This is a genomic window from Bradyrhizobium sp. CCBAU 53340, assembly GCF_015291645.1.
Classification (GTDB): Bacteria; Pseudomonadota; Alphaproteobacteria; order Rhizobiales; family Xanthobacteraceae; genus Bradyrhizobium.
On record NZ_CP030055.1, the window covers coordinates 7,547,098 to 7,737,220 of the forward strand.

A 190,123-nucleotide genomic window follows, 5' to 3' on the forward strand; every position below is an offset into this window, starting at 1 on the left:
TCATCCGCGTCAGCGACGAGGGCGCCGGCCTGTCGCCGGAGGATCTCGGCCGCCTGTTCGGCCGGTTCCAGCGGCTATCGGCAAAGCCGACGGCGGGTGAGAGCTCGACGGGGCTTGGGTTGTCCATCGTCAAGCGTATTATCGACATGCATGGCGGCGAGGTGACCGCCGACAGCGACGGCCCGGGCAAGGGCTCGACCTTCACTATCACCCTGCCCGCGACCGAGATGCCATGATTTGAGTCCTGAGATCTGAGTGACATGACACAAAGCCAGCACATCATGATCGTCGACGACGAGGCCCCGGCCCGGGAGATGGTCGGCGATTACCTCAAGATGCACGGCTTCACCGTGACGCTGTGCGACGGCGGAAAGAGCCTGCGTGCCGCGATCGACGGCAGCATGCCCGATCTCGTCGTGCTCGACCTCAACATGCCCGAGGAAGACGGCCTGTCGATCATCCGCGACCTCAAGAGCCGCATCAACGTGCCCGTGATCATGCTGACGGCGACGGCGAGCCCGATCGACCGCGTCGTCGGCCTCGAGCTCGGCGCCGACGATTACGTGGCAAAACCCTGCGAGCTGCGCGAGCTGATGGCGCGCATCCGCTCGGTGCTGCGGCGGAGCACGCCGGCGAAATCAGCAGGCAGCGACGCGGCGCCGGCGAAATCGGACAAGGATCAATTGGTGCGCTTCGGCACCAAATGGCTCGACCTCGAAGCCCAGGCGCTGCGCGACGACGAAGGCAACGAGCATCCGCTGACTGCGTCCGAGTTCGGGCTGCTCAAAGTATTCGCGGCCAATCCGAAGCGCGTGCTGTCGCGCGAGCGGCTGCTCGAGCTTGCCAATGCGCGCGACGCCGAAGCCTTCGACCGCGCCGTCGACCTGCGCATCATGCGCATCCGCCGCAAGATCGAGCCCGACCCGACCAAGCCCGCCGTGATCCGCACCATCCGCGGCGGCGGCTATTTGTTCTCGCCCCAGGGCGAGAAGGCGTAGGGGCAACCTCGTCAGGTGCCGCAGGGTGGGCAAAGCGGAGCGTGCCCACCATTCTCGCAGCATTTCTAAAAGATCGTGGGCACGGCGCGAAGTGCGCCTTGGCCCACCTACGGCACTGTGTTTGGAGCCGGAGCTGCGTCGCGGCGACGCCGATGGGTGTAACGCGACCAAACGCAAGGCCCGGAAATTCGTTCCTCCCAGTCCAATTCCGCAGTACCGTATTTTCCAAGCCTTGAAATTCCACGATTTTTTGCCGCGAATGTTTCGTGGCGATTTGTGCGACGAAACAATTTAGCGGCGCACGAAACCATTTTCCCCTTTTCGTGCAGACGTCCCGAAACGTTGGCTCATTAACACTTTGGTCCAAGGAAACGCCGCTCGGTTGCGGCGCACCGGGGAGCCAAGTCAATGCGGAACGTCATCGCCATCAACGCCCAGGCCAGTCAGGGCATCATTGCCGCTCAGGCGACTTCGGACGACATGCTTCTGGAAAGCATTGCCGACGGCAACCGGACGTCGATGCACATCCTCTATTGCCGGCACAATGTGCGGGTCTACCGTTTCATCCTGCGCATCGTGCGCGATGCCACCACCGCGGAAGACCTCGTCAGCCAGGTGTTTCTGGACGTGTGGCGGACCGCCGGCCAGTTTCAGGGCCGCTCGCAGGTCTCGACCTGGCTGCTCTCGATCGCCCGCTTCAAGGCGTTGACCGCGATGCGCCAGCGCCGCTTCGAGGACATCGACCAGGAAGACGTGCGCCAGATCCCGGACAGCTGCGACACGCCCGAGACCTCGCTCGACCGCAGCGACACCAGCGCCATCCTGCGCGCCTGCGTCGCCAAGCTGTCGCCCGCCCACCGCGAGATCATCACCCTCGTCTACTACCACGAGAAGTCGGTGGAGGAGGTCGGGCAGATCATCGGCATCCCCCAGAGCACGGTGAAGACCCGCATGTTCTATGCCCGCAAGCAGCTCGCCGATCTGCTTAAGACTTGCGGCGTCGACCGGTTCGCCGCCTAAGTCGAACGATTTCAAAGGGATAGAGCCGCACTTCCGGCCCTATCCCGGGACACGAAAGCGTTACCGCCGACGAAACAAATGAAACAAAGCACAACATCAGGCGGAAAAACTTCCTTCCTATAAAGCTCCCATACGGTTTTGCTTAAACCTCCCAAGGACCTCCAACGACCCGGACGGGATGCCCCCCTCCGGGTCGTTTTGTATTTGCGGCGGGTGGGGGCGGCCGCAACGTCACGAGCGCGTGACGGCGCGTAACGATCCGCATCCCCATCGCGAACTGCCCTCGTTACCTCCCTCACGGGTGCCCCATGCTTGAACTTGTCTTTGCTCTCCTCGCCGGCATCCTCACCATCGCCGCGCCCTGCACGTTGCCGATGCTGCCGATTCTGCTCGGGGCTTCGATCGGCCACCGCTCGCAGCTGCGCCCCGCGATGATCGCGCTCGGCTTCGTGATCTCCTTCTCCGCGGTGGCGCTGCTGCTGGGTGCGCTGACCCGGGCCTTCGATTTCGATCCGAATGTGCTGCGCGAGGTGGCGGCGATCCTGCTGCTCGGCTTTGGCCTGTTGATGCTGTGGCCGGCGCCATTCGAATGGCTGTCGATCCGGCTCAATGGCTGGCTGAGCCTGGGCGCGTCCGGCGGCGCACAGCGCGAGGGCGCACTCGGTGGTCTCGTGCTCGGCACCACGCTCGGCCTGGTCTGGACGCCCTGCGCCGGCCCCGTGCTCGGCTCGATCCTGACGCTGGTCGCGACGTCCAAGAATCTGGCTTGGGCCGGCACGCTGCTGATCGCCTACGCGATCGGGGCGGCGATTCCGATGCTGGCGATCGCCTATGGCGGACAGGCCGCGACCACGCGCGTGCGCAGCCTTTCGCGCATTTCGCCGCACCTGCAACAGGGCTTTGGCGTGGTCGTGATCGCCTTCGCGCTCGCCGCCTATTTCCAATACGACACGCTGATCGTGGCGTGGCTCACCGGCTTCTATCCCACCGGCCAGATCGGCCTGTGATCGCCTCAGCTCTCAAACGGAGAACATGCCCATGACCTTCAAACTGCTCGCCGTCTCAGCCGCATTGATCGGCATCGCCGTCACCGGCGCCGTGATTCCCGGCATTTGCGACGAGGCGACGCCCGCAGCGCCGGTCAAGGTCGCAGCCGTAACCCAGGCGGCGACCGCGCCCGACTTCGCCGGCATCAGCAACTGGTTCAACTCCAAGCCGCTCAACATCGCCGACCTCCGCGGCAAGGTCGTGCTGGTCGACTTCTGGACCTATGGCTGCGTCAACTGCGTCAACACGCTGCCGCACGTCACCGACCTCTACGCCAAGTACAAGGACAAGGGCCTCGTCGTGGTCGGCGTGCACACGCCGGAATTCCCGTTCGAGCGTTCGGCGTCCAACGTCCAGGCCGCGCTGAAGCGTCACGGCATCACCTATCCGGTGGCGCAGGACAATGACTCCAGGACCTGGAACGCCTACAGCAACCAGTATTGGCCGGCGCAGTACGTCATCGACCAGAGCGGCAAGATCGTGTTCCAGCATGCCGGCGAGGGCAGCTACGACGAGATCGACCGCACCGTTGCCAAGCTGCTGAACGCCAATAGTTGATCCGCCGCACGCAGCGGCTGCGCCTTGTTGCTTGACTCCACGGACCCGTCCGTGGAGTTTCGCGCGCGACGCAATCAGCTGCCGCAATGAACGACGCGACCACCAGCAACGACATCCGCCTTCGCGAGGGCTCCTCGATCGCGCAGCGGCTGGTCGTGGCCGGGTCTGCGGCGGCCGTCGCGCTCTGCTTCACGCCGGGCCTGTTTACGCACGACATCCTCGAAGTGATCATCTCGGTGGTCGCGCTGCTGGCGGGGGCCGCCTTCGTCGGCGTGGTCATGCTGACGCCGGCCGTGGTGTGGATCATCACGCCGGATGAAATCCTGATCGGGTGGCAGCGTCCGTTCGGAAAGCTCCAGACCCGCATCGTCACGAAGCACGAAATCACAGCGCTCCAGGTTCCCGGCAGCAAAACCGCAAAAACCCGCTTCCAGCTGGCCTTCACGTTGACCTCGGGCGAACGCCTGATCTCCCCGCCGCTCTCCGACGTCACCCATGTTCATGAGACCGTGACGCGAATCGCAGAGCAGTTCGACGTCCCTGACGTCGAGGCGCCCGTCAACCCGCTCGATGCCAGCAATCCCGAGATGCGTCTTGGCGATCCGCTCGAGCCGTTTTCGCAGCGAGACGTCAGGATCGCGGCCCTGATTGCCGTCGCCCTGAGTGCCGCACCCTATGCTTACCGGCTGTGGCGCGGCCTGCCGCCCCAATGGATCGACTACACGCTGCTGCCGCTTGGCGTGATCGCAGCGTTCGGCGTCTACCGGTTCGCCAATCTCGTGACCGGCGCGTTCTGGATCATTCGCGAGGGCGACATTCGCGTCGAACGCCTGTGGGGCAATGGCCAGCCGCGCGTGGATCAGATCGAAGGGCACGACGTCAAAGCGATCACTGTCGATCGCCGCGGCCGCTCCGAGGACGAGCATTGCATCGTCACGATCCGAACGCAGTCAGGACGGCGGTTTCGTAGCCCCCGCATCGGCTCGCGGAGCGAAGCACGGGCGGTGGGTGTCGAGATCGTCCGGCGGCTTGGGATCGCGGCGGAGGCGAATGAGATTTAGGGCACGCTTGTGCCGAGAACTCGCTCTGTGCCTCTCCCGCTTGCGGGAGAGGTCGCCGCGCCCGGGCGATGCGAAGCATCGTCCCGCGCGGCGGGTGAGGGTTCTCTCCTCTTGGGGAGTCTCCCCGGAGGAGACACCCTCTCCCCGACCCTCCCCCGCAAGCGCCCGCAAGCGGGGGAAGGGGCGCATCGAGCCTAGCCCACTGCTTTTCGCGCCATCCCCCATTCATGGCATTGTCAGGCCGCGTCAAAAAACCAAAGCATTCTCGTGACATACCAATCGGGCGCGCCTTGAACTTGCCACGAAGCTGCCCCTGAGTTCAGATGGTTCGGAACGATTTGCGCTATGGCAGCGGGGAGAACTTGAAATGACGGATTTTCGTCGCCTGACGGGGACATTGCTGGCTGCGATGGGCCTAATCCTGTCCGCGCCGCATGCTTTCGCCCAGCAGCCCGACCGCGGCGACGAGCCCGGCCTGATCGCCGATGACAGCTACGAGCTCGATCCGGAATGGCAGAAGCAGGTCGTGTACTACCGCACCACCGAAGCGCCGGGCACCATCATCATCTCGACCGCCGAGCGTCATCTTTATCTGGTGCAGCCCGGCGGGCGCGCGATCCGCTATGGCATCGGCGTCGGCCGCGACGGCTTCCAGTGGCAGGGGCTGGTCAACATCACCAACAAGAAGGAGTGGCCGGACTGGACGCCGCCGCCGGAAATGATCCAGCGCCAGCCCTATCTGCCGCGCTTCATGGCCGGCGGCCCCGGCAATCCGTTGGGGGCCCGCGCCATGTATCTGGGCACGACCGTCTACCGCATCCACGGCACCAACCGTCCCGACACGATTGGCACCAAGGTGTCCTCGGGCTGCTTCCGTCTGGTCAACAACGACGTCGCCGATCTCTACGATCGCGTTCCTGTTGGCACCAAGGTGGTCATCCGCCAGAAGCCAGAACTGTAAGACTTCTCGCTTGAGCATGATCCCTGCGGATCATGCTCTGCGCCCTCCTCCAAATTCCTTTTCCCGATTTTTCGAGAGAGCAACATGATGCGCACATTTCGAGGCGGCCTGCTGATCGGGCTCGCGGTCGCCGTGCTGGTCGCCGCCCTGGCCATCACCTACGAGTTCTACGACACCCGCACCTTGAAGCGCACCGTGCGCCGCGGCGAAGTGCTGTGCGGCGTCAACAAGGGCCTGCCGGGCTTCTCGATCCCCGACGACAAGGGCAACTGGACCGGCTTCGACGTCGATTTCTGCCGCGCTGTTGCGGCCGCGATCTTCGACGATCCGAGCAAGGCGAAGTTCGTGCCGCTCGACGCCAGCGAGCGTTTCAAGGAATTGCAGAGCCGCAAGGTCGACATCCTCTCGCGCAACTCCACCTGGAGCATGTCGCGCGAGCTCGACTACGATCTCTATTTCCCGGCTGTCGCCTATTACGACGGCGAAGGCTTCATGGTGCCGCGCTCCCGCAACAAGGAGACCTCGCTGGACCTCGCCGACAGCAAGGTCTGCGTGCAATCAGGCACCACCACGCTGCTCAACCTCGCCGACTACTTCAAAGCCAACAACATGAAGTATGAGCTGATGAAGTTCGACAAGCTGGAAGACGTGGTGAAGGCCTACGACACCGGCAAGTGCGACACGCTGACCGCCGACGTCTCCCAGCTCTATGCGCTCCGGCTGAACCTGTCCAAGCCCGGCGACCACATGATCCTGCCCGACATGATCTCGAAGGAGCCGCTCGCCCCCGTGGTGCGCCAGCGTGACGACGACTGGATGATGATCGTGAAGTGGACGCTCTACGCGATGATCAATGCCGAAGAGCTCGGCGTCACCTCGCAGAATATCGACGAGGCCCTGAAGTCGAAGAAGCCGGAAGTCATGCGCCTCGTCGGCACCGAGGGCAATTACGGCGAGCAGCTCGGCCTCACCAAGGACTGGGCCGTGCGCATCATCCGCCGCGTCGGCAATTACGGCGAGATGTACGAGCGCAACATCGGCGAGAAGTCGCAGCTGAAGATCCCGCGCGGCATGAACCAGCTGTGGAACGCCGGTGGCGTGCAGTACGCGCCGCCGATGCGGTGAGACGGTCTAACCACCGTCGGCCACACCATCCATCGTCATGCCCGGGCTTGGCAGGCGCCTACCACACACTCAACTGTCATCGCCCGGCTTGACCGGGCGATCCAGTACTCCGAGACGTCAGTTGTAGACGGATAAGCCGCGGCGTACTGGATCGCCCGCCTTCGCGGGCGATGACAGCGATTATGACGTGACGGCCCGACCTCAATACCCCCGCGCCAGCGCCAGCTGCTCGGTGTGGTAGTTCGCATCGCCGAACAGCTCCTCGCACACCCGCGCGCGCTTCATGAAGAAGCCGATGTCGAACTGGTCGGTCATGCCCATGCCGCCGTGCATCTGCACGCCTTCCTGCACCGCACGGGTGGCGGTGGTGCCGGCGCGGGCCTTGGCCACGGCGACGGCTGACGCAGCCTTGGCGACATCCGCATCCAGTGCCTGCAGCGCCTTCATGGTGGCGGCGCGGGTGATCTCGATGTCGACATAGAGCTCGGCGGCACGGTGCTGCAGCGCCTGGAATTCGCCGATCAGCTTGCCGAACTGCTTTCTGTTCTTGAGATACTCGACGGTGCGATTGAAGACCTCGTCGCTGAGGCCGACCATTTCGGCAGCGACCGCGCCGCGGCCGATGTCGAGCACACCATCGAGCAAGCTTGCTGCCTGATCGACTTCGCCGAGCACGCTGTCGGCGTTGACCTCGACATTGCTAAGCTCGATCCGCGCCGCGTTGTGCGCGTCCACCATGATGGTGCGCTCGATCGACACGCCCTTGGCCTTGGGGTTGACCAGGAACAGCGTCAGGCCGTCGCGCTCGCCGGCGCTACCTGCTGTACGTGCCGCGACAATAAGGAGATCGGAGACGTGACCGTCGACCACCAGCGCCTTGGCGCCGGAGAGCTTGAAACCATTGCCGGCACGCACGGCCTGCAAGGCGGTCTGGAGCGGGCGGTGCTTGGCGCCCTCGTCGATCGCGAGCGTCGCCAGCAGCGAGCCGCTCGCAATCTTCGGCAGATATTCCGACTTCTGCGCGGCATTGCCGCCGCGGTTCAGCGCGGAGGCCGCGACCACGGAGGTGGCGAGGAAGGGCGACGGCATCAAGGTGCGGCCGATCTCCTCCATGACGACACCGGCCTCCATGAAGCCGAGGCCGCTGCCGCCGAATTCTTCCGGCACCAGGAGACCGGCAAAGCCCATCTCGGCGAAGGCGTGCCACAGCTCCTTGGAGAAGCCGGTGGGGTCCTTGCTGTCGCGCAAGGCGCGCAGATGCGACACCGGCGCCTTGTCGCTGATCAGCCCGCGTGCGGAGTCGCGGAGCATTGATTGTTCTTCGGTGAGGACGAGGGCCATGTGCAAAGTCTCTAACGTCTTGGATGTTGATGTCATTCCGGGGCGCGCGACAGCGCGAACCCGGAATCTCGAGGTTCCGGGTTCGGTCCTGCGGACCGCCCCGGAACGACGGCGGAGTTAAGCCCCCGGCAGATCAAGGATGCGCTTGGCGACGATGCCGAGCATGACTTCGGACGTGCCGCCCTCGATCGAGTTGGCCTTGGTGCGCAGCCAGGCGCGCGGACGGGCGCCTTGGCGCGAACGCTCGCTCTCCCATTCCAGCGCATCGACGCCGCCCGCCGACATCAGGATTTCGTAGCGACGCTTGTTGAGCTCGGTGCCGTAGAATTTCATCGCCGACGAGAACGCCGGATGGGCCTGCCCGGCCTTGGCAAGATCGACGGCGCGCTCGGCGCAAGCCGCAAGGGCCGCTTCATCGACGTCGAATTTCGCGATCTGGCCACGCAGCATCGAATCATCGAGCTTGCCTTGCGCATCCGAGCCGACGGAATCGGCCGCGATCTGGCCGAGCGGACGGCCGACGCCGCGCTCGCCCATCCCTGAGATCATCGCACGCTCATGCTGCAGCAGGTATTTCGCGACGTCCCAGCCGCGATTGACGGTGCCGACCACATGCGATTTCGGCACGCGGACGCCGTCGAAGAAGGTTTCGCAGAACGGCGAGTAGCCGGAGATGAGCAGGATCGGCTTGGTGGTCACGCCCTTCGACGTCATGTCGAACAGGATGAAGCTGATGCCGTCGTGCTTCTTGGCCGTCGGATCGGTGCGGACCAGGCAGAAGATCCAGTCGGCGTAATTCGCGTAGGAGGTCCAGATCTTCGAACCCGTGATGACGAAATCGTCGCCGTCGCTCTCGGCGCGGGTCTGCAGCGAAGCGAGATCGGAGCCCGCGTTCGGCTCGGAATAGCCCTGGCACCAGCGGATCAGGCCCGCCGCGATCTTCGGCAGATGCTCTTTCTTCTGCGCCTCGTTGCCGTATTTCAGCAGCGCCGGTCCGAGCATCCAGATGCCGAAGCTCGACAGCGGCGGGCGGGCGCCCATCTTGGCCATCTCGGCGCGCAGCACCTTGTGCTCGGCCGCGCTGAGGCCACCGCCGCCATACTCCTTCGGCCAGTCAGGCACGGTCCAGCCCTTGTCGCGCATGCGTTCGAACCAGACGCGCTGCGGCTCGGAGGAGAACTTTGCGTTACGTCCGCCCCAGAACACGTCGGTGTCGGCAGTCGCGGGCTTGCGCATCTCCGGCGGGCAGTTGGCTTCCAGCCAGGCGCGCGTCTCGGCGCGAAATTGTTCGAGTTCGGCGGTTTCAGTCTCGCTCATGGTCGTTTCCATAATCACGTCAAAATTGTTGAGCGCGACTCTGGGCCATCGCACCGCGGAATTCAACCACTTCCGCAGGCCGTTGTCGGCTATAGTCCTGGCGCGATGGTGCTTGAAAACAAAGAGGAAACGAGAATGCGCCTAAAGCTTCTTTCGCCTGACGGAATGAACGAGAGCCAGCGGCAGACCTATGACGAGTCGATTGCCGGCAAGCGCGGCAAGCCGCCGGCGCCGATGATGGCCTGGCTCAACAGCCCTGATATGGCCCGTCACGCCACGCGGCTTGGCGAAGTCCTGCGCTACGACACGATCTTCCCGGCAAAGCTTTCGGAGATCGCGATCCTGGTGACGGCGCGGCACTGGACCGCGCAGTACGAATGGTATGCGCATAAGCGGCTCGCGCTGGCGGGCGGCATGAAGCCCGAGATCATCGATGCGATCCGTGATCGCCGCACGCCCGAATTCGACGATCCCAAGGGGAAGATGATCTATGACCTCGCGAAGTCACTGCACGAGGGCCACGGCGTCGAGAGGGGCCTCTATGACGAGGCGGTGAAGCTGCTCAGCGAGCGCGGCGTGGTCGAGGTGATCGGGCTGTGCGGCTATTACACGATGGTATCGATGACGCTGAACACGTTCGAGTTCGAGCTGCCCGAGGGCGAGGTGCCCGAGCTGTCATAGTTTCGCATTCGGAAACGATGGGTTTCGCGATCAGCCAGTGGCGCTATGCCGAACCCCGGCTTAAGTGAGGTTTAGACCAGGGAGTAGCCACATGTCGCAGACATCACCCGTCGCCGCCGGCACCAGGATCGGCCACGTCCACCTCAAGGTCGCCGACCTCGATCGCGCGCTCGGCTTCTATTGCGGCGTGCTCGGCTTCGAGCTGATGCAGCGCATGGGCTCGGGCGCGGCCTTCATCTCGGCCGGCGGCTATCATCATCACATCGGGCTCAACACCTGGGAAAGCAAGGGCGGCTCACCGCCGCCGCCCGGCACGACCGGGCTATTTCACACGGCGATCCTCTATCCGACGCGGCCGGCGCTGGCGGATGCGCTGCATCGGGTGCTGACGGCAGGCATTGCACTAGATGGTGCCAGCGATCATGGCGTGTCCGAGGCGCTTTACTTGCGCGATCCCGACGAGAACGGCGTGGAGCTGTATTGGGACAAGCCGCGGGAGCAATGGCCGACAGGGCCGGACGGGAAGCTCGCGATGTTTACGAAACGGCTGGATGTGGAAGGGTTGCTCAAGCAGCGGGAGGCATAACAGCGGCTCTCTTCCCGTCATTGCGAGGAGCCCTTGCGACGAAGCAATCCAGAACTGTCTCTGCGGACAGACTCTGGATTGCTTCGCTACGCTCGCAATGACGGAGTATGTGGGGAGGGCCGGCGCGCCCCTATGCAGTGTCGTAGGGTGGGCAAGGCGACTTGTCCGCCGTAGCTCGAAGAGCGAAGGCGGAAGCGTGCCCACGACCTCTTGCCGACTCATTCAGAGAGCGTGGGCACGGCGCTTCGCGCCTTTGCCCACCCTACGAGAGCTTCGCCTTGGGCGCCCCCCGCACCATGATCAGCGCCGCCGCCATCACCTCCAGCGCGATGCAGAGATAGAACGGCAGCGAATAGCCGCCGGACCAATCGCGCAATACCCCGACCACGCCGGGGCCGAACGCATACGTTACCTGGTTGATCGCGGTGTTGAGGCTGATCAGCACGCCGAACGCGGCGCTGTCGAACTCCTGCTGCACGATCAGCGACGGCAGGGTGATGAGATTGCCGACCGAGAAGCCGAACACCGCGCAGGCCGCGATCAGCACATAATCATTGTGCATGACGATCACGACGCACAATGCCGCCGCCTGGCTGAGAAACGACATCGCCGAGGCCAGCCGCTGGTTGAGGCGGTCGATCACCATCGAGAACAGGACGCGGCCGACCACCGCCATCGCGGTGAGCACCGCGACCGCCACGGCGGCACGTTCGCGTCCGATCACGGGATCGAGGAACGAGATCAGGTGCACGATGAAGCCGACCTGCGCGAACAGCACCAGCGCGAACGCGATCGTCACCGTGAGGAAGCCGACATCGCGCAACGCCTGCCTGCGGATTTGCGTCGACGATTGCGGCTTCGTCTTCGCCGCCCGCTGCCAGCCGTGGAGATCGGGCGGCCGGCCGACAACGACGAGGATGACCGGCACAAGCAGCACCAGCATGGCGCCCGATGTCGCGAACATGGCGTTCGCAAATCCGATATGGCTGATCATCACGACCAGCAGCGGCACGCCGACGATGCCGCCAAAGCTGGCGCCGTTGAGCGCGAGGCTGATCGCCATGCCGCGCTTGTGGTCGAACCAGAGGCTGATCGTGTTGGTGATCATGGCCAGACTCGTGCCGGCCCAGCCAAAGGCGAGCACGGCGTCCGCGAGATAGAGCTGCCAGGGCTCGCGCACCGCGCCGATCGCGACGCTAGCTGCCGCCATCGCCAGCGTGCCTGCTATCAGGCAGATCCGCGGGCCATGTTTTCGCACGGCTTCGCCGACGAAGACGACCAGCAGCGCGCCGAACAAATAGAAGAACGTGGTGCCGGACGAAATCAGCGAGGCCGGCCAGCCCCGCGCGCGCTGCAATTCGGCGACATAGACGCTCTGGCCGTAGAAGCCGAGCCCCCAGCCGAAGGTCGCGAGCAGGAAGCAGACGGCGACGATACGCCAGCCTTCGTAGCGGAGCGAGGTTTCGTCGATCGGGTCGATGTCGCGAGGATTGTCGAGCATTTGCGCTTTTCCTTCGCATTCCCCGCACTGTGATTTTCTGTCCATGACGACCATCATGTATCGATGTGGAAGCAGAAAATCACTTCGAGCTGGATCGAAGTATCGACGTTGCTGACAAGCTCCTGCCATTTATCTTGCGCATGATCTTGTCGGAAAACCGTGCACACTTTTCCGGATCATGCGTCAGATCGCGTCCGGGAACTCGCCCATGGCAGCCTCGAGCCGCGCCTTGCGGCGGCGGGCCCAGGACGCCAGCGAGAGCGCGACGAGGCCGATCGCGACAGGCGGGAACACCACCATGTTCACCGCGGACCAGCCGTAATTGGCCAGCAATTGCCCCGAGGAGAACGAGCCGACCGCCATCATCCCGAACACCAGGAAATCGTTGAAGGCCTGAACCTTGTTGCGCTCCTGCGGCCGGTGGGTCTCCAGCACCAGGGCGGAGGCGCCGATGAAGGAGAAGTTCCAGCCGACACCGAGCACGATCAGCGTGGCCCAGAAATGCATCGCGGTGATGCCTGATAGACCGATGGTGGCCGCGCCGGCTTCCAGCAGCAGGCCCGCAGCAACAACCTTCGGTGCGCCGAACCGGGCGATCAGGGCGCCGGTGAAGAAGCTCGGCCCGTACATGGCGACGATGTGCCATTGAATGCCGAAATTGGAGTCGCTGAGGCTGAGGCCGCACATCTTCATGGCCAAGGGCGCCGAGGTCATCACCAGGTTCATCATGGGATAGGCAATGACGCCGCACAGAGCGGCTGCGATGAAGCGCGGCTGGGTCACGATGGTGAGCAGCGGCCGTCCGCCATGCAGATCAGCCGGTGCGGGCTTGGGCATATCGACGCCGGCGACGATGCCCATCGCAACAAGCGCAACGGCGGCCTGCACCAGGAAGCTGAAGGCGAACAGATAGGGCGACCAAACGTCCATGGTCCATTGCACGAGCTGCGGACCGAGCACGCCGGCGAACACGCCGCCCGCCATCACCCACGAGACAGCCTTGGGCCGATAGGCCGCGCTGGCGCCGTCGGCGGCGGCGAAGCGATAGGATTGCGCCACCGAGCCGTAAAGGCCGCCGAGAAAGGTCGCGAGACAAAACAGTACGAACGAGCCGTGCAGGATCGCGAATGAGCCGAGCAAACCCGTGAGCGTGCCGCAGCCGGTGCCGATCACAAAAGCCCAGCGACGGCCGAAGCGGCGCGAGATCGACCCTGTCGGCAGCGTGCCGGCGGCGAGCCCGACGACGTACATCGACAGCGGCACGGTCGCGAGCGACATGTCCGGTGCAAGCGTGGCACCGACGATCGAGCCAGTAGCAAAGATCACCGCCGAGTTGGCGCCGGTCAGCGCCTGCGCCGCGGCAAGGCGCACCACATTGCCACGCACGCGGCTATCGTTGGCAATCTCGTTGGCTGAAGTCACGTCTAGCATCGGCGTTTGCGCCCGGAAAACTCGTTGATTCCTGGCACTATGGAGCGACTGGAAGGGCTGGGCAACCGGCGCAAACGGGCGCAGGCCATGCCTCTGACGCAATCAAATTAATGATACCGGCTCTCGCTCTTGACGGCTTGCGCTCGATCAAATCCTATCCGCCGCGATTTTCTGGGAGTTTCGTTCATGTCCACCAGTGACCGGCCCACGCTCAGCGCTCCCGACGACGATCCCTGGCTCTGGCTGGAGGAGATCGAGGGCGCCCGCGCTCTCGATTTCGTCGAGCGGCAGAATCAACTGACGCTGCAAGAATTCGGCGGCGCCGCGTTCGACCGCGACCGCGATATCCTGGCGGCGATCTACGACCGATCCGACAACATCCCCTATGTCAGTCGTCGCGACGGCTTTCTCTACAATCTCTGGAAGGACGCGGCGAACCCGCGCGGCCTGTGGCGGCGAACGACGCTTGCCGAGTTTCGCAAGACCGAGCCGGCCTGGGAGATCTTGCTCGATATCGATCAGCTCGCCGCGACTGAAGGCGCGGACTGGCTTTTCGGCGGGGCATCCACGCGGGCCGGAAGTACGCGCGTCATCCTGAGTTTGTCGCGCGGCGGCAGCGACGCCGTCACCTTGCGCGAGTTCGATATCGCGACGAAGCAATTCGTCGCGGATGGTTTCGTCCTGCCGGAAGCCAAGAGCAGCGTCGATTGGGTCGATGCCGACACGCTGCTGCTGTCGAGCGCCCTTGGCGAGGGCATGGCGACGACGTCCGGTTACGCGAGAACCGTGCGGCTGTGGCGGCGCGGGACCGGTGTCGAGCAGGCCGCCGTGATCGTCGAGACGACCGCCGACCATATGCGGGTGTACAGCTATGTCGACGACACGGTGGCACCACAGCGCGTCTGGTTCATCGACCAGTCGGACTTCTTCAATTTCAGCTCCTCGCTCGGCACCGCATCCGGCGCAACCACGAAGCTCGACCTGCCCAGCAACGTCTGGATGCAGGTCCATGGCGACTGGCTCTCGGTCAAGCCACGCAAGGCCTGGTCGGTCGCGGGACATACCTACACTGCCGACGCGATGCTCGGCATGTCTCTCTCCGCGTTCCTGGCAGGACGTCGCGATTTCACGGTGCTGTTCGAACCGGGGCCGCGGCGGGCGTTGCAGGGCTTCTTCTGGACCGGCGGCAAGCTTGTGCTTTCGATCCTCGACGAGCTACGGCCGGTGTTCGAGATCTGCACGCCATCGGCATCAGACTGGAGCAAGCATCGGCTGCAAGGGCTTCCCGAGATCGGCGTGGTCGATGTCTGGAGCCTCGACCGCCACGAATCCCAAAGCAATGGCGACCTGCTCGCCAATGTGCAGGACCCGCTGACGCCGCCGTCGCTGATGCTGATCGAACGCGATATCGAAAGCCCTGTTGTCCTGAAGCAGGAGCCGAAGACGTTCGATGCCGACGGTCTCGTGGTGACGCAGCACGAGGCAATCTCTGTCGACGGCGAGCGGATTCCCTATGTGCAGACTGGCCCTGCCGGCGTGTCAGGCGATGCGCCGGTCTATATGACCGCCTATGGCGGCTTCGGCCTCGCCGTGAAGCCGGAGTACAATTCATCGCTCGGCAAGCTCTGGCTGGAGCGCGGCGGCACCATTGTGCAGGCGAATTTGCGCGGCGGCGGCGAGTTCGGCACGCGCTGGCACGATGCCGGCCGCTACGCCGGCAAGAAGCTATCGCATGACGATTTCGCAGCCGTCGCCGCCGATCTCGTCCGCCGCGGCGTGACGAGCGCAAGCCGCATCGCGGCCCAGGGCGGATCGAACGGCGGCATCCTCATCACCAACATGCTGGTGCGCTATCCCGAACGGTTCGGCGCGCTGTTCTGCACCATCCCGCTGATCGATATGCGCCGCTACACCAAGCTGCTCGCGGGCGCGAGCTGGATCGCCGAATATGGCGACCCCGACAAGCCGGACGAGTGGGAATGGCTGAAGACCTACTCGGCCTATCACAACGCAAAGCCCGGCCAGTCTTATCCGCCGATCCTGATCGCCACGACACGGCGCGACGACCGCGTCCATCCCGGCCACGCGCGCAAGATGGCGGCCAAGCTCCAGGCGATGGGCTATGAGGCCTGGTTCTATGAGCCAGCCGCCGGCGGCCACGGCTATGGCAAGGACAACAAGGAGCGCGCCAGCTTCCAGGTGCTCGGCTTTCAGTTCCTGAAGGAGAAGATCGGGTGGGTCGATGAAAGCTAGCGCCTTGTGGCGCTGACGCTTCCACTTCGTCATGGCCGGGCTTGTCCCGGCCATCCACGTCTTACCTTGCCGCACGAAGAACGTGGATGCCCGGGACAAGCCCGGGCATGACGACCTACCCGCGCGCAAACGCCAGCGTCAGATTGTTCGCTGGCATCTCGATCGTATCGATCAGGCGGAGGCCGACACCGCGCGCGAGCGTCTCGACATCGCCGAGGTCACGCACGCCCCATTCGGGATTGCCCTCGCGCAAGGAGGTGTCGAACACCGCGTTGCTCAGCGCGGTGTGCTTGCCGTCGCGCTTGAACGGGCCGTAGAGGAACAATTCGCCGTCGGACCGCAAATAGCGGCCCGCCCCGGCGAACAGGCCCTCGGCCACAGCCCACGGCGCAATGTGAATGACATTGGCGCAGAACACGGCCGCAAGATCCTTCGGCCCCTGTCCATTCGTCATCTCCGGGCACCAGTCGGGATCGGACAGATCGATTCGCAAGGGGCTGCGGATGTTTGTCAGGCCCGAATGCACGCGCCAGGCCTCGATGCTCTTCACGTGGCGCTGGTTGAGATCGCTCGGCCACCAGACGAGATCGGGGGTGTGGCGGGCGAAATGGACCACGTGCTGGCCGGTTCCACTACCGACCTCGACCACGTCGCCCAATCGTCCCATGAGATGCTTTGCAAGCGCGCCCCACAGCGGTTCGTGATTGCGATGGAAGGCAGGCGCATCGAGCCGGCCGTCAGGCTCGACCCTCCCGCCGTCCCTGCCGAATTCAACGACATATTCAGCCAATTGATGTCCCCGAAAAACCAGAAAGCAGACGAAAACCCGAACAAGGACCAAACGTCCCGAACAAAGTCAGCTTGATGAACGATCATTCTCTTCAGTTGCAATGCGGAAGATATTAACGCCATTTTGCGCCCTGCATAGTCTTGATTGTCAGGGCATGTCCTTTGTGCTTTGAGCACCTATATTTCTGCGAACGAGATCCCAGATATAACGCCTCGGAACGTCGTCTTGACCGCTTTTCCTAGCAAGCCCGCCCTGCTCCTCGCGCTGGTCGCCCTCGCCGGCCTTGCCGGCCTTGCCGCGCGTCCGGCATGGGCGCAATCGACTGTTGCCGAGGGCCAGAAGCTCGCCTTCGACCGCGGCAAGGGCAATTGCCTGACCTGCCATGTCATCAAGGGTGGCGATTTGCCTGGAACGATCGGGCCCGAGCTGAAGGACCTCAAGGCAAAATACCCCGACCGCAGCGAGCTGGCCGCGATCCTGTTCGACGAGACCAAACGCAATCCGCAGACCATGATGCCGCCATTCGGCCGCAACCGAATCCTGACTGAGCAGGAGATCAACGCGATCGTTGATTTCCTGCAGACGCTGTAGCGGCGGGCCCGGGAAAACCAAGATGAGACCTTCGATGACCACGACCACCGCCATTCATCCGACCCGGCGCCTGATCCTTCAGGGTGCCGTCTCGGTCGCGCTGATCGGCCTCGGCAATTTGCCGTTCGCACCGGCGCGCGCCGCAGCCAACGACAAATATCCGGAAGAAGCGTTCAAGCTGAAGAACGAGGCGGATGCGATCAAGGCGCTCTACGGCAAGCCCGCCGAGCCTTCCGACAAGGTCAAGCTCGACGCGCCGGAAATCGCCGAGAACGGCGCGGTGGTGCCGGTGTCGGTGACGACGACGCTGGACAAGGTCACCTCGATCTCGTTCTTCGTCGCCGAGAACCCGTTCGCGCTCGCGGCGTCCTACAAATTTCCCGACGGTGCGATTCCCGCTGTCGCCAACCGCCTGAAGATGGCGAAGACCAGCAACGTGACCGCGATCGTGGAAGCCGACGGCAAGCTCTACAGCGCAACCAAGGAAGTGAAGGTCACCGTCGGCGGCTGCGGCGGCTAAGCGCGAAGGAGAACAATCATGGCATCCAGCATTCGCGTCCGCGCAACATCCAACGGCGACGTCACCGAAGTGCAGACGTTGATCCAGCACCCCATGGATACCGGCCTCATCAAGGACGCCAAGGGCGAGCTGATCCCTGCGCATTACATCCAGGAGCTGAAGTTCGAATGTAACGGCAGGGAGGTCTTCAGCGCCAATTGGGGCACCGCGATTTCCAAGGACCCCTATGTCAAATTCAGCTTCAAGGGCGCCAAGAAGGGCGACGATCTCAAGATCTCCTGGACCGACAACAAGGGTGCGTCCGACGAGACCACCGCGAAGATCGCGTGATGAAGCCGCGCATCCTTCTCCTGCTCGGCTCGGCGTGCGTCGCGCTGGCGCTTGCCACTCCGCGCGTGATCGCAGCCGACAAGGTCGATCCCGTCGCTGACGCCAAGGCGTTCCAGAACTTCTTCTTCCAGAAGTTTCCTGACGTGAAGCACGAGGATTTCGTCAACGGTCCTTATTCCATGAACGAGGACATGAAACGGCAGTGGCAGGAGAAGGAAGAATTCCCGCCTTACGAATTCTCGCTCGACGCCGGCAAGGAGATGTTTGCGACGCCGTTCAAGAACGGCAAGACCTATGCCGACTGCTTCCCGAACGGCGGCATCGGCATTCGCCAGAACTATCCTTATTTTGATACCAAGGAAGGCAAGGTCGTCACGCTGGAGCTCGCGCTCAACCGCTGCCGCCAGGCCAATGGCGAAGCGCCCTATTCCTACGTCAAGGACGAGATGGCCTCGCTGACGGCCTACATGGCCTTCACCTCGCGCGGCAAGCCGATGGACATCAAGATCCCCGATGATCCGCGCGCGCTCGAGGCGTTCGAGAACGGCAAGCGCTATTTCTACACCCGCCGCGGCCAGTTGAACTTCTCCTGCGCGAGCTGCCATGTGCAGAGCCCGGGCCAGCGCATCCGCGCCGAAATCCTGGCACCGGCGCTCGGCATCCTGAATGCGATGCCGATCTACCGCTCCGAATGGAACGGCATGGGGACCACCACCCGGCGCTTGATGACCTGCAACAGCCAGACCCGTGCGGTTCCGCTGGAGCCGCAGGCGGACGAATATCGCGACGTCGAGTATTTCCTGTCCTACGTCGCCAACGGTCTGCCGATCTCGGGACCGGGAGCCCGGCCATGAAGCAGTCACTGACCCTGGCCATGTTGCTGGTCATGAGCCTCGCGCCGGCGGCGCACGCGGCAAATGAAGCGGACTACAAGGCGGCCTATGCCGCCGCGGAAGCTGCGACCAGGGAGGCCACCGGCATGCGCAACCAGTGGACCACGACCATCTCGGCGCTGGCTGCCGCCAAGAAGGCGGGCGATGGCGGCGATTTCGACCGCGCCGTGACCGCCGCCAGGGAGGCCGAAGCGTTGGCGAAGGCGTCGATTGTCCAGGCGACGTCCGAAAAAGAAGCCTGGAAGGCGATGGAAATCCGCTAAGCTGAAGCGCCATGGAACCGTCGAGCTGCCGTTGAGAGGCGCGGAGAAATTTGGATGGCGATCCGCCGCCGCGATTTCCTGAAGAGCACAGCCGCTGTCGCCACCTCGCTCAGCCTGCCGCGACTTGCGCGCGGTGCCGAGACCGCGAGCATCTACGATATCGAGCGCTTCGGTAACGCGCGGATCCTGCACACCACCGACACGCATGCGCAGCTCAACCCCGTCTATTTTCGCGAGCCCGGCGTCAATATCGGCGTCGGCGAGATGGCAGGACGGCCGCCACATCTGGTTGGCCGCGCCTTCCTGGAGCACTTCGGCATCCGGCCCGACAGCGCCGATGCCTATGCTTTCACCTGTGTCGAGTTCGAGAAATCCGCCGGCCGCTTTGGCAAGCTCGGCGGCTTCGCGCATCTGAAGACGTTGATCGATCGCTTGCGCGCGGATGTCAGCGCGAAGCATGCCATGTTGGTCGACGGCGGCGACCTGTGGCAGGGCACGGGCCTCGCCAACCTCATGCAGGGCCGCGACATGGTGGAGGTCGCCAATCTGCTCGGCATCGAGGCGATGACCGGACATTGGGAATTCACCTATGGCGAGCAGGCGCTCCGCGACAATCTCGGCCACTTCAAGGGCGAGTTCCTGGCGCAGAACGTCTTCCTGACCGAGGAAGCGGCATTCAACGACGCGCCTGCCTTCGACAAGACGACGGGACGCGTGTTCAAGCCATCTATCATCAAGGAGCTCGGCGGCCACCGTGTCGCGATCATCGGCCAGGCCTTTCCTTACGTGCCGATCGCACATCCCAAGCGGTTCACGCCGAACTGGACGTTTGGCATCCGCGAGGAAGAGCTGCAAAAGCATGTCGATGCCTTGCGCGGCAACGACAAGGTCGATGCGGTGATCCTGCTGTCGCACAACGGCATGGATGTCGACCTCAAGCTCGCAAGCCGCGTCACCGGCATCGACGTCATTCTCGGCGGCCATACCCATGACGCCGTGCCGCAGCCCATTCCCGTGAAGAACGCGGCTGGTACGACGCTCGTCACCAACGCCGGCTCAAACGGTAAATTCCTGGCCGTGCTCGATCTCGCGCTCGACAAGGGCAAGGTCGGCGACATCAGATACCATCTGCTGCCTGTCTATTCCGAGCTGCTGAAGCCTGATCCTGTCATGGCCGAGCTGATCGGAAGGCTGCGCGCGCCTGTTGTGACCGACTGGTCGGAGAAGATCGCAACGCCCGATCGCCTGCTCTACCGCCGCGACAATTTCGCCGGCCCCATCGATGATTTGATCTGCACGGCGCTGCGTACCGAGCTCAACGCCGAGATCGCGCTGTCGCCCGGCTTCCGCTGGGGCCTCACCGCTCTGTCCGGCCAGCCGCTGACCATGGAGGATTTGCTCGCCGAGACCGCGATCACCTATCCCGAGACCTATGTGCAGGAGATGACCGGCGCAGAGATCAAGGACGTGCTGGAAGACGTCTGCGACAATCTGTTCAATGCCGATCCCTATCACCAGCAAGGCGGCGACATGGTGCGCGCCGGCGGGCTCAGCTATGTCTGCAGCCCGACCAATGCGATCGGCAGCCGCATCTCCGAGCTCAAGCTCGACAACGGCAAGGCGCTCGGCGCCAGCAGGCACTACAAGGTCGCAGGCTGGGCCTCGGTCAACGGCCAGCACGGCGCGCCGGTATGGGACGTGCTGGCCAAATATCTGCGCTCGGGTCGGATGCTTCCGGAGCGGCTCGGCAGCGGCGTCACGCTGAAAGGCGTCGACGGCAATCCGGGCATTGCAGGATAGGGATGATGCGGCCGCAAATTTTTCGCGCGATGCTGCTGACGCTGCTTGCATGGGCGGCGATGCCGCTCGCTCTTGCGCAGCAAGCGCCGCTCCAGGACAAGCCGTTCGCCGAGCACAAGGTCGTGCTGCAGCTGTCCGACGGCGATGCGAAGAAGCAGGCGCTGGTGCTGAGCGTCGCCAACAACCTGCTGAAGGCCTACGACCCCGACAAGATCGCCGTGGAGGTCGTCGCCTTCGGTCCCGGCATCGAGCTGCTGCTGTCAGCCAGCGAGCGCCGCAAGCAGGTCGAGAGCCTGATCGCGCAGGGCGTGCGCTTCGACATCTGCCTCAACACCGTCGACACGATCGAGCGCGAGACCGGCAAGCGCCCGGAGTTCATCCCGGCGGCGACTCCGGTGCAGGTGGGTGTGGGACAGATCCTGTTTCTGGCGGAGAATGGGTACACATTGGTGAGGCCGTAAGCCTCACCACAACTTCGCTGTCATCCCGGGCAAGCGAAGCGCAGACCCGGGATCCATACGCCCAAGGCGGGGTGGCCACGCAACCTGACACCCACGAGTCTTCGCCAAACCACGTCCTGTGGTTATGGGTCCCCGCCTGCGCGGGGACGACACTGAATTTGTGGAACGGGCACCGGCCCAACCACACTCCGGACACCTGACTCCACACAACAAAAATCTTCTAAATCTTCTCCTCCACGCAGTGAATTACTTCTCTTCCCACCCCCCGGCGTAGTAGAATCCTCGAAACCAGTCTACGCCGGGTTCCTGCCATGATCTTCCGCCAGCTCTTCGACAGTGTTTCGGGCACCTATAGCTACGTCCTCGCCAGCCGCGCCGGCGGCGAGGCGCTGATCCTCGATCCCGTGCTGGAGAAGGTCGACCGCTACTGCCAGCTGCTGCGAGAGCTCGACCTCAAGCTGGTCAAGGCGGTCGACACCCATCTGCATGCCGACCACGTCACCGGGCTCGGCGAGCTGCGCGACCGCACCCATTGCATGACCGTGATGGGCGACCAGACCAAGGCCGACGTGGTGGCCATGCGCGTCGCCGACGGCGACAAGGTGACGATCGAGGGCCTGTCGCTCGACGTGATGTATACGCCGGGGCATACCGACGATTCCTATTCCTATCTGATGGGCGACCGCGTCTTCACCGGCGATACGCTTCTGATCCGCGGCACCGGCCGCACCGATTTCCAGAATGGCTCGTCGCGCGCGCAATATGATTCGATCTTCAATCGCCTCTTGAAGCTGCCGGACGAGACGATGGTGTTCCCGGCGCATGACTACAAAGGCGACACCGTCTCCACCATCGGCGAGGAGAAGCGCTACAATCCGCGGCTCCAGGTGCGCTCGGTCGACGAATATATCGAGCTGATGGCGAACCTGAAGCTGCCCAACCCGAAGATGATGGACGTCGCGGTACCGGCCAACATGCGGGTCGGCCTGCATCAGGAAGAGCTGGAGAAGGAAGGCCGCGCGCTCAGCGCGGTCGAAGCGATCCGCTCGCTGCACCGGCCCGACATCCTCTTGGTCGATCTGCGCGAGAGCAACGAGCGGATGAAGCACGGCATGCTCGAAGGCGCGCTGCACACGCCCTATCCGTCAGTCGAGGAGAGTCTCAAGCCCGGCGGCATGCTGCGCGAGGTCGCTGCCGCAACGGGGCGCCGCGTCGTGTTCTTCTGCGCCTTCGGCGAGCGCTCAGCGATGGCGGTTGCGGCGGCCAAGGAAGCCGGCCTTTCCAACACCGCTCATATCGCCGGCGGCATCGATGCCTGGAAGAAGGCAGGCGGGCCGGTGGTACACTGACCGCTTCGTGGCGGCCTTGAGATGGGTCACGAACCGCATAGATTTTGTGAGTAGAAGCGGATGATGCATCACCATCCGGGACAGCCATGATCAAAATCGGGAACAAGACTGCCAACCCGAGCGAGCCGCCGAAGGCGGTGGATGACAAGGCCAAGAGGCCCGAGCCGCCACGCGACACCGACGAGGACTACGAGGACGGCGACATCGCCACGCCGAAGCGGGATCGTTACGGGAATGATGACGAGCCGCTGTGAGGGACGGCTAGCCACGCACACCGCCGTCATAACCCCAGGTCGCAATTTGGCGAAGGCTCGACGCTCGGAATGACGACCTATCACAATCGAGGGATCACGCGGTATGGGCCCCGGCCTACGCCGGGACGACGATGTGGAAGCATCGTGACGCCCTCACTCCTACTCGCGCCCCACCCGCGTTACCTGCCATGCGCCTGCGTTCATGGACAAACAACCTGACACCCCGATATTTTGCACCTCTCTTGGGACGCAAAACGGAACTGCGATGGCCGACGTTCTCGCCGCACCGCAACAAGGCAAGGCGGACAGCGCGCTGCGCACGCTGACCGGGATCTCGATCGCGCATTGGGTCAGCCATTTCCATCTGCTGGTCCTGCCGATGCTGTTTCCATTCCTGAAGGTTCAGCTCGGCGTCGGCTATGTCGAGCTCGGCTTCGCGCTGACCGTATCGGCTGTCGTCTCCGGTCTGACGCAGGCGCCGACCGGCTATCTCGTCGACCATTTTGGCGCGCGCAAGATCCTGCTCGGCGGCCTCGTGCTCGGCGGGCTCGCGCTTGTCATGCTCGGCCTGCATCTGAGCTACGCCTCGCTGATCGCCTGCGCCGTGCTGCTTGGCCTCGCCAACAGCGTCTATCATCCCGCCGATTACGCCATCCTCGCCGAGCACATGGACGAGGCGCGCATGGGCCGCGCCTTCTCTGTCCACACCTTCGCCGGCTTTCTCGGTGGCGCCGTGGCACCGGCGATCGTGGCCGCACTCGTGACCGTCTCCGGTGGCACAGGCGCACTGATCGCGTCCGGCGCGATCGGCGTGCTGGTCGCGCTGCTGCTGATTGTCATGAGCATTCCCGATGCCGGTGCTCACAAGGCCAAGCCCGGCGCTGAGAACGCACCGAAGCAGGCCGTCATCACGCCGGCCCTGATCGCACTCACCGTGCTGTTCATGCTGCTCAGCCTGTCGGTCGCGGGCATCAACAATTTCGGCGTGGTCGCGCTGATGAGCGGCTACGGCGCCTCCTATTCCTCGGCCAACGTCATGCTGACCGCGTTTCTCGGCTCCAGCGCCGCGGGCGTGCTCGCGGGCGGCTTCCTCGCCGACCACACCGAGCGCCATGGCTATGTTGCCGCCGCCTGCTTTGCCGCGAATGCCGCCATCGTCCTGCTGATCGCGCTGGTGACGCTGCCCGGCTGGGCGCTCACCGCCACGATGGCGACCGCGGGCTTTCTCTCCGGCGTGATCGCGCCGTCGCGGGACATGCTGGTGCGCAACGCGGCGCCTGCCGGCGCTGCAGGACGTGCCTTCGGCATCGTCTCCACCGGCTTCAATCTCGGCGGCATCGTCTCGCCGCTGCTGTTCGGCTGGATCATGGATCAAAGCGCGCCGCACTGGGTGTTCGGAGCGTCGGTGATCTTCATGGTCGCCACGGTCGTGCTGTCGCCGTTCACGGAACGGAAGACGCAAGCCAAGGCGTAGCTACGAGTTCTACTGTCGTCCCGGCGAAGGCCGGGACCTATAACCACAGGGAGAAGTTGCGGCTCGAAGCTGGTCACTCCGAGTCTTCGCCAAACTTCGCCCTATGGTTATGGGTCCCGGATCTGCGCGCGCTTAAGGGCGCGCTTGTCCGGTACGACGAGCCGATAAAGTCAGAGCACAACAACAAACAAACCAAACCGGGAAGAAACGCATGAACACCCCTGATCTCGTGATCCGCGGCGGCACCGTCGCGGACGGCCATGGCGGCGAGCTGTTCGAGGCTGACGTCGCCATCACCGGCGGCCAGATCAGCGAGGTCGGCAAGGTCGCCGCCAAGGGTCGCGAGGAGATCGATGCGCGCGGCAAGCTGGTAACGCCGGGCTTCGTCGACGTTCATACTCACTACGACGGGCAGGTCACCTGGAGCCGGGACATCACACCGTCCTCGCAGAACGGCGTCACCACCGCGATCATGGGCAATTGCGGTGTCGGCTTTGCGCCGTGCAGGCCTGCTGACCACATCAGGTTGATCCAGCTGATGGAGGGCGTCGAGGACATTCCCGAGCCTGTCCTGAGCGCCGGCATCCCCTGGGCGTGGGAGAGCTTTCCTGACTACATGGACTGGCTGAGCAAGCGCGATTTCGACATCGATGTCGGTGCGCAACTGCCGCACGCGGCGCTGCGGGTCTATGTCATGGGCGAACGCGGCGCGCGCCGCGATCCCTCCACCGCCGAAGACAATGCGGCGATGGCAAAGCTTGCGGCAGACGCCGTGCGCTCCGGCGCGCTCGGCTTCTCGACCTCGCGCACGCTCAACCACCGCACCTCCACAGGCGATTTCACGCCGACCTTGAAGGCGGGCGAGGACGAGCTCACCGCGATTGCCGGCGCGATGCACCGCCAGGGCCGCAGCGTGCTGCAATTCGTGCTGGATCTCTCCACCATCCACGAAGATCTGCCGATGATGCTGAGGGTGGCCGACCAGACGAAATGCCCGATCTCGTTCTCGATCACCCAGAACGACAGATCGCCCAACCGCTGGCGCCAGACGCTGGACGAGATCAATGCAGCCGCCAAGCGCGGCCTCTCCATCACCGCGCAGATCGCGGCGCGCCCGGTCGGCCTCCTGCTTGGGCTCGAATTGTCGCGCAACCCGTTCCAGACCCATCCGAGCTACAAGGCGATCGCGCATCTCCCATTGCCGGAGCGGCTGGCGCGGCTGCGTCAGAGCGAGGTGCGCAAGGCGATCCTGGGCGAGACGGCAACGTCGACCGACGATCCGCTGTTTTTCCGCCCGAACTACGACAAGATGTTTCTGCTCGGCGATCCCCCCGACTACGAGCAGCCGCCGGAGAACGCGTTGGGTCCGCAGGCGCGCAAGCAGGGGCGTCAGCCTGAGGAGCTGGCTTACGATGTGACGCTGTCGGACGAGGGCCGCGGCATGCTCTACGTGCCGTTCCTCAACTATTCCGACGGCAATCTGGATGCGACGCGCGAGATGCTGATGGATCCGCAATCGGTGCCCGGCCTGTCCGACGGCGGCGCGCATTGCTGCATCATCTGCGATGCCAGCTTCCCGACCTATCTGCTGACGCACTGGACGCGCGACCGTACGCGCGGCGAGAAACTATCGATCCCCTTCGTGGTCGCGGCGCAGTCGCGCAAGACCGCGCTGTCGGTGGGACTGACCGATCGCGGATTGATCGCGCCGGGCTACAAGGCCGACGTCAACGTCATCGACTACGACCGCCTGCACCTGCATCCGCCCAAGGTGCATTACGACCTGCCGGTCGGCGGTCGCAGGCTGTTGCAGGATGTCGACGGCTATGAGGCCACGATCGTCTCGGGCGTGGTGACGCGGCGGCACGGCGAGGCGACGGGACGAAGGCCGGGGAAGTTGATCCGGGGTGCGCAGGGGGTGAATTAAACTAGGCGCGTGAGACGCGAGAGCTACTCAACGCACTCAGTGTCGTCCCGGCGCAGGCCGGGACCCATACGCCGCAGCAGCAGTTTTGTGAAAACTCGAAGTTGCCAGCTTCGCCTCAAACCACTCCCTGTGGTTATGGGTCCCGGCCTTCGCCGGGACGACACGTGTGATTGAGGTTGGCGGCCCGCCTTACGTCGGCGAAACCGCGCGCTTCAGCCTGGCTTCCGCCGGCATCGTGCGGCGGGTCAGCCTGGCCCTCTCCGTGTTCGGCCAGAGCAGCAGCAGGCCGATGACGCCGGAGCCAACCAGGATCACCGCGTTGATGGTGAATCCGGTCATGTAGCCGTCGATCATGCTGCCGGCGCGCTCGATCACCTTGCCCATCACGTAGGGCGCGATGATGCCCGAGAGCGTGTAGAGCGCGCCGTAGATCGCGAGGATGGCGCCGCGCTGCGAGGCCGGGGTGAACTCGCCGAGCATCGGCGGGCAGACCACGTAGATCGCGCCGCAGAGGCCCGCGCCGACCACGAGCAGCGCGATCTGAAGACCTGCACCCGCGACATGCGGCATCGATGCCAGGATCAGGCCGCCAATGATCAGCGGCACGGAGCCCAGCACGCCACGCGACATGCGCGTGGTGTAGCCGCGCACCATCATCACCTGCGAGATCCAACCCGTCAGAATCACGGTGGTGGCGCCGAACACCCAGGGCAGGATCGAGATCCAGCCGGCATCGCTCTGCGAGAAGCCAAGTCCCTTGACGATGAAGGACGTAAACCACGTCAGGCCAAGCGACAGCGCCCAATAGGCGCCGAAGGTCGCGATCACGCAGCCGAGGAAGGTGCGCGAGGTCAAAAGCCGGATGTAGGGGATCTTCGGCTCACTGACGGCGAGCGTCTGCGTGTCCTCGAGCGGACCTTCCTTGCCCAGCGTCAGCCAGGCGCAGACCCAGATCAGGCCGACCACGCCAAGCGCACCAAAAGCATAGTGCCAGGAGTGATTGACGATGACCCAGTTCAGTGCCGGCACGGCCAGGATGACGCCGAAAGCCGAGCCTTGCGTCAGGACCGCGGTCGGCAGCGTGCGCTTCTCGTCCGGGAACCATTTATAGATGGCGTGCATCGCCACCGAGGCGGCCGGACCCTCGCCGGCACCGAGCACGATGCGGCAGATCAACAACGTGGTGAAGCTGACGGTGCCGACCATCGGAAACTGCGCCAGCGCCCAGATCACAGCGAGCGTCAGCAGCACCCAGCGCGTCGCCACCTTGTTGACGAGAAAGCCGACCACGATGGCCGAGATCGAAAACAGGAAGAAGAACGCGGAGCCAAGCAGGCCGAACTGCGCTGGCTCGAGCTTCATGTCGGTCATGATCGGCACGCCGGCGAGGCCGACGACGATCTTGTCCGCGAAGTTCACCACCATCAAGAGAAAGAGGAGCAAAACGACGGTCCAGGCGCCCTTCGGCGTAGCCTTGGACGTCCCTGCCGTCTTGACTGCCGCGGACGGCGTTGCCTGAGCGCTCATCATTCTCCCCGTATGTCTTTTTGTCGGCACTTATTGATTTGGCCGTCTTGCGAGCTAACAACGGCTTGAACGGCAACGCAACCCCGGCATTTCCGCGACAAGTGTGCTACGCAGCATTGAGCTAATTCCGTCCGGCGAATTGATCTTGCTGAGCATCCGAAATCTTTCAAAGACCTTCTCCTCGGCCGGCGAGCCGGTGCATGTGCTGCGCGGCGTCGACCTCGACCTCGCCGCGGGCGAGCGCGTCGCGCTGACAGGCGAATCCGGCAGCGGCAAGAGCACGCTGCTGCACCTCATCGCGGGGCTGGATGCTGCCGATGGCGGCTCTATCCGGCTGGAAGATACCGAGATCACCGAGCTTGCCGATGCCGGCCGCGCCGAATTGCGCCGCGACCGGATCGGCCTGGTGTTCCAGCAGTTCAATCTGATCCCGAGCCTGTCGGTCGCCGACAACCTCGCCTTCCAGGCGCGGATCGCCGGCCGGCATGACGCGGCCTGGACGAAAGAGCTGGTGGAGCGGCTTGGGCTCGGCGGCCTGCTCAAGCGTTATCCCGAGCAATTGTCGGGCGGCCAGCAACAGCGGGTCGCAATCGGCCGGGCGCTGGCGACCAAGCCGTCGCTGCTGCTCGCGGACGAGCCGACGGGCAATCTGGACGAGGCCACCGCCGACGACGTGCTGGCGCTGACGCGCGACCTCGTTGCGCGCACCGGTTGCGGCTTCCTGATGGTGACGCACAGCTTGCATCTGGCCGGCACGCTCGACCGCCACATCGTGCTCCATGCGGGGCGGATCGCATGAAGCGCGCGCTGTGGGTGCTGGCGGTTCTGCTCAGCCATTGGCGACGGCACGGGATGCAGTTCGCGACACTTCTGATCGGACTGATCGCAGCGACCGCGCTGTGGAGCGGCGTGCAGGCGATCAACCAGCAGGCCCGCACCGCCTATGACCGCGCGGCGGCGACGTTTGGCGGCGTCCGCACGGCCACGCTGGTCGCGCCCGACGCGGCAACCTTCCCGCAAGACCTGTTCATCAGACTTCGCCGCGCAGGCTGGCCGGTCTCGCCGGTGCTGGAAGGCCGGGTCCAGATCAACGGACGCTCGATCCGGCTGCTCGGCATCGAGCCGGTGACGCTGCCTGTTGATGTCGGCAATGCGCCGCGCCTCGGTGCCGCCGATTTGAGCAGCTTCGTCGCCGCGCCCGGGCAGACGCTGGTGGCGCAGGAGACGCTCGGAGATTTGCACGAGGGCGAAGGTGGGATGCCGTCGATCAGCAGCGGCGCAAAGCTGCCGCCGCTGCATGTGCAGCCCCAGCTCGTGCCCGATGTGCTGGTGGTCGATATCGGCGTGGCGCAGCTTCTGCTCAACAAGCCGGATCAGGTCTCGCGCCTCTTGATCGGCAAGGCGAAGGGCAAGCCCGCGCCACTGCAAGGCGTCGTCGGTGAGCGATTAAAACGGATAGAGCCGACCGCGGAAACGGAGCTGGAACGGCTGACCGACAGTTTCCATCTCAACCTCACCGCCTTCGGCCTGCTGTCGTTCTTTGTCGGCCTCTTCATCGTCAACTCGGCCGTCGGCCTCGCCTTCGAGCAGCGACTGCCGATGCTGCGCACCTTGCGCGCCTGCGGCGCCTCGGCGCGGCTGGTCAACAGCGTGCTGGTGGTCGAGCTGGTCGCGCTGGCGCTGGTCGCCGGCCTGATCGGGCTCGTCTGTGGCTACTTCATCGCCGGTGCGCTGCTGCCCGACGTCGCGGCGTCGCTGCGCGGGCTCTATGGCGCGCAGATTCCGGGACAGCTTAGCCTGCGGCCTGAATGGTGGCTTGCCGGCATCGGCATCAGCGTTCTAGGCGCGATCGTGGCGGCCGCGACCAGCCTGATCAAGGCGATACGCATGCCGGTGCTGGCGACCGCGCAGCCGCGCGCCTGGCAGCAGCGGCAGCTTCGCTGGCTGGTGCTGCAAAGCGGAGCTGCCTGCGCCGTGCTCGCGGTCGCGCTTCTGCTGCTTCACTACGGGCAATCGCTGATCGCGGGATTTGGCGTGCTGGCGGCGCTGATGCTCGGCGCGGCGCTGATCCTGCCGGCGTTCCTCGAAATTCTTCTTCTCACAGGCCAACGACTTGCGCGCGGTCCGCTGGCACTGTGGTTCTGGGCCGACAGCCGACAGCAATTGTCAGGATTGTCGCTGGCCCTGATGGCGCTGCTGCTTGCACTTGCTGTCAATGTCGGCGTGTCCACCATGGTGGAAACCTTCAGCCGCACCTTTGTCGGCTGGCTCGATGGACGGCTCGCCGCCGACGTCTATATCAGCGCCGCCGACAATGCGCAGGCGATCGCGATCCGCAGCTGGCTGAAGGATCGCAGCGAAGTTCAGGCAATCCTGTCGGGCGGGCGCGCAGAGACCCAGGTTGAGGGCCAGCCGGTGGAATTGCTCGGCCTGCCCGACCACGCGCTCTATCGCGAGCGCTGGCCGCTGCTGGAGACCGCACCGCGTGCCTGGACCCAGCTCGCACCCGGCAATGCCGCCTTCATCAGCGAGCAGCTCAGCCGCCGGCTCAACGTCCGCGTCGGCGACGTCATCGAAGTTCCGGCGCCGGGCGGGACCTGGGAGCTCGACATCGTCGGCATCTATGCCGATTATGGCAATCCCAAGGGCCAGCTCGCGGTCAATGTCGCGGCGCTGATCCGGCAGTTTCCGCAAACACCGCAGACACGGATCGGGCTGATTGTTTCACGGGACAAGATTCCCGGCCTGATCGCGGCCCTGCAGAAACAATTCGCGCTCGACGATCGCGCCGTGGCCGACCAGGCGACGGTGAAGGCGGAATCGATCCGCATCTTCAATCGCACCTTTGCGGTGACTTCGGCGCTGAACGCCTTCACGCTCGGCGTCGCCGGCATCGCGCTGCTGACCAGCCTCTTGACGCTGGCGAATTCGCGCCTGCCGCAGCTCGCGCCGCTCTGGGCGATCGGCATCACCCGGCCGCGCCTTGCCGCGATCGAATTGACCAAGACGCTGTCGGTGGCGCTGTTCACCTCGCTACTGGCCGTGCCGCTCGGGCTATTAGTGGCGTGGTGTCTGATTACGATCGTCAACGTGAAGGCGTTCGGCTGGCGATTGCCGTTCCACGTGTTTCCGCTGCAACTGGTCGAGCTGGTCGCCGTCACATTGGTCGCCTCGTTGCTCGCCGCGCTGCTGCCGGTGCTGCGGCTGGCGCGGATGCAGCCGGCAAGCCTCGTCAAGGTGTTTGCCAATGAGCGCTGACAAACTCTCGCGGCGCGCCTTTGCCGGCGGTATCGCCTCTCTTGCTTTCGCGCGCCGCGCCGGCGCGCAGGGCTATGCCGGACTCGGCGAGAGCGCCGACGGCTTTGCGAAGGTCACGCCTGGAAAGGCATTTACCTTTCCAACCGATCATGGGCCGCATCCGGAGTTTCGCATCGAATGGTGGTATCTGACGGCGAACCTCGTCGACGGCAGTGGCGCCGCTTGCGGGCTGCAGTGGACGCTATTCCGCCAAGCCGCAAAGCCGGGGCCGCAAGGCGACGGCTGGGCCAATCAGCAGATCTGGATGGCGCACGCCGCGGTGACGCGCGCCGACACCCATCGCTTCAACGAGCTGTTTTCACGCGGCGGCATCGGTCAGGCCAATGTCGAGGCAAAACCATTTTCGGCGTGGATCGACGATTGGGAGATGAAGGGGTCCGAGCGCACCGACGATCGGACCTTGTCGCCCCTGACGTTGAAGGCTTCAGGTACGGATTTCAGCTACGCACTGACGCTCGAGGCCGATCGCCCGGTGGTGTTGCAGGGCGACGGAGGCTACAGCCGCAAATCCGAGCGCGGGCAGGCGTCGTACTATTACAGTCAGCCATTCTACCGCGCGCGCGGCACGCTCAACATCGGCGACATCAAGGTCGAGGTCTCAGGCCAGGCCTGGATGGACAGGGAATGGAGCAGCCAGCCGCTCGACACTGATCAAACCGGCTGGGACTGGCTGTCGCTGCATCTGTCCTCCGGCGACAAGCTGATGCTGTACCGACTGCGCCAGAAGGACGGCAAGAATTATCCGTTCGGCAACTGGATCAGCGCCAGCGGCGAGACGCAGATGATCGCGGGCGGCGATATCCGGATGAGTCCGAAGGCGACAGCCGAGGTCGCGGGCCGCAAGCTGCCGGTGGAATGGCAGATCGCAATCCCCTCGCGCTCGTTCTCGATTGCCTGCAAGCCGCTCAATCCGAAGGCCTGGATGGGGACCGGCTTCTCCTATTGGGAAGGGCCGATCAGCTTTACGGGCACGCACGACGGCGTTGGCTATCTCGAGCTGACCGGCTATTGAAGCGCGGTCCGTTTGAAGGGATTTTTCGCGATGTATCATCTCACCGCCCTCGTTACGCTGCTGGCGATTGCATTCTATTTCTTCACCTGCATCAACGTCTCACGCTCGCGCGCCAGGACCGACGTCAAGGTGCCGGCGATGTCGGGGCATCCGGATTTCGAACGCGCCTTCCGCATCCAGATGAACACGCTGGAATGGATGCCGATCTTCCTGCCGGCGCTCTGGCTGTTCGCGATCTATGTCAGCAACGCCGGCGCGGCAGCGATGGGCGCAGTCTGGATCGTCGGCCGCATCGTCTACTTCATCGGCTATTCGCAAGCCGCCGCCAAGCGCGGCCCGGGCTTTGCGATCCAGGGCATCGCCGCGATTGCGCTGTGGGCGGGGGCGCTGGGGGCGGTGGTGCTGAAGTTGGTGTGAGGCAACGGCGGCGTCATACATTCCGCTGTCGTCCCGGACAAGCGCAGCGAAGCGGAGCGCCGATCCGGGACCCATAACCACCGGGAGTGGTTTGGCGAAGTCTCGGAGTTACCAGCTCGCGCCGCGACTTCTCCCTGGGGTTATGGATCCCTGCGTTCGCGGGGACGACACCGAGAGTGGAGCGCCGGCGCTGGCTCGCCCAGCTACTTCGTCAGCGGGCAGCCGCTGTCCTTGGCGGTGAAGAAGGCCTGGTCGCCGGGGACCACGGCGAGCTGCTTGTAATAGTCCCACGGCTTCTTCGACTCGGACGGCTTCTTGACCTCGAACAGATACATGTCGTGGACCATGCGGCCGTTCTCGAGCACCTTGCCCTTGGCGAAGGCGTCGTCGACCGGCAGCTCCTTCAGCTTCTTGGCGACCGCGTCCGTATCCTTGGTGCCGGCGGCCTTAACCGCCTTCAGATAGCTCAGCGTCGCCGAATAAGTGCCCGCGTGGATCATGCTCGGCATTCGCCCGGTGCGCTTGAAGAAGCGTTCGGAGAAGGCGCGCGTGGTGTCGTCATGATCCCAGTAGAAACCTTCGGTCAGCACCAGGCCTTGCGCCGCCTGCAAGCCGAGACCATGCACCTCGGCGAGCGTCATCAAGAGGCCAGCGAGCTTCTGCCCGCCGGAGACGATGCCGAATTCGGCCGCTTGCTTGATCGAGTTGGTGGTGTCCTGGCCGGCATTGGCGAGGCCAACGATCTTCGCCTTCGAGCTCTGCGCCTGTAGCAGGAACGAGGAGAAGTCCGAGGAATTGAGCGGCACGCGAACCGAGCCCAGCACCTTACCGCCATTGGCGGTGACGATTTCGCTGGTGTCCTTTTCCAGCGCGTAGCCGAAGGCGTAATCGGCGGTGAGGAAGAACCAGCTGTCTCCGCCTGCTTTCGTCAGCGCGCCGCCGGTGCCGACCGCGAGCGCGTGGGTGTCGAACGCCCAGTGGAAGCCGTAAGGCGAGCACGCAGAGCCGGTGATGCTCGACGTGGCTGCGCCGACCACGATGTCGATCTTCTTTTTTTCCTTCGACAGGTCCTGCACGGCGAGTGCCACCGACGACGTCGTCAGCTCGGTGATCATGTCGACATTGTCTGCGTCATACCAGCGGCGCGCGATGGAGGTGGCGAGATCGGGCTTGTTCTGGTGATCGGCGGTGACCATCTCGATCTTCTGGCCGAGCACCTCGCCGCCAAAATCCTCGATCGCCATCTTGGCCGCTTCGACCGAGTACTTGCCGCCGTAATCGGCGTAGACGCCGGACTGATCGTTGAGAATGCCGATCTTGACGCCTTGCGCAGAGGCCGGCGCGGCCAACAACAGAGCCGACGTCGCGACAGCGGCCAAAAGTGCTGATTTCATCTTTTATCTCCCAGCAGTGTTCTGTTTTGAAATCGCGCGGAGTGTAGTGAAGAACCCCGGCGATGCCCATCCATTTCGTGTTGGCCGTTGGTATGGAGGCGTCGCGGCAAAACGAGCTGTCGTCCCGGGGCGCGCGTAGCGCGAGCCCGCGACCCATAACCACAGGGAGCGGCTTGGCGAAGACTCGGAGTTAACAGTGTCGCGCCACACTCCTCCCTAGGGGTATGGATCCCCCCGCCTTCGCGGGGATGACACCGAGGGCATGGAAACAGAGGTGACCACAGCAATCAGCCCGCCACCCCCGCCCCCTTCTCGTTCCGCCCTTCCGACAGGTTCCGCACCACCACATAGAATATCGGCGTGAACATCAGGCCGAACAGCGTGACGCCGATCATGCCGAAGAACACGGCGACGCCGACGGCCTGACGCATCTCCGAGCCTGAGCCGGACGAGATCACCAGCGGCAACACGCCGAGGATGAAGGCGAAGGACGTCATCAGGATCGGTCGCAGCCGCAGGCGGCAGGCCTCGATCACCGCCTCCAGCCGCGGCTTGCCCTCCTTCTCGATGTCGCGCGCGAATTCGACGATCAGGATCGCGTTCTTCGCCGCCAATCCCACCAGCACGACGAAGCCGATCTGGGTGAGAATGTTGACGTCCTGCCCCATGATGCGCACGCCGATGGTGGCAGCTAACAGGCACATCGGCACGATCAGGATCACCGCGAACGGCAAGGTCCAGCTGCCATATTGCGCGGCGAGCACGAGATAGACGAACAGCACGCAGATCGGGAACACGTAGAGGCCGGCATTGCCGCCGTTGATCTGCTGATAGGACAGATCGGTCCACTCGAAGGTGAAGCCGCTCGGCAAGGTGTCGTCGGCGAGTTTCTTGATGGCGTTGAGCGCGGTCGTCGAGCTCGTGCCCGGCGCCGGCTCGCCCTGGAGTTCGGACGCCGCGTAGAGATTGTAGCGAGCGACGCGGTCGGGGCCCGAGACGTCCCTGAAGTCGACCACGCTGCCCAGCATCACCATGTCGCCGGAGGCGTTGCGCGTGCGTAGGCGCGCAAGATCGGCAGGCTCTTTCCGGAACGGGAAATCAGCCTGCGCGGTGACGTGATAGGTACGGCCGAACAGGTTGAAGTCGTTGACATAGGTCGATCCGAAATAGGTCTGGATCGTGTCGTTGATGTTCGAGATCGGCACGCCAAGTTTCTGTGCCTTGGTGCGGTCGATGTCGACGAACATCTGCGGCGTATTGGCCGAGAACGGCGAGAACACCGTGGGGGCAAGGAGCGCGGGCGATTTGCGCGCGGCGGCGACGAGTTCGTCGGTTGCCGACGCCAGCAGCTCCGGCCCGCGGCCCTGCCGGTCCTGGATGCGAATGGTGAAGCCACCGCCGGTGCCGATGCCGGGCACGGCCGGCGGCGGAATCACGATGATGAACGCGCCCTGGATCGCGGCAAGGCGTTTTCGTAGTTCGCCGGTGATAGCGTTTGCGGTCAGGCCCTTCTTCAGACGGACCTCGGGCTCGTCGAATACCGGGAACAGCGCGGCAGCATTCCCCGCCTGCGTGCGCGTGGCGCCCGAGAAGCCGGCGAAGGCGGCGACGCGGATGATGCCGGGCGTATCGAGCGAGATCCGCTCGATTTCCCGCACGATCTCGGTGGTTCGCGCCAGCGACGCCGCACCCGGCAACTGCACCGAAATGATGACGTAACCGCGGTCCTGCGCGGGGATGAAGCCCTGCGACGTCGTCCCGATCAGCCAGCCTGCGCTGCCGATGAGCACGACATAGATCAGCAGCATCACCACCGAGTGCCGGATCACGAAGTTCGCGACGCCGGCATAGCCATGCGAGAGGCGCTCGAAGACGCGGTTGAAGGCGCCCGTGAAGGCGCCCCAGCCGCGCGCGAGCAGATTCCAGGCAGCGGGCGGCCGCTTCTCCTCATGCGTCTTGAGAATCTGCGAGGCCAGGGCCGGCGATAGCGTCAGCGAGCAGAAGCAGGAAATCGCGGTCGCAACCGCGATGGTCACAGCAAACTGCTGGAAGAACTGACCGGATATGCCGCCGAGGAACGCCGTCGGCACGAACACCGCGCAGAGCACCAGCGCAATCGAGACCAGCGCGCCGCCGACTTCCTCCATGGTCTTCAGCGCCGCGTCGCGTCGACTAAGGCCGTGCTCGAGGTGTCGCTCGACATTCTCGACCACGACGATGGCGTCGTCGACCACGATCCCGACAGCGAGCACGAGCCCGAACAGCGTGAGATTGTTGATGGAGAAGCCGAGCGCCGCCATCACCGCGAAGGTGCCGACCAGCGACACGGGAATCGCGATGATCGGGATGATCGCCGGCCGCCAGCCCTGCAGGAACACCAGCACGACGACCACCACGAGCAGCATGGCCTCGTAGATGGTCTTGATCAGCTCGTGGACGGACTGCGCGATGAACTCGGTGGGGTTATAGCCGATGTTGTAGTCGAGGCCCTTCGGGAAGCTCTCCTTGAGCTTCGTCATGGTGTCGGAGATGTGCTTGGCCGTTGCGAGCGCGTTCGAACCCGGCCGCTGCGTCACCAGCATGGCGACTGCGGATTTGCGCAGCAGGAAGCTGTTGGTCGAATAGGCGAGCGCGCCGAGCTCGATACGGGCGACGTCGCGCAGGCGCACCGTGCGGCCGTCAGAGCCGGCCTTGATCAGGATGTCCTCGAACTGTTTCTGATCTTTCAACCGTCCCGTGAAAACCAGATTCGGCTGGAATGCGCGGTCGGCGATCGGCGGCTCTGCGATCTGGCCGCCGGCAATCTGCACGTTCTGGGCACGGATCGCGGCCAGCACCTCGGTCGAGGTCAGGCCGAGATTGGCGATGCGATCGGGATCGAGCCACAGCCGCATCGAATAGTCGCGCGCTCCGAAGATCTGGATGTCGCCGACGCCGTCGATGCGCAGCAGCTGGTCCCGAACCTGGAGCAGCGCATAGTTGGAGATATAGAGCTGGTCGAAGGTGTCGTCCGGCGACAGCATGAACACGACCATCAGGATGTCGGGCGAGTTCTTGCGGGTGACGACGCCATTGCGCTGCACCTCGTCCGGCAGCTGCGGCTGCGCGATAGCGACGCGGTTCTGCACCAGCACCTGGGCCTTGTCGAGGTCGGTGCCGAGCTTGAAAGTGACGGTGATGGTGAGCTGGCCGTTCGAGGTCGCCTGGCTGTACAGATACAGCATGTCTTCGACGCCGTTGATCTGCTGCTCGATCGGAGCGGCAACGGTGTCGGACACGGTTTGCGCCGAGGCGCCCGGATATTGCGTGGTGACGACGACGGTCGGCGGCACCACTTGCGGATATTCGGAGATCGGCAGCGTCGAATAAGCGAGCGCACCGACGATCAGGAGCACGATCGACAGCACCATCGCCAGGATGGGCTGGTTGATGGAGAGACGACCAAGGTTCATGGCTTGTCACCAGCCTTGCCACCGGCCGGCGCTTGAGCGGTTTGCGGGGTGACCTTGGCACCGACGCGGGCGCGCTGGATGCCGTTGACGATGACGCGGTCCTCGGCCTTCAGCCCTTCGCGGATCACGCGCAGGCCGTCCTCGAGCGGCCCGAGCACCACGGGCCGCGCCTCGACCGTATCGTCGGGCTTCACCACGAACACAATCTTGCGCGACTGGTCGGTTGCAACAGCGGCATCTGGAACCAGCAGCGCCTCGTAAGGCGCGCTGCCGATCAACCTGACACGGCCGAACTGGCCGGGCAGAATCGACAGATCGGTGTTCTTGACCACCGCGCGGCTGCGCAGCGTGCCGGTGGAGACATCGAGGCGGTTGTCGAGGAAGTTGACCGAGCCCTCATGCGAAGGCTTGGTTTCGCCGGCGAGCGTCACCTGTACGGGGTTTGCGGTGTCGCGTGAGCTCGGGCGCTTACCCTCGAACCAGAGCTTGCTGTATTTGATGAAGGTGGTCTCATCCATGTCGAAATAGATGTAGATCGGGTCCATCGTCACGATCGACGTCAGCAAGGTCGAGGAGGCGTTATCGCTACCCTGCACGAGATTGCCGGGACTGACGAGGTGGCGGCTGACGCGGCCGGTGATCGGCGCGGTGACATGGGTGAACTCGATGTTGAGCCGGGCGGCCTTCAATGCACCTTCGGCCTGGGTCTCGGCGGCGTGCGCGGCCTGCAAGGCCTGGCGGCGCTGGTCGACGGCCTGCTCGGAGACGGCGCTGGTCTGCACCAGGTTCAGGCCGCGATCGAGCTCGCGCTTGGCAAGTTCCACCTTGGCGCGCGCGTCGGAGAGCTGGCCGTCGGCCTGCTCGGCTACTGCCTCGAACGGGCGCGGGTCGATGACGTAGAGCAGATCGCCCTGATGCACGATCGCGCCGTCCTGGAACTCGACCGAGTTGACGAAGCCGCCGACACGGGGGCGCACCTGCACCTCTTCGACCGCCTCGAAGCGTCCGGTGTACTCGTCCCAATCGGTGACGGTGCGCTTGACCGGCTGGGCCACGGTCACCGGCGGGGGCGCCGGCGCGGCCGCTTGCGAGGTCGGCTGGCCGCAACCGCTGAGCGCGAAGGCCGCGGCGAGAAGGCCGGCCAAGGCGTAAGGCTTGGCATAGGGTTTGGCATGAAGCTTGGGCCAAACGAAATCGTGCGTCTTGGCAAATTGCTCGCTTCCATCCGGTCCGCTCATCCCAGGCCCTCGCATCAAACCCGCAGAAAGCACAGGGTACGCCTTTACCTGCGGGCGCCACAAGATGGGTGGCAATGATGAACTCTTCAAGACCAATACGTGGGCAATGCTCCGGAGACGCCCTGGTCTGATGGCGGGTTGACATGGAGAGATAGGTGCCGACGGCAATCGGTCAGCGTCAGGTTGGCAATGGTGCAACGGCATCCATCACCCTCCCCTGGAGGGGGAGGGTCGCAACGCATGGAGCGAAGCGGAATGCGATGCGGGGTGGGGTGATCTCTCCACACGGGCACTGTTGGACGTAGAGAGACCGTCACCCCACCCCGCTCGCGCTGCGCGCGATCGACCCTCCGCCTCCAGGAGAGGGTAAGAAAGCGCCAGCGTCTTCGCACATGACGGGCTCTGTGGGCTCGGCTAGATTACTCCTTGCAAAACAAGACGAATTGTCCGGGGAGGACAGGCGTGCATCAGGGACGTGTCGTTTACGGCGCGATCGAGGAGGTCGTGTTCGGCCATCCGGCGACTGAGGCGATCGTCGCCCAAATGGACCGGCTAGGCACAAGCCGCGCCTTCCTGATGGTCTCGGGCACGCTGAACCGTCAGACCGACGAAATCTCAAAAATCGTCCAGGCGCTCGGCCCGCGCTGCGCCGGGCTGTTCGATGCGATGCCGGCGCACACGCCGCGCGAGGCGGTGATCGCGGCCACCAATGCCGCGCGCGCCGTCGACGCCGACCTGATCGTCACAGTCGGCGGCGGCTCGATCACCGACGGGGCCAAGGCGGTGCAGCTCTGTCTTGCCAACGGCATCGACGCGATCGAGGGGATCGACCGCATCCGCGTGCACAAGGGCGTCGCCCCCGAGATGACCGCGCCAACAGTGCGCCAGATCAGCGTGCCGACCACCATTGCCGGCGGCGAGTTCTCGTCGATTGCCGGCGTGACCGACCGCAGCACGCATGTGAAGCAGATGCTGCGCCACCCGCTCACGGTGCCGCGCGCGACCATCCTCGACCCCGCCATCACCGTGCACACGCCGGAATGGCTGTTCCTCTCCACCGGTGTCCGCGCCATCGACCATTGCGTCGAGGCGATCTGCTCGCACGAGACGCATCCTTACGCCGACGCACAATCGGTGAAGGGTCTCGCCATGCTCGCCGACGCGCTCCCGCGGGTGAAGGCCGACCCCAAAGATCTCGACGCGCGGATGGACGCGCAGATCGGCACCTGGCTGTCGATGGGCGCGCTCGCAGCCGGCGTGCCGATGGGGGCGAGCCACGGCATCGGCTATGTGCTGGGCGCGGCGTTCGACGTGCCGCACGGACACACCTCCTGCGTCATGCTGCCGGCGGTGATGCGCTGGAACGCGAGTGCCAATGCCGAACAGCAGATGATCGTCGCCGCTGCAATGGGCTTTCCCGGCCACAACGCCGCCGACGTGCTCGATGCCTTCATCCGCTCGCTCGGCATGCCGCGTCGTCTTGCCGATGTCCGCGTCTCGCCCGAGCATTTCGATGGCATTGCCGAACAGGCGATGCGCACCAACTGGATCCCCCGCAATCCGCGCAAGATCGAGAACCCTGCGCAGATTCGCGAAATCCTTGATCTCGCCGCATGACATTTCGCCCGGAGGACTGATGTACCCAGGTCTGCATGCCCGCCTGCGCCCGCTTCAGCCTGCCTTCATCATGGCGTCGACTGGCGAGGCCGTCACCTATCGCGAGCTGGACGCGCGCAGCAATCGCCTCGCGCATCTGTTTCGCCAGCACGGATTGAAGCGGCTCGATCACTACTCGATCTTCATGGAGAACAATTCCAGATATCTCGAAGCCTGCTGCGCGGGCGAGCGCTCCGGCCTCTATTACACCTGCATCAACTCGTTCCTCACCGCGGGCGAGCTCTCCTATCTCCTGACCAACAGCCAGTCGAAAATCCTGATCACATCGGTGGCAAAGCTCGGCATCGCGCGCGATGCGATTCAGGCCTGCCCCGACGTCAAGCTCTGCATCGTCGCCGACGGCCCCGGCGAGAGCGACCGCATCGTGGGCCTTGCCGACGTCACCGCGGATCTGCCGAAGACGCCGGTTGCGGACGAGTGGCTCGGCACCGCGATGCTGTATTCCTCCGGCACGACGGGACGACCGAAGGGAATCCTGCGGCCACTGCCGGAGGAGCCGCCCAGGCACAATCTGCCGCTGTTCGATTTCCTGATAAAACTCTGGCACTACCGCGAGGGCATGGTCTACCTGTCGCCGGCGCCGCTCTACCACTCGGCACCGCAGGCCGCGGTCAATCTCACGATCCGCATGGGCGGCACCGCGGTGATCATGGAACATTTCGATCCCGAGCGTTACCTCCAGCTGGTGCAACAATGGGGCATCACCCATACCCAGCTGGTGCCGACGATGTTCTCGCGGATGCTGAAGCTGCCGGAAGAGGTGCGCAAGCGCTACGATTTGTCGTCACTCGAGATCGCGATCCACGCCGCGGCGCCCTGCCCGGCGCTGGTCAAGGACGACATCATCAAATGGTGGGGCCCTATCGTCCACGAATATTACGGCGCCACCGAAGGCCTCGGCTTTACTGCCTGCAACAGCGAGGAATGGCTTAGCCATCGCGGCACCGTCGGCAAGGTGCTGCTCGGCGATCTCCACATTCTCGACGAGAACATGCAGCCATGCCCGACCGGCACGCCCGGCCAGGTCTGGTTCAAGACGGCATCGCCATTCGAATATTTCAACGATCCGGAAAAGACCAGGGAAGCGCGCTCGGCCGACGGCAGCATGAGCACGGTCGGCGACGTCGGCTATGTCGACGAGGACCGCTTCCTTTATCTCACCGACCGCGCCACCTTCATGATCATCTCGGGCGGAGTGAACATCTATCCGCAGGAATGCGAGAATTTGCTGATCACCCACCCGAAGGTCGCGGACGCCGCGGTGTTCGGCGTGCCCAATGCCGATCTCGGCGAGGAGGTGAAGGCCGTGGTGCAGCCGATGCCCGGCGTGATGCCGGGGCCCGCGCTTGCCGAGGAGCTGATCGCCTTCTGCGGGCAGTCGCTGTCGCGGCAGAAGGTGCCGCGTTCGGTGGATTTCGAGAAGGAATTGCCGCGGCTCCCGACGGGGAAGCTGTACAAGCGGCTGCTGAGGGACCGGTACTGGGGGAACAAGACGTCACGGATCGTGTGAGGGTGAGCCTGCAAACTCCACTGTCATCCCGGACAAGCGCGCCTTGAGCGCGCGCCGGTCCGGGATCCATAACCACGGGCCGCGGCTGTCGCACGAGTTCGCAGCTCCGAATCTTCGCCAAATTCCTCCCCGTGGCTATGGGTCCCGGATCGGCGCTTCGCTTGTCCGGGACGACGGCGGAGGCTGTTGAGCTAGCAACGCACAACATCGCGCAGGAACCATCCGTTCGCACCTGCACTCTCACATTGTGAAAGTGTGAAACGCCCTGCGGCCTTCTGTCATCCGAATTGTCGAGACAGCGCGAGTCCTTGCCGGTTGCTTCCCTCCACGCGCCTCGGCTATCGTCCTGACAAACAGGCCAGAAAAGGCCCAAGAGACTAATGTCCAGGGAGGACCGAGGATGCGGAGCGTGTGGGCGCTCGCCGCGACGGCGGCGCTGTCTTGGCTGGCGTTTTCGACTACGACATTCGCTGGCGAGCCCAAGCAGGGCGGAATCCTGCGGATGTATCACCGTGACAGCCCGGCCAATGCCTCCATCCTCGAGGCCGCGACCTATTCGGTCAATGTGCCGTTCATGGGGGTGTTCAACAATCTCGTCATCTACGATCAGCACATCGCGCAGAACAGCCCGGATACACTCAGGCCTGAGCTCGCCGAGAGCTGGTCCTGGAGCAGTGACAACAAGAAACTGACGTTCAAGCTCCGCCAGGGCGTCAAATGGCACGACGGCAAGCCGTTCACGTCGGCCGACGTCAAATGCACGTTCGATCTCCTGATGGGCAAGTCGCAGCAGAAGCTGCGGCAGAACCCGCGCAAGGCCTGGTACAGCGAGGTCGACGACGTCTCGCCAAGCGGCGACTTCGAGGTCACCTTCGATCTGAAGCGGCCGCAGCCCTCGCTGCTGGCGATGCTGGCGTCCGGCTATACGCCGATCTACCCCTGTCACGTCTCGCCGGCGGACATGCGCACCCATCCGATCGGGACCGGCCCGTACAAATTCGTCGAGTTCAAGGCCAATGAATCGATCAAGCTGACACGCAATCCGGACTATTGGAAGAAGGGCCTGCCCTATCTCGACGGCATCGAATACACCATCATCCCGAACCGCTCGACCGCGATTCTCGCCTTCGTCGCCGGCAAGTTCGACATGACGTTCCCGACGCATATCACCATCCCGCTGCTGAAGGACATCAAGTCGCAGGCGCCGAACGCGGTCTGCGTCGTCGAGCCGACCAACGTCTCGACCAACATCATCGTCAATTCGAGCTCTCCGCCGTTCGACAACATCGATATCCGCCGTGCGATGTCGCTCGCGCTCGATCGCAAGGCCTTCATCGACATCCTGTTCGAAGGCCAGGCCGACATCGGCGGCACCATGCTGCCGCCGCCGCAAGGCATCTGGGGCATGCCCAAGGACAAGCTCGAGACCATTCCGGGTTACGGTAAGGACGTGAACGCAAACCGCGAGGAAGCCAAGAAGCTGATGCAGAAGGCGGGTTACGGCCCCGACAAGCACCTCGCGGTGAAGGTTTCGACGCGCAACCTCGCCGAATATCGCGATCCCGCGGTGATCCTGATCGACCAGCTCAAGAGCATCTATATCGATGGCGAACTCGATGTCGTGGAGACCGCCAACTGGTTCCCGAAGGTTGCGCGCAAGGACTACATGCTCGGCCTCAATTTGACCGGCAATTCCGTCGACGATCCCGACCAGTCCTTCTACGAGAACTATTCCTGCGGTTCGGAGCGGAACTACACCAACTATTGCAACAAGGAGATCGAGAAGCTGTTCGACGTACAGTCGCAGGAGATCGACATCTCCAAGCGCAAGCCGCTGGTCTGGGACATCGACAAGAAGCTGCAGGAGGACGTCGCCCGTCCGATCATCTTCCATGCGCGGGCCGGCACCTGCTGGCAGCCCTATGTCAAGGGCATCACGATCATGTCGAACAGCTCCTATAACGGATTTCGCTACGAGGATGTGTGGCTGGACAAATAGTGCGGCAGGCTGAAAACTAGGAGCGCGGAGGGCGAAGGATGTTTGCCTATCTGGTGCGGCGCCTGTTCCTGATGCTCGTGACCCTGTTGGGGATCTCGGTCGTCATCTTCGTCCTGCTGCGCATCGTGCCCGGCAACATCGTCGACATCCTGTTCGCCGCGGCCGGCTATGTCGATCCCGCCGACAAGGTCGATTTGGAGAAACAGCTCGGCATCGATCAGCCGCTGGTGGTGCAATATCTGCACTGGATCGGCGGCCTGCTGCACGGCGATCTCGGCTATTCCTATGTCTCGGAGAAGCCCGCGCTTCAGGAGATCCTGCCGCGGATCCCGATTACCGCGCGGCTCGCCGGCCTGGCGCTGCTGTTCTCGGCCTCGATCGGCATTCCGCTTGGCGTCATCAGCGCGGTCAAGCAGGGCTCGCGGATCGACTACGCCTTGCGCGTGGTGAGCCTCAGCGGATTGTCGTTGCCCTCTTTCTGGCTCGGCCTGCTGGTTCTGACCGCGTCCGTCGCCATGTTTGGGCAGATGCCGATCTTCAATCCCAATCCGCAGAGTATCGGCGAGGCCTTCGCGACCTACTGCATTCCGGCGATGGTGGTCGGTTTCCGCAGTTCGGCACTGACCATGCGCATCACGCGGTCCTCGATGCTGGAGGTGCTACGGCAGGACTATATCCGCACCGCGCGCGCCAAGGGCGCGTCTGACGCTGCGGTGAACTATCACCACGCGCTGAAGAACGCGATCCTGCCCGTGATCACCGTGATCGGCATCGAGGCGGCGTTCCTGATCGGCGGCCTCATCGTCACCGAGACCGTGTTCAACATCCCCGGCGTCGCCCGCTTCCTGGTCGAGGCGATCCGGTGGCGCGACTATCCGATCGTGCAGAACCTCGTGATGTTCATCGCGGTGGTGGTGGTCAGCGCAAACTTCATCGTCGACATGCTCTATGCGGTGTTCGACCCGCGCATCAGGTACACGGATTAGGAGATCAGCTTGGCCGCGATCGACTTCGACGTTGAACTGAGGCGGGCGGGCGCGCATGCCACCGGCGGCTGGCGGCGCGTGCTGTTCCTGGCGCAGCGGCATGTGCTGGGCGCGGCCGGGCTCACCATCATGACGGTGTTCGTGCTCACCGCAATCTTCGCCGATTTCATCGCGCGCTATGATCCCCTGACGGTCGATGCCGCGCACGCATTGGCGCGCCCGAGCTGGGCGCACTGGATGGGGACTGATTCGTTCGGCCGTGACGTGTTCAGCCGCATCATCCATGGCGCGCGGATCTCGCTCGCGGTCGGCCTCGGCTCGACCGCGCTCGGCGGTTCGATCGGCGTGATCGTGGGGCTGACCTCCGGCTATCTCTCCGGCTGGGTCGATCTTCTGTTCCAGCGCGTCTCCGACATCCTCCAGGCGCTGCCGCTGCTGGTGCTGGCACTGGTGATGACCGCCGCGCTCGGCCCGTCGCTGCCGAATGTCATCCTTGCCATCGCCATTCCGCTGATCCCGACGGTGGCGCGCGTCACCCGCGCCAACACGCTGGCGCTGCGCGAGCAGCCATTCGTCGAGGCCGCCAAATCGATCGGCATGAGCGAGGTGCGCATCGCGCTCCGCCACGTGCTGCCGAACACGCTGGCGCCGCTGATCGTGCTGGCGACCGCCCAGCTCGGCTCGACCATCCTCACTGAAGCTTCGCTCTCCTTCCTGGGCCTCGGCATCCCCGAGCCTTATCCGTCCTGGGGCCGCATGCTCTCGGAATCCGCCGCCGAATATGTCCGCACCGCGCCATGGCTGGTGATCTTCCCGGGCATCGCCATCAGCCTCGCCGTATTCGGTGCAAATCTGTTCGGTGACGCCCTGCGCGACATCCTCGATCCTCGGCAGCGCGGCTGATGGCACAAAGATCCGATCTCGTGCTCGACGTGAAGAACCTGAAGACGGTGTTCTTCACCAACTCCGGCCTGTTCAAGGCCGTGGACGACATCTCCTTCACCGTCAAGCGCGGCGAGACGCTCGCGATCGTCGGCGAATCCGGCTGCGGCAAGAGCGTCACCGCGCTGTCCTTGATGCGGCTGGTGCCGGATCCGCCCGGCCGCATCGTCGGCGGCTCGGTCTCGCTGGAAGGTACCGACCTGCTGGCGCTGGATGAAGCGGAGATGCGCAAGATCCGCGGCAACCGCATCTCCATGATCTTCCAGGAGCCGATGACCTCGCTCAATCCCGTGATGCGGATCGGCGACCAGATTGTCGAGGCGGTGCGGCTGCACCGGAATTTGTCGACCAAGGAAGCGCGCAATATCGCGGTCGAGATGCTGCGGCTGGTGCGCATCCCCGAGCCGGCGCGGCGGGCGAAGGAATATCCACATCAGCTCTCCGGCGGCATGCGCCAGCGCGCGATGATCGCGATGGCGCTGGCCTGCCGGCCGGCGCTGCTGATTGCGGACGAACCGACCACCGCGCTCGACGTCACCATCCAGGCGCAGATCCTGGCGCTGATCCTCGATCTGCAGAAGGAGCTCGGCACCGGTCTCGTGCTGATCACGCACGATCTCGGCGTCGTCGCACAGACCGCACAGCGCGTCATCGTGATGTATGCGGGGCGGAAGGTGGAGGAAGCCGGTGTCGAGGCGCTGTTTGCCGCGCCGAAGCATCCCTATACGCGCGGATTGATGGCCTCGATCCCGGCGGTGCCGGCGGCGGGCGTCGCCGCACCGGCGCGGCTCAACGAGATTCCCGGCACCGTACCGTCGCTGGTACGGCTGCCGAAGGGCTGCGCCTTCGCACCGCGCTGCCCGCTCGCCATCAAACGCTGCGAGGCCGAATATCCGCCGCTGATGGATTGGGGCGGTGGCCATCTCGCGGCCTGCTGGCGCGCGGCTGAAGTGGCGGAGGTGGCATGAGCAAGGTGCTGCTCGAAGTGACCGAGCTGAAGAAGCACTATCCGGTGCGCGCCGGTGTATTGCGCCGGCAAGTCGGCACTGTCCATTCAGTCGATGACGTCTCGTTCTCCCTTGGTGCCGGCGAGACGCTCGGCCTCGTCGGCGAGTCCGGCTGCGGCAAGTCGACGGTGGCGCGCAGCGTGCTGCGGCTGGTCGAGCCGACGTCAGGCCAGATCCGCCTCGACGGTGAGGACATCACGCATCTGTCCAAGACAGAGCTGCGCCCGCATCGGCGGGCGATGCAGATCGTGTTCCAGGATCCATTCGCCTCGCTCAATCCGCGCATGACCGCGGGCGACATCGTCGGCGAGCCGCTTGCCGTCCACGGGATTGCGACCGGCCAGGCGCTGGAGGCGCGCGTTGCAAAATTGTTCGAGCAGGTCGGCTTGCGGCCTGACCAGATGCGCAACTTTCCGCATCAATTCTCCGGTGGCCAACGCCAGCGCATCTGTATCGCGCGGGCGTTGGCACTGGAGCCGCGCCTGATCGTCTGCGACGAGCCGGTCTCGGCGCTCGACGTCTCGATCCAGGCGCAGGTGATCAATCTCTTGGTCGACCTGCAAAAGCAGCACGGCTTTTCCTACCTCTTCATCGCGCATGACCTCGCCGTGGTCGCCCATATCAGCCACCGCGTCGCAGTGATGTATCTCGGCCGCATCGTCGAGATCGCCGACAAGGACGAGCTGTTCCGCAATCCCCGCCATCCCTACACCCAGGCCCTGCTCGCCTCGGTGCCGATCGCCAATCCGCTCGCAAAGAAGCTCGCGCCGCTGGTCGACGGCGACGTACCGAGCCCGGTCAATCCGCCGTCCGGCTGCGCGTTTCACACGCGCTGCCGGTTTGCGATGGAGCGTTGCAAGATCGAGCGCCCGGTGCTGATGAATGCAGGCGACGGGCATCAGGTGGCGTGCCTGCTCAATGAGGGAACGGGGCGAGGTCAGTAGGCCGCAACGCCCGGATTACCGGCCAGGCCGCGAGCGCTGCGGCCAGATGCTTGAGCGTGTGACCCGAGACGAGGTGCCCGGTCGCTTCGAAGATGGTCACATCGCCCAGCTCGAACAGCTTTGCCAGCACGTAGAAGACAATCACGCCGCCGAGCGGCACACCGATCGCGCCGGGCCGCGGCCGCGTCAACGCCAGCCCCAAGGCCAGCGCCATGCCGCCGTACTGCACGACCACCCATGGCGTAAGATTCTCACGCGCGACCCAGGCCGCGAGCAGGCCGGCGACCATCATCAGCACCAGCACCGCCTCGCCTGCACGCACGCTGATGCGCTCGCTGGCCGCGATGCCGAGAATGCCCGCGAAGGCCACCGCCATGCCGAGACGATCGGCCACGAGCCGCTGCGGCAGGTCGGGGTCGAGGTGATAGAAGCCTGACCCCAGGCACGTGAGGATCAATCCCACGAATAACCAGCTTGCACCCACCGGCGCATCTGGACGGGCACGCAATCGCTCGGAGCCCCAAACGCCCATTGCGAGAAAGGCGAGATTGCTCAGCACGTCGCCGGCGTTGGGGATGCCGAGCCAGGGGCGCGTGTCGACGAAATGCGGGATGTGCCAGCCGGCCGCCGGCAGCGCGGGACCGAAGAGAGCCGCGAGCGCCAGTACGACGAGCGCCCCCGTCAGATATTTTTCGCGGGCTTGCAGGGCAGCGAGCGAGAGGCGGCGGGACGCCGATGGGAGTACGGCAGCGGTCACTTGGGCGGAATCATCTGCGCGCGACATGCGGCCCTCTGAAAATTGAACATAGTTCATTATTTGTAGATGTGGAATGAACAAAGTTCAACCTGGGTCGCGCATAAGATTTTCAAGCCAGGCAATTTCGTGAAATCATTTAATTTTATCCGTCGCGGCGGAGGAAGATGCCGGAGGGTCGGCAAAGCGGAGCGTGCTCACGATCCCTCAATCATGAAAAGGAGGTGGGCACGGCGCTTTGCGCCTTTGCCCACCCTACGAGACCGCACCTGCGGCTCTACCCCGCCCCGATCTCTGCCACGATCCTGCCCGTCGTCACCTGCTCGCCCTCGACGACGTCGATCGCGGCAACCACGCCGTCGATCCCGGCCTTGTGGACGTGCTCCATCTTCATCGCTTCCAGCGTCAGCACCGGCTGGCCTGATGTGACGCGGTCGCCCGGCTTGACCAGGACGGTCACGACGCGGCCGTTCATGGCGGCGCGGACCTTGCCGTCGCCGCCGTTGACTACAGCAGCCTTCGGCGCAGCGAGCGTGAGATCTGTGACCGCGAGCGGGATGCCGCGGTGCTGAACGTACAGCCGATCGCTGTCCCGCAGGAATTTTGCGCTGTCCATCACGCTGTCGTGGCGGAAGCGGATGGCGTCCATATCGAGCTGGTCGATCTCGAATTTGTCGCGGCGGCCGTTGGTGGCGGCAGTGTAACTGCCGTCGCGCTCGCGGGTGAGCTCGAGCTCAAGCGTGCGGCCGGCAATCTCGATCTTCGCAGGTCGCGGGAACGTCGCCGCCAGACTCCGGCCGATCCGCCATGTCGGCGCGCGCGGATTGGTGACGTAGAGCAATAGGCCCGCGAGTGCCGCGTCGAATGCGGCATTGGCCGAGGGCGCCAGCAGTTCGTCGCGATGCGCACCGATGAAGGCCGTCGTCGCCTCGCCTTTGGCAAAGGTAGGATGACGCAGGCACGACATCAGGAACGCCTGGTTGGTGGTTACACCAAGCGCAGTCAGTTGCTCCAGTCCGACGATCAACCGCCCCCTCGCCTCTTCGCGCGTGGCACCATGGCTGATCAGCTTGGCGATCATGGAATCGTAGAACGGCGCGATCTCCACGCCCGATTGCAGCGCGTGCTCGACGCGAATGCCTTCAGGCACCTGCCAGCGCGCCATGCGGCCGGACTGCGGCATGAAGTCCTGCGCGGCGTCTTCCGAGCACAGCCGCACCTCGATTGCGTGGCCGGAAAATTTGATGTCCTGCTGCTTCACCGGCAGTGGCTCGCCACGCGCGACCCGCAGCTGCAGTTCGACAAGGTCGAGACCGGTGATCGCCTCGGTCACGGGATGCTCGACCTGGAGACGCGTATTCATCTCCATGAAGTAGAATTCGCCGCCGGCATCGAGCAGGAATTCCAGCGTGCCGGCGCCCTCATAGCGTAGCGCCTTCACGGCTGATACCGCGACCTCGCCCATCTTCGCGCGCAGCTCCGGCGTCACCGCAGGCGAAGGCGCCTCCTCGACCAGCTTCTGATGCCGCCGCTGCACCGAGCAATCGCGCTCGCCGAGATGGATGGCGTTGCCATGGCTGTCGCCGAACACCTGGATCTCGATGTGACGCGGATTCTGGATGGCGCGTTCGAGAATGACGGTGGGATCGCCGAATGCGGCCTTGGCCTCCGACCGCGCGCTGCGGAGCGCATCGGGAAACGATGCCGCGTCGGCGACGAGCCGCATGCCGCGTCCACCGCCACCGGCGACTGCCTTGATCATCACGGGGAAGCCGATCTTCCCGGCCTCCGCGAGCATGACCTCGTCGCTTTGGTCGGCGCCCTGATAGCCGGGCACGATAGGCACGCCGGCCTTCTTCATGATCTCCTTGGCGCCGGCCTTGTTGCCCATCGCCTCGATCGCCTGCGGCGATGGGCCGATGAAGACGAGACCGGCATCCTTGCAGCCTCTCGCAAACTCCTCGTTCTCGGCGAGGAAGCCGTAGCCGGGATGCACGGCATCCGCGCCGCTCGCCTTGGCGGCTGCAATGATCGCGGGGATGTTGAGATAGGATTGCGCCGGCAAGGCCTCGCCGATCCGCACGGCTTGATCGGCCTGCTTGACATGAAGCGCATCGCGATCCGCATCCGAATAGACCGCGACAACGCCCAAGCCCAGCCGCCGCGCGCTGCGCATCACGCGTAGTGCGATCTCACCGCGATTGGCGATCAAGACCCTGAAGAACGGCCTGTGCTGCGCTGATCCGTTCCTCATGGGCGGGCCACCGAGAACTGCATGCGCTGGGGTGTGCGTGCATCGCCCTCGCGGCAGATCGCAAGCACTTCGGACAAGACCGCGCGGGTGTCGCGCGGATCGATCACGCCGTCGTCGAGCACGCGGGCGCTGGTTGCGAACACGTCCATCTGGCCGTCGAACACTCCGACGATCTGCGCTTTCATGGCCTCCAGCTTGTCCTTCTCGATCGGCTTGCCGCGGCGCGCGGCAGCGGCTTCGGTGACGATCGCCATGGTCTCGGCGGCCTGCTCGCCGCCCATCACGGCCGTCTTGGCGTTCGGCCAGGAGAAGCAGAAGCGCGGATGGAAGCCGCGGCCGCACATGCCGTAATTGCCGGCACCGAACGAGGCGCCGCAATAGATCGTGATCTGCGGCACGGTTGCTGACGTCACCGCCTGGATCATCTTGGAGCCGTGCTTGATCATGCCGGCTTCTTCGTAAGATTTGCCGACCATGTAGCCGGTGGTGTTGTTGAGGTAGAGGATCGGCGTGCGGGTCTGGCAGCAGGCCTGGATGAAATGCGTCGCCTTGTTGGCGCCGGCAGGATCGAGCGGACCATTGTTGGTGATGATGCCAATGGCCTGGCCCTCGATGCGGGCATGGCCGCAAACGGTGGCCGGACCGTAATTCGGCGCCATCTCGGTGAAATCGGAATCGTCGATGATGCGCGCGATCACCTGCTTCATATCGACGGTGCGCTTGTGGTCCATCGGCATGATGCCGAGCAGCTCGTCCTGATCGTAGCGTGGCGGCTTGAACTCCGGCGCCGCCCGGCCCGGTCTCTCCCACTGCAGCGCCGCCATAATCTCGCGCGCGATCCGCAGCGCGTCGCGGTCGTCCTCGGCGAGATAGTCGCCGAGGCCGGAGATTTCGGTGTGCATCTCGGCCCCGCCGAGCTCCTCCTCGGTCGCGATCTCACCGGTCGCGGCCTTCAGCAGCGGCGGCCCTGCGAGGAACGCGCGGGTGCGGCCGCGGACCATGACGATGTAGTCGGACAGACCGGTCTGGTAGGCGCCGCCTGCGGTCGAAGAACCATGCGTGACGGTGACGACCGGCAGACCCGCCGCAGAGAGGCGCGCCAGATTGCGAAAGATGTTGCCGCCGCGGACAAAATCCTCGACGCGGTAACGCAGCAGATTGGCGCCCGCGCTTTCGACCAGTTGCACGTAAGGCAGCTTGTTCTCCAGCGCCAGCTCCTGCACCCGCAACGTCTTGTCGAGGCCGAAAGGCTGCAGCGCGCCGGCATCGATGCCGGAATCACTGGCGCTGACCATGCAGCGGATGCCCGAGACGAAGCCGATGCCGGCGATGACGCCGCCGCCGGGCACGCTCTTGTCCGCATCCGGCACGTCGAACATGTAGCCGGCGAGCGTCGACAGCTCGATGAAGGGCGCGCCGGGATCGAGCACCAGCGCGACGCGCTCGCGCGGCAGCAGCTGGCCGCGCTTGTGGAAGCGATCCTTTGCAGCGGCGGATGCGGCGCGCGTGCGTTCTTCCAGCGCACGCATGCGATCGATCAGGCCGAGCATGCCTTTGCGGTTGGCGTGGTAGGCAGCGCTGCCGGGGGAGACGGTGTTTTCGAGAATGGACATAATTCTATCCTGCTCGTCATTGCGAAGAGCGAAGCGACGAAACAATCCAGACTGCCTCAGCGGAAGGATTCTGGATTGCTTCGCTGCGCTCGCAATGACGGGTGAGGCGACAGCTCAGCGATTCGTCCCAAAGATCTTCCGCGCCTCGGCGGGGCTGGCGATCTCGCGGCCCGCACGTCTTGCGCAGGCAGCGATGGCCTCGATCAGCTGGCCGTTCGACGTCACCTTCTTGCCGTCGGCGAGATAGAAAGCGTCCTCGAGGCCCGTGCGCAGGTGGCCGCCGAGCTCGGCGCAGCGCTGGTGCAGCGGCCAGATCTCTTCGCGGCCGATGGCCGTGACCTGCCAATGCGCCTCGGGGCGCTTCAGCTTGAGCAGGATCGGCAGCAGCTCCGGATCCGAGGGCATGCCAGAGGCGACGCCCATCACGAAGTTGTATTCGAGCGGGCCCTTATACATGCCGACCTGGTGGTACATGCCGACACAACGCACGATGCCGACGTCGAAGCATTCGAACTCTGGAATGGTACCGACCGCATTCATGACGTCGAGATAGTCCTTCACCTTCTCGACGGCGTTGTCGAACATCATCGGCGGCCAGGCCCAGGTGTTGTCGGCCTTCACCTTGAGATAATTCAGCGAGCCGGCGTTGCAGGCGGCGATCTCGGGCCTGGTCTCGCGGATGCAGTCGAGCGCGCCGGAATAGTTCGGCCCTGAGACGCCTGAGGTATGGTTGATGATGACGCCGGGGCAGGCTTCGCGGATCGCCTGCTGGATTTCCTTGCTGACGCTGACCTCCCAGGACGGCAGATGGCCCTTGCCCGGCGCCTGCTGGCGCAGATGGATATGCATGATGGACGCGCCCGCGTCGAACGCAGCCTTGGCCTCGCGCGCCATCTGCTCCGGCGTGACAGGGACGTTGTGCTGCTTCGGGTCGGTGAGCACGCCATTCAGCGCGCAGGTGATGACGGCCTTGTCGCTCATGCCACAGATGTCTCGCAACGCTAGGAATTCAACGCTTGCGATCATGTGATGCGGGGCATGCGGCTTCTTGCGCGGAGAAGCTGCCTACAGACGAGCTATCGTAGGGTGGGCAAAGCGAAGCGTGCCCACCATCTTTGCCCGTTGCAGAAAGGTGGTGGGCACGGCGCAAGAGCGCCTTTGCCCACCCTACGAAAGCTGCCTAGCTCGCCTCCGCGAGCCGCACGGTCTCGCTGCTGCGATAGATCGCAAGATCCCGCGAACCGACGAAGATCGCGCGCGGCTTGAGGCCATAGAAGCGGCGGATCGAGTGGCTGAAATGGGTGCTATCGGGATAGCCGATGTCCTGCGCGAGATGGGCGAGATTGAGGTCCTGGTTGGCGAAATGCAGCAGGTGGCGTGCGCGCTTCCAGGCGCGGAAGGAGCGGAACGAAATGCCGGTCTCTTCCTTGAACAGATGCAGGAAGCGCGAGGCGGAGAGGCCCGCTTCGGCCGCGCAGGTATCCGCCGTCACCGGCTCGCCGGAAAAACGCTCGATGCGGGCGACCGCGCGCGTGACGCGCGGATCGAGCACGCGGCGCGGCAGCGCCTCGCCAAAGCACATCTCGTCGAATTCGGCAGTGGTGATATCGCCATAGCGGCGCTGTCGTAGCAGCGCATAGGCCGTGAGGATCTTGCGGGCGTAGGCGGCCCGGTCAGGCCCCATCAGCCGCTGGGCCAGATCTTCCAGCACACCGTCCGGCATGCTTTCGGGCTCGAGCGTGACGCTGATTGCGGTGCGGTAGTCGCTGGCGATGGAATGCCGCTGGTTCGGCAGGGTGACGAACAACTCGGCAGAGGCGAGAACGTCGTCGATGGTCAGATGCAGGCTGCCCTTCACCGCGACATAGACGTGACAGCAACCTGGGGTCCGCTTGCGGGGCCTGCCGAGCAAACCGGCATAGAAGACCCGCTCCGGCGTGATCAGCATCAAATGGTCGGATTCGCGACCTTTGTCTTCCATTGGGTATCCTCCTCGCGCGGCTCTTCGGCCGCTGCGGACGGAGCTCACCTTAGCGGAAATTTGGGCGCTGTCACGACGGGATAGCGCTGTCACGAGGCGCAAAAGATTACCATTCCGGGACGACAATCAGTCGCGCCGGAACCGTAATGAGACCTCAGTCCCATCCTGCGGAATGTTTACGCCCTCACACGCGGCGCAACATTCTGTTCAACGCCGGCCTTCTGCTCCGCAGCAACCGCACGCTTGAAGCCGTCACGTTGCTGCAGGCGCGCCCAATAGGCTGCGACATTCGGGCCGAAATCCTTGGCGAGACCGATACTGCCGGCCAGGCGGAGCGCGTAACCGATGACAATGTCAGCGGCGGTGAAGCGATCGGCGCACAAGGTTTCCGCATTCGCTGTCGCGGCCTCGACGGCCCGCAGGCGCCCCAAGAACCATTTGGCATAGTCGGTGGCGACCTGCGGATTGCGACGCTCCTCCGGCTCGAGCTGGGTGTAGCGGAGCACCAGCGTTTGCGGGAAGGTTAACGTCGCGTCGCTGAAATACATCCAGTTCAGGAAGGCGCCATAGGCTGGATCCTCGGGACCGACCATCAGCGGCGTCGGTCCGTATTTGACCCCGAGATAGTGGCAGATGCCTGACGACTCCGTCATCCTGGTCTCGCCGTCGACCATGAAGGGAATCGTGCCGAGCGGATTGAGCGCGAGATACTCCTTGGCGAAGACGCGCGGCGGGAATGGCAGCATCTTCAGCTCATAGGGGAGCCCCATCTCCTCCAGCATCCAGAGCGGACGGAACGAGCGCGCGGCGTCGCAATGATAGAGCGTGATCATCGGGAATTTCCTTTGCTGCCGGGCAGCGTACCCATCATCTTGCACAGGACCATCAGCATGACCTCGTCGGCGCCGCCGCCGATCGAGGTCAGGCGGCTGTCGCGATAGGCGCGGCTGACCGGCGTCTCGTTGGTAAAGCCCATTCCGCCCCAATATTGCAAGCAGGCGTCGGTGAGCTCGCGGCCGAGACGGCCGGCCTTGAGCTTGGCCATGGTAGCAAGCCTTGTGACATCCTCGCCGGCGACGAGCTGCTCGGCGGCGCGATAGATCAGCGCGCGCAGCAGTTCGACCTCGGTCTGCATCTCCGCAAGCTTGAAGTGCACGACCTGATTGTCGAGAATGCTCTGGCCAAAGGCTTTGCGGTTGCGGGTGTATTCGATGGTCTGATCGATGATGTATTCGTGCGCCTTGAGGCAGGCGGCCGCGCCCCAGAGCCGCTCCTCCTGAAACTGGATCATCTGGTAGGTGAAGCCCTTGCCTTCCTCGCCGATCCGGTTGCGCTTGGGCACGCGAACATTGTCGAAGAATATCTGCGCGGTATCCGATGAACGCATGCCCATCTTGTCGAGTTTTCGCGCGACGGTGACGCCCTTGCTCTTCATGGGCACGCAAATCAGCGATTTGTTGCGGTGAACGGGACCATCGCCGGTGTTGGCGAGCAGGCAGATCCAGTCGGCCTGGGTGCCATTGGTGATCCACATCTTGCCGCCAGTGATGAGGTAGTCGTCGCCGTCGGAGCGTGCGCTGGTCTTGATCGAGGCGACGTCCGAGCCTGCGCCAGGCTCGGAGACGCCGATACAGGCGACATAGTCGCCGGAGATCGACGGGCTGAGGAATTCGCGGCGCACCTCATCCGAGCCGAACCGCGCCAGCGCCGGCGTTGCCATGTCGGTCTGCACCCCGATCGCCATCGGCACGCCGCCGCAGGTGATGGCGCCGAGTTCCTCCGCCATCATCAGGGCATAGGAATAATCGAGACCGGAACCGCCGAACTCGACCGGCTTGTTCAACCCGAGAAAGCCAAGGCTGCCCATCTTCTTGAACAGCTCATGCGCCGGGAAGATGTCGGCCTTCTCCCAGTCATCGACATGAGGATTGATCTCGTTGGCGATGAACTTTTGTAAGGAGCGACGGATATCGTCGTGGTCGGCGGTGAATAGCATTGTCTCTCTCAACCCAGTCATTCCGGGATGGCCCGCAGGGCCAGGCCCGGAATCCATAACCCCGGCTTGTGGTTATGGATTCCGGGCTCGCTCCGCCTCGCTCGCGCCCGGAATCACGCGAGGAGAGAGCCGTCACAACCCCATCTGCCGCGACGCCAGATCTTTCATGATCTCCTCGGTACCGCCGCCGATGGCGTTGACCTTGACCTCGCGGTAGATCCGCTCGGCCTTGATGCCGCGCATGAAGCCGGCGCCGCCAAAGATCTGCACCGCCTCCGAGGCGCAGAACGCCATGGTCTGGGTCGCCTGGTTCTTCATCATGCAGATTTCGGCGACCGGGCTCTCGCCCTGCCCCAGCCGCCAGGCCAGCATTTCCAGCATCGCCTGCGAGGCGGCGACCTTCTGCGCCATGTCGACGATCTTGTGCCTGATGACCTGGTGCTGGGCGAGCGGCTTGCCGAAGGTCTTGCGCTCCTTTGCGTAAGCGATCGCTTCATCGAGACAGACGCGCGCGAACGCCGTGCAGCCCGCCGCCATGCCCATCCGCTCGCTGTTGAAATTCTGCATGATGATCTTGAAGCCGTGACCTTCCTCGCCGATCAGGTTCTCGGCCGGGACGCGGCAGTCATCGAAATGCAGCGTCGCGGTGTCGGAAGCCCACCAGCCCATCTTCTTCAGCTTGGTGCGTGACAGGCCCGGTGTGTCGCCCTCGATCAGCAGCAGGCTGACACCGCCTGCGCCTTCGCCACCGGTACGCACTGCAACGGTCAGATAATCGGCGCGCATCCCTGATGTGATGAAGGTCTTCTCGCCGCTCACGACGTAGTGATCGCCGTCGCGCCGGGCCCTTGTGCGGAGGTTCGCGACATCAGATCCACCGCCCGGCTCGGTGATGGCAAGCGCGGAAATCTTCTCGCCTGCCAGCACCTGCGGCAGCACGCGCACCTTGACCTCCGGCCGCGCGGCGCGTGCGATCGGCGGCGAGCCGATGGTGTGGCTCATCAAACTGGCGCTGACGCCGCCGGCGCCGGCCCGCGCCAGTTCCTGGCTCGCCACGATCTTCATGAACTGGTCGGCGGCGATCCCGCCATATTCCTCGGGGAATCCGAGCCCCAGCAGCCCGATCTCGGCCGCCTTGCGATAGAGCGCGCGGGGAAATTCGCCGGCCTCGTCCCATTCATGGGCGAACGGGGTAATCTCCTTGTCGACGAAGCGGCGCATGACGTCGCGGAAGGTGTCATGCTCGGCGGTATAAAACGGGCTCTTCATTGCATTCGCGCCTTCGACGCTCTCTTCTCGTTCCACCATGGCTGGAACATCGGCGGCTCACTTGCGCCGAGTGGCTGGTTTGCGAGCCGCTGTGATCTAGCAACTCAACGCAAGACGATTTTCGTCCCTCGCGGGCCAACTCCAAATCAAAAAAGACTGCTGCACAAACTCCGGCTGGCCTCCCAGGGCCATGCCGGGCATGGTGCACAGCAATAAAAGTGCAGGCGGCACAAGACCGCCGAGGGAGGAATTGTTGGCCGTTCGCTATTACGACTGGATCGCCCATCACGCGCGTCGCGCGCCCGGCAAGGTCGCGGCCGTCGATCTCGCCGGCGAACGCCGCTTCACTTATGCGCAGCTTAACTCCCGCGTGTCGCGGCTCGCCTCCTTCCTCCGCCATACGCTGAAAGTCTCGCGCGGCGACCGCGTCGCGGTGCTGGCGCTGAACACCACCGATACGCTAGAGGTGCAGTTCGCCTGCGGACGGCTGGGTGCTGTCTTCGTCCCGCTGAACACGCGACTCACCGTTCCCGAGCTCCAGTTCATCACCGGCGACTGCGCGCCTGACGTGATGATCCATGACGCTGATCTGGCCGAGACGGCGCTCACCGTGGCAAAACTCTGCAACGTGCCAACGAGTCTGCGGCTCGGCCCCGGCGAGACCTACGAGGCCGGCGTCGCTTCTGCAAAGCCGCTGGAGCATGCCGAAGAGGTCACGCTCGATGACATCTCGACCATCATGTACACGTCGGGCACGACGGGGCATCCGAAGGGCGCGACCATCACCCATGGCATGACGTTCTGGAATTGCGTCAATCTCGGCGGCCCCGCCTGCATCGGGCCATCCTCGGTGCTGCTCACCGTGCTGCCGCTGTTTCATACCGGCGGGCTGAATTGCTACACCAATCCGGTGCTGCATGCCGGCGGCACCGTGATGATCATGCGCGCCTTCGATCCCGGCACCGCGCTCGACCTGATCAACGATCCCGCGCAGGGCATCAACGCGTTCTTCGGCGTGCCCGCAATCTACCAGTTCATGGCGCAGCATCCGGCCTTCGCGACCACGGACCTGAGCAGGCTCATCGTTTGCGGTGTCGGCGGCGCACCGATGCCGGTGCCGCTCTTGAAGGTCTGGGAAGCGCGCGGCGTCGCGTTGCAGCAGGGCTACGGCATGACCGAGACGTCACCGGCCGTGCTGGTGCTCGATCGCGAGGACGCGGCCCGCAAGGCCGGCTCTGCCGGCAAGCCGGTGCTGCACACGGAGGTGCGCATTGTCCGCCCCGACGGCAGCGATGCCGATGTCGGCGAACTCGGCGAACTCTGGGTCAAGGGGCCGAACATCACGCCGGGCTACTGGAACAGGCCGGAGGCCAACAAGACGTCCTTCACCGACGGCTGGCTGCATACGGGTGATGCGACGCGTGTCGATGAAGAAGGCTTCTTCTACATCGTCGATCGCTGGAAGGACATGTATATCTCCGGCGGCGAGAACGTCTATCCGGCCGAGGTCGAGAACGTCCTGCACCAGCTGACTGCCATCGCCGAAGCCGCGGTGATCGGCATTCCCGACCCGCAATGGGGCGAGGTTGGCCTTGCCATCATCGCGGTGAAGCCAGGCCAGCGGCTGACGGAGACCGACGTCTTCGCGCATTGCGCGGCCAATCTGGCGCGCTTCAAATGCCCGCGCCAGATCCGCTTCGTCGATGCGCTGCCGCGCAACGCCACCGGCAAGATCCACAAGCCTACCTTGCGCAAGGAATTCTCGGCAGCTTCCGAAGTCGACAAGAAAGTCGCCAACGCCTGATCAAGAGCGCCCTTTTACGGGCGCTTTTTGTTTTGAAGTGCCTGCTCCATCCCACAAGAAACCCAAGGAAAAACTCAAGGAATTTCCATGAAGAACAAGAAACTCTCCCTGCTGGCCGCGGCGGCGGCCCTGACATTGCTTTCGGTCCAAGCTGCCAACGCACAGAAGGCCTACGACACCGGCGTCACCGACACCGAGATCAAGCTCGGCAATGTCGAGGCTTATTCGGGACCTGCGTCCGCCTATGGCATCATCGGCAAGACCGAGGAAGCCTATTTCAAGATGATCAACGATCAGGGCGGCATCAACGGCCGCAAGATCAATTTCATCTCCTATGACGACGGCTACTCGCCGCCGAAGACCGTGGAGCAGGTCCGCAAGCTGATCGAGAGCGACGAGGTTTTCCTCATCTTCAACGCGCTGGGCACGCCGACCCAGACCGCCGTGCAGAAATATCATAACTCCAAGAAGGTGCCGCAGCTGTTCCTCGCCACCGGCGCCAGCAAATGGAACGACCCGAAGAACTTCCCGTGGACCATGGGCTTCCAGCCCAGCTACCGGGTCGAGGCACGGATCTTCGCAAAGTATATTCTGAAGGAGAAGCCGGACGCGAAGGTCGCGATCTTCTATGCCAACGACGATTTCGGCAAGGACTACCTCGCCGGCATCAAGGACGTGTTCGGCGACAAGGCCTCGAAGCTGATCGTGGCCGAGGAAAGCTACGAGACGTCGGAGCCATCGATCGATGCGCACATCGTCAAGCTCAAGGACACCGGTGCCGACGTCTTCGTGAACATTTCGACACCGAAATTCGCAGCGCAGGCGATCAAGAAGATCGCCGAGCTTGGCTGGAAGCCGATGCATCTGATGACCGACGTCTCCGTGTCGATCGGCGCGGTGATGAAGCCGGCCGGCCTCGAGGCCTCCGAAGGCGTGCTCTCGGCCGGTTACCTCAAGGACGCCTCGGATCCGCAATGGAAGGACGATGCCGGAATGAAGAAGTTCATGGCCTTTATCGAGAAGTACATGCCGGGCGCGAACATTTCGGACGCCAATCTGGTCTACGGCTATGCCGCGGCCCAGACCATGGTGCAGGTGCTGAAGCAGGCCGGCGACAATCTCACCCGCGAGAACGTGATGAAACAGGCCGCCAGCCTGAAGGATTTCACGCCCGATACGCTGATCCCGGGCATCACGATCAACACCTCGGCGACCGACTTCGCCCCGATCGAGCAGCTCAAGATGTGGCGGTTCAAGAGCGGCCAGTGGGAGCTATTCGGTCCCATCATCAGCGCCGAGCCGAGCGGCTAGTTCGGACGGGATTCCGAGACGCGCGAGATAGCGGCCGCAAGGCCGCTATCTCTTTAGGTCCGCCTGCAAAGGCGCACTAAACGGGCAGGAAGAGTGCAAACGATTCGTCGAGCGTGCGGCGCAGATGATCGCGATAGATCGCATGATTGGCATCATCGGGCCCGACCCGCCCCCAAGATGGCTTTGCCACGTTTCTGAGCGGCACATAGGCGATCGGCGCGGCGACCGGCGTCAACTGTGAGCCGGGGCCGGCGCGCAGCGTCGAGATGATGCCGTACATCGCGCCGGCCACCGTCGGCCGCGATACCGTAATGACGCGATGCTGGCCGTGCTTGTTGATGACGAGATAGATGAACCCGGACTGGTGCGGCACCGCGACTTCGCCGGTGTGCTCATAGGCCGCATCGGTTCGCTCGCCTTCGCGAAAGACCAGCGAGGACACTTTCGGCTCCCAGACGATCTCGGTGCGATAGGCGAAGATCGCATCCTTGTCGCCAAAGGACGGCCGCAGCGTGATGTAGACATCCTCGATCCAGGTCACCGCGCGATGCGAATAGGAGCCGAGGCTGTCGGGTGCGACATCGTTGCCGGCCGTGGGCGCCGGCGCGACGGGGTTCTTGCGCAAGGACACGCCGAGCGCCTGCTCGAGCCGGACCGTCGTTGCCAGCGTGAACGGACGGCGGCCGCCGAGCGCCTTCTCCAGCGTCGACAGGCTGAGCTTGGCCTGTTCGGCCAGCTCCTGCCGCGAGATCCGGCGCCTGGCGATTTCCTCGCGGATCGTCTCCGCAACCTCGCGGCTCTGCTCGTCCGAAAGCTGCCCGTCGTTGAGTTTATCCGGCGTCTGCATCGCTAATCCTGCTCCACGGCGACCATTCTAGCAGGGCGGACAAATCAGCACAAAACCGGACAGGGCCGCCAAGGCGGCGGCCCGCCCGGGCCGGCCGCGGCGGAACATTGCCGATCATTCTGCTAGCGAAATCAGGCCCTCCCGACCGACGCTCAGGCCATCAGACAGCTTTCGGGAGCAGACCAAATGGACACCTACGACACGGTCGACAGCCACGAACACCCTGACGAACACCCTTGGCTCGGCAGGCTCATCAAGATCGGTCTGTTCCTTCTGGCGCAAAGCATTGCCGTGCTGCTGGTCAGCTTCGTGGCCCTGCTGGTGAGCTTCGAGACCTCCTGGTCGGCGACGACGGAGCAGGCCAGCCTGCTCCAGCCCGGCGATGCCAAGTCCGGCACCCTCTTCCTGAAAGAGGACGGCACCACGACCGAAGCCATCCGTCTCGGGATCGACGTCGACGTCACGGTATCAGGTCCGACGCTGCGCACCCGTGTCACGCAAGTGTTCCGCAACCCGACCAGGGACTGGGTCGAAGCGACCTATGTCTACCCGCTGGCCAGCGACGGCGCCGTCGATACGTTGAAGATGGTCGTCGGCGACCGCGTCATCATCGGCGACATCAAGGAACGTCAGCAGGCACGTGTCATCTACGAGCAGGCGCGCCGCGCCGGGCAGAAAGCCGCGCTCACCGAGCAGGAGCGGCCCAACATCTTCACCAACTCAGTTGCCAATATCGGTCCCGGCGAGACCGTGCTGGTGCAGATCGAATATCAGGAGCCGGTACATCAATCCGGCAACGAATATTCGCTGCGCGTGCCGCTCGTCGTCGGGCCACGCTACAATCCCGCGCCAATCGTGCAGAGCGTCGATTTCCGCAAGGACGGCTCCGGCTGGGGCGCGACCACATCCGACCCGGTGCCGGACCGCGACCGCATCTCGCCGCAGGTCCTTGATCCCACCAAGACTCCTGCGATCAACGCGCCGCTCAATCCGACCACCATCACGGTGCACCTGAATTCCGGCTTCGCGCTCGGCGAGGTCAAGAGCCACCACCATAACGTCAAGATCGAAAGCCCGGACAACAGGACGCGCATCGTGACGCTCGCGGACGGCGCCGTGCCCGCTGACCGCGATTTCGAGCTGACCTGGAAACCTGCGGCCGAGAAAGCCCCGTCGGTGGGCCTGTTCCGCGAACATGTCGGAGATGCCGATTACCTGCTCGCCTTCGTCACGCCGCCCGCCGCGGAGCAAGCCACGCAGAAGCCCTCGCCGCGCGAGGTGGTGTTCGTGATCGACAATTCCGGCTCGATGGGGGGCACCTCGATCGAGCAGGCCAAGGCGAGCCTGCTCTATGCGCTCGGCCGCCTCCAGCCGAATGACCGCTTCAACGTCATCCGTTTCGACGACACCATGGACGTGCTGTTTCCGACCTCGCTGCCGGCCGATGCCACGCATGTCGGTGAAGCGACCTCGTTCGTCAGAGCATTGCAGGCGCGCGGCGGCACCGAGATGGTGCCGGCGATGCGCGCGGCACTGACCGACAAGCTCGCCGACACCAACATGGTTCGCCAGATCGTGTTCCTGACCGACGGCGCGATCGGCAACGAGCAGCAATTGTTCGAGACGATCACCGCGATGGGCGGTCGCTCGCGGATCTTCATGGTCGGGATCGGCTCCGCGCCCAACACCTATCTGATGACGCGCGCCTCCGAGCTCGGCCGCGGTGCCTTCACCCATATCGGCTCCGTCGAGCAGGTGGAGGAACGCATGCGAGGCCTGTTCGCCAAGCTGGAAAGCCCTGCTGTGACCGGCCTCAGCGCAAAATTCTCCGAAGCCAAGGCCGATGTCACTCCTGCGATCATTCCCGACGTCTATCGTGACGAACCGCTGGTGCTCGCGGCAAAGCTCGACAAGCTCGCGGGTTCGCTGGAGATCAAGGGGCGCGTCGGCGACCGTCCATGGTCCGTGACATTGCCGCTGCAGAGCGCGGCCGAGGGCAAAGGCCTGTCGAAGCTCTGGGCGAGGCGCAAGATCGGCGATGCCGAGGTGGCGCGAACACTCCGCGAGATGACGCCGGAGGATACCGACAAGACGATCCTGGCGCTGGCGCTCGACCATCAGATCGTCACGCGGCTGACCAGCCTCGTCGCGGTCGACAAGACACCGAGCCGTCGCGAGGGCGAGCCGTTCAAGCTCAGCGCGCTGCCGATCAACCTGCCGGCCGGCTGGGATTTCGAGAAGATCTTCGGCGAACGGCCGCAACAGACGCCGACACAGTTGCGCGAACGCCGCGCCGATGCAGGCCAGCCTGCGGCAAGACGGCCGGCTCCTGTCACGCCTGATGCGATCCGCCTGCCCAAGACCGGGACCTCGGCCGAGCTCAAGATGATCGCAGGCCTGATCATGATCGTGCTCGCCCTGATCCTGTTCGTGTTCAATCGACGTCAGACCTTGCTCACTGACGCCGCTTGAGAGAGGAGTCCCCCGAACTCCTCTTGCTTGGCGCGCGCAGCTGCCCGTCCCGAAACCAACGGCCGCGCGCGCCTTTTTTCTTTCGTCATTGCGAGCAATGACGGTGGTGGAAGTCATGCTACGCTTCATTTCTCCCTTTGCTCTTGCGCTCATCGGCGCCATCCTGTTCGGCGACGGCGCCTATGTCCACGCCAAAGCCTGGCTCGCGCAGGTGCTGCTGCAGCGCGCATTCGAGCAGAGCGTAGCGACTGGCCAGATAGTCAAGCCGTGGTCATGGGCCGATACCTGGCCGGTTGCCCGGATCGAGGTAAAGCGGATCGGCGCGAGCGCCATCGTGCTGGAGGGCACGAGCGGCCAGGCCCTCGCGTTCGGCCCCGGTCATCTCGACCAATCGGTTGAGGCCGGAGAACGTGGCGTTGTCGTGTATGCCGCACATCGCGACACGCATTTCCGCTTCCTGCGGAATGTTTCCGTCGGTGACGCCATCGAGATCACCCGCCGGGACGGCAAACATTTCCGCTATCGCGTGGATTCTTCGGCTGTGGTCCGTTTCGATGAATCCGGCATCGATCCCGCGACACGGGATTATGAACTGGTGCTCTCGACCTGTTGGCCGTTCGATGCCGTCACATCAGGTCCCGAGCGCTACATCCTGCATGGCGTTCTGGTTGGAGGGAATCAATAAAGCGACATATCGCTCATTCCATCACGCGGCATACCAACTGGTTGCTACTGAGAAGAACTCGCCATAGAACAGAGTGACGCGCCACCAAGAAGAACAACCAGGTGAGGTCACGCCATGGAAGCCCAGCTATCTGACGCTCAACTCTCTGCTGCGTCAGTTCCTGCCCGTCCATGGTCGCCACGGCCCGATGCCAACGACATCGTCAAGGGCATCCACGCCATGCTGCATCCGCGCAATATCGTGCTGGTGGGCGCGACCGACAAGCCGGGGAATTACGCCGAGCGCATCTGGAACAATCTGGTCAAATACGGCTTCGAGGGCGGGCTCTACCCTGTCAATGCCAAGCGCGACGCCATCTGGGGCGTGCCCTGCTACAAAGATTTCGCGAGCCTCCCAGAGAAGCCTGATCACGTTTTGGTGCTGGTGCCTGCACGCTTTGCCGTGCAGGTGATCCGCGACGCCGCGGCCGCCGGTGCGCGATCGGCCACGATCGTCACCTCGGGTTTCAGCGAGTTGCAGGACGAGGAGAGCCAGAAGCTCGCCGCAGAGCTGCAACAGGCGGTGCGTGAGACGGGCCTCGCCGTCACCGGCCCGAACTGCCTCGGCAATTTGAGCGCCGGCGAAAAGCTCTTCACCAATATCGACGACCGCATCGTCACCATGGAACAGGGCGCGGTGGCGATCGCCGGGCAATCCGGCGCCATCGTCATGGCTATCCGGCAGGCGCTGGAGGATCGCGGCGTCGGCGTCGGCTACATGGTGACGACAGGCAACGAGACAGGGCTCGAGACGCCGGACCTGATGCGCTATTTCGCCGAGGATCCGAGCGTCAGGGTGATCGTGGTCTATCTCGAAGGCGTGCGCAACACCAAGGCGTTTCGCGACGCCTGCAAGGCCGCGCGCGCCGCGAGCAAGCCGGTGATCGCACTCAAGCTCGGATCATCGGAAGGTGGTCGCGCCGCAGCGATGGCGCATACCGGCGCGCTGGCAGGATCGATCGAGACGTTCGACGCCATTGCGACCCGCGAAGGCGTGATCCGCGTAAGCGGGCTCGACGAACTGATCGAGACCACCGAATGCTTCGTCCATGCCGCCGTTCCCAAGGGCGGCCGGCTTGCAGCGGTCACGCTGTCAGGCGGCAAGCGCGGCATGCTGATCGATGCATTCCATGCACAAGGCCTGAACTTCGCGCCGCTGAGCCCGCATGTCAGCAGCGAATTGGCAAAGATGCTCGGGCCGGGCTCGATCGTCGGCAATCCGCTCGACGCCGGCTTTGCCGCGGTAGTCGATCCCTCCGTCTACATGAAGTCGATCAAGCTGATGATCGACGATCCCGATATCGACATCGTCATCGTCGATGCCGAGATGCCCAAAGCGCCGCACGAGCTGCGCGAACGCAATTTGCGCATCGTCAACGAGATGGCGAGCCGCGCGTCAAAACCCGTGATCTACATCAGCGCGATGTCGATCGGCTTCACCGAGTTCACCAAGGGCCTGCGCAAATCGCTGCCGCATCTCGCGGTGATGCAGGGCATGGACCGGGCAGTGACCGCGATCAAGTCGCTGCTCGCCTATGCAAAGCTGCGCAAAGAGGTCCCCGACATCATCTCGAGCTCGAAGCCCGCCGCGCGCGCCGTGCTGGAGAAGACCTTGAAATCGGCGAATGGCGCCGCGCTCGACGAGGTCGCCTCCAAGAAGCTGCTGAAAGCCTATGGCATCCCGGTCTCGAAGGAGGGAATCGCGCAGACGGCGGCCGAGGCCGCGAAGATCGCCAAGCAGATCGGCTTTCCGGTCGTGGCCAAGGTCGTCAGCGCCGAGATCCTGCACAAATCCGATATCGGCGGTGTGGTGCTGAATCTCAACAATGCGGCCGAGGTCAGGAAGGCATTTTCCGACATCGCCGCGCGGGTGGCGAGACTGAAGGGCAAGCCAAAGCTCGACGGCATCCTGATCGCGCAGCAGGTCAAGGCCGATCTCGAGCTCGTGGTCGGCGCTTCGCTCGACGCCGAGATGGGGCCGGTCGTGCTGTTCGGCACCGGCGGGATCGATATCGAGCTGATGAAGGACGTGGCGCTATCAGGCGCGCCGCTGGACGAGGTCGAGGCACGCCTCCTGATCGGCCGCACCAAGGCCGGCATCAAGATGCGCGGCTATCGCGGCAAGCCGGCGCTGCACGAAGCCTCCGCGGTGAAGGCGCTGGTTGGCCTGTCCAATTTGATCGCGGATGCCGGCAACCGGATCGCCTCGATCGATGTCAATCCGTTCCTGATCAATGCCAGGACGGGCGTGGCGGTCGACGCACTCATCGTGCTCAACAATGTAGCCGCCAAACGCGCCGCGAGGCATTGAGACCGTGAGGGCGGAATGGCGAAAGCGGCGGGTTACGCTTCCCTAACCCGCCCTGCGTACCATTGCGGCTCCTTCCAACTTCCCCGCTTTGGTCGTAGAATCGCACCCGCATGGCACGCGCGAGCAATCTGGTGATCGGGACGGCGACGCTGGCGGTGATCGCCGTGGCGTTCGGCGGCATGCTCGGCGTGCAGAAATGGCGGAGCATCCAAAGCCGCAGCCAGCTGCGCGTCGTGTTCGAAGGCGGCTCCGCGAGCGGCCTGCGCCGCGGCGGCCCGGTCAATTTCGATGGCGTGCCCGCCGGCCAGATTCTGTCGATCAAGCTGGAGAGTCCGCGCAAGGTCGTGGCGCTGGTGTCGCTCGACAACGCCGCACCGCTCCGCAAGGATACGGTGGCCGGCATCGAGTTCCAGGGCCTCACCGGCGTCGCGGCCGTCTCGCTGATCGGCGGCGCCCCGTCCGCACCGCCGGTGCCGCTGGACGCGGATGGCATTCCCGTGCTGACCGCCGATCTCAGCGACGCCGAGTCCATCGTCGACACGCTGCACAGCGTCGATCGCACCATCGTCAGCAATGCGCCGGCGATCAAGGAGGGCTTGCGCACATTTGAGGGTTACACGGCTGACATGAGGGGCAAGGGCGACGAGATCGACGCGGTGATGCTCAAGGTCGACAATGCGTTCGCGGGTTTCGACAAGGCGGTCACCAAGATCGAGGGCGTGGTGCCGGGCTTCGTCGACGGCAAGGCCGACGAGCTGTTCGAGAAGGTGAAGGAGCTGCACGAGCTCGCCGATACCATGAAGAAGAAATCGGCGAGCTTCCTGGAGGATACCCGCCGCTCGCTGCTCGATGTGAGCGAGACCGCGAACAAGATGAGCGGGACGCCCGCGCCCGTCGCTGCCCCGCGCCCGCCACGCAAGCCGGCACAACAGAAGCGGTGACGCTTACCCTCCCTCTCCAGGGAGGATGGCAGTCTCGCTCGTGGCCTATCAGGCATAGCGCTCGACGCCCTTGCCGGCATAGGAGCGGGTGACATTCGAGAACTCGCTTTCGAAGGTTGCCGACGCCGACCAGCCGTTCATCCAGTTCATCTGCACCGACGCCGTGGTGAGCGCCTCATCGTGCGCCTGCGCCGCACCGTTCACAACGAAGGCCGAGCCCGGCATCGCCTGGAACACCGCGCCGACCGCGCGGTCCGGGTTGAAATCATGCGCCCACGCCGCGCGTCCGTGCAGCGTCACCACACCGACGGCGGCAACGAACGATCTATCGGCGCGCAAACCGAGCTCGGTGCGGGTGCTGGTCACGTCCTTGGCGGCATAGTTGAGCGCGAAGGCAATCCCGGGGCTCGCTTCGCGCCCCGGGACGACGGGTGGAGGGCGCGGAAGCAAGCAAGCGCCCCTTACGCGCTTCCCTCACCCATAGACAAACGCCTTGTCATCCAGATCCGTCTTCGGGATCTCGTCCTTCTCGGTCCAGTAGTCCTGGCTGTGCTGCCATTCCGGCTTGTCGCCGCGCTTGGGCAGCAGGTTCATGTTGCGCATGATGTAGCCGGGATTGAAGTTGTCCGGATCGATCCAGGGCAGGATCGGCATGTTGTGGTCCTCTGGCCGCAGCTTGACCTCGACTTTCTTCTTGCCCTTGGCCTTCATGTGACCGAGCAGACGGCAGACGAAGTCCGCGACGAGATCGACCCGCAGCGTCCAGCTCGCCCGGAAATAGCCGAACACCCAGACCATGTTCGGTACGCCCGTGAACATCATGCCGCGATAGGTGACGGTGTCGCCGAAGGCCAGCGGCTTGCCGTCGATCTCGAAGGCGATGTCGCCGAGCGCGGAAAGATTGAAGCCGGTCGCGGTGACGACGACATCAGCCTCGAGCAGCTTGCCGGATTTGAGCTGGATGCCGTTCTCGACGAAACACTCGATCTCGTCGGTGACGACCGAGGCCTTGCCGCTGGCGATGCCCTTGAACAGGTCGGCATCCGGCACGAAGGCGATGCGCTGGCGCCACGGCCGATAGCTCGGCGTGAAATGCGTCTCGACGTCGTAGTCCGGACCCAGCACCGCACTGATCTGGCCGATCAGCTCCTTCTTCACCTGCTCCGGCTTGGCCAGGCAGAGTTTCGTGAACGCATCCTGCTCGAACAGGATTTTTCGCCGCACAATCTCATGGATCCAGGCCTCATCCACCTGGAGCCGGCGCAATTCTTCCGCGATCTCGATGGCGTTGCGCCCGAGGCGGAAATAGGTCGGCGAGCGCTGCAGCATGGTGACATGCGCGCAGTCGTCGGCGATGTTCGGCACCAACGTCGCAGCCGTCGCGCCCGAGCCGATCACGACGACCTTCTTGTCCTTGAGATCGATGTCGTCAGGCCAGGTCTGCGGATGGACGATACGCCCCTTGAAGCGGTCCATGCCCTTCCATTCCGGCGTATAGCCTTCCGAATGGCGGTAGTAGCCCTGGCACATCCAGAGGAAATTGGCGGTGAAGGTCCTGGCCTCGCCGGTATCGGTCGTCACCGCTTCGATGGTCCAGAGATTTTGCTCGCTCGACCAGCTCGCCGAGACGATCTTGTGCTTGTAGCGGATGTGCCGGGCGATATCATTGTCGTCGATCACCTCGTTCATGTAAGCGAGGATTTCGTCCGCGGTCGCGATCGGCGGCCCGACCCAGGGCTTGAAGCTGTAGCCGAAAGTATGGAGATCGCTGTCCGAGCGAATGCCGGGATAGCGATGCGTGCTCCAGGTGCCGCCGAACGTCGCCTGCGTTTCCAGGATGACGTAGCTCGTCCCCGGAAGCTGCTTCTCGATGTGGTAGGCGCTGCCGATGCCGGAGATGCCGGCGCCGACGATCAGCACGTCGAAATGTTCTGAGGCCTGCTTGGCCGTGGCGTGACTGCGAACAGCGACATTCATTGTTGCTTCTATGCCTTGTCTTTTTCAGGCCGCCATTGATTGACGGCGCGTTTCCTCCGCGACGGGCATGGTTGCCCACCGCGCTTCCCTTGCAAAATGACATAGATCAAGTCGCGATCAAACTACAACGCCGCGCCCCAGCTCCGCGCGGTTTGCAAGATCCAGTCGCGATAGAGCGTCAGCGGCGTGACGCCGGTCAATCCGCCGCAGCCCGCGGCATTATTCGGCCCCGTCGACCAGCTGATCACGCCGACGAGCACGGCGCCGTTCGCCCTGTCCTCGAACACGGGACCGCCGGAATCACCGGTGCAGGCGCCGATTCCGTCGCGAACGCCGTTGGTTACGGGATCGACCAGACGGATCTGGAACGTGCCGGGCTGGCCCGTGGCAACGAGACCGGCAACCCTCGTCATGCCGCCGCTCTTGCCATCGCCGCGCACGGTGACGCCGATACCGGCGATGGTGAAGCGGCTGCCGACTTGAATCGGAATAGTCGGCGCACCAACCGGCACCGTCGATTTTCCCTTGAGTGGAATTTCCAGCTGCAGCAGGGCCACGTCGGCAGTGGCGCGATGCGCCTGCATCGCCTGCATGTTGAAACCCGGGTGGATCGCCGCGGTGCGCACGTTCAGCAATTTCGGCTGACCGTCAGCACCGCGATCGACGATCTTGTAGTCGGCACCGGGCTGCACGCAGTGGGCGACCGTCAGCACGACCATCGGGGCAATCAGACTGCCCGTGCAGAAATTGCCCCGCGAGCCGACGATGGTGACGACCGCCCGCGCGACGCCCTCCGTCTGCGGCGTGCCGCCGCCGACGATGGCATGAGCGGAGGTCGAGAGCAGCAGCGCGGCTACGGCGAGAGTGGCAAGCTTCTTCATGGAACACGCTCTGGCATCGGCAGGACTGGTCCTTGCCGATAGCGCATGCTAGCCCTCTTGGAAAGGAATTGACGAGGGCAGAACATTGGCGATCGAGGCGGTGATCTTTGATTTTGGCGGCGTGTTGACGAGCTCGCCGTTCGAGGCATTCGCGCGGTTCGAGACCGAGCGCGGCCTGCCCGCCGACATCATCCGTCGCACCAACGCCGCCAACCATCTCGAGAATGCCTGGGCAAAGTTCGAGCGGGCCGAGGTCGACATCGAGACATTCGATCATTTGTTCGCGGCAGAATCGCTCGCACTTGGCGCCGAAGTGCGCGGCCGCGAGGTGCTGCCGCTTCTGCAGGGAGATCTCCGCCCCGACATGGTCGAGGCGCTGAAGCGCATCAAGGCGCAGTTCAAGACCGGGTGCATCACCAACAATTTGCCGGCCAACGCGATCGGCAGCATGACCGGGCGTTCGCTCTACGTCGCCGAGGTGATGGTGCTGTTCGATCTCGTCATCGAATCGGCCAAGATCGGGCTGCGCAAGCCTGATCCGCGCATTTACCAGCTGATGGTCGAGACGCTGAAGGTCGATCCGCAGACATGTGTTTATCTCGACGATCTCGGCGTCAATCTGAAGCCCGCGCGCGAGATGGGCATGACCACGATCAAGGTGACGAGCGGCACGCAGGCGATCGCCGATCTCGAGGCGGCGACAGGGCTGAAGCTCGGGTAGTCCATCATCCCCGTCATTGCGAGCGCAGCGAAGCAATCCAGGCTCTCACCGCGGCAGGACTCTGGATTGCTTCGCTGCGCTCGCAATGACGGTGTGTGTTGATAGATCGCGTAACCCAAACTACTCCGCCGCAGCAGCAATGCGCTCCGGAAACGCTGCCGCCAGCGACGCGCGATCCGGCTTCAGCACACCACGCTCGGTGATGAGGCCGGTGACAAGCCGCGCCGGCGTCACGTCGAAGGCGTAGTTCGCGACCGGCGAGCCCTCCGGCACGATGCGCACGGTCTCCAGACGACCGTCGGCGGTGCGGCCGGTCATGTCCGTGACCTCCACCCCGCTACGCTGCTCGATCGGAATGTCGCGGATGCCATCATTGACCGCAAAATCGATCGTCGGCGACGGCAGCGCGACATAGAACGGCACGCCGTTGTCGTGCGCAGCGAGTGCCTTCAGATAGGTGCCGATCTTGTTGCAGACGTCGCCATTGGCGGCAACGCGGTCGGTGCCGACGATGGCGAGATCGACCATGCCATGCTGCATCAGATGCCCGCCGGTGTTATCCGGAATCACCGTGTGCGGCACGCCATGATGACCGAGCTCCCAGGCCGTGAGGGAGGCGCCCTGATTGCGCGGGCGCGTCTCGTCCACCCAGACATGGATCTTGATGCCGCGCTCATGCGCGAGATAGATCGGAGCGGTTGCGGTGCCCCAGTCGACCGTGGCGAGCCAGCCGGCATTGCAATGGGTCAGCACGTTGACCGCCTCGCCCGGCTTCTTCCTGGCCACGATTGCCTCGATTAGCGCAAAGCCGTTGGCGGCGATGCCGCGATTGATCGCGACATCCTGCTCGACGATCTCGTCGGCGCGCGCATAGGCCGCTTCCGCCCGCTCCACCGGATCGATTGGCGCGAGCGCCGCGCGCACCTCGTCCAGCGCCCATTTCAGATTGATTGCGGTCGGTCGCGCCACGATCAGCGTCTCATAAGCGCGCTTCAGGGCTACATCAGACGGATCCTCGCGCATCGCCAGCGCCATGCCGTAGGCTGCCGTCGCGCCGATCAGCGGTGCGCCCCGCACCAGCATGTCGCGGATCGCCACCGCCGCGTCCTCGCACGAAGTCAGCTTCGCGACGACGAACTCGTGCGGAAGCCGGCGCTGGTCGATCGCGCCGACCGACCAGCCGTCACGCTCGCGCCAGATGCTGCGGAAATGCTTGCCGTCGACCTTCATGGCGTCATGCCTTTCACTTCAAGCGCGCAGCACGCGCCCGGCCACCGCATCGAGCTTCTTCAAAAGCTCGGGATCGCGCGCCTCGGGCGCCGTGATCAGCGCGGTGTCGAGCGCGCGATCCGACCCGATCGGACACGGCTCATGCTCGCGCGGAAAATCCTTGGCCAGCCGCGCCACCAGCGCCTTGGCCTTGTCGGCGTTCGAGGTCAGCACGCGGATAATATCCTGCACGGTGACGGCGTCGTGATCGGGATGCCAGCAGTCGAAATCCGTCACCATCGCAACGGTCGCGTAGCAAATCTCGGCCTCACGGGCGAGCTTGGCTTCGGGCATGTTGGTCATGCCGATCACCGAATAGCCCAGCGTCTTGTAGGTCATGCTCTCCGCATAGGTGGAGAATTGCGGCCCCTCCATGCAGACATAGGTACCGCCGCGCGCAATCGCGATGCCCTCGGCCTCGGCCGCGGCTGCCAGATGGATGCGCAGCCGCGGCGAGACCGGGTGCGCCATCGAGACGTGGGCGACGCAGCCCTTGCCGAAGAACGAACTCTCGCGCTTATGGGTACGATCGACGAATTGATCGACGAGAACGAAGGTGCCGGGCGGCATCTCATCCTTGAAGGAACCGCAGGCCGAGAGCGAGATCAGGTCGGTGACGCCGGCGCGCTTCAACACGTCGATATTGGCGCGATAGTTGATGTCGGAAGGCGACAGCCGATGGCCCTTGTCGTGACGCGGCAGGAATACGATCGGTAGACCCGCGATGGAGCCGCGCCGCACGGGCGCTGAGGGCTCGCCCCAGGGGCTCCTGATCACCTCTTCGTGCGCGCTCTCAAGGCCCGGCAGGTCGTAGATGCCCGAGCCGCCGATGATGCCCAAAACCGCCTGCGTCATGCCTGCTCCACCCTGTCAGCGACCTCCGACATGGTTAAGCTATGCCAGTTTTGCGGCGAATTTGGAACGGGGGGTGCGGATTGCTATGAGAAGCGCGGGCGCTCGCCACTCACTCGGGGTCGTCCTGGCGAAAGCCAGGACCCATACCGCGAGGTCTATCGGCCGTGGATGGTGTCAGTCCCGAACGGCCAGTCGTCGTCAAACTTCTCTCCGGGAATGGGTCCAGGCTTTCGCCAGGACGCCCCCGAGAGCGACCGATTTAAGCCGCCGCCGCCAGGCGCAGCTGCGTCGCGACCATGCGTTCTAGCGTCTCGACGGACTGGAAGTTCTCCGGCGTGATCTCGGACTGTGGAATGGTGAAGTCGAACTCGGCTTCGACACCCAACATCAGATTGACCATATCCATCGAGGTCAGGCCGACATCGACGAGCTTGGCCTGCGGGGTGACATCGGCGCCAAGCGAGTTCTGTTCGAGGATGCCCTTGACCAGCTTGATGATGCGGTTGCGCAATTCGGTATCGAAGGCCTGCATCGGCGGATTCCCATCTATCTGTAAAACGATCGAGCCGGTTGCCGGGTACGATGGGCAAGACGGACCGATCCCGCAATGGGCGTCACCATTACTTCGCGTTTCTTAGTAAACGATGACTCAGATTGTCTGAAAATCATGCCGCTTCCAGTTCACTAACGCGATCGCCGAAATCCGGGGGATACGAAAAACCGGGTTTTAACTGTCCGTTCGGAATTGAGCTTCGTTTACCCTCTATTTCATCGACGAATTTGAATTAAATCCGTAGCCTCATCTTACAAGCAAAGATGGTCGGAGGATCGCTTATGTGGCATCGCGAATGATGCCGGCGATCCTGAACGACAAACCGGAGGCGGACGAGTATGAACGTGCGTGAAGCAGTCCTCACTGTCGACGAAACGCAGACGAACCTGCTCGAGCAGGGCCCCTCCTTCATCGAGCGCGCCGCCCGAACCGCGGCCGTAGCTGCGACCGATGCCGACGGCGTCGATCGCGACGCCCGCTTTCCTCACAAGGCTTTCAATACCGCGCGTGAGCAGAAACTGCTCGGCGTCATGATCCCGGTCGAGTTCGGCGGCTTCGGCGCCTCGATCTACGATGTCACCGACATCTGCTACACGCTCGGGCGCGCCTGCGCCTCGACTGCGATGATCTACGCGATGCACCAGACCAAGGTCGCCTGCGTCGTCAGGCACGGCCACGGCATTCCCTGGATGGAAACGATGATGCGCCGGGTCGCCCGCGACCAGTGGCTTCTCGCTTCCTCCACCACCGAAGGTCAGAACGGCGGCAACATCCGCGCCAGCGCGGCCGCGGTCGACCATGCCGGCGACACCATCTCGCTGGTGCGCGACGCCACCGTGATCTCCTACGGCGCCGAAGCCGACGGGCTCGTCACCATCGCCCGCCGTGCAACCGATGCGTCAGCATCGGACCAGGTGCTGCTGGCGCTCGCCAAGGACGATTATTCGCTAAAGCAGACGCAGGGCTGGGAAACGCTCGGCATGCGCGGCACCTGCTCGACCGGCTTCGAGCTGAAGGTCGATTGTCCCGCCGACCGCGTCTTCCCGGAAGCCTATGACAAGATCCACGCCCAGACCATGACGCCGTTCGCACATCTGTGCTGGTCGTCGGCCTGGGCCGGCATTGCCGCCGCCGCAGTGACACGCGCGCAAGCCTTTGTCCGCAAGGCGGCGCGTGCCTCCGGCGGCCAGATGCCGCCGGCTGCCGCGCACTTCACCGCCGCGAAGATGTCGCTCGCAAAACTTCGCGCGCTGATATCGGCCAATATCGACGCTTTCGCTCGCGCCGAGCATGACGAGCGCGCGCTCGGCTCGCTCGACTTCCAGTCCTCGATCACACTGCTGAAGGTGCAGGCTTCCGAGCTCGCGGTCGAAACCGTAATGCACGCGACGCGCACCGCGGGCCTTGCCGGTTACCGCAACGACGGCGAGTTCACCATGGGCCGCCATCTGCGCGACGTGTTGTCGTCGCCAATCATGATCAACAACGACCGCATCCTTGCCAACGCCGCCACCTCGACGCTGATGAGCGGCGTGCCGGCAAGCCTTCGCGACTGATTGCGTGGCGACTGAACCAACAAGAACAATTTTCAGATAGCAGGACATCGAACCATGAACATTGCCGTCCTCCCCAATTCGCCCGAGACCGCGCCTGAGATCGTCGATCCGCTCGATCATCTCGCCGACAAGCTGTTCCACCGCATGGGCTCGGACGGCGTCTATGCCCGCACCGCGCTCTATGAGGGCGTTGTCGAAAAACTCGCCGCACTCATTACCGACCATCGCGAGGCCGGCACCGAGGTGATGCGCTTTCCGCCTGTCATGAGCCGCGCCCAGCTCGAAAAGTCCGGCTACCTCAAGAGCTTTCCGAACCTGCTCGGCTGCGTCTGCGGCCTGCACGGCACCGAGCGCGAGATCAACGCCGCGGTGAGCCGCTTCGATGCCGGCGGCGACTGGACCACCTCGCTGTCGCCGGCCGACCTCGTGCTGTCACCCGCAGCCTGCTACCCTGTCTATCCGATCGCGGCGAGCCGCGGCCCGCTGCCGAAGGGCGGCCTGCGCTTCGACGTGGCGGCCGACTGCTTCCGCCGCGAGCCGTCGAAGCATCTCGACCGGCTGCAATCGTTCCGGATGCGCGAATATGTCTGCATCGGCACGCCCGATGATGTCGCCGATTTCCGCGAGCGCTGGATGGTGCGCGCGCAGAAGATCGCGACCGATCTCGGCCTCTCCTTCCGCGTCGACTACGCCAGCGATCCCTTCTTCGGCCGTGTCGGCCAGATGAAGGCGGTGAGTCAGAAGCAGCAGCAGCTCAAGTTCGAGCTCCTGATCCCGCTGCGCTCGGAAGAGCAACCGACCGCCTGCATGAGCTTCAACTACCACCGCGAACATTTCGGCACGACCTGGGGGATCCAGGACGCCAATGGCGAACCCGCCCACACCGGTTGTGTCGCCTTCGGCATGGATCGTCTGGCGGTCGCGATGTTCCATACCCACGGCACCGATCTCTCCGCCTGGCCCGCCAAGGTGCGGGAGATCATGGGCATGCCCTCGCACGTCGCGGCCGACGCCCATGGCGAAGGCTGGCGCTAGAGCATGATCCGGATCCGAAGGACCGCGTTAGCGAAAAGTGCGAAGCGGTTTTCCGGAAAGATCATCCTGAAACGATAGACCAAAAGAGGCCGACCATTACCACGGGCAAGACGAGCGTGATCCACACCAAGGTCCGATGCCGCGAGATCACCGAGTCCGATGTCGAAGCCATCGCGGACTTGCTGACGCGCGGCTTCGTCGGCCGCTCGCGCAACTACTGGATCCAGGGTCTGCGCCGGCAGGCATTCCGGCCGGTGCCGGACGGCTATCCGCGCTTCGGCTACATGCTCGACAATGACGGCGAGCCCGTCGGCGTGCTGCTGCTGATCTACACCACGCGCAAGGACGGCGAAGAGACTGCCATCCAGTGCAATCTGTCGAGCTGGTATGTCGAGCCGGCCTATCGCAACTACGCGCCGCTGCTGACCAAGATCGCGCAGCGGCACAAGCACGTGACCTATCTCAACATCAGCCCGGCGGTCTGGACCTGGCCGATCATCGAGACGCAGGGCTTTCGCGCCTATTGTCGCGGGCTGTTCTTCTCGGTGCCGGCACTGTCCCGCGCCCCGCGCTGGAGCAAGATCGAGGTCATCTCTCCGCACACCAAGCAGATCGAGGGCCTATCCGAGGCCGAGACCGAGTTGCTGACGCGGCATGCGCGCTACAATTGCCTCAGCCTGGTCTGCCGCACGCCGAAGGGCGTCTTCCCCTTCATCCTGCAAGCAGTGCGGATTCGCCGCGGTTTCATCGCACCGCCGGCGATGCAGCTGATCTACTGCCGCAGCGCCGCTGAATACGCCGCCTGCGCCGGGCGCATCGGCCGGCTACTGCTGCGGCTCGGCAAGATCTCGGTGATCGTCGATTCCAACGAGCCCATCCCCGGCCTTGTCGGTATTTATACCGAACGGCGCGGCCGCAAATATTTCAAGGGCCCGCATCGCCCGCGGCTGGCCGATCTCACCGATACGGAACTCGTGCTGTACGGGCCGTAGAGGCGGTACAAGCTTACGACACAGCGATCTGTCGCAGTTCCAGGCTTGGACTCTCTGCATCAGTAGTCACCCTCCGTAAACTACGGCGCTTAAGGGAATTTTCCCGCCTCTTCGCTACGCTCAGTGGCTGAATTACGTTGCGTTAAGTCTATTGCCACCGAGATCCGCTGATCCCATGATTTCGACCCGCGACAACGAGCTCGGTGCACGCCGCGAGCAAGGCCAGGAGGCCCTGCTATCGCTGAGCCAGCTTGCGCTCGATGGCATGGAACAGGGCGTCTGCGTCTACGACGCCGACAACCGGATCGTGCTGGTCAACCGCCGGTACATCGAGCTGTTCGATATGTCGCCCGACATCGTCCGGCTCGGAACGTGCTACCGCGACGTGCTCGCCCACAGCATGGCGCGCGGCAATATCCCAGCGGATGAGCTCGACGCGCTCTATGCTTCGCGGATCGCCTTGATTGCGGCTGGCGAGCCGTTCCAGACCCGGCAGACGCTCGCAAGCGGACTTGTCATCACCCTCGACCTGAAGCCGCTTCCCGGCGGCGGCTGGATGACGATTTGCGACGACGTCAGCCGCCTCGCCCGCCTCGAGACGGAGCTGAAACTTCAGACCGAGCGCAGCCAGCACGCGCTCGCGCACATGTCGCACGGCCTCATCATGTACGACGCCGAAGGACGCTTCGTCGTCTGCAACGAGCGCTTCCTGCAGCTCTACGATCTCGACCCGAACGTCTTGAAGCCGGGTATCGCGCACGAACCGGTCATCGATCACTGGCTGTCGCGCGGCAACCGGGCGGAGATATCCGGAGATGCGTTCCGCAACGCCCGGACGAACGACGTCCGAACGAGAAGCCCGAAGACCATTCTCGTGACCTGCTATGACGGCCGAAAAGTCCAGGCCGTATCCCGCTTCATGCCCGACGGCGGCTGGGTCACCGTGCACGAGGACGTCACCGAACGGCTGCAGCACGAGGAGACGCTGAAGCAGCAGAACCTGATGCTGGATGCCGCGCTCGAGAACATGGCGCATGGCCTCGCCTTCTACGACAGCGACATGCGCCTGCGCATCTGCAACTCCACCTACCAGGAGATCTATCGGCTGTCGCCCGAGGAGAGCAAACCAGGCACGCATCTCTCCGAGCTGATCGAGCGATCGATGGCGAACGGCGCTTTCTCCTCCCAATACAGTCCGCAGCAGATCCTCGAGGCCGCCCGCGCCCGGATCGCGAACCGCGACTCCTCGCCGATGCGGCGGAGCATGACCAACAACACGGTGATCTCCGTGCGCTACTGCGCGCTGCCGGATGGCGGCTTCGTTGCCACCTATGAGGACATCACCGAGCGCGAACGCGCGGTCGAGGAGCTGAGCGAGCAGTATCGCCGCTTCGACGCGGCGCTGAACAACATGAGCCAGGGCCTGTGCATGCTCGATGCGAACCTGCACGTGATCGTCTGCAACCGCCGCTACATCGAGATGTACGGCCTGTCGTTCGAGATCGTGAAGCCCGGCGTCTCGATGCGCGAGATCATGGAGCACAGCTGCGATCTCGGCATCCATCCGAACACGACCGCCGCCAAGCTCTACGCCGACTATGTCGAGCGGCTGCGCGAGGGCGAGCACACCCTGCACCGGCATTTGAGCGACGGTCGCATCATCAAGCTCAACCACAAGCGGATGGAGCATGGCGGCTGGGTCGTCACCTATGAGGACGTCACCGAGCGCCACAAGGCCCAGGCCCGCGTCGCGCATATGGCGCAGCACGATTCGCTCACCGATCTGCCCAACCGCACGCTGTTCCGCGAGAAGATGAGCGAGGGATTGAACCAGGTTGCGATCGCCGGCGGCGCCATGGCCGTGCTGTGCTTCGACCTCGACAATTTCAAGACCGTCAACGACCGGCTCGGCCATGCCGCCGGCGACCGGCTGCTGCGCTGGGTCGCGGCGCGGCTGAGGGAGAATGTCGGCGAGCACGATACCGTCGCACGCCTCGGCGGCGACGAGTTCGCTGTGCTCCAGCGCGGGCCGCAGCCGCAATCAGCGGAAAAGCTGGCGCGCCGCCTGGTCGAGATCATCGGCCATCCGCCGCCGCTGGAAAGCCAGTCGATCCATGTCGGCGTCTCCGTCGGCATCGCAATCGCGCCCGATCACGGCCTGGATGCCGACGAGCTGATGAAATGCGCCGACCTCGCGCTGTATCAGGCCAAGGCCAAGGGGCGCGGCGCCTATCAGCTGTTCGAGCCCGCGATGGAGGAAGCGGCGCGCAGCCGGCACGCGCTCGAGCACGATCTGCGCGGCGCGCTGGAATCCAACCAGTTCCATCTGGTGTTCCAGCCGCAGGTGCGGCTCGACACCACCGAGCTGACCGGCTTCGAGGCGCTGCTGCGCTGGAAACATCCCTCGCGCGGCTTCGTCTCGCCGGCCGAATTCATTCCCATCGCTGAGGAGAACGGGCTGATCGTCCCGATCGGCGAGTGGGTGCTGCGCCGGGCCTGCGCCACCGCCGCCTCATGGCCCGGCGTCACGGTCGCGGTGAACCTGTCGCCGGTACAGTTCCGCTCGCGCGGATTGGTGGCGATGGTGACGAGCGCGCTTGCGGAAGCCGGCCTGCCGCCGCAGCGGCTCGAGCTCGAGGTCACCGAGACGGCGCTGCTCGATGACAGCGAGGCCACGATCGGAATCCTGCATCAGCTTCGCGCCCTCGGCGTGCGCGTCAGCCTCGACGATTTCGGCGTCGGCTATTCGTCGCTGAGCTATTTGCGCAAATTTCCGTTCGACCGCATCAAGATCGACCGCTCCTTCGTCGGCACGCTCGGCGAAAGCCCGGAGAGCGTCGCCATCGTCCGCACCATCGCCAGCCTCGGCTCCGTGCTCGGTGTCGAGACCACGGCGGAGGGCGTCGAGACGGTCGAGCAGCTCGACTTCGTCCGCGAATGCGGCTGCACCGCGGTGCAGGGCTATTACTTCGGCAAGCCGTGTCCGGCCGCCGAGGTCGGACGCACCATCGAGACGCTGAACGCAGTCCGCCGCGTGGCGTGATCAATCCTCGCCGGCCCCTTCAAGCCGATCCCGCAGGATGCCAATCACACGGTGGGCCGCCTCGATCTCCTTGATCGACAATCCGTCCGCGAGACCGTTAACCCACGGAATCTGCGAGCGGCCGGCAGCATCGTAGACCTGCCTGCCCCTGTCGGTGAGCACCACGAGCTGCGCCCGGCGATGATGCGGATTGGTCTCGAACGCAACGAGACCATCCCGCTCAAGGTCGTTGACGATACGCTGCACATTTTGGCGGTTGCCGCCAAGATTGCGTGCGAGCCAGGCAACCGGCTCGGGGCGCTCCGCGCCGACAATAGCCCCCAGGATCTGCCAACGCGCACTGGTGAGGCCGAGCGGTGCCACCAGCCGGTCGCCGGCGGTCAACAGCAAACTATTGGTCCGGAACAGGTCGAGAATGAATCCGGTCAGAGCCTCGCCAGCTGGGGTCCGCTTGGTCCTGCTCATTTGTTTCTATCTTTCCTTATTGACATTATGATGTCATATCTCTATGTCACACATTGTCGAATTGACATGATGATACCAAATAACGGAGTGATGTCATGCCTCAAATGCGTTCCCTTGACCCCGTCTTCCCTATCGACCGCCAGATCGCACTCGATACCGGTCCCGTGGTGCTGGTGAACCTGTTCACGCTCGACCCGGCTGACGAACACAGCTTCCTGGCGAGCTGGCAGGACGATGCTGCCTTCATGAAGCGACAGCCGGGTTTCATCTCCACCCAGCTCCACCGCGCCGTCGGCGACAGTCCGACCTATCTCAATTATGCGGTCTGGGAATCCAACGCGCATTTCCGCGCGGCGTTCACGGCCCCCGAATTCCGCGCGAAGATTGCGGACTACCCCGCATCCGCCGTCGCAAGCCCGCATCTGTTTGAGAAGGTCGCCGTCGCAGGCATTTGCGTGGCCTAGTTGCCTCTTCGTCGTTGCCAGCGAAGCGAAGCAATTCAGACTACCGCCGCTGAGAAATTCTGGATTGCTTTGCCACGCTCGCAGTGACAAGAGGGGGGTCGAGCCGACAAACACTATCGCAGAGTGGGCAAAGCGAAGCGTGCCCACGATTTCTTTCTGTCGCATTCGGAGCGATATGGTGGGCACGGCGCAAGGGCGCCTTTGCCCACCCTACGAGACCTCAGCTTGCCGCGGGCAGTGCGTTGTCCGGCGGCGGGCACCACGGACGATCGGCTGACGCAAGCCCGATCAGGCGGCCCTGGATGTAATCGCAGCCCCAATCGCGCAGCAGGGTGGCGGCTTCCTCGTCCTGCACCCATTCGGCCACCGTTTTGATATCGAGACGGCGGGCGAGGTCGATCAAGGTCTGCACGAAAGCGCGATCGTCGGCGGAGCGGGTGACGTTCTGCACGAAGGCGCCGTCGATCTTGACGATGTCCACGCCAAGCTTGCGCAGATTGCGGAACGAGGTGTAGCCGGCCCCGAAATCGTCGATGGCGATGCGGCTGCCGAAATTCTTGAGGCGGCTGACAAAGGCGCGGACGTCGTCGATGTCCTGGATCGCGACGGTCTCGGTGATCTCCACGATCAACCGTTCGGCGACGCCGGGATGGGCGCGCATCAGCGATTCGATTCCGGCCCACCAGTCCGGATCCATGGTCGTGTCAGGCGATATGTTGAGGCTGAGCCGGACGTCGGGCGCGGCCGCAAGCTCGGCCACCACCAGCTCAAGCACGCGATGATCGACCAGCCTGATAAGACCGAGCCGTTCGGCGACCGGCACGATGTCGGGCGCGAGCAGCACCTGGCCGTCGCCCTGGTCCATCCGCACCAGGCATTCGTGGAACGCGCCCTCGCGGGTGGCAGCCGAGACCACCGGCTCATAGGCGAGCTTGATACGGCGCTCGTTCAGCGCGGTGACGATCTCGTCGGTGACGCGGATGTTGACGCGGCGCTGGGCGTCGCGCTCGGCGTTCGGACGCCAGGCGGCGAACGAGCCGGCGCGGCGACGCTTGGCGGCATCCAGCGTCTCGTGAGCGCGGTTGACCGCCTCATCCGTGCTGCGGGCATAACGCGGCAGGCTGACCGCGCCGATCGAGACGGTGACGGATACGGGCCCCGACTTGGTCGGCACCACCTCATCGCGGACGCCGCCGAGAAAGCGCTCGGCGGCGACATTCATGTCGTCAACGGTGCAGTTCTTCAGGATCAGGCCGAACTTGTTGCCCGAAAAGCGCCCGAGCACGTCACCACCCCGCAGCCGGGCGCGAATGCGCTTGGCGACGTCGAGGATCACGGCATCGGCCACGTCGAAACCGAAGGCGTCGTTGACGCGGGCGAGATGATCGATGCCGACCAGCATGAAGGCCGCAGTCGAGCGAAAACGGCTCGTCTCCTCGATCGCTTCGGCCAGCGCCGCGATCAGATGAGAGCGATTGAGCTCGCCGGTGAGCGGGTCGAGCCGGGCAAGCCTGGTCAGTTCCTCGTCGCGGGCGTGCCGCTCGTTGTTGATACGGACGGAGCCCATCGCGCGCATCGGGCGACCATCGGGGCCGGCGAACCAGCGGCCGGTCTCTTCGATCCAGATCACCGGATTCGACGCGCTCATGCGCACGCCATATTCGACCCGGTAGGGTGTGCCGCCGGCGCCGTGCACGGCTGAGGTCTGCGCCAGCGCGGCGCTCCGCAGCGTTTGCTCGGGCTCGATCAGCTTGGCGAACTCGGCGCCGGTCGCAAGCCGCTCGGCGGGGATGCCGGGGAAGACTGCGCCGGCCTGCTCACCCCAAACGATGGCATCGCTGGCGAGATCCCAGACGAAGACGGCCTGGCCGAGGGCGGCCAGGATTTCGGAGGCTTGCGGCAATGCTGGGGTCAAAAGCGCCTCGTTTCGGGACAGCGGGGAGTCCTGAGCCGGCACAGAATACGGCCAGATTCGCCCGAAACCCTAGGCAAAGTTCATAAACAATTTGGAAACCACGTTCCCGGGCGCCCTGAAACGGAATACGCTCAGCCGGCATGGGCCTTGCGAGACCATCGCATCTACCGGCGCAAGCGTCCCAAAACGCGTCAGTTCAATCGGATCGGTGTTGTGATGGTCAATCTGGATCAGATCGAAGAATCGACGCGGGAAGCCAGTACCGCGCTGGTCCCGCTCACGCCGGTCGTGCAATGGGTTCACAAAGCGCCGCTCACGCGCCCCGATCCAGGCTTCGTCACCCATCTGATCGCCAGCGCCGAGCACCTGCCCCAGACAAGCCGGCTGCGCCGCGGCTCGTCCGAGGACGCGCACATCGCCTATGGCAACAAGCGCCCGCTTCCCAGCGTCAGCTCGCGCACGCGTCAGGTGGCGTAACGCAGCTTAGAGAACGATTGCTATCTCACGCCAGCTAGATCGAGAGACTCGTCATGCCCGGGCTTGTCCCGCCTGCGCGGCCGAAGCCGCTTCGGCGAGGCGAAGGCCCGGGCATCCACGATCTTTTTCTGCGCGGTTAGGCGTGGATGGCCGGGACAAGCCCGGCCATGACGCCGTGGAGAAATCAGCGCGACTCTTCGGGCGGAGATTGCGTGCCGTTGCCCGGCTGCAGATGCGGCGAGGGAATTTCCGGCGACGGCGGGATACCCTGCACGGGCTTCGGCGCGGGGTGATCCATCAAGACCGATTCGGCAACCGATTGCGCCGAGGGCGGCGTCTCAGGCTGCGGTGCGGGCTCCGGATATTTCGGCTCGAACGTGGAGGCTGGCGGCGGCGCCTCGGCCTGGCGCTTCGCCTTGCGCGGCACGACCACCGTCTCGGCAGCGACATAAGTGATGCGGCGGCGCGTACGCTGGGCGATGCCGCCGAGGAAATCAGCCATCGCGAGCAGCACCAGCAGGAAGTAGGTCGAATTGCCGAACTTGGGCCACATCACGAATTCGGCTGCGGCCGCGCCGAACAGGATCAGCGACAGCAGATGATCCATCAGGAATTTCGCGCCGGGCCGCGCACCCTTGACCACCTCGAGCAGCAGCAGCAGCACGCCGAGCGCCAGCAGCAGATCGGCCAGCGTGACCGGCCAGGTCTCGCCCGTGATCATCGGCACCTTGAACAGCACGTCCGAGAAGGACACGCTGGGCATCAGGAAGGCGATGATGTTGTACACCGCGAGCGGAATCAGAAGCAGCGGGAAACCGACCATCGGCAAAGCGCCTTCTCGATCAAGATGTCCGGGCAAGACAACGCGGCGGCGAAGCATTGGCTCCGCCGCCGTCACTGTCATATCTCATGGGTTGGCCGAAATCAGGCGGGCGCAATCAGCCCGCCCAAGAAGAAATCCAGAGCTTTAGGACTCTTTCTTCTTCAGGACCTGACGGCCCTTGTACATGCCGGTCTTGAGGTCGAGATGATGCGGACGACGGAGCTCGCCAGAGTCCTTGTCTTCCACATAGGTCGGCTTCTTGATGGCGTCTGCCGAGCGGCGCATGCCACGGCGCGACGGCGAGGTTTTTCTTCTCGGAACGGCCATTTCAGTATCCTCTAGGGATTGGTGTTCATCCGGGCATCGTCCGCGGAGGGACGGCTCAGCACCCGCAATACGGGGCGAGCTGAATGCCGATCAAGGCCGGGCTTATAGAGGAAGGCTGGCCGTAAAGCTAGGGTTCAGGAGCGGAAAATGCGCCCGAAAAGGGCCCGAAATCAGCGATTTTCCCGCCAACAGGTCAAAAGCGAGGTGGCCTGACCCCGCACCACATAGGTCCCGGCCAGCCGCCGGACGCCCGGCCCTGGGACCCTGGCGCTGCGTTTGACCGGATTCGGCAGGATCGAGGCCATAAGTGCCGCTTCCCGGGGCGAGAGGCTCGCGGCCGACTTGCCGAAGGCGTAGGCACTGCCCGCCTCGACCCCAAACTGGCCCTGCGGACCCAGTTCGGCGATGTTGAGGTAAATTTCCAGAATCCGTTGCTTGGGCAGGACGAAGTCGATCCACAGCGCCAGCGGAAATTCCAGCGCCTTGCGGATGAAATCCCGCCCCTGCCAGAGGAACAGGTTCTTCGCCACCTGCTGGGTGATGGTGGAGGCGCCGCGGAAGGCGGTGCCGTCCTCCTGCGCGTCGTTGATCGCCTCGCGCAGCGCGCCCCAATCGATGCCGTGATGCTTGCAGAAATGGGCGTCCTCGGCTGCCACCACCGAGCGCGGCAGATAAGGCGACATCCCGGCCAGGTCGATCCATTCCCGATGCATAGGCGCACCCATCAGCGAACGCCAGGCCATCAGTGTCGAAACCGGATGGCCGGTGCGGTAGAACGGCGCGATCACATAGGGCGCGAGAACCACGACCGCGAGCACTGCCAGCAGGATTTTAACGATGCGCAAATCGACCTTTCCGGCGCGAAATGAACGTGGCCGCGGATCCCGCCATTAAGTCTGTGATAATTCGGGCCTTTTCCAGCACTTTTTAGGCCTTCCAAACGATTGACTGAGGCAGGCGCATAAAGGATTGTCCCGCCGAATTTTAGTTCTGGAGCCTTTCTTGATGACCGGCACGTCCCCGTCCGATTTCGCCAAGCGTCTGGACAAGACCGCTGATGACACCGAGGCCTTGCTCGCTCGCCTGTTGTCGGACGACATCCTGCCCGATGAGATCGCCCGCCCCAAGCGGCTGATGGACGCAATGCGCTATTCAAGCCTTGGCGGCGGCAAGCGTCTGCGGCCATTCCTGGTGGTCGAGAGTGCCGCCGTGTTCGGCGTTCCCCGTGAGGCCGCATTGCTCGTCGGCGCCGCACTCGAATGCATCCACTGCTATTCGCTGATCCATGACGATCTGCCGGCGATGGACAATTCGGACCTGCGCCGCGGCCGGCCTACCCTGCACAAGCAGACCGATGACGCCACCGCGATCCTCGCCGGCGACGGCTTGCTGACCATCGCCTTCGACGTCATCACCCGCGACGAGGTCCATCGCGACGCCAATGTGCGCCTTCTGCTGACGCGCGCGCTGGCGCGCTGCGCCGGCATCGGCGGCATGGTCGGCGGCCAGATCCTCGATCTCGCCGGTGAAGGCCGCTTTGGCGGCAACGAGCCGATCGATGTCGGCCGTATCCAGCAGATGAAGACGGGCGCGCTGCTGCGCTACGGCTGCATCGCCGGCGCGCTGCTCGGCCAGGCCTCGCAAAAAGAATATCAGGCGCTCGACGATTACGGCCGCGCGCTCGGCGAAGCCTTCCAGATCGCCGACGATCTGCTCGACGTCGAGGGCGATGCCGCCGCGCTCGGCAAGCCGGCCGGCGCCGACGCCGTGCTGGGCAAGACCACCTTCGTCACGCAGCTCGGGATCGAAGGCGCCAAGCAGCGCGTGCGCGATTTGCTCGCGCGTGCCGACAGTGCCGTGTCGATCTTCGGCGACCGCGCCGCCGTGCTGCAAGCCGCCGCCCGCTTCGTCGCCGAACGCAAGAGCTAAGTCCCCTCACCTCTCCCGCTTGCGGGAGAGGTCGATCGCGAAGCGATCGGGTCAGGGCTCTCTCCTCCTGGGGGTTCACCGCCGCCGAGGTGACAACGAGAATCAAGCGAGAGGGCTGGCACCTTCATGGCCACTGACAAGGAAGATCCCGTCCTCGCCCGTTTCCGCCAGATGTCGCGGCCGGTGCGGCTGGTCTATGCGCGGCCGCGGACCTTCATCTCGCTCGCCGTCGGCATCCTCGTCTGCCTGCTGCTGCCGGGCACGCACCGCGTGGTGACGCGGCTGTTGCTGGGCTGGGATGCGCTGATCGCGGTCTATCTCGTGCTGGTCTACAGCATGATGCTGAACAACGATCACCAACATATCCGCCGGAGCGCCGCAATGCAGGACGACGGCCGCTTCGTGATTCTGCTGGTGACGGCGACCGGCGCCTTCGCCAGCATCGCGGCGATCGTCGCCGAACTCGGCACCCACCGCGGCGCCGCGGAGTTGACGATTGCGATCACCACCATCGCGCTGTCCTGGGCCGCCGTGCACACGACCTTCGCGCTGCACTACGCTCATGATTATTACCGCCATCCGCCCGGCGGATTGCAGTTTCCGAGCGGCGACAAGGAACACCACGCCGATTATTGGGATTTTGTCTATTTCTCGTTCGTGATCGGCATGACCGCGCAGGTCTCCGACGTCGGCATCACCGACAAGACCATCCGCCGCACCGCCACCGCGCACGGCATCGTGTCCTTCATCTACAACACGGCCCTGCTGGCGCTGACGGTGAACATCGCGGCGAGCGCAATCGCGACGTGATCTTGGTGTCGTCCCGGCGGAGGCCGGGACCCATACCGCGTGATCCATCTGTGACGGGCGATGCCAGTACCGCGGGAGCGCCGCTTCACTAGCAGCCTTCGTCAAACTGCTCCCTGGGATTATGGGTCCCGGCCTACGCCGGGACGACCATGGGGGTGGCAGCTTGCTCGGCTAACTCAGTTACACACCTCGACGTTGGCATCGTTGCCGGGGCCGCCACCGCCGCGGTATTCTAGATGGCAGCCGCGGTTGACCGGTCGGCAGCCGGTACTGTTGCTGCAGTACACCTGGCCGCCGCCAGCCGGGGCGCGGCCAGCGCCAGCAGCAGCGGCGATGCCGGCAGCGGCACCAATGCCTCCAGCGGCCGCCGCACCGCGACGCTGGCGCGCGGGACGATCATCGCCATCATCGCGTCTGGCAGTTGCAGGCTTGGCCGGCCTGGCGGCGCGCTGCTTCTCGCATTCGTTGTCGTCATTGAGCACATAGCCGTCACGGCAGACGATCTTGGTGCAGACGTCGCCATCGGCCTTGAAGCCGTGATCGCAGACCAGCGGGCAGACGCGCGACTGCTTGGACTTGACCGCATCGAGCGCATCCGTGCTCGCCATCTTCACGTCGAGTTTGGTGCCGGCATAGCGGTTGAACTGCGACAGCGACCGCTGCGAGGAGGTGCTCCAATTGCCGTCAGCCTGACCTGAGAAACAGCCGACCCGGCCGAGTTCGGTCTGCACCGAACGACTGAGATCGGCCGGCGTCGTCGCGGGCGTCAACGAGGCGACGTTGGTGCCGGCGGGGCTCTCGGTGCTGGCGGGCGCAGCGCCCGGCACTGCTGCGGCGAGATTGACGCGCTGCTGCTCGGCGGCCGCGGCCTGCTGCTGCGCCTGCTCCTTGGCCTTCTGCGCGGCAAGCTGGGCCTGCTCGGCCGCCTTTGCGTCGGCCGCGGCCTTGGCCTGCGCGTCCCGCTGCGCGCCCAGCGCGGCGAGACGATCGCGCTCGGCCTCGGCCTGCTTCGCCTTCTCGATCGCGGCGGCATGAACCTGCTCGGCCTGGATCTTGTCGAGCTGCAGCTTGGCGAGGTTCGCATAGAAGCCGTCAGGATGCTGGGCCAGGAAGGCCTCCCATGCCGGCTTGTTGCCGACCTGGAGCGCGAGCTCATAGTCGCGGCGGATGTCGGCCTGCGGATTGATCGCCGGCGTCGGCGCTGCTGCGGCCGCGGGCGCCGCCTTGACCGGCACCAGCGGCACGTCTTCGCCGCCGAGCGAGCCGTAGACGAACGGCTCCTGCTTGTTGCCGGTCGACTTGAGCACGTCGTCACGCACGAAGCCGAAGGCGCGCCGGACGTCGAGGCCCGGCGTCGTCAGATGCTTCGACAACGCGATGGTGAACGGGCTGTTGGCACCGTCGCCATCCTGCGCGGTGAAGCCGGCCTTGGCCGAATAGGCGATCAGCGTGTTGGTGCTGGTCGGCTCGACCTGGGCAAGGCCGCGGCCGATGCCGCGCGAGGCCAGCGTGCGCTTCATGGTCCTGCCGAACGGATTGTCCCGGCAGGCGTCGAGGATCACCAGGCGAAGCTGCTTCGCCGGCTCGACGGCGACCAGGACGCGGTCGAGCGAGAGCGCCTCGTCATAGACATCGGTGTCGCGCTCGAGCTTGGCATCAACGGGGATCAGATAGTTGGAGCCTTCGACCTCGATGCCGTGGCCAGCATAGTAGACCACGGCGATGTCGGCATCGCGGGTTGCATCGGCGAAGTCGCGCAACACGCGTCGCGTCTCGAGCGCGGTCAGGTCGTGGCGGGAGTCGACGACATCGAAGCCGGCATCCTTCAGCGTCTTCGCCATCACCGCACCGTCGTTGACGGGATTGGCGAGCGAGGGCGCATGCTGATAGGCCGCATTGGCGAGCACCAGCGCGACGCGCTTTCCGGCGAAGGCAGGTTCAGTGCCGAACAGCAGCGCGACAGCGAGGAGCAACGGGCAAAGTCTGAATAAATTGCGCATGACACGACTTCCAGGAGTTCGGGGCAGTTCACACCCTCGGGGATGGCCTTAGCAAGACCCTCCGCCTGCGCTTGTGATGGAGGTCACGAAGACGGCGCCGACGACAGCCCGGGGCCCCCTTTTGTTAGTCGCGCCAGTGCATTGGCGGTTCGCCGCCAAAGGCCTGCGCATTGGTTTTCCCTAGCCATCCCGGACATGCCCCCGATACTGCGGCAGATTGTCCGTGATCTCGTGCCACGGCGCCTTCGAGCCGACGAAAATATGGGCGGTCGGGCGGATCGAGGGGGCATCGACCAGGGTTCCCATGGCGACATGGGCCCATTTTCCCTCGCGGACCCGGGAATACAGCAGCGAGCCGCAGCGGGCACAATGCGCATCATGCGTGACGTCGTCCCCATAGATCATCCGCAGGTCGGCGCCCCTGACGAGATGGAGCTCGCCATATTCGATCCCGGCGAACGGCTTGAACGCGGAACCCGTGGTCCGGCGGCAGTTCGAGCAATGGCAATTCAGCGCATAGGAGAACGCATCGGCCACCTCGTAGCGGACGGCGCGGCAGCAGCACTCGCCGGCAAGCATACGAGCATTCTGATGTTGTGAACCCGTCATGATGGCCTCGCGCAAATGGCAGAAGACACCCATAGCGCAATTTGATGTGTACGACTAAGTTCGCGCTCAGCCATCATTCAAAGGGATGACCCATGAGCCCAAACCGGTCGAGCGTCGAAGCGGTCGTGCAATCCTATTTTGACGGTCTTTACGAGGGCGATGCCGACAAGCTCGGCGAGGTCTTCCACCCCTCTGCCGATCTGCGCTGGGTGGAAAAGGGCGAGCTGAAGATCCTGACCGTGCCGGACTGGCTTGCCTGGGTCCGCAAGCGCCCCTCCGCCAAGGCGGAAGGCAAGCCGCGCGAGGATTTCATCATCACCATCGACCGCTCGGACGACAACACCGCCTTCATCAAGGTCAAATGCCAGCTTCCGCCGCGGTTCTTCACGGATTATCTGGTCGCGATGAAGCTCGCCGACGGCTGGCGGATCGTGTCGAAATCGTACAGGTACGATCTGAAGGAGTGAGGCTTTGGCTGCCTGAAATCGGGCACACTCGTCCGGCATTTCTCCGTCATTGCGAGCGCAAACTCTCGCCACACGTCATTGCGAGGAGCCCTTGCGACGAAGCAATCCAGAATCCCTCCGCGGAGACAATCTGGATTGCTTCGCTACGCTCGCAATGACGGCGGGGATAGCCCGCTCGCTGCATCCCTCACCACCGTCTCGCCCCGAAAGTCCCCCATGCTGCTCGATCGCCGTTCCCTGCTCGCCTCGCTGTGCTGGATGGCCGCTGCGCCCGCCTTTGCCGCCGATGCGCCGACCGAGCTCGAAACTTACGAGCACGAGAGCGGCGGAAAGATCGGGGTTTATGCGGAGAGTCTCGCGACAGGCAGAAAACTTGCCTGGCGGGCCGACGAGCGCTTCGTGATGTGCTCGACATTCAAGGCTTCGCTGGCGGCCTGCGTACTGGCGCGGGTCGATCGCGGCGAGGACAAGCTGGCCGCGATGATCTCTTACGGCAAGGCCGATCTGCTCGCATACGCGCCGGTCGCAAAACAGAACCTGTCGGCCGGCGCGATGTCGGTCGCCGACATGTGCAAGGCGAGCGTCGAGCTCAGCGACAACACCTGCGCCAATCTGCTGCTCGCGCGGGTCGGCGGCCCTGCCGCGCTCACGGCGTTCTGGCGGTCGATCGGCGACACCACCTCGCGGCTCGACCACAATGAGCCCGAGCTCAACCGCTCGCCGCCCGGCGATGTCAGGGACACCACGACCCCGGTGGCGATGGCCGGCAATCTGAAGCGGCTGGTGACGGGCGAGGTGCTGGCGCCGGCCTCAAAGGCCCAGCTCACCGAATGGATGGTCGGCTGCAAGACCGGCGCGAACCGGCTGCGCGGCGGCCTGCCGGCGAGCTGGACCATCGGCGACAAGACCGGCAACAACGGCAAGGATGCATCGGGCGATATCGCGGTCGCCTGGCCCAAACCCGACGCGCCGGTGCTGATCGCGGCCTATACCCAGGGCGGCACACCGAACGCGGCCCAGCTTGAGGCGGTGTTCGCGGCGATCGGGCGCATGGTGGCCGAACGACTGGCCTAGAGCCCTGTTCCGATAGAATCGGAACAGGGCTCTAGATTCTTGTCTTGACGCGTTTTCTTTACGCGAACCGGTATCCACTTCGCTCGGAAACGCTCTTGCCACCCTGCATTGACCTCCTGGCCGCTTCCGGGCCAAGACAGGTCATGATCGCTGCGAAATTCCAGACCTTTCTGATTCTGCTGGCCGTGCTGGCGGGCACAGCTTTGGTCGCTCGCCGCTTCAACATGGCGCCGGCCATTCTGCTGATGCTCTCAGGCGTCGGCCTTGCTTTCGTGCCGGGCATGCCGCCGGTGGAATTGCCGCCGGAGCTGGTGCTGCTGATGGTGCTGCCGCCGCTGATCTACTCGGCGAGCGTCGCGATGAGCTGGCGCGAGTTCAAGAACAATTTGCGCCCCATCGTGCTGCTCGCGGTCGGCGCCGTGATCTTCACCGCGGCGATGGTGGCGACGGCGACCCATTACGTGATCGGCCTGCCCTGGAGCATCGGCTTCCTCTTGGGCGCCATCGTCGCGCCGCCCGACGTCGTCGCCCCGCTTGCGATCGCGCGCCGGCTGAACATGCCGCGCCGCCTGCTGGTCATCCTCGAGGGCGAGGGGCTCGCCAACGACGCCACCGCGCTGATCCTATATCGTTTCGCGCTCGCCGCGATTGTGGTCGGACATTTCTCGCTGCCGCTGGCGGCCGGCGAGTTTTCCTTGATCGTCGCCGGCGAGATCGCCTTCGGCATCGGAGTCGGCTGGCTCTCGCTGCGCTTGCGCAAATGGTCCGGCGATCCGCAGGTCGAGCTGACGCTGTCGCTGATCACGCCCTACGTGTCCTACTGGCTGCCCGAACACATCGGCGGTTCGGGCGTGATCGCCACCGTCGCCTGCGGCCTCTATGTGAGCTGGAACGGGCCGCTGCTGATTTCGGCGTCGACGCGCCTGCAAGGCATCTTCTTCTGGGACCTCATCATCTACCTGATCGAGGGCCTGCTGTTCCTGCTCACCGGCTTCCAGATGCGCGCGCTCTACGAGAAATCGAAGACGTTCCCGCTCGACGACATCATGATCGCGACCGCCCTCGTCATGGCCATCATCGTTCTCGCGCGCTTCGCCTGGCTCTATCCCGCGACCTATCTGCCGCGGATGGCGAGCAAATCGCTGCGCGCGCGCGATCCGTCGCCGCCCTGGCAATGGCCGTTCGCGCTCGCCTTCACCGGCGTGCGCGGCGCGGTGTCGCTGGCGGCCGCGCTGGCGCTGCCGTTCACGCTGCCCGATGGCGAAGCCTTCCCGTATCGCGACCTGATCCTGTTCGTCGCCTTCGGCGTCATCTTCATCACGCTGATCGGCGTCGGCCTGACCCTGCCGCCGGTGGTACGGTGGCTCGGCATCGCGCAGGCCGGGCGCAGCGAGCACGTTGCCGAGCACGAGGCCGAGATCGCGGCCCGGCGCCAGGCGCTCGACGCCGCGTTGCGCTCGCTGGATGCGCTGACGGAAGAAAAGGAGGTGTCGGAGGAGGTGATGCGGCTGTTGCGCGCCCGTCACGAAATCCGCGTCAACCAGCTTCCCGATTCACTCGACCCCACCCGTCACGACGTCTCCGCCGCCGGCACCGCGCTGACCCGTGAGCTGATCGTCGCCGAGCGCAAATTCATTCATGACTTGCTGCGCGACGGCCAGATCACGGACGAGACACGGCGGCGGATCGAACGTGATCTCGATCTCGAGGAGGCGAGCCTGGCAAACAGGGAGTATCGCGGCGCGCCGCTGTAGCGTCTCGTCAGGGCGCGAACGCCCGGCTACCGCCGCCCGCAATAGGCCCGCATCGCCGTCGACACGGCGCCCGCGATCAGCTCCTGCCGCTCCGGCGAGTTCATCGCCATTTCCTCATCGCGGTTGATGATGGAGCCGGCCTCGAGCAGGACCGCGGCGCTGCTTGTCTGCGACAGCACGACGAGGCCATCATAACGATAGACGCCGACATCCTTGTCGAGCAATTGATGCCGGTAGCGGCCCATCAGCGGCAGGGTGTACTGGCTCGCATAGTGCAGGCCGTCGGCTTTCAGCTCCTGACCCAGCAGCCGGGCAAAGGACAGGCTGGCGCCAAAGTGCGGATTGCGCTCCGACACGAACAGCGAATGACCGCTGAAGCGGTCGCTGAACCAGCTCTTCGAGCCATCGAACTCCCATTCCTCGAGCAGCTTGTCCGGGACGGAATCGTGATGGATCGAGAGGAAGAAATCCGCATGCGCACCGTTCGCCGTGGCGACGCGCTTGAGCAGGCTCGGTCTTGCCTTGCCCTCGGTCACGAGCACGCGCGTTGCGGCAAAGCCCGACGATTTCAGCCGCTCGCCGACGAGCTTGGCCAGATGCAGGTTGAAGCCGAATTCGGGATCGTTGCGCGCGCTGGTCGCGCCGAGCGATTCGGAGGTGTGCCCGACATCGACAATGATGCGGAATTTGCCCGGCTCGCACGTTGCAGGCGCCGACGGCTTGACCCGGGCCTTCGCTGGCTTCGCGTCGCCGGCACCGAAGGGCAGCAGCGATAGCGCCGCCAGCACTGCGACGACATTCGCGACGATGCCCCGCGCCCTCGACATCCCTACTCCGCTGCCACGACCTTGGGACGGCCGACGAAGCCGGCGACATCGCCGAAGCGTTCCAGCATCACCGCGGGCAGATCCTTGGTCTTGCTGGTGACGCAGGCGCCCGAGCGCACGGCGTAGCGATGCTGATGCGCGGCCTGCGGCGGCGGCTCGCCCTGGGCAAGCGCACGCGCCAGCTCCATCACGGTTTTGCGGAAATGCATGATGCCGAGGTCAGTCGGGCCGAGATGCTCGCGGGTGCGATCGGCGATCGGGCCCTGGCTGTCCTGCACGGCGGCGTCCTGCTCGGACACGCCCTTGATGCCGGTGTAGCTTCGGGTCTTCTGCAGCTTGCGATCGATCAGATAGTCGTTGCCCTTGTGGCGCAGCGGCACGTAATTGGCGTCGACCTCCGCGATCACGCCATTGCCGCGATCATAGGCGTCGCGCTCTGCTTGCGTCAGTGGCCGCTCCGGATTCCAGACATAGGTGTAGATCCAGCACTTGGTGTCGGTGACGGGCACGAAGGTCTGGCCGAAGATATTCTCGCCGGGCATCGCGCTCGGCGCATAGGCGTGGAACGGCATCAGGAATTGGGCGATGCGCCAGTAGATGTTGTCGCCGCCGGTCAGCCGACCGCCGGCAATCGTCAGCCCGGCCTCGTGCGAATGGACCTTGATCACCGGGCGCGGGTCTTCGGCGATCCAGCGCATGTGATCGCTCGACATCCGCGCGAGTGGATTCACAAAATGCTTCTTGATGTCCAGGATCTCGTTCTCCTCCTTGTCGAAGGAGAGATGGGCGAAGGTGAAATGCGCGGTGTCGATCGAGCCTTCGAGCGCCTGCACCCAGTTGCAGTCCTGCCATTTCTTGCTGACGTAGCGGTGCGATTCCGGCAGCAGCGCCATTTCGAGATCGGGCAGCTCGGGCATCGCATCGGCCGGCCCCATATAGGCCCAGATCATCTCGCCCCATTCGCGCACCGGATAGGATTTGATGCGGATGAGATCCTTGGCGTTGAGATCGGGATAGGAGGTCGGCATGTCGACGCAGGCGCCGTCGGTGTCGAACTTCCAGCCGTGATAGACGCAGCGGATGCCGCACTCCTCATTGCGTCCAAGCCAGAGATTGGCGCCGCGATGCGGACAGTATTGATCGATGACACCGACGACGCCGCGCGAATCACGGAAGGCGAGCAGCTCTTCGCCAAGCACGACGATCTTCTTGGGCTCGCCGTCGGGCTCGGGGAGCTCTTCGGACAGCAGCACGGGAATCCAGAAGCGGCGCAACAATTCGCCCATGCCGGTTCCGGCACCTGCCTCGGTCAGGAATTTGTTGTCCTCGGCACGGAGCATGGCTGATCCTCCCGAATATTTTCGGGAAGATTGGCGCGGGAGCGCGAGGACGTCAACGAAAGAACGGCTCTCACACCGGCCGCTCCCCCTTCACCGTCACGCGCGTGCCGGAGCGCGTGTGCGGCCAGTAGTCCCACATCGCACGGTGCTGGGTGCAGCGGTTGTCCCAGAAGGCGATGGCGTTCTCGGTCCAGCGGAAGCGGCACTGGAACAGCGGGTTCTCGGCGTGCTGGTAGAGATAGGCGAGCATCGCATCGCTCTCGTCGCGCGGGACGCCGTTGATGTGGCGGGTGAAGCCCCTGTTGACGTAGAGCGCCTTCTTGCCCGTGACCGGATGGGTGCGCACCACGGGATGCTCGGCGCTAGGATAGGACGGACGATCGGCGACGCCATAATTGGCGTAAAGGCCGCGATAGATCGGCTCGCCATCGTGCAGCGCGGTGAGCCCATCGAGATAGGCCTTCATGCGATCCGACAAGGCGTCATAGGCGGCGTACATGTTGGCGAACAGCGTGTCGCCGCCGCGCGGCGGGCATTGCTTGATGTAGAGGATCGAGCCCATCGGCGGCTCGAGATCGCAGGACACGTCGGAGTGCCAGCCCTCGCCGTTGGCGCGCGGCGAGTTCTTGTCGGCGTAGATCTTCATCAAGGCGGGGTCTTCGTCCTCGTGAGGCGCTGCGGGATGGAAATGCAGCTCGCCGAACTTGCGGCCGAAGGCGAGATGCTGTTTCGGTGTGATCTCCTGGTCGCGGAAGAAGATGACGAGGTTTTCGGCGAGCGCGCGATGGATCTCGTCCATCTGCTGGTTGGAGCGGGTGTCGCCCTCGACCAGCTGGCCGATGTCGACGCCGGAGATTTCCGCGCCGATGATGGGGGTGAGCTTTTCGACCGCGATGGTCTCGTACGGCGCGCCGTCGTCAGCCGTGTGGCGATAGCGCGGACCCTGCTTGCCGGCGAGTGAGCTCATGGCGGTTCTCCCGATCGTTCTGATTGGGAGGCATCGTAGCGCGCGGGTGTGGATGTGCAATCTGCACCGCAAACACAGCCGTCGTCCCGGAGCGCGCGTAACGCGAGCCCGGCCTTCGCCGGGACGACAGCGGAGTGTAGAGCGCGAGCGGAGTAGAATTACTCCGCCGCGGGTGCCGGCACCTTGGCGCCCTGGCCGTAGCGCTGGTCGATGTAGTCGATCACCAGCGCCTTGAAGTCGGCGGAGATGGTCGGACCGCGCAACGTGCGGAACTTCTTGCCGTCGACGAACACGGGCGCGGCCGGCGCTTCGCCGGTGCCCGGCAGCGAGATGCCGATATTGGCGTGCTTGGATTCGCCGGGGCCGTTGACGATGCAGCCCATCACCGCGACGTTGAGCTCTTCGACACCCGGATATTTCGTCTTCCAGTTCGGCATCTCGTCGCGGATGAAATCCTGGATCGAGCGCGCCAACTCCTGGAACGTGGTCGAGGTGGTGCGGCCACAGCCGGGGCAGGCTGCGACCAGCGGCACGAAGGTGCGGAAGCCCATGGTCTGCAGCAGCTCCTGGCCGACCTGCACCTCGCGGGTGCGGTCGCCGCCGGGCTCGGGCGTCAGCGAGATGCGGATGGTGTCGCCGATACCCTGCTGCAAGAGGATGCCGAGCGCCGCGGAGGACGCCACGATGCCCTTCGAGCCCATGCCGGCCTCGGTCAGGCCGAGATGGATGGCATAGTCGGACCGCGTCGCGAGATCCTGATAGACCGCGATGAGATCCTGCACCGCCGAGACCTTGGCGGAAAGGATGATGCGGTCCTTGGGCATGCCGAGCTCTTCGGCGCGCGCGGCCGAGAGCAGTGCCGACTGCACCATGGCCTCACGCGTCACCGCGCGCACGTCGCGCGGATTCGGCGAAGCGGCGTTCTCGTCCATCAGCTTGGTGAGCAGTTCCTGGTCGAGCGAACCCCAATTGGCGCCGATGCGCACCGGCTTGTTGTTCTTGTTCGCGATCTCGATGATGTCGGCGAACTGGGTGTCGCGCTTGTCCTTGAAGCCGACATTGCCCGGATTGATGCGGTACTTGGCGAGCGCCTCGGCGCAGGCCGGATAGGCCGCAAGCAGCTTGTGGCCGATATAATGGAAGTCGCCGATCAAGGGCGTGGTGATGCCGCGCTTGGCGAGGCCATCGCGGATGTGCGGAACGGCAGCAGCGGCCTCCTCGCGATCCACGGTGATGCGGACCATTTCGGAGCCGGCGCGCGCGAGCGCTGCGACCTGGGCGATGGTACCGTCGATGTCGGCGGTATCGGTGTTGGTCATCGACTGGACGACAATCGGCGCGCCGCCGCCCACAGTGACGTTGCCCACCTTCACCTGGGTGGTCTTGTGCCGGGGCGCGGGGCCTGCGAGGTCGGAATCGATGGTGTTTTCGAGCTTGTTCATGGGGTCCAAATATCAGGTTTTGGTGACGTTCAGCAATGTATCAGCTGGCGCCGCAGCCTCTCGGCTCGGACGGTTAACCAGAAAAAGTCCAGCAATTACAAGGACGGCTGCCGCCCCAAAGGCCAGACTCAGGGTGTCGTGCATGATGAAATAGCTACCCACCACGCCAAACAAAGGGGTGATGAAGGTAAAAGCCGACAATTTGCTGGCCGAATAGGCCTTCACCAGCGCGAACCAAAGCGTGAACGTGGTTCCCACCACCCAGATCGCCTGGAACGCCAACAGGCCAATCGAAAGCGGCGACGGCGTGTGGGTGATGGATTCGCCGAACAGCCAGGCCGCCAGCCCCAGGATCGGGATCGAGGTTGCGACCTGATAGCCGAGTGCCTTCTCGGGCGCGGCGAAGCGCAGCTTTGTGCTCTTGGCAACAAGCGTGGTCGCGGCCCAGAGCGACGCGCCACCGACGATCATGAGATCGCCGAGCAGCACCTTGGCATCGACATCAGGCTGCGGCACGCCGATCGCAAGCGCGACGCCGGCAAAGCTCACGGCGAGCCCCAGCCATTGCGGACCGCCAAGCCGCTCGCCGAGCATCTGGTAGGATCCGAGTGCGACGAAGAACGGCGCAGTGTAGAGAAACACGACCGCGCGGGACACCGAGGTGAAGCGCAGACCCTGGTAGATCAGCACGAACTCGATGCCGAACATCACCCCGGCGACGAGGCCGGCTTTCCAGGTCCCGTCGCGCTCGAAGAATTTGACGCCGCGAAAGCTACCGATGATGAACAGCACCGGCAATGCGCCCATCGAGCGAAAGGTGGCCTGGAGCATCGGCGGGATGTCCGGCAGCACCAGCTTCACCGCAATCTGGTTGAAGCCCCAGGTCAGGCACAGCATAAGCATCAGGGCGATGGCGCCGGCACTCAGGGGCCGCGCGACGGATGAGTTGGCTTGAGGTGAGGACATGTCTTCCCGAAATCCGGCTTTGGCGCCGTTGTTGCTTGGCTGCTGAGACGACGGACTCTTCACCTCTCCCCGACGGGGAGAGGTCGATTTGCGGAGCAAATCAGGTGAGGGGGCGCCGGTCCCACAAGAGAGCGAAGCCCCTCACCCGCGCCTTCGGCGCGACCTCTCCCCCTGGGAGAGGTGAGCACCGCCGTTGTGGCTCGAGCGGATCTCATCTTTCTAAGAAGCTTTCTGGCAATGGGTGCAGACGCCCGTGATCTCCACCACGGACAATTTGGGGACGAAGCCGGACGCGCGCGCCGCGGCGTTGAGATCGCCGGCGAAGGACGCTGACGGAATCTCGCCGACCAGGCCGCAGCGCTCGCAGATCAGGAACGCCACCGCCGAAGTGGCGTCGTGGTCGTGCGCGGCGCAGGCGAGATAGGCGTTGCGGCTTTCGATGCGGTGCACGAGGCCGTTCGCCATCAGGAAATCGAGAGCACGATAGACCGTGATCGGCGCCGGCCGCGGCATCGATTTGGCGAGTTCGTCGATCACTTCATACGCGCCGAGCGGGCGATGGCTGGAGAGCAGCGCCCCCAGCACCTGGCGGCGGATCGGCGTGAATTTCTGCGCCCGCTGCTCGCAAACCGCCTCCGCGTGCGCCAGCGCGTCCGCAGTGCAGCGGCCGTGATCATGGTCGGGCGTCGGAAAGGCCGGCTTTGCGAGGGTCATTCGGCCCGCTTTCTAGCATTTCGGGCGGGGAACCCAAAGCACGACCGGCGCGGCGGCGGTCAGCCATGCTTTTGCGGCGGGACAGCACCGCGTTAACCCGCCGTGAAATAATCATAAGCTTGCTTATTATATCCAAGCTTATTGGAGACCAAGCTCATGACCCGCGGGTCGTCTGTCGACCAGAATTTCCTGTTCACGCTCGGCGAGCTGTACCGGCTCTTGCGCGTCTATGCCGACAAGGAGGCCTCGCGCTTCGGCATCACCCGCGCGCAGTGGGCTGTGCTGGCCAAGGTCGAGCGCAGCGAGGGCATGAAGCAATCGGAACTCGCCGAACTCCTGGAGATGCAGCCGATCACGCTGACGCGGTTGATCGACAAGCTCTGCGACAGCGACTGGATCGAGCGCCGCAGCGACGCCTCGGACCGCCGCGTCAAGCGTCTTTATCTGAAGAAGGCCGGACGGCAATTGCTCGGCAAGATGAGTGGCCTCAAATCCGAGCTGACCGCGAACGCGCTCGACGGCATCACCCCCGCGGATGCCCACCGTCTTCTCACTCAACTCGAAACAATCAAGGAAAACGTGCGTAACGCGATCCAGACGTCAGGCGCGGAGCAAGCACGTAAGGAACAGCGCTATGGCTGATCAGGTTCTCAAGTTCCAGCCCGAGCAGAAGCTCGACAGCGGCAAGCCGACCAAGAAAGCCGGCACCGACCCACGCCGCCGCTTCATCGCCGGCCTGCGCCGCTATCGCCGCTTCCTGCTGATGGTGGTGCTGCCGATCGCCGCCGTCATTGCCGGCCTTGCCTTCTACCTCAATGGCGGCCGCTATGTCGGCACCGACGATGCCTATGTCGGCGCGCAGAAGGTGCTGGTGACGCCCGACATCTCCGGCAAGATCCAGAAGGTCGTCGTGAAGGAAGGCCAGTCGGTCAAGAAGGGCGACGAGCTGTTCGAGATCGATCCCGTGCCGTTCCGCCTCGCGGCTGACGAAGCCAAGGCGCAACTCGCCCAGGCGCAGACGACCTATGACAATCTCATCGCCAACATCAAGATCTACGGTGACATGCTCGATCTCGCCCAACAGGGCGTCGACCTGAAGCAGCGCGACGTTGAGCGCAAGCAGGCGCTGGTGAAGAACAGCTTCGGCTCGCAGCTCGACCTTGATAACGCCTCGAACGCGCTGGTCACCGCAGGCGCGCAGTCGCAGTTCATCAAGCAGCAGCTCTCCAACGCCAAGACGCAATTGCTCGGCAATCCCAAGCTGCCGTTGGAACAGTTCCCGCCCTACGTCCAGGCCAAGGCCAAGCTCGAAGACGCCCAGCGCAATCTCGACCACACAGTACTGCGCGCGCCGATGGATGGCATCGCGACCCAGGTCGAGCAGATCCAGCTCGGCCGCTATGTCGCCGCCGGCACGGCGGTGTTCTCCATCATCGACGTCGCCCATCCCTGGGTCGACGCCAATCCGAAGGAGAGCGACCTCACCTACGTCACTGAAGGACAGCCCGTGACGCTCGAGGTCGACGCGTTCCCGAACCACGTCTTCAAGGGCAAGATCGGCTCGCTCTCGCCCGGCACCGGCGCACAATTCGCGATCCTGCCGCCCCAGAACGCCACCGGCAATTTCGTCAAGGTGGTGCAGCGCGTGCCTGTCAGGATCTATTTCGACGAGAGCGACAAATACGTGAACAAGCTGAAGGCCGGCATGAGCGTCTATGCCACCATCGACACCGGCCACAAGCGATCGCTCGCCGGCCTGCTCGGCCTGTCGGCGACGGCCGGTCAGGACAACGACAAGGACTGATCCGATGTCCGGCCCCAATGCCAGCCTGATGGTCCCCGGCCTGCGCCGTAACATGGTGACGATCTGCGCCATGACGGCGACCATCATGCAGGCGCTGGACACGACCATCGCCAATGTCGCGCTGCCATATATGCAGGGCACGCTGTCGGCCTCCCAGGACCAGATCAACTGGGTGCTGACCTCCTACATCGTCGCCGCCGCGATCATGACGGCGCCGGTCGGCTGGATCGCCAACCGCTACGGCCGCAAGCGCATCTTCATCATCTGCTCGGCCGGCTTCACCATGGCCTCCGTGCTGTGCGGCCTCGCCCAGGACATCAACCAGATGGTGCTGTTCCGCCTGCTGCAGGGCGTGTTCGGCGCAGCGCTGGTGCCGTTGTCGCAATCGGTCATGCTCGACTATTACACGCTTGCCGAACGCGCCAAGGCGATGTCGATCTGGGGCATGGGCGTGATGATGGGCCCGATCATGGGGCCCTCGCTCGGCGCCTGGCTGACCGAGACCTATTCGTGGCACTGGGTGTTCTTCGTCAATCTGCCGTTCGGCGCGATCACCGTGATCGGGCTCATCATCTTCATGGACGAGACCAAGAAGGATCTGACCCTGAAGTTCGACTGGTTCGGCTTCGCGGCCCTGGCGATCGCGATCGGCGCGCTGCAGCTCGCGCTCGACCGCGGCGAGCAATTGGGCTGGCTGGAATCCAACGAGATCATCGCCGAGTTCATCGTCTCGGCCGTCGCCTTCTACTTCTTCCTCGCGCACTCCTTCACGACCTCGACGCCGTTCATCCGCTTCGCGCTGTTTCGGGATCGCAACTTCGTCACCGGCTGCATGTTCATGATCGTGATGGGGCTCGTGCTGTTCTCGACCATGGCGCTGGCCTCGCCCTACATGCAGAACGTGATCGGCTATCCGATCATCACCGCCGGCCTCTTGCTGGCCAGCCGCGGCTTCGGCACCTTCTTCGCCATGATGCTGGTCGGCCGCATGATGCGGTATTTCGAGGCGCGCACGCTGATCATCTCGGGCCTGACGCTGACCGCGGGCTCGCTGTTCCAGATGACCGGCTGGACCGATTTGACCCAGGCGCCGGAGATCGTGACCGTCAGCGTGATCCAGGGTTTTGGCTTCGGCCTCGTGTTCGTGCCGCTCTCGACGGTGTCGTTCCTGACGCTGTCGAACAATCTGCGCACCGACGGCACCGCGATGCTGACCCTGATGCGCAACGTCGCAAGCTCGGTCGGCATCTCCGTCGTCATCGCCCAGCTGACGCAGGGGACGCGGCGGACCTACGCGATCCTGTCCGAGCACGTCAACCCGTTCAACCAGGCGCTGCAGATGCCTGATGTCAGCCGCATGATCGATCTTACCACCAGCGCCGGCCGCGCCATGGCGGACAGGATGGTCGGCGTGCAGGCGCAGATCATCGCGTTTTCACACGACTACCAGCTCGTGATGTTCTTCATCCTCTGCACCATCCCGCTGGCGCTGCTGATCGGCTCGACCAAGGCCACGCTGCGCAAGCAGGCGGCGGGACCGGAACATGCGGTGATCGAGTAGGGGCACACGCGCCCCACAAACCCCGCCGTCGTCCCGGACAAGCGAAGCGCAGCGGAGCGTAGATCCGGGACCCATACGCCGCAGCAATCGCTTTGCGAAGACTCGAAGTTATCAGCTTCGCGCCAAACCGCTTCCTGTGGCTATGGATCCCGGATCGGCGCGCGCTTTAAGGCGCGCTGGTCCGGGACGACACCCAGTTTGTAGGACCGCCGTGGCGCATCATACCCAACGAATCCCTACAACAACTCCTCGCAGCCCAGATCCTCGACCGCCATCATCACCCGCTCCAGATTGTTCCACCAGATCAGCGGCGGCAGATTGATGCTCCATTGCCAGACCGGCTTGGTGATGTGCCAGAGCACCGATCGGCGATAATCCTGGTCGAGTGCGCCGCGCGTGTAGCCGCTGACGCCGTGCGCGATCAACGTTTCATGATAGCGGTTGAGCAGCGCGCGCTCGAGCGTCTGCCGGCGCTCCGGATACCATTGCGTTGCCATCATGTAGGCGAGGTCGTGAGTCGGTACATTGATGCGCCACTGGTCGAAATCGAAAATGCGCACGGTGTCGGCGACCTCCGCGCGCGGCAGCAGGAAATTCCAGGTATGGGCGTCGCCGTGCGCAATAGAGAGATGCCGATGGGAATGATAGCGATCGAGCAAACGATCCGACTGCTCGATGAACCGGCGATAAAGGATACGTCGCTCTTCGCTCAGGCGATCGCCAAGGAGGTCGGCGAAGCGATCGTAATGGCCGGCAAACGTCTCGATCAACTTTGACGTATCATCGACGCTCATCCAGCTGCCGACGCTGTCGCCGAGACCTGGGTGGTCCCACCATGCCGCATGCCAGCCCGCGAGCGTTGTGACGATCGCCATCGCCTGTTCGCGAGACGGCGGCAGCGGCCATTGGGCCGCGACCTCATGGCTGTCGGTGAGGTCCTCGAGCAGCAGATGCCAGGTGAGATTGTCTCCGTCGAAATGCCCGCCAAAGCAACGCGGCACCAGTCCGGGCGGCATGTTCGGTGCGAGCTTCGTATAGAAGGTCACTTCGTGCCGGCCACCCTGCGCCAGCGTCTTGGCAAAATCGGCGTGCGGCGTCTTCAGGATCAGCGTTTGCGGGGCACCGGCGGATTCGCCGACATAGCGCAGACCAAGGCGGATGATGTGCGACACGACCGTATCGCGCTGATGCAGCACCTTCACCTCGCGGACCGCGCCCGCGTCCAGCGCACCGCCTCGGCGTAGCGCGGCCGTCAATCGGGCGGGCTCAACAACATCAGGTAACTGTGGAGGTGTCATGAAATTCACGATGCCCCTGTCCCGCGCCATTCTGCACGATCACAGCCCTGCGCGCCAGCGGCCGACCTGATGCCGGGCTTCAGGCCGCTGCGGTCGAGTCGCGCACGGTGCGGACCACGACCGCTCGCAGCGATTCCAGATTGGCCGCCATGCCCGTGATGGCCTGCCTGACCTCCGCGGCACGCTCGTTCACTGATGCGGCGTCGCGGCTGACATTGGCGATCTTGGCCGAGACCTCCTTGGCGGCGGAGGCCGATTCGGAGATCGATCGGGCGATCTCCCGCGTCGCGGCATCCTGCTGTTCCATTGCGGCCGCAACCGAGGTCGCCACCCCATCGATCTCGACGATATGGCCGCCCATGGTCTCAACGGCGTCGACGGCGGCCTGCGTCGAGGCCTGGATTTCCGCGATCAGGCGGGTGATCTCCTCGGTGGATTTCGCGGTCTGGTCGGACAGGGATTTCACTTCGGCAGCGACGACCGCAAAGCCGCGGCCGGCCTCACCGGCGCGCGCGGCCTCGATCGTGGCGTTGAGCGCGAGCAGATTGGTCTGGCCGGCGATGCCGCCGATCAGGTCGGAGACCTCGGCAATCTTCTTCACCGATCCTGCCAGTGCCTGAATGGTCGAACGCGCCTGCTCGCGGCCCGCGACCGCCGACTTTGTGACGGTCGAGGTCCGTCCGACCTGCGTTGCAATTTCCCGGATCGAGGCGCTCAGCTCTTCGGCGGCGGCCGAAACGGTCTGCGAGCTGCCGAGCGCCTGGATGGAGGCGGCGGCGACCGCCTGCGATTCCGAAGACAGGGATCGGGCGATGTCGGACAGGCTCAAGGCGGCCCGCTCCACCCCTTGCGTTGCCGTGCTCGCGGTGTCGACCGAGCGGCCGGTCTCGCGCTCGACGGTCTCCGCCATCTGATGCAGGGCGCCGCGCTTGGCAAGCGCAGCTTCCTGCTCTTTCCGCAACTGCTCCTCGCGCAGGCGCGAATTCTCGATCGCGCCCTGCTTGAACACCTGGAGTGCGCCAGCCATCGAGCCAATCTCGTCCTGGCGCTGCGCGAAGGGGATGTCGGCGGCGAGATCTCCGGTCGCGAGCTTCTGCATCGTGTCCGTCATGCGCACGATCGGGCGAACCACGCCAAGTGCGACGCCGAGCAGGCCCGCGGCAATGAAGGCGAGCACGGCGGCGGAGACGCCGAGGAGGATATAGAGGATCGAGCTCTCGCGGTCGGCAGCCAGCTTCTCCATGTCGGCATTTTGCTTGTTGGCGCTTTCGACGATGCTGTCGATGACGGCGCGATGCGCGGTGTAGGCGTCCCTGAGCTGCGCATAAGCGCGTTCGGACGCAGCCGCGTCCTTGGCCTTGAGGGCCGGCAGCAGCTGATCGGACAACAGCTTCCAGAACTTCTGCACCTCGGCGTCCGACTTGGAGACCAGGGCCGTCTTCAGGTCGGCGGAGAGGCTGGACGCGGTCCAATAGGCCTTGCGCTCGTCATAATCCTTGCGAAGCTGGACCAGGCGTTCGCCATGAGCCGCCAGCTGGTCCGGCTCGCGCATCGCGAGCGTGGCCTCGAGATAGGCCTCGATGACATATTCCGGCGGCGGCAGGATGTCGGCGACGAGGTCGTTGCCGAGCTTGATGTCGGAGTAGAGCGGGCCGCCGACCTTGAGCTCACGCAGTGCGTAGAGGCTGGTGGAAACGACCGCCGTGAAGCCGATGGCCAGAACAATGCCAAATGCAATGATCGCCGGAGACAGCGAAAGACGAATTTTCATGAAACTATCCGATAGCCCGCGCCAAATTGGGACGAAGATTAGCGGACTGCGGTAAACACGGACTTTCTGCGCGCAGAAATTGCATTGCAGGGCACCCCGGGAAAATACGGGAATGCAACGCAACCTCGATCGTCGATGCGATCAGCAGAGTAACGAGTGCCGGCGGCTCATGTCGCCGGCATGTCCTTGCCTCAGACGTCGAAGAACACCGTCTCGTTGTCGCCCTGCAGGCGCAGGTCGAGCTTGTAGACGGCCTTGCCGGCCTCACGCACCGCGATCAGCGTGGCGCGGCGGTCGGCCGGGACCAATCCCAGCACGGGATCGGCGGCATTGCCGGTCTCGTCGCTGAAATAGATGCGGGTGTAGAGATGCCGCAGCATGCCCCGCGCGAACACCGCCAGGACGATATGCGGCGCCTGCGGCTTGCCATCAGGGTCGGGCACGGCGCCCGGCTTGATGGTGTCGAAGGAATAATTGCCGTCCTTGTCGGTGCCGCAGCGGGCGAAGCCGCGGAAGCTCGCGTTCGGCAGTGCGCGCTTGTCCTGCGGGTCGGCGTAGCGCCCTTGCGCATCCGCCTGCCAGATCTCCAGCATGGCGTCGGGCACGACTGCACCATCGCCATCGAGCACCCGCCCCTCGATGCGGACGCGGTCGCCGGTGACGTCAGGCGTCAGCGTCGAGTTGGTGAAGGCGTCGTTCCAGGCGTAATCGCCTGTCGGCGTCAGGCCGTATTTGAAGAACGGGCCGACGGTCTGCGACGGCGTGATCCCATCGGGCTTCACAGAATCCTGCACGTTAGTGGTTCTCCATGGGGGTGGCATCCTTGCCGCGCAGCACGATGTCGAAGCGGTAGCACAGCGCCCATTCGGGCTTGGTGTTCTCCAGATCGAACGAGGAGACCATGCGCATCCGCGCCTTCTCATCCGGCACCGAGTTGAAGATCGGATCGAACGGGAACAGCGGATCTCCCGGGAAGTACATCTGCGTCACCAGGCGCGAGACGAAGGAATGGCCGAACACCGAGAGATGGATGTGGGCAGGGCGCCAGGCATTGTGGTGATTGCCCCAGGGGTAAGCGCCGGGCTTGATGCTGACGAAGCGGTAATAGCCTGATGCATCGCTCACGGTGCGGCCCGCGCCTGTGAAGTTCGGATCGAGCGGCGCCGGATGCTGGTCGCGGACATGGACATAGCGGCCGCAGGCATTGGCCTGCCAGATCTCGACCAGCGAGTTGGGCACGCCGCGGCCGTCTTCGTCACGGACATGGCCGTGCACGATGATGCGCTCGCCGAGCGGCTCGCCCTTGTGCTGGGTGGTGAGATCGTTGTCGCCCTCGCGGACGGTTTCGTGGCCATAGACCGGACCGGTCAGTTCCGACAGCGTATGGCGCATCGGGATCAAGGGCTTGTTCGGCGCGCGCTTGATCGAGCTCTTGTAGTCGGGCGACAGCGGCAGCGGATGCGCCTTGTTGCTGTCAGTGGGATAGATGAATGTCATTGGCGAACTCCTCCCCGGCCATTCTCGGTCCGGCCGGACAACACTTGCGCCAATCATTATAGGATATAACTAAATTGGGGAAGCGGGTTCAGGCGGGCCTGCCCGGCATCTTCCGTCATGAAGCCTTACTTGATCGGCGCACGCGGCAGCACGGCTTCGCCGGCTTCGAGCCGGTAAGTGTGTTCGAGCGAATACCAGGGCGCCGAAACGTCGCGCGCGGTCGGATGCGGCGTCTCGTGGCGCACGAATTGGCCGATCAGCGCTTGCGTCACGCCGAACTGCACGTCGCTGTCGATATGAGGATCGTTGGGATCGTAGACCTGCGAGATCAGCACCTTGAAGCCCGGCTTGAAGATCAGGGCGTGCAGATGCGCCGGACGATAGGGATGGCGGCTCTGCGCCTCCAGCAGGCGGCCGACGACGCCATTGGTCGGAATCGGATAGCCGATCATCATCACCGAGCGGAAGGAAAAGCGCCCGTCGGCATCGGTGGTGAACTTGCCGCGCAGGTTCATGTCGGCCTGGTCGGGGTCCTGGTTCTCGTAAAGGCCGACCGGCGAGGCGTGCCAGACATCGACTTCCGCGCCCGCGACCGGATGGCCGCCCTTGTCGACGACGCGGCCGCCGACGAACAGCGGCACGCCCGGGGTCTCGGAGCGGACGATTGATCCGCCGTTTTCCACCCGCGGCGAGTTCAACCGCCAGAACGGGCCAAGCAGCGATTGATCAGTTTCGGTATTGCCCTGATCGCCATTGTTGAGCAGGCAGACCAGCGGCGAGACGCCGAGCGAGCCCGCCATCAGCACGACTTCGTTGTGCGTGTCGGTGGTCAGCTTGCCGAGTTCGGCGATGATTGCGGTCGCGTCGCGAAATTCCTTCTCGGTCAACCGCACCTCACGGACGAAGCCGTGCAGATGCTTGACCAGCGAGACCATGATCTGCCGCATCCGCGGATCGGACGTTCGCTCCATCACCGCCAGCGCGGCTGCCGTGACGTCCTGCTCGCGCGCGATGATCATGCTTTGTCTCTCACCCGGGGGCACTTCGCCTCTCCCCGCTTGCGGGGAGAGGGAGAAGATAGAGTCTTAATTCACCTTCTCGATGGCGACGGCCACACCCTGGCCGACGCCGACGCACATGGTGGCGAGCGCGAGCTTGCCGCCGCGCTTCTCCATGCCGTGCACGGCGGTGAGCGCGAGGCGCGCGCCGCTCATGCCGAGCGGATGGCCGAGCGCGATGGCGCCGCCATGCGGATTGACGTAGTCGGCATCGTCGGCGACGCCGAGCTGACGCATGCAGGCGATGCCCTGCGAGGCGAAGGCTTCGTTGAGCTCGATCAGGTCAAAGTCACTGATCTTCTTGCCGAGCCGCTCCATCAGCTTGCGCGTCGCGGGCACCGGGCCGATGCCCATGATGCGCGGCGGCACGCCGGCCGAGGCAAGACCGAGGATGCGCGCGCGGGGCGTCAGGCCGTGCTTCTTCACGGCGGCTTCGGACGCCAGGATCATCGCGGCCGCGCCGTCATTGACACCAGAGGCGTTGCCAGCCGTCACCGTGCCGGGGTTGCGCACGATCGGCTTCAGCTTTGCCAAACCTTCCAGCGTGGTCTCGGGGCGCGGATGCTCGTCCTTGTCGACCGTGATCGGGCCGGCCTTGCCGCCGGGAATCGTGATCGGGGTGATCTCCTCGGCGAAATAGCCTGATGCGATCGCCTTGCCGGCGCGCTGCTGCGAGCGGATGGCGAAGGCGTCCTGGTCGGCGCGCGAGACCTGGAATTCCTCGGCGACGTTCTCGCCGGTCTCGGGCATGGCGTCGACGCCGTACTGGGCCTTGAGCAGCGGATTGATGAAGCGCCAGCCGATCGTGGTGTCGAAGATCTCGGCCGAGCGCGAGAAGGCTTCCTGCGCCTTGCCCATCACGAACGGTGCGCGGGTCATGGATTCCACGCCGCCGGCGATCGCAAGCTCGATCTCGCCGGAGCGGATGGCACGGCCGGCGGCACCGACCGCATCGAGGCCGGAGGCGCAGAGCCGGTTCAGGGTCTGGCCGGGAACCGAATCCGGAAGGCCCGCCAGCAGCAGCGCCATGCGCGCGACGTTGCGATTGTCCTCGCCGGCCTGGTTGGCGCAGCCGAAGAACACTTCGTCCACCTGCGCCCAGTCGAGATTGGGGTGCTTGGCCATCAGCGCCTTGATCGGGGCAGCGGCGAGGTCATCAGCACGTACCTTGGCGAGCGAGCCGCCGAAACGGCCGATCGGGGTCCGCACGGCATCGCAGATAAAGACGTCACGCATCGTTGTTCTCCCTGAATGCCGCGGTTCGGCGGAAATTCTTCAATGTCGGCGGAGTTTTAGGAGGGCGCCCGCGGCAGGTCAATTGACGGTTTCGCGGGCCGCATATTCGAAACTCTCCGTCATTCCGGGGCGCCGCAAGGCGAGCCCGGAATCCATAACCACCAATCGGGGTTATGGATTCCGGGCCTGCGCCGTTCCGGCGCATCCCGGAATGACGACCGAATATGTTGCAGTCGTTATCCCATCGTGCGGACAACGTGGAAAACCTCTCCTCGCCGGCCAAAGCGATAGGAGCAGGAGGCGAAATTTTGTAGGTTGCGCCGCCCATGACCATGCAACAGCCGATATCAGTTCCGCCCCCCGACGAAACGCCCGCGCCACAGGCGGAAGCCGCATCGCGCGTCACGCCGATGATGGAACAGTACCTCGAGATCAAGGCGGCGCATCAAGGCTTGCTGCTGTTCTACCGGATGGGCGATTTCTACGAGCTGTTCTTCGAGGACGCCGAGATTGCCTCCAGAACGCTCGGCATCGTGCTGACCAAGCGCGGCAAGCATCAGGGCAACGACATCCCGATGTGCGGCGTGCCGGTCGAGCGCTCCGAGGATTATCTGCATCGCCTGATCAGCGCCGGCCACCGGGTCGCGGTGTGCGAACAGACCGAGGATCCTGCGGCAGCGAAAGCGCGCGGCAACAAGAGCGTCGTCCGCCGCGGCGTGGTGCGGCTGGTGACGCCGGGCACGCTGACCGAGGATACGCTGCTCGATGCGCGCGCCAACAATTACCTGCTGGCGATCGCGCGGGCCCGCTCCTCCGCCGGCGGCGACCGCTTCGGGCTCGCCTGGATCGACATCTCGACCGCCGAATTCACCGTGACGGAGGTCTCGGGCGGCGAACTCGCCGCGACGCTGGCGCGCATCAACCCGAACGAGGCCATCGTCACCGATGCGCTTTTTGGCGATAACGAGCTCGGGCAGACCTTACGCGAACTGCCGGCGGTGACGCCGGTGACCCGCGACGTGTTCGATGGCGCCACGGCCGAGAAGCGCCTTTGCGACTACTTTGCCGTCGCGACCATGGACGGGCTGGCGCAGCTTTCGCGGCTGGAGGCCACGGCTGCGGCCGCCGCCGTCACCTATGTCGACCGCACCCAGGTCGGCAAGCACCCGCCGCTGTCGCCGCCCGCGCGCGAAGCCTCCGGCGCGACCATGGCGATCGACCCCGCCACGCGCGCCAATCTCGAGCTGACGCGGACCCTCGCCGGCGAACGCCGCGGCTCGCTGCTGGATGCGATCGACTGCACGGTGACCTCGGCCGGCTCGCGCCTGCTGGCGCAGCGGCTGGCAGCGCCGCTGACCGATGCGCCCGCGATCGCGCGGCGGCTCGATGCCGTCAGCGCCTTCGTCGCGGATTCGGCGACGCGCGAGGACATCCGCAGCATCCTGCGCGGCGCACCCGACATGTCGCGGGCGCTCGCCCGTCTCTCGGTCGGCCGCGGCGGACCGCGCGATCTTGCAGGCCTGCGCGATGGCATCATCGCCGCCGACCAGGTGCTGGCGCGGCTCTCCGAGCTCGACCAGCCGCCGCAGGAGATCGCCGCGGTGATGGCCGCGCTGAAGCGTCCCTCGCGCGAGCTCGCCGCCGAATTTGCCAGCGCGCTCGACGAGCAGCTTCCCTTGATCAAGCGCGACGGCGGCTTCGTGCGGGCCGGCTATGAGCCTGCGCTCGATGAAGCGCGAAACCTGCGCGATGCCTCGCGTCTCGTCGTGGCCTCGATGCAGGCGCGCTACGCCGACGACACCGGCGTCAAGGCGCTCAAGATCCGCCACAACAACGTGCTCGGCTATTTCGTCGAGGTCACCGCGCAGCACGGCGACAAGCTGATGTCGGCGCCGCTGAACGCGACCTTCATCCATCGCCAGACGCTGGCGGGCCAGGTCCGGTTCACAACGTCGGAGCTCGGCGAGATCGAAGCCAAGATCGCCAATGCCGGCGACCGCGCGCTCAATCTCGAGCTCGACATCTTCGAGCGGCTCTGCGCCAAGGCGCTGGAGATCAGCGACGACCTCCGCGCCGCGGCGCAGGGCTTTGCATTGCTCGACGTTGCGACGTCATTGGCCAAGCTGGCGATCGACGAGAACTATGTGCGGCCGGAGGTCGATGGCTCGCTCGGCTTTGCGATCGAGGCCGGCCGCCATCCCGTGGTCGAGCAGGCCCTGAAACGCAATGGCGAGCCGTTCATTGCGAACGCCTGCGACCTTTCGCCGGCGCCCGCGCAAAAGTCCGGCCAGCTCTGGCTGCTGACCGGCCCGAACATGGCGGGTAAGTCGACCTTCCTGCGCCAGAACGCGCTGATTGCGCTACTCGCGCAGATCGGCAGCTTCGTGCCCGCCGCACGCGCACGGATCGGCATCATCGACCGCCTGTTCTCGCGCGTCGGGGCCGCCGACGATCTCGCCCGCGGCCGCTCCACCTTCATGGTGGAGATGGTCGAGACGGCGGCGATCCTCAACCAGGCCGGCGAACGCGCGCTGGTGATCCTGGACGAGATCGGCCGCGGCACCGCCACCTTCGACGGCCTCTCCATCGCCTGGGCCGCGATCGAGCACCTGCATGAGAGCAACCGCTGCCGCACGCTATTCGCGACGCATTATCACGAGCTGACCGCGCTTTCCGCCAAGCTGCCGCGCATGTTCAACGCCACGGTGCGGGTGAAGGAATGGCAGGGCAATGTCGTGTTCCTGCACGAAGTGCTGCCCGGCTCGGCCGATCGTTCCTACGGCATCCAGGTCGCCAAGCTCGCCGGCCTGCCGCCAGCCGTGATCACCCGCGCCAAATCGGTGCTGGCGAAACTGGAGGCGCAGGACCGCGGCCAGACCGCTCGTGCGCTGGCGGACGACCTGCCGCTGTTCGCCGTGCCCTCACGCGCCGCCGCGGAAGCCGCACCGCCGAGCGAGGCCGAGCTGCTGATGGAAGCCGTGAAGGCGCTGCATCCGGACGAGATGTCGCCGCGCGAGGCGCTCGATGCACTGTACGCGTTGAAGGCCAAGCTGCCGAAGCAGTGACAGCGCCGTAGGGTGGGCAAAGCGAAAGCGTGCCCACGCTTGGCAGCCGAGATCGCAAAGAGACGGTGGGCACGGCGCGCGAGGTGCGCGCCTTTGCCCACCCTGCGATTCCTGCGCGCTTGTCCTACGCCCTCGCCGCCATCGCGGCCGCTTCCGCGGCGGCGCGCTGCATGCTGGTCGACATCTCGTTCGTCACCGTGCTCTGCTCTTCGATCGCCGCGGCGGTCGAGGTGACGTATTCGCTGACGTTGTTGATTGCCTGCTTGATCGAGCCGAGCGCGCTGACGACATCGCCCGAGATGCCGTTGAGACTGCCGATCTCCTGACCGATCTTGTCGGTAGCCTGCTTGGCCTGGTTGGCGAGGCTCTTCACTTCGGAAGCCACCACGGCAAAGCCGCGGCCGGCCTCACCGGCGCGGGCGGATTCGATCGTGGCGTTCAACGCCAAGAGATTGATCTGGCCGGTGATGCTGTTGATCATCTCGACGATGCCGCTCATCGCCTGCGCGGCTTCGGTGAGGCGCTGGGCCTGGGCGTCGGCAGCGGCGACCTGGTCCACGGCGCTCATCGCGGTCTCGCGCGACTTCGTCATGGCCTCGGAGATCTCCCGCACCGAGGCGTTGAGCTCTTCCGAACCGGCGGCGACCGATTCCATCATGCCGCGGACGCGCTCGTTGCCCATGCGAACCAGCACCTGCTTGGTGGTGTCGGTGGCATATTTCACGACCTTGAACGGCTTGCCGTTGAGATCGAAGATCGGGTTGTAGGAGGCCTGGATGTAGACTTCCTTGCCGCCCTTGCCGATGCGCTTGTACTCCCCCGCCTGGTACTGGCCGCGGTTGAGCGCGGCCCAGAACTCGCGATAAGCGGCGCCGTCGCGGTCGCTGGGCTCGACGAACATGCTGTGATGCTTGCCCTTGATCTCGGCGAGCGAGTAGCCGAGCGCGGCGAGGAAGTTCGCGTTGGCGGTGATGATCGTGCCGTCCATGTTGAATTCGATCACGGCCTGTGCCTTGTCGATGGCCTGAAGCTGGCCGGCGCTGTCGGCGTTCTTCAGCTTTTCCGCGGTAATGTCCGTTGCATATTTGACGACGCCGAAAGGCTTGCCTTTCTCGTCGAGCAGCGGATTGTAGGAAGCGAGAATCCAGACCTCGCGGCCGCCCTTGCCGATCCGCTTGAACTCGCCGGCCTGGTATTCGCCGCGGTTGAGCTTGGCCCAGAACTCGCGATAGGCGACGCCATCACGCTCGGCGGGGGTCATGAACATGCTGTGATGCTTGCCCTGGATCTCGGCGAGAGAATAGCCCAGTGCCTTGCAGAAATTCTCGTTGGCTGTGACGATGGTGCCGTCGAGCTTGAACTCGATCACGGCCTGGGCACGGCTGTTGGCGGCGATCTTCGAAGCGTCCGTCATGCTCCGGATCTTCTTCTCGGTGATATCGGTCGCGATCTTGGCGACCATCACCGCCTTGCCGTTGCCGTCGAGCACCGGATTGTACGATGCTTCGATCCAGATCTCGTGGCCATCCTTCGCGATTCGCTTGAACTCGCGCGCCTGGTACTCTCCACGGTTGAGTGCAGACCAGAACGCCTTGTACTCGGCGGTGTCGCGCTGGTCGGCCGGCACGAACATGGAGTGATGCTTGCCCTGGATTTCGTCGAGCCGATAGCCGAGGGCATCGAGGAAATTCTTGTTGGCCGTGATGATGGTCCCATCAAGATTGAATTCGATCATCGCCTGCGAACGGCCGATGGCATCGAGCCGCGCCTGTGCATCACTCTGGGACTTGCGACCGAACATCCAAACGTCTCCTCGATGAAGAATGGCTTTGCATGACCCAGGAAGCGTAGCCCGCGCGCTCAAAAATTGCGGCTCGCTCGTCACTCGGTTGTCGTGGAACTCCAGCCCAACGTGGGCCGCCTCGACAGCTCACGAGTACATTTACGGACAAGGCTCAAAGATTAAATTAACGACGCTATCGAAATCGCGCAGCCGAGCACCGCAGAACTACCTGCCCATCCCCGCAAAATTTCCGTGCGGAACACTTACGCATCGACGCGCCGTCGTCGGCGCCCACTCCACCACAGCGTCAAGTTCCACGTCACGCAGGTTGCAAGCGCCAGAAAAAGACCAATCACCGATCCAAATTTCACGACTGCAACGTGCATCACCGCAATCGCCATTCCGAAACCGAGCAGACCCCAGGCGGAATTGGCGAGCACTGCGGCGGTCGGAGGACCGCCGATGCGCGGATGCAGGATCACCATCATGCTGGAGAACACCACCGGATAGAGCGCGATGATGCCGCTGATCCTCGGACCGACCCAACCCGATGTCGAGACGACGATGGCGACGAGAGTCGCAACCAGCGAGGCCCGCATCGGAATGTCGTACCAGCGGCGCGTCACCAGCGGCATCTTCACGTGGCGGTAGCCCGCGAGCAGCGGAATGCAGATGCCGAACGCGATGAAGTTCGCTGCGAGACCGGCAGTCAGGGTCCACTCGAACATGCGGATAACCGATGCCATCGCGATCCAGACCGCGACCGCGCTACCGCAACTCACGACGAGACTATGGCGCTGCGCCAGCACGACATAGGTGAGGCCCATGAAGATCGTCGCGGCGTTGACCGGAAGGCTCGACAGCGCGCCTTGCGCGATGAAGGCCGCATCATGGTCGATGGCGAGGAAGACGTAGGAAGGACCGGCGGAAACCGGCAGCGTCGCCACCAGCGCACCGGTCACCGGCCCCGAGCGCTCGGTGATAACGGAGGCCGATACGACGAACGCCGCGGCGATCGCCATGCGCAGGAGGAGAAAGAGGAGGAAGTGGAGGTCGAGGGACATTCTGTCTGTCATTCCGGGGCGCGCGAAGCGCGAGCCCGGAATCCATAACCACAGGCAGTCGTGGTTTAAGAGCTGGAGCACGACCGTCCGAGATCAGGACGGCCTGGGGTTATGGGTTCCCGCCTACGCGGGAACGACACCGATCGTGGAGTGGCTGCTTTCACCCCTCACATCCGCTGCATCGACACCGAAACCTTCGGGCCGTTCTTGATGGTCTGATAGACCACGCAGTAGCGCTCGGTGAGCTTGAGCAGGAGATCGAGCTTGTCCTGGGCTGCGTCGGTGTCGACCTCGAAGCGCAGGCGGATCTCGGCGAAGCCGACCGGCGTTTCCTTGTCGATGCCGAGCGTACCGCGAAAATCGAGATCACCCTCGGCATAGACGTTGCTAGTTTTGAGCGGCACCTCGATTGCGGTCGCCACCGATTTCAGCGTGACGCCGGCACAGGCGACCAGCGCCTCGAGCAGCATGTCGCCGGAGCAGAGTTCGAGGCCGGAGCCGCCGGTCGCGGGATGGAGACCTGCGACGGCGAGCGCGCGACCGGTCTCGAGCTTGCAGGCGATGCCGTCGCTGTCGGTCGAGCCCTTGGCCTTCAGCGTGATCAGCGCGGCTTTGGGATCGGTCTTGTAGCGCTCCTTGATCGGGGCCTGCATCTGGCGCAGCTCTGCGGCGTCCATCTTGTTTCTCTCCCGGGACAATTGCTCCTCGATGTACCGGCCCAGAGAGAAATTGTCACCACCACATGGCCTGACCGGGACCCAGGGTTGCGTTCCTGTCAGGCACGTTGCGGTCCAGCGAACGGTCGAGTGACGTCAGCACACTTCATTTGAAAGTCTCGAACACAGCGGCGCGTTGCAGTCGCGCGGCCGGCCAGCATCACATGTTACGGGAATTGGGAGTGACCGCCTTCGCGCCAAACGACGCCCTGTGGTCATGGCCCGGGCTCGCTTCGCGCCCCCGGGGACGACAGCGGAGTTTGTCGCACGCTTGCCGAACCAATTCGTCGGCAGCGGGGGTTGGTCGTCGATCAGGGCATCCAGCGTCGCCTTCACGTCGACCTTGGCGTCGATGCCCCCGGCTTGCCCATGCGCTCCCCTCAAAAATTTCATTGTTCTTCAATGAGTTATATCTAGAAATCGGCGAGAAAGCCTACCCTTGAACCGGCCGGCCGAGAACAGATTTGCCCAAAGCCGTCGCTTTTCAGCACAGAACGACTATTGCCCGAGAATGGCTGATGACAGCGCCTGCCACCTCTTATATCCGGTGAGACATGGACAGCGTTGCGACCGGGCATAAGCCAGAGGTGGATGATCGCTTCGACACCGCGCGGATTACCGCCGCGGTCGACGCGCTTGCGGAGAAGCATCAGGGCCGCGAGGACGCGTTCCGCACCGCCGTGGCTCAACTGCTCAAGGCCGAGCTGATCGCCGCACGCGCCGCCGCGCAGGCGATCCTGCTGAAGGACCGTCACGGTCGCCGCTGCGCCGAGCGGCTGTGCCACGTGCAGGACGAGATCATCCGCATCCTCTATTCGGCCGCGACCCGCCACCTCTATCGCTCGCCGATCCCGAGCGGCGCCGAGCGCATGGCGGTGGTGGCGACCGGCGGCTATGGCCGTGGCCTGATGGCGCCCGAATCCGACATCGATCTGCTCTTCATCCTGCCTTACAAGCAGACCGCCTGGGGCGAGCAGGTCGCCGAAGCCATTCTCTATTGCCTCTGGGACATGGGGCTGAAGGTCGGGCATGCCACGCGCTCGGTCGACGAATCGATCCGACAGGCGCGCGGTGACATGACCATCCGCACCGCGATCCTGGAGACGCGCTTCCTCACCGGCGACCAGCCGCTCTATAACGAGCTGGTCGAGCGGTTCGACAAGGAGGTGGTGCAGGGCACGGCCTCCGAGTTCGTCACGGCCAAGCTCGCCGAGCGCGAAGAACGCCATCGCCGCGGCGGACAGTCGCGCTATCTGGTCGAGCCCAACGTCAAGGACGGCAAGGGCGCGCTACGCGACCTGCACACGCTGTTCTGGATCGCCAAATACGTCTACCGCGTCCGCGACACCGACGAGCTGGTCGAGCGCGGCGTGTTCGATGCGCAGGAATACCGCAGCTTCCGCCGCTGCGCCGATTTCCTCTGGTCGGTGCGCTGCAATCTGCATTTCTACTGCGGCCGCGCCGAGGAGCGTCTTTCCTTCGACCTTCAGCGTGAGATCGCGGTCCGGCTCGGCTACACCTCGCATCCCGGCATGCAGGACGTCGAGCGATTCATGAAGCACTACTTCCTGGTCGCCAAGGAGGTCGGCAACCTCACCGCCATCCTCTGCGCCAAGCTCGAAGATCAGCAGGCCAAGCCCGCACCGGTGCTGAGCCGGGTGATGGCGCGCCTGCGCCCGACCGCCGTGAAGCGGCGGGTCCCCGACAGCGACGACTTCATCGTCGACAACAACCGCATCAACGTCGCCGCTCCCGACGTCTTCAAGCACGATCCGGTCAATCTGATCCGCATCTTCCGCCTGGCGCAGAAGAACAACCTCGCCTTCCACCCGGACGCGATGCGCGACGTGACGCGCTCGCTCGGCCTGATCAACGCGCAGATGCGCGAGAATCCCGAGGCCAACCGGCTGTTCATGGAGATCCTGACCTCCGACAACGCCGAGATCGTGCTGCGGCGGATGAACGAAACAGGCGTGCTCGGTCATTTCATCCGCGCCTTCGGCAAGATCGTCTCGATGATGCAGTTCAACATGTATCATCACTACACCGTCGACGAGCATCTGATCCGCTGCGTCGGCTTCCTCCAGGACATCGAACGCGGCGGCATCGAGGAGTTCGCGCTCGCCAGCGACCTGATGCGCAAGATCCGGCCCGAGCACCGCGCGGTGATCTACATCACGACGCTGTTGCACGACATCGCCAAGGGACGGCCGGAGGACCACTCGATCGCCGGCGCCAAGGTGGCGCGTCGGCTCTGCCCGCGGCTCGGCTTCAGTGCGGCCGACACCGAGCTCATCGCCTGGCTGATCGAGGAGCATCTGACGATGTCCACGGTGGCGCAGTCGCGCGACCTGTCCGACCGCAAGACCATCGAGAATTTCGCCGCCGTGGTGCAGTCGGTCGAGCAGATGAAGCTGCTCACCATCCTCACCACCGCCGACATCCGTGGCGTCGGTCCGGGCGTGTGGAACGGCTGGAAGGCACAGCTCCTGCGCTCGCTCTATTATGAGACCGAGCCGGTGCTGACCGGCGGCTTTTCGGAGGTCGATCGCGGCAAGCGCCTCATCGCCGCACACGCCGAATTCCGCATGGCCTTCGCCGAATGGCCGGCCGACGAGCTCGATGCCTATATCGGCCGGCACTATCCGGCTTACTGGCTCAAGGTCGAGCTGCCGCGCAAGATCCGCCATGCCCGCTTTGTGCGGTCCAGCGAGCAGGCCGGCCACAAGCTTGCGATCAATGTCGGCTTCGACGAGGTGCGCGGTGTCACCGAATTGACGATCTTCGCCGCCGACCATCCCTGGCTGCTGTCGATCATCGCCGGCGCCTGCGCCTCGGCCGGCGCCAACATCGTCGACGCGCAGATCTACACCACGACCGACGGCCGCGCGCTGGATACGATCTCGATCTCGCGGGAATACGATCGCGACGAGGACGAGGGTCGGCGTGCCACGCGCATCGGCGAGATGATCGAGGACGTGCTGGAAGGCAAGCTGCGTCTGCCGGAAGTCGTGGCGCGGCGCACCGTGCGTAGCAAGGCGAAGCCGTTCGTGATCGAGCCTGAGGTGACCATCAACAACCAGTGGTCCGACCGCTACACCGTGATCGAGGTGTCCGGCCTCGACCGCCCCGGCCTGCTCTACGAGCTGACCACCGCGATCTCCAAGCTCAACCTCAACATCGCCTCGGCCCATGTCGCGACCTTCGGCGAGCGCGCCCGCGACGTGTTCTACGTTACCGACCTGCTCGGCGCACAGATCAACGCCCCGACCCGCCAGGCCGCGATCAAGAGCGCGCTGACCCATGTGATGGCCGGCGACAAAGCGGTGCAGCCGGCGGCGTGAGGCGAGCGGGGCGAATCTCTCTTCACTCGTCATTCCGGGGCGCCGCGAAGCGGCGAGCCCGGAATCCATATCCACCAGCCGGGGTTATGGATTCCGGGCCTGGCCCTTCGGGCTATCCCGGAATGACGATTGGAGAGATCGGCGCCATCGCTTCAAACCTCCACCCCCTCGTGCCGCAACAGCCACCTCTTTCGCTCCAGCCCGCCGCCATATTTCACCAGCGAGCCGTCGGCGCCGATCAGGCGGTGGCACGGCAGCACCACGCTGATCGGGTTCGAGCCGTTGGCGTGGCCGACGGCTCTGATGGCCTTGGGCATAGCGATCCTGGCGGCCAGCGCGCCGTAACTCATGGTGGTGCCGGCCGGGATTTTTGCCAGCGCGGTCCAGACCTTTTGCTGGAATGGCGTGCCGGCAATGCGCCATTCGATTCGCGCGAGCTGGCCGAGATCGCCCTCGAAATAGGCTGACAGCGCGGTCTTCATCGCAGTCGGCGCGGGCCGGTCGACCAGATCCACCGCGACGTAATGCAGGCGCAACAGCTCGCGCATCCGATGCTCGTAATCGTTCCAATCGAGCGCGCGCAAATGGCCTTCGGCGTCAATGACGAGTAGCGCGATCCCGATTGGCGTCGCCAGCCGATCGAGGCCGAAGCGTTCAGGAGTCCTGGTTGATCGAGCGGGCATTGCGGCACCTTTGCATCGAAACACGCTTCGCACTTGCCATGCGGGCCGTGCTAACGTCCACCCGAAAGCTGACGCTTTTGGGGGAGCTCAACTTGATTCTGATCGCCAATGTCCTGGTGGCGCTGGTCGCCGCGCTGCACGCCTACTTCCTGATCCTGGAGATGTTCCTCTGGGACAAGCCGCTTGGCTTGAAGACATTCCGCAATACGCCTGAGAAGGCCGAGATCACAAAAGTGCTGGCGGCCAATCAGGGGCTCTATAACGGCTTCCTCGTCGCCGGCCTGGTCTGGGGCCTGATGCACGGCAATCCGGCCTTCGCGTTCCAGATCAAGGTATTCTTCCTGCTCTGCGTGATCGTGGCCGGCGCTTATGGCGCGGCGACCGTTAGCACGCGCATCCTGATCGTGCAGGCGCTGCCGGCCGCGATCGCGCTGATCGCCTTGTTCCTGGCTTAAGGCCATGGCCTGAAGCGCGACAGCGCCGCACCGCGATCCTTGCGCTGCGGCGAACGTTCCTCCACAATCTTCGACAGCGATGGCGACCGTTGCAATCAACGGAAAAAGACCATCGGCCGAAAATTCCGTCAGGAGGAACAACCCAACATGACCAACCGCAGAGCCTTCCTAGCTGCCACGACGGCGCTCGCCGTCACCTTCTCCGCCGGCCAGGCCCTCGCACAGAAGAAATACGACACGGGTGCGAGCGACACCGAGATCAAGATCGGCCAGACCGTGCCGTTCTCCGGCCCCTATTCCGTCTACGCCAATATCGGCAAGACCCAGGCCGCCTACTTCAAGATGATCAACGACCAGGGCGGCATCAACGGCCGCAAGATCAATCTGATCCAGTATGACGACGCCTATTCGCCGCCGAAGACGGTCGAGCAGGTGCGCAAGCTCGTCGAAGGCGACGAGGTCCTGTTCACCTTCCAGCTGATCGGCACAGCCGCGAACGCCGCCGTGCAAAAATATCTCAACAGCAAGAAAGTGCCGCAGCTGCTCGCCTCGACCGGTGCCGAGCGCTTCAACGATCCGAAGAACTATCCCTGGACCATCGCCTACAATCCCAACTACCCGTCCGAGGGACGCATCTACGCGAAGTACATTCTCAAGGAGCATCCGAACGCCAAGATCGGCGTGCTCTACCAAAACGACGACATGGGTCGCGACTATCTCGCAGGCCTCAAGAGCGGTCTCGGCGACAAGGCCGCCAGCATGATCGTCGGCGAAGTCTCCTACGAGGTCACCGATCCGACGGTGGATTCGCAGGTGGTCAAGCTGAAGTCGATGGGTGTCGACGTGTTCTTTGACGCCTCGACGCCGAAATTCGCGGCACAGGCGATCAAGAAGCTCGCCGACCTCGGCTGGACGCCGGTGCACATCCTCGACATCAATGCGAGCCCGATCTCGGCAACGCTGAAGCCGGCCGGCCTGGACATCTCCAAGGGCATCATCTCGACCCAGTATGGCAAGGAGCCGGGCGATCCGCAGTGGAAGGACGATCCGGGTGTGAAGGCGTTCTTCGCCTTCATGGACAAATATTTCCCAGAAGGCGACAAGCTCAACACCGTCAACACCTACGCCTATTCGGTGGCGGAGCTGCTGGTTCAGGTGCTGAAACAATGCGGCGACGACCTCACGCGCGAGAACGTCATGAAGCAAGCCGCCAGCATCAAGGACTTCACGCCGAGCCTGGCACTCCCCGGCATCAAGATCAGCACGGGCCCCGACGACTACCGCGTCAACAAGCAGATGCAGATGATGAAGTTCAACGGCGAGCGCTGGGAACTGTTCGGCCCGATCATCGAGGGCTCAGGCCCGGCGGGCTAGGCGCTAAGCCTCGAGATGCAATCGGCGGTCCGCGGGCCGCCGATTTTTTTTGCATCTATTTCGGCACCTCTCCGAAATTCTTCCCCACCGGCAGCACCGCATGCCGGATCAGGCGCGAATCCTCCACCGCGGCCTGGCGGTGCTTCACCGCCTCGCGATAGACGGGGTCGCGGATCATCTCGACGAAAGCGGCGACGCTCGGGTATTCGGCGATGAAGCAATGGTCCCAGCGCTCCTCTTGCGGGCCGATCAGCATCAGCTCGAACCGGCCTTGCCAGACGATGCGTCCGCCGAGGCGTTCGAACACCGGGCCGCTCTCGCGTCCATAGGCCGCATAGGCCTCCGCGCCGCTCGCCTTGCGGCCGTCGGGATAGGCCGCTTCTTTGCGTAAGCGCACCAGATTGAGCATGTGGATCGGGCCGGGGCGGTCGTTGTCCCGGAATTGCGCGAAGATCTCCTTGGTCGGATCGATATGGCCCATGCGGCTTCCTCTCCTTTTATGGCGGCGATCCTAGCCCTGACGCCGAAAGAGCGGAACTGCGGCCCGGGAATGCCGCACCTCCTAATCAGACGTTAAGCACGGGGTAACCGGGCCTTAAACAGCGACCGCTAGCGTGCGGCGGGGCGGGGTGACGGGCGTTTTGCGTATGGGATCGGCAAAGAAGAAGGGTGGGCGGAAGGAGCCGTTGTTCGGCTTGCCTGCGGCGCTCGCCGATCTGCGCCTGACGGCGGCAGACCGCATTCCCGGCGGCGACGACGACAAGCCGAAAAAATCCGCCAGCAAGCGCAGAAGCGAACCTGCCGACGACGAGCCGCCGCGCGAGCGCAAGGCGCAGGCCAAGAGCAGCAGCGCCAAACGCCGGTCGCGATCATCGATCAGCGCCAGCCTCGGCCGCCTCGTCTATTGGGGCGCCGTGCTGAGCCTGTGGGGCGTGATCGCCGTGATCGGCGTCGTGATCTGGGTCGGCGCCCATCTGCCACCGATCCAGTCGCTCGAGATTCCAAAACGTCCGCCGACGATCCAGATCGTCGGCATCGACGGCAGCGTGCTGGCGCAGCGCGGCGAGATGGCCGGCGCGAATGTCGCGCTGAAGGATCTGCCGCCCTATCTGCCGAAGGCCTTCATCGCCATCGAGGACCGCCGCTTCTATTCGCATTTCGGCATCGACCCCGTCGGCATCCTGCGCGCCCTCGTCACCAATTTGCTCCACCGCGGCGTGTCGCAGGGCGGCTCGACGCTGACGCAGCAGCTCGCGAAAAACCTGTTCCTGACCCAGGAACGCACCATGGCGCGCAAGCTGCAGGAGGCGGAGCTCGCGATCTGGCTCGAGCGCAAGCATTCCAAGAACGAGATCCTGGAGCTCTACCTCAACCGCGTCTATTTCGGCTCCGGCGCCTACGGCGTCGAGGCGGCTGCGCAGAAATATTTCGGCAAGCCGGCGAAGAACGTCACGATCGCGGAAGCCGCGATGCTGGCAGGTCTCGTCAAATCGCCCTCGCGCCTTGCGCCGAACCGCAATCCGGAGGGCGCGGAAGCACGCGCACATGTCGTGCTGGCGGCGATGGCGGATGCCAAGTTCATCACGGAGGCGCAGGCCCAGGCTTCGATCGGCCATCCCTCCTACAATGTGAAGCCTGTCGGCGCCGGCACCGTGAACTACGTTGCCGACTGGATCGGCGAGGTGCTGGACGACCTGGTCGGCCAGATCGACGACAGCATCAGGGTCGAGACCACGATCGATCCGAAGCTCCAGGCCGTGGCGGAGGCTGCCATCATCGACGAACTCGCGGCCAAGAGCGTGAAGTTCAATGTCAGCCAGGGCGCGCTGGTGGCGATGACGCCCGACGGCGCGGTGCGCGCCATGGTCGGCGGAAGGAACTATTCCGAGAGCCAGTACAACCGCGCGGTCACCGCCAGGCGCCAGCCAGGCTCCTCGTTCAAGCCGTTCGTCTATCTGACGGCGATGGAGCAGGGCCTGACGCCCGACACCGTCCGCCAGGACGCGCCGATCGAGGTCAAGGGCTGGAAGCCCGAGAACTACACGCATGAATATTTCGGCGCTGTCACACTGACGCAGGCGCTGGCGATGTCGCTCAACACCGTCGCCATCCGCCTCTGCCTCGAGGTCGGACCGAAGAACGTGGTGCGCACCGCGCACCGGCTCGGCATCTCCTCCAAGCTCGAGCCCAACGCCTCGATCGCGCTCGGCACTTCGGAAGTGTCGGTGGTCGAGATGGTCGGCGCCTATGCGCCGTTCGCCAATGGCGGCCTTGCCGTCACCCCGCACGTGGTGACGCGGATCAAGACGCTCGACGGCAAGCTGCTCTACATGCGCCAGGGTGACGAGCACAACCAGGTGATCGAGCCGCGCTATGTCGGCATGATGAACACGATGATGCGGGAGACGCTGATCTCGGGTACGGCGAAGAAGGCCGAGATCCCCGGCTGGCAGGCCGCCGGCAAGACCGGCACCAGCCAGGATTACCGCGACGCCTGGTTCATCGGCTACACGGCCAACCTCGTCACCGGCGTCTGGCTCGGCAACGACGACAACTCGCCGACCAAGAAGACGACCGGCGGCGGCCTTCCGGTCGAAGTCTGGACCCGCTTCATGCGCGCCGCGCACGAGGGCGTGCAGGTGGCGGCCCTGCCCAACCTGCAAAGCAATTGGGGTCCGGCCAACCTCGTGCAGATCTCATCACAGGTATCGCCGCCGACACCGGCAGCATCGCCTGGATATTCATCCGGCCCTGCACCGGCGCCAGTCAACAACGGCGGCTATCGCGCTCCATCGCCGCCGACGCGCGCCAATGTCAATGCACGGCCGGAAGCGGCGGCCGGGCTTGATGGTTGGCTTATGGACCGGCTGTTCGGCGGGAATCGGTAGATCCCCAAACAAGAACGCGAAAACAACCTCATGCACAGTAAGCGGCGTGTTGCCGCGAGATGTGTGGTGGATTGGTCGAAGGCGTTGATGTGATGAGGCAAATCAGAGACGTGACGCAATCAGCGCTGCGAATCGGTGAAGCACAAGAAGTGCGCTGCTCTTGCCTACCCCTCGGTGTCATCCCGGCGAAAGCCGGGATCCATACCGCGTCATCTATCGAGGGCGGAAGGTGGGAGTACCGAACCACTAATCTTCGCCAAACCACTCCCTGTGGCTATGGGTCCCGGCCTTCGCCGGGACGACATCGAGTGTTTGGCTTGCAGCGAGGCCTAATCCTCGACCCCGTACCGGTGCAGGTCGTTGCCATAGGTGTCGAGCCACTTCTTGGCGCGCTCCATCGAGGGGCACACCTTGCCGCAGACGCGCCAGAACCGGGCGGAGTGGTTCATCTCGACGAGATGGGCCACTTCATGCGCGGCGAGATAGTCGAGCACGTAGGGCGGCGCGAGGATCAGGCGCCAGGAGAACGACAGCGAGCCGGCCGACGTGCAGGAGCCCCAGCGGCTGGACTGATCGCGGATCGAGAGCCGCTTCACCCGGACGCCGAGCTCGGCGGCATGGATCTCCGCCGACCGCTGCAAATCGTGGCGCGCCTCGCGCTTGAGGAAATCACCGACACGGCGATCGACATAGTCGAGGCCGCCGGCGACGCAGAGAATGCGTTCACCGCTGTCGCGCGTCTCGGTCCACACCGTGCCGCGCTCGCCGGCGCGATGCACGATGCGATGGGGGACGCCGCGAAGCGGTATCACTGTGCCAGGCTGGAAGGGCGCCGCCTTCGGCAGACGACCAAGACGCGCCGCGATCCATGCGCCGTGACGCTGCGCGAAGTCTTTTGCTTCGGCGAGCGTGCCACGCGGAGGCATGGTGAGGATGGCTTCGCGGTCGCTCGGATGAATCCGAAGCGTATAGCGGCGCGCTCGGCGGTGCCTGCGCAGCCGAATCGCAAAAAATTGCGATCCGTGGGTGATGACGAGGGTCTTCGGTTCGTGGGGCCGCCGATAAAGGAGCGCGCGAGTGGCCATGTCTGTCAGTCCGGGGAGCAGGAGTTCGCCCGGATTCTGCCATAACCGCCGCCAGGGAAAGCGCTCGGCGCAAAAACAAATCATTTGCCCAATATACAGGGGTCAGGCGTCCGGGAGACCCTACAGACTGGGGTTGGAACCGGCTTTTTTCGCCCCCGCTGGACGCATGCGACACCCCCAAAAGGTGAGGGAAGACTCACTCCTATAAAGCTACCTAAATACCGCGAATCTGGCGGGGTCTGGACCCTCCCGGAACCACCGGCAGGGCCTGAATTTTCGACGGGAAAGCCGAAATCCGCGGTTATTCAGCCGCGCGCGCCTGCAATGACGCCGGATTCGCCGCCGAGACCATGAAGTCATGGATGCGCGGCACGATTTCCGACTTGAAGCGCGAGCCGTTGAACACGCCGTAATGTCCGACGCCCTTCTGGACGTAATGAATGCGGCGGTGATCGGGGATCGCACTGCATAGCGAGTGCGTTGCTTCGGTTTGACCGAGCCCCGAGATGTCGTCGTTCTCGCCTTCGACCGTCATCAACGCAACGCGCGTCACCTTGGACGGATCGACGCGGGTTCCGCGATGGGTCATCTCGCCCTTCGGCAGCGAATGTTTCACGAACACGGTGTCGACCGTCTGCAGGTAATACTCGGCCGGAAGATCCATCACCGCGAGATACTCGTCATAGAATTCGCGATGCTTGTCGACGAGATCGCCGTCGCCCTTCACCAGATGGGCGAACAGCTGCTTGTGGGCGTCCATGTGCCGATCAAGGTTCATGCTGATGAACCCGTTGAGCTGGAGGAAGCCCGGATAAACGTCGCGCATCATGCCCGGATGCGGGAATGGCACCTTGGTGATGACGTGGTTGCGGAACCAGTCGATACCGCGCTCCTGGGCGAGGTTGTTCACCGCAGTCGGATTGCGGCGGGTGTCGATCGGACCGCCCATCAGCGTCATCGAGGTCGGCACGAAGGGATCGCGGCGCGCTTCCATGACCGAAACGGCGGCGACAACGGGCACGGAGGGCTGGCACACCGCCATGACGTGGGTATTGCCGCCGAGGACGTGCAGCATCTCGATGACGTAGTCGATGTAATCGTCGAGATCGAAGCGGCCTTCGCTCAAGGGCACCATGCGGGCGTCGGCCCAATCAGTGATGTAGACCTCATGCGCGGGCAGAAAGGCCTCGACCGTGCCGCGGAGCAGCGTTGCGTAGTGGCCGGACATCGGCGCGACGATCAGCACGCGCGGCTGCGGGCTGCGCAGGGGACGCGCGAATTTCCGATCGAAGTAGAGCAGCCGGCAGAACGGCTTTTCCCAGACCGAGCGGACCTCGACCGGGACGCGGATGCCGTTCACCTCGGTGTCGTCGAGGCCCCATTCCGGCTTGCCGTAACGGCGCGTGGTGCGCTCGAACAATTCGCAGGCCGCGGCAACCGACTTGCCGACCTGGGTGCGCGCCCACGGATTCAAGGGATTCTGGAACAGCAGCTTGGTCGCGTCGGTGACGGCGCGCGCCGGATTGAGAGAGGCGTGCGCCATCTCGTACATCCAGTACATCGGTGTCGTTAGGACCGGACTGCCTTCACTCGCCAGGGGCGGCGCACCGCCAAACTCACCAATGGGCATCGCTATATTCCTCTTCGCATCGCAGCATACTGCCGAATGCGTAATATTGCGTCAATGCATGGTTCCGTACATCTACGTGCTCCAAACCGCCAAACCAGCCTGAATCCACGAGAAATTGACATTATTCGCCGGCTGACAGCAGCGAGCCGTGCTTCCTGGCGCTGCGCAAGAGGGCAAGGAATGCCCCAAAAGAAGCAACCAGCAGAGCTGCGTTGATGGCCAACGCGGCCAGCATCAGGTCGGTCCGGAAGGTTTGCTCGATCAGCAGCGCGCGCATCCCCTCGAACACGTAAGTCGGTGGCAGCGACCAGGCGACGTATTGCAGCCAGGCCGGCAGCACGCTGACCGGATAATAGATGCAGGCGAGCGGCATGATCGCGAACATCAGCGTCCAGACGATGCTCTCGGCGCCGAGGCCGTTGCGCAGCACCAGGCCCGAGACGAAGATGCCGACCGACCAGCTGGTGAAGATCAGATTGCAGAAGAAGGCAATCAGCGGCAGGCCGAGGCTGTAGACATTGAAGTGAAACAACACCAGCGCGAGCAGCGTCATCGGGATCACGCCGATCGCGAGCCGGATCAGGCTCATCACCATCAGCGAGAGCAGAAACTCGATCGGCCGGAGCGGGCTCATCATGAGGTTGCCGAGGTTGCGCGCCCACATCTCCTCCAGGAAGGAGATCGAGAAGCCGAGCTGGCCGCGGAACAGGATGTCCCAGAGGATCACGGCGCCGATCAGCGTGCCGCCGGCGCGCGCGAAGAAATTGGCGTTCTGCGCGATGTAGAGCTGGAGGAAGCCCCAGGTGATGACCTGGAGCGCCGGCCAGTACAACAGCTCGAGCAGCCGCGGCCAGGACGACAACAGCAGATACCAATAGCGCAGGATCATCGCGCCGATGCGGTGGACGGAGATGCCGCGGTGGAGGGAAACCTCGCTCATGGCACGCCCCCGTAGCCCGGATGGAGCGCAGCGCAATCCGGGCTACGGCGCCAGCCACGCACGTCGGCGTCATCCTGAGAGCCTGACTCAAAATAAGTCCTTGAAAACCAAGGAAGGCAGAGTTGGTGTTTCTGGGAGGTAGTCGATTCCTCCTGATCGGAAATCCCTATGCATTGAGCACGTTCGTTACAGCGAACCTGGTTTTCGAAGCTAACGACCACCGCCGCAAGATGTTGAAATGACTCGACTTCATTTTCGGTCAGGCTCTGAGGTGCAAACCTTGCGATGCGTACCGCATCGCAAGGTTTGCCTCGAAGGATGGGCCAAGCACGCTTGCGGCACATCCTTCGAGGCGCGCCAAAGGGGGCGCGCACCTCAGGATGACGGCTGTGCGCGCGGATAGAACAATCATCATGGTTTGCATGCGCGAACCGGCGGGCGGCAATCGACGGCCCCGGATTTCGCTGCACTCCATCCCGGCTACGGACCATCTCCCTCATCTCGCCCCCTCCTTCGCATCGTTCACCCGGCCACGCGCGACGTCGAGAAAAACTTCTTCCAGCGTGGTGCGGTTGTAGCGGGCCATGATGGCGTCGGGCGTGTCGTCGTCCTCGATGCGGCCGCGCTTCATGATGATGACGCGGTCGCAGAGACGCTCGACTTCGAGCATGTTGTGCGACGCCAACAGGATGGTGGCGTTATTCTCCTTGCGGTAACTCTCCAGGTGGCTCCGCACCCAATCGGCCGTGTCAGGGTCGAGCGAGGCGGTCGGCTCGTCCAGCAACAGCAGCTCCGGCTGGTTGATCAGGGCCTTCGCCAGTGCGACGCGGGTCTTTTGCCCGGCCGAGAGTTTTCCGTTGGCGCGGTCGATGAACTCGGTGAGATCGAGATCATCGGCCAGTTTTGCGATGCGGTCGGCGAGGCCTTTCACCGCATAGAGCTTGCCGAAGATGGTGAGGTTCTGCCGCACCGTGAGCCGCATCGGCATGTCGACATAAGGGCTTTCGAAATTCATCCGCCCCAGCACCGCCGCGCTCTCCTCCGGCATCCGATGGCCGAGCACGCGGACGCGGCCTGAGGTCGGCAGCACCAGCCCCATGATCATCGCGATGGTGGTGGTCTTGCCGGCGCCGTTGCCGCCCAGCAGCCCGGTGATGCTGCCGCGGGGAAGCGAGAAGGAGATGCCGTCGACCGCGCGGGTCTGCTTGTAGACCTTGACCAGATGGTCGACCTCGATCGCCGCGGGCAAAGTGTCATCCGCGACAGTCGGCCAGCTTGAAGCCTTGTCATTCTCGGTCATGCTGCAGGCGTTCTTCGGCCATTGCGGCGTGGAGCGCAAGACTTGATGTCCGGGACTTCCGCCCCATGGGCCTTCGGACAAGCGTGTTTGTGATCGGACACGCGCACCGCTAGATTGGCCAGATATGACCGAGACCGCAGCTTCCGACTTCCGCCCGTCGCAACGACACATCCGCCTGGACACCATCCTGCGGCTGCGCTGGCTCGCGGTGCTGGGACAGCTCGCCGCGATCTTCATCGTGGCGCAGGGGCTCGAGTTCGATGTCGCGATCGTTCCCTGTGTCAGCATCATCGGCCTGTCGGCCACGCTCAATCTGGTGCTGCAGACCGCGGTCAATCCGATGCGGCGGCTCGAACCGCTCCACGCCGCCGCGCTGCTGGCCCTGAACATCGTGGAACTGGCCGGGCTGTTGTTCTTCACTGGCGGATTGCAGAACCCCTTCTCGTTCCTGTTCCTCGCTCCGGTCTTGATCTCGGCCACGGCGTTGCCGGCGCGGCTGACCTTCGGCCTTGGCATTCTGGCCGTCGCCTGCGCCTCGATCCTGTTCTTCGTCCATTTCCCGCTGCCTTGGGACTCCGAGGATCCCGTGGTGCTGCCGCCGATCTATCTCGTCGGCGTCTGGCTTTCGATCGTGCTCGCGATCGGCGTCACCAGCCTCTACTCGTTCCAGGTGACCGAGGAGGCGCGCAAACTCGCCGACGCACTCGCCGCGACCGAGCTGGTGCTGACGCGCGAGCAGCATCTGACCCAGCTCGACGGATTGGCTGCGGCCGCTGCGCACGAGCTCGGCACGCCGCTTGCGACCATCTTCCTGATCTCGCGCGAGTTGGAGAAGACGGTGAAGGACCCGAGCTTCGCCGCCGACCTCAAAACCTTGCGCGAGCAGACGCAGCGTTGCCGCGACATCCTGAGCAAGATCACCCAGCTCTCCTCGACCGGCGCGCCGTTCGACCGCATGAAACTGTCCGAGCTGATCGAGGAGGTGGTGGCGCCGCATCGCGATTTCGGCATCGCCATCAAGGTGCGGATTGCCGTGACCGCAACAACCGAGCCGGTCGGATCACGCAATCCGGCGGTGCTCTACGGCGTCGGCAATATCGTCGAGAATGCCGTCGATTTCGCGCGCACCACCGTGGAAGTGAATGCGTGGTGGAACAACGAAACCATCGAAATCGTGATCTCCGACGACGGTCCGGGCATTCCGCCCGATCTCATGAACCGGATCGGCGAGCCCTATCTGACGCGGCGGCGCGCCCAGGATGCCGGCGGCGGCCTCGGGCTCGGCGTGTTCATCGCCCGCACGCTGCTCGAACGTACCGGCGCCAAGGTCTCGTTTAGCAACAGGACCTTTCCGGAACATGGTGCGGTGGTCCAGATCACCTGGCCGCGCGAGCGATTTGAGGCTATCGAGAGCCTAGAGGAAACAATAGGATAGGGCGCGACCTTGCGTCGCATGTGAGGCCCGATCGACTATTGGCGGCCTTGGCATCGCCGGATGGCGAGGCCATATGTAGATGTGCAGGAGAGAGGACAAAACCTTGAACGCCATCGCCGAACTGAACGAACAGGCCGACCGCTCGCTTCTCATCGTGGAAGACGACAAGCCGTTCCTGGAGCGCCTGTCGCGCGCCATGGAAACGCGCGGCTTTGCGGTGACGTCATGTGACACGGTCTCGGATGGTCTGGCGCAGATCGGCAGGTCCGCGCCGGCTTTCGCCGTGGTCGATCTCAGGCTCGGCGACGGCAACGGTCTCGACGTCGTCTCCGCGCTGAAGAAGAAGCGCCCCGAAGCGCGCGCCATCGTGCTGACCGGCTATGGCAACATCGCCACCGCCGTCACCGCGGTGAAGATGGGCGCGATCGACTATCTCTCGAAGCCCGCTGATGCCGACGACGTCGTCGCCGCGCTGCTCTCGACCAGCGCTGAAAAGTCCGAGCTGCCCGCCAACCCGATGTCGGCCGACCGCGTGCGCTGGGAGCACATCCAGCGCATCTACGAGATGTGCAACCGCAACGTCTCGGAAACGGCGCGCCGCCTCAACATGCACCGCCGTACGCTGCAGCGGATCCTGGCGAAGCGCGCGCCAAGGTAATTTTAGCCATAAACAATCCATCCCCGTCACCCTGAGGTGGCCGCTTCTTCAGCGGCCCTCGAAGGGCGACGGCCCGGCTGCATCGGGGCCGTTCATCCTTCGAGGCTCCCGATGGGGCGCTACGCGCCCCATCACTCGCACCTCAGGATGACGGGTCGTTAGATCCGCTCGCCGCTACTCCCAAAAATCGGCGTGCCCTTGTGGATCGACCAGGCGGTTGATGCGCAGCGCCGCCGCCATGCCGAACCGCACCGTCATCTGCTTGCGCGTCGCCGCGGCCAACTTGTGCTCGGGCGCTTCGCAATGCATGTGCGCGCCATAGGCGTCGGCGATGATCAGGCCGGTGTCTTGCGGAAAGATCTCGCAGGGCAGGTCCTGCGTGAAGGCGAAGAACAGCCGGTCGCAATGGGCGCGATATTCGTGCCATTTCTGATCGGCGCGCAGATCCTCGACCGACGACTTGATCTCGACGATCCAGATCTCGCCGCGCTCGTTCAGCGCCACGAGATCGGCGCGTCGGCCCGACGGCAGCGGCAATTCGCTGATGCAGGAAAAGCCGAGCGAGCGCAACAGCCGCGCCGTGCCGCGCGCGATCGCGAGCGCAGTCTCCGACTGGCGGCGGTCGGGCGGTGGAACGAGGGCGATGCGGGCGGGGTTTTCCATGGCGGGAGAGTAGCCGATTCCGGTGTGACCGCACACTGCCCGATGGAGGCGGGCTGCTGCCTCAATTACCGCTGTCGTCCCCGCGAACGCGGGGACCCATAACCACAGGAAGGAGTTTCAGCACGAGCTGGCAACTCCGAGTCCTCGCAAAACTGCTCCCTGTGGTTATGGGTCCCGGGCTCGCGACTACGTCGCGCCCCGGGACGACGGCGAATGTGGGAACCCGATCTCATCAAATCACTTATCACGCAGCCGCCGCACCTCGGCGGGAGCATCGAGGCTGCGGTCCATGATCGACGATCTCTGGTACAAGAACGCCATCATCTATTGCCTCTCCGTCGGCACCTATATGGATGCCAATGGCGACGGCGTCGGCGACTTCAAGGGGCTCTTGCGCCGGCTCGACTATCTGCACGGCCTTGGCATCACCACGATCTGGCTGATGCCGTTCCAGACCTCGCCGGGCCGCGACGACGGCTACGACATCGCCGATTATTACAGCGTCGATTCCCGCTACGGCACGCTCGGCGATTTCGTCGAGTTCGCCCATGGCTGCAAGCAGCGCGGCATCCGCATCATCATCGACCTCGTCGTCAACCACACCTCCGACCAGCATCACTGGTTCAAGGAGGCGCGGCGCGACAAGAATTCACCCTATCGCGACTGGTATGTCTGGTCGGACAAGAAGCCTGCCAATGCCAACAAGGGCATGGTGTTTCCCGGCGTGCAGAAATCGACCTGGACGCGCGACAAGGAAGCCGGTGCGTATTACTTCCATCGCTTCTACGATTTCCAGCCTGACCTGAACACGTCGAACCCGCATGTGCAGGCGGAGATCCTCAAGATCATGGGCTTCTGGATCCAGCTCGGCGTCTCCGGCTTCCGCATGGACGCGGTGCCCTTCGTGATCGCCACCAAGGGCGCGAAGGTGAACAAGCCGGTCGAGCAGTACGACATGTTGCGCGCGTTCCGCGAATTCCTGCAATGGCGCGAGGGCGACGCCATCATCCTGGCCGAAGCCAATGTGCTGCCGGATACCGATCTGGAGTATTTCGGCCGCGCGGCCGACCGCATGCACATGATGTTCAATTTCCACGTCAACCAGCATCTGTTCTATGCGCTGGCATCCGGCGACTCCCGCCCGCTCGCGAAGGCGCTGAAAGCGACAAAGCCGCGGCCGCCCTCGGCGCAATGGGGCCTGTTCCTGCGCAATCACGACGAGCTCGATCTCGGACGCCTGACCAAGGCGCAACGCGAGACGGTCTTCAAAAGCTTCGGCCCCGACAAGGACATGCAGCTCTACGACCGCGGCATCCGTCGCCGCCTCGCGCCGATGCTGGGCGGCGACCGCCGGCGGCTCGAGCTCGCCTACAGCCTGATGTGCACGCTGCCGGGAACGCCCGTGATCCGCTACGGCGACGAGATCGCGATGGGCGACGATCTGGCGCTGCCGGAACGCAATTGCGCGCGCACGCCGATGCAATGGTCGACCGAACCGCAAGGTGGCTTCACCAAGAGCAACAGGCCGGCCATCCCCGTCATCGACAAGGGGCCTTACGGCTATGAGCACGTCAACGTCGCCAAGCAGCGGCGCGATCCCAACTCGATGCTGAACTGGACCGAGCGCATCGTGCGCATGCGCAAGGAAGTGCCCGAGATAGGCTGGGGCGATTTTTCGATCGTCCCGGTGCGCGATCCCGCCGTGTTCATCATCCGCTACGACTGGCGCAACAATTCCGTGCTGTTCGTGCACAATCTCGACAAGAAGCCGCGCGAGATCGCGTTTGCGACGGGGCTGCCCGACGATGCCGGCGCGCACCTGATCAATCTGCTGGCAGAAGACCACAGCCACGCCGACAAGCGCGGCCAGCACCGCGTCGTGCTGGAGCCGTATGGTTATCGCTGGTATCGCGTCGGCGGGCTGGATTATCTGCTGAAGCGGAGTGAGGTGGAGAAGACGACGGTGGGGAAGAGGCGCGGAAGGTAGCTCCAATGTCGTCCCGGCGAAGGCCGGGACGACGGCGGAGAATAACGCTGGCGCTTTACCCTTCACTCAGCTCGGCGGCACGACGATCACGCCCTCATTCCCACGCAAATCCAGCACGCCTTCGAGCTTCTCGCCCTCACGATCCAGGAACGTCGACAGCAAGATCTCGCTGCCGAACCGTATCGCGCTGGTGGTGACCGCGACCGGCTCGGGGCCGAGATTGAGCGCGACGACGAGTGCCCTGCCCTGGGCCTCGCGGCGATAGATCAGGAGATCGCCTTGCGCGGCGACCGGATGGTAGTCGCCAGCGACCAGCGCAGGCGAACTCTTCCGCAATGCGATCAGGCGCTTGTACAGGCTCAGGATCGAGCGCGAATCCGCATCGAGATTGACGACGTTCTCGTGGACATGATCCTCCGGCAGCGGCAGCCACGGCTTGGCCTCCGAGAAGCCGGAGAAATCAGAGGAATCCCACTGCATCGGCGTGCGGCAACCGTCGCGGCCGACCCCGATGCCGGGGACGTTCTTCTCGAAGGGATCGCGCACGTCCTCCGGCGCGATCGCGAGCTGATGCATGCCGATCTCGTCGCCGTAATAGAGCGTCGGCGTGCCGCGCAGGGTCAGGAGCAGCATGGCGGCGACGCGCGCCTGCTCGGGCCCGACGCGGCTGGCGACGCGCGGGCGATCGTGGTTGCCGAGCACCCAGTTCGGCCAGGCGCCGCGCGGCAACGCCTTCTCATAGTCGTCGATGATTGTCTCGATCGAGCGGGCGCTCCAGAAGGTCGAGAGCAGTGCGAAATTGAACGGCATCTGCGCGCCGGTGAGGTCGTTGCCGTAATAGGCCATGAGACGGTGCAGCGGCAGATAGATCTCGCCGATCAGGACGCGCGCGGAATAGGCATCCGTCACCCGCCGCATCTCGGCAATGACGTCGAACACCTCCGGCTGGTCGGTGGAATATTGGGTGAGGATCTTTTCGTTCGGCGGCCGGCCCTGGACATATCGCGGGTTGGGCGGATTGTCGCGAAACTCGGCATCCTTGATCAGGTGCCAGATCACGTCGACGCGAAAGCCGTCGACGCCTTTCTCCAGCCAGAACCGCATCACATCGTAGATCGCTTTGCGGACCTCCGGATTGCGCCAGTTGAGGTCCGGCTGCTGGGCGAGGAAGGCGTGGTAGTAATATTGCCCCGTGGCCGCATCGACCTGCCACGCACTGCCGCCGAATTCGGACAGCCAGTTGTTCGGCACGCCGCCATCGGGCGCCGGATCGCGCCAGATGTACCAGTCGCGCTTGGGGTTGTCGCGCGAGGAGCGGCTCTCGATAAACCAGGGATGCTGGTCGGAGGTGTGGTTCGGAACGAGGTCGAGGATCAGCTTCAATCCGTTATCATGCGCAGCAGCGAGCAACGCGTCGAAATCCGCCATCGTGCCGAACAAGGGATCGATGCCGGTATAGTCGGAGATGTCGTAGCCGAAATCGGCCATCGGCGAGGGGAAGATCGGCGACAGCCAGATCGCATCGACGCCGAGCGACTTGACGTAAGGCAGCCGCCGCAAAATGCCGGCGAGATCGCCGACGCCGTCACCGTCAGAGTCCTGAAAGGAGCGTGGATAGATCTGGTAGAAGATGCCGTCGCGCCACCAATTTTCGCCTTGTGCCATCTGTCGAAAACCCACCCAAAATCGGTATCTCGCGCGAGAGAACGCGGAAGGGATGCCCCCGGTTCAAACAGCCACGCCAATTGGGACGGCTGTGTGACGATCGCTGCCGCTGTTCCGCGGACCAACCACGACTATTTTGCTTGGCGGCGCAGCAAAAATCGGCATTGTGAGGCCATGACCGAGCAACCCGACACCCAACAAGCCAAATCTGAAGCGCCGAAGGCCGGCGCGATCATTGTCCCCGTGACGCTGTTCGAGCAGAACTGCACCATCATCTGGGACGAGCCTTCCAAGAAGGCCGTGGTGATCGATCCCGGCGGCGACGTGCCGAAGATTCTCGACGCGATCAAGCAGACCGGCGTCACCGTGGAGAAGATCTGGCTGACCCACGGCCATATCGATCATGTCGGCGGCGCGGCTGACTTGCGCGATGCGCTGAAGGTGCCGATCGAGGGTCCGCACGTCGCGGACAAATATCTGCTCGACAACGTGGTCGAAAGCGGCGCGCGCTTCGGCATGACGGGGGTGCGCAATTTCGAGCCGGACCGTTGGCTCGAGGAGGGCGACACGGTAGCGATCGGCGACTTGACCTTCGACATCCTGCACTGCCCCGGTCACTCGCCGGGCAGCGTGGTGTTCTTCAACAAGGATCTGCGGTTCGCCCATGTCGGCGACGTGCTGTTCGCGGGCTCGGTCGGCCGCACCGATTTGCCCGGCGGCAGTCACGCCACGCTGATCAACTCGATTCTGACAAAACTGCTGCCGCTCGGCGATGACGTCGGCTTCATCTGCGGCCATGGCGCCGGCTCGAGCATCGGCCAGGAGCGGATGACGAACCCGTTCATCACCGGCGAGATGTGAGTTTTGTGCGGCGGCGTCCGCTTGGCGCCGCCACAAACTCCGCTGTCGTCCCGGACAAGCGTAGCGAAGCGGAGCGCTGATCCGAGACCCATAGCCACAGGGAGATGTGGTTACGGAGACTCGGAGTTACGCCTTCGCGCCAAGCCTTGTCCTGTGATTATGGGTCCCGGATCGGCGCGCGCTTGAGGCGCGCTTGTCCGGGACGACAGCGGAGACTACTTCATCAATCCCGCCGCCGTCAGCGCCCGGGTGATGATCTGGCCGAGATCGAAGCCGCGTCCCTGCTCGCGCTTCGGCTCGGACTTCTCCTCGGCGACCTTCACACGGATCGCGCGGGCGAGATGCGGCGCCGGCGGGCGCACAGGGGCTGCCTTTGCCGGAGCAGACTTTGCCGGAGCGGCGGGCTTCGCCTCCGCCTTCTTCTTCGCCTCCTGGATCCAGCCGGTGAGGCCGAAGAATTTTGCAATGTGGTAGGACGACGAAATGCCGGCCTCGATCAGGAACGCACCCTCGACGCCGTAGCGCTGGTCGTTGTCGGCAAGGCCAAGCGGCGTGCCGTGCGCCATGCCGGTGATGGCGTAGGATTCGACCAGCGTCTCGCCGTCCTTGTTCCACCAGGCCTGACGCGGATAGCCGTCGACATTGGTCTCGGCCATCGGCGTCATCGGCAGGTCATGCAGATCGAGCCACTGCTTGACGATCTCGTTAGCATTGCCGGGATTGACGGTGCGATCGGCGCTGCCGTGCCATACCGAGACCCGCGGCCAGGGACCGCGATGGTTCGAGGCCCGCCGCACGAAATCGCCGAGCTCGCGCTCGGGTCGTTCGGGGGAATGAAACATGCCGTCCAGCGCTTCGCGCAGGTTCGAGGCAATGCCGTAGGGCAATCCCGCGATGATCGCGCCGGCCGCGAACACGTCAGGATAGGTGGCGAGCATCGCCGAGGTCATGCCGCCGCCGGCGGAAAGGCCGGTGATGAAGATGCGCCTGGGATCGATGCGATGCGTCTCCACCATATGCGCGATCATCTGGCGGATCGAACGCGCCTCGCCATTGTCGCGCGTGGTGTCCTCGGGATTGAACCAGTTGAAGCAGGTGTTGCCGTTGTTGATGCGCTGCTGCTCGGGCATCACGAGCGCAAAGCCGTAGTGACGTGCGAGCGTCGACCAGCCCGCGCCGAGATCGTAGGACGCTGCGGTCTGGCCGCAGCCGTGCAGCACAACGACCAGCGCGTGCGGCTTCTGCAACTGCGCCGGCACGAACGCGAACATGCGCAAGGCGCCGGGATTGTCGCCGAAGCCGTTCACTTCCGCCAGCGGACTGGACGCAGCGCCGCTCGCGCCAAAGTCGGGCAAGCGCAGACCGTCCATCCTTGGCAGACGTCTCAAGAGGTCGACATTACGGGCAAGCGACACGGCAAATTCCTGGTGGGCGACTTTCAACGTTTACCCGACCAGATAGTTGCTGCAGTGCGAAATGAAAAGACCGTGTGCTGCCGCTCCACCGGAATCACGCAAAATCCAGCGGAAATCGACACATATTAACCGCACTGCCTCAACTTCGTGCAGCGGCGCGGCGCATCCACGACAGAAATGCGACGCAGATCATGATTAACGCCGCAAACAACGCAAGCGAGACGAGAAATCCTGCGCGCGCTGATTGCAACGTCTCGATTGCGAAGAACGCCGCACCGATTGCGGCCACTCCGGCCGCATTTCCGATCTGCGCCGTCGTGCCGTACATGCCGGACGCCGAGCCTGCCGCGACCGGCTTTACCGTCGCGAGCACCGCGCCTGACAGCGGCGCCATCACCAGCCCCTGGCCGTAGCCGAAGATGATCATGACGAGCGCGAGCATGACCGGCGTCGGCGCATCGATCAGGCCGGCAGCAAGCGCGAGCGCCACCAGGCCCGCGATCTGCAGCGCGCAGCCTTCGATCAACACCTTGGTGCCGCGATGCTTCGCGCGTGCGCCGCTGTGGCGCGAGGCGACGACGAAAGCCAGCGCGAGCGGGATGAAGGCGAGGCCGGCGTCGAGCGGCACAATCTTCAAACCGCGCTGCATGAACAGCGTCATCACCAGATAGAACGAGAGATTGGCGGCGAAGAAAAACAAGGCGGCGCCGAGCCCGCGCAGGAAGGCTGCGTCCGCCAGCAGCGTCAGGTCGATCAGCGGCATGCCGCCGGCGCGCGCGACCGCGTGCTCGAGCCTCACGAACGCGAACAGGATCACGCCGCCGCCTCCCATCATGGCCCACAGCCACGGCGCCCAGCCGACATCGTGACCGAACAGCAGCGGGCCGATCACGCAGAGCAGCCCGGCGAACAGGACGACGCTGCCTTTGATGTCGAGCCTCGTGCCCGCGCGCCGCGGCGCCGTCGGCATGATGCGCCAGGCGGCGATGGCGATAACGAGCCCGCAGGGCACATTGACGAAGAACACCGAGCGCCAGCCGGTGTGGGCAAGGTCGATCGTGACCAGCAGGCCACCGAGCAAGAAGCCGGCAGCGCCCGCAAGCCCGAGCACGATGCCGTAGATGCCGAAGGCGCGGCTGCGCGTTTCGTCCGTGAAAAGCAGGTGCAGCGTCGCCAGCACCTGCGGCACCATCAGCGCCGCGGTTGCGCCCTGTGCCAGCCGGGCGATGATCAGCTCCGCGCCTGATGCCGCGAGGCCGCACCACAGCGACGTCGCGGTGAAGCCGACCACGCCGGCGAGAAACACGTTCCTGGTGCCGTGGATGTCGCCGAGCCGGCCGCCGGTGACGACCAGCGTCGCGTAAGCGATCAGATAGATCGCAATGACGGATTCGATCTGCGCCGGCGTCGCGTGCAGCTCGACCGCGATGGTCGGAATGGCGACGTTCACGATGAAGGCATCGACGCCGAACATGAACTGCGCGGCGACGACGATCGCCAGCACCCACCAGCGGCGGGTCGAATCGACAGGCTTTGTGACGATTTGATGCATCGGCGCGGGACCCTCGGAATTTCTCCCCGATGCTCCCAGATCTCCGTCATCGCGGCGATTACCTCCGAGGTAGGATTGGCCTGCCTTATCCCCCTCACCTCTCTCCGTAAGAACGTGGACAGGGAGATGAGACATCTCGTCTCGCCGCCACGCATGCCTGCATTCCGCCGCGCGGGACATCGCGCGATTGCGTTCGCGGCATTGGGCACGTAGCCTTGCGCGGACCCAACAAACAGAAAATCAAAGCCGGAGAGAACGCCATGGCGCGCCTGAAATTCGGAGCCTTCCTTGCCCCGCATCATCCGATCGGGGAGCATCCGATGCTCCAGTTTCGGCGCGATCTCGACTTCGTCGAGCAGCTCGATGCGCTCGGCTATGACGAGTTCTGGTGCGGCGAGCATCATTCCTCCGGCTGGGAGATGATCGCCTCGCCCGAGATGTTCCTGGCCGCGGCCGGCGAGCGCACCAAGCGGATCAAGCTCGGCACCGGCGTGGTGTCGCTGCCCTATCACCATCCCTTCAACGTCGCCCAGCGCATGGTGCAGCTCGACCACATGACCGGCGGCCGCGCCATCTTCGGCTCCGGCCCCGGCGCGCTTGCGTCCGACGCCCATACGCTCGGCATCGACCCGATGACCCAGCGCGACCGTCAGGACGAGGCGATCGGAATCATCCGCCGCCTGTTCAACGGCGAGCGCGTCACCGCGAAGAGCGACTGGTTCACCATGAACGACGCGGCGCTGCAGCTCCTGCCCTTGCAGGAGGAGATGCCGTTCGTGGTGGCGTCGCAGATCTCGCCCTCCGGCATGACGCTCGCCGGCAAATATGGCATCGGCATCATCTCGCTTGGCTCGATGACGACGCAGGGCCTGATGTCGCTGCAGCAGCAATGGCAGTTCGCCGAGGATGCCGCCAGGAAGCACGGCACCACGGTGAGCCGCGCCGACTGGCGCGTGCTGCTGACCTTCCACATCGCCGAGACCCGGGAACAAGCGCGCCGCGAAGCCGGGGCCGGACTGATGCGCTGGCACAACGAATATAATGTCGGCACGCTGCAGCGGCCGGGCCTCACCGCATTCTCCTCGCCGGATGAAGCCGTGGACAAGACCGCCTTCGTCGAGGGTGCGGCCTCCACCATCGGCACACCCGACGACCTCGTCAAAACCATCAAGAACGTGATGCAGGTCTCCGGCGGCGTCGGCGCCATCATCGGCTTCGTGCACGACTGGGCCAACCCGGAAGCCACCCGCCGAAGCTGGGACATGGTGGCGCGCTACGTCGTGCCTGAAATCAACGGCTACATCGATGGCCTGCGCAGGTCGCAAAAATTCGTGATCGAGAACCGCGCGATCTTCGAACGTGCGGGCCAGGCCGTGATGGCCAAGATCATGGAGAATGAGAAGGCCGCCGAGGCGCTGAAGGTGACCGGCCCCGGCCGCGTCGCCATTCCCGCGGTCAACGCGCCCGATCTGCAGAAGGAAGCGGCGAAGCGGTAGGGCGCAAGACCATCCAGTGGTCGTCCCGGCGAAAGCCGGGACCCATACGCCGCAGCAATAGTGTTGCGAAGACTCGGAGTTACCAGTTCGTTCTACAACTACGCCCTGTGGTTATGGGTCCCGGCCTTCGCCGGGACGACAATAGCGATGATGCGATCAAGACTACCGCGTTATCGTGCCCATATTGTGCTACTGTCTTCGGGGTCAGCCAAGCCGGAGCAATCGTCATGTCGATGCAGAATGTCGCCACGCCTGTGCTCGAATATACGGCGCCACGGCGCAACGAGCTGACGCATATTCCCGGCGACGAAGGCTGGCCGGTCATCGGCATGACCTTCAAGGTGCTCGCTGATCCCAAGGGGCATATCGAGCGGAACGGCGCCAAATACGGGCTCGTCTATCGCACCCACATTTTCGGCGAGACCAACGTCGTGCTGCTCGGCCCCGAAGCCAACGAGCTGGTGCTGTTCGATCAGCAGAAGCTGTTCTCGTCGACCCATGGCTGGAACAAGGTGCTCGGCCTGTTGTTTCCGCGCGGCCTGATGCTGCTCGATTTCGACGAGCACCGGCTGCATCGCAAGGCGCTGTCGGTCGCCTTCAAATCGGGGCCGATGAAATCCTATCTCAGCGATCTCGACCGCGGCATCTCGGCGCGGGTGGCGGAGTGGAAGGCCAAACCCGACGAAATGCAGCTCTATCCGGCGATGAAGCAGCTCACGCTCGATCTGGCCGCGACGTCCTTTCTCGGCGCCGACATCGGGCCGGAGGTCGACGAAATCAACCGCGCCTTCGTCGACATGGTCGCGGCCGCCGTCGCCCCGATCCGCCGTCCCCTGCCCGGCACGCAGATGGCGGCAGGCGTGAGGGGGCGCAAGCGCATCATCGCCTATTTCCGCGAGCAGATCCCGCTGCGCCGCGGCAATCACGGCGGCGACGATCTGTTTTCACACCTCTGCCGCGCCACCCATGAGGATGGCGCGCTGTTGTCCGACCAGGACATCATCGACCATATGAGCTTTTTGATGATGGCCGCGCACGATACGCTGACCTCGTCGCTGACGTCCTTCATCGGCGAGCTCGCCGCCAATCCGGAGTGGCAGACCAGACTGCGCGACGAAGTGCTCGCGCTCGGACTTGCCCCGGGCGCGCCGAGCAGCTTCGACGATCTCGAAAAGATGCCGTTGACGGAGATGGCATTCAAGGAAGCGCTGCGGATCAAGCCGCCGGTGCCGTCGATGCCGCGCCGTGCGATGCGCGATTTCACCTTCAAAGGTTATACGATTCCTGCCGGCACCGCGGTCGGCGTCAATCCGCTGTTTACGCATCACATGAAGGACATCTGGCCGGAGCCGGATCACTTCGATCCCCTGCGCTTCACCGAGGACGCCCAGCGCAACCGTCACCGCTTTGCGTGGGTCCCGTTCGGTGGCGGCGCGCATATGTGCCTCGGCCTGCACTTCGCCTACATGCAGGCAAAGTGCTTTGCCCGACACTTCCTGCAGAATATCGAGGTGTCGCTGGAGCCGGGCTACAAGCCGGACTGGCAGATGTGGCCGATCCCGAAGCCGCGGGATGGGCTGAGGGTGCGGATGAAGGCGGTGTGATTTTTTCGTATCCCGGACGCGCGCAGCGCGAGCCGGGACCCAGACTCTTGAAGCGCGCTCCGTTCGGAGAGATGGGCCCCGGCTCTGCAGCGCACCGCTGAAGAGGCGCTGCGCTGCGTCCGGGGCACGAGACATCTCCATCCGCGATCACAACACTCGTAGGGTGGGCAAAGGCGCGGAGCGCCATGCCCACCCTCTTTTTTCTCTAGAGGCAATTGGTGGGCACGGCGCGCGAGGGGCGCGCCTTTGCCCACCCTACGGCATCTCCGCTCGCTGCTACGCTCCCCGATTAAAAGCTTTGCGCAAAGCAGCGCCTCGCCTTCCGGCATGCGCCGGCCTGCGATCACAATTTTGGCACCTTCGGCAACGAAGACTTCCGCAGTCCGATCCCGCTCGTCGCCCCCGTGATCACCGCAACCCTGCCGTCCAGCCAACCGATGGAATGCCTCTGTTTTCGAATGATTTGATGCCAAATGGCGGACACCGGTCGATGACGCCGCGACGATCGGCGCCACGGCCGTCGCGATTTTCGCCGGCTGCTGACACGGCAAGCTTTGCTTGCGCATGCGAGATGCGTAACATTCTCAACCGCCACTCGATTTTCGGACGCATATCGTCACCGGGCTGTGCATGGGGAAGCTGATCGACGAATTCCGCAAGGGCTGGCAGGGCGTGGCGTCGCCATCGCTCGGCCTGAGCATTGCGTTTGCGGTGGCCTGCCTGCTGGTCGCGACCCTGGCCCGCTGGGGTCTCGCGCATGTGCGTCCCGACGTCTACTTCACGCCGTACTTCCCGGCGGTGTTCTTTGCGGCCGCCTTCGGAGGGCTCCGGATCGGCATCGTGACGGCGCTGGTCGGCGGCGTGCTCGGCGTCGTCGTGAATTTCGGCGATGCCTATGCCGATCGCGCGCGCTTCGCCCTGCTGACGCTCTATTGGGGCGTCTCCGCGCTGACCATCTGGGGCGTCGAGCACTACCGCACGATGCTGGCGGAGCAGCGCCGGATCTCCAGGCGTCTGATCGAGGAGGAAGACTATCGCAAGGTGCTGGTCGACGAACTGCAGCACCGGCTGAAAAACAAGCTGTCGACCGTGCATGCCGTGGTGCATCAGGTATTGCACGACCAGCCGCAGGTCTGGGCCAGGGTCGATCCGCGACTACGCTCGCTGGCCGCGACCGACGATCTGATCTCACGGATCGACAAGGCGGGCTGCGACATCCGCGATCTCCTGATCTCCGAGCTCGGCCCCTACGGCCATGTCCGCTTCACCCTCAACGGCGACCGCCTGTTCCTGCCGCCGAAGCTCGCGGTCACGCTGTCACTGATGTTTCACGAGCTCGCCACCAATGCCGGCAAATACGGCGCGTTCTCCTCGCCGCGGGGATTGTTGCAGGTGTCGTGGACCGTCAGCGACGATCGCCTGACCATCACGTGGGACGAAACCGAGGGACCGACCATTGGCGAAATCTCCGCGCCCGGGTTCGGCACCAAGCTGCTGAACTCCGCACTGTCCGCCTTCGACGGCAAGACCGATATCTCCTATTTGAAGACCGGCCTGCATTGCATCATGCAATGTCGCATTCCCAAGAGCGAATAGCCGATAGTTCAAGTCGGCCTGATCGGTCGGGTTCACCTCTCCCCGACGGGGAGAGGTGACAACTGCGGCTTCGGCGCAATGTCAATCAAAGCCATCCCACGATTGGAGCCGCCGCAAACGAAAGCAAACCGCGCATTATGCTCGCGCTTTCGCAAGCGACGTTGACCTTCTGTTAATGACGATCGGCGGCGCGCGTCGCATCGTCGCAAGTTTCTCGCAAAACACCCCCGTATTTCTTCGGACCCCTTAACCAAACCTAAGAGGGAACTGCGCATGATCGCGCTCATTGCAAATGCGCGCTGAAACAACAAGATTCATGACTTCTATGAACGACAATACATATAACGGCGCGAGTGAAGCCGAACTCGGATTTCTCAAGGAAATCGTTAGAATGCTGCCTGCCGGCCTGACCGTGCAGGACGCGCAGGGCAAGCTTCTGCTGGTCAACGATGTCGCCGCGTCCCAGCTCGGCATGGACGGCAGCCGCCCCTCGCCCGATCTCGCGCCGCGCCGCGCGGCTTGCCAGCAGGCACTCAACTCCGGCCAGTCTGTTGTCTCCGAAGAAGCGCTCCACGACGGGGCCGCTCGCCAGGTGCTGCTGACCACCCATCGTCCGGTCCGCCTTGCCGGACGCGAGCTCCTGATCTCGGCCTCCTCCGACATCACCGAGCAGAAGAATTTCGAGGACCAGCTGTTCCGCTCGGCCTATTTCGATGAGCTGACCGGCCTGCCCTCGCGGCGCGTAATCGAGCACCGCGCCAACAGCCTGCTGGCGCGCGACCACACGGCAGAGCGCTTTGCGCTGGCCTTTCTCGACGTCGACAATTTCAAGCACATCAACGACTATTACGGCCATGCCGTCGGCGACGCGCTGCTGATCGAGCTGTCGAAGCGGCTCGGGCGCGACTTGCGCGATTCCGACATGCTATCGCGCATCTCCGGCGACGAATTTTTGCTGCTGCTCTCGCCGATCCAGAGCCAGGAGGAAGTCGCCGAGTTCATGCAGTCGACGCTGGAACGGCTGACCGCGCCGTTCTTCATCGACAATTCGGAGGTGTTCGCCTCGACCTCGGTCGGTGTCAGCCTTTATCCCGATCACGGCCGCAGCTTCGAAACGTTGCGCCAGAATGCCGATATCGCGATGTACCGCATCAAGAACAACGGCAAGGGATGCGCCGCCTTCTTCGATGCCGGCATGGAGCGCGAGGCCCTGGCGCGGATGAAGATCGAGCAGTCGTTGCGGCTCGCCATCCTCGAAAAGCGCTTCTGCTGCGCGTTCCAATCCAAGGTCGACATCCGCACCCAGGCGGTGAAGGGCATCGAAGCGCTGGTGCGCCTGCGCGACGACGAGGGCGTGATCCAGGCGCCCGGCTCGTTCATCGATCTCGCCAGCGAGCTCGGGCTGATCGACGAACTGACCCACCTCGTGCTGGCCGAGATCGTGAAATCGATCGACCTGATCAATGACACCTTCGGCGCGGAAGCGACCATCAGTATCAACGTCGCCGCCAAACAGGCCGGCAACCCCGATTTCATGCGCGGGTTCGCGCAGGCGCTTCGGGACACCGGCTTTCCCCAGCGCTTCATGATCGAGGTGACGGAAGACGCCTTCGTCGCCAAGAATCATTTCCAGAGCGAGATTCTGCCGTTGTTCCGCAAGCTCGGCGTCGGCATCTCGATCGACGATTTCGGCACCGGCTATTCCTCGCTGTCGGCGCTCGCCGACATCACCGCCGACGAGATCAAGATCGACCGCTCCTTCATCACCGACATCCATAAACGGCCGCGCAGCCAGGGCATTCTGCGCGCGATCGAGTCCTTAAGCGAAGCGCTCGGCATGACCGTGATCGCCGAGGGTCTCGAAACCTACGAAGAGCTCGCCTATCTCCAGGCCGCGACCAAGATCCGCTACGCGCAGGGCTATTATTTCGCGCGGCCCATCTTCCTGGAAGAGCTGAGGCTCGCCACGCCGGCCTCGAGTGAGTCCCGCGCCAGCGTGTCCGCCCGTCCGGCGCAGCAGAACCGCCAGGGCTATTCGCGGGCGAGCGGGTATCGGCGATAAGCCGACTGAGGCGTAGGACGCAAGAGCGGCGCGACACCTACCGCTGTCATACCGGGGCGCGAAGCGCGAACCCGGGATCCATAATCCCAGGGAGCGGTGTGACGCGAAGCTCCCACCCCGAGTCTTCGTCAAACTTCTCCCTGTGGGTATGGGTCCCGGGCTCGCTTCGCGCCCCGGGACGACAGCAATTGCCGAGCTGCCTCAGGTGCCTTTTCCCCCTTTGAAATTACTGCCCTTTTGGTAATACACAGGCGGACCTCCCCGAGGCACGCCATGTCCACCCCGAGCTCTGTCGTCAGCGATCCCGCCTATATCCGCGCCCGCGCCATGGAGACGCTGTTCGAGCGGCTGGAGCATCTCTGCGAGGGTGCCATCGCGATCGATCGCAGCGGACGGGTGGTCTACGTCAACGAGAAATACGTCACCGCGATCGGCCTCTCGCATGAATCCGAGGCGCTCGGCCGCCCGATCGAGGAGGTCATCCCCAACAGCCTGATGCGCAGGGTCGTGGAGACGGGCGAACCGATCATCCTCGACATCATGGAGCTCGGCGGCCAACAGCTGGTCGTCACCCGCATGCCGATCGAGGACGAGAAGGGGAATGTCATCGGCGCGATCGGTTTCGTGCTTTACGATCGTCTCGAAGGCCTGAAGCCGCTGCTCGCTCGCGTGACCCAGCTCGAAAACGACCTCCGGCTGGCGCGGCGGCAATTGTCGAATGCCCGCGCGGCGCGCTTCACGTTCAACGACTATGTCGGCGCGACCGCGGGTATCGTACAGGCCAAGGAGCTCGCCGGCCGCGCCGCCCGGCAGAACGTCACGGTCCTGCTCACCGGCGAGACCGGGACCGGCAAGGAGATGCTGGCGCAAGCGATTCACAACGCCTCGTCCCGCGCCGAGAAGCCGTTCGTCAGCGTCAACGTCGCCGCGATCCCCGATACGCTGATCGAATCGGAATTCTTCGGCACCGCGCCCGGCGCCTATACCGGCGCGGATCGCAAGGGACGCGAGGGCAAATTCCGGGTCGCCGACGGCGGCACGCTGTTTCTCGACGAGATCGGCGAGATGCCGCTGCAATTGCAGGCCAAGCTGCTGCGCGTGCTGCAGGAGCGCGAGATCGAGCCGCTCGGCTCGGACAAGATCTCGAAGGTCGACGTGCGCGTGATCGCCGCCACCAATGTCGATCTGCATAAGCGCGTCAGCGACGGCGCGTTCCGGCCAGACCTCTATTACCGTCTCAACGTGCTCTCGATCGACCTGCCGCCGCTGCGCGACTGCCTCGGCGATCTCCCCGAGATCAGCGCCCGGCTGCTCGAAGACATCAGCGCCACCGGCGACTATGTCAGCGCCAAGATCACGTCGAGCGCGCTCGCGGCGCTCGCACGTTACGACTGGCCGGGCAATGTCCGCGAGCTTCGCAACGTCCTGGAGCGCGCGCTGATCCTGAGCGATTCCGGTCGGCTGACCGGCGACGATTTTGCCCGCATCCTCCCCGTCGGCACGGATTCGCGGCCGGCTCCGGCAGCGCGGGCCGCCGGCATCGTGGTGCCCTATGCCGAGGCCGAGGCGGAGTTCGAGAAGCAAACGCTGGAACAGGCGCTCGCCGCCAGCAACGGCCAGATCTCCGAGGCCGCCAAGATGCTGCGCATCTCGCGCGCGACCTTCTACAAGAAGCTCGCCAAGTTCGGCCTCACGACGGGGACGGCGCCGGTCTGAGATCCTTGACGCGGATGGAGTGGTAGCTGCTGCCAAACTCTCGGTGTCGTCCCGGACAAGCGTAAGCGCAGATCCGGGATCCATAGCCACAGGATTGAGTTTGGAGAAGATTCGCAGTTGCCAGCTCGCGCCAAACCAAATTTCGTGGTTATGGGTCCCGGATCAGCGCTCCGCTTCGCTGCGCTTGTCCGGGACGACAGCGGAGTAAATGGCTCGCCGTCGTGCGTACTGCTCAGTCGCCTGAGCTCGTCTGAGTTTCGAGACTGATTTTGTCTGGAGTCTCGGATTCCGGACACCTCGCCGGGCGCCTCGTTCCCCCTCCAGATGCGGAAATTGCCGGGTTTTCAGCCATATTGCGCAATGCCAATGCAGTTGGCGCGGGCCTTGCTCTTCGCTTTGCACAATGACGCATGCTGCACATGCGCATTCGCAACCAGGGAGGACGCAAGATGAGTGAAGCGATCTCAGTCCATCAGCTTCAGGCGAAACAGCCCTCGCACGTCACGGTCGCCACCGCGAGCCTGATCGGCACGGCCATCGAGTGGTACGATTTTTTCCTCTACGGCACCGCCGCGGCGCTGATCTTCAACAAGCTGTTCTTCCCGACCTTCGACCCCATGATGGGCACGCTGCTGGCGTTCGCGACCTACGCGCTCGGCTTCATCGCGCGTCCGCTCGGCGGCGTCGTGTTCGGGCATTACGGCGACAAGATCGGCCGCAAGACCATGCTGTATCTGACGCTGCTGATCATGGGCGCGGCGACGGCGGCGATCGGCTTCCTGCCGACCTATGAAACCGCCGGCATCGGGGCTGCGATCCTGCTCGTCACCTGCCGTCTGGTCCAGGGCTTCGGCCTCGGGGGCGAATGGGGCGGCGCGGTGCTGATGGCGGTCGAGCATGCGCCGGAAGACAAGAAAGGGTTCTATGGCAGTTGGCCGCAGCTCGGGGCGCCGCTCGGCCTCGTGCTCGGTACGCTGGTCTTCTCGGTGGTGTCGGCGATGCTGACGGACGCCCAGCTCCTTGCCTGGGGTTGGCGCATCCCGTTCCTGTTCTCGATCGCGCTGGTGCTGGTCGGCCTGTGGATCCGCTTCACCATCGCGGAATCTCCCGAGTTCCAGAAGGTCAAGGACTCCAAGCAGGAAGTGAAGATGCCGATCGTCGACGCGATCAGGATGTATCCCAAGAACATCCTGCTCGCGATGGGCGCGCGCTTTGCGGAGAACGGCTTCTTCTACATCTACGCCACCTTCGTGCTGGCCTATGCGACACAATCGCTCGGCATGAACAAGCAGGACATGCTGAACGGCGTGCTGATCGCCGCCGCGATCGAGACCTTCACCATCCCCGCCTTCGGCGCGCTGTCGGACCGGATCGGGCGGCGGCCGATCTACATTTTCGGCGCGGTATTTTCCGCGCTGATGTCGTTCCCGCTGTTCATGCTGCTGGCGACCAAGAACCCGCATACGGCCTGGATCGCCATCGTGCTGGGCCTCGCCATCGGGCATGCGGCGATGTACGGTCCGCAGGCGAGCTTCCTGTCGGAGCTGTTCGGCACCAAGGTGCGCTATAGCGGCGTCTCGCTCGGCTACAACCTCGCCTCGATCTTCGCCGGCGCGCTGTCGCCGTTGATCGCGACGGGCCTGATGACGGCCTATGCGCCCGCGACCTGGCCGGTCTCGCTCTACATGATCGCGCTCGCTATCATCACGGTGGTCTCGGTCTATTTCGCCACCGAGACGCGCAAGGCCGGTTAGCCCCGGCCCGACCGCAGGCTACAAATATCGGAGCGGCCATCGAAGGCCGCTCCCGACAAGATCAACATGGGAGAACACGCCGTGAGCCAGCATCCTGCCTTGGCTTACCTGCCCAATTCCGAGAAGGGCAAGATCGTCACGGCGACTGAAGCCGTGATGCTGATCCGCGACGGCGACACGGTCGCCACCGGCGGCTTCGTCGGCATCGGCTTTGCCGAGGAGATCGCGCTGGCGCTGGAGGAGGTCTATCTGGCGAGCGAGGGCGATGCGCCCTACACGCAAGGCAAGCCGCGCAACCTGACGCTGGTCTATGCCGCGGGCCAGGGCGACGGCAAACACCGCGGCCTCAATCATTTCGCGCATGAAGGCCTCGTCCGCCGCGTGATCGGCGGCCATTGGGGCCTTGCGCCGAAATTGCAACAGCTTGCGATCGCAAACCAGATCGAGGCCTACAACCTGCCGCAGGGCGTGATCACGCATCTGTTCCGCGACATCGCAGCACATCGGCCAGCCCACGTCACGCGCGTCGGCATCGGCACCTTCGTCGACCCCCGGCACGGCGGCGGCAAGCTCAATGCGCGCACCACCGAGGACATGGTGGAGCTGATCACGCTACGCGGCGAGGAATGCCTGCTGTATCGGACGTTCCCGATCAATGTCGGGATCATCCGCGCCACCACAGGCGATCCCGACGGCAATCTGACCATGGAGAAGGAGGCACTGACGCTGGAAGCGCTGGCGATCGCCATGGCCGCGCATAATTCCGGCGGCATCGTCATCGCCCAGGTCGAGCGGGTCGCCGAGAGCGGCAGCCTCAACCCGCGCCAGGTCAAGATCCCCGGCGTGCTGGTCGACTGCGTCGTCGTGGCCAAGCCCGAGCATCACTGGCAGACCTTTGGCACGCAGTACAACCCGGCCTATTCCAGCGAAATCCGGGTGCGCGCGACCTCGCTGCCTGAAATGCCGATGAGCGAGCGCAAGATCATCGCGCGCCGCGCGGCTTTCGAGCTGAAGGCCAACAGCGTCGTCAATCTCGGCATCGGCATGCCCGAAGGGATTGCCTCCGTCGCCAATGAAGAGCGCATCATCGACCTCATCACGCTGACGGCGGAGCCCGGCGTGATCGGCGGCATTCCCGCCAGCGGCATCGATTTCGGCGCGGCAATCAACACCCAGGCGGTGATCGACCAGCCCTATCAGTTCGACTTCTACGACGGCGGCGGGCTGGATGCCGCCTTTCTCGGGTTGGCGCAGGTCGATCGCACCGGCAATCTCAATGTCAGCAAGTTCGGGCCGAAGCTCGCCGGCGCCGGCGGCTTCATCAATATCAGCCAGAACGCCAAGGAGGTCGTGTTCGTCGGCACCTTTGCCGCCGGCAAGCAGCGGATCGCCGTCAACGACGGACAGCTCGCCATTGTCGAGGAGGCGAAATCCCGCAAATTCGTCGATCACGTCGAGCACGTCACCTTCAGCGGTCCCTTCGCCGCTGCGCGCGGACAGCGCGTGCTTTACGTGACCGAGCGCTGCGTCTTCGCGCTCCGGCCCGACGGGCTCGAGCTCACGGAGGTCGCGCCCGGCATCGACATCGAGCGCGATATCCTGCGCCTGATGGATTTCAAGCCGCTGATCCCGCGCGATCCGAGCCTGATGGATGCGCGCATCTTCCGCGAAGGTCCCATGGATCTGCGCGAACGGCTGCTGACCATCCCGCTCGACCAGCGCTTCACCCTCGACGAGGACCAGAACCTGTTCTTCATCAACCTCGAGCGCTATCCCTTGCGCAGCAAGGCCGAGATCGACGAGATCGGACGGATTGTCGCGGCCAGGCTCGGCCCGCTCGGCCGCAAGGTCTACGCCATCGTCAATTATGACAACTTCTCGATCCTGCCCGAGCTACTGGACGATTATTCGGCCATGGTGCGCAGCCTGGTCGACCGCTTCTATGTCGGCGTGTCGCGCTACACCACATCAGGCTTCCTGCGCATCAAGCTCGGCGAGGCGCTGGAGCGGCGCGGCGTCGCGCCACATATTTTCGAGAGTGCGGAGGAAGCGCAGTCGGATTGGCGGCAGGTCGAGGGCGCGCCTCCGATCTCCGGCGAGCCGCCTCCCGCGCGGCAAGCTCAAAAATAATGCATGCTCGCCTACCGATACAGTCGACCGGAAGGTTGAATTGCAATGTTCACACCGTTGTGCAAATCGCTATTGCCGAGAAACTTTAAATCAGGAGGGACCATCGTGCGTCGATCATTTGTCATAACAACAACCATTCTCGCGCTCGCCGCGGGCGTGTCCGCGCACGCCGATGACCTCAAGGTCGCGCTGATCTACGGCAAGACCGGTCCGCTGGAGGCCTATGCCAAGCAGACCGAGACCGGCCTGCAGATGGGCTTTGAATACGCCACCAAGGGCACCATGACGATCGACGGTCGCAAGATCGTCATCATCCCCAAGGACGACCAGAGCAAGCCGGACCTTGCCAAGACGGCACTCGCCGAGGCCTATCAGGACGACAAGGCCGACATCGCCATCGGCACCACCTTCTCGGCCGCGGCGCTGGCGATGCTCCCCGTCGCCGAAGAGAACAAGAAGATCCTGATCGTCGAGCCCGCCGTCGCGGATCAGATTACCGGCGAGAAGTGGAATCGCTACATCTTCCGCACCGCGCGCAACTCATCGCAGGATGCGATCTCGAATGCGGTCGCGATCGGCAAGCAGGGCGTCACCGTCGCGACGCTGGCGCAAGACTATGCCTTCGGCCGCGACGGCGTCGCCGCCTTCAAGGAGGCGCTGGCCAAGACCGGCGCGACGCTCGCCGCGGAGGAATATGCTCCGACCTCGACCACCGACTTCACCGCGGTCGGCCAGCGCCTGTTTGATGCGCTGAAGGATAAGCCCGGCCGCAAGGTGATCTGGGTGATCTGGGCCGGCGCCGGCAATCCGCTGGCGAAACTCCAGGACATGGACCCGAAGCGTTACGGCATCGAGCTCTCCACCGGCGGCAACATCTTGCCGGCGCTCGCCGCCTATAAGAGCCTGCCCGGCATGGAAGGCGCGACCTATTACTACTACGACATCCCGAAGAACCCGGTGAACGACTGGCTGGTCGCCGAGCACCAGAAGCGCTTCAACTCGCCGCCGGACTTCTTCACCGCGGGCGGCTTTGCGGCTGCAATGTCCGTCGTCGCCGCCGTCACCAAGGCGAAGTCGACCGACACCGAGAAGCTGATCACGGCGATGGAAGGCATGGAGTTCGACACGCCGAAGGGCAAGATGGTGTTCCGCAAAGAAGACCATCAGGCACTGCAGAGCATGTATCACTTCAAGGTCAAGGTCGATCCGAACGTCGCCTGGGCCATTCTCGAGCCGGTGCGCGAGCTAAAGATCGAGGACATGGACGTTCCGATCCGCAACAAGCGGTGAGCGTGCTTCACCTCTCCCATAGGGAGAGGTCGCGCCGAAGGCGCGGGTGAGGGGTTCCGAACTTTCGTGGGACCCGAGCCCCCTCACCCGATTTGCTGCGCAAATCGACCTCTCCCCGTTGGGGAGAGGTGTCACAACCGGCGACGAATTTGGCTCCAATGACGCTTTCCCTCGAAACCCGCGACCTCACCATCCGTTTCGGCGGCCATGTCGCGGTCAACAATGTCAGCTGTACGTTCCGCCCGGGCGAGCTCACCGCCATCGTCGGGCCGAACGGCGCCGGCAAGACCACCTATTTCAATCTGATCTCGGGTCAGCTGCGCGCTTCCAGCGGAAGCATCCTGTTCGACGGCACCGACATCACCCAGCACTCCGCGCCGCTGCGCACCCGCGCGGGGCTTGGGCGCGCATTCCAGCTCACCAACCTCTTTCCGAATCTCTCCGTCGAAGAGAACGTCCGCCTGGCCGTGCAGGCGGCGAACGGCACCCATTACGATATGCTGCGGCCCTGGATGGTCCGCCGCGATCTGATCGCGCGCGCCGATGGCATCCTCGACCAGGTCGCGCTCGGCAATCGCCGCAGCGTCGCCGCGACCGCGCTGTCGCATGGCGACCAGCGCAAGCTCGAGGTCGCGCTGATGATGGCGCTGGAGCCAAAGGTCTTCATGTTCGACGAGCCGACCGCCGGCATGAGCATCGACGAGGTGCCGGTCGTTTTGAACCTGATCGCGCAGCTCAAGCAGGACAAGAGCAAGATCATTCTGCTGGTCGAGCACAAGATGGACGTGGTGCGCTCGCTCGCCGACCGCATCATCGTGCTGCACAACGGCCAGCTCGTCGCCGACGGCGCACCTGCCGAGGTGATCGCCTCGCCGATCGTGCAGGAAGCCTATCTCGGCGTCGCCCCCAAGAGCGCTGCAGGGAGTGCAGCATGACCGACCTTCTGAAACTCTCCGGCGTTCACACCCATATCGGCCGGTACCACATCCTCCAGGGCATCGATCTCGCCGTGCCGCAGGGGCAGGTCACGATGCTGCTCGGCCGCAACGGCGCCGGAAAGACCACGACGCTGCGCACCATCATGGGCCTGTGGCCGGCCTCCTCAGGCGAGATCACGCTCGCCGGCGAGCGCATCGAGAGCCGCGCCACGCCCGACATCGCCCGGCTCGGCGTCGGCTATGTGCCGGAAAGCATGGCGGTGTTCTCCGACCTCACGGTGAGAGAGAATCTCGTTCTCGCCGCCCGCGATGCGGCGATGGACGACAAGCAGCTGGAGTGGATCTTCGGCTTCTTCCCGGCGCTGCGCCGGTTCTGGCTGTCGCGCGCGGGAAGCCTCTCGGGCGGGCAGAAGCAGATGCTGTCGATCGCACGCGCGATCATCGAGCCGCGCAAGCTGCTCTTGATCGACGAACCGACCAAGGGCCTCGCGCCCGCCATCGTGATGGCGCTGATCGAGTGCCTGAAGGAGATCAAGCGCAAGGGCGCGACGATCCTGCTGGTCGAGCAGAATTTCTTTGCCGCCCGCGAGCTCGGCGACAGCGTACTCGTGATGGACAACGGCACCATCGTCCATCGCGGCGAGATGGCGGCGCTTGCCGCCGACGTGCCGTTGCAAGAGCGGCTGCTCGGCCTGAGCCTGGAGGCACATCAGTGACTGAACTTGCCGCGTCAGATCCGCTGCCGAAGCCGAAGCGCGACATCGCACCGATCCTGCTGCCGGTCGCGCTCGCGCTTGTCATGATCCCGCTGGTCGGCTCGCCCTCGACCTGGCTGACGCTGACGGCCGCGAGCCTTGCGATGGGCATGATGATCTTCATCATGGCCTCCGGGCTGACGCTGGTGTTCGGCCTGATGGACGTGCTGAATTTCGGCCACGGCGCCTTTATCGCGGTCGGCGCCTATATCGCGACCCTGGTGTTTGCGCCGTTCGCAGCCTCGGTACAGGCCGATTCGCTCTGGGTGAATCTTGCCGTGCTGGCGCCGGCGGCGCTGCTCTCGATGGCCGTCTCCGGCGCGCTTGGCCTCGTCGTCGAGCGCGTGCTGATCCTGCCCGTATATGGTCAGCACCTGAAGCAGATCCTGATGACGACGGGCGGCCTCATCGTTGCGGAACAGACGCTCTATGCGTTGTGGGGGCCGCAGATCATCCCGATGCCGCTGCCGACCTCGCTGCGAGGCTCCTTCATCCTGGGCGACGTCGCAATCGCCAAATACCGCGTGCTGGCGATGCTGATCGGGCTCGCCGTCTTCATCGCGATCCAGCTCGTGCTCAACCGCACCAAGCTCGGCCTTCTGATCCGCGCCGGCGTCGAGAACCGCGAGATGGTCGAGGCGCTCGGCTATCGCATCCGCCGCCTGTTCCTCGGCGTGTTCATGACGGGATCGGCGCTCGCCGGCCTCGGCGGGGTAATGTGGGCGCTCTATCGCGAGCAGGTCCACGCCTCCATGAGCGACGAACTCACGGTCTTGATCTTCGTCGTCGTCATCATCGGCGGCCTCGGCTCGATCGGTGGCTGCTTCATCGGCGCGATCCTGGTGGCAATGGTCGCCAATTACGGCGGCTTTCTGCTGCCGAAACTCGCCCTCGTCTCCAACATCCTGCTGATGGTTGCCATTCTGATGTGGCGGCCGCGCGGCCTCTATGCGGTGACCAGCCGATGATGATCCTGTCGGGCGATCTGCCGCGGAGCCGCGTGCTCACCCTCATTCTCGTCGTCATCATCCTGGCGCTGGCGGCGACACCGTTCCTGTTCCCCGGCGCCAAGGCGCTGAACGTCGCGGCCAAGATCTGCGTCTTCGCCGCGCTGGTCGCGTCCTACGATCTGCTGCTCGGCTATACCGGCTCGGTGTCGTTCGCGCACACCATGTTCTACGGCATCGGCAGCTATGCGATCGCGATCGCGCTCTACGGCATGGGTCCGAACTGGGCCGCGGTCGCAACCGGCATCGTCGTCGGCCTGCCGCTGGCCGCGCTGCTCGCGCTCGCCATCGGCCTGTTCTCGCTGCGGGTCGCGGCGATCTTCTTTGCCATGATCACGCTCGCGGTCGCCTCCGCCTTCCAGGTGCTGGCCTCGCAGCTCTCCTGGCTGACCGGCGGCGAAGACGGGCGCAGCTTCCAATTGCCCGAGCTGCTCCGTCCCGGCACGGTGCTGATCTCCAAGAATCTGCTCGGCTTCGAGATCAACGGCCGCATCCTGACCTTCTACCTGGTGTTCGCCATCTCGGCCCTGATGATCCTCGCGCTGCTGCGCGTGGTGAACTCCCCGTTCGGGCGCGTGCTGCAGGCCATCCGCGAGAACCGCTTTCGCGCCGAAGCGCTCGGCTTCCGCACCGTATTCCACCTGACCTACGCCAACTGCCTCGCGGCGCTGGTCGCCGCCGGCGCCGGCATCCTGAACGCGCTATGGCTGCGCTATGCAGGCCCCGACACCTCGCTCAGCTTCTCGATCATGCTCGACATCCTGCTGATGGTCGTGATCGGCGGCATGGGCACGATCTACGGCGCGATCATCGGCGCCACCATCTTCATCCTTGCCCAGAACTACCTGCAGTCGTTGATGGGCGTCGCCTCCAAGGCAGCGAGCGAAGCCGGTCTGCCGCTGCTGCCCGGGCTGCTTCATCCCGACCGCTGGCTGCTCTGGCTCGGGCTGCTGTTCATTGCCAGCGTGTATTTCTTCCCGACTGGCGTGGTCGGACGGCTGCGCCATGGCGGCGGCAAGAGCGCAAGCGCCTCGCGTTAAGCTTCGATTAACGATGCAGCGCAGCGTGCCATGCAGGTGCTGTGCAACCGGCGCGCGGCGCTCCCGGGCTCGCCGGCCGTACAGGTCTGCAACCGGTTTAAGCCATAGGTAACCGGCTTTCCTAAGCATTGCGCCATCTGTCCATAGTATTGCTGTTCCTCCAGGGGAGTGGGATGCGCCGGATTTTTTCAGCGATGGCAGCTGCGACGTTCCTGGCCGCGAAGAGCGGCTGGGACGCGGCCATGCGGCGCGGCCCCGTGCTGTGGCTGACGCTCTCGGGCGCGTTGCTGGTCGCCGGCATCTTCGCCGTGACCGCAATGGCCGTCGGCGAGTTTCGCGAACGCACGCTGACAAATCGCGGGCGCGAGCTGGAGAATACGGTGCAGCTGATCGCGCGGCACTTCGATCAGCAGTTCGAGGATTCCGACGTCGTCGCGGCCGACCTGATCGGGCAGATGCATCTGCCCGATATCACCTCGCCACAGATGTTCCGCGAGCGCATGTCGGGGCCCGAAGCCAACCGGATGCTGATGGGCAAGATCAGCGCGGTCTCGTATCTCGGCGACATCGCCATCTATGACGCCGACGGCGAGATCATCTCCTGGTCGCGCGCGCAGCCGCTGCCCAAGATCAACATCTCCTCGCGCGCCTACTTCCAGACCTTCAAGACCAACCCGAGGTCGGATCCGGTCCTGCTGGAATCCGTGCGCAGCTTCCTGATCGGCAAATGGACCACGGTCGTCGCGCGCCGCCTGAGCCTGCCGGACGGCACTTTCGTCGGCGCGATGGTCCGGCGGATCGATCCCGACAGCTATCAGAACTACTTCGCGTCGGTCGCGCTGGCGGACGGGGCCGCCATCTCGCTGTTCGACCGCGAAGGCGTGATGCTGGCGCGCTACCCGAACGTCGAATCGATGATCGGGAGAAGCTACAAGGACGCGCCGCTGATGCGGCAGGTGCTGACCCATGGCGGGCAGCACACGCTTCGCGTCAAGAGCCCGGTCGACGGCGAAGAGAAGATCGGCTCGGCCGTATCGCTGACCCATTTCCCGCTGGTCATCGTGGCGACCAACACCACGTCGGCAGCTTTGGCCGACTGGCGGCAGCAGACCGGGTTCATGGTCACCACCGCGACATTGTCGGCAGCCGTGATCGCGCTGATCCTTTTCATGATCATCCGCCAGATCATCCGGCAGAACCGCGAGGCCCAGCAGCGGCTGGAGGCGGAGCGGCTGCGGCTCGACACCGCTCTCAACAACATGTCGCAAGGGCTTATCCTTTACGACGCTGCCGGCTATATCGTCACCTGCAATCGCCGCTATGCCGACATGTTCGGCCTCTCGCACGACGTCATCAGGCCCGGCTGTCATATTCACGAGGCGATGTATCATCGCAAGGAGCGCAACGCGTTCAGCGGCAACGTCGAAGAGTTTTGCGCCGACGTGATGCGGGGGGTCGCCGAAGGCAAGGTCGCGATAAAGTTGCATCAGTTGCCCAACGGGCGCGCTTTCCAGGTCATCAACACGCCGCTTGCGCAAGGCGGATGGGTCGCCACGATCGAGGAGATCACCGAGCGGCGCAATCTGGAGCAGGAGCGCGACCGCAACTACACCTTCCTTCGCGAGATCATCGACCACATCCCGTCGCAGATCACGGTGAAGGATGCGCACACGCGGCGCTACCTGCTGGTCAACCGGATCGCCGAAGAGATCTTTGGGGAAGGCGGCAAGACGATCGTCGGCAAGACGGCAGGCGATATCCTGCCCGAAGCGGACGCCGACATCGTCACGCGCGACGATGACGCCGTACTGCAATCGCCGGAACGGCTGCTGCAAAAGGAGCAAAGCTGGAAAACCCCGGCCGACGGCCAGCGCCACACCATTTCGAAGCGGATCGGCATCTGCGACAAGGCCGGCGACCCCCGCTACATCATCAACGTCATCGAGGACGTCACCGAACAGCGCAACGCCGCCGAGAAGATCGCGCATTTGGCGCATTACGATGCGCTCACCGACCTGCCCAACCGCGTCCTGTTCCGCGAGCAGATCGAGCGCGAGCTGGAGAAGGTCGCCAGCGGCGCCCAGTTCGCGCTGCTTTATATCGACGTCGACGAATTCAAGGGCATCAACGACTCGCTCGGCCATCATGTCGGCGACGAGCTGTTGAAGGCGATCGCCGGCCGCATCCGGGCCTGCCTCAAGCCGGGCGATCTGATCGCGCGGCTCGGCGGCGACGAATTCGCCGTGATCCAGACCGGAATCGAATCCTCCAGCGACGTGCTGGCCTTCGTGACGCGGGTCCATGAGGCGATCCGCCGCCCGTATCATTGCCTCGGGCACCAGCTCTCCACCGACGCCAGCATCGGCATCGCGCTGGCGCCGCAGGACGGCGCCGATCTAGACCAGCTCGTCAAGAATGCCGACCTTGCGATGTACGGCGCCAAGGCCGAAGGACGGCGCACCTATCGCTTCTTCGTGCCGGAGATGGACGCGAGCGCCAAAGCACGCCTGATGCTGGAGCAGGACCTGCGCCAGGCGCTGATCGATGGCGGCTTCGAGATCCATTACCAGCCGCTGGTCAATCTGCACTCGGGCGTGGTTTCCGGCTGCGAGGCGCTGCTGCGCTGGCGCCATCCCGAACGCGGCATGGTATCGCCGGCCGAATTCATTCCGATCGCCGAGGACACCGGATTGATCAACGAGCTCGGCGACTGGGTGCTGCGCACGGCCTGCAACGAGGCCGCGACCTGGCCCTCCCATATCCGCCTCGCCGTCAACGTCTCGCCGGTACAGCTCAAATGCGACACGCTGGCGCTCCGGATTGCGGGTGCCCTCGCCGCCTCCGGGCTGGAGCCACGACGGCTCGAGCTCGAGATCACCGAGGCGGTGCTGATCCGCGACGACGAGGCGGCACTCTCGATCCTGCACCAGCTCCGTTCGATCGGCGTGCGGATCGCACTCGACGATTTCGGCACGGGCTATTCGTCGCTGAGCTATCTGAAGCGCTTCCCGTTCGACAAGATCAAGATCGACCGTTGTTTCGTCGCCGACATCGCCGAGTCCAGCGGATCACCCGTGATCGTGCAGGCGGTGGTGAACATCGCCACCACCAGCAACATGACGACGGTCGCCGAAGGCGTCGAGACCGAGGCGCAGCGCGAGATGCTGCGCGCGCTCGGTTGCACCGAGATGCAGGGCTATCTGTTCAGCAAGCCGAGACCGGCGGCCGAGGTACGCAAATTGTTCGGTCCGGGCGACGCTTTGCCTGTGGCGGCGGTGGCCTGAGATGCAAAAACGCATCAAGACCCCTTCCAGGAAGGCTCCTGCCAAGGCCGTCGACATCGCGGATTCCTACGCGGTGCGGCTGATGCAGCATCTGGTGGTGCCGACCTTCGTGATCGATCCGAAGCGGCGCGTCGTGATCTGGAACAGGGCCTGCGAGCGGCTGACCGGCGTTGCTGCCGCTGATGTGATCGGCACCAACAAGCACTGGCAGGCCTTCTACGAGACCAAGCGTCCCTGCCTTGCCGATCTGGTCGCGCTCGACCAGCCCGAGCAGCTGCCGGAATTCTATCCGGAATATGCCGCGCGCGGCCATAACGGGCTCGGCTTTTCCGCCGAGAACTGGTGCGTGATGCCGAAGCTCGGCAGCCAGCTTTATCTCGCGATCGACGCCGGTCCGATCCATGACGAGGCCGGCAATCTAATCGCGGTCGTGGAGACGCTGCGCGATCTTACCGACCAGAAGCGCGCCGAGACGGCCCTGAAGGAGCTCGCCACCAAGGACGGGCTGACCGGGCTGTCGAACCGCCGCGCGTTCGACCAGATGCTGATGAGCGAGTGGGCGCGCGCCCAGCGGACGCGGAAGTCGCTGGCCCTGCTGTTCGTCGACGTCGATCATTTCAAGCTGTTCAACGATCAGCATGGCCACCAGAGCGGCGATGAGTGCCTGCGGGCGGTCGCCGGTGTCGTCAGCGGCTACGCCACGCGCCCGCTCGACCTTGCCAGCCGCTACGGCGGCGAGGAATTCGCGCTGATCCTGCCCGACATGAGCTGCGACGATGCCTGCGCCATAGCCGAAGAGATCCGCCGCGCCGTCATGGCGCTGCGGATCGTCCACGGCGCGCATGGGGCCGGCAGCCATGTCACCCTCAGTGTCGGCGTTGCCAGTCACGTCCCCGGCGAGGCCGATCGCGCCCCCGACCATCTCCTGGGCGAGGCGGACCAGGCCCTCTATGCCGCCAAGCGTCTCGGCCGCAACCGCGTGGTCTGCTCCGAGCGCGTGCTGGCCGAATTCACAGGGCTCGGCCGGGATAATGGGCCAGTTCCTGCCGCCGCCCCGCGCAAATCGGCCTGAACCGCTGCGATTGCCGCGGCCAGACCGGTTGCTCCCCCCTCGCCATTAGGCTAAATGAAGCCTCGCTGCACCCGTAGCTCAGCTGGATAGAGCGTTGCCCTCCGAAGGCAAAGGTCACACGTTCGAATCGTGTCGGGTGCGCCATTTCGCGGCTTTCAACGCGGTGGGCGCAATAATCGGTTGATGAGCTGAACCAGGGTGCCCTCCAACTCTTCCGGAGAGCTGATGGTGATACCCTGCTTGTAGTAGTGCTCGACCGGGTGACCGATGCCGATCGCTGCAAGCTGGATGTCACCGGCCTGCTCGATCTCGCCGGTGACCCGCCGCAAATGATCGTCCAGATATCCCCCTCCGTTCGCCTGCAATGTGGAATCGTCGACCGGCGCACCGTCGGACAGCACAATCAGGCATTTCCGCCTTTCTTCACGCTGCCGCAAACGCGACACAGCCCATTCGACGGCCTCGCCGTCGATATTCTCCTTGACGAGGTCTGGCCGTAGCATCGCGGCGCAGTGCCGCGCACTCAGCTTCTCGCCGGCGCTGCAATAGACGATGTGCAACAGGTCGTTCAGTCGCCCAGGGTAGGGAGGTCGGCCGTTCCTCAGCCATTTTTCCCAGCTTCGGCCGCCCTTCCAACGCGCAGTCGTAAAACCGAGCACTTCCTGCCTTGCTCCGAGACTATCGAGCAGATCCGAAGCGATCAGCGCCGCCCTGGCCGCAAACAGCATCGGTTGTCCGCGCATTGATCCGGAATGATCGATGAGCAATGACACGATGGCATCAGCAGCACCGGGAGCGGAGCTGTCTTGCGGCTGGGCAGTCCCGACGTGCGCACGCCGTGCAGCAAGGTCCTTTTCGAGGTCGTACAGCTGTTCGGGATCGACCTCCGGAAAGCGCTTGGCCCAGTTCCGGTCTGACCCCGGGAGCGCCGCCAGGATCGAGTCCAAATCGTTGACCTTGGTCTCCACGTCGAAGTCTCGGGTATAGACTTGATAAGGCCGATCGGGATCGAATCGAACCGGGCGACGCGATCTCCGAAGCGATGGCAAAAAGCTCAACGCAATCAGCGCAACGAGCATCGTCATGAACGCGTTACGCCAAAGCAAGGCGGGCTCCAGTGATCTCGACGATAATGTGCAGCGCGTGACAGCAGTCCAAGTGGTCGCACCACCATATGGGACATGCTATTCTAGCTCAGGTAAGCCGCCAATCGACAGCGATCAGAAGGTCCATGCTCGCAATTCGTCCAGTACCCGATCCAGCACGCTCTCGAATTCGCACGTCTCGGTCTGCCGGAACAGACGCACGCTCGGATACCAGGGGCTGTCCGTGCGGTCGAGCAGCCAGCGATAATCGGGCGTCCACGGCAGCAGGATCCACGTTGGGCAGCCGAGCGCGCCGGCGAGATGGGCGACGCTGGTGTCGACGGTGATCACGACATCGAGGCATCTGATCAAGGCGGCGGTGTCAGTGAAGTCGGTGAGATCAGCGGTCAGGTCGACGATGTCGCTTCGCTCGCGCAGCACCGCCGCATCATGCGGGCGCGGGACTTTCTGCAGGCTGATGAAGGTGGCATCGACGTCGAGGATGATGCGGGACAGCGTTCGCAGTGGAATGGAGCGGGTCTCGTCATTCACATGCGAGGGATCGCCGGACCAGACCAGGCCGACCCTGAGTCTGGTTCGAGGACCCAGGCGATTCTCCCAGGCCTGAACAAGACTGTCTGGAGGAGGAGGAAGATACGGCATGTCTGCCGGGATCGTATCGAGACGCGTCTTGAAGGCCAGCGGCAGGCTGGAGATCGGGCAGTGCAGATCGAAGGCCGGTAGCGTGCCCAAGGCCGACATCGGCACGCAGTGGGAGACATCGCGCAGCGACTGCAACAGCCGATGCAGCGGGTCCTGAACGGCAAGCAGAACGCGCGCTCGGCGCTCCGCCAGCATGGGAACGTAGCGGGCGAAGTGAATGGTGTCGCCCAAGCCCTCGTCCGCTGCGATCAGGATCGTCTTTCCGTCAATACTGTCGTCACCGAGCCACATCGGCTGCGAAAACCTGGGGTATTTCGCCGAAGGCAGTTTCGATCGGGTCTGGTGTCCGCGCCAGCCGGCTTCGAAATTGCCTGTCAGCAGATAGGCCAGGGACACATTCCACTCGGTCACCACATCGCTGAGCCCGAGCGACTTCATGGAATCGGCCAGCGCAAAGACCTCGTCGAAGCGATGCAGGTGGAACAGCGCGACCAGCTTGTTGTCGAAGGCATCCGCGAAGCGCGGTTGAAGCGCGATGGCTTTTTCGAACCATGTCAGCGCCCCCTCGTTGCGACGAAGCCGCCGCAAGGCAAGACCCAGATTGTTGCAGATCTCGGCATTGTCGGGATCAAGCTGATGCGCCCGCATGCCGTCGCGCGCGGACTCCTCGTAGCGTTTCAGGCCATAGAGAACCCATGCGCGCGTCCGCAGTGTCGGGGCATGGTTCGGTAACAGGCTGTCGCTGAGATCGAGGCAGGCAAGCGCCTCTTCGTTCCGCCCGAGCTTGTGGAGGACAATACCGTTCTTGTAGAGGGCGTCGCACTGATGCGGATTGAGCTTGAGTGCATGCTGGAAGCTCAGGAGGGCCTGCTCTAGGCGCGCAAGCTGGATGAAGATGTCGCCGCGCTGGCACCACAATGCGGCGTCGTCGGCGCGAAGCTGGATCGCTTTGTCGAGGACGCCGAGCGCTTCCTCGCAGCGCCCATGCTGCTGCAGCACGCTGGCGAAGCTCGCAAGATATTCGGGCTTGGGCGCGCGCCGGATCGCGCGGACGATCCACTCCAGCGCGTCATTGTAGTGCCTGGCGTGGAGAAACAGCAGCCCCCTGAGATGCTGGGCGTCCGTATGCTCCGCATCGATGCTGAGGGCCTGCTGGCAGCAAACGCTGGCGTCGAGATGCCGCCCGTCTCTGAAATGCTGAAAGCCCGCGGCACAGAACGCGGCTGGTGTGCTCATCTCAATCCCGTTCATGACCAAGGCCCGCCTCGGTAGCGGCAGCCGCTTCTGTTCAAATGGCGGATGAACGGGCCAACCCCCGCTCCGTTGGCATCGCGGTCGGCGACATCTCAGCAGACGAAGATTGCGTGGGGGTTGCGGAGCGACGACCTGAACCAGCGAATGAGACCATCCTTCGGCCCGCCGAAGGATGGCTGTGTGTCTCCCGTCACGGCAGCGCGACTGACATAGCCGCATTCTCCTCGCATCGCGCGGAATGGACCGCCCGATGGGAAATGAGGAGACTGCCATGCAGACCATGGCTCGCGAATTGACGGAGACGGAACTGGAGACGATCGCCGGCGGAAGCTTCTGGGGCAGCATTGCCGGCTTCTTCCGCGGCCTGTTCGGCGGCCCCGGCGATCTTCGCCGTCCGCTCGACCGCCCCTGATCTCAACCGATCTTTCGATCGCAGCAGTCGGACGGGGGGCGCGCGCGGCCCCCGTCCTCGCAGAATTCAGTGCCTCACATGCTCGAACACGACGATCACGCCGGTCGGTTCGGGCTCGTGTGCCATCAGGCGCGTCAAATCAGCATCGCTCCAGTCCGCGAGGCTGACGACTTCGCCCGTCTGGCGTTCCGCGCTCAGCGAAGGCGTCGGCTCGAGAACCTTCAACCCCATTTCGTCGACGAAGAACGTGTGTTCACCGAACATGCTGTTGAGCTGCGGCATGGCGGGATGTTCGTCGGGCAGCACCTGGGCGCCGAGCTGGTTGACGGTCTGCTTCACCTGTTCGGATGTGAGCTTCATGAGCTGCTCCGTTCTGTCGTTCGAGTTTCATGGCATGAACCAGGGTTTTTTTGGCCGGAGCGCTCTTGTTCCCCGCGCCTGCGTCGCCTGGCTCAAACGTCCGAACGGGTGCTGCGCACAAATGTTCCTGTGAAATGTATTTCGTGATCGCGCCTGCCGCGCAGATGGCGCGAGATCGCCACATGATGTCCACGATTCGCCGCCTGGCGCGCGCGGTCGACCCCGCTACTCGCTTCGGTTTTCACCAATCGAGAGCGCGCAGATGCGTGACAGATAGGTGTAGGGCAGCCCCGTCTCCTCGGCCCAGGCATTGAACTGCGCCTGCACCTTGGCGAGATCGCCCTTCGACTTGACCTCTTCGGCAATGTCGAGGCCGGCATCGCGCAAGGCCGCGACGACGTCCTTCGACGTGACAAAACCGTCCCATCCCACGAAGCGCAGCAGCATCTGCCCGGTGTTGCCGCCGAGCCGGCTGCCGCGCTTGGTCAGGAGATCGAGCAGGCCGATCTCGTCGGACGGCGGCCATTTCGCCAGAAACTTGCCGAAGCTGCCGTGCTCTTTCGCAATCTCCTGCACGAAGGCGGCATTGTCGCGCACCGACATGATCTTGGCGCCGTTGCGCACGATCCGCGCGTCGCGCAGCAGAGCCTCCCAATAGTCTTCCGGTTGGAAGCTGAGCTTGGCCGGCTGGAAGCGCAGAAAAGCGTCTTCGAAACCGTCCCATTTCGCGTCGATTACGCTCCACGCAAAGCCTGCGCAAAAGACCCGCTTCGTCATCTCGGCGAGAATGCGATCGTCACCAAGCTTGGCCAGGCGCTTCAGATCGGGCTTGTCAGGCATCAGCTTTTCGAGCGCCCTGGGCCCACCCTTGCGCTTCTCGGCGCGGGCACGAATGGTCTTGAAAGAGGTCATGCGACACCGGCGTTGAATACGTGCACGACAGCAGAATTCGACGATCCGGTCCAGCCCTGCGACACCACCGGCACTTGCGCATTCCCACGCAACGCAGCATTCTCAACTGGCCGGGCCTGTCGCGTTGGTCTGCTTCTTGCTTCATAATAATTTGGAATTCCCAGATTTTTTTCACGCTCTCTCCGGCGGATTATCGATGCGCTGTCTGGTCGTAGCCGACCTTCACTACTCACTGCCGCAGTTCGACTGGCTGGTCAGCGCGGCACCGCAGTTCGACCTTCTGATCTTCGCCGGCGATGCGCTCGACATCGGCTCGATGGTGGATTTTCGCGCGCAGATCGTGGTGATGAAGAAGTACCTCGCGCTGATCGCTGCGCAGACCCGCGTGATCCTCTGCTCCGGCAATCATGACCTCGACGAGCGCAATGCGGAGGGCGAGAAGATCTCACGCTGGATCTCGGAGCTGCGCGAGCTCGGCATCGCCTGCGACGGCGACAATCTGGCCATCGGCGACACGCTGTTCACGGTGTGCCCATGGTGGGACGGGCCCCTGGTCAAGCAGCGCCTCGCCGACCAGCTTCGTGATGCATCTGTCAATCGCCCGCAGCGCTGGATCTGGGCGCACCACGCGCCGCCGGCAAATTCGCCAACGAGCTGGGGCGGCAAGCGCTTCTTCGGCGATGTCGAGCTGGTGCAGTGGATCACGCAGTACCAGCCCTCCATGGTGATCTCGGGCCATGTTCATCAATCGCCCTTCATCAGGGACGGCTCGTGGTTCGACCGGATCGGCCAGACCTGGGTGTTTAACGCCGGCCTGCAACCCGGACGACCGCCTACGCATATCGTTCTGGATCTGGAAGAGAACAAGGCGTTCTGGCTTGCGGCCGGCGAGGCGCAGTGGATCGATCTCGGCGCGCCGCCGAAGCGGCCAGCGTCCTACATCGAAGAGGCGCCGGACTGGCTCACATCCTTGGATCGGATTGCCGATCGGAGCCTGGCGAGACCTCGAGCGGCTGCAGGTTGATCATGCTCTGGAGCACCTCGCCGACCATGGCGAGATGCGTGCCGTGGCCGGCATATTGCCGCTTGAGGTCGGCGAGATAGGTGTTGGCGACATTGAGCCGCTGTGCCAGCAGTTTTGCGATCAGGAGCGCGACCTCCGGCTCCTGCTTGAGGAACGAAGCGGCATCCTCGAATTCGTAGATCACAGCATCCGAACAGGCCCGCACCGTTGCGGTGTGCGCCTGGCCCAGCAGCACCGACATTTCTCCCAGCACCGCGCCAGGCTCGGTGACGGTCGCCACCACCATGTCGCCCTTGAGCACCTCGAGCTTGCCCTGCATCAGCACGTAGAGATGTCCGCTGGTGCCGCCCTCGGTGACGACCAGCGTCCCGGCCGCAACCTGTCGCTTCGTTCCACCGGTGCAATAGTCCAGAACCGCGCGCATCGCCGAAAGCTCCCGTCGGGATATTCGGGATGACACTAGAGCACGATCCGTGCCACGCGGCAAATCGGGGAGATGGCTATCGCGACAGGCGTTTTGCGAATTGAACCGATTGCCAGTCCCCAAGGCCCGTATCTTCAAAGCCGGCCTTCCGGGCAAGACCGCGCATTTCGGCGTTTGTCCGCGCCGTTTCGGCCGCAATCATCTCGTGACCGAGGTTGCTTGCATGCCGCTCCATCGCCGTCACCATTTGCAGGCCGATGCCCTTGCGCTGAAACACATCGGTCACGGAGATGGCGAAATCGCCGTGGCGCGCGGCGGCATCATAGGCGTAGCGCGTTTCGCCGATGATCCTGCTCTCGCCCTCCCGCCTGAGTTCGGCGAGCAAGGTGAAGTGATCGGGATGGCCCGTCTTGGCCAGGCACTCGGCCGCAACCACGGACGAGTCCGCCCGCGCGCCCATGAAGCGCTTGTTGCGCGTTGTCGTGGAAAGGCCCGTGAAATAGATCGAGAGGCCCTCTACATCGGACGCATTGGCGGTCCTGATGCAGACCGTGCCGTTCGGCCCGTCCGGCGCAACAACGGTGTTCGGAAATGGCGGTGACATGCGCGCGGCTCTCGGCAGGTTGCAATGACTGCACACCTAGCCGAGCCTCGCGCCCGCCGCTTGGACGAGACCGCCAATCTCGCGGCCGAAAACGAACCGATCGCCTCTCCGTGCGGCGCGTCACACGCGCGACAGCGCCGGCACCTCCTCCGGCATGATGGCCTGAAGGCCGCCGAAGCGGCGCTCGCGGTCGTGGAAGGAGGCGAGCGCCGCAGTGAGATCGCCCGCGTCGAATTCGGGCCACATCCGCTCGGTGAAATGCAGCTCGGCATAGGCGCCTTCCCAGAGCAGGAAGTCGGACAGCCGCTTTTCGCCTGACGTGCGGATGATCAGATCGACATCGCGCAAGCCTGCCTCGCCGGTGACGAGCTGCGAGAAGGCCTCGCGGGTCAGGCTGGTCAGCGCCGCGGCCTTCGCGGCGGCATTCAGGATGGCGTCGCGCGCGGAATAGTCGACGGCAATGCGCAGATGCAGCGTGTTGCCGTGCGCGGTGGCCTCCTCCGCGCGTGCGATGGCGCTGGCGATGCCGTCGGGCAGGCGGTCGCGACGGCCGATCACGTTGAGCCGCACGCCGTTTTTCACCAGGCTCTGCACTTCATTGGCGAGATAGAAGCGCAGGAGCGTCATCAGCGCCGCGACCTCGGCCTTGGGCCGGCGCCAATTGTCGGTCGAGAACGCATAGAGCGTCAGCGTGCCGATGCCGTGCTTGGGCGCGGCCTCGACGATGCGGCGGATGGCCTCGACGCCGGCCTCGTGACCGCGCACGCGCGACAGGCCGCGCCGCGTCGCCCACCGTCCGTTACCGTCCATGATGATGCCGACATGAAGTTTCTCATTGCGGGACGTGACATCACTTTGCATTGCAAAGTCTCCAGTCAAAAAGGGGACGATCAGGTCGGGAGAATGCCGAGGCGGCCGAGCGGCGGCGCCTCGCGGCCGGCGGCCTTGGCGGCGTCGCGCACGAGCCGCTCGAGGACAGCGAGATAGTCGAGGAAACGGCGGCGTCCGGTCTTGGTCAGCCGGCAGGTGGTGTGCGGGCGATTGCCCTCATAGCCCTTCGTCACCTCGACGAGACCGGCCTCCTGAAGCACGGCAAGATGCCGGCTGAGATTACCGTCGGTCAGACCGCAGAGCTGTTTCAGATCGGCAAATGCAAGCCCCTTCGGGTGAGCCATCAACGAGGTCAGAAGGCCGAGCCTCGCCTTCTCGTGGATCACACGGTCGAGCCCCTCATAGGAGAAAGGCGCGCTGTCAGTCTTCGACATCATTGTCTCCGGACGCGAAATACAGAATGGCCGCCATTACCGACTGGCCGATCACGAAGGGCAATCCCATGGTCCACGGCGACAGCGTGTGGGTTCGACTCGCCAGCACCACCACCGCAAAACCGGAAACGAAATACCAGGCCCCGGCGAATGCCACGCTGCGCGGCAGCGAGCGGACGGACGCAAAAATGCCGAGCGACACCAGGATCTGCCACAGCCCCGGCAGGAGCCACAGCGTCTCGGCAGCGAACTTCCACATCACCACCGCAAGCAGGATTCCGGCGACGCCAGCGGGCAAGAACTGCTCGACCGCCTGATGGATCATGGCGTCGGCCAGACCCGAATGATGACGACGCGAACGCGCGCGCATCTCGATCCAGATCATCAGGCCGGATAGCGCGGCTGCGACGAACCAGCCGAAGAAAAAGCCAAGCGGCTCGCTGGTGGGATCGCCGAGCAGCCAGAATTGCAGGATCGCGGTCAGAAGCGCGACCGCGCCAGTCGCAGCCATCGTCGCCGGACCGTAGCCGCGGAACGCGGTGCCGGCCGCGATCCGGCTGCGGATCTCCACGATGTCGGCCAGCGCCTTGTCGAGATCGCGCATCGGCAACGCCAAAACTCCGCTCCACCCAAGTTCACGGACCAGCTCACCCGGTCACTTTGTATCGCAAAGTATACCGCGTTACAAAGTAAAGGCAAGCCGGGAAATCGCCTGCCGCTCACGGGGTCCGGCCAGACAACTGCCGGTTGCATCTCCGCAGCCGACGCAGCTAAGATGCGGCCAAGGTGTCCTTGGGGGAAGTCATGTGGTTGAGGTCGCTCGTCGCTGCAGTTCTGCTGCAGGTGTGTGTTATCGGGACAGCGCATGCGAAAGGACCATTTGGCACCGTCAATGTCGGCAACTGGGTCGGCGGCGCCTTCAGCAACGACGAGACGGGCGCCTTCTCGCATTGCGCGGCGACGGCGCCTTATGCGAACGGCGTCATCCTCGTCGTGAGCCAAAATGCCGCCGGCACATGGTCGCTCGCCTTCGCGAGTCCCAGCTATCACTTCAACAAGGGCGAGAACGCCGCGATCGACGTGACCTTTGACGGGCAGGAGCAGGCCAGGCTGTACGCCACGGCGTACCGACCCGACATGCTCACGGCCGTCATGCCGCTCAATGTCGTGCGTACGTTTCAAAGGGCGAGCCTGATGGTCGCGACGGCCGGCCGCGCCGCCCTGAATTTCGACCTGACATCGACGGGGCCCGTGATCGCGGCCTTGGCCAATTGCGTGACCCACGTGAAGGCCCAGGGGCTCGACAAGGCCGGCGATTTCACCAAGGGTGCCGCGAAGCCGGCGGCCACGGCGGACAAGCAAGGCGCGCCGCCGGCGAGTAAACCGGGCAAAGGTACCAAGGGTGGCTTCGGCACCGGCTTTGTCGTCAGCGCCAGCGGGCACATCGTCACCAACAACCACGTGATCGAGGGTTGCAGCGAACTCAAGGGCAATCTCACCGGCGAAGCCGCTATGGTCTTGCGCGTCGTCTCTGCTGACCCGAACAACGATCTGGCTTTGTTGCAGCCGTCGACCACGGCGGCATTCAAGGACTTTGCCCGGATTCGCGACCGCTCCTTCCACTCCGGTGATTCCGTCGTCGTCATCGGTTTTCCCTATCACGGCTTGCTGACGTCGGACTTCAGCGTGACGACCGGGATCGTGAGCTCGCTCAGCGGCATGCGCAACGACACGCGCTTCCTGCAAATCAGCGCACCGGTGCAGCCCGGCAACAGCGGCGGCCCGCTGTTCGACACCAGCGGGCAGATCGTGGGTGTCGTCACGGCAAAGCTCCCCGGATTGCGCATTGCCGCGCTGACCGGCGACATCCCCGAGAACATCAACTTCGCCATCAAGACCGGCGCGCTGCGCGATTTCCTCGATAATTCGGTGGTGCCGTACCAGACGGCCGAGCCCAAGGGCGAGCTCAAGACCCCTGAGATTGCCGGCAATGCGCGGGCTTATACGATGCTGATCTCGTGCAAGGGCACAGAAGAGGCCGACGCGAAGAAGTAGAGCGAGTCGATACTGCCGAACCCGTCATCCTGAGGTGCGAGGCATGGGACGGGGCGCGTCCCATGGGGAACCTCGAAGGATGAGCGGGCCCGATGCATCCGGGCCGTCGCCCTTCGAGGGCCGCTGAAGGAGCGGCCACCTCAGGGTGACGGTGATGCAGGTTCATCGCGTCATCAATTCACCCGTGGCAGCACGCGCCTTTCGCCTGAGGCTCGTATTGATCGCGCAGGCGGACCCAGTCCATCGGATAGGGCAGTCCCTCCTCGTGACGGCCGAGTGGCGTGAGGTCGAGATATTGGTAAGCCGCATTCATCATGTCGAGGCCGCGGGCGAAGCAGGAATAGGTGTGAAAGATCTCGCCGGCCTCGTTGCGGTAGAACACGCTGATGCCGGGCAGCTCCGGGCCATAGAACGGCGTGGTGCCGAAATTGTATTTCGGTACGCCCTTCTCGATCTGCTCCCGCGTGAACGAGACCTCGTAATCATAGTTGAAGTCGTTGCCGCCCGAGGACACCCAGTCGAACGTCCAGCCCATCCGCTTCTTGAACGCCTCGAGCTTTTCACTAGGTGCCAGCGAGATTGCGACCATGGTGGTGTCGCGCGCCGCCAGGTGCGGCACCATGCGCTCGAAGCCATCCGCCCAGAACGAGCAGCTCTTGCATGCTGCCTCCCAATCCGGCGCGAACATCACGTGCTGGACCACGAGCTGCGGACGGCCTTTGAAGAGCTCGCCGAGCGTCACCTTGCCGTCAGGTCCGTCGAACACATAATTCTTGTCGACCTTCACCCAGGGTAATGCGCGGCGCTCCTCGGCGAGGCGCTCGCGGGCCTGCGAAAACGCCTTCTCGTGCGCCAGATGGGCCTTGCGGGCCGCGACCCACTGCTCGCGCGAGACGATCTGATGTTGCTGCATAATGTCCTCCTCTGACAGGAATCAGGCGACGAAGGCGTCGAGCTTGTCGAAGAACGAGCTCCAGCCACGTTGGTGGTTGTCGCGCGCGGTCTCGTCGAAGAACTGGGCATGATGAAAGACCATCAGCGTGCCGGCGCTGTCGGGCTTCAGCGTAATCGTCACCAGCGACTCGCGCTCGGGCGTTGAATGCCAGGCCCAGGTGAAGACCAGCCGCTCGTTCGGTACCACCTCGCGGTAGATGCCACCGGCCTCGAAATATTCGCCATCGTCTCGGGTGAACGAGATGCGGTAACGGCCGCCGGAGCGAACGTCGAGCTCGGCGTTCAACGTCGCCGGCTTCATGTTCGGCGGGCCGAACCATTGCACTAGCTGCGCAGCTTGCGTCCAGGCGGCGAAGACTTTTTCCGGCCGCGCCCGGAGCCGGCGCGTGAGGGTAAGGCTTGGACCGTCGCTTGCGGGTCCGGCGCTGCGGCGATCGGCGTTGGCGACTGCGTTGGCCATGGTTTGTCCTCCACAAAGGCGGCAAGGCGATCGAAACGCTCGGACCAGAACTGCGCGTAGCGATTGAGCCAGTTCATGGCCTGCTCCATCGGCTGCGCGGTGAGCCGGCAAGCGACCGTGCGCCCGGTCTTCTCGCGCACGATCAGGCCTGCGTCCGTGAGCACGTCGAGATGCTTCATGATCGCCGGCAGCGAGATCGAGAACGGCGCGGCGAGCTCGCTCACCGACAGGCCGTCCTTTTCGCCGAGGCGCGCCAGCAGGGCGCGTCGCGTCGGGTCCGACAGCGCCGCAAAAGTCCGGTCCAGCGTCTCATCTTTATACTTAACCATATGGTTTAGTATAGACGCAACCGCAATGACGTCAAGCGGGAACCCGCACGTCTGCGTGATCAGGCGGCGATCAGTGAGGCGCGATCAATACGGCGCGACTGGGCGCACGCGACGATGTGGCCGGGGTTGTGGAAGCGGCTGCGGCGCCTGGCCATAGGCGACCAGCGGATTGGGTCCACAGTACAGCAGCCGGCCGGAGACGCTGGCCTGGCATTGCTCATAGGTGCTGTAGGCACATTCGCCGGGATAGTCGAACTCGCCGCCCTGGGCGCACCAGGGATAATTGCGGGCGGCTGCGGGCGTGATGGTGATGAAACCGGCAAGGACCGTCGCGCCCAGCGTCAGCAACGCCAATTGCGTCTTGCGCATGATCCCAACTCCTCTGTTCGTGGCACCAGATACGGCGCCATCTATGATGAGGTTTCGTCCCGCCGTTTTATTCCAGATCAATGGATCAGGGTATGCAAGAAAAAGCCCTGCCATGCGGCAGGGCTCCAGTCCCGGTCATCACAAGATCGCTACTCGACCTTGAGGCCGGCGAACTCGACGACCTTCTTCCACTTGGCGGTCTCGGCCTCGATCTCCTTGCCGAATGCTTCCGGCGTCTCGATCAGCGGATCGCCGCCGAGCTCGACCAGGCGCTTGGTCATATCGGGCTCCTTCATCAGCGTGTTGATCTCGTTGTTGAGCTTGGCGATCAGGTCCTTGGGCATGTTCTTCGGCGCGCCGATGCCGAACAGCGCGCTCGCCTCGTAATCCTTCACGGTCTCGCCGATGGTGGGCACGTCGGGCAGTTGCGGCGAGCGCTGGGCGGTGGTGACGCCGAGCGCGCGAAGCGAGCCGGAGCGGATGTGCTGGATGATCGAAGGCATGTTGTCGAAGATCACCTGCACCTGGCCGCCGAGCATGTCGGTGATCGCGGGCGCCGCGCCGCGATAGGGGACGTGCTGCATCTTGCAGCCCGTCATCGCCATGAACATCTCGCCGGACAGATGCACCGAGGTGCCGTTGCCGGAGGACGCCATGTTCACCTTGCCGGGATTGGCCTTCACATAGTCGATGAATTCGGCGACGGTCTTTGCCGGCACGTCCTTGTTGACGGTCATCACGTTCGGCACGCGCTGGAACGCGGCGATCGGCGCGATGTCGCGGACGAAGTTGAACTTGAGGTTGGTGTAGAGCGTGGTGTTGATGTAGTTCGCCGGATTGATCAGCAGCACGGTGTACCCGTCCGGTTCGGCGTTCACGACGGATTCTGTGCCGATATTGTTGCCGGCGCCCGGCTTGTTCTCGATCACGAATTGCTGGCCGAGCCGCTCCGACAGGCGCTGGCCGATCAGGCGCGCCAGAATGTCGGTGGCGCCGCCCGGCGGATAGCCGACCACGAACTTCACCGGCCGGGACGGATAATCCGCCGCAAGAGCCTTCGACAGCGGGCTGGCTGCAAGCGGGGTGGCGGCGAGCAGACCGAGTGCGGAACGGCGGGTGATCATCTCGAGGGTTCTCCCAAGTGTTATTTTTGCAGGTGTTGTTCTTGCAAGTCTTGTTCTTGAAAAGCAGTCGTCTTGATCGTTGCGTCTGCGGCGTTGTAACAAAGCCCGCTTGCTGCGGAAAGTGCGCAAGTTCCATAGCGACGAAAGGATAAGGCATGCCGGTCAAGGTTCAGGCCCTCGATCACCTCGTGATCAACGTCGCAGACGTCGCCGTCACCACCGAGTGGTATCGCAAGATCCTCGGCATGGAAGTCAAAGTGTTCGACCCCGGCGGCGGCAAAGCGCCGCGGACCTCGCTTCAGTTTGGTCAACAGAAGATCAACGTGCGGCCGCGCAACGCCGACAAGGTGGAGTGGTTCACCGCCGATCATCAGACCGCCGGCAGCGAGGATTTGTGTTTCCTCACCGCCTCGACGCCCGACGAGGTCGTGGCGCATTTGAAGGCGCATGGCGTCGCCATCGAGGACGGCCCGTCTCGCAGGCAGGGCGCGCGCGGCACGCTGCGTTCGGTCTATTGCAGGGATCCGGATGGCAGCCTGATCGAGATCTCCTCGTACGAGGATTAGACGGCACACGGCTCTCTCGCCTGATTGCGCTTCGCGCCATGTGATGGCAGGAAGACGCAATAATCAAAAGGCAGCCGCCAGCAAGATGCAGGCTGCAGGGGAGGATGCATGGCCATTCAACAGACCGCTGCCGGGGTCGTGGGCCCGTTCGACGGGCTCGATGTGCCGTGGCTGCTCAAGATGCGTGCCGAGGTGCGGCGTGATCATCCGTTCCTGATCTGGGCCCCGTTCGACGCGCCGGCGCGGCGCTGGAGCTATGGCGAGTTTCACGATCGGGTCGGCGCGCTGGCGGCGGGGCTCGTCAGGCGCGGCGTGAAGCCGGGCGAATATGTGCTCATTCACCTCGATAATTGCATCGAGGCGCTGCTGGCCTGGTTTGCCAGCGTCGAGTGCGGGGCGATCGCGGTCACCACCAACACCCGCTCGGCGCCGGCGGAAATGGAGTATTTCGCCGATCATTGCGGCGCGGTCGCCGCGATCACGCAGCCGGCCTATGCGGAAATGGTCGCGCAGAACTGCCGCAACATCCGCTGGATGGCGGTGACCGCGCACGATGCCGGCGCCGCACCCGCGCAAGCCCCTTCCCGCGGCGACAGTTTCGACTCGCTGTTCGCCGACAGCGCCGACCGCCCCGGGCGCGCGACCAATCCGCTGGCGCCGTGCAGCGTGCAGTACACATCGGGCACGACCTCGCGCCCCAAGGCGGTGCTCTGGACCCACGCCAATGCGCTGTGGGGCGCCAAGATCAATGCTGCGCATGAAGACCTGCACGCCAGCGACGTGCACCAGACCTATCTGCCGCTATTCCACACCAATGCGCTGGCCTATTCGATGCTGGCCACGCTCTGGGTCGGGGCGACTTGCGTGATCCAGCCGCGCTTCTCCGCCAGCCGGTTCTGGAGCGTCGCGCGCGAGCACGGCTCGACCTGGACCTCGACAATTCCGTTCTGCATGAAGGCGCTGCTCGAGCAGGAGATCCCGCGCGATCACAAATTCCGTCTGTGGGGCTCGGCGGTGAACGAGCCGCCGCCCTTCGCCGCCTTTGGCGTCAAGATCATCGGCTGGTGGGGCATGACCGAGACCATCACCCACGGCATCATCGGCGAGGTCGACCAGCCCAACATCCCGTTGTCGATCGGCCGCGCCGCAGGCGAATATCAGATCCGCATCACCGACGATGACGGCCGGCCGACCGAAGTCGGCGACACCGGCAATCTCGCCATCAGGGGCATCCCCGGCCTGTCATTGTTTGCCGAATATCTGCACAACGAAAAAGCGACGCGCGAGAGCTTTGACGAGCACGGCTTCTTCCTCACCGGCGATCGCGTCGAGCGCCTGGAGAACGGCTTCATCAAGTTCGGCGACCGCGCCAAGGACATGCTGAAGGTCGGCGGCGAGAACGTCGCGGCGTCCGAGATCGAGCAGGTGATCGCCCTCGTGTCAGGCGTGCGCGAGGCTGCGGTGGTGGCCAAGAAGCATCCGATGCTGGACGAGGTGCCCGTCGTCTTCATCATCCCGCAGGGCGGCGTCGCGGGTGCGATGCCCGACCTGCACGACCGCGTGATGGCGGCCTGCCGCAAAGGCCTCGCCGACTTCAAGGTGCCGCGCGAGATCAGGCTGGTCGACGACATGCCGCGCTCCACCCTTGAGAAGGTGGCGAAGGCGGAGCTGCGGAAGCTGGTGGAGTAAGGAAGTGCCGTAGGGTGGGCAAAGCGAAGCGTGCCCACCAACGGTCTCGTGGGCACGGCGCGTCGCGCCTTTGCCCACCCTACGGCAGCGGAGAATGCAGCCTCAGAACGATCCCAGCGCCACCGGGCGGAATGCCTGCAGCAGCTGCTGATCAAGCTTGCCGCCCATGCCTTCCATCATCGTGAACGCACGCGCGTGGGTGAAGGGCATGCGGTAGGCGCGCTTCTCGACCAGGGCCGCGTAGATGTCGACGATCGTCGTCAGCCGCACGATGTCGCTGATCTGGTTCGACGACAGGCCATTCGGATAGCCGGTGCCGTCGAGGAATTCGTGGTGATGCAGGACGACGTCGAGCATCTCCGGCGGGAAGCCGCCCTGGGCTGCAAGCGCATCATAGCCGCGGCGCGGATGCTCGCGGACCTCGGCCATCTCCTCGTCGGTGAGCTTACCGGGCTTGTCGAGCAGGTGGGAGGGAACGAAGGCCTTGCCGACATCGTGCAGCAGCGCGGCGCGGGTCAGGCGGCGCTGGTCGTCCTCGCGCATGCCGAGATGCTGCGCGAAAGAGACCGCAAAGCCGGTGACGAACAGGCAGTGGCGGTAGCTGCCGACATGATGACAGCCGACCGTGGTGAGCCATTCGCGCAGCGAGGAGTGCTTGATCGCCTTCAGGATCTTGTTCTCGGCGGCGATGACGTCGTCGAAGGTCAAGGGCACGCCGAGCGGCAGCTTCTCGAACATCTTCTTCAGCACCGCATGCGCCGCCTCGACGCCGCGGTTGAGCGTCTTGCCGCGATCGGTTGCGTCATAGACGGCGGTGTCCGGGAACGCGGCGCGGATGCGCTGCAGGATCGCCTCGGCCTGCAGCGGCCGCGAGATGGTGTCGGTGGCGCCCAGCGCCCAGGCCTGCATGGTGCCGTGGTGAAGTGCGTCCGCCAGCACGAACAGGCGCGGCATCGAGCGGTAGGCCTCGCCGCGCAGCTTGTTGCGCACCCGCTGCACGCTTTCGGGCGAGCGCAGGTTGATGTCGACCACGAGGCCGGAGAGATCCCGCGACGGCTGCTCGGGGATTCCTTCCGTCGTCACCGTCGAGACGTCGCCGACCGCCTTCAGGATGCTGGCGAGCTCGGTGCTCGCGTCGCTCCGGTCGGAGGCAAGCAGAAGCCGGCGTTTGGTGGCGGATTTGGCTGGCGCGTTCATGGCTTCCCCAAAGCACGGGAGTGTATTCGGCATCAGCCTAAGCCGGATCAGGTTCTCCGGCCCTTAAGAGGCGTGCTCAACGGAACCTGCCGCAATTGCACGCAATTTTACGGATCGGGTTTCCAGCAAAGCAAAACAACCCCATGCACAGTAGAACGCCCATTGATGGATAAGGGGAATTTGCTCCGTCATGGCCGGGCTTGTCCCGGCCATCCACGACCTTGGCGCAGGGTACGAAGAGCGTGGATGCCCGGGACAAGCCCGGGCATGACGAAATCCTGGGGTTCAAAACAAATCCGCCGGAGGCTAGCCTCCGGCGGATCAATCTTCGCGAGCCGATCCGGCTTACGCCTTCATCGCCCCCTTCACGGCTTCCGCCGTAATCGGCAGCGCCCGGACGCGGGCGCCGCTGGCATTGAAGATGGCATTGCCGATGGCGGGCGCCACGACCGTCACCGCCGGCTCGCCGACACCGGTCGCCTTCTCGCCGTTGGCGATCACGGCGACCGCGACCTCCGGCATCTGGCTCATGCGCAGCGGCGTGTAGCTGTCGAAATTGGTCTGCTCGATGCCGCCGTTCTTCAGGGTCGCCTTCTCGTACAGCGCCAGCGACAGGCCCCACAGCGCCGCCCCCTCGACCTGGGCGCGGATGTTGTCGGGATGCACCTGCGTGCCGACGTCGGTTGCGACCGTGAGCTTCTTCACGGTCACCTCGCCCGTCGGCGCCACCGCAACATGGGCGACGCAGGCGGTCCAGCTTGCCGTCGCGCGCTCCTGTGAGGAGACGCAGGCCACGCCCATGCCCTCGCCTTTCGGCAATTGCTTGGTGCCGTAACCCGACAGTCCCATCGCCGCGAGCAGCGTGTTGCGCAGCCGCTGCGCGCCGCCGTCGTTCTTGCCGGCGCCGTCGAGCAACGAGATGCGGAACTGCGCGGGATCCTTGCCCGTCGCCGCCGCGATCTCGTCGATCATGCTTTCGACGGCCCAGAAGGTCCAGCCCGGTGCCACCGAGCGCAGCTGACCGGACGGGGTGGCGTTGTGCGCCATCTCGTTCTTGATCGCCCGCACGTGATGGTTGGGCACGGTGTAGAAGAAGTCCGACCCGTTGACCGTGAAGCTGTCGAGCGGACCTTTCTTGTCGACCGAGGGCGTGAGGAAATCGGGAATGCCCCAGCGCGCCGTCGGCCAGGCCGAGACCACGTCATGGCTGATCGCGACCAGCTTGCCGTCGCCGTCCACGCCGGCCTTTACTTTTTGGTAGGTGAGCGGACGCGAGAAATCCATCGTCATGTCGTTCTCGCGCGTGTAGATCACCTTCACCGGCTTGCCCACGGCCTTCGCCGCCTGCACCGCCGGCACCATCATGTCGGCATCGAGCCTGCGGCCGAAGCCGCCGCCCAGCCACATCTGGTGCATCACCACGAACTTCGGATCGATCCCGGCAGCGCCCGCGGCGATCGCGCCGGAGCGCGTCGCGAACTGGTTGCCGGAATAGATGTGCAGGATGTCGCCCTTGAACTCCGCGGTGGCGTTCATCGGCTCCATCGGCGCGTGGATGTTGATGCTGGTGGTGTACTCCGCCTCCAGCACCTTGGCGGCCGTGCCGAGGGCGGCTGCGGGATCGCCGTCCTTGACGAAGAACTGGCCGGAATCCTCCAGTCCCTGAAGCCGCTTGGCTTCATCGAGCAGCGACTGGCTCGACAGCGTTGCATTCGGACCGCCGTCATAGGCGATCTTCAGTGCCTGCGCTGCCTTCTTGGCGTTGGCGTAGGTGCCGGCGACCGCGACCACCCAGCCCGACGTGGTCTGCGTCTTGTCGTCGAGGATGACGGCCTTGATGAAGCCCGGCACCTTCTTGGCATCGCCGTCGTCGACCGATTTCACCGTGGCGCCGAAGCGCACCGGCGGCGTCACGACCGCGCCATAGACCATGCCCGGAATCATCGCGTCGATGCCGTATTTGGCCGTGCCGTTGGTCTTGGAGGGAATGTCGAGCTGCGGCACCGACACGCCGATCATGGTGTATTGATCCGGCGTCTTCAGCTTGATCGCCTTCAGCTCGTCGGGCGTGAAGGTCTTGGTTGCCTTGCCGCTCTTGACGATCTCGGCAAACGACATCTGCTTCTTCGACTTCGGATGCGACACCATGGAGTCGCGGACGACGAGCTGGTCCTTGAAGTAGGGCGGCAGGCCCATCGCCGCGGCTGCGGCTTCGGTCAGGGCCATGCGGCCGGCAGCGCCCGCACGGCTCATCGCCTCGAAGTTCATCATGGTCGACCAGCTGCCGCCGGTGATCTGCGCACCGAGCACCGGATCGTTGAACTTCGGATCGTTGGAGGCGAGGTTGACCCGCATGTCGCTCCACTTCGCGCCCAGTTCCTCGCAGACGATCTGCGCCATGGTGGAGGCGATGTGCTGGCCCATGTCGGCCTTGCCGCAGGTCACGGTGACGAGGCCATCAGGCGAGATCGAATACCAGACGCTCGGCTCGAAATTGGCAGGCGCGGCAGCCAGTGCTTCACCTGTTCCGGGCACGCCGGCATAGCCGAGCACGAGGCCGGTTGCGGCCGTGCCGACCAGGAAGGAGCGGCGGCTGAGATCCGATGTCTCAGGCGTGACGTTTTTCACGTGCTTGTTCATGTGGGCCTCCGCTCGTTGCCGGCGGCGGATGCGGTGCGCATCTCGGTGGCGGCGCGCATGATCGCCTTCTGGATCCGCGAATAGGTCATGCAACGGCAGAGATTGCCGTCCATATGCGCCACGACCTCTTCCTTGGTCGGATTGGAATTCTTCGCCAGCAGCGAAGCCGCCTGCATGATCTGCCCGGACTGGCAGTAGCCGCATTGCGGCACCTGCTCGGCGATCCACGCCTTCTGCAAGGGATGATCGCCCTTGGCGGACAGGCCTTCGATGGTGGTGATCTTCTTGCCGGCGACATCGCCGACCATGGTCTGGCACGAGCGCACGGCTTCGCCGTTGACGTGCACGGTGCAGGCACCGCACAGGCCGGCACCGCAGCCGAACTTCGTGCCGGTCATCTGCAATTGTTCGCGGATGGCCCAAAGGAGCGGCGTGTCGTTTGCCGCATCCACGGACATACTCCGCCCGTTGATCGTGAGCGTTGGCATAGGCGTCTTCCCCTGCCGGTGCATGAAGCCGCTTACGGCGGCAACTTGAATGGCGGACACCCACCGGGCTGGCATCCACCTTGCGCGGAAGAATGATCGCGTTCACGCGCGGAGGCAAATGCAATTTGGAAGCGATCGAAACTATCTCGGCGCCGGACCGTGTGCGTTGCGACAACAGCGCTGATGTTAGCGACTGGACACAACAAGCAGCGCCGCATGCATGCCATCGCAGCGAGGTGGTTTCTTCCGAGTAACCTTGCGAGCTAGGATGCAGAGGAACGCAACAGTGTCGTAGGGTGGGCAAAGCGAAGCGTACTCACCACCCGTTGCGATCGGAAACAGGTGGTGGGCACGGCGCAAGTGCGCCTTTGCCCACCCTACGATTCCGGGCCGGCGGAGAGATACTCCACCTCGCCGCTCTTTCCTGTCGGTAGGGAGGGTGCACCGTCGTCATGGCTCGATAGAAAGAGAAAAGAAAGGCGGAAACAATGCCAAGGATCGATCGGGACGGCGTCGGCATCTATTACGAGGTTCACGGCGACGGGCCGCCGCTGCTGCTCACGCACGGCTACTCATCCACGTCGGCGATGTGGTACGGGCAGGTCGATGCGCTGGCGCGCGATCACCAACTGATCTTGTGGGACATGCGCGGTCATGGCCAATCCGATTATCCCGACGAGCCTGCGGCCTACAGCGAAGCGCTGACCGTCGGCGACATGGCGGCGATCCTCGATGCGGTCGGCGCTAACAGCGCCATCATCGGCGGGCTGTCGCTCGGCGGCTACATGTCGCTGGCGTTCTATCGCGCCCATCCCTCGCGCACGCGTGCGCTGCTGATCATCGACACCGGTCCCGGCTTCAAGAAGGACGACGCGCGCGAGGCCTGGAACGCCCGGGCACTCGCCACCGCCGACAAGCTCGATCGCGAAGGTCTCGACGCACTGAAATCAGCGACGCGCGAGCGCGCCACGGCCAGCCATCGCAATGCGAGGGGATTGGCGCTCGCCGCGCGCGGCATGCTGACCCAGCGCGATGCCAAGGTGATGGAGCTGCTGCCGGAGATCGCGGTGCCCAGCCTGATCGTGGTCGGCGCCGACGACACGCCGTTCCTGGCGGCGTCCGACTACATGGCGGCCAAGATCCCCGGCGCACAAAAAGTCGTGATCCCCGCGGCCGGACACGCCGTCAACATCGATCAGCCGCAGGCTTTTGTTGACGCCGTGCTGCCTTTCCTGAAGAACTTGCCGGAATAGAAGGTCGGACGGGGATCTCGGCAATGAAGCGGACAATCCTGGCTGTGGGCGCCGCGCTGCTCGCGATGGCAGCGTCGGTGCAGGCCGAGCCGTTCGGCACGGTGCCGCTGCGCCGCCCCTTCGTCGACACCTTGTCGAACAACACGCCTTTGGCGTTCGGGATGGATGCGGAGCAGACCGCGCATGCGCTCGGTCAGCCCCTGCAATATGTCCGGGGCCGCCCCGGCAATGAGATCTATCTCGCCCTTCGCGACATCGGCGGCAGCGGATTGGTGCCGTACCGTCACCGCCTGTTCCTGCAATTCCGTCATGGACGGCTGGCAGGATGGAAGGAGGATTACGGCGAGAACTGGATGTGGGAGTGAGGATGCATTGAAGTCGGCACACCGTCATGCCCGGGCTTGTCCCGGGCATCCACGTTCCTAGTGCCGCTCGAAAGATCGTGGATGGCCCGGACAAGCCCGGCCATGACGAGTTTGTGGAACGGCCAGAGCTCCTATCGACCATCAACCAAGAAGGACAACCCGCGTGGGACAAGACATCAAACTGACGGCCTCGGACAATTTTCAACTCGGCGCCTATCGCGCTGATCCCTCCGGCAGCCCGAAGGGCGCGGTGGTGGTGATCCAGGAGATCTTTGGCGTCAATCATCACATCCGCTCGGTCTGCGACCGTCTTGCGGGCGAAGGCTATGTCGCGATCGCGCCGTCGATCTTCGATCGCAGCGAGCCCAACTTCCAGTCGGGCTATACGCCCGACGAGATCGCCGTCGCACGCAAGTTCGTCGCCAATCCCGATTGGGAGGCGATGCTGCGCGACACGCAGGCCGCAATCGATGCGGTGAAGGATATCGGCCCGGTCGGCATCATCGGCTTTTGCCTGGGCGGCAGCATCGCCTATGTCGCGGCAACACGGCTGACCGGCCTGAAGGCCGCGATCGGCTATTACGGCGGCGCCGTGGTGCGCTTTGCGGACGAGACGCCGAAAGTGCCGACGCAATTGCATTTCGGCGAGAAGGATGCCGGCATTCCCCTCAGCGACGTCGAGACGGTCAAGGCCAAGCGGCCTGACGTCGAGGTCTTCATCTATCCGAACGCCCAGCACGGCTTCCATTGCGACGAGCGGCCGAGCTACGACAAGGTCAGCTCGGATATCGCCTGGCCGCGCTCGATGGAATTTTTCGCGAAGCATCTGACGAAGTAGCGCGCGCCTCTCTGCCGTCATTCCGGGATGCGCCGTAAGGCGCAGGCCCGGAATCCATAACCACGAAATGGGGTTATGGATTCCGGGCTCGCGCTACGCGCGCCCCGGAATGACGAGGAGAGAGATTTGCGTCACCCCCCAAGAACAGAAATCGGGTGGCTGCACCACGTTGCCCGGCGATAGAGCTGGCCGATCAAGCCAGGTCACGCCGGGAGAGCGCCCATGCAGCAAGCCAATACCAACATCGTCATCCGCAATCCGTTCGGCACCATGGATGTTCCAGCGCCGGGGGATTGCGAAGTCCTGCACTATGCCATTTCAGCCGCGCTGGCCGGCGATGACGCCGATGGCAATGCGGCGCAGTGGGCGTCGATTCCCGCAGCATCCGATCCCCTTGAAGGTGCCTGGGCGAGCCGCTGGAACGGCGGCGCCGATCCGACGATTGCCGGCGATACGCCGGAGCGATGGAAACAGGGCCGCGCGGAAGTCCGCGTCGTGGGCGGGCGGATCTACCTGCGGTTCGACTGGGATGACGGCCGTCGGCACGGATTGATCGATGCTATCAGCGAGAGCGGCGATCGTCTGATCGGGAAGTACATCAACCTGACCAATCCCGCGATCATGCGGCCGTGGATCGGGCTGGTGGTTGACACTAACAGGATCGACGGATGCTTTCCGAACGGGCGGCTGGATTTCAGGAGGTGACTCTATCTTTCATTCCGGGATGCGCCGCGAAGCGGTGCAGGCCCGGAATCCATAACCACGATCGGGAGTATGGATTCTCAGGTGCGCAATTGCGCACCATGGCTCGCGCTACGCGCGCCCCGGAATGACCAAGGGATAGAGTTGGCCCGAAGCCTCTAAAACCAGCGCTCGCCGACGAACACTGTGTCGCCGGGGCTGACGGGCGTGCCGAGCGGAACGACGGCGCGCATGGCACTACCGGCTTCGGTGTGGGTGACGGTGACCACGTCGCGCTTGGCACGCGGCGAGAAGCCGCCGGCGATCGCGACCGCGCTTTCGACCGTCATGTTGGGCACGTAAGGATATTGGCCGGGCGCGGCGACTTCGCCGAGAATGAAGAACGGGCGATACGACTCGATCTCCACCGCGACCGAAGGTTCGCGAATATAGCCGTTGCGCAGACGCGCGGCGATCTCGCCGGCAAGTCCCGCCGTGGTGCGGCCGCGCGCCGGCACCGAACCGATCAGCGGCATGGTGATGGAGCCGCCGGCATCGATGGCGTAGCTGTTGGTGAGACCTTCCTGGCCGTAGACCACGACGCGCAGCTTGTCGCCGGCATCGAGGTGATAGGAGGAATCGTAACGGACCGGAGCTGCCACCACCGGCGCGGCATAGGCGACCGGCACGGGACCCGGGCCAAGGGAATTGGTGAGCGCATCGATGGCGCCGCCGCCGTTGGCAACGACGACCGGCTGCGGCGCGCTATAGGGCTGGCCATAGGCCATGGTATCGAGATCGGCGCGAGGCTGCACGTAGGCGACGGGACCTGCAGTCTGCATGCAGCCGCCCAGGGTCAGCGCGGCGGACGCTGCCAAGATCGACCATCGAAACGCGCGCAGAACCCGCACCGGAGCATCCCTGAAAACGAGATAGGTCCAGTCTTGCACCCGTTATGGTTAATAAAGGGTTGAGGGGGCGGGGCACGGCGGTCGCACCCTCCCCTGGAGGGGGAGGGTAAGAGAAGCACGCTTACACACTCACACCCACGCCGATCGGGCACGACACGCCGGTGCCGCCAAGGCCGCAATAGCCGGCGGGATTCTTCGCCAGATATTGCTGATGATAGTCCTCGGCGAAATAGAACGGACCTGCAGGCGCGATCTCCGTGGTGATAGCGCCGAGACCTTTTGCAGCGAGCGCCTTCTGATAGAGCGCCTTCGACTGGTCGGCCGCCTTCTTCTGCGCGTCGGAATACGTATAGATCGCACTGCGATATTGCGTGCCGACGTCGTTGCCCTGGCGCATGCCCTGCGTCGGGTTGTGGTTCTCCCAGAACGTCTTCAGCAGTTTTTCGTAGGAGATCTTGTTCGGATCGAACACGACCAGCACCACTTCGGTGTGGCCGGTGCGCCCCGAACAGGTCTCTTCATAGGTCGGGTTCGGCGTGTGGCCACCGGCATAGCCGACAGCGGTCGCATAGATGCCCTCGCCAAGCTCCCAGAATTTGCGCTCCGCGCCCCAGAAGCAGCCGAGCCCGAACACAGCCTGCTCGAGGCCGGCAGGATAGGGCGGCTGCAACTTCGCGCCGTTGACGAAATGGGTGGTCGCGGTCGGAATCGGCTGCGCACGGCCCGGCAGCGCGTCGGCTGCATCAGGCAGTGCGGTGGTCTTGCGCGTGAACAGCATGATCGGGTCTCCGAAAGAACGAGCCGTGCGTCGCCGGAACCAGGCGCTCAGGCGGCGTGCTCGCGATCGAGTGGGAATATAGGTCTTTACGCAGCAAGGGACAGGCTTGTTACAGCGTCCTTGTTCGGGAGCCCAATCCCGGCGGGAATTGAAAGATCAATCCCGGGAATAGCCGATCAGCGGCTTGCGCGGACGGAACAGGATCATCAGCAGGATGCCGAGCAGGCCGAGGACGGCGAAAACCGGCTGGTCCAGCACCAGGCGGATCACCGAGGTCCAGAGCCAGGGCGCCTTGGCCTCGACCCAGCTCCGGAAGGCCGATTGGCTGGCCTGGTTGATGTCGTTCCAGAATTGGCCGAACCGGGTAAAGCGCAGGGTCTGGTCGGCCACCCAGCGGGCGCCGTCATAGACCATGAAGAAGAACCCGCCGGCCAGCAGCAGCAAGCCAATCAGTCGGAAAAAGCCGCGGATCATGTCCCACCCCAATGGCCGTCCGGTCGCACGACCTTCGAAACGCCGCCAGCCAATAGCCAAGAGACGGCAGAAATTCAACCTCATCAGGGCGTTACGGCCCCCTCCGGCACGTCAGGGGCCTGTTTTCCAGCCCCTTAAAGCGTTGACGGTGCCAAAGACCCCCTCTATAAGGGCGCCAACTGGCGGTGGGCGCAATCCTGCCGCCGCTGTTCTTTGAGCAGTTGCAGGCTCTTTTGGGGCCGCAGAGATGGTCGCAAGGCCTATCGCTCATGTTCCGGGAACGGCCCAGCAACCGAACACCCTAAATCCGAGCGTCGATTCCGCGGTCAAGCTGCCGGCGCTACCCGACCAAGACGCGACCGGTACCCGCAAAGGACATTGAGACCATGGCCAATACCACTTCCGCCAAGAAAGCGACGCGCAAGATCGCCCGCCGCACCGCCGTCAACAAGTCGCGCCGCACCCAGATGCGTGGTGCCGTGCGCAACGTCGAAGAAGCGATCAAGAGCGGTGATCGCGCCGCCGCCGCGAAGGCGCTGGCCGCTGCCGAGCCCGCGCTGATGCGCGCCGCCCAGCGCAACATCATTCACAAGAACAACGCCAGCCGCAAAGTCTCGCGCCTCACCGCGCAGATCGCCAAGCTTGCCAAGTAAAACTGCGAATTTAAAACTGCGAAGTAAAGTTCGCAGCACGATCCGATCTCTTCATTCGATCGGTTGACGCGAACATCGCACGCCAATCAGCCCGGCTTTCACGCCGGGCTTTTTGTTGCCCGTCACAATTCATGCTTGCGGTCTTTGGGCGCCCCAATCTTCCATTGGAAGAACCTCGTCGCGCGCGCTATGCTCCATCCGTAGTTTTACCTGCCGTCGTTTTTGCAACAGCGGAAACTTTCACTGCGCTGCGAAAAACCCCTGCGGTATAGGCTTAAGTTGAATTCGCGCGCACCGGAGTTCTGCACACCGTAGTTTCCCCGGAACACGTTTCGAGATTGGGTTACCCTTCGAAACGAGACTCAAAAAACGAAGACTCGCTAATCACTTATCGACATAGCAGCCACAAGCATTTGAAAAATTCGCGCACAACTCAGATGCGTGACGATTTTGTAAAAATTTTTTGGCGGTGGCGCAGCCGTTGTCACATGACAGGCGCGATTTTCGAATCTGTGCACGAATCCAAAAACTTGGTCTCAAGCCTGTGAACAACTCGCGCGCGGCGTTAACGCTGGTCAAGTTTTTTGATGCCTCAAGTCTGAATCAATTTCGTTGCGAGTCTTTCCGCTTAGTGTATTCCTTAAGTCGTTCGCGGCGCCCACGATCTTGAGACCAGCGCGGTTTAGGAAACGGGGCGAGCGTGCAAATCGGCGGCGGTGTGCACGTAGGCGACGCTTCAACAAGCGATTGTCGGTTCAGAACTCATAGCAATATGGGAATGGTAGGGCTTTGTCTTGATGTCTCCAAGCGGGATCTTAGCGATCCCGCTCGCGCCAAGCGAAAATGAGAGACACATCGACGCTGCCCCGACACGCGCGCTGGCGAAGCCGAGCGGACGACACGAGCAGACGGGCAGGACATCCGCGACTTGAGTATAGCGTGGGCGTCTATTTACGCAGGACCTTGCCGTGAGCGATCACGGCAGGACGGGGAGGTATCATGTCCTACGGATTAAACGCGGTATTGACTTTCGTTTCATCGTTCAACGATGCCGTTTCCAATCCGTCTTGCGACCATCCTCCGTGTGAGGGCGCGTCGAGTACGCGCTGACCTCGCGAATCCTCCATCGCAGACATCGCTGATCTGAGCTGCGGCGTTCGCGCCGGGCGGTCGAGCTATGCCCGAAGATGGACTCGCTTGAGGTCGCACCATGACCGAGATCCCGCAGGAACTCCGCATGGCGCCCACCACGCAACCTTATCTCTCAAGAAAAGTTTTCAA

162 protein-coding genes, 1 tRNA gene and 2 pseudogenes (1 of these 165 cut by a window edge) are annotated in these 190,123 nt (G+C 64.2%); 88 read left to right on the plus strand and 77 right to left on the minus strand.

Annotation, left to right across the window (positions count from 1 at the left end; all coding sequences use genetic code 11):
* The 8 genes from XH89_RS35785 to XH89_RS35820 form a co-directional block, all read left to right on the plus strand.
* Nucleotides 1–236, plus strand: the end of a protein-coding gene (locus XH89_RS35785) for a DUF3369 domain-containing protein (RefSeq protein ID WP_194464963.1). 1,510 nt of this gene lie to the left of the window's left edge; the window shows 236 of its 1,746 coding nt (coding positions 1,511–1,746); its start codon lies beyond the left edge, outside the window; the stop codon is at nt 234–236.
* 24 nt (nt 237–260) lie between these two features.
* Nucleotides 261–998, plus strand: a complete 738-nt coding sequence (locus XH89_RS35790; RefSeq protein ID WP_194464964.1) for a response regulator — start codon at nt 261–263, stop codon at nt 996–998.
* A 408-nt stretch (nt 999–1,406) separates the two neighbouring features.
* A complete protein-coding gene (locus XH89_RS35795) occupies nt 1,407–2,018 on the plus strand; it encodes a sigma-70 family RNA polymerase sigma factor (RefSeq protein ID WP_194464965.1) in 612 nt (203 codons plus the stop codon).
* A gap of 308 nt (nt 2,019–2,326) precedes the next feature.
* Nucleotides 2,327–3,025 (plus strand): cytochrome c biogenesis CcdA family protein, encoded by a 699-nt coding sequence (locus XH89_RS35800; protein WP_194464966.1) that lies wholly within the window; start codon nt 2,327–2,329, stop codon nt 3,023–3,025.
* Between the two features lie 31 nt (nt 3,026–3,056).
* Complete coding sequence (locus XH89_RS35805) at nt 3,057–3,623, plus strand: thioredoxin family protein (RefSeq protein WP_194464967.1); 567 nt, start codon at nt 3,057–3,059, stop codon at nt 3,621–3,623.
* Nucleotides 3,624–3,709: 86 nt separating this feature from the next.
* Nucleotides 3,710–4,684: a hypothetical protein gene (locus XH89_RS35810; RefSeq protein WP_194464968.1), complete on the plus strand. Its 975-nt coding sequence runs from the start codon at nt 3,710–3,712 to the stop codon at nt 4,682–4,684.
* A 367-nt stretch (nt 4,685–5,051) separates the two neighbouring features.
* A complete protein-coding gene (locus XH89_RS35815; RefSeq protein ID WP_194464969.1) occupies nt 5,052–5,645 on the plus strand; it encodes a L,D-transpeptidase in 594 nt (197 codons plus the stop codon).
* Nucleotides 5,646–5,732: 87 nt separating this feature from the next.
* Nucleotides 5,733–6,770: an amino acid ABC transporter substrate-binding protein gene (locus XH89_RS35820; RefSeq protein ID WP_194468733.1), complete on the plus strand. Its 1,038-nt coding sequence runs from the start codon at nt 5,733–5,735 to the stop codon at nt 6,768–6,770.
* 201 nt (nt 6,771–6,971) lie between these two features.
* On the opposite strand, the gene XH89_RS35825 is transcribed toward XH89_RS35820, so the two are convergent.
* Complete coding sequence (locus XH89_RS35825; protein ID WP_194464970.1) at nt 6,972–8,111, minus strand: acyl-CoA dehydrogenase family protein; 1,140 nt, start codon at nt 8,109–8,111, stop codon at nt 6,972–6,974.
* Between the two features lie 117 nt (nt 8,112–8,228).
* Nucleotides 8,229–9,428, minus strand: a complete 1,200-nt coding sequence (locus tag XH89_RS35830; RefSeq protein WP_194464971.1) for an acyl-CoA dehydrogenase family protein — start codon at nt 9,426–9,428, stop codon at nt 8,229–8,231.
* A gap of 135 nt (nt 9,429–9,563) precedes the next feature.
* On the opposite strand from XH89_RS35830, the gene XH89_RS35835 reads away from it, so the two are divergent.
* Both XH89_RS35835 and XH89_RS35840 read left to right on the plus strand, forming a co-directional pair.
* Nucleotides 9,564–10,109, plus strand: a complete 546-nt coding sequence (locus tag XH89_RS35835; protein ID WP_194464972.1) for a carboxymuconolactone decarboxylase family protein — start codon at nt 9,564–9,566, stop codon at nt 10,107–10,109.
* A 91-nt stretch (nt 10,110–10,200) separates the two neighbouring features.
* Nucleotides 10,201–10,695: a VOC family protein gene (locus tag XH89_RS35840; protein WP_194464973.1), complete on the plus strand. Its 495-nt coding sequence runs from the start codon at nt 10,201–10,203 to the stop codon at nt 10,693–10,695.
* A gap of 262 nt (nt 10,696–10,957) precedes the next feature.
* Here XH89_RS35840 and XH89_RS35845 read toward each other — a convergent pair whose 3' ends face one another.
* On the minus strand, nt 10,958–12,196 hold the full coding sequence (locus XH89_RS35845; RefSeq protein ID WP_194464974.1) for an MFS transporter: 1,239 nt from the start codon (nt 12,194–12,196) through the stop codon (nt 10,958–10,960).
* 183 nt (nt 12,197–12,379) lie between these two features.
* On the minus strand, nt 12,380–13,627 hold the full coding sequence (locus tag XH89_RS35850; RefSeq protein WP_194464975.1) for an MFS transporter: 1,248 nt from the start codon (nt 13,625–13,627) through the stop codon (nt 12,380–12,382).
* A 186-nt stretch (nt 13,628–13,813) separates the two neighbouring features.
* On the opposite strand from XH89_RS35850, the gene XH89_RS35855 reads away from it, so the two are divergent.
* Nucleotides 13,814–15,880: a prolyl oligopeptidase family protein gene (locus XH89_RS35855; protein ID WP_194464976.1), complete on the plus strand. Its 2,067-nt coding sequence runs from the start codon at nt 13,814–13,816 to the stop codon at nt 15,878–15,880.
* A 115-nt stretch (nt 15,881–15,995) separates the two neighbouring features.
* Here XH89_RS35855 and XH89_RS35860 read toward each other — a convergent pair whose 3' ends face one another.
* Nucleotides 15,996–16,670, minus strand: a complete 675-nt coding sequence (locus tag XH89_RS35860) for a DUF938 domain-containing protein (protein WP_194464977.1) — start codon at nt 16,668–16,670, stop codon at nt 15,996–15,998.
* Between the two features lie 225 nt (nt 16,671–16,895).
* On the opposite strand from XH89_RS35860, the gene soxX reads away from it, so the two are divergent.
* From soxX to XH89_RS35915, 11 genes are all read left to right on the plus strand, one after another.
* Complete coding sequence (soxX, locus tag XH89_RS35865) at nt 16,896–17,261, plus strand: sulfur oxidation c-type cytochrome SoxX (protein WP_194464978.1); 366 nt, start codon at nt 16,896–16,898, stop codon at nt 17,259–17,261.
* Nucleotides 17,262–17,295: 34 nt separating this feature from the next.
* Nucleotides 17,296–17,781, plus strand: a complete 486-nt coding sequence (soxY, locus tag XH89_RS35870; protein ID WP_194464979.1) for a thiosulfate oxidation carrier protein SoxY — start codon at nt 17,296–17,298, stop codon at nt 17,779–17,781.
* Nucleotides 17,782–17,799: 18 nt separating this feature from the next.
* Nucleotides 17,800–18,111, plus strand: a complete 312-nt coding sequence (gene soxZ, locus XH89_RS35875) for a thiosulfate oxidation carrier complex protein SoxZ (protein WP_194464980.1) — start codon at nt 17,800–17,802, stop codon at nt 18,109–18,111.
* Nucleotides 18,111–18,965, plus strand: coding sequence for a sulfur oxidation c-type cytochrome SoxA (soxA, locus tag XH89_RS35880; protein ID WP_194464981.1), 855 nt, complete (start codon nt 18,111–18,113; stop codon nt 18,963–18,965). The genes soxZ and soxA overlap by 1 nt, the downstream gene beginning before the upstream one ends.
* Nucleotides 18,962–19,267, plus strand: coding sequence for a hypothetical protein (locus XH89_RS35885; protein ID WP_194464982.1), 306 nt, complete (start codon nt 18,962–18,964; stop codon nt 19,265–19,267). The genes soxA and XH89_RS35885 overlap by 4 nt, the downstream gene beginning before the upstream one ends.
* Nucleotides 19,268–19,321: 54 nt before the next feature.
* Nucleotides 19,322–21,067 (plus strand): thiosulfohydrolase SoxB, encoded by a 1,746-nt coding sequence (gene soxB, locus XH89_RS35890; protein ID WP_194464983.1) that lies wholly within the window; start codon nt 19,322–19,324, stop codon nt 21,065–21,067.
* Nucleotides 21,068–21,069: 2 nt separating this feature from the next.
* Nucleotides 21,070–21,528 (plus strand): hypothetical protein, encoded by a 459-nt coding sequence (locus XH89_RS35895; protein ID WP_194464984.1) that lies wholly within the window; start codon nt 21,070–21,072, stop codon nt 21,526–21,528.
* A 311-nt stretch (nt 21,529–21,839) separates the two neighbouring features.
* Complete coding sequence (locus XH89_RS35900) at nt 21,840–22,877, plus strand: MBL fold metallo-hydrolase (RefSeq protein ID WP_194464985.1); 1,038 nt, start codon at nt 21,840–21,842, stop codon at nt 22,875–22,877.
* An 86-nt stretch (nt 22,878–22,963) separates the two neighbouring features.
* Complete coding sequence (locus tag XH89_RS35905; protein ID WP_194464986.1) at nt 22,964–23,131, plus strand: hypothetical protein; 168 nt, start codon at nt 22,964–22,966, stop codon at nt 23,129–23,131.
* Nucleotides 23,132–23,396: 265 nt separating this feature from the next.
* Nucleotides 23,397–24,605 (plus strand): MFS transporter, encoded by a 1,209-nt coding sequence (locus XH89_RS35910; RefSeq protein WP_194464987.1) that lies wholly within the window; start codon nt 23,397–23,399, stop codon nt 24,603–24,605.
* 211 nt (nt 24,606–24,816) lie between these two features.
* Complete coding sequence (locus XH89_RS35915) at nt 24,817–26,532, plus strand: amidohydrolase family protein (RefSeq protein WP_194464988.1); 1,716 nt, start codon at nt 24,817–24,819, stop codon at nt 26,530–26,532.
* 189 nt (nt 26,533–26,721) lie between these two features.
* On the opposite strand, the gene XH89_RS35920 is transcribed toward XH89_RS35915, so the two are convergent.
* Nucleotides 26,722–28,059 (minus strand): MFS transporter, encoded by a 1,338-nt coding sequence (locus tag XH89_RS35920; protein WP_194464989.1) that lies wholly within the window; start codon nt 28,057–28,059, stop codon nt 26,722–26,724.
* 145 nt (nt 28,060–28,204) lie between these two features.
* Between XH89_RS35920 and XH89_RS35925 the strand changes: the two genes are divergently transcribed.
* Genes XH89_RS35925 through XH89_RS35940 form a run of 4 tightly spaced genes read left to right on the plus strand, consistent with a single transcriptional unit; the run spans nt 28,205 to nt 32,806 of the window.
* Nucleotides 28,205–28,858 carry an ABC transporter ATP-binding protein gene (locus XH89_RS35925; RefSeq protein ID WP_194464990.1) on the plus strand — a complete coding sequence of 218 codons (654 nt, stop codon included), beginning with the start codon at nt 28,205–28,207 and terminating at the stop codon, nt 28,856–28,858.
* Nucleotides 28,855–31,317, plus strand: coding sequence for an ABC transporter permease (locus XH89_RS35930; RefSeq protein ID WP_194464991.1), 2,463 nt, complete (start codon nt 28,855–28,857; stop codon nt 31,315–31,317). The genes XH89_RS35925 and XH89_RS35930 overlap by 4 nt, the downstream gene beginning before the upstream one ends.
* On the plus strand, nt 31,307–32,389 hold the full coding sequence (locus tag XH89_RS35935; protein WP_194464992.1) for a lipocalin-like domain-containing protein: 1,083 nt from the start codon (nt 31,307–31,309) through the stop codon (nt 32,387–32,389). Before XH89_RS35930 ends, XH89_RS35935 begins: the two co-directional genes overlap by 11 nt.
* Nucleotides 32,390–32,419: 30 nt before the next feature.
* A complete protein-coding gene (locus tag XH89_RS35940; protein WP_194464993.1) occupies nt 32,420–32,806 on the plus strand; it encodes an MAPEG family protein in 387 nt (128 codons plus the stop codon).
* A 203-nt stretch (nt 32,807–33,009) separates the two neighbouring features.
* On the opposite strand, the gene XH89_RS35945 is transcribed toward XH89_RS35940, so the two are convergent.
* The 3 genes from XH89_RS35945 to XH89_RS35955 form a co-directional block, all read right to left on the minus strand.
* Nucleotides 33,010–34,200, minus strand: coding sequence for an ABC transporter substrate-binding protein (locus tag XH89_RS35945; RefSeq protein ID WP_194464994.1), 1,191 nt, complete (start codon nt 34,198–34,200; stop codon nt 33,010–33,012).
* A gap of 287 nt (nt 34,201–34,487) precedes the next feature.
* Nucleotides 34,488–37,652 carry an efflux RND transporter permease subunit gene (locus XH89_RS35950; protein WP_194464995.1) on the minus strand — a complete coding sequence of 1,055 codons (3,165 nt, stop codon included), beginning with the start codon at nt 37,650–37,652 and terminating at the stop codon, nt 34,488–34,490.
* Entirely contained in the window at nt 37,649–38,890 is a 1,242-nt protein-coding gene (locus XH89_RS35955) for an efflux RND transporter periplasmic adaptor subunit (RefSeq protein ID WP_194464996.1), read from the minus strand. The genes XH89_RS35950 and XH89_RS35955 overlap by 4 nt, the downstream gene beginning before the upstream one ends.
* A gap of 462 nt (nt 38,891–39,352) precedes the next feature.
* On the opposite strand from XH89_RS35955, the gene XH89_RS35960 reads away from it, so the two are divergent.
* The 7 genes from XH89_RS35960 to XH89_RS35990 all read left to right on the plus strand — a co-directional run bounded on the left by XH89_RS35960 (nt 39,353) and on the right by XH89_RS35990 (nt 47,955).
* Nucleotides 39,353–40,507 (plus strand): iron-containing alcohol dehydrogenase, encoded by a 1,155-nt coding sequence (locus XH89_RS35960; protein ID WP_194464997.1) that lies wholly within the window; start codon nt 39,353–39,355, stop codon nt 40,505–40,507.
* A 19-nt stretch (nt 40,508–40,526) separates the two neighbouring features.
* Nucleotides 40,527–42,077, plus strand: a complete 1,551-nt coding sequence (locus XH89_RS35965; RefSeq protein WP_194464998.1) for an AMP-binding protein — start codon at nt 40,527–40,529, stop codon at nt 42,075–42,077.
* A 400-nt stretch (nt 42,078–42,477) separates the two neighbouring features.
* Nucleotides 42,478–44,076, plus strand: a complete 1,599-nt coding sequence (locus tag XH89_RS35970; RefSeq protein ID WP_194464999.1) for an ABC transporter substrate-binding protein — start codon at nt 42,478–42,480, stop codon at nt 44,074–44,076.
* Nucleotides 44,077–44,114: 38 nt separating this feature from the next.
* Nucleotides 44,115–45,062: an ABC transporter permease gene (locus XH89_RS35975; protein WP_194465000.1), complete on the plus strand. Its 948-nt coding sequence runs from the start codon at nt 44,115–44,117 to the stop codon at nt 45,060–45,062.
* 9 nt (nt 45,063–45,071) lie between these two features.
* Nucleotides 45,072–45,965, plus strand: a complete 894-nt coding sequence (locus XH89_RS35980) for an ABC transporter permease (protein ID WP_194465001.1) — start codon at nt 45,072–45,074, stop codon at nt 45,963–45,965.
* A complete protein-coding gene (locus XH89_RS35985) occupies nt 45,965–46,972 on the plus strand; it encodes an ABC transporter ATP-binding protein (RefSeq protein WP_194465002.1) in 1,008 nt (335 codons plus the stop codon). The genes XH89_RS35980 and XH89_RS35985 overlap by 1 nt, the downstream gene beginning before the upstream one ends.
* Nucleotides 46,969–47,955 (plus strand): ABC transporter ATP-binding protein, encoded by a 987-nt coding sequence (locus XH89_RS35990; protein WP_194465003.1) that lies wholly within the window; start codon nt 46,969–46,971, stop codon nt 47,953–47,955. Before XH89_RS35985 ends, XH89_RS35990 begins: the two co-directional genes overlap by 4 nt.
* Here the strand turns inward: XH89_RS35990 and XH89_RS35995 are convergent.
* From XH89_RS35995 to XH89_RS36030, 8 genes are all read right to left on the minus strand, one after another.
* Entirely contained in the window at nt 47,927–48,739 is an 813-nt protein-coding gene (locus XH89_RS35995; RefSeq protein WP_194465004.1) for a hypothetical protein, read from the minus strand. The two genes, XH89_RS35990 and XH89_RS35995, sit on opposite strands and share 29 nt — an antisense overlap.
* Before the next feature lie 247 nt (nt 48,740–48,986).
* The gene (locus XH89_RS36000; RefSeq protein ID WP_194465005.1) at nt 48,987–50,963 is read right to left on the minus strand and encodes an acetyl-CoA carboxylase biotin carboxylase subunit; all 1,977 of its coding nucleotides are present in this window, start codon (nt 50,961–50,963) and stop codon (nt 48,987–48,989) included.
* The gene (locus XH89_RS36005) at nt 50,960–52,576 is read right to left on the minus strand and encodes an acyl-CoA carboxylase subunit beta (RefSeq protein WP_194465006.1); all 1,617 of its coding nucleotides are present in this window, start codon (nt 52,574–52,576) and stop codon (nt 50,960–50,962) included. Before XH89_RS36005 ends, XH89_RS36000 begins: the two co-directional genes overlap by 4 nt.
* 114 nt (nt 52,577–52,690) lie before the next feature.
* The gene (locus XH89_RS36010) at nt 52,691–53,557 is read right to left on the minus strand and encodes a 3-keto-5-aminohexanoate cleavage protein (RefSeq protein ID WP_194465007.1); all 867 of its coding nucleotides are present in this window, start codon (nt 53,555–53,557) and stop codon (nt 52,691–52,693) included.
* Nucleotides 53,558–53,756: 199 nt separating this feature from the next.
* On the minus strand, nt 53,757–54,557 hold the full coding sequence (locus tag XH89_RS36015; protein WP_194465008.1) for a helix-turn-helix domain-containing protein: 801 nt from the start codon (nt 54,555–54,557) through the stop codon (nt 53,757–53,759).
* 176 nt (nt 54,558–54,733) lie between these two features.
* Nucleotides 54,734–55,390 carry a glutathione S-transferase family protein gene (locus XH89_RS36020; RefSeq protein ID WP_194465009.1) on the minus strand — a complete coding sequence of 219 codons (657 nt, stop codon included), beginning with the start codon at nt 55,388–55,390 and terminating at the stop codon, nt 54,734–54,736.
* Nucleotides 55,387–56,553, minus strand: a complete 1,167-nt coding sequence (locus tag XH89_RS36025) for an acyl-CoA dehydrogenase family protein (RefSeq protein WP_194465010.1) — start codon at nt 56,551–56,553, stop codon at nt 55,387–55,389. Before XH89_RS36025 ends, XH89_RS36020 begins: the two co-directional genes overlap by 4 nt.
* 132 nt (nt 56,554–56,685) lie before the next feature.
* On the minus strand, nt 56,686–57,822 hold the full coding sequence (locus XH89_RS36030; protein WP_194465011.1) for an acyl-CoA dehydrogenase family protein: 1,137 nt from the start codon (nt 57,820–57,822) through the stop codon (nt 56,686–56,688).
* Between the two features lie 253 nt (nt 57,823–58,075).
* Here XH89_RS36030 and XH89_RS36035 point away from each other — a divergent pair, with 253 nt between their 5' ends.
* Nucleotides 58,076–59,626 (plus strand): long-chain fatty acid--CoA ligase, encoded by a 1,551-nt coding sequence (locus tag XH89_RS36035; RefSeq protein WP_194465012.1) that lies wholly within the window; start codon nt 58,076–58,078, stop codon nt 59,624–59,626.
* 87 nt (nt 59,627–59,713) lie between these two features.
* On the plus strand, nt 59,714–60,937 hold the full coding sequence (locus XH89_RS36040; RefSeq protein WP_194465013.1) for an ABC transporter substrate-binding protein: 1,224 nt from the start codon (nt 59,714–59,716) through the stop codon (nt 60,935–60,937).
* A 76-nt stretch (nt 60,938–61,013) separates the two neighbouring features.
* Here the strand turns inward: XH89_RS36040 and XH89_RS36045 are convergent, their stop codons facing one another.
* Nucleotides 61,014–61,784, minus strand: coding sequence for a helix-turn-helix transcriptional regulator (locus XH89_RS36045; protein WP_194465014.1), 771 nt, complete (start codon nt 61,782–61,784; stop codon nt 61,014–61,016).
* A 186-nt stretch (nt 61,785–61,970) separates the two neighbouring features.
* Here XH89_RS36045 and XH89_RS36050 point away from each other — a divergent pair, with 186 nt between their 5' ends.
* The 4 genes from XH89_RS36050 (at nt 61,971) to XH89_RS36065 (ending at nt 68,231) form a co-directional block, all read left to right on the plus strand.
* Entirely contained in the window at nt 61,971–64,256 is a 2,286-nt protein-coding gene (locus XH89_RS36050) for a marine proteobacterial sortase target protein (RefSeq protein ID WP_194465015.1), read from the plus strand.
* A gap of 115 nt (nt 64,257–64,371) precedes the next feature.
* Nucleotides 64,372–64,941: a class GN sortase gene (locus tag XH89_RS36055; protein ID WP_194465016.1), complete on the plus strand. Its 570-nt coding sequence runs from the start codon at nt 64,372–64,374 to the stop codon at nt 64,939–64,941.
* A 114-nt stretch (nt 64,942–65,055) separates the two neighbouring features.
* The gene (locus XH89_RS36060; protein WP_194465017.1) at nt 65,056–67,290 is read left to right on the plus strand and encodes an acetate--CoA ligase family protein; all 2,235 of its coding nucleotides are present in this window, start codon (nt 65,056–65,058) and stop codon (nt 67,288–67,290) included.
* A gap of 110 nt (nt 67,291–67,400) precedes the next feature.
* Nucleotides 67,401–68,231 carry an MlaD family protein gene (locus XH89_RS36065; protein WP_194465018.1) on the plus strand — a complete coding sequence of 277 codons (831 nt, stop codon included), beginning with the start codon at nt 67,401–67,403 and terminating at the stop codon, nt 68,229–68,231.
* A gap of 48 nt (nt 68,232–68,279) precedes the next feature.
* Here the strand turns inward: XH89_RS36065 and XH89_RS36070 are convergent.
* The 3 genes and pseudogenes from XH89_RS36070 to XH89_RS36080 all read right to left on the minus strand — a co-directional run.
* Nucleotides 68,280–68,624: pseudogene (locus XH89_RS36070) on the minus strand (autotransporter outer membrane beta-barrel domain-containing protein); the annotation flags it as partial.
* An 81-nt stretch (nt 68,625–68,705) separates the two neighbouring features.
* Complete coding sequence (locus XH89_RS36075) at nt 68,706–70,208, minus strand: NAD(P)/FAD-dependent oxidoreductase (protein WP_194465020.1); 1,503 nt, start codon at nt 70,206–70,208, stop codon at nt 68,706–68,708.
* A gap of 122 nt (nt 70,209–70,330) precedes the next feature.
* Nucleotides 70,331–71,089: a trypsin-like serine protease gene (locus XH89_RS36080; RefSeq protein WP_194465021.1), complete on the minus strand. Its 759-nt coding sequence runs from the start codon at nt 71,087–71,089 to the stop codon at nt 70,331–70,333.
* 85 nt (nt 71,090–71,174) lie between these two features.
* Here XH89_RS36080 and XH89_RS36085 point away from each other — a divergent pair, with 85 nt between their 5' ends.
* Nucleotides 71,175–71,810 carry an HAD-IA family hydrolase gene (locus XH89_RS36085; RefSeq protein WP_194465022.1) on the plus strand — a complete coding sequence of 212 codons (636 nt, stop codon included), beginning with the start codon at nt 71,175–71,177 and terminating at the stop codon, nt 71,808–71,810.
* 120 nt (nt 71,811–71,930) lie between these two features.
* Here XH89_RS36085 and mtnA read toward each other — a convergent pair whose 3' ends face one another.
* The 3 genes from mtnA to XH89_RS36100 form a co-directional block, all read right to left on the minus strand.
* On the minus strand, nt 71,931–73,040 hold the full coding sequence (gene mtnA / locus XH89_RS36090; protein ID WP_194465023.1) for an S-methyl-5-thioribose-1-phosphate isomerase: 1,110 nt from the start codon (nt 73,038–73,040) through the stop codon (nt 71,931–71,933).
* A gap of 18 nt (nt 73,041–73,058) precedes the next feature.
* The gene (locus XH89_RS36095; RefSeq protein WP_194465024.1) at nt 73,059–73,934 is read right to left on the minus strand and encodes an S-methyl-5'-thioadenosine phosphorylase; all 876 of its coding nucleotides are present in this window, start codon (nt 73,932–73,934) and stop codon (nt 73,059–73,061) included.
* Nucleotides 73,935–74,193: 259 nt separating this feature from the next.
* Entirely contained in the window at nt 74,194–74,466 is a 273-nt protein-coding gene (locus XH89_RS36100; protein WP_194465025.1) for a phosphopantetheine-binding protein, read from the minus strand.
* A gap of 359 nt (nt 74,467–74,825) precedes the next feature.
* Here XH89_RS36100 and XH89_RS36105 point away from each other — a divergent pair, with 359 nt between their 5' ends.
* The 4 genes from XH89_RS36105 (at nt 74,826) to XH89_RS36120 (ending at nt 81,113) form a co-directional block, all read left to right on the plus strand.
* Nucleotides 74,826–76,043: an acyl-CoA dehydrogenase family protein gene (locus XH89_RS36105; protein ID WP_194465026.1), complete on the plus strand. Its 1,218-nt coding sequence runs from the start codon at nt 74,826–74,828 to the stop codon at nt 76,041–76,043.
* A gap of 54 nt (nt 76,044–76,097) precedes the next feature.
* Nucleotides 76,098–77,078: an amino acid--[acyl-carrier-protein] ligase gene (locus tag XH89_RS36110; RefSeq protein WP_194465027.1), complete on the plus strand. Its 981-nt coding sequence runs from the start codon at nt 76,098–76,100 to the stop codon at nt 77,076–77,078.
* A 116-nt stretch (nt 77,079–77,194) separates the two neighbouring features.
* On the plus strand, nt 77,195–78,070 hold the full coding sequence (locus XH89_RS36115; protein ID WP_194465028.1) for an acyl-CoA acyltransferase: 876 nt from the start codon (nt 77,195–77,197) through the stop codon (nt 78,068–78,070).
* Nucleotides 78,071–78,245: 175 nt separating this feature from the next.
* Nucleotides 78,246–81,113 carry a PAS-domain containing protein gene (locus XH89_RS36120; protein WP_194465029.1) on the plus strand — a complete coding sequence of 956 codons (2,868 nt, stop codon included), beginning with the start codon at nt 78,246–78,248 and terminating at the stop codon, nt 81,111–81,113.
* Here XH89_RS36120 and XH89_RS36125 read toward each other — a convergent pair whose 3' ends face one another.
* Nucleotides 81,114–81,578, minus strand: a complete 465-nt coding sequence (locus tag XH89_RS36125; protein ID WP_194465030.1) for a MarR family winged helix-turn-helix transcriptional regulator — start codon at nt 81,576–81,578, stop codon at nt 81,114–81,116.
* A gap of 95 nt (nt 81,579–81,673) precedes the next feature.
* Between XH89_RS36125 and XH89_RS36130 the strand changes: the two genes are divergently transcribed.
* On the plus strand, nt 81,674–82,042 hold the full coding sequence (locus tag XH89_RS36130) for an antibiotic biosynthesis monooxygenase (protein ID WP_194465031.1): 369 nt from the start codon (nt 81,674–81,676) through the stop codon (nt 82,040–82,042).
* 220 nt (nt 82,043–82,262) lie between these two features.
* Here the strand turns inward: XH89_RS36130 and XH89_RS36135 are convergent, their stop codons facing one another.
* On the minus strand, nt 82,263–83,957 hold the full coding sequence (locus tag XH89_RS36135; protein ID WP_194465032.1) for a bifunctional diguanylate cyclase/phosphodiesterase: 1,695 nt from the start codon (nt 83,955–83,957) through the stop codon (nt 82,263–82,265).
* Nucleotides 83,958–84,173: 216 nt separating this feature from the next.
* Here XH89_RS36135 and XH89_RS36140 point away from each other — a divergent pair, with 216 nt between their 5' ends.
* The gene (locus XH89_RS36140) at nt 84,174–84,434 is read left to right on the plus strand and encodes a hypothetical protein (protein ID WP_194468734.1); all 261 of its coding nucleotides are present in this window, start codon (nt 84,174–84,176) and stop codon (nt 84,432–84,434) included.
* Between the two features lie 184 nt (nt 84,435–84,618).
* Here XH89_RS36140 and XH89_RS36145 read toward each other — a convergent pair whose 3' ends face one another.
* The 3 genes from XH89_RS36145 to mtgA form a co-directional block, all read right to left on the minus strand.
* Nucleotides 84,619–85,257, minus strand: coding sequence for a hypothetical protein (locus XH89_RS36145; RefSeq protein ID WP_194465033.1), 639 nt, complete (start codon nt 85,255–85,257; stop codon nt 84,619–84,621).
* Nucleotides 85,258–85,401: 144 nt separating this feature from the next.
* A complete protein-coding gene (gene rpmF, locus XH89_RS36150; RefSeq protein WP_007598106.1) occupies nt 85,402–85,584 on the minus strand; it encodes a 50S ribosomal protein L32 in 183 nt (60 codons plus the stop codon).
* A gap of 170 nt (nt 85,585–85,754) precedes the next feature.
* Entirely contained in the window at nt 85,755–86,429 is a 675-nt protein-coding gene (mtgA, locus tag XH89_RS36155) for a monofunctional biosynthetic peptidoglycan transglycosylase (RefSeq protein ID WP_194465034.1), read from the minus strand.
* A gap of 160 nt (nt 86,430–86,589) precedes the next feature.
* Between mtgA and XH89_RS36160 the strand changes: the two genes are divergently transcribed.
* On the plus strand, nt 86,590–87,513 hold the full coding sequence (locus tag XH89_RS36160; protein ID WP_194465035.1) for a polyprenyl synthetase family protein: 924 nt from the start codon (nt 86,590–86,592) through the stop codon (nt 87,511–87,513).
* Nucleotides 87,514–87,639: 126 nt separating this feature from the next.
* Complete coding sequence (locus XH89_RS36165; RefSeq protein WP_194465036.1) at nt 87,640–88,323, plus strand: DUF1345 domain-containing protein; 684 nt, start codon at nt 87,640–87,642, stop codon at nt 88,321–88,323.
* Nucleotides 88,324–88,499: 176 nt separating this feature from the next.
* Here XH89_RS36165 and XH89_RS36170 read toward each other — a convergent pair whose 3' ends face one another.
* Nucleotides 88,500–90,323 (minus strand): caspase family protein, encoded by a 1,824-nt coding sequence (locus XH89_RS36170; protein WP_194465037.1) that lies wholly within the window; start codon nt 90,321–90,323, stop codon nt 88,500–88,502.
* A 180-nt stretch (nt 90,324–90,503) separates the two neighbouring features.
* Complete coding sequence (locus XH89_RS36175; protein ID WP_194465038.1) at nt 90,504–90,932, minus strand: GFA family protein; 429 nt, start codon at nt 90,930–90,932, stop codon at nt 90,504–90,506.
* 92 nt (nt 90,933–91,024) lie between these two features.
* Between XH89_RS36175 and XH89_RS36180 the strand changes: the two genes are divergently transcribed.
* The 3 genes from XH89_RS36180 (at nt 91,025) to XH89_RS36190 (ending at nt 94,227) form a co-directional block, all read left to right on the plus strand.
* A complete protein-coding gene (locus tag XH89_RS36180; protein WP_194465039.1) occupies nt 91,025–91,399 on the plus strand; it encodes a nuclear transport factor 2 family protein in 375 nt (124 codons plus the stop codon).
* 216 nt (nt 91,400–91,615) lie between these two features.
* Nucleotides 91,616–92,473: a class A beta-lactamase gene (gene bla / locus XH89_RS36185; RefSeq protein WP_194465040.1), complete on the plus strand. Its 858-nt coding sequence runs from the start codon at nt 91,616–91,618 to the stop codon at nt 92,471–92,473.
* A gap of 143 nt (nt 92,474–92,616) precedes the next feature.
* Nucleotides 92,617–94,227 carry a Na+/H+ antiporter gene (locus XH89_RS36190; RefSeq protein ID WP_246767703.1) on the plus strand — a complete coding sequence of 537 codons (1,611 nt, stop codon included), beginning with the start codon at nt 92,617–92,619 and terminating at the stop codon, nt 94,225–94,227.
* A gap of 26 nt (nt 94,228–94,253) precedes the next feature.
* On the opposite strand, the gene XH89_RS36195 is transcribed toward XH89_RS36190, so the two are convergent.
* From XH89_RS36195 to XH89_RS36220, 6 genes are all read right to left on the minus strand, one after another.
* The gene (locus XH89_RS36195) at nt 94,254–95,054 is read right to left on the minus strand and encodes an N-acetylmuramoyl-L-alanine amidase (protein ID WP_194465041.1); all 801 of its coding nucleotides are present in this window, start codon (nt 95,052–95,054) and stop codon (nt 94,254–94,256) included.
* Nucleotides 95,055–95,056: 2 nt separating this feature from the next.
* Nucleotides 95,057–96,394 (minus strand): Rieske 2Fe-2S domain-containing protein, encoded by a 1,338-nt coding sequence (locus tag XH89_RS36200; RefSeq protein ID WP_194465042.1) that lies wholly within the window; start codon nt 96,392–96,394, stop codon nt 95,057–95,059.
* Nucleotides 96,395–96,464: 70 nt separating this feature from the next.
* The gene (locus XH89_RS36205) at nt 96,465–97,361 is read right to left on the minus strand and encodes a TauD/TfdA family dioxygenase (RefSeq protein WP_194465043.1); all 897 of its coding nucleotides are present in this window, start codon (nt 97,359–97,361) and stop codon (nt 96,465–96,467) included.
* 158 nt (nt 97,362–97,519) lie between these two features.
* The gene (gene ispG, locus XH89_RS36210) at nt 97,520–98,803 is read right to left on the minus strand and encodes a flavodoxin-dependent (E)-4-hydroxy-3-methylbut-2-enyl-diphosphate synthase (RefSeq protein WP_194465044.1); all 1,284 of its coding nucleotides are present in this window, start codon (nt 98,801–98,803) and stop codon (nt 97,520–97,522) included.
* Nucleotides 98,804–98,815: 12 nt separating this feature from the next.
* The gene (locus XH89_RS36215; RefSeq protein ID WP_194465045.1) at nt 98,816–99,769 is read right to left on the minus strand and encodes a DMT family transporter; all 954 of its coding nucleotides are present in this window, start codon (nt 99,767–99,769) and stop codon (nt 98,816–98,818) included.
* Between the two features lie 219 nt (nt 99,770–99,988).
* Nucleotides 99,989–100,483, minus strand: coding sequence for a Fur family transcriptional regulator (locus tag XH89_RS36220; RefSeq protein ID WP_194465046.1), 495 nt, complete (start codon nt 100,481–100,483; stop codon nt 99,989–99,991).
* A 156-nt stretch (nt 100,484–100,639) separates the two neighbouring features.
* Here XH89_RS36220 and XH89_RS36225 point away from each other — a divergent pair, with 156 nt between their 5' ends.
* The 3 genes from XH89_RS36225 to XH89_RS36235 are packed head-to-tail and all read left to right on the plus strand — an operon-like array spanning nt 100,640 to nt 103,848.
* Nucleotides 100,640–101,125, plus strand: coding sequence for a MarR family winged helix-turn-helix transcriptional regulator (locus XH89_RS36225; protein WP_194465047.1), 486 nt, complete (start codon nt 100,640–100,642; stop codon nt 101,123–101,125).
* On the plus strand, nt 101,118–102,287 hold the full coding sequence (locus XH89_RS36230) for an HlyD family secretion protein (RefSeq protein WP_194465048.1): 1,170 nt from the start codon (nt 101,118–101,120) through the stop codon (nt 102,285–102,287). The genes XH89_RS36225 and XH89_RS36230 overlap by 8 nt, the downstream gene beginning before the upstream one ends.
* A gap of 4 nt (nt 102,288–102,291) precedes the next feature.
* Nucleotides 102,292–103,848: an MDR family MFS transporter gene (locus XH89_RS36235; protein ID WP_194465049.1), complete on the plus strand. Its 1,557-nt coding sequence runs from the start codon at nt 102,292–102,294 to the stop codon at nt 103,846–103,848.
* A gap of 236 nt (nt 103,849–104,084) precedes the next feature.
* Here the strand turns inward: XH89_RS36235 and XH89_RS36240 are convergent, their stop codons facing one another.
* From XH89_RS36240 to pcaF, 6 genes are all read right to left on the minus strand, one after another.
* Nucleotides 104,085–105,176: a phosphotransferase gene (locus tag XH89_RS36240; protein ID WP_194465050.1), complete on the minus strand. Its 1,092-nt coding sequence runs from the start codon at nt 105,174–105,176 to the stop codon at nt 104,085–104,087.
* Between the two features lie 49 nt (nt 105,177–105,225).
* On the minus strand, nt 105,226–106,917 hold the full coding sequence (locus XH89_RS36245; protein ID WP_194465051.1) for a methyl-accepting chemotaxis protein: 1,692 nt from the start codon (nt 106,915–106,917) through the stop codon (nt 105,226–105,228).
* Between the two features lie 191 nt (nt 106,918–107,108).
* A complete protein-coding gene (pcaG, locus tag XH89_RS36250) occupies nt 107,109–107,711 on the minus strand; it encodes a protocatechuate 3,4-dioxygenase subunit alpha (RefSeq protein ID WP_246767704.1) in 603 nt (200 codons plus the stop codon).
* Nucleotide 107,712: 1 nt separating this feature from the next.
* Nucleotides 107,713–108,414, minus strand: coding sequence for a protocatechuate 3,4-dioxygenase subunit beta (pcaH, locus tag XH89_RS36255; protein ID WP_194465053.1), 702 nt, complete (start codon nt 108,412–108,414; stop codon nt 107,713–107,715).
* 125 nt (nt 108,415–108,539) lie between these two features.
* Nucleotides 108,540–109,433, minus strand: coding sequence for a dioxygenase (locus tag XH89_RS36260; RefSeq protein WP_194465054.1), 894 nt, complete (start codon nt 109,431–109,433; stop codon nt 108,540–108,542).
* 66 nt (nt 109,434–109,499) lie between these two features.
* Nucleotides 109,500–110,708, minus strand: coding sequence for a 3-oxoadipyl-CoA thiolase (gene pcaF, locus XH89_RS36265; RefSeq protein ID WP_194465055.1), 1,209 nt, complete (start codon nt 110,706–110,708; stop codon nt 109,500–109,502).
* Between the two features lie 326 nt (nt 110,709–111,034).
* On the opposite strand from pcaF, the gene mutS reads away from it, so the two are divergent.
* Nucleotides 111,035–113,773 carry a DNA mismatch repair protein MutS gene (gene mutS, locus XH89_RS36270; protein ID WP_194465056.1) on the plus strand — a complete coding sequence of 913 codons (2,739 nt, stop codon included), beginning with the start codon at nt 111,035–111,037 and terminating at the stop codon, nt 113,771–113,773.
* 124 nt (nt 113,774–113,897) lie between these two features.
* Here the strand turns inward: mutS and XH89_RS36275 are convergent, their stop codons facing one another.
* The 3 genes from XH89_RS36275 to XH89_RS36285 form a co-directional block, all read right to left on the minus strand.
* Nucleotides 113,898–115,574 carry a PAS domain-containing methyl-accepting chemotaxis protein gene (locus XH89_RS36275; RefSeq protein ID WP_194465057.1) on the minus strand — a complete coding sequence of 559 codons (1,677 nt, stop codon included), beginning with the start codon at nt 115,572–115,574 and terminating at the stop codon, nt 113,898–113,900.
* Between the two features lie 245 nt (nt 115,575–115,819).
* Entirely contained in the window at nt 115,820–116,620 is an 801-nt protein-coding gene (locus XH89_RS36280; protein ID WP_194465058.1) for a hypothetical protein, read from the minus strand.
* A 167-nt stretch (nt 116,621–116,787) separates the two neighbouring features.
* Nucleotides 116,788–117,297 carry an OsmC family protein gene (locus XH89_RS36285; RefSeq protein WP_194465059.1) on the minus strand — a complete coding sequence of 170 codons (510 nt, stop codon included), beginning with the start codon at nt 117,295–117,297 and terminating at the stop codon, nt 116,788–116,790.
* A 593-nt stretch (nt 117,298–117,890) separates the two neighbouring features.
* On the opposite strand from XH89_RS36285, the gene XH89_RS36290 reads away from it, so the two are divergent.
* Entirely contained in the window at nt 117,891–120,680 is a 2,790-nt protein-coding gene (locus tag XH89_RS36290; RefSeq protein WP_194465060.1) for a [protein-PII] uridylyltransferase, read from the plus strand.
* Between the two features lie 152 nt (nt 120,681–120,832).
* On the opposite strand, the gene XH89_RS36295 is transcribed toward XH89_RS36290, so the two are convergent.
* On the minus strand, nt 120,833–121,363 hold the full coding sequence (locus XH89_RS36295; RefSeq protein WP_194465061.1) for a methylated-DNA--[protein]-cysteine S-methyltransferase: 531 nt from the start codon (nt 121,361–121,363) through the stop codon (nt 120,833–120,835).
* Between the two features lie 98 nt (nt 121,364–121,461).
* Between XH89_RS36295 and XH89_RS36300 the strand changes: the two genes are divergently transcribed.
* Both XH89_RS36300 and XH89_RS36305 read left to right on the plus strand, forming a co-directional pair.
* Nucleotides 121,462–121,818, plus strand: coding sequence for a DUF1304 domain-containing protein (locus tag XH89_RS36300; protein WP_371825242.1), 357 nt, complete (start codon nt 121,462–121,464; stop codon nt 121,816–121,818).
* Nucleotides 121,819–121,965: 147 nt separating this feature from the next.
* Nucleotides 121,966–123,192 carry an ABC transporter substrate-binding protein gene (locus tag XH89_RS36305; RefSeq protein ID WP_194465062.1) on the plus strand — a complete coding sequence of 409 codons (1,227 nt, stop codon included), beginning with the start codon at nt 121,966–121,968 and terminating at the stop codon, nt 123,190–123,192.
* Nucleotides 123,193–123,247: 55 nt separating this feature from the next.
* On the opposite strand, the gene XH89_RS36310 is transcribed toward XH89_RS36305, so the two are convergent.
* Nucleotides 123,248–123,673, minus strand: a complete 426-nt coding sequence (locus XH89_RS36310; RefSeq protein WP_194465063.1) for a DUF1330 domain-containing protein — start codon at nt 123,671–123,673, stop codon at nt 123,248–123,250.
* 166 nt (nt 123,674–123,839) lie between these two features.
* Here XH89_RS36310 and XH89_RS36315 point away from each other — a divergent pair, with 166 nt between their 5' ends.
* Entirely contained in the window at nt 123,840–126,080 is a 2,241-nt protein-coding gene (locus XH89_RS36315; protein WP_194465064.1) for a transglycosylase domain-containing protein, read from the plus strand.
* A 329-nt stretch (nt 126,081–126,409) separates the two neighbouring features.
* Here the strand turns inward: XH89_RS36315 and XH89_RS36320 are convergent, their stop codons facing one another.
* From XH89_RS36320 to XH89_RS36335, 4 genes are all read right to left on the minus strand, one after another.
* A complete protein-coding gene (locus XH89_RS36320) occupies nt 126,410–127,249 on the minus strand; it encodes a M48 family metallopeptidase (RefSeq protein ID WP_194465065.1) in 840 nt (279 codons plus the stop codon).
* Between the two features lie 217 nt (nt 127,250–127,466).
* A complete protein-coding gene (locus tag XH89_RS36325; protein ID WP_194465066.1) occupies nt 127,467–128,795 on the minus strand; it encodes a polyhydroxyalkanoate depolymerase in 1,329 nt (442 codons plus the stop codon).
* A gap of 121 nt (nt 128,796–128,916) precedes the next feature.
* Nucleotides 128,917–129,735 carry an ABC transporter permease gene (locus tag XH89_RS36330; protein WP_194465067.1) on the minus strand — a complete coding sequence of 273 codons (819 nt, stop codon included), beginning with the start codon at nt 129,733–129,735 and terminating at the stop codon, nt 128,917–128,919.
* 496 nt (nt 129,736–130,231) lie between these two features.
* Nucleotides 130,232–131,035, minus strand: coding sequence for an ABC transporter ATP-binding protein (locus tag XH89_RS36335; RefSeq protein ID WP_194465068.1), 804 nt, complete (start codon nt 131,033–131,035; stop codon nt 130,232–130,234).
* Between the two features lie 124 nt (nt 131,036–131,159).
* Between XH89_RS36335 and XH89_RS36340 the strand changes: the two genes are divergently transcribed.
* Nucleotides 131,160–132,470: an ActS/PrrB/RegB family redox-sensitive histidine kinase gene (locus tag XH89_RS36340; protein ID WP_194465069.1), complete on the plus strand. Its 1,311-nt coding sequence runs from the start codon at nt 131,160–131,162 to the stop codon at nt 132,468–132,470.
* 103 nt (nt 132,471–132,573) lie between these two features.
* On the plus strand, nt 132,574–133,128 hold the full coding sequence (locus XH89_RS36345; RefSeq protein ID WP_301267463.1) for an ActR/PrrA/RegA family redox response regulator transcription factor: 555 nt from the start codon (nt 132,574–132,576) through the stop codon (nt 133,126–133,128).
* Between the two features lie 174 nt (nt 133,129–133,302).
* Here XH89_RS36345 and XH89_RS36350 read toward each other — a convergent pair whose 3' ends face one another.
* Nucleotides 133,303–133,791, minus strand: a complete 489-nt coding sequence (locus tag XH89_RS36350) for an MmcB family DNA repair protein (protein WP_194465071.1) — start codon at nt 133,789–133,791, stop codon at nt 133,303–133,305.
* A gap of 289 nt (nt 133,792–134,080) precedes the next feature.
* Here XH89_RS36350 and XH89_RS36355 point away from each other — a divergent pair, with 289 nt between their 5' ends.
* Nucleotides 134,081–135,778 (plus strand): alpha-amylase family protein, encoded by a 1,698-nt coding sequence (locus XH89_RS36355; RefSeq protein ID WP_194465072.1) that lies wholly within the window; start codon nt 134,081–134,083, stop codon nt 135,776–135,778.
* A gap of 66 nt (nt 135,779–135,844) precedes the next feature.
* Here XH89_RS36355 and XH89_RS36360 read toward each other — a convergent pair whose 3' ends face one another.
* Nucleotides 135,845–137,443, minus strand: a complete 1,599-nt coding sequence (locus tag XH89_RS36360) for an alpha-amylase family glycosyl hydrolase (protein ID WP_194465073.1) — start codon at nt 137,441–137,443, stop codon at nt 135,845–135,847.
* 174 nt (nt 137,444–137,617) lie between these two features.
* On the opposite strand from XH89_RS36360, the gene XH89_RS36365 reads away from it, so the two are divergent.
* Nucleotides 137,618–138,304, plus strand: a complete 687-nt coding sequence (locus tag XH89_RS36365) for an MBL fold metallo-hydrolase (RefSeq protein WP_194465074.1) — start codon at nt 137,618–137,620, stop codon at nt 138,302–138,304.
* Between the two features lie 215 nt (nt 138,305–138,519).
* On the opposite strand, the gene XH89_RS36370 is transcribed toward XH89_RS36365, so the two are convergent.
* Nucleotides 138,520–139,719, minus strand: a complete 1,200-nt coding sequence (locus XH89_RS36370; RefSeq protein ID WP_194465075.1) for a PHB depolymerase family esterase — start codon at nt 139,717–139,719, stop codon at nt 138,520–138,522.
* Between the two features lie 139 nt (nt 139,720–139,858).
* Nucleotides 139,859–141,271, minus strand: a complete 1,413-nt coding sequence (locus XH89_RS36375) for an MFS transporter (RefSeq protein ID WP_194465076.1) — start codon at nt 141,269–141,271, stop codon at nt 139,859–139,861.
* Nucleotides 141,272–141,531: 260 nt separating this feature from the next.
* On the opposite strand from XH89_RS36375, the gene XH89_RS36380 reads away from it, so the two are divergent.
* Nucleotides 141,532–142,767 carry an LLM class flavin-dependent oxidoreductase gene (locus tag XH89_RS36380; protein ID WP_194465077.1) on the plus strand — a complete coding sequence of 412 codons (1,236 nt, stop codon included), beginning with the start codon at nt 141,532–141,534 and terminating at the stop codon, nt 142,765–142,767.
* Between the two features lie 227 nt (nt 142,768–142,994).
* Nucleotides 142,995–144,371: a cytochrome P450 gene (locus XH89_RS36385; RefSeq protein WP_194465078.1), complete on the plus strand. Its 1,377-nt coding sequence runs from the start codon at nt 142,995–142,997 to the stop codon at nt 144,369–144,371.
* Nucleotides 144,372–144,679: 308 nt separating this feature from the next.
* On the opposite strand, the pseudogene XH89_RS36390 reads toward XH89_RS36385, so the two are convergent.
* Nucleotides 144,680–144,810: pseudogene (locus tag XH89_RS36390) on the minus strand (2,5-dichloro-2,5-cyclohexadiene-1,4-diol dehydrogenase); the annotation flags it as partial.
* A gap of 191 nt (nt 144,811–145,001) precedes the next feature.
* Between XH89_RS36390 and XH89_RS36395 the strand changes: the two are divergent.
* From XH89_RS36395 to XH89_RS36455, 13 genes are all read left to right on the plus strand, one after another.
* Nucleotides 145,002–145,967: a sensor histidine kinase gene (locus XH89_RS36395; protein ID WP_194465079.1), complete on the plus strand. Its 966-nt coding sequence runs from the start codon at nt 145,002–145,004 to the stop codon at nt 145,965–145,967.
* Between the two features lie 325 nt (nt 145,968–146,292).
* Nucleotides 146,293–148,029: a bifunctional diguanylate cyclase/phosphodiesterase gene (locus tag XH89_RS36400; protein WP_194465080.1), complete on the plus strand. Its 1,737-nt coding sequence runs from the start codon at nt 146,293–146,295 to the stop codon at nt 148,027–148,029.
* Between the two features lie 273 nt (nt 148,030–148,302).
* On the plus strand, nt 148,303–149,745 hold the full coding sequence (locus XH89_RS36405; RefSeq protein ID WP_194465081.1) for a sigma-54-dependent Fis family transcriptional regulator: 1,443 nt from the start codon (nt 148,303–148,305) through the stop codon (nt 149,743–149,745).
* A 449-nt stretch (nt 149,746–150,194) separates the two neighbouring features.
* A complete protein-coding gene (locus XH89_RS36410) occupies nt 150,195–151,499 on the plus strand; it encodes an MFS transporter (RefSeq protein ID WP_246767705.1) in 1,305 nt (434 codons plus the stop codon).
* Between the two features lie 81 nt (nt 151,500–151,580).
* On the plus strand, nt 151,581–153,629 hold the full coding sequence (locus XH89_RS36415; protein ID WP_301267461.1) for an acyl CoA:acetate/3-ketoacid CoA transferase: 2,049 nt from the start codon (nt 151,581–151,583) through the stop codon (nt 153,627–153,629).
* 45 nt (nt 153,630–153,674) lie between these two features.
* Entirely contained in the window at nt 153,675–154,919 is a 1,245-nt protein-coding gene (locus tag XH89_RS36420; protein WP_371825189.1) for a substrate-binding domain-containing protein, read from the plus strand.
* Between the two features lie 158 nt (nt 154,920–155,077).
* Nucleotides 155,078–155,854: an ABC transporter ATP-binding protein gene (locus XH89_RS36425; RefSeq protein WP_194465085.1), complete on the plus strand. Its 777-nt coding sequence runs from the start codon at nt 155,078–155,080 to the stop codon at nt 155,852–155,854.
* A complete protein-coding gene (locus tag XH89_RS36430) occupies nt 155,851–156,573 on the plus strand; it encodes an ABC transporter ATP-binding protein (protein WP_194465086.1) in 723 nt (240 codons plus the stop codon). The genes XH89_RS36425 and XH89_RS36430 overlap by 4 nt, the downstream gene beginning before the upstream one ends.
* A complete protein-coding gene (locus XH89_RS36435; RefSeq protein ID WP_194465087.1) occupies nt 156,570–157,580 on the plus strand; it encodes a branched-chain amino acid ABC transporter permease in 1,011 nt (336 codons plus the stop codon). The genes XH89_RS36430 and XH89_RS36435 overlap by 4 nt, the downstream gene beginning before the upstream one ends.
* The gene (locus tag XH89_RS36440; RefSeq protein ID WP_194465088.1) at nt 157,577–158,659 is read left to right on the plus strand and encodes a branched-chain amino acid ABC transporter permease; all 1,083 of its coding nucleotides are present in this window, start codon (nt 157,577–157,579) and stop codon (nt 158,657–158,659) included. Before XH89_RS36435 ends, XH89_RS36440 begins: the two co-directional genes overlap by 4 nt.
* A 194-nt stretch (nt 158,660–158,853) precedes the next feature.
* Entirely contained in the window at nt 158,854–161,943 is a 3,090-nt protein-coding gene (locus XH89_RS36445) for an EAL domain-containing protein (RefSeq protein ID WP_371825190.1), read from the plus strand.
* A 1-nt stretch (nt 161,944) separates the two neighbouring features.
* A complete protein-coding gene (locus XH89_RS36450; protein WP_194465090.1) occupies nt 161,945–163,015 on the plus strand; it encodes a diguanylate cyclase in 1,071 nt (356 codons plus the stop codon).
* 67 nt (nt 163,016–163,082) lie between these two features.
* Nucleotides 163,083–163,159: transfer RNA gene (locus tag XH89_RS36455), tRNA-Arg, on the plus strand.
* A gap of 11 nt (nt 163,160–163,170) precedes the next feature.
* Here the strand turns inward: XH89_RS36455 and XH89_RS36460 are convergent.
* Together XH89_RS36460 and XH89_RS36465 are read right to left on the minus strand one after the other, a co-directional pair.
* Nucleotides 163,171–164,100, minus strand: coding sequence for a cobalamin biosynthesis protein CobT (locus tag XH89_RS36460; protein WP_194465091.1), 930 nt, complete (start codon nt 164,098–164,100; stop codon nt 163,171–163,173).
* Between the two features lie 135 nt (nt 164,101–164,235).
* The gene (locus XH89_RS36465; RefSeq protein WP_246767706.1) at nt 164,236–166,362 is read right to left on the minus strand and encodes a tetratricopeptide repeat protein; all 2,127 of its coding nucleotides are present in this window, start codon (nt 166,360–166,362) and stop codon (nt 164,236–164,238) included.
* Between XH89_RS36465 and XH89_RS42170 the strand changes: the two genes are divergently transcribed.
* Nucleotides 166,310–166,429 carry a ComC/BlpC family leader-containing pheromone/bacteriocin gene (locus tag XH89_RS42170; protein WP_371825191.1) on the plus strand — a complete coding sequence of 40 codons (120 nt, stop codon included), beginning with the start codon at nt 166,310–166,312 and terminating at the stop codon, nt 166,427–166,429. The two genes, XH89_RS36465 and XH89_RS42170, sit on opposite strands and share 53 nt — an antisense overlap.
* Before the next feature lie 66 nt (nt 166,430–166,495).
* On the opposite strand, the gene XH89_RS36475 is transcribed toward XH89_RS42170, so the two are convergent.
* Together XH89_RS36475 and XH89_RS36480 are read right to left on the minus strand one after the other, a co-directional pair.
* A complete protein-coding gene (locus XH89_RS36475) occupies nt 166,496–166,789 on the minus strand; it encodes a hypothetical protein (RefSeq protein ID WP_194465094.1) in 294 nt (97 codons plus the stop codon).
* Nucleotides 166,790–167,014: 225 nt separating this feature from the next.
* The gene (locus XH89_RS36480; protein ID WP_194465095.1) at nt 167,015–167,701 is read right to left on the minus strand and encodes a DNA-3-methyladenine glycosylase I; all 687 of its coding nucleotides are present in this window, start codon (nt 167,699–167,701) and stop codon (nt 167,015–167,017) included.
* Nucleotides 167,702–167,897: 196 nt separating this feature from the next.
* Here XH89_RS36480 and XH89_RS36485 point away from each other — a divergent pair, with 196 nt between their 5' ends.
* Entirely contained in the window at nt 167,898–168,725 is an 828-nt protein-coding gene (locus tag XH89_RS36485; protein WP_194465096.1) for a metallophosphoesterase, read from the plus strand.
* On the opposite strand, the gene XH89_RS36490 is transcribed toward XH89_RS36485, so the two are convergent.
* From XH89_RS36490 to XH89_RS36510, 5 genes are all read right to left on the minus strand, one after another.
* Nucleotides 168,664–169,149 (minus strand): Crp/Fnr family transcriptional regulator, encoded by a 486-nt coding sequence (locus XH89_RS36490; RefSeq protein WP_194465097.1) that lies wholly within the window; start codon nt 169,147–169,149, stop codon nt 168,664–168,666. The genes XH89_RS36485 and XH89_RS36490 overlap by 62 nt on opposite strands.
* A gap of 76 nt (nt 169,150–169,225) precedes the next feature.
* On the minus strand, nt 169,226–169,753 hold the full coding sequence (locus XH89_RS36495; protein WP_194465098.1) for a GNAT family N-acetyltransferase: 528 nt from the start codon (nt 169,751–169,753) through the stop codon (nt 169,226–169,228).
* Nucleotides 169,754–169,873: 120 nt separating this feature from the next.
* Nucleotides 169,874–170,614 (minus strand): di-trans,poly-cis-decaprenylcistransferase, encoded by a 741-nt coding sequence (locus XH89_RS36500; RefSeq protein WP_194465099.1) that lies wholly within the window; start codon nt 170,612–170,614, stop codon nt 169,874–169,876.
* Nucleotides 170,615–170,643: 29 nt separating this feature from the next.
* Nucleotides 170,644–171,018 (minus strand): transcriptional regulator, encoded by a 375-nt coding sequence (locus XH89_RS36505; RefSeq protein ID WP_194465100.1) that lies wholly within the window; start codon nt 171,016–171,018, stop codon nt 170,644–170,646.
* Nucleotides 171,005–171,622, minus strand: a complete 618-nt coding sequence (locus XH89_RS36510; protein ID WP_194465101.1) for a hypothetical protein — start codon at nt 171,620–171,622, stop codon at nt 171,005–171,007. Before XH89_RS36510 ends, XH89_RS36505 begins: the two co-directional genes overlap by 14 nt.
* 200 nt (nt 171,623–171,822) lie before the next feature.
* Here XH89_RS36510 and XH89_RS36515 point away from each other — a divergent pair, with 200 nt between their 5' ends.
* On the plus strand, nt 171,823–173,073 hold the full coding sequence (locus XH89_RS36515; RefSeq protein ID WP_194465102.1) for a S1C family serine protease: 1,251 nt from the start codon (nt 171,823–171,825) through the stop codon (nt 173,071–173,073).
* Nucleotides 173,074–173,251: 178 nt separating this feature from the next.
* Here XH89_RS36515 and XH89_RS36520 read toward each other — a convergent pair whose 3' ends face one another.
* The 5 genes from XH89_RS36520 to XH89_RS36540 all read right to left on the minus strand — a co-directional run bounded on the left by XH89_RS36520 (nt 173,252) and on the right by XH89_RS36540 (nt 176,309).
* Entirely contained in the window at nt 173,252–173,986 is a 735-nt protein-coding gene (locus XH89_RS36520; protein ID WP_194465103.1) for a thioredoxin family protein, read from the minus strand.
* A gap of 21 nt (nt 173,987–174,007) precedes the next feature.
* A complete protein-coding gene (locus XH89_RS36525; protein ID WP_246767707.1) occupies nt 174,008–174,352 on the minus strand; it encodes an SRPBCC domain-containing protein in 345 nt (114 codons plus the stop codon).
* A complete protein-coding gene (locus XH89_RS36530) occupies nt 174,352–174,816 on the minus strand; it encodes a helix-turn-helix transcriptional regulator (protein ID WP_194465105.1) in 465 nt (154 codons plus the stop codon). The genes XH89_RS36525 and XH89_RS36530 overlap by 1 nt, the downstream gene beginning before the upstream one ends.
* An 84-nt stretch (nt 174,817–174,900) precedes the next feature.
* A complete protein-coding gene (locus XH89_RS36535; protein WP_194465106.1) occupies nt 174,901–175,185 on the minus strand; it encodes a DUF3551 domain-containing protein in 285 nt (94 codons plus the stop codon).
* Between the two features lie 149 nt (nt 175,186–175,334).
* On the minus strand, nt 175,335–176,309 hold the full coding sequence (locus XH89_RS36540) for a tripartite tricarboxylate transporter substrate binding protein (RefSeq protein WP_194465107.1): 975 nt from the start codon (nt 176,307–176,309) through the stop codon (nt 175,335–175,337).
* Nucleotides 176,310–176,464: 155 nt separating this feature from the next.
* Between XH89_RS36540 and XH89_RS36545 the strand changes: the two genes are divergently transcribed.
* On the plus strand, nt 176,465–176,875 hold the full coding sequence (locus tag XH89_RS36545) for a VOC family protein (RefSeq protein ID WP_194465108.1): 411 nt from the start codon (nt 176,465–176,467) through the stop codon (nt 176,873–176,875).
* 108 nt (nt 176,876–176,983) lie between these two features.
* Nucleotides 176,984–178,564 carry an AMP-binding protein gene (locus XH89_RS36550; protein ID WP_194465109.1) on the plus strand — a complete coding sequence of 527 codons (1,581 nt, stop codon included), beginning with the start codon at nt 176,984–176,986 and terminating at the stop codon, nt 178,562–178,564.
* A 102-nt stretch (nt 178,565–178,666) separates the two neighbouring features.
* On the opposite strand, the gene XH89_RS36555 is transcribed toward XH89_RS36550, so the two are convergent.
* From XH89_RS36555 to XH89_RS36565, 3 genes are all read right to left on the minus strand, one after another.
* Nucleotides 178,667–179,761 (minus strand): HD-GYP domain-containing protein, encoded by a 1,095-nt coding sequence (locus tag XH89_RS36555; RefSeq protein WP_194465110.1) that lies wholly within the window; start codon nt 179,759–179,761, stop codon nt 178,667–178,669.
* 345 nt (nt 179,762–180,106) lie between these two features.
* Nucleotides 180,107–182,401: a molybdopterin cofactor-binding domain-containing protein gene (locus XH89_RS36560; protein ID WP_194465111.1), complete on the minus strand. Its 2,295-nt coding sequence runs from the start codon at nt 182,399–182,401 to the stop codon at nt 180,107–180,109.
* Nucleotides 182,398–182,889, minus strand: coding sequence for a (2Fe-2S)-binding protein (locus tag XH89_RS36565; RefSeq protein WP_057754010.1), 492 nt, complete (start codon nt 182,887–182,889; stop codon nt 182,398–182,400). Before XH89_RS36565 ends, XH89_RS36560 begins: the two co-directional genes overlap by 4 nt.
* Before the next feature lie 488 nt (nt 182,890–183,377).
* Here XH89_RS36565 and XH89_RS36570 point away from each other — a divergent pair, with 488 nt between their 5' ends.
* The 4 genes from XH89_RS36570 to XH89_RS36585 all read left to right on the plus strand — a co-directional run bounded on the left by XH89_RS36570 (nt 183,378) and on the right by XH89_RS36585 (nt 186,050).
* Entirely contained in the window at nt 183,378–184,142 is a 765-nt protein-coding gene (locus tag XH89_RS36570; protein ID WP_194465112.1) for an alpha/beta fold hydrolase, read from the plus strand.
* 23 nt (nt 184,143–184,165) lie between these two features.
* Nucleotides 184,166–184,507, plus strand: coding sequence for a hypothetical protein (locus XH89_RS36575; RefSeq protein ID WP_194465113.1), 342 nt, complete (start codon nt 184,166–184,168; stop codon nt 184,505–184,507).
* Nucleotides 184,508–184,670: 163 nt separating this feature from the next.
* Nucleotides 184,671–185,345: a dienelactone hydrolase family protein gene (locus XH89_RS36580; protein ID WP_194465114.1), complete on the plus strand. Its 675-nt coding sequence runs from the start codon at nt 184,671–184,673 to the stop codon at nt 185,343–185,345.
* Between the two features lie 222 nt (nt 185,346–185,567).
* Nucleotides 185,568–186,050 (plus strand): hypothetical protein, encoded by a 483-nt coding sequence (locus tag XH89_RS36585; protein WP_194465115.1) that lies wholly within the window; start codon nt 185,568–185,570, stop codon nt 186,048–186,050.
* Nucleotides 186,051–186,205: 155 nt separating this feature from the next.
* On the opposite strand, the gene XH89_RS36590 is transcribed toward XH89_RS36585, so the two are convergent.
* The 3 genes from XH89_RS36590 to XH89_RS36600 all read right to left on the minus strand — a co-directional run bounded on the left by XH89_RS36590 (nt 186,206) and on the right by XH89_RS36600 (nt 188,189).
* Nucleotides 186,206–186,937: a polysaccharide biosynthesis/export family protein gene (locus tag XH89_RS36590; protein ID WP_194465116.1), complete on the minus strand. Its 732-nt coding sequence runs from the start codon at nt 186,935–186,937 to the stop codon at nt 186,206–186,208.
* 121 nt (nt 186,938–187,058) lie between these two features.
* Complete coding sequence (gene msrA, locus XH89_RS36595) at nt 187,059–187,715, minus strand: peptide-methionine (S)-S-oxide reductase MsrA (protein WP_194465117.1); 657 nt, start codon at nt 187,713–187,715, stop codon at nt 187,059–187,061.
* A gap of 156 nt (nt 187,716–187,871) precedes the next feature.
* The gene (locus XH89_RS36600; RefSeq protein WP_194465118.1) at nt 187,872–188,189 is read right to left on the minus strand and encodes a hypothetical protein; all 318 of its coding nucleotides are present in this window, start codon (nt 188,187–188,189) and stop codon (nt 187,872–187,874) included.
* A gap of 386 nt (nt 188,190–188,575) precedes the next feature.
* Between XH89_RS36600 and rpsT the strand changes: the two genes are divergently transcribed.
* Nucleotides 188,576–188,842, plus strand: a complete 267-nt coding sequence (gene rpsT / locus XH89_RS36605; protein ID WP_194465119.1) for a 30S ribosomal protein S20 — start codon at nt 188,576–188,578, stop codon at nt 188,840–188,842.
* The last annotated feature ends 1,281 nt before the right edge of the window (nt 188,843–190,123 follow it).

Excerpts from the sequence above, each read along its gene's own strand:
- pcaH (WP_194465053.1), bottom strand. The coding sequence starts at position 108,414 with ATGACATTCATCTATCCCACTGACAGCAACAAGGCGCATCCGCTGCCG.
- XH89_RS35845 (WP_194464974.1), bottom strand. The coding sequence starts at position 12,196 with ATGCTCGACAATCCTCGCGACATCGACCCGATCGACGAAACCTCGCTC.
- XH89_RS36430 (WP_194465086.1), top strand. The coding sequence starts at position 155,851 with ATGACCGACCTTCTGAAACTCTCCGGCGTTCACACCCATATCGGCCGG.
- soxZ (WP_194464980.1), top strand. The coding sequence starts at position 17,800 with ATGGCATCCAGCATTCGCGTCCGCGCAACATCCAACGGCGACGTCACC.
- msrA (WP_194465117.1), bottom strand. The coding sequence starts at position 187,715 with ATGCTGTTCACGCGCAAGACCACCGCACTGCCTGATGCAGCCGACGCG.
- XH89_RS36100 (WP_194465025.1), bottom strand. The coding sequence starts at position 74,466 with ATGCAGGCCTTCGATACCGAATTGCGCAACCGCATCATCAAGCTGGTC.
- XH89_RS36025 (WP_194465010.1), bottom strand. The coding sequence starts at position 56,553 with ATGCTATTCACCGCCGACCACGACGATATCCGTCGCTCCTTACAAAAG.
- XH89_RS36000 (WP_194465005.1), bottom strand. The coding sequence starts at position 50,963 with ATGAGGAACGGATCAGCGCAGCACAGGCCGTTCTTCAGGGTCTTGATC.
- XH89_RS36440 (WP_194465088.1), top strand. The coding sequence starts at position 157,577 with ATGATGATCCTGTCGGGCGATCTGCCGCGGAGCCGCGTGCTCACCCTC.
- XH89_RS36505 (WP_194465100.1), bottom strand. The coding sequence starts at position 171,018 with ATGTCGAAGACTGACAGCGCGCCTTTCTCCTATGAGGGGCTCGACCGT.
- XH89_RS36040 (WP_194465013.1), top strand. The coding sequence starts at position 59,714 with ATGAAGAACAAGAAACTCTCCCTGCTGGCCGCGGCGGCGGCCCTGACA.
- XH89_RS36585 (WP_194465115.1), top strand. The coding sequence starts at position 185,568 with ATGCAGCAAGCCAATACCAACATCGTCATCCGCAATCCGTTCGGCACC.
- XH89_RS36335 (WP_194465068.1), bottom strand. The coding sequence starts at position 131,035 with ATGACCGAGAATGACAAGGCTTCAAGCTGGCCGACTGTCGCGGATGAC.
- XH89_RS36260 (WP_194465054.1), bottom strand. The coding sequence starts at position 109,433 with ATGATCATCGCGCGCGAGCAGGACGTCACGGCAGCCGCGCTGGCGGTG.
- XH89_RS36515 (WP_194465102.1), top strand. The coding sequence starts at position 171,823 with ATGTGGTTGAGGTCGCTCGTCGCTGCAGTTCTGCTGCAGGTGTGTGTT.
- XH89_RS36445 (WP_371825190.1), top strand. The coding sequence starts at position 158,854 with ATGGCAGCTGCGACGTTCCTGGCCGCGAAGAGCGGCTGGGACGCGGCC.
- XH89_RS36365 (WP_194465074.1), top strand. The coding sequence starts at position 137,618 with ATGACCGAGCAACCCGACACCCAACAAGCCAAATCTGAAGCGCCGAAG.
- XH89_RS35805 (WP_194464967.1), top strand. The coding sequence starts at position 3,057 with ATGACCTTCAAACTGCTCGCCGTCTCAGCCGCATTGATCGGCATCGCC.
- XH89_RS36165 (WP_194465036.1), top strand. The coding sequence starts at position 87,640 with ATGGCCACTGACAAGGAAGATCCCGTCCTCGCCCGTTTCCGCCAGATG.
- XH89_RS36465 (WP_246767706.1), bottom strand. The coding sequence starts at position 166,362 with ATGCTGCCCCAGAAGCTTCCGCCGGCGATCGTCTCCAGTTCCGTCTCC.
- XH89_RS35970 (WP_194464999.1), top strand. The coding sequence starts at position 42,478 with ATGCGGAGCGTGTGGGCGCTCGCCGCGACGGCGGCGCTGTCTTGGCTG.
- XH89_RS35935 (WP_194464992.1), top strand. The coding sequence starts at position 31,307 with ATGAGCGCTGACAAACTCTCGCGGCGCGCCTTTGCCGGCGGTATCGCC.
- XH89_RS36380 (WP_194465077.1), top strand. The coding sequence starts at position 141,532 with ATGGCGCGCCTGAAATTCGGAGCCTTCCTTGCCCCGCATCATCCGATC.
- XH89_RS36450 (WP_194465090.1), top strand. The coding sequence starts at position 161,945 with ATGCAAAAACGCATCAAGACCCCTTCCAGGAAGGCTCCTGCCAAGGCC.
- soxB (WP_194464983.1), top strand. The coding sequence starts at position 19,322 with ATGGCGATCCGCCGCCGCGATTTCCTGAAGAGCACAGCCGCTGTCGCC.
- XH89_RS36240 (WP_194465050.1), bottom strand. The coding sequence starts at position 105,176 with ATGGCGCGGGACAGGGGCATCGTGAATTTCATGACACCTCCACAGTTA.
- XH89_RS36060 (WP_194465017.1), top strand. The coding sequence starts at position 65,056 with ATGGAAGCCCAGCTATCTGACGCTCAACTCTCTGCTGCGTCAGTTCCT.
- XH89_RS36355 (WP_194465072.1), top strand. The coding sequence starts at position 134,081 with ATGATCGACGATCTCTGGTACAAGAACGCCATCATCTATTGCCTCTCC.
- XH89_RS36540 (WP_194465107.1), bottom strand. The coding sequence starts at position 176,309 with ATGATCACCCGCCGTTCCGCACTCGGTCTGCTCGCCGCCACCCCGCTT.
- XH89_RS36560 (WP_194465111.1), bottom strand. The coding sequence starts at position 182,401 with ATGAACAAGCACGTGAAAAACGTCACGCCTGAGACATCGGATCTCAGC.
- soxA (WP_194464981.1), top strand. The coding sequence starts at position 18,111 with ATGAAGCCGCGCATCCTTCTCCTGCTCGGCTCGGCGTGCGTCGCGCTG.
- XH89_RS35985 (WP_194465002.1), top strand. The coding sequence starts at position 45,965 with ATGGCACAAAGATCCGATCTCGTGCTCGACGTGAAGAACCTGAAGACG.
- XH89_RS36320 (WP_194465065.1), bottom strand. The coding sequence starts at position 127,249 with ATGATTTGTTTTTGCGCCGAGCGCTTTCCCTGGCGGCGGTTATGGCAG.
- XH89_RS36190 (WP_246767703.1), top strand. The coding sequence starts at position 92,617 with ATGATCGCTGCGAAATTCCAGACCTTTCTGATTCTGCTGGCCGTGCTG.
- XH89_RS36020 (WP_194465009.1), bottom strand. The coding sequence starts at position 55,390 with ATGATCACGCTCTATCATTGCGACGCCGCGCGCTCGTTCCGTCCGCTC.
- XH89_RS36570 (WP_194465112.1), top strand. The coding sequence starts at position 183,378 with ATGCCAAGGATCGATCGGGACGGCGTCGGCATCTATTACGAGGTTCAC.
- rpmF (WP_007598106.1), bottom strand. The coding sequence starts at position 85,584 with ATGGCCGTTCCGAGAAGAAAAACCTCGCCGTCGCGCCGTGGCATGCGC.
- XH89_RS36285 (WP_194465059.1), bottom strand. The coding sequence starts at position 117,297 with ATGGACGCCGCAGAGCTGCGCCAGATGCAGGCCCCGATCAAGGAGCGC.
- XH89_RS35975 (WP_194465000.1), top strand. The coding sequence starts at position 44,115 with ATGTTTGCCTATCTGGTGCGGCGCCTGTTCCTGATGCTCGTGACCCTG.
- XH89_RS36535 (WP_194465106.1), bottom strand. The coding sequence starts at position 175,185 with ATGCGCAAGACGCAATTGGCGTTGCTGACGCTGGGCGCGACGGTCCTT.
- XH89_RS36510 (WP_194465101.1), bottom strand. The coding sequence starts at position 171,622 with ATGCGCGATCTCGACAAGGCGCTGGCCGACATCGTGGAGATCCGCAGC.
- XH89_RS36105 (WP_194465026.1), top strand. The coding sequence starts at position 74,826 with ATGAACGTGCGTGAAGCAGTCCTCACTGTCGACGAAACGCAGACGAAC.
- XH89_RS36400 (WP_194465080.1), top strand. The coding sequence starts at position 146,293 with ATGAACGACAATACATATAACGGCGCGAGTGAAGCCGAACTCGGATTT.
- XH89_RS35905 (WP_194464986.1), top strand. The coding sequence starts at position 22,964 with ATGATCAAAATCGGGAACAAGACTGCCAACCCGAGCGAGCCGCCGAAG.
- XH89_RS36315 (WP_194465064.1), top strand. The coding sequence starts at position 123,840 with ATGGGATCGGCAAAGAAGAAGGGTGGGCGGAAGGAGCCGTTGTTCGGC.
- XH89_RS36290 (WP_194465060.1), top strand. The coding sequence starts at position 117,891 with ATGGACAGCGTTGCGACCGGGCATAAGCCAGAGGTGGATGATCGCTTC.
- mutS (WP_194465056.1), top strand. The coding sequence starts at position 111,035 with ATGACCATGCAACAGCCGATATCAGTTCCGCCCCCCGACGAAACGCCC.
- XH89_RS36080 (WP_194465021.1), bottom strand. The coding sequence starts at position 71,089 with ATGAAGAAGCTTGCCACTCTCGCCGTAGCCGCGCTGCTGCTCTCGACC.
- ispG (WP_194465044.1), bottom strand. The coding sequence starts at position 98,803 with ATGAACAAGCTCGAAAACACCATCGATTCCGACCTCGCAGGCCCCGCG.
- XH89_RS35800 (WP_194464966.1), top strand. The coding sequence starts at position 2,327 with ATGCTTGAACTTGTCTTTGCTCTCCTCGCCGGCATCCTCACCATCGCC.
- XH89_RS35945 (WP_194464994.1), bottom strand. The coding sequence starts at position 34,200 with ATGAAATCAGCACTTTTGGCCGCTGTCGCGACGTCGGCTCTGTTGTTG.
- XH89_RS35810 (WP_194464968.1), top strand. The coding sequence starts at position 3,710 with ATGAACGACGCGACCACCAGCAACGACATCCGCCTTCGCGAGGGCTCC.
- XH89_RS36230 (WP_194465048.1), top strand. The coding sequence starts at position 101,118 with ATGGCTGATCAGGTTCTCAAGTTCCAGCCCGAGCAGAAGCTCGACAGC.
- XH89_RS35900 (WP_194464985.1), top strand. The coding sequence starts at position 21,840 with ATGATCTTCCGCCAGCTCTTCGACAGTGTTTCGGGCACCTATAGCTAC.
- XH89_RS36175 (WP_194465038.1), bottom strand. The coding sequence starts at position 90,932 with ATGACGGGTTCACAACATCAGAATGCTCGTATGCTTGCCGGCGAGTGC.
- XH89_RS36475 (WP_194465094.1), bottom strand. The coding sequence starts at position 166,789 with ATGAAGCTCACATCCGAACAGGTGAAGCAGACCGTCAACCAGCTCGGC.
- XH89_RS36170 (WP_194465037.1), bottom strand. The coding sequence starts at position 90,323 with ATGCGCAATTTATTCAGACTTTGCCCGTTGCTCCTCGCTGTCGCGCTG.
- XH89_RS35915 (WP_194464988.1), top strand. The coding sequence starts at position 24,817 with ATGAACACCCCTGATCTCGTGATCCGCGGCGGCACCGTCGCGGACGGC.
- XH89_RS36180 (WP_194465039.1), top strand. The coding sequence starts at position 91,025 with ATGAGCCCAAACCGGTCGAGCGTCGAAGCGGTCGTGCAATCCTATTTT.
- XH89_RS36555 (WP_194465110.1), bottom strand. The coding sequence starts at position 179,761 with ATGAACGCGCCAGCCAAATCCGCCACCAAACGCCGGCTTCTGCTTGCC.
- XH89_RS36460 (WP_194465091.1), bottom strand. The coding sequence starts at position 164,100 with ATGACGATGCTCGTTGCGCTGATTGCGTTGAGCTTTTTGCCATCGCTT.
- XH89_RS36530 (WP_194465105.1), bottom strand. The coding sequence starts at position 174,816 with ATGGTTAAGTATAAAGATGAGACGCTGGACCGGACTTTTGCGGCGCTG.
- XH89_RS36005 (WP_194465006.1), bottom strand. The coding sequence starts at position 52,576 with ATGTCCATTCTCGAAAACACCGTCTCCCCCGGCAGCGCTGCCTACCAC.
- XH89_RS36480 (WP_194465095.1), bottom strand. The coding sequence starts at position 167,701 with ATGACCTCTTTCAAGACCATTCGTGCCCGCGCCGAGAAGCGCAAGGGT.
- XH89_RS36075 (WP_194465020.1), bottom strand. The coding sequence starts at position 70,208 with ATGAATGTCGCTGTTCGCAGTCACGCCACGGCCAAGCAGGCCTCAGAA.
- XH89_RS36340 (WP_194465069.1), top strand. The coding sequence starts at position 131,160 with ATGACCGAGACCGCAGCTTCCGACTTCCGCCCGTCGCAACGACACATC.
- XH89_RS36235 (WP_194465049.1), top strand. The coding sequence starts at position 102,292 with ATGTCCGGCCCCAATGCCAGCCTGATGGTCCCCGGCCTGCGCCGTAAC.
- XH89_RS36495 (WP_194465098.1), bottom strand. The coding sequence starts at position 169,753 with ATGTCACCGCCATTTCCGAACACCGTTGTTGCGCCGGACGGGCCGAAC.
- XH89_RS35990 (WP_194465003.1), top strand. The coding sequence starts at position 46,969 with ATGAGCAAGGTGCTGCTCGAAGTGACCGAGCTGAAGAAGCACTATCCG.
- XH89_RS35885 (WP_194464982.1), top strand. The coding sequence starts at position 18,962 with ATGAAGCAGTCACTGACCCTGGCCATGTTGCTGGTCATGAGCCTCGCG.
- XH89_RS35965 (WP_194464998.1), top strand. The coding sequence starts at position 40,527 with ATGTACCCAGGTCTGCATGCCCGCCTGCGCCCGCTTCAGCCTGCCTTC.
- XH89_RS36385 (WP_194465078.1), top strand. The coding sequence starts at position 142,995 with ATGTCGATGCAGAATGTCGCCACGCCTGTGCTCGAATATACGGCGCCA.
- mtnA (WP_194465023.1), bottom strand. The coding sequence starts at position 73,040 with ATGAAGGTCGACGGCAAGCATTTCCGCAGCATCTGGCGCGAGCGTGAC.
- XH89_RS35795 (WP_194464965.1), top strand. The coding sequence starts at position 1,407 with ATGCGGAACGTCATCGCCATCAACGCCCAGGCCAGTCAGGGCATCATT.
- XH89_RS36130 (WP_194465031.1), top strand. The coding sequence starts at position 81,674 with ATGCCTCAAATGCGTTCCCTTGACCCCGTCTTCCCTATCGACCGCCAG.
- XH89_RS36405 (WP_194465081.1), top strand. The coding sequence starts at position 148,303 with ATGTCCACCCCGAGCTCTGTCGTCAGCGATCCCGCCTATATCCGCGCC.
- XH89_RS36045 (WP_194465014.1), bottom strand. The coding sequence starts at position 61,784 with ATGCAGACGCCGGATAAACTCAACGACGGGCAGCTTTCGGACGAGCAG.
- XH89_RS35855 (WP_194464976.1), top strand. The coding sequence starts at position 13,814 with ATGTCCACCAGTGACCGGCCCACGCTCAGCGCTCCCGACGACGATCCC.
- XH89_RS35840 (WP_194464973.1), top strand. The coding sequence starts at position 10,201 with ATGTCGCAGACATCACCCGTCGCCGCCGGCACCAGGATCGGCCACGTC.
- XH89_RS36420 (WP_371825189.1), top strand. The coding sequence starts at position 153,675 with ATGTTCACACCGTTGTGCAAATCGCTATTGCCGAGAAACTTTAAATCA.
- XH89_RS35790 (WP_194464964.1), top strand. The coding sequence starts at position 261 with ATGACACAAAGCCAGCACATCATGATCGTCGACGACGAGGCCCCGGCC.
- XH89_RS36545 (WP_194465108.1), top strand. The coding sequence starts at position 176,465 with ATGCCGGTCAAGGTTCAGGCCCTCGATCACCTCGTGATCAACGTCGCA.
- XH89_RS36305 (WP_194465062.1), top strand. The coding sequence starts at position 121,966 with ATGACCAACCGCAGAGCCTTCCTAGCTGCCACGACGGCGCTCGCCGTC.
- XH89_RS36065 (WP_194465018.1), top strand. The coding sequence starts at position 67,401 with ATGGCACGCGCGAGCAATCTGGTGATCGGGACGGCGACGCTGGCGGTG.
- XH89_RS36295 (WP_194465061.1), bottom strand. The coding sequence starts at position 121,363 with ATGCCCGCTCGATCAACCAGGACTCCTGAACGCTTCGGCCTCGATCGG.
- XH89_RS35820 (WP_194468733.1), top strand. The coding sequence starts at position 5,733 with ATGCGCACATTTCGAGGCGGCCTGCTGATCGGGCTCGCGGTCGCCGTG.
- bla (WP_194465040.1), top strand. The coding sequence starts at position 91,616 with ATGCTGCTCGATCGCCGTTCCCTGCTCGCCTCGCTGTGCTGGATGGCC.
- XH89_RS36565 (WP_057754010.1), bottom strand. The coding sequence starts at position 182,889 with ATGCCAACGCTCACGATCAACGGGCGGAGTATGTCCGTGGATGCGGCA.
- XH89_RS36030 (WP_194465011.1), bottom strand. The coding sequence starts at position 57,822 with ATGAAGAGCCCGTTTTATACCGCCGAGCATGACACCTTCCGCGACGTC.
- XH89_RS35995 (WP_194465004.1), bottom strand. The coding sequence starts at position 48,739 with ATGTCGCGCGCAGATGATTCCGCCCAAGTGACCGCTGCCGTACTCCCA.
- XH89_RS36110 (WP_194465027.1), top strand. The coding sequence starts at position 76,098 with ATGAACATTGCCGTCCTCCCCAATTCGCCCGAGACCGCGCCTGAGATC.
- XH89_RS35825 (WP_194464970.1), bottom strand. The coding sequence starts at position 8,111 with ATGGCCCTCGTCCTCACCGAAGAACAATCAATGCTCCGCGACTCCGCA.
- XH89_RS35955 (WP_194464996.1), bottom strand. The coding sequence starts at position 38,890 with ATGAGCGGACCGGATGGAAGCGAGCAATTTGCCAAGACGCACGATTTC.
- XH89_RS36095 (WP_194465024.1), bottom strand. The coding sequence starts at position 73,934 with ATGACGCAGGCGGTTTTGGGCATCATCGGCGGCTCGGGCATCTACGAC.
- XH89_RS36275 (WP_194465057.1), bottom strand. The coding sequence starts at position 115,574 with ATGTTCGGTCGCAAGTCCCAGAGTGATGCACAGGCGCGGCTCGATGCC.
- XH89_RS36010 (WP_194465007.1), bottom strand. The coding sequence starts at position 53,557 with ATGAGCGACAAGGCCGTCATCACCTGCGCGCTGAATGGCGTGCTCACC.
- XH89_RS36490 (WP_194465097.1), bottom strand. The coding sequence starts at position 169,149 with ATGCGCGCGGTTCTGGACTATTGCACCGGTGGAACGAAGCGACAGGTT.
- XH89_RS36360 (WP_194465073.1), bottom strand. The coding sequence starts at position 137,443 with ATGGCACAAGGCGAAAATTGGTGGCGCGACGGCATCTTCTACCAGATC.
- XH89_RS36015 (WP_194465008.1), bottom strand. The coding sequence starts at position 54,557 with ATGGAAGACAAAGGTCGCGAATCCGACCATTTGATGCTGATCACGCCG.
- XH89_RS36195 (WP_194465041.1), bottom strand. The coding sequence starts at position 95,054 with ATGTCGAGGGCGCGGGGCATCGTCGCGAATGTCGTCGCAGTGCTGGCG.
- XH89_RS36205 (WP_194465043.1), bottom strand. The coding sequence starts at position 97,361 with ATGAGCTCACTCGCCGGCAAGCAGGGTCCGCGCTATCGCCACACGGCT.
- XH89_RS36120 (WP_194465029.1), top strand. The coding sequence starts at position 78,246 with ATGATTTCGACCCGCGACAACGAGCTCGGTGCACGCCGCGAGCAAGGC.
- XH89_RS36330 (WP_194465067.1), bottom strand. The coding sequence starts at position 129,735 with ATGAGCGAGGTTTCCCTCCACCGCGGCATCTCCGTCCACCGCATCGGC.
- XH89_RS35830 (WP_194464971.1), bottom strand. The coding sequence starts at position 9,428 with ATGAGCGAGACTGAAACCGCCGAACTCGAACAATTTCGCGCCGAGACG.
- XH89_RS36485 (WP_194465096.1), top strand. The coding sequence starts at position 167,898 with ATGCGCTGTCTGGTCGTAGCCGACCTTCACTACTCACTGCCGCAGTTC.
- XH89_RS36215 (WP_194465045.1), bottom strand. The coding sequence starts at position 99,769 with ATGTCCTCACCTCAAGCCAACTCATCCGTCGCGCGGCCCCTGAGTGCC.
- XH89_RS36310 (WP_194465063.1), bottom strand. The coding sequence starts at position 123,673 with ATGGGCCATATCGATCCGACCAAGGAGATCTTCGCGCAATTCCGGGAC.
- XH89_RS36225 (WP_194465047.1), top strand. The coding sequence starts at position 100,640 with ATGACCCGCGGGTCGTCTGTCGACCAGAATTTCCTGTTCACGCTCGGC.
- XH89_RS36145 (WP_194465033.1), bottom strand. The coding sequence starts at position 85,257 with ATGGTCGGTTTCCCGCTGCTTCTGATTCCGCTCGCGGTGTACAACATC.
- XH89_RS36160 (WP_194465035.1), top strand. The coding sequence starts at position 86,590 with ATGACCGGCACGTCCCCGTCCGATTTCGCCAAGCGTCTGGACAAGACC.
- XH89_RS35940 (WP_194464993.1), top strand. The coding sequence starts at position 32,420 with ATGTATCATCTCACCGCCCTCGTTACGCTGCTGGCGATTGCATTCTAT.
- XH89_RS36220 (WP_194465046.1), bottom strand. The coding sequence starts at position 100,483 with ATGACCCTCGCAAAGCCGGCCTTTCCGACGCCCGACCATGATCACGGC.
- XH89_RS36500 (WP_194465099.1), bottom strand. The coding sequence starts at position 170,614 with ATGCAAAGTGATGTCACGTCCCGCAATGAGAAACTTCATGTCGGCATC.
- XH89_RS36125 (WP_194465030.1), bottom strand. The coding sequence starts at position 81,578 with ATGAGCAGGACCAAGCGGACCCCAGCTGGCGAGGCTCTGACCGGATTC.
- XH89_RS35895 (WP_194464984.1), top strand. The coding sequence starts at position 21,070 with ATGATGCGGCCGCAAATTTTTCGCGCGATGCTGCTGACGCTGCTTGCA.
- XH89_RS35950 (WP_194464995.1), bottom strand. The coding sequence starts at position 37,652 with ATGAACCTTGGTCGTCTCTCCATCAACCAGCCCATCCTGGCGATGGTG.
- XH89_RS36325 (WP_194465066.1), bottom strand. The coding sequence starts at position 128,795 with ATGCCCATTGGTGAGTTTGGCGGTGCGCCGCCCCTGGCGAGTGAAGGC.
- XH89_RS35850 (WP_194464975.1), bottom strand. The coding sequence starts at position 13,627 with ATGCTAGACGTGACTTCAGCCAACGAGATTGCCAACGATAGCCGCGTG.
- XH89_RS36245 (WP_194465051.1), bottom strand. The coding sequence starts at position 106,917 with ATGAAAATTCGTCTTTCGCTGTCTCCGGCGATCATTGCATTTGGCATT.
- XH89_RS35835 (WP_194464972.1), top strand. The coding sequence starts at position 9,564 with ATGCGCCTAAAGCTTCTTTCGCCTGACGGAATGAACGAGAGCCAGCGG.
- XH89_RS36575 (WP_194465113.1), top strand. The coding sequence starts at position 184,166 with ATGAAGCGGACAATCCTGGCTGTGGGCGCCGCGCTGCTCGCGATGGCA.
- XH89_RS36395 (WP_194465079.1), top strand. The coding sequence starts at position 145,002 with ATGGGGAAGCTGATCGACGAATTCCGCAAGGGCTGGCAGGGCGTGGCG.
- XH89_RS36280 (WP_194465058.1), bottom strand. The coding sequence starts at position 116,620 with ATGTCCCTCGACCTCCACTTCCTCCTCTTTCTCCTCCTGCGCATGGCG.
- XH89_RS36375 (WP_194465076.1), bottom strand. The coding sequence starts at position 141,271 with ATGCATCAAATCGTCACAAAGCCTGTCGATTCGACCCGCCGCTGGTGG.
- soxY (WP_194464979.1), top strand. The coding sequence starts at position 17,296 with ATGACCACGACCACCGCCATTCATCCGACCCGGCGCCTGATCCTTCAG.
- XH89_RS36520 (WP_194465103.1), bottom strand. The coding sequence starts at position 173,986 with ATGCAGCAACATCAGATCGTCTCGCGCGAGCAGTGGGTCGCGGCCCGC.
- XH89_RS36350 (WP_194465071.1), bottom strand. The coding sequence starts at position 133,791 with ATGGAAAACCCCGCCCGCATCGCCCTCGTTCCACCGCCCGACCGCCGC.
- XH89_RS36055 (WP_194465016.1), top strand. The coding sequence starts at position 64,372 with ATGCTACGCTTCATTTCTCCCTTTGCTCTTGCGCTCATCGGCGCCATC.
- XH89_RS36425 (WP_194465085.1), top strand. The coding sequence starts at position 155,078 with ATGACGCTTTCCCTCGAAACCCGCGACCTCACCATCCGTTTCGGCGGC.
- XH89_RS35815 (WP_194464969.1), top strand. The coding sequence starts at position 5,052 with ATGACGGATTTTCGTCGCCTGACGGGGACATTGCTGGCTGCGATGGGC.
- XH89_RS35920 (WP_194464989.1), bottom strand. The coding sequence starts at position 28,059 with ATGAGCGCTCAGGCAACGCCGTCCGCGGCAGTCAAGACGGCAGGGACG.
- pcaF (WP_194465055.1), bottom strand. The coding sequence starts at position 110,708 with ATGCGTGACGTCTTTATCTGCGATGCCGTGCGGACCCCGATCGGCCGT.
- XH89_RS35910 (WP_194464987.1), top strand. The coding sequence starts at position 23,397 with ATGGCCGACGTTCTCGCCGCACCGCAACAAGGCAAGGCGGACAGCGCG.
- XH89_RS36550 (WP_194465109.1), top strand. The coding sequence starts at position 176,984 with ATGGCCATTCAACAGACCGCTGCCGGGGTCGTGGGCCCGTTCGACGGG.
- XH89_RS36140 (WP_194468734.1), top strand. The coding sequence starts at position 84,174 with ATGGTCAATCTGGATCAGATCGAAGAATCGACGCGGGAAGCCAGTACC.
- XH89_RS36200 (WP_194465042.1), bottom strand. The coding sequence starts at position 96,394 with ATGCTCCGTGCCGAGGACAACAAATTCCTGACCGAGGCAGGTGCCGGA.
- rpsT (WP_194465119.1), top strand. The coding sequence starts at position 188,576 with ATGGCCAATACCACTTCCGCCAAGAAAGCGACGCGCAAGATCGCCCGC.
- XH89_RS36410 (WP_246767705.1), top strand. The coding sequence starts at position 150,195 with ATGAGTGAAGCGATCTCAGTCCATCAGCTTCAGGCGAAACAGCCCTCG.
- XH89_RS36050 (WP_194465015.1), top strand. The coding sequence starts at position 61,971 with ATGGACACCTACGACACGGTCGACAGCCACGAACACCCTGACGAACAC.
- XH89_RS35930 (WP_194464991.1), top strand. The coding sequence starts at position 28,855 with ATGAAGCGCGCGCTGTGGGTGCTGGCGGTTCTGCTCAGCCATTGGCGA.
- XH89_RS36600 (WP_194465118.1), bottom strand. The coding sequence starts at position 188,189 with ATGATCCGCGGCTTTTTCCGACTGATTGGCTTGCTGCTGCTGGCCGGC.